Annotated in this window: 183 protein-coding genes and 15 pseudogenes (1 of these 198 cut by a window edge); 93 read left to right on the top strand and 105 right to left on the bottom strand. The window is 71.2% G+C overall.

Annotated elements, in window-relative coordinates; translation table 11 throughout:
• Positions 1 to 253: 253 nt before the first annotated feature.
• The 3 genes from AB0D74_RS24145 (at position 254) to AB0D74_RS24135 (ending at position 2,787) form a co-directional block, all read left to right on the top strand.
• On the top strand, positions 254 to 1,309 hold the full coding sequence (locus AB0D74_RS24145) for a serine hydrolase domain-containing protein (protein ID WP_362590518.1): 1,056 nt from the start codon (positions 254 to 256) through the stop codon (positions 1,307 to 1,309).
• An 8-nt stretch (positions 1,310 to 1,317) separates the two neighbouring features.
• The gene (locus tag AB0D74_RS24140; RefSeq protein WP_362590515.1) at positions 1,318 to 1,701 is read left to right on the top strand and encodes a VOC family protein; all 384 of its coding nucleotides are present in this window, start codon (positions 1,318 to 1,320) and stop codon (positions 1,699 to 1,701) included.
• 84 nt (positions 1,702 to 1,785) lie between these two features.
• Positions 1,786 to 2,787 (top strand): hypothetical protein, encoded by a 1,002-nt coding sequence (locus AB0D74_RS24135; protein ID WP_362590512.1) that lies wholly within the window; start codon positions 1,786 to 1,788, stop codon positions 2,785 to 2,787.
• A gap of 12 nt (positions 2,788 to 2,799) precedes the next feature.
• On the opposite strand, the gene AB0D74_RS24130 is transcribed toward AB0D74_RS24135, so the two are convergent.
• From AB0D74_RS24130 to AB0D74_RS24115, 4 genes are all read right to left on the bottom strand, one after another.
• Positions 2,800 to 3,477 (bottom strand): GntR family transcriptional regulator, encoded by a 678-nt coding sequence (locus tag AB0D74_RS24130; protein ID WP_362590510.1) that lies wholly within the window; start codon positions 3,475 to 3,477, stop codon positions 2,800 to 2,802.
• Positions 3,478 to 3,618: 141 nt separating this feature from the next.
• Entirely contained in the window at positions 3,619 to 4,566 is a 948-nt protein-coding gene (locus AB0D74_RS24125) for a beta-ketoacyl-ACP synthase III (RefSeq protein ID WP_362590507.1), read from the bottom strand.
• Positions 4,567 to 4,713: 147 nt separating this feature from the next.
• Positions 4,714 to 4,848, bottom strand: coding sequence for a hypothetical protein (locus AB0D74_RS24120; protein ID WP_355717584.1), 135 nt, complete (start codon positions 4,846 to 4,848; stop codon positions 4,714 to 4,716).
• Positions 4,817 to 6,151, bottom strand: coding sequence for an OFA family MFS transporter (locus AB0D74_RS24115; protein WP_362590504.1), 1,335 nt, complete (start codon positions 6,149 to 6,151; stop codon positions 4,817 to 4,819). The genes AB0D74_RS24120 and AB0D74_RS24115 overlap by 32 nt, the downstream gene beginning before the upstream one ends.
• A gap of 211 nt (positions 6,152 to 6,362) precedes the next feature.
• On the opposite strand from AB0D74_RS24115, the gene AB0D74_RS24110 reads away from it, so the two are divergent.
• The 5 genes from AB0D74_RS24110 to fdhD are packed head-to-tail and all read left to right on the top strand — an operon-like array spanning position 6,363 to position 12,795.
• Entirely contained in the window at positions 6,363 to 7,334 is a 972-nt protein-coding gene (locus AB0D74_RS24110; protein ID WP_362590501.1) for a 2-dehydropantoate 2-reductase, read from the top strand.
• Positions 7,331 to 9,259, top strand: a complete 1,929-nt coding sequence (locus AB0D74_RS24105; protein WP_362590499.1) for a molybdopterin-dependent oxidoreductase — start codon at positions 7,331 to 7,333, stop codon at positions 9,257 to 9,259. The genes AB0D74_RS24110 and AB0D74_RS24105 overlap by 4 nt, the downstream gene beginning before the upstream one ends.
• A 5-nt stretch (positions 9,260 to 9,264) precedes the next feature.
• Complete coding sequence (locus AB0D74_RS24100) at positions 9,265 to 11,082, top strand: NADH-ubiquinone oxidoreductase-F iron-sulfur binding region domain-containing protein (protein ID WP_362590577.1); 1,818 nt, start codon at positions 9,265 to 9,267, stop codon at positions 11,080 to 11,082.
• Positions 11,079 to 11,939, top strand: a complete 861-nt coding sequence (locus AB0D74_RS24095; protein ID WP_362590497.1) for a 2Fe-2S iron-sulfur cluster-binding protein — start codon at positions 11,079 to 11,081, stop codon at positions 11,937 to 11,939. The genes AB0D74_RS24100 and AB0D74_RS24095 overlap by 4 nt, the downstream gene beginning before the upstream one ends.
• A gap of 7 nt (positions 11,940 to 11,946) precedes the next feature.
• Entirely contained in the window at positions 11,947 to 12,795 is an 849-nt protein-coding gene (gene fdhD / locus AB0D74_RS24090; protein WP_362590494.1) for a formate dehydrogenase accessory sulfurtransferase FdhD, read from the top strand.
• Positions 12,796 to 12,867: 72 nt separating this feature from the next.
• On the opposite strand, the gene AB0D74_RS24085 is transcribed toward fdhD, so the two are convergent.
• A complete protein-coding gene (locus AB0D74_RS24085; protein WP_362590491.1) occupies positions 12,868 to 13,698 on the bottom strand; it encodes a LysR substrate-binding domain-containing protein in 831 nt (276 codons plus the stop codon).
• A gap of 140 nt (positions 13,699 to 13,838) precedes the next feature.
• Here AB0D74_RS24085 and AB0D74_RS24080 point away from each other — a divergent pair, with 140 nt between their 5' ends.
• Positions 13,839 to 14,558 (top strand): SDR family oxidoreductase, encoded by a 720-nt coding sequence (locus AB0D74_RS24080; RefSeq protein WP_362590488.1) that lies wholly within the window; start codon positions 13,839 to 13,841, stop codon positions 14,556 to 14,558.
• A 12-nt stretch (positions 14,559 to 14,570) separates the two neighbouring features.
• Here the strand turns inward: AB0D74_RS24080 and AB0D74_RS24075 are convergent, their stop codons facing one another.
• The gene (locus AB0D74_RS24075; protein ID WP_362590485.1) at positions 14,571 to 15,098 is read right to left on the bottom strand and encodes an isochorismatase family protein; all 528 of its coding nucleotides are present in this window, start codon (positions 15,096 to 15,098) and stop codon (positions 14,571 to 14,573) included.
• Positions 15,099 to 15,191: 93 nt separating this feature from the next.
• Positions 15,192 to 16,256, bottom strand: coding sequence for a bile acid:sodium symporter family protein (locus AB0D74_RS24070; protein WP_362590482.1), 1,065 nt, complete (start codon positions 16,254 to 16,256; stop codon positions 15,192 to 15,194).
• 159 nt (positions 16,257 to 16,415) lie between these two features.
• Between AB0D74_RS24070 and AB0D74_RS24065 the strand changes: the two genes are divergently transcribed.
• Positions 16,416 to 17,279 carry a LysR substrate-binding domain-containing protein gene (locus tag AB0D74_RS24065; RefSeq protein ID WP_362590479.1) on the top strand — a complete coding sequence of 288 codons (864 nt, stop codon included), beginning with the start codon at positions 16,416 to 16,418 and terminating at the stop codon, positions 17,277 to 17,279.
• Between the two features lie 58 nt (positions 17,280 to 17,337).
• On the opposite strand, the gene AB0D74_RS24060 is transcribed toward AB0D74_RS24065, so the two are convergent.
• Positions 17,338 to 18,318, bottom strand: coding sequence for an AsnC family transcriptional regulator (locus tag AB0D74_RS24060; protein ID WP_362590476.1), 981 nt, complete (start codon positions 18,316 to 18,318; stop codon positions 17,338 to 17,340).
• A 394-nt stretch (positions 18,319 to 18,712) separates the two neighbouring features.
• Here AB0D74_RS24060 and AB0D74_RS24055 point away from each other — a divergent pair, with 394 nt between their 5' ends.
• Complete coding sequence (locus tag AB0D74_RS24055) at positions 18,713 to 20,539, top strand: long-chain fatty acid--CoA ligase (RefSeq protein ID WP_362590473.1); 1,827 nt, start codon at positions 18,713 to 18,715, stop codon at positions 20,537 to 20,539.
• A gap of 33 nt (positions 20,540 to 20,572) precedes the next feature.
• On the opposite strand, the gene AB0D74_RS24050 is transcribed toward AB0D74_RS24055, so the two are convergent.
• The 9 genes from AB0D74_RS24050 to AB0D74_RS24010 are packed head-to-tail and all read right to left on the bottom strand — an operon-like array spanning position 20,573 to position 31,455.
• Positions 20,573 to 22,603, bottom strand: coding sequence for a PQQ-dependent sugar dehydrogenase (locus AB0D74_RS24050; RefSeq protein ID WP_362590470.1), 2,031 nt, complete (start codon positions 22,601 to 22,603; stop codon positions 20,573 to 20,575).
• A gap of 11 nt (positions 22,604 to 22,614) precedes the next feature.
• Positions 22,615 to 23,958, bottom strand: coding sequence for a glycoside hydrolase family 27 protein (locus AB0D74_RS24045; protein WP_362590467.1), 1,344 nt, complete (start codon positions 23,956 to 23,958; stop codon positions 22,615 to 22,617).
• Positions 23,955 to 27,191: a glycosyl hydrolase family 28 protein gene (locus AB0D74_RS24040; RefSeq protein WP_362590464.1), complete on the bottom strand. Its 3,237-nt coding sequence runs from the start codon at positions 27,189 to 27,191 to the stop codon at positions 23,955 to 23,957. The genes AB0D74_RS24045 and AB0D74_RS24040 overlap by 4 nt, the downstream gene beginning before the upstream one ends.
• A gap of 12 nt (positions 27,192 to 27,203) precedes the next feature.
• On the bottom strand, positions 27,204 to 27,995 hold the full coding sequence (locus AB0D74_RS24035) for a heparin lyase I family protein (protein ID WP_362590462.1): 792 nt from the start codon (positions 27,993 to 27,995) through the stop codon (positions 27,204 to 27,206).
• On the bottom strand, positions 27,992 to 29,191 hold the full coding sequence (locus AB0D74_RS24030; RefSeq protein WP_362590459.1) for a glycoside hydrolase family 88 protein: 1,200 nt from the start codon (positions 29,189 to 29,191) through the stop codon (positions 27,992 to 27,994). Before AB0D74_RS24030 ends, AB0D74_RS24035 begins: the two co-directional genes overlap by 4 nt.
• Entirely contained in the window at positions 29,188 to 30,279 is a 1,092-nt protein-coding gene (gene pqqE / locus AB0D74_RS24025) for a pyrroloquinoline quinone biosynthesis protein PqqE (RefSeq protein WP_362590457.1), read from the bottom strand. Before pqqE ends, AB0D74_RS24030 begins: the two co-directional genes overlap by 4 nt.
• Entirely contained in the window at positions 30,276 to 30,530 is a 255-nt protein-coding gene (gene pqqD / locus AB0D74_RS24020; RefSeq protein WP_362590455.1) for a pyrroloquinoline quinone biosynthesis peptide chaperone PqqD, read from the bottom strand. Before pqqD ends, pqqE begins: the two co-directional genes overlap by 4 nt.
• Positions 30,527 to 31,294, bottom strand: a complete 768-nt coding sequence (gene pqqC, locus AB0D74_RS24015; protein WP_362590452.1) for a pyrroloquinoline-quinone synthase PqqC — start codon at positions 31,292 to 31,294, stop codon at positions 30,527 to 30,529. Before pqqC ends, pqqD begins: the two co-directional genes overlap by 4 nt.
• A gap of 20 nt (positions 31,295 to 31,314) precedes the next feature.
• A complete protein-coding gene (locus tag AB0D74_RS24010) occupies positions 31,315 to 31,455 on the bottom strand; it encodes a pyrroloquinoline quinone precursor peptide PqqA (protein ID WP_362590449.1) in 141 nt (46 codons plus the stop codon).
• A gap of 333 nt (positions 31,456 to 31,788) precedes the next feature.
• Here AB0D74_RS24010 and AB0D74_RS24005 point away from each other — a divergent pair, with 333 nt between their 5' ends.
• The gene (locus tag AB0D74_RS24005; protein WP_362590446.1) at positions 31,789 to 32,625 is read left to right on the top strand and encodes an aldo/keto reductase; all 837 of its coding nucleotides are present in this window, start codon (positions 31,789 to 31,791) and stop codon (positions 32,623 to 32,625) included.
• A gap of 106 nt (positions 32,626 to 32,731) precedes the next feature.
• Here the strand turns inward: AB0D74_RS24005 and AB0D74_RS24000 are convergent, their stop codons facing one another.
• Complete coding sequence (locus AB0D74_RS24000) at positions 32,732 to 33,343, bottom strand: hypothetical protein (protein WP_362590442.1); 612 nt, start codon at positions 33,341 to 33,343, stop codon at positions 32,732 to 32,734.
• A 227-nt stretch (positions 33,344 to 33,570) separates the two neighbouring features.
• Between AB0D74_RS24000 and AB0D74_RS23995 the strand changes: the two genes are divergently transcribed.
• A complete protein-coding gene (locus AB0D74_RS23995; protein WP_362590439.1) occupies positions 33,571 to 34,263 on the top strand; it encodes a glycoside hydrolase family 75 protein in 693 nt (230 codons plus the stop codon).
• 83 nt (positions 34,264 to 34,346) lie between these two features.
• Here AB0D74_RS23995 and AB0D74_RS23990 read toward each other — a convergent pair whose 3' ends face one another.
• The gene (locus tag AB0D74_RS23990; protein WP_362590436.1) at positions 34,347 to 35,294 is read right to left on the bottom strand and encodes a methyltransferase; all 948 of its coding nucleotides are present in this window, start codon (positions 35,292 to 35,294) and stop codon (positions 34,347 to 34,349) included.
• Positions 35,295 to 35,417: 123 nt separating this feature from the next.
• Between AB0D74_RS23990 and AB0D74_RS23985 the strand changes: the two genes are divergently transcribed.
• Positions 35,418 to 36,188 (top strand): phytanoyl-CoA dioxygenase family protein, encoded by a 771-nt coding sequence (locus AB0D74_RS23985; protein WP_362590433.1) that lies wholly within the window; start codon positions 35,418 to 35,420, stop codon positions 36,186 to 36,188.
• 115 nt (positions 36,189 to 36,303) lie between these two features.
• Here AB0D74_RS23985 and AB0D74_RS23980 read toward each other — a convergent pair whose 3' ends face one another.
• Positions 36,304 to 38,025: a glycoside hydrolase family 6 protein gene (locus AB0D74_RS23980; protein WP_362590430.1), complete on the bottom strand. Its 1,722-nt coding sequence runs from the start codon at positions 38,023 to 38,025 to the stop codon at positions 36,304 to 36,306.
• Between the two features lie 65 nt (positions 38,026 to 38,090).
• Positions 38,091 to 39,566 (bottom strand): cellulase family glycosylhydrolase, encoded by a 1,476-nt coding sequence (locus tag AB0D74_RS23975; protein ID WP_362590427.1) that lies wholly within the window; start codon positions 39,564 to 39,566, stop codon positions 38,091 to 38,093.
• A gap of 261 nt (positions 39,567 to 39,827) precedes the next feature.
• Between AB0D74_RS23975 and AB0D74_RS23970 the strand changes: the two genes are divergently transcribed.
• On the top strand, positions 39,828 to 42,764 hold the full coding sequence (locus AB0D74_RS23970; protein WP_362590424.1) for a glycoside hydrolase family 48 protein: 2,937 nt from the start codon (positions 39,828 to 39,830) through the stop codon (positions 42,762 to 42,764).
• Between the two features lie 286 nt (positions 42,765 to 43,050).
• Positions 43,051 to 45,714 (top strand): cellulose binding domain-containing protein, encoded by a 2,664-nt coding sequence (locus AB0D74_RS23965; RefSeq protein WP_362590421.1) that lies wholly within the window; start codon positions 43,051 to 43,053, stop codon positions 45,712 to 45,714.
• Between the two features lie 43 nt (positions 45,715 to 45,757).
• Here AB0D74_RS23965 and AB0D74_RS23960 read toward each other — a convergent pair whose 3' ends face one another.
• Positions 45,758 to 47,575: a rhamnogalacturonan lyase gene (locus tag AB0D74_RS23960; protein ID WP_362590574.1), complete on the bottom strand. Its 1,818-nt coding sequence runs from the start codon at positions 47,573 to 47,575 to the stop codon at positions 45,758 to 45,760.
• Positions 47,576 to 47,670: 95 nt separating this feature from the next.
• Positions 47,671 to 48,624 carry a YafY family protein gene (locus AB0D74_RS23955; protein WP_362590418.1) on the bottom strand — a complete coding sequence of 318 codons (954 nt, stop codon included), beginning with the start codon at positions 48,622 to 48,624 and terminating at the stop codon, positions 47,671 to 47,673.
• 63 nt (positions 48,625 to 48,687) lie between these two features.
• Between AB0D74_RS23955 and AB0D74_RS23950 the strand changes: the two genes are divergently transcribed.
• Together AB0D74_RS23950 and AB0D74_RS23945 are read left to right on the top strand one after the other, a co-directional pair.
• On the top strand, positions 48,688 to 49,167 hold the full coding sequence (locus AB0D74_RS23950) for a hypothetical protein (RefSeq protein WP_362590415.1): 480 nt from the start codon (positions 48,688 to 48,690) through the stop codon (positions 49,165 to 49,167).
• Complete coding sequence (locus AB0D74_RS23945; RefSeq protein ID WP_362590412.1) at positions 49,164 to 49,631, top strand: hypothetical protein; 468 nt, start codon at positions 49,164 to 49,166, stop codon at positions 49,629 to 49,631. The genes AB0D74_RS23950 and AB0D74_RS23945 overlap by 4 nt, the downstream gene beginning before the upstream one ends.
• Here AB0D74_RS23945 and AB0D74_RS23940 read toward each other — a convergent pair.
• The 3 genes and pseudogenes from AB0D74_RS23940 to AB0D74_RS23930 all read right to left on the bottom strand — a co-directional run.
• Positions 49,609 to 50,253, bottom strand: a pseudogene (locus AB0D74_RS23940) (class I SAM-dependent methyltransferase); the annotation flags it as partial. The gene AB0D74_RS23945 and the pseudogene AB0D74_RS23940 sit on opposite strands and share 23 nt — an antisense overlap.
• A gap of 264 nt (positions 50,254 to 50,517) precedes the next feature.
• Positions 50,518 to 50,622, bottom strand: a pseudogene (locus AB0D74_RS23935) (SAM-dependent methyltransferase); the annotation flags it as partial.
• Positions 50,623 to 50,627: 5 nt separating this feature from the next.
• Positions 50,628 to 50,933, bottom strand: a complete 306-nt coding sequence (locus tag AB0D74_RS23930; RefSeq protein WP_362590409.1) for a 4a-hydroxytetrahydrobiopterin dehydratase — start codon at positions 50,931 to 50,933, stop codon at positions 50,628 to 50,630.
• 257 nt (positions 50,934 to 51,190) lie between these two features.
• Here AB0D74_RS23930 and AB0D74_RS23925 point away from each other — a divergent pair, with 257 nt between their 5' ends.
• The 6 genes from AB0D74_RS23925 (at position 51,191) to narI (ending at position 59,502) form a co-directional block, all read left to right on the top strand.
• A complete protein-coding gene (locus AB0D74_RS23925; RefSeq protein WP_362590406.1) occupies positions 51,191 to 52,054 on the top strand; it encodes a helix-turn-helix transcriptional regulator in 864 nt (287 codons plus the stop codon).
• Positions 52,055 to 52,107: 53 nt separating this feature from the next.
• Positions 52,108 to 52,923, top strand: coding sequence for an SAM-dependent methyltransferase (locus AB0D74_RS23920; protein WP_362590403.1), 816 nt, complete (start codon positions 52,108 to 52,110; stop codon positions 52,921 to 52,923).
• Between the two features lie 78 nt (positions 52,924 to 53,001).
• Positions 53,002 to 56,685 carry a nitrate reductase subunit alpha gene (locus AB0D74_RS23915; protein WP_362590400.1) on the top strand — a complete coding sequence of 1,228 codons (3,684 nt, stop codon included), beginning with the start codon at positions 53,002 to 53,004 and terminating at the stop codon, positions 56,683 to 56,685.
• On the top strand, positions 56,685 to 58,289 hold the full coding sequence (gene narH / locus AB0D74_RS23910; protein ID WP_362590397.1) for a nitrate reductase subunit beta: 1,605 nt from the start codon (positions 56,685 to 56,687) through the stop codon (positions 58,287 to 58,289). Before AB0D74_RS23915 ends, narH begins: the two co-directional genes overlap by 1 nt.
• Positions 58,289 to 58,783 carry a nitrate reductase molybdenum cofactor assembly chaperone gene (gene narJ / locus AB0D74_RS23905; RefSeq protein WP_362590394.1) on the top strand — a complete coding sequence of 165 codons (495 nt, stop codon included), beginning with the start codon at positions 58,289 to 58,291 and terminating at the stop codon, positions 58,781 to 58,783. The genes narH and narJ overlap by 1 nt, the downstream gene beginning before the upstream one ends.
• Positions 58,780 to 59,502 (top strand): respiratory nitrate reductase subunit gamma, encoded by a 723-nt coding sequence (gene narI / locus AB0D74_RS23900; RefSeq protein ID WP_362590391.1) that lies wholly within the window; start codon positions 58,780 to 58,782, stop codon positions 59,500 to 59,502. The genes narJ and narI overlap by 4 nt, the downstream gene beginning before the upstream one ends.
• 72 nt (positions 59,503 to 59,574) lie before the next feature.
• Here narI and dnaK read toward each other — a convergent pair whose 3' ends face one another.
• The 6 genes from dnaK to AB0D74_RS23870 all read right to left on the bottom strand — a co-directional run bounded on the left by dnaK (position 59,575) and on the right by AB0D74_RS23870 (position 67,743).
• Positions 59,575 to 61,422, bottom strand: coding sequence for a molecular chaperone DnaK (gene dnaK, locus AB0D74_RS23895; protein ID WP_362590388.1), 1,848 nt, complete (start codon positions 61,420 to 61,422; stop codon positions 59,575 to 59,577).
• 139 nt (positions 61,423 to 61,561) lie between these two features.
• Positions 61,562 to 61,987 carry an OsmC family protein gene (locus tag AB0D74_RS23890; protein ID WP_362590385.1) on the bottom strand — a complete coding sequence of 142 codons (426 nt, stop codon included), beginning with the start codon at positions 61,985 to 61,987 and terminating at the stop codon, positions 61,562 to 61,564.
• Between the two features lie 67 nt (positions 61,988 to 62,054).
• Entirely contained in the window at positions 62,055 to 63,854 is a 1,800-nt protein-coding gene (locus AB0D74_RS23885; protein ID WP_362590382.1) for a hypothetical protein, read from the bottom strand.
• Positions 63,851 to 64,912, bottom strand: a complete 1,062-nt coding sequence (locus tag AB0D74_RS23880; RefSeq protein WP_362590379.1) for a MoxR family ATPase — start codon at positions 64,910 to 64,912, stop codon at positions 63,851 to 63,853. Before AB0D74_RS23880 ends, AB0D74_RS23885 begins: the two co-directional genes overlap by 4 nt.
• A gap of 174 nt (positions 64,913 to 65,086) precedes the next feature.
• The gene (locus AB0D74_RS23875; protein ID WP_362590376.1) at positions 65,087 to 67,105 is read right to left on the bottom strand and encodes an alkaline phosphatase family protein; all 2,019 of its coding nucleotides are present in this window, start codon (positions 67,103 to 67,105) and stop codon (positions 65,087 to 65,089) included.
• 206 nt (positions 67,106 to 67,311) lie between these two features.
• Complete coding sequence (locus AB0D74_RS23870; protein ID WP_362590373.1) at positions 67,312 to 67,743, bottom strand: hypothetical protein; 432 nt, start codon at positions 67,741 to 67,743, stop codon at positions 67,312 to 67,314.
• A gap of 84 nt (positions 67,744 to 67,827) precedes the next feature.
• On the opposite strand from AB0D74_RS23870, the gene AB0D74_RS23865 reads away from it, so the two are divergent.
• Complete coding sequence (locus AB0D74_RS23865) at positions 67,828 to 68,601, top strand: MBL fold metallo-hydrolase (protein ID WP_362590370.1); 774 nt, start codon at positions 67,828 to 67,830, stop codon at positions 68,599 to 68,601.
• Positions 68,602 to 68,615: 14 nt separating this feature from the next.
• Positions 68,616 to 69,242 (top strand): VTT domain-containing protein, encoded by a 627-nt coding sequence (locus AB0D74_RS23860; protein ID WP_362590572.1) that lies wholly within the window; start codon positions 68,616 to 68,618, stop codon positions 69,240 to 69,242.
• A 42-nt stretch (positions 69,243 to 69,284) separates the two neighbouring features.
• Here the strand turns inward: AB0D74_RS23860 and AB0D74_RS23855 are convergent, their stop codons facing one another.
• From AB0D74_RS23855 to AB0D74_RS23830, 6 genes are all read right to left on the bottom strand, one after another.
• Positions 69,285 to 70,607, bottom strand: a complete 1,323-nt coding sequence (locus tag AB0D74_RS23855) for an MBL fold metallo-hydrolase (RefSeq protein ID WP_362590367.1) — start codon at positions 70,605 to 70,607, stop codon at positions 69,285 to 69,287.
• Positions 70,604 to 71,908, bottom strand: a complete 1,305-nt coding sequence (locus tag AB0D74_RS23850; RefSeq protein WP_362590364.1) for an aminotransferase class I/II-fold pyridoxal phosphate-dependent enzyme — start codon at positions 71,906 to 71,908, stop codon at positions 70,604 to 70,606. The genes AB0D74_RS23855 and AB0D74_RS23850 overlap by 4 nt, the downstream gene beginning before the upstream one ends.
• A gap of 99 nt (positions 71,909 to 72,007) precedes the next feature.
• Positions 72,008 to 73,075: a hypothetical protein gene (locus AB0D74_RS23845; protein WP_362590361.1), complete on the bottom strand. Its 1,068-nt coding sequence runs from the start codon at positions 73,073 to 73,075 to the stop codon at positions 72,008 to 72,010.
• Between the two features lie 235 nt (positions 73,076 to 73,310).
• Positions 73,311 to 73,568 (bottom strand): DUF6158 family protein, encoded by a 258-nt coding sequence (locus tag AB0D74_RS23840; protein WP_362590358.1) that lies wholly within the window; start codon positions 73,566 to 73,568, stop codon positions 73,311 to 73,313.
• Positions 73,569 to 73,668: 100 nt separating this feature from the next.
• Complete coding sequence (locus tag AB0D74_RS23835) at positions 73,669 to 75,288, bottom strand: ATP-binding cassette domain-containing protein (protein ID WP_362590355.1); 1,620 nt, start codon at positions 75,286 to 75,288, stop codon at positions 73,669 to 73,671.
• Positions 75,289 to 75,486: 198 nt separating this feature from the next.
• A complete protein-coding gene (locus AB0D74_RS23830) occupies positions 75,487 to 76,134 on the bottom strand; it encodes a histidine phosphatase family protein (protein ID WP_362590353.1) in 648 nt (215 codons plus the stop codon).
• A 79-nt stretch (positions 76,135 to 76,213) separates the two neighbouring features.
• Here AB0D74_RS23830 and AB0D74_RS23825 point away from each other — a divergent pair, with 79 nt between their 5' ends.
• Positions 76,214 to 77,737, top strand: a complete 1,524-nt coding sequence (locus tag AB0D74_RS23825) for a phosphatase PAP2 family protein (RefSeq protein WP_362590350.1) — start codon at positions 76,214 to 76,216, stop codon at positions 77,735 to 77,737.
• A gap of 142 nt (positions 77,738 to 77,879) precedes the next feature.
• Entirely contained in the window at positions 77,880 to 78,695 is an 816-nt protein-coding gene (locus AB0D74_RS23820) for a class I SAM-dependent methyltransferase (RefSeq protein WP_362590347.1), read from the top strand.
• 53 nt (positions 78,696 to 78,748) lie between these two features.
• Here AB0D74_RS23820 and AB0D74_RS23815 read toward each other — a convergent pair whose 3' ends face one another.
• The 3 genes from AB0D74_RS23815 to AB0D74_RS23805 form a co-directional block, all read right to left on the bottom strand.
• A complete protein-coding gene (locus AB0D74_RS23815) occupies positions 78,749 to 79,453 on the bottom strand; it encodes a GvpL/GvpF family gas vesicle protein (protein ID WP_362590344.1) in 705 nt (234 codons plus the stop codon).
• Positions 79,450 to 80,229: a GvpL/GvpF family gas vesicle protein gene (locus AB0D74_RS23810; RefSeq protein ID WP_362590341.1), complete on the bottom strand. Its 780-nt coding sequence runs from the start codon at positions 80,227 to 80,229 to the stop codon at positions 79,450 to 79,452. The genes AB0D74_RS23815 and AB0D74_RS23810 overlap by 4 nt, the downstream gene beginning before the upstream one ends.
• A 110-nt stretch (positions 80,230 to 80,339) precedes the next feature.
• The gene (locus AB0D74_RS23805; RefSeq protein WP_362590338.1) at positions 80,340 to 82,187 is read right to left on the bottom strand and encodes a transketolase; all 1,848 of its coding nucleotides are present in this window, start codon (positions 82,185 to 82,187) and stop codon (positions 80,340 to 80,342) included.
• 224 nt (positions 82,188 to 82,411) lie between these two features.
• Between AB0D74_RS23805 and AB0D74_RS23800 the strand changes: the two genes are divergently transcribed.
• Complete coding sequence (locus AB0D74_RS23800) at positions 82,412 to 82,762, top strand: VOC family protein (protein ID WP_362590335.1); 351 nt, start codon at positions 82,412 to 82,414, stop codon at positions 82,760 to 82,762.
• Between the two features lie 10 nt (positions 82,763 to 82,772).
• Here the strand turns inward: AB0D74_RS23800 and AB0D74_RS23795 are convergent, their stop codons facing one another.
• From AB0D74_RS23795 to AB0D74_RS23770, 6 genes are all read right to left on the bottom strand, one after another.
• Positions 82,773 to 84,689, bottom strand: a complete 1,917-nt coding sequence (locus AB0D74_RS23795; RefSeq protein ID WP_362590332.1) for a DUF5107 domain-containing protein — start codon at positions 84,687 to 84,689, stop codon at positions 82,773 to 82,775.
• A gap of 113 nt (positions 84,690 to 84,802) precedes the next feature.
• On the bottom strand, positions 84,803 to 85,402 hold the full coding sequence (locus AB0D74_RS23790) for a GNAT family protein (protein ID WP_362590329.1): 600 nt from the start codon (positions 85,400 to 85,402) through the stop codon (positions 84,803 to 84,805).
• Positions 85,403 to 85,521: 119 nt separating this feature from the next.
• On the bottom strand, positions 85,522 to 86,445 hold the full coding sequence (locus AB0D74_RS23785) for an LD-carboxypeptidase (protein ID WP_362590569.1): 924 nt from the start codon (positions 86,443 to 86,445) through the stop codon (positions 85,522 to 85,524).
• 95 nt (positions 86,446 to 86,540) lie between these two features.
• On the bottom strand, positions 86,541 to 88,475 hold the full coding sequence (locus tag AB0D74_RS23780) for a prolyl oligopeptidase family serine peptidase (protein ID WP_362590326.1): 1,935 nt from the start codon (positions 88,473 to 88,475) through the stop codon (positions 86,541 to 86,543).
• Positions 88,476 to 88,495: 20 nt separating this feature from the next.
• Complete coding sequence (locus AB0D74_RS23775) at positions 88,496 to 89,800, bottom strand: M20/M25/M40 family metallo-hydrolase (protein ID WP_362590323.1); 1,305 nt, start codon at positions 89,798 to 89,800, stop codon at positions 88,496 to 88,498.
• The gene (locus AB0D74_RS23770) at positions 89,793 to 90,626 is read right to left on the bottom strand and encodes a M55 family metallopeptidase (RefSeq protein WP_362590320.1); all 834 of its coding nucleotides are present in this window, start codon (positions 90,624 to 90,626) and stop codon (positions 89,793 to 89,795) included. Before AB0D74_RS23770 ends, AB0D74_RS23775 begins: the two co-directional genes overlap by 8 nt.
• 570 nt (positions 90,627 to 91,196) lie before the next feature.
• On the opposite strand from AB0D74_RS23770, the gene AB0D74_RS23765 reads away from it, so the two are divergent.
• Positions 91,197 to 91,931 carry a hypothetical protein gene (locus AB0D74_RS23765; protein WP_362590580.1) on the top strand — a complete coding sequence of 245 codons (735 nt, stop codon included), beginning with the start codon at positions 91,197 to 91,199 and terminating at the stop codon, positions 91,929 to 91,931.
• A 54-nt stretch (positions 91,932 to 91,985) separates the two neighbouring features.
• Here AB0D74_RS23765 and AB0D74_RS23760 read toward each other — a convergent pair.
• A pseudogene (locus AB0D74_RS23760) lies at positions 91,986 to 92,357 on the bottom strand (ATP-binding protein); the annotation flags it as partial.
• 176 nt (positions 92,358 to 92,533) lie between these two features.
• On the opposite strand from AB0D74_RS23760, the gene AB0D74_RS23755 reads away from it, so the two are divergent.
• Together AB0D74_RS23755 and AB0D74_RS23750 are read left to right on the top strand one after the other, a co-directional pair.
• Positions 92,534 to 93,382 (top strand): helix-turn-helix transcriptional regulator, encoded by an 849-nt coding sequence (locus tag AB0D74_RS23755; protein ID WP_362590317.1) that lies wholly within the window; start codon positions 92,534 to 92,536, stop codon positions 93,380 to 93,382.
• Positions 93,379 to 93,630: a DUF397 domain-containing protein gene (locus AB0D74_RS23750; RefSeq protein WP_362590314.1), complete on the top strand. Its 252-nt coding sequence runs from the start codon at positions 93,379 to 93,381 to the stop codon at positions 93,628 to 93,630. The genes AB0D74_RS23755 and AB0D74_RS23750 overlap by 4 nt, the downstream gene beginning before the upstream one ends.
• Positions 93,631 to 93,633: 3 nt before the next feature.
• On the opposite strand, the gene AB0D74_RS23745 is transcribed toward AB0D74_RS23750, so the two are convergent.
• The 4 genes from AB0D74_RS23745 to AB0D74_RS23730 form a co-directional block, all read right to left on the bottom strand.
• A complete protein-coding gene (locus AB0D74_RS23745) occupies positions 93,634 to 94,359 on the bottom strand; it encodes a class I SAM-dependent methyltransferase (protein ID WP_362590310.1) in 726 nt (241 codons plus the stop codon).
• Positions 94,360 to 94,494: 135 nt separating this feature from the next.
• Positions 94,495 to 96,948 (bottom strand): SpoIIE family protein phosphatase, encoded by a 2,454-nt coding sequence (locus tag AB0D74_RS23740; protein WP_362590307.1) that lies wholly within the window; start codon positions 96,946 to 96,948, stop codon positions 94,495 to 94,497.
• A 186-nt stretch (positions 96,949 to 97,134) separates the two neighbouring features.
• Positions 97,135 to 99,525 (bottom strand): MFS transporter, encoded by a 2,391-nt coding sequence (locus AB0D74_RS23735; RefSeq protein WP_362590305.1) that lies wholly within the window; start codon positions 99,523 to 99,525, stop codon positions 97,135 to 97,137.
• Positions 99,526 to 99,679: 154 nt separating this feature from the next.
• Entirely contained in the window at positions 99,680 to 100,123 is a 444-nt protein-coding gene (locus AB0D74_RS23730) for an SRPBCC family protein (RefSeq protein ID WP_362590302.1), read from the bottom strand.
• 191 nt (positions 100,124 to 100,314) lie between these two features.
• Between AB0D74_RS23730 and AB0D74_RS23725 the strand changes: the two genes are divergently transcribed.
• The 4 genes from AB0D74_RS23725 (at position 100,315) to AB0D74_RS23710 (ending at position 104,125) form a co-directional block, all read left to right on the top strand.
• Entirely contained in the window at positions 100,315 to 101,355 is a 1,041-nt protein-coding gene (locus tag AB0D74_RS23725; RefSeq protein ID WP_362590299.1) for an Rv2578c family radical SAM protein, read from the top strand.
• A 150-nt stretch (positions 101,356 to 101,505) separates the two neighbouring features.
• A complete protein-coding gene (locus AB0D74_RS23720; protein ID WP_362590296.1) occupies positions 101,506 to 103,074 on the top strand; it encodes an alpha/beta hydrolase in 1,569 nt (522 codons plus the stop codon).
• 56 nt (positions 103,075 to 103,130) lie between these two features.
• The gene (locus AB0D74_RS23715; RefSeq protein WP_362590293.1) at positions 103,131 to 103,529 is read left to right on the top strand and encodes a RidA family protein; all 399 of its coding nucleotides are present in this window, start codon (positions 103,131 to 103,133) and stop codon (positions 103,527 to 103,529) included.
• 47 nt (positions 103,530 to 103,576) lie between these two features.
• Entirely contained in the window at positions 103,577 to 104,125 is a 549-nt protein-coding gene (locus AB0D74_RS23710) for a GNAT family N-acetyltransferase (protein ID WP_362590291.1), read from the top strand.
• Here the strand turns inward: AB0D74_RS23710 and AB0D74_RS23705 are convergent.
• Entirely contained in the window at positions 104,112 to 104,687 is a 576-nt protein-coding gene (locus AB0D74_RS23705; RefSeq protein WP_362590288.1) for an adenylosuccinate lyase, read from the bottom strand. The two genes, AB0D74_RS23710 and AB0D74_RS23705, sit on opposite strands and share 14 nt — an antisense overlap.
• 379 nt (positions 104,688 to 105,066) lie before the next feature.
• Between AB0D74_RS23705 and AB0D74_RS23700 the strand changes: the two genes are divergently transcribed.
• The 10 genes from AB0D74_RS23700 (at position 105,067) to AB0D74_RS23655 (ending at position 117,491) form a co-directional block, all read left to right on the top strand.
• A complete protein-coding gene (locus AB0D74_RS23700; protein WP_362590285.1) occupies positions 105,067 to 106,872 on the top strand; it encodes a 3-hydroxyacyl-CoA dehydrogenase family protein in 1,806 nt (601 codons plus the stop codon).
• A 136-nt stretch (positions 106,873 to 107,008) separates the two neighbouring features.
• On the top strand, positions 107,009 to 107,821 hold the full coding sequence (locus AB0D74_RS23695; protein WP_362590282.1) for a TetR family transcriptional regulator: 813 nt from the start codon (positions 107,009 to 107,011) through the stop codon (positions 107,819 to 107,821).
• 408 nt (positions 107,822 to 108,229) lie between these two features.
• Entirely contained in the window at positions 108,230 to 109,573 is a 1,344-nt protein-coding gene (ccrA, locus tag AB0D74_RS23690) for a crotonyl-CoA carboxylase/reductase (protein ID WP_362590279.1), read from the top strand.
• Positions 109,574 to 109,590: 17 nt separating this feature from the next.
• A complete protein-coding gene (locus tag AB0D74_RS23685; RefSeq protein WP_362590276.1) occupies positions 109,591 to 111,663 on the top strand; it encodes a protein meaA in 2,073 nt (690 codons plus the stop codon).
• Entirely contained in the window at positions 111,660 to 112,634 is a 975-nt protein-coding gene (locus tag AB0D74_RS23680; protein ID WP_362590273.1) for a CoA ester lyase, read from the top strand. The genes AB0D74_RS23685 and AB0D74_RS23680 overlap by 4 nt, the downstream gene beginning before the upstream one ends.
• Positions 112,635 to 112,639: 5 nt before the next feature.
• Positions 112,640 to 113,152 (top strand): MaoC family dehydratase, encoded by a 513-nt coding sequence (locus AB0D74_RS23675; RefSeq protein ID WP_362590270.1) that lies wholly within the window; start codon positions 112,640 to 112,642, stop codon positions 113,150 to 113,152.
• A gap of 3 nt (positions 113,153 to 113,155) precedes the next feature.
• Positions 113,156 to 114,361: an acyl-CoA dehydrogenase family protein gene (locus AB0D74_RS23670; protein WP_362590267.1), complete on the top strand. Its 1,206-nt coding sequence runs from the start codon at positions 113,156 to 113,158 to the stop codon at positions 114,359 to 114,361.
• 169 nt (positions 114,362 to 114,530) lie between these two features.
• On the top strand, positions 114,531 to 115,187 hold the full coding sequence (locus AB0D74_RS23665; RefSeq protein WP_352362639.1) for a phosphatidylserine decarboxylase: 657 nt from the start codon (positions 114,531 to 114,533) through the stop codon (positions 115,185 to 115,187).
• Between the two features lie 22 nt (positions 115,188 to 115,209).
• Positions 115,210 to 116,034, top strand: coding sequence for a CDP-diacylglycerol--serine O-phosphatidyltransferase (pssA, locus tag AB0D74_RS23660; protein WP_294001429.1), 825 nt, complete (start codon positions 115,210 to 115,212; stop codon positions 116,032 to 116,034).
• 227 nt (positions 116,035 to 116,261) lie between these two features.
• Positions 116,262 to 117,491: an alpha/beta fold hydrolase gene (locus tag AB0D74_RS23655; protein WP_362590263.1), complete on the top strand. Its 1,230-nt coding sequence runs from the start codon at positions 116,262 to 116,264 to the stop codon at positions 117,489 to 117,491.
• Between the two features lie 6 nt (positions 117,492 to 117,497).
• Here the strand turns inward: AB0D74_RS23655 and AB0D74_RS23650 are convergent, their stop codons facing one another.
• Positions 117,498 to 118,634: a glycerate kinase gene (locus AB0D74_RS23650; protein ID WP_362590566.1), complete on the bottom strand. Its 1,137-nt coding sequence runs from the start codon at positions 118,632 to 118,634 to the stop codon at positions 117,498 to 117,500.
• A 232-nt stretch (positions 118,635 to 118,866) separates the two neighbouring features.
• Between AB0D74_RS23650 and AB0D74_RS23645 the strand changes: the two genes are divergently transcribed.
• A complete protein-coding gene (locus tag AB0D74_RS23645; protein ID WP_362590260.1) occupies positions 118,867 to 119,361 on the top strand; it encodes an NUDIX hydrolase in 495 nt (164 codons plus the stop codon).
• A 114-nt stretch (positions 119,362 to 119,475) separates the two neighbouring features.
• Positions 119,476 to 120,210: a Sir2 family NAD-dependent protein deacetylase gene (locus tag AB0D74_RS23640; protein ID WP_362590257.1), complete on the top strand. Its 735-nt coding sequence runs from the start codon at positions 119,476 to 119,478 to the stop codon at positions 120,208 to 120,210.
• A gap of 97 nt (positions 120,211 to 120,307) precedes the next feature.
• Here the strand turns inward: AB0D74_RS23640 and AB0D74_RS23635 are convergent, their stop codons facing one another.
• The 3 genes from AB0D74_RS23635 to AB0D74_RS23625 all read right to left on the bottom strand — a co-directional run bounded on the left by AB0D74_RS23635 (position 120,308) and on the right by AB0D74_RS23625 (position 123,262).
• Complete coding sequence (locus AB0D74_RS23635) at positions 120,308 to 120,790, bottom strand: methylated-DNA--[protein]-cysteine S-methyltransferase (RefSeq protein WP_362590563.1); 483 nt, start codon at positions 120,788 to 120,790, stop codon at positions 120,308 to 120,310.
• A 20-nt stretch (positions 120,791 to 120,810) separates the two neighbouring features.
• A complete protein-coding gene (locus tag AB0D74_RS23630; RefSeq protein WP_362590560.1) occupies positions 120,811 to 122,277 on the bottom strand; it encodes an AlkA N-terminal domain-containing protein in 1,467 nt (488 codons plus the stop codon).
• 94 nt (positions 122,278 to 122,371) lie between these two features.
• On the bottom strand, positions 122,372 to 123,262 hold the full coding sequence (locus tag AB0D74_RS23625; protein WP_362590254.1) for an SDR family oxidoreductase: 891 nt from the start codon (positions 123,260 to 123,262) through the stop codon (positions 122,372 to 122,374).
• A 157-nt stretch (positions 123,263 to 123,419) separates the two neighbouring features.
• Here AB0D74_RS23625 and AB0D74_RS23620 point away from each other — a divergent pair, with 157 nt between their 5' ends.
• Positions 123,420 to 124,382 carry a LysR substrate-binding domain-containing protein gene (locus AB0D74_RS23620; protein ID WP_362590251.1) on the top strand — a complete coding sequence of 321 codons (963 nt, stop codon included), beginning with the start codon at positions 123,420 to 123,422 and terminating at the stop codon, positions 124,380 to 124,382.
• 34 nt (positions 124,383 to 124,416) lie between these two features.
• Here AB0D74_RS23620 and AB0D74_RS23615 read toward each other — a convergent pair whose 3' ends face one another.
• The 11 genes from AB0D74_RS23615 to AB0D74_RS23565 form a co-directional block, all read right to left on the bottom strand.
• Complete coding sequence (locus AB0D74_RS23615; protein ID WP_362590248.1) at positions 124,417 to 124,875, bottom strand: hypothetical protein; 459 nt, start codon at positions 124,873 to 124,875, stop codon at positions 124,417 to 124,419.
• A gap of 33 nt (positions 124,876 to 124,908) precedes the next feature.
• Positions 124,909 to 125,385, bottom strand: a complete 477-nt coding sequence (locus tag AB0D74_RS23610; RefSeq protein WP_362590245.1) for an SHOCT domain-containing protein — start codon at positions 125,383 to 125,385, stop codon at positions 124,909 to 124,911.
• Positions 125,386 to 125,511: 126 nt separating this feature from the next.
• Complete coding sequence (locus AB0D74_RS23605) at positions 125,512 to 125,709, bottom strand: hypothetical protein (RefSeq protein WP_089107713.1); 198 nt, start codon at positions 125,707 to 125,709, stop codon at positions 125,512 to 125,514.
• Positions 125,710 to 125,823: 114 nt separating this feature from the next.
• Positions 125,824 to 128,646: a LuxR C-terminal-related transcriptional regulator gene (locus AB0D74_RS23600; RefSeq protein ID WP_362590241.1), complete on the bottom strand. Its 2,823-nt coding sequence runs from the start codon at positions 128,644 to 128,646 to the stop codon at positions 125,824 to 125,826.
• A gap of 84 nt (positions 128,647 to 128,730) precedes the next feature.
• Positions 128,731 to 129,579, bottom strand: a complete 849-nt coding sequence (locus tag AB0D74_RS23595) for a YhjD/YihY/BrkB family envelope integrity protein (protein ID WP_362590238.1) — start codon at positions 129,577 to 129,579, stop codon at positions 128,731 to 128,733.
• A gap of 201 nt (positions 129,580 to 129,780) precedes the next feature.
• Positions 129,781 to 130,290 carry an O-acetyl-ADP-ribose deacetylase gene (locus AB0D74_RS23590; protein WP_362590235.1) on the bottom strand — a complete coding sequence of 170 codons (510 nt, stop codon included), beginning with the start codon at positions 130,288 to 130,290 and terminating at the stop codon, positions 129,781 to 129,783.
• Positions 130,287 to 131,696 carry an NAD(P)/FAD-dependent oxidoreductase gene (locus AB0D74_RS23585; RefSeq protein WP_362590232.1) on the bottom strand — a complete coding sequence of 470 codons (1,410 nt, stop codon included), beginning with the start codon at positions 131,694 to 131,696 and terminating at the stop codon, positions 130,287 to 130,289. The genes AB0D74_RS23590 and AB0D74_RS23585 overlap by 4 nt, the downstream gene beginning before the upstream one ends.
• A gap of 84 nt (positions 131,697 to 131,780) precedes the next feature.
• Positions 131,781 to 132,629 carry an inositol monophosphatase family protein gene (locus AB0D74_RS23580; RefSeq protein WP_362590229.1) on the bottom strand — a complete coding sequence of 283 codons (849 nt, stop codon included), beginning with the start codon at positions 132,627 to 132,629 and terminating at the stop codon, positions 131,781 to 131,783.
• A 131-nt stretch (positions 132,630 to 132,760) separates the two neighbouring features.
• A complete protein-coding gene (locus AB0D74_RS23575) occupies positions 132,761 to 134,557 on the bottom strand; it encodes a gamma-glutamyltransferase (RefSeq protein ID WP_362590226.1) in 1,797 nt (598 codons plus the stop codon).
• 103 nt (positions 134,558 to 134,660) lie between these two features.
• On the bottom strand, positions 134,661 to 136,364 hold the full coding sequence (locus AB0D74_RS23570) for an LCP family protein (RefSeq protein WP_362590223.1): 1,704 nt from the start codon (positions 136,362 to 136,364) through the stop codon (positions 134,661 to 134,663).
• A gap of 236 nt (positions 136,365 to 136,600) precedes the next feature.
• Positions 136,601 to 136,963: a metalloregulator ArsR/SmtB family transcription factor gene (locus tag AB0D74_RS23565; protein WP_362590220.1), complete on the bottom strand. Its 363-nt coding sequence runs from the start codon at positions 136,961 to 136,963 to the stop codon at positions 136,601 to 136,603.
• Between the two features lie 218 nt (positions 136,964 to 137,181).
• Here AB0D74_RS23565 and AB0D74_RS23560 point away from each other — a divergent pair, with 218 nt between their 5' ends.
• Positions 137,182 to 137,448, top strand: a complete 267-nt coding sequence (locus AB0D74_RS23560) for a GlsB/YeaQ/YmgE family stress response membrane protein (protein WP_362590216.1) — start codon at positions 137,182 to 137,184, stop codon at positions 137,446 to 137,448.
• Positions 137,449 to 137,707: 259 nt separating this feature from the next.
• Positions 137,708 to 138,391, top strand: coding sequence for a hypothetical protein (locus tag AB0D74_RS23555; protein WP_362590213.1), 684 nt, complete (start codon positions 137,708 to 137,710; stop codon positions 138,389 to 138,391).
• Between the two features lie 22 nt (positions 138,392 to 138,413).
• Here AB0D74_RS23555 and AB0D74_RS23550 read toward each other — a convergent pair whose 3' ends face one another.
• The 9 genes from AB0D74_RS23550 to AB0D74_RS23510 all read right to left on the bottom strand — a co-directional run bounded on the left by AB0D74_RS23550 (position 138,414) and on the right by AB0D74_RS23510 (position 149,527).
• Positions 138,414 to 139,943 (bottom strand): NCS1 family nucleobase:cation symporter-1, encoded by a 1,530-nt coding sequence (locus AB0D74_RS23550; RefSeq protein WP_362590210.1) that lies wholly within the window; start codon positions 139,941 to 139,943, stop codon positions 138,414 to 138,416.
• 128 nt (positions 139,944 to 140,071) lie between these two features.
• Positions 140,072 to 141,091 carry a TIGR03842 family LLM class F420-dependent oxidoreductase gene (locus AB0D74_RS23545; RefSeq protein WP_362590207.1) on the bottom strand — a complete coding sequence of 340 codons (1,020 nt, stop codon included), beginning with the start codon at positions 141,089 to 141,091 and terminating at the stop codon, positions 140,072 to 140,074.
• 11 nt (positions 141,092 to 141,102) lie between these two features.
• Entirely contained in the window at positions 141,103 to 142,509 is a 1,407-nt protein-coding gene (gene hydA / locus AB0D74_RS23540) for a dihydropyrimidinase (protein WP_362590204.1), read from the bottom strand.
• A gap of 121 nt (positions 142,510 to 142,630) precedes the next feature.
• On the bottom strand, positions 142,631 to 143,473 hold the full coding sequence (locus tag AB0D74_RS23535) for a nitrilase-related carbon-nitrogen hydrolase (RefSeq protein WP_362590201.1): 843 nt from the start codon (positions 143,471 to 143,473) through the stop codon (positions 142,631 to 142,633).
• Between the two features lie 155 nt (positions 143,474 to 143,628).
• A complete protein-coding gene (locus AB0D74_RS23530; RefSeq protein WP_362590198.1) occupies positions 143,629 to 145,209 on the bottom strand; it encodes a PucR family transcriptional regulator in 1,581 nt (526 codons plus the stop codon).
• Between the two features lie 191 nt (positions 145,210 to 145,400).
• Positions 145,401 to 146,684 (bottom strand): aspartate aminotransferase family protein, encoded by a 1,284-nt coding sequence (locus AB0D74_RS23525; protein WP_362590195.1) that lies wholly within the window; start codon positions 146,682 to 146,684, stop codon positions 145,401 to 145,403.
• Positions 146,681 to 147,523 carry a nitrilase-related carbon-nitrogen hydrolase gene (locus AB0D74_RS23520; protein WP_362590192.1) on the bottom strand — a complete coding sequence of 281 codons (843 nt, stop codon included), beginning with the start codon at positions 147,521 to 147,523 and terminating at the stop codon, positions 146,681 to 146,683. Before AB0D74_RS23520 ends, AB0D74_RS23525 begins: the two co-directional genes overlap by 4 nt.
• Positions 147,524 to 147,761: 238 nt before the next feature.
• Positions 147,762 to 149,132 (bottom strand): hypothetical protein, encoded by a 1,371-nt coding sequence (locus AB0D74_RS23515; RefSeq protein ID WP_362590189.1) that lies wholly within the window; start codon positions 149,130 to 149,132, stop codon positions 147,762 to 147,764.
• Between the two features lie 143 nt (positions 149,133 to 149,275).
• A complete protein-coding gene (locus AB0D74_RS23510; protein WP_351707725.1) occupies positions 149,276 to 149,527 on the bottom strand; it encodes a helix-turn-helix transcriptional regulator in 252 nt (83 codons plus the stop codon).
• A gap of 44 nt (positions 149,528 to 149,571) precedes the next feature.
• Here AB0D74_RS23510 and map point away from each other — a divergent pair, with 44 nt between their 5' ends.
• Positions 149,572 to 150,351: a type I methionyl aminopeptidase gene (map, locus tag AB0D74_RS23505; protein ID WP_362590186.1), complete on the top strand. Its 780-nt coding sequence runs from the start codon at positions 149,572 to 149,574 to the stop codon at positions 150,349 to 150,351.
• Positions 150,352 to 150,919: 568 nt separating this feature from the next.
• The gene (locus tag AB0D74_RS23500) at positions 150,920 to 153,469 is read left to right on the top strand and encodes an ATP-dependent Clp protease ATP-binding subunit (protein ID WP_362590183.1); all 2,550 of its coding nucleotides are present in this window, start codon (positions 150,920 to 150,922) and stop codon (positions 153,467 to 153,469) included.
• A gap of 75 nt (positions 153,470 to 153,544) precedes the next feature.
• Here the strand turns inward: AB0D74_RS23500 and ggt are convergent, their stop codons facing one another.
• Complete coding sequence (gene ggt, locus AB0D74_RS23495; RefSeq protein ID WP_362590180.1) at positions 153,545 to 155,338, bottom strand: gamma-glutamyltransferase; 1,794 nt, start codon at positions 155,336 to 155,338, stop codon at positions 153,545 to 153,547.
• A gap of 143 nt (positions 155,339 to 155,481) precedes the next feature.
• Between ggt and AB0D74_RS23490 the strand changes: the two genes are divergently transcribed.
• Positions 155,482 to 156,246: a hypothetical protein gene (locus tag AB0D74_RS23490; protein ID WP_362590177.1), complete on the top strand. Its 765-nt coding sequence runs from the start codon at positions 155,482 to 155,484 to the stop codon at positions 156,244 to 156,246.
• 115 nt (positions 156,247 to 156,361) lie between these two features.
• A complete protein-coding gene (locus AB0D74_RS23485) occupies positions 156,362 to 157,930 on the top strand; it encodes a CocE/NonD family hydrolase (RefSeq protein WP_362590175.1) in 1,569 nt (522 codons plus the stop codon).
• Positions 157,931 to 157,975: 45 nt separating this feature from the next.
• On the opposite strand, the gene AB0D74_RS23480 is transcribed toward AB0D74_RS23485, so the two are convergent.
• From AB0D74_RS23480 to pcaC, 8 genes are all read right to left on the bottom strand, one after another.
• Positions 157,976 to 158,827 carry an amino acid ABC transporter permease gene (locus AB0D74_RS23480; RefSeq protein ID WP_362590172.1) on the bottom strand — a complete coding sequence of 284 codons (852 nt, stop codon included), beginning with the start codon at positions 158,825 to 158,827 and terminating at the stop codon, positions 157,976 to 157,978.
• Positions 158,824 to 159,468: an amino acid ABC transporter permease gene (locus tag AB0D74_RS23475; RefSeq protein ID WP_362590169.1), complete on the bottom strand. Its 645-nt coding sequence runs from the start codon at positions 159,466 to 159,468 to the stop codon at positions 158,824 to 158,826. The genes AB0D74_RS23480 and AB0D74_RS23475 overlap by 4 nt, the downstream gene beginning before the upstream one ends.
• Before the next feature lie 11 nt (positions 159,469 to 159,479).
• Positions 159,480 to 160,400 carry a glutamate ABC transporter substrate-binding protein gene (locus AB0D74_RS23470; protein ID WP_362590166.1) on the bottom strand — a complete coding sequence of 307 codons (921 nt, stop codon included), beginning with the start codon at positions 160,398 to 160,400 and terminating at the stop codon, positions 159,480 to 159,482.
• Positions 160,401 to 160,416: 16 nt separating this feature from the next.
• Positions 160,417 to 161,160, bottom strand: a complete 744-nt coding sequence (locus tag AB0D74_RS23465) for an amino acid ABC transporter ATP-binding protein (protein WP_362590163.1) — start codon at positions 161,158 to 161,160, stop codon at positions 160,417 to 160,419.
• Positions 161,161 to 161,329: 169 nt separating this feature from the next.
• The gene (locus AB0D74_RS23460; RefSeq protein WP_362590160.1) at positions 161,330 to 161,737 is read right to left on the bottom strand and encodes a DUF6278 family protein; all 408 of its coding nucleotides are present in this window, start codon (positions 161,735 to 161,737) and stop codon (positions 161,330 to 161,332) included.
• A gap of 16 nt (positions 161,738 to 161,753) precedes the next feature.
• Positions 161,754 to 162,533: an exodeoxyribonuclease III gene (locus AB0D74_RS23455; RefSeq protein WP_362590157.1), complete on the bottom strand. Its 780-nt coding sequence runs from the start codon at positions 162,531 to 162,533 to the stop codon at positions 161,754 to 161,756.
• 112 nt (positions 162,534 to 162,645) lie between these two features.
• Positions 162,646 to 163,281 carry an MBL fold metallo-hydrolase gene (locus tag AB0D74_RS23450; RefSeq protein ID WP_362590154.1) on the bottom strand — a complete coding sequence of 212 codons (636 nt, stop codon included), beginning with the start codon at positions 163,279 to 163,281 and terminating at the stop codon, positions 162,646 to 162,648.
• 65 nt (positions 163,282 to 163,346) lie between these two features.
• Positions 163,347 to 164,666, bottom strand: coding sequence for a 4-carboxymuconolactone decarboxylase (pcaC, locus tag AB0D74_RS23445; protein ID WP_362590151.1), 1,320 nt, complete (start codon positions 164,664 to 164,666; stop codon positions 163,347 to 163,349).
• Positions 164,667 to 164,690: 24 nt separating this feature from the next.
• On the opposite strand from pcaC, the pseudogene AB0D74_RS23440 reads away from it, so the two are divergent.
• The 8 genes and pseudogenes from AB0D74_RS23440 to AB0D74_RS23405 all read left to right on the top strand — a co-directional run.
• A pseudogene (locus AB0D74_RS23440) lies at positions 164,691 to 165,122 on the top strand (TraM recognition domain-containing protein); the annotation flags it as partial.
• Positions 165,119 to 165,576: pseudogene (locus AB0D74_RS23435) on the top strand (XF1762 family protein). The pseudogenes AB0D74_RS23440 and AB0D74_RS23435, both read left to right, overlap by 4 nt.
• Complete coding sequence (locus tag AB0D74_RS23430; protein WP_362590148.1) at positions 165,573 to 166,205, top strand: hypothetical protein; 633 nt, start codon at positions 165,573 to 165,575, stop codon at positions 166,203 to 166,205. Before AB0D74_RS23435 ends, AB0D74_RS23430 begins: the two are co-directional and overlap by 4 nt.
• Positions 166,202 to 166,954: a hypothetical protein gene (locus tag AB0D74_RS23425; protein WP_362590145.1), complete on the top strand. Its 753-nt coding sequence runs from the start codon at positions 166,202 to 166,204 to the stop codon at positions 166,952 to 166,954. The genes AB0D74_RS23430 and AB0D74_RS23425 overlap by 4 nt, the downstream gene beginning before the upstream one ends.
• Before the next feature lie 26 nt (positions 166,955 to 166,980).
• Positions 166,981 to 167,826 (top strand): hypothetical protein, encoded by an 846-nt coding sequence (locus tag AB0D74_RS23420; protein WP_362590142.1) that lies wholly within the window; start codon positions 166,981 to 166,983, stop codon positions 167,824 to 167,826.
• Entirely contained in the window at positions 167,823 to 168,551 is a 729-nt protein-coding gene (locus tag AB0D74_RS23415; RefSeq protein WP_362590139.1) for a DUF317 domain-containing protein, read from the top strand. The genes AB0D74_RS23420 and AB0D74_RS23415 overlap by 4 nt, the downstream gene beginning before the upstream one ends.
• 19 nt (positions 168,552 to 168,570) lie before the next feature.
• On the top strand, positions 168,571 to 169,377 hold the full coding sequence (locus AB0D74_RS23410) for a hypothetical protein (RefSeq protein WP_362590136.1): 807 nt from the start codon (positions 168,571 to 168,573) through the stop codon (positions 169,375 to 169,377).
• 147 nt (positions 169,378 to 169,524) lie between these two features.
• On the top strand, positions 169,525 to 170,214 hold the full coding sequence (locus AB0D74_RS23405) for a hypothetical protein (protein ID WP_362590133.1): 690 nt from the start codon (positions 169,525 to 169,527) through the stop codon (positions 170,212 to 170,214).
• Between the two features lie 22 nt (positions 170,215 to 170,236).
• Here AB0D74_RS23405 and AB0D74_RS23400 read toward each other — a convergent pair whose 3' ends face one another.
• Positions 170,237 to 170,842 (bottom strand): hypothetical protein, encoded by a 606-nt coding sequence (locus AB0D74_RS23400; protein WP_362590130.1) that lies wholly within the window; start codon positions 170,840 to 170,842, stop codon positions 170,237 to 170,239.
• A gap of 516 nt (positions 170,843 to 171,358) precedes the next feature.
• Between AB0D74_RS23400 and AB0D74_RS23395 the strand changes: the two genes are divergently transcribed.
• Both AB0D74_RS23395 and AB0D74_RS23390 read left to right on the top strand, forming a co-directional pair.
• On the top strand, positions 171,359 to 172,618 hold the full coding sequence (locus AB0D74_RS23395) for a DNA cytosine methyltransferase (protein WP_362590127.1): 1,260 nt from the start codon (positions 171,359 to 171,361) through the stop codon (positions 172,616 to 172,618).
• Positions 172,618 to 173,745: a DnaB-like helicase N-terminal domain-containing protein gene (locus tag AB0D74_RS23390; protein WP_362590124.1), complete on the top strand. Its 1,128-nt coding sequence runs from the start codon at positions 172,618 to 172,620 to the stop codon at positions 173,743 to 173,745. Before AB0D74_RS23395 ends, AB0D74_RS23390 begins: the two co-directional genes overlap by 1 nt.
• A 199-nt stretch (positions 173,746 to 173,944) precedes the next feature.
• Here the strand turns inward: AB0D74_RS23390 and AB0D74_RS23385 are convergent, their stop codons facing one another.
• From AB0D74_RS23385 to AB0D74_RS23375, 3 genes are all read right to left on the bottom strand, one after another.
• Positions 173,945 to 175,177 carry an MFS transporter gene (locus AB0D74_RS23385; RefSeq protein WP_362590121.1) on the bottom strand — a complete coding sequence of 411 codons (1,233 nt, stop codon included), beginning with the start codon at positions 175,175 to 175,177 and terminating at the stop codon, positions 173,945 to 173,947.
• Between the two features lie 184 nt (positions 175,178 to 175,361).
• Entirely contained in the window at positions 175,362 to 176,243 is an 882-nt protein-coding gene (locus AB0D74_RS23380) for a helix-turn-helix transcriptional regulator (protein ID WP_362590118.1), read from the bottom strand.
• A gap of 154 nt (positions 176,244 to 176,397) precedes the next feature.
• Positions 176,398 to 177,291 (bottom strand): helix-turn-helix transcriptional regulator, encoded by an 894-nt coding sequence (locus tag AB0D74_RS23375; protein ID WP_362590115.1) that lies wholly within the window; start codon positions 177,289 to 177,291, stop codon positions 176,398 to 176,400.
• 214 nt (positions 177,292 to 177,505) lie between these two features.
• Here AB0D74_RS23375 and AB0D74_RS23370 point away from each other — a divergent pair, with 214 nt between their 5' ends.
• The 7 genes and pseudogenes from AB0D74_RS23370 (at position 177,506) to AB0D74_RS23340 (ending at position 181,460) form a co-directional block, all read left to right on the top strand.
• Positions 177,506 to 177,832, top strand: coding sequence for a carboxymuconolactone decarboxylase family protein (locus AB0D74_RS23370; RefSeq protein WP_362590113.1), 327 nt, complete (start codon positions 177,506 to 177,508; stop codon positions 177,830 to 177,832).
• A gap of 74 nt (positions 177,833 to 177,906) precedes the next feature.
• A complete protein-coding gene (locus AB0D74_RS23365) occupies positions 177,907 to 178,299 on the top strand; it encodes a cupin domain-containing protein (RefSeq protein ID WP_362590110.1) in 393 nt (130 codons plus the stop codon).
• A gap of 103 nt (positions 178,300 to 178,402) precedes the next feature.
• Positions 178,403 to 179,170, top strand: coding sequence for a glucose 1-dehydrogenase (locus AB0D74_RS23360; RefSeq protein ID WP_362590108.1), 768 nt, complete (start codon positions 178,403 to 178,405; stop codon positions 179,168 to 179,170).
• A gap of 94 nt (positions 179,171 to 179,264) precedes the next feature.
• Positions 179,265 to 179,639, top strand: a complete 375-nt coding sequence (locus tag AB0D74_RS23355) for a DUF2255 family protein (protein ID WP_362590105.1) — start codon at positions 179,265 to 179,267, stop codon at positions 179,637 to 179,639.
• A 93-nt stretch (positions 179,640 to 179,732) separates the two neighbouring features.
• A complete protein-coding gene (locus AB0D74_RS23350; RefSeq protein WP_362590102.1) occupies positions 179,733 to 180,704 on the top strand; it encodes an aldo/keto reductase in 972 nt (323 codons plus the stop codon).
• A 97-nt stretch (positions 180,705 to 180,801) separates the two neighbouring features.
• Positions 180,802 to 180,972, top strand: a pseudogene (locus AB0D74_RS23345) (hypothetical protein); the annotation flags it as partial.
• 68 nt (positions 180,973 to 181,040) lie between these two features.
• Positions 181,041 to 181,460 (top strand): DUF317 domain-containing protein, encoded by a 420-nt coding sequence (locus AB0D74_RS23340; protein ID WP_362590099.1) that lies wholly within the window; start codon positions 181,041 to 181,043, stop codon positions 181,458 to 181,460.
• Between the two features lie 177 nt (positions 181,461 to 181,637).
• Here the strand turns inward: AB0D74_RS23340 and AB0D74_RS23335 are convergent, their stop codons facing one another.
• Complete coding sequence (locus tag AB0D74_RS23335; protein WP_362590096.1) at positions 181,638 to 182,534, bottom strand: endonuclease NucS domain-containing protein; 897 nt, start codon at positions 182,532 to 182,534, stop codon at positions 181,638 to 181,640.
• A 220-nt stretch (positions 182,535 to 182,754) separates the two neighbouring features.
• Positions 182,755 to 185,637, bottom strand: a complete 2,883-nt coding sequence (locus AB0D74_RS23330; RefSeq protein ID WP_362590093.1) for a hypothetical protein — start codon at positions 185,635 to 185,637, stop codon at positions 182,755 to 182,757.
• Positions 185,638 to 185,676: 39 nt separating this feature from the next.
• Here AB0D74_RS23330 and AB0D74_RS23325 point away from each other — a divergent pair.
• The 5 genes and pseudogenes from AB0D74_RS23325 to AB0D74_RS23305 form a co-directional block, all read left to right on the top strand.
• Positions 185,677 to 185,993 (top strand): annotated as a pseudogene (locus AB0D74_RS23325) (DinB family protein); the annotation flags it as partial.
• A gap of 353 nt (positions 185,994 to 186,346) precedes the next feature.
• Complete coding sequence (locus tag AB0D74_RS23320; RefSeq protein WP_362590090.1) at positions 186,347 to 187,612, top strand: substrate-binding domain-containing protein; 1,266 nt, start codon at positions 186,347 to 186,349, stop codon at positions 187,610 to 187,612.
• A gap of 29 nt (positions 187,613 to 187,641) precedes the next feature.
• Positions 187,642 to 189,213: a sugar ABC transporter ATP-binding protein gene (locus tag AB0D74_RS23315; RefSeq protein WP_362590087.1), complete on the top strand. Its 1,572-nt coding sequence runs from the start codon at positions 187,642 to 187,644 to the stop codon at positions 189,211 to 189,213.
• Positions 189,210 to 190,184: an ABC transporter permease gene (locus AB0D74_RS23310; RefSeq protein WP_362590085.1), complete on the top strand. Its 975-nt coding sequence runs from the start codon at positions 189,210 to 189,212 to the stop codon at positions 190,182 to 190,184. Before AB0D74_RS23315 ends, AB0D74_RS23310 begins: the two co-directional genes overlap by 4 nt.
• Complete coding sequence (locus AB0D74_RS23305) at positions 190,181 to 191,200, top strand: ABC transporter permease (protein ID WP_362590082.1); 1,020 nt, start codon at positions 190,181 to 190,183, stop codon at positions 191,198 to 191,200. The genes AB0D74_RS23310 and AB0D74_RS23305 overlap by 4 nt, the downstream gene beginning before the upstream one ends.
• A gap of 218 nt (positions 191,201 to 191,418) precedes the next feature.
• On the opposite strand, the pseudogene AB0D74_RS23300 reads toward AB0D74_RS23305, so the two are convergent.
• Positions 191,419 to 191,928, bottom strand: a pseudogene (locus AB0D74_RS23300) (ISAzo13 family transposase); the annotation flags it as partial.
• 161 nt (positions 191,929 to 192,089) lie between these two features.
• Here AB0D74_RS23300 and AB0D74_RS23295 point away from each other — a divergent pair.
• Positions 192,090 to 192,311 (top strand): annotated as a pseudogene (locus AB0D74_RS23295) (N-terminal phage integrase SAM-like domain-containing protein); the annotation flags it as partial.
• Between the two features lie 40 nt (positions 192,312 to 192,351).
• On the opposite strand, the pseudogene AB0D74_RS23290 reads toward AB0D74_RS23295, so the two are convergent.
• The 4 genes and pseudogenes from AB0D74_RS23290 to AB0D74_RS23275 all read right to left on the bottom strand — a co-directional run.
• Positions 192,352 to 192,520: pseudogene (locus AB0D74_RS23290) on the bottom strand (IS30 family transposase); the annotation flags it as partial.
• 394 nt (positions 192,521 to 192,914) lie between these two features.
• A pseudogene (locus AB0D74_RS23285) lies at positions 192,915 to 193,090 on the bottom strand (site-specific integrase); the annotation flags it as partial.
• A 146-nt stretch (positions 193,091 to 193,236) separates the two neighbouring features.
• Positions 193,237 to 193,605 carry a hypothetical protein gene (locus tag AB0D74_RS23280; RefSeq protein WP_362590079.1) on the bottom strand — a complete coding sequence of 123 codons (369 nt, stop codon included), beginning with the start codon at positions 193,603 to 193,605 and terminating at the stop codon, positions 193,237 to 193,239.
• Positions 193,606 to 194,002: 397 nt separating this feature from the next.
• Positions 194,003 to 200,761 carry an RHS repeat-associated core domain-containing protein gene (locus AB0D74_RS23275; protein ID WP_362590076.1) on the bottom strand — a complete coding sequence of 2,253 codons (6,759 nt, stop codon included), beginning with the start codon at positions 200,759 to 200,761 and terminating at the stop codon, positions 194,003 to 194,005.
• 592 nt (positions 200,762 to 201,353) lie between these two features.
• On the opposite strand from AB0D74_RS23275, the gene AB0D74_RS23270 reads away from it, so the two are divergent.
• Positions 201,354 to 207,263, top strand: a complete 5,910-nt coding sequence (locus tag AB0D74_RS23270) for a LamG-like jellyroll fold domain-containing protein (RefSeq protein WP_362590074.1) — start codon at positions 201,354 to 201,356, stop codon at positions 207,261 to 207,263.
• A 306-nt stretch (positions 207,264 to 207,569) separates the two neighbouring features.
• On the opposite strand, the pseudogene AB0D74_RS23265 reads toward AB0D74_RS23270, so the two are convergent.
• Together AB0D74_RS23265 and AB0D74_RS23260 are read right to left on the bottom strand one after the other, a co-directional pair.
• A pseudogene (locus tag AB0D74_RS23265) lies at positions 207,570 to 207,671 on the bottom strand (3-oxoadipate enol-lactone hydrolase); the annotation flags it as partial.
• 264 nt (positions 207,672 to 207,935) lie between these two features.
• Entirely contained in the window at positions 207,936 to 208,424 is a 489-nt protein-coding gene (locus AB0D74_RS23260) for a GNAT family N-acetyltransferase (RefSeq protein WP_362590071.1), read from the bottom strand.
• Between the two features lie 188 nt (positions 208,425 to 208,612).
• Here AB0D74_RS23260 and AB0D74_RS23255 point away from each other — a divergent pair, with 188 nt between their 5' ends.
• Positions 208,613 to 210,298 carry a ribonuclease J gene (locus AB0D74_RS23255; RefSeq protein WP_362590068.1) on the top strand — a complete coding sequence of 562 codons (1,686 nt, stop codon included), beginning with the start codon at positions 208,613 to 208,615 and terminating at the stop codon, positions 210,296 to 210,298.
• Positions 210,299 to 210,650: 352 nt separating this feature from the next.
• On the opposite strand, the gene AB0D74_RS23250 is transcribed toward AB0D74_RS23255, so the two are convergent.
• From AB0D74_RS23250 to AB0D74_RS23240, 3 genes and pseudogenes are all read right to left on the bottom strand, one after another.
• Entirely contained in the window at positions 210,651 to 210,893 is a 243-nt protein-coding gene (locus AB0D74_RS23250; protein WP_362590065.1) for a DUF5302 domain-containing protein, read from the bottom strand.
• Between the two features lie 205 nt (positions 210,894 to 211,098).
• A pseudogene (locus tag AB0D74_RS23245) lies at positions 211,099 to 211,488 on the bottom strand (RNA helicase); the annotation flags it as partial.
• Between the two features lie 184 nt (positions 211,489 to 211,672).
• Positions 211,673 to 212,272 (bottom strand): helix-turn-helix domain-containing protein, encoded by a 600-nt coding sequence (locus tag AB0D74_RS23240; protein WP_362590062.1) that lies wholly within the window; start codon positions 212,270 to 212,272, stop codon positions 211,673 to 211,675.
• Positions 212,273 to 212,437: 165 nt separating this feature from the next.
• On the opposite strand from AB0D74_RS23240, the gene AB0D74_RS23235 reads away from it, so the two are divergent.
• Both AB0D74_RS23235 and AB0D74_RS23230 read left to right on the top strand, forming a co-directional pair.
• Positions 212,438 to 213,172, top strand: a complete 735-nt coding sequence (locus AB0D74_RS23235; RefSeq protein WP_362590059.1) for an SDR family oxidoreductase — start codon at positions 212,438 to 212,440, stop codon at positions 213,170 to 213,172.
• A gap of 89 nt (positions 213,173 to 213,261) precedes the next feature.
• Positions 213,262 to 213,528: pseudogene (locus AB0D74_RS23230) on the top strand (NAD(P)-binding domain-containing protein); the annotation flags it as partial.
• A 2-nt stretch (positions 213,529 to 213,530) separates the two neighbouring features.
• On the opposite strand, the gene AB0D74_RS23225 reads toward AB0D74_RS23230, so the two are convergent.
• The 3 genes and pseudogenes from AB0D74_RS23225 to AB0D74_RS23215 form a co-directional block, all read right to left on the bottom strand.
• Complete coding sequence (locus AB0D74_RS23225; RefSeq protein WP_362590056.1) at positions 213,531 to 214,736, bottom strand: sialidase family protein; 1,206 nt, start codon at positions 214,734 to 214,736, stop codon at positions 213,531 to 213,533.
• 353 nt (positions 214,737 to 215,089) lie between these two features.
• On the bottom strand, positions 215,090 to 217,261 hold the full coding sequence (locus tag AB0D74_RS23220) for a hypothetical protein (RefSeq protein ID WP_362590052.1): 2,172 nt from the start codon (positions 217,259 to 217,261) through the stop codon (positions 215,090 to 215,092).
• 111 nt (positions 217,262 to 217,372) lie between these two features.
• Positions 217,373 to 219,228: pseudogene (locus AB0D74_RS23215) on the bottom strand (FAD-dependent oxidoreductase).
• A gap of 121 nt (positions 219,229 to 219,349) precedes the next feature.
• Between AB0D74_RS23215 and AB0D74_RS23210 the strand changes: the two are divergent.
• From AB0D74_RS23210 to AB0D74_RS23160, 11 genes are all read left to right on the top strand, one after another.
• Positions 219,350 to 219,886: a GNAT family N-acetyltransferase gene (locus tag AB0D74_RS23210; RefSeq protein ID WP_362590049.1), complete on the top strand. Its 537-nt coding sequence runs from the start codon at positions 219,350 to 219,352 to the stop codon at positions 219,884 to 219,886.
• Between the two features lie 55 nt (positions 219,887 to 219,941).
• Positions 219,942 to 221,450, top strand: a complete 1,509-nt coding sequence (locus AB0D74_RS23205) for an ABC transporter substrate-binding protein (RefSeq protein WP_362590046.1) — start codon at positions 219,942 to 219,944, stop codon at positions 221,448 to 221,450.
• A gap of 59 nt (positions 221,451 to 221,509) precedes the next feature.
• On the top strand, positions 221,510 to 223,378 hold the full coding sequence (locus AB0D74_RS23200; RefSeq protein WP_362590558.1) for an ABC transporter permease subunit: 1,869 nt from the start codon (positions 221,510 to 221,512) through the stop codon (positions 223,376 to 223,378).
• Complete coding sequence (locus AB0D74_RS23195; RefSeq protein WP_362590043.1) at positions 223,375 to 224,646, top strand: MFS transporter; 1,272 nt, start codon at positions 223,375 to 223,377, stop codon at positions 224,644 to 224,646. Before AB0D74_RS23200 ends, AB0D74_RS23195 begins: the two co-directional genes overlap by 4 nt.
• Positions 224,647 to 224,745: 99 nt before the next feature.
• Positions 224,746 to 225,726, top strand: a complete 981-nt coding sequence (locus AB0D74_RS23190) for a zinc ABC transporter substrate-binding protein (protein ID WP_362590041.1) — start codon at positions 224,746 to 224,748, stop codon at positions 225,724 to 225,726.
• An 11-nt stretch (positions 225,727 to 225,737) separates the two neighbouring features.
• Positions 225,738 to 226,607 carry an ATP-binding cassette domain-containing protein gene (locus AB0D74_RS23185; protein ID WP_362590039.1) on the top strand — a complete coding sequence of 290 codons (870 nt, stop codon included), beginning with the start codon at positions 225,738 to 225,740 and terminating at the stop codon, positions 226,605 to 226,607.
• Positions 226,604 to 227,485 carry a metal ABC transporter permease gene (locus tag AB0D74_RS23180; protein ID WP_362590036.1) on the top strand — a complete coding sequence of 294 codons (882 nt, stop codon included), beginning with the start codon at positions 226,604 to 226,606 and terminating at the stop codon, positions 227,483 to 227,485. The genes AB0D74_RS23185 and AB0D74_RS23180 overlap by 4 nt, the downstream gene beginning before the upstream one ends.
• Before the next feature lie 103 nt (positions 227,486 to 227,588).
• On the top strand, positions 227,589 to 228,323 hold the full coding sequence (locus tag AB0D74_RS23175; protein WP_362590033.1) for a hypothetical protein: 735 nt from the start codon (positions 227,589 to 227,591) through the stop codon (positions 228,321 to 228,323).
• Between the two features lie 36 nt (positions 228,324 to 228,359).
• On the top strand, positions 228,360 to 228,785 hold the full coding sequence (locus tag AB0D74_RS23170) for an OsmC family protein (RefSeq protein WP_362590030.1): 426 nt from the start codon (positions 228,360 to 228,362) through the stop codon (positions 228,783 to 228,785).
• A 156-nt stretch (positions 228,786 to 228,941) separates the two neighbouring features.
• On the top strand, positions 228,942 to 229,904 hold the full coding sequence (locus AB0D74_RS23165; protein ID WP_362590027.1) for a hypothetical protein: 963 nt from the start codon (positions 228,942 to 228,944) through the stop codon (positions 229,902 to 229,904).
• Positions 229,897 to 230,686 carry the start of a bifunctional serine/threonine-protein kinase/ABC transporter substrate-binding protein gene (locus AB0D74_RS23160; protein WP_362590024.1) on the top strand. 1,406 nt of this gene lie beyond the right edge of the window, so 790 of the gene's 2,196 nt are visible here — the first part of the coding sequence; it begins with the start codon at positions 229,897 to 229,899; its stop codon lies off the right edge, out of view. Before AB0D74_RS23165 ends, AB0D74_RS23160 begins: the two co-directional genes overlap by 8 nt.

Genomic DNA, 230,686 nt, shown 5'->3' with positions numbered 1-230,686 from the left:
GGCCTTCCCTCGATGCCCGAAGGAGCATGCATTGCGTGTGAATGTGCGTGTCGGACGGCGCCGGCAACGGACGGGGGTTCGCGCGCTGGCGGCCCTTGCGGTGTCCGCGGCGCTCGTCGTGCCCCTCACCGCGACCCCGTCCCGTGCGAACACGATCCACGGGAGTGCTGCGGTCCGGCAGGACGACAGTACGGGGTTACGCGCTCGTCTGCGGGCGCTGGCGCGGGAGTTGGTGGAAGAAGGAGTGCCCGGGGTGATCGTGCGGGTGGACGACGGTCACGGCAGGCCCGTCGAGATCTCCGAACAGGCCACCTGGACGAGGAAGGACCATCGGCTCAGCGCGGACGACGAGGTGCGGGAAGCGTCCAACACCAAGACGGTGATGGCCACCCTCGTCCTGCAACTGGTCGCCGAGCACCGACTCGCCCTCACCGATCCGGTCGGCAAGTGGCTGCCCGGCCAGGTGCGCAACGGCGGAAAGATCACTCTGCGCATGCTGCTCAACCACACCAGCGGGTTGTTCGACTACACCGACGACCCCGCCCTCGCCGGGGCCCTCACCGGCCAGGACACCCACGTGTGGACGTCGACGGAAATCCTTCGGCTGGTGAGCGGGCACCCGGCGCTGTTCGAGCCCGGCACCGAGTGGTCGTACAGCAACACCAACTACATCGCGATCGGCGCCGTTCTGGAGAAGGCCACCGGCAAAAGCCTTGCGGCGCTGGTGCGGGACCGGATCGCCGCGCCCCTGGGGCTCCGGCACACCTTCTACGCCACCGGCTCCGCCTGGCGCGACCGGCACGCGTACGGCTATGAACCCGACGCCGCCCACATGCCACCGGACGTCCCCGACGAGTTCAGGAACTACGCCGGACCGCAGCACGACGACCACGTGGACGTCACCGGCGACTACGTCACGGCCGACGGAGCGGATGCCGCGATCGTGTCCACCGCCGGTGACTGGTCCCGTTTCTACGGCGCGCTGATGTCGGGCCGCCTGCTTCCCGCCGCCCAACTGGCCGAGATGCGCACCACCGTGCCGGAGAACGGGCCGGGGGACCCGGACGAGCTCGGCTACGGGCTGGGCATCGAGACGGCGAAGACCTCCTGCGGCACGGTCTGGGACCACGTCGGCATCGTCCCGGGCTACGCGACCTACAACGTCACGGACTCCACCGGCCGTCGCACGGCCGCCTTCTTCTTCGCCACGTCCACTCTCACCAGGCAGGCGCATCAGACCGGCGCCGCCTTGATGGACGCGGTCAACTGCGCCGTGGCCGCGCCCACGGTTCCCGCGGCACCGCGCTAACTTCAACCATGCGATCCCGAACGAGCGGCATGTGGTGGGGAACGGCCCTTGAGGCACCGGATCCGGCGCTCCTGGCCCGCTTCTACGCGGAGTTGCTGGAGTGGCCGATCGTGCACGAGGAGCCCGGGACGGCTGTCGTCGCGCCGCCGCAGGGGGCCGTGTACATCGTGTTCCAGGAGGCTGCCGGATACCGGCCGCCGACCTGGCCGCCGGTCGACGGCGAGCAGCGCGCGACGATGCATCTCGACTTCCAGGTGGCCGACCTGGAAGGGGCGGTGGCGGAGGCCGTCGCCAAGGGGGCCGTACTCGCGCCGGAGCAGCCGCGGGACGACGTCCGCGTGCTGTTCGACCCCGCCGGTCACCCCTTCTGCCTGTGCCGCGACGACGGGTAGGCGCGGGACGCGCGAAATTCGTACGCGCCGGCCGAGCGGGGTCCCGTAGATTCCCGGCGGAGGCCCGCCCGAGGTGCTCCGGGGATGGGGGCATCGATGGCCGTGGAGTCGATACCGGTGAAGTCGGCGCCGAAGTCGCTGGTGTGGGACGGCGACGAGCTGGTCTCCGCGACCGGGGGCGGGCGGCGCTGGGGCCCGGATGGGACGGAGCGCTCGGCGCCCTACGCGTGGAGCTTTCCGTTCGACACCGGGACCGTCTCGGCCTCGGGGCGCTACTCCGCGGTGTACCAGGAGCGCGGCACCAAGGGCGCGTTGCTCGAGGGCGAACGGGTCGTGCGGGAGCTGAACCGCAGCTACTACCGGGCGCCGAACTACGACTACCCACTCGCCCTGGGCGCGTTGGGCGACGGGCGTGAGGTCGTCGTGCACTGTCCGGACGAGTACAACGTGCTCCAGATCGAGGACGCGGCGAGCGGGGAACGGCTGACCGCCGGTGGGCGGGAGCCCCAGGACGTCTTCCACTCCCGGCTCGGCCTGAGCCCGGACGGCCGGTACCTGCTGTCGGTCGGCTGGGTCTGGCAGCCCTTCGGGATGGCCCTGGTCTACGACACCGCGCTCGCGCTCAGCGACCCCGGCACCCTGGACGGCGACGGTCTGTTGCCGATATCGGCGGTCATGACCGCCGAGGTGACGGCGGGCTGCTGGCTCGACGCCGACCGGCTGGTGCTGGCGACGGGGGCCGAGGAGTGGGACGAGGAGGAGACGGCCGGGCTGCCGCCGCTCCACCTCGGGGTGTGGTCGGTGTCCGAAGGGCGCTGGCTCCAGCGCAGTCCCGTCGGCGATGCCGAGCCGGGGGTGCTGCTGCTGCCCCGCGGTGACGAGGTGATCTCGTTCCTCGGCCACCCGCGGCTGCTCGACCCGGCCACCGGGCGCATCGTGGCGGAGTGGCCGGAGGTCGCCGTGCCCGTCAAACCGACCTGCTTCGGCTACCGGCGCGTTCCCACTCCCGTCGCCGCCCTCCACCCCGACGGCACCCGGCTGGCCGTCGCGACGGCGGAGAGCATCGCGCTGATCACGCTGCCGTGAACCCGCACGGGCTCAGGAGGTCGCCCGCTCGTGGTACGACCGCCGCGTGTGCTCGGTGTGTTCGCGCATCAGGCTGGTCGCCGACTGCTCGTCCCGGGCGGTGATCGCCGCGATCAGTCCGCGGTGTTCGATCCAGGACTCGTGGCCGCGCTGGCGGGCCACCGGGGTGTAGTACCAGCGGACCCGGCGGTCGACCTGGGCGGCGAGTTCGGCGAGGACCGTGTTGCCGGCCAGGGCCATGATCTTGGCGTGGAACGCGGCGTTCAGGGCGACGGCCGCGTCCACGTCGTCCGCGGCGACCGCCTTCTCGCCCTCGGCGCACAGGGATTCGAGGGCGGCCACGCCCGCACTGCCCGCGTTGGCCGCCGCCAGCCGTGCCGCCTCGGCCTCCAACAGGGTGCGGACGGTGAGGAGTTGGTCGGCCTCCTCCTCCGTCGGCTCGTGGACGAACGCGCCCTGCGCGGGCCGCAGGTCCACCCAGCCCTCGGTGTTCAGCCGCTGGAGCGCCTCGCGGACCGGCTGCCGGGAGACGCCGAGGTGGCCGGCGAGTTCGCTCTCGACGAGGTGCTGGCCGGGCTGGAGGGCGCGGGTGGTGATGAGTTCCAGCAGCGCCTCGTAGACACGGTCGCGCAGCGGGCCGGGGCGTTCGAGCTTGGGCACCGCGCCCTGCGGCAGTCCGGCTGACAACATCGGGTCCCCCTTCGGCAGACACCCGTTACGAGCGGACACTCAGTGCGGACACTCAGTATCGATTGTCTTTCGTCTACAGTCTACGGCGCACTGCTGCCGGCGGAGGCGGGAGTCGGGCACGTCACACCGCGGGGCGCGCCCTCACGGACAGCGCACGACCTGCCCCGCGTACGAGAGGTTGCCGCCGAAGCCGAACAGCAGGACCGGGTCGCCGCCGGAGATCCGGCCCTGTTCGACCAGCTTGGAGAGGGCGAGCGGGATGCTCGCCGCCGAGGTGTTGCCGGACTCGGTGACATCCCGTGCGACGACCGCGTCGACCGCGCCGATCTTCGCCGCTAGCGGCTCGATGATCCGCAGGTTGGCCTGGTGCAGGACGACGGCCGCGAGGTCGGCGGGCGCGATCCCGGCCTTCTCGCAGGCGCGCCGGGCGATGGGCGGCAGCTGGGTGGTGGCCCAGCGGTAGACGCTCTGCCCCTCCTGCGCGAACCGGGGCGGGGTGCCCTCGATCCGTACGGCGTGGCCCATCTCGGGGACGGACCCCCACAGGACCGGTCCGATCCCGGGCTCCTCGCTCGGCCCGCACGCCTCGACCACGGCCGCGCCCGCGCCGTCGCCGACCAGGACGCAGGTCGTACGGTCGGTCCAGTCCGTCACCTCGGACATCTTGTCGGCGCCGATGACCAGGGCCCGGGTGGCGGCGCCCGCCCGGAGGGTGTGGTCGGCGGTGGCGAGCGCGTGGGTGAAGCCGGCGCACACGACGTTGACGTCCATCGCCGCGGGCTGCGGGATGCCCAGCCGGGCGGCGACGCGCGCGGCGGTGTTCGGGGAGCGGTCGATCGCGGTGGAGGTGGCGACCAGCACCAGGTCGATGTCCGCGGGGGTGAGGCCGGCCGCGGCGAGGGCCTTGGCCGCGGCGTGCGCGGCCAGTTCGTCGACGGGTTCGTCGGGGCCCGCGATGTGCCGGGTGTTGATGCCCACCCGGCTGCGGATCCACTCGTCACTGGTGTCGACCATGCCCGCCAGGTCCTCGTTGGTGAGTACCTTCGCGGGCTGGTAGTGGCCGACGGCGGCGATGCGCGAGCCGATCATGGGTGGTGGAGCCCCCTTGTTGCCTCGGTCTGGGCCCACCAGTCTGTTCAGTGACTCACGGGTACGACGGCACGTAAGGCCACAGGAAACGGGCGCCCGAGTTGTCGGCTTCTTGCAGACCCTCGGACGCCCGAGCATGCTCCCGGTTCACCCGTTGAACAGCTGTGTCGCTTTCTGTACGAGTTCGTACACCCCGTAGGCGAAGGGCGCGCCCACCCAGACCCAGGCGAGCGCGATCAGCCAGCGGCGGTCAGGACTGGGCGGGCTGCTCTCGTTCGACATCGGCGGCCTCCCTCGGCGCTGGAATGTGGTGGCGGGCGTCGACCGGCCGGACGAGTTCGTTGGCTATGAAGCCGACGACGAGCAGGCCGATCATGATGGAGAAGGACAGGGTGTACAGGTCGGAGCCGTGCTTGCCGGCGTCCTTCTGGTGGTCGGCGATCCAGTTGACGATGAGCGGACCGAGCACCCCGGCGAGGGACCAGGCGGTGAGCAGCCGGCCGTGGATGGCGCCGACCTGGTAGGTGCCGAAGAGGTCCTTGAGGTAGGCGGGGACGGTCGCGAAGCCGCCGCCGTAGAAGGAGAGGATCACCAGGGCGCAGAGGATGAACAGGGGCTTCGACGAGTCCCCGAACAGGGCGATGAGCAGGTACATCACGGCGCCCACGCCCAGATAGACGCGGTATATGTTCTTGCGGCCGATCAGGTCGGACGTGGACGACCAGCCGATCCGGCCCGCCATGTTGGCGGCGGAGAGCAGGGCGACGAACCCGGCCGCGGCGGACACCGTCACCGGGGTGGAGCTGTCGGCGAAGAAGTCCGTGATCATCGGCGCGGCCTTCTCCAGGATGCCGATGCCCGCGGTCACGTTCATGCAGAGCACGACCCACAGGCACCAGAACTGCGGGGTGCGGATCGCGCTGTTCGCGGAGACCTGCACGCCCTCGAAGGCGCTCGGCGCGTCAGCGACCGGCTTCTCGGTGCGCGGCACGCGGATCAGCAGGACGCCGAGGGTCATGAAGACGGCGTACGACAGCCCGTGCACCAGGAAGGCGAGGGCGATGCCATCGTTGTCACTGCCGAAGGACGAGAGCATCTGCGCCGACCAGGGCGAGGCGATCAGCGCGCCGCCGCCGAAGCCCATGATGGCGATGCCGGTGGCCATGCCGGGCCGGTCCGGGAACCACTTGATCAATGTGGAGACGGGCGAGATGTAGCCGATGCCGAGGCCGATGCCGCCGACGAAGCCGTAGCCGAGGACGATCAGCCAGTACTGCTTGGTCTCGGCGCCGAGGGCGGAGATCAGGAAGCCGGTGGAGAAGCAGATCAGGGCCACCGTCATGGCCCAGCGCGGTCCGTTGCGCTCGACGAGGGTGCCGCCGAACGCGGCCGACAGACCGAGCATCACGATCGCGAGCTGGAAGGGCAGCGCGCTCTCGGTGCCGCTCAGGTTCAGCGCGGATTCGAGCGGCGGCTTGAACACGCTCCAGGCATAGGCCTGGCCGATGGAGAGGTGGACGGAGAGGGCGGCGGGCGGGACGAGCCAGCGGCTCCAGCCCGGCGGCGCTACAGGGGGGCTGCTCATGAGTCCCGGACGGTAGGGCCCCGCAAGGGTGGTTGAGAACCCGGTGGCTCGATCGTATGCGTTGAACGGTATCCAGAATGCGCCGAACGGTCGCCGTCCGAACCCTTGTCGACCCCGACTCCATACTGTAGACAATATTTCGTCGACATGATTCGGTCGGCCTTCTCCCCGACCACCTCCGCGGTATCCCTCAAACCGAACGGAGTGTTCCGTGAAAGTCGCAGTCCTCGGCGCCGGTGCGATCGGCGCCTATGTCGGTGCCGCGCTCCACCGCGCGGGCGCCGACGTGCATCTCATCGCCCGTGGACCCCATCTGGCGGCCATGAGGCAGTACGGAGTTCGCGTGCTCAGCCCGCGCGGCGACTTCACCGCGCACGCCCACGCCACCGACGACCCGGCCGAAGTCGGCCCGGTCGACTACGTCTTCCTGGGCCTGAAGGCCAACTCGTACGCGGCGTGCGGGCCGCTGGTCGAGCCCCTGCTGCACGAGCGGACGGCGGTGGTCGCCGCCCAGAACGGCATCCCCTGGTGGTACTTCCACCGGCACGGCGGCCCCCACGACGGCCACCGCGTCGAGAGCGTCGACCCCGGCGGGAGCGTCAGCGCCGTCCTCGCCCCCGAACGCGCCGTCGGCTGCGTGGTGTACGCGGCGACCGAGCTCGAAGCGCCGGGCGTGGTAAGGCACTTGGAAGGCACCCGGTTCTCGGTCGGCGAGCCCGACCGCAGCGTGTCCAGGCGCTGTCTGCGGCTGAGCGAGGCGATGCAGAGCGGCGGGCTGAAGTGCCCGGTCGAACCCGACCTGCGCAACGACATCTGGCTCAAGCTGCTCGGCAACATCTCCTTCAACCCGATCAGCGCGCTGGCCCGCGCCACGATGCGGCAGATGTGCCTGCACGGCGGCACCCGGCGGGTCATCGAGATCATGATGCGCGAGACGCTCGACGTCGCCGAGGCGCTCGGCTGCGAGGTCGGGGTCTCCATCGAACGCCGGCTCGCGGGCGCCGAGAAGGTCGGCGACCACCGCACCTCCACGCTCCAGGACCTGGAGCGCGGCAAGCCGCTGGAACTCGACGTGCTGCTCGCCGCCGTCGTCGAGCTGGCGGAGATCACCGGCGTCCAGGTGCCCACCCTGCGCACCGTGCACGCCATCTCGGACCTGCTCGCCCTGAGGAGCGCCGCATGAAGAGCGCCAGGAAGCGCGCACCGAAGACCTACACCCGGCTCACCCACCCCCTGGTCCGCGACTCCCGCGACGAGCCGTTCCGGCAGGCGAGCTGGGAGGAGGCCCTGGACCGCGCGGCCCGCGGCCTGGACCGCAACCGCGACGCGTTCGGGATGTTCTCCTGCGCCCGCGCCACCAACGAGATGAACTACGTGGCGCAGAAGTTCGCCCGGGTGGTGATGGGCACCAACAACGTCGACTCCTGCAACCGGACCTGTCACGCCCCGAGCGTGGCCGGCCTGAGCGCGGCCTTCGGCTCCGGCGGCGGCACCTCCTCGTACGAGGAGATCGAGCACACCGACGTCATCGTGATGTGGGGCTCCAACGCCCGCTTCGCGCACCCGATCTTCTTCCAGCACGTGCTGAAGGGGATCAGGAACGGCGCCCGGATGTACGCCGTCGACCCGCGCCGCACCTCCACCGCCGAGTGGGCGGAGAGCTGGCTCGGGCTGAACGTCGGCACCGACATCCCGATGGCGCACGCGATCGGCCGGGAGATCATCCACGCGGGACTGGTCAACGAGGCGTTCGTCGAGCGGGCGACGACCGGCTTCGAGGAGTACCGGGCGCTCGTCGAGCCCTGGACGCTCTCGCTCGCGGAGAAGGTGACGGGCGTACCGGCCCGCGCCATAAGGGAGTTGGCGCACGCCTACGCCCGCGCCGAGCGTGCCCAGCTGTGCTGGACCCTCGGCATCACCGAGCACCACAACGGCACCGACAACGTCCGCGCCCTGATCAACCTCTCCCTGCTCACCGGCCAGGTGGGCCGCTGGGGTGCCGGGCTGCAACCGCTGCGCGGCCAGAACAACGTGCAGGGCGGCGGCGACATGGGCGCGATCCCCAACCGCCTGCCCGGCTTCCAGGACATCCTCGACCCGGACACCCGGCTGAAGTTCGAGTCGGCCTGGGACACCGTGATCCAGCCGCACTACGGGCTGAACCTCACCGAGATGTTCGAGGCGATGGAGGAGGGCACGCTCAGGGCCGTCTACTGCATCGGCGAGAACCCGGCCCAGTCGGAGGCCGACAGCGAGCAGGCGGTACGGCGGCTGGGCGCCCTCGACTTCCTGGTCGTCCAGGACATCTTCCTCACGAAGACGGCGGAGCTGGCCGACGTCGTGCTGCCCGCGACCGCCGGCTGGGCGGAGACCGAGGGCACGACCACCAACAGCGAGCGCCGGGTGCAGCGGGTCCGCCGGGCGGTCACCCCGCCCGGCGAGGCCCGGGAGGACATCGACATCCTCTGCGACCTGGCCGCCCGGCTCGGCCACGACTGGAAGTACCAGGACGCGGAGGCCGTCTGGAACGAGCTCCGCTCCGTCTCCCCCGACCACTACGGGATGACGTACGACCGGCTCACCGAGCACCAGGGCATCCAGTGGCCATGCCCGAGCACCGAGGGCCTCGAACCGACGTACCTGCACGGCCGGTTGTGGGAGACGGACCCGGACCGGCGCGGGACGCCGGCGCCCTTCGGGCTGGTCCGGCACGATCCGCCGGTCGACCTCACCGACGAGGAGTTCCCGATCCGGCTCACCACCGGGCGCCGGCTCGACTCCTACAACACCGGGGTGCAGAGCGGCGGTTACGCCTCCCCGCTGCGGCGCGGCGAGTACATCGAGCTGTGCCCGGAGGACGCCGAGCGGTACGGGGTGGTCGTCGGCGAGGAGGTCCAGGTGTCCTCGCGGCGGGGCGCGGTGGTGGCCCCGGTCTGGGTCGACACGGCGCTGCGCCCCGGCCTCGCCTTCATGACCATGCACTTTCCCGACGAGGTGGACACCAACCAGCTGACGATCGAGGCGAACTGCCCGATCGCGGGGACGGCGGAGTTCAAGGCGTCGGCGATCCGTATCGAGAAGCTCCCGGTCGCGACCATCGTGAGGTGACACAGGTGGACCTGCACTTCGGCGACAGCAAACCGACGGACGACGAACGGGACGCCGTGGACGCCCTGTTGGGCCCTCCGGAGTCCTCCTGGGAGGGCGCCGACCGCTCCGACGCGGACCTGCGGTGGGCGCGCGGCGGCCGGGCGGCCCGGGACCGCCGTGACCTGCTGCTGCCGGGGCTGCACGCGATCAACGACCGGATCGGCTGGATCAGCGAGGGCGCCCTCGGCTACCTGTGCCGCCGCCTGACCGTCCCCCCGGCCGAGGCGTACGGGGTCGCCACCTTCTACGCGATGTTCTCCGTGCGGCCCCGCCCGGCGACCGTCCTGCACGTCTGCACGGACCTGGCGTGCACGGCGGCCGGGGCCGCGGACCTGTGCACCGGCGTCGAGGAGCGCCTCGGCCCCGGGGTGCACGTCGAGCGCAGCCCCTGCCTGGGCCTGTGCGAGCGCGCCCCGGCGGCCCTCGCAATCCGGGCCGGGGATCCGGTGCGTACGGCGGTGGCGGCCCCGGCGACGGTCGGGGCGGCCGTCCTCGCGGCCACCGCGCCCGACTCGGCACCGGAGGAGCCGCCGGCCGTGACGGCCGTACCCCAGGCGGGACAGGAGGGCCTGACCCTGTTGCGGCGGGTGGGCGTGGTCGACCCGGCCTCGCTCGACGACTACCGGGCGAACGGCGGCTACACCGCCCTGCGGCAGGCCTTCGCGCTCGGCCCCGCCGGGGTCGTCCGCGAGGTCACCGACTCGGGCCTGGTCGGGCGGGGCGGCGCCGCCTTCCCCACCGGCCGCAAGTGGCAGGCCACGGCGTCGCAGCCCGACCGTCCGCACTACCTGGTCTGCAACGCCGACGAATCGGAGCCGGGCACCTTCAAGGACCGCGTGCTCCTGGAGGGCGATCCTTACTCCCTGGTGGAGGCGATGACGATCGCGGCGTACGCGATCGGCGCGCGCCGGGGCTTCGTCTACCTCCGCGGCGAGTACCCGCGCGCGACCCGGCGTCTCCGACACGCGATCGACCAGGCCCGTGCCCGGGGCTTCCTCGGTGACGACGTCCTCGGTCAGGGCTTCGCCTTCGACATCGAGATCCGGCGCGGTGCCGGGGCGTACATCTGCGGTGAGGAGACGGCCCTGTTCAACTCCATCGAGGGGTACCGGGGCGAGCCGCGCTCCAAGCCGCCGTTCCCGGTGGAGAAGGGGCTGTTCGGGAAGCCGACGGTCGAGAACAACGTGGAGACGCTGGTCAACGTCCTGCCGATCCTGACCATGGGCGCCCCGGCGTACGCGGCGATCGGCACGGCGAAGTCCACCGGCCCGAAGCTGTTCTGCGTGTCGGGGAGCGTGGCCCGCCCCGGCATCTACGAACTCCCCTTCGGTGCCACGCTCGGCGAGCTCCTCGAACGGGCCGGTGTGCGCGAGAACTTGCGGGCGGTCCTGCTCGGCGGCGCCGCGGGGGGCTTCGTCCGGCCGGACGAACTCGGCATCCCGCTCACCTTCGAGGGCACCCGGGAGGCGGGCACCACGCTCGGCTCGGGTGTGGTCATGGCCTTCGACGACACCGTGCCCCTGCCGCGACTCCTGCTCCGGATAGCCCAGTTCTTCCGGGACGAGTCCTGCGGGCAGTGCGTGCCCTGCCGGGTCGGGACGGTCCGGCAGGAGGAGGCGCTGCACCGGATCGTCGCGCGCACCGGCGCCGACGCGGCCGGGGACGTGGCGCTGCTGCGCGAGGTCGGCCGGGCGATGCGGGACGCCTCGATCTGCGGTCTCGGCCAGACCGCGTGGAACGCCGTGGAATCCGCCATCGACCGTCTGGGGGCGTACGAATGACCGTCACACCGCTCGGGATCCCGCGCCGGCTGCTGGAGTTCACGATCGACGGCGAACAGGCGCGGGTCCCGGAGGGCTCGACGATCCTGGACGCCTGCCGGGCCGCCGGGAAGGACGTGCCGACCCTGTGCGAGGGCGACACGCTCCGCCCGAAGAACGCCTGCCGGGTGTGCGTGGTGGAGGTGGAGGGGGCCCGGACCCTGGTGCCCGCCTGCTCCCGGAAGGCCGAGCCCGGGATGGTGGTCCGCACCGGCGGCGAACGCGTCCGGCACAGCCGCCGGATCGTCCTGGAGCTGCTGGCCTCCTCGGTCGACCTGTCGACCACCCCGCGCGCCGCCGAGTGGATCAAGGAGTACGAGGCGAAACCGGACCGCTTCGGCCCCGACGCGGCCCGCCTCGACGAGGAGCCCAGGGTCGACAACGATCTGTACGTGCGCGACTACGGCAAGTGCATCCTCTGCTACAAGTGCGTGGACGCGTGCGGGGACCAGTGGCAGAACAGTTTTGCGATCTCGGTCGCCGGGCGCGGCTTCGACGCCCGGATCGCGGTCGAGCACGACGCCCCGCTGACCGACTCGGCATGCGTGTACTGCGGGAACTGCGTGGAGGTGTGCCCCACCGGGGCGCTGTCGTTCAAGTCGGAGTTCGACATGCGGGCGGCGGGCACCTGGGACGAGTCCCGGCAGACGGAGACGACCACCGTGTGCGCGTACTGCGGTGTGGGCTGCAACCTCACGCTCCATGTGCAGGACAATGAGATAGTGAAGGTCACCTCGCCGCACGACAACCCGGTGACCCACGGCAATCTCTGCATCAAGGGCCGTTTCGGCTACCAGCACGTACAGAACCGGGGCTGATCAGACCATGGGACGAGTCACGGAACGACGCAAGGTCATCCGGATCCGCGACGGAGCGGTCTCCGCCCGGCCGGACACGCTCGTCGCCGAGGAACCGCTGGAGATCAGACTCAACGGGAAACCCCTCGCCATCACCATGCGCACGCCCGGCGACGACTTCGCGCTGGCGGCCGGTTTCCTGGTGAGCGAGGGGGTGCTGGCGGAGGCGGGCGACCTGCAGAACATCGTCTACTGCGCGGGCGCCACGGTCGACGGCTCGAACACCTACAACGTGGTCGACGTGCGGACCACGCCGGGCGTCAAGCTCCCCGACTTCACCCTGGAGCGGAACGTCTACACGTCCTCGTCCTGCGGGCTGTGCGGCAAGGCGAGCCTCGACGCGGTGCGTACGACGGCCCGCTGGCCGATCGCCGACACTCCCCCGGTCCGGGTGGAGCCCGAGCTGCTCGCGAGCCTCCCCGACCGGCTCCGCGCGTCGCAGCGGGTCTTCGACCGGACCGGGGGTCTGCACGCGGCGGCCCTGTTCGCGGAGGACGGCGAGCTGCTGGACATCCGTGAGGACGTGGGCCGGCACAACGCGGTCGACAAGCTGGTCGGCCGGGCCCTGCAGAACGGTGACCTGCCGCTGTCCCGGGCGATCCTGCTGGTCTCCGGGCGGGCCTCCTTCGAGCTGGCGCAGAAGGCCGTGATGGCGGGCATCCCGCTGCTCGCGGCGGTCTCGGCACCGTCCTCGCTGGCGGTGGACCTGGCGGCGGAGACCGGGCTGACCCTGGTCGGCTTCCTGCGGGGCAGCAACATGAACGTGTACGCGGGCGAGGACCGCATCGCTCTGCGGGCCGCGGCCACCCAGGGCTGACCCGGTTCCCCGCGGCACGGCGGCGGGGCCCCGACCGGCGGGGAGCGCCCCCTGCGCCGCAGGGGCCCCGCCTCAGCCGGAGCCGGGCGCCCCGACGCCCGCCGCGGCCTCGGCGAAGGCGGCGACCAGCGGGGAGCGGCGGCCGGCCGCCCAGGCCAGCAGCACCCGGTCGGGTTCGGCGTCGACGACCGGGACGTAGACGATGTCCGGGCGGGAGTACTGCTCGGCGGCCGAGCGGGGCACCATCGTGATGGCGACACCGGCGGCCACGCACTCGAATTTCTCTTCGATGGTGCGCAGCGGCAGGTCGCCGGGCCGGGGGTCGTTGTAGCGCAGCCACCGCTCGCCGTCGAGGTCGGAGAGGGAGATCTCCTGCTTGCCGGCGAGCCGGTGCCGGTCCGGGAGCATCGCCACCCGGGGCTCGCCGTACAGGGGGCGCAGTTCGAGCCCCTCCTCCCGGACGGGCAGCCGTACGTAGGCGATGTCCACGGTGCCGTCGAGGATCAGCCGCTCCTGATCGTCCCACTCGACCCGGAGGGCATGCACCTCGACGTCCGGCCGGCCCGCTTTGAAGGCGCGCAGCGCCTCGGTGACCACCACGCCGGCCCGGAAGCCGACGACGAGCCGCCGCCCGCCTCGTGCGGCCTGCCCGACCCGGCGCCGGGTCGCTTCGGCGACGGCCAGCAACTGCCGTGCGTCCTCGACGAGTTGCCGCCCGGCGTCGGTCAGGGTCACGCCGTGGCTGTCCCGGACGAACAGCTCGGCGCCCAAGTCCTTCTCCAGGGCGCGGATCTGACGGCTCAGCACGGGCTGGGCGATGTGCAGCCGCTCCGCCGCCCGGCCGAAGTGGAGGAGTTCGGCGACCGCCGCGAAGTAGCGGACCTTGCGCAGATCCAGGTCCATGTCCGCGGCTCCTTCCGGGTTGGCGATGTCTTCAGGGTATCGCCACCGCCGAAAGAGGTCTTGGACGGCGGTTGCCGCGGAGCCGCAGGCTGGAGACGTCCGCACGGGACGGAACACCGGCTTTTGGAAGGGGATCGGCCATGGGTCTGCAGGGACAGCGTGTCGTCGTCATCGGGGGCACCTCGGGCATCGGGCTCGCGGTCGCCGAGGGGGCGGCACGGGAGGGCGCGCGGGTGGTCGTCGCCTCGCGGCGGCGGGAGAGCGTCGACGCGGCGCTCAAGACGCTGCCGGAGGACGCGGAAGGGCAGGTGCTGGACGCCACGGACGAGGACGCGCTGCGCGCCTTCTTCGCCCGGCTCGGGGCGTACGACCACCTGGTGTACACGGCCGGTGACTCGATCCTGCTGGAGACGCTGGCCAAGACGGACATCGCGACGGCCCGGGGCTTCCTGGACACCCGGCTGTGGGGTGCGTACGCGGCGGTGAAGTACGGCGCCGGGTCGATCCGGCCGGGCGGGTCGGTGGTGCTGACCACGGGCACGGCGGGGCGCCGGCCGATGCCCGGGTCGAGCGTCGCCTCCGCGCTGTGCGGGGCGATGGAGTCGCTGACCCGGGCGCTGGCCGTGGAGCTGGCGCCGCTGCGGGTCAACGTGGTCTCGCCGGGGGTGGTGCGGACCGAGCTGTGGCGGGGGCTGCCGGAGTCGGTCCGGGAGCAGCTGTACCGGTCGTCCGCCGAGTCGCTGCCGGTGGGGCGGATGGGCGAGCCGGCGGATGTGGCGGAGGCCTACCTGTACCTGATGCGTGGGGGGTACAGCACCGGGTCGGTGGTGGTCGTGGACGGCGGCGGGACGCTGGTCTGAGCGACCGGCCGGTCAGGCGGGGCCGAGGCGGACGTCGGCGGCGGCGACGACCGTACCGAGGCGCGGGAAGTCGAGCCGCACGGACGCCTCGTGCTCGGGGCCGGTGAGGGCGGCCATGGCGTCCTCGACGAAGACCAGGTCGTAGCCGAGGTCGCCGGCGGCGCGGGCGGTGGACTCGACGCCGAGGTTGGTGGCGATGCCGCCGAACACGAGCCGGGTGATGCCGAGCGCGCGCAGCCGGGCGTCGAGTTCGGTGCCCTGGAAGCCGCCGATCGTCCGCTTGACGATCTCCACGTCCCCCTCCTTTCTGAGTCCGGCGACGAGTGCGCTGCCCGGCGGCTGCTCCGCGACAGAGGGCCGTTCGACGCGGATCAGCACCACGGGCGCGCCGGCGGCGCGGAAGGAGTGGGCCAGTTCCTCGGCGGTGTGCAGGACTTCGGTGCCTTTGCGGGGCTCCAGGGGCAGCGCGACGATGCGGTCCATCAGGTCGACGAGGACGAGGGCCGTGTGCGCCGGATCGAGCGCCAGGGGTGCGGTCATGACGGAACGTTAGCCGCCATGAGCCGTCCGTACCGGAAATCCGGATCAACAGGCCCGTGAACTGGACGCGTTCGGCAGCCGACGGCGGTGCGCTCAGCGGCCGAGGGGCCCGGTGCCGACCGCGGGCCGCGGCTGCGCCGCCGGAGCCGCCGCGGGTTCGGCCGCCTCCTGGACCTCTGCGTCCCGGGCCTCCGGGTCCTGGGCACGGCGCTTGGCGATCACCGCGCACACCATGAGCTGCATCTGGTGGAAGAGCATCAGCGGCAGCACGGCCAGCGAGGCGTGGGCGCCGAACAGGACGCTGGCCATGGGCAGTCCGGAGGCGAGGGACTTCTTCGACCCGGCGAACTGGATGGCGATCCGGTCCCCGCGCCCGAAGCCGAGCGCCCTGGCCCCGTACCAGGTGAGCAGGAGCATCACGGCGAGCAGGACGGCCTCGACGGCGAGCAGCCCGGCCAGCCGGGCCGCGCTCACCTGGTGCCAGATGCCCCGGACCATGCCCTCGCTGAACGCGGTGTAGACGACGAGCAGGATGGAGCCGCGGTCGACGAGGCCGAGGATCCTCTTGTGCCGGGTGATGAAGCCCCCGATCCACCGGCGCAGCAGCTGCCCGGCGACGAACGGCACCAGCAGCTGGAGCACGATCTTCACGATCGAGTCGGCGGAGAACCCGCCGCCGCTGTTGCCGAGCAGCGCGGCGGCGAGCAACGGGGTGAGGACGATGCCGATCAGCGAGGAGAAGGAGCCGGCGCAGATCGCGGCCGGCACGTTGCCCCGGGCGATGGAGGTGAAGGCGATCGACGACTGGATGGTGGAGGGCACCAGGGTCAGGAAGAGGAGGCCCTGGTAGAGCGGATGGGTGAGCAGCACCGGCACCAGACCGCGGGCCGCCAGGCCGAGCACAGGGAAGACCACGAAGGTGCAGGCCAGGACCGTGACGTGGAGCCGCCAGTGGCGCAGCCCGTCGACGGCCTCACGGGTGGACAGGCGGGCGCCGTAGAGGAAGAAGAGGAAGGCGATCGCGGCCGTGGAGGCGCCGGAGGCCACGTCGGCGGCCGTGTCCCGGGCCGGAAGGAGCGCGGCGAGGCATACCGTCCCGAGCAGCAGCAGGACGTACGGGTCGATCGGCATCCGACGGGGCCAGCTCAGGCGTTTCACGGTGCTCCACTTGCGGGTCGGTCAGGGGGGCGTACCGGCGGATACGCCCGGGTTGTCGCCGGGGCCGGAAGGGCCCCCTCCATCGTCCTCCTCCGACACTTGATCGGGAATCCGGTATACCACTCTCACTGCCATCGCGTTCCGCGATAACATGTTCGAGTGTACGACCCTTCGCAGTTGCGCACCTTTCTGGCGGTGGCCCAGACGCTCAGCTTCACCCAGGCCGCCCGGCGGCTCGGACTGCGCCAGTCCACGGTCAGCCAGCACGTGCGCCGTCTGGAGGACGCGGCCGGCCGCCAGCTGTTCTCCCGGGACACGCACTCGGTGGAGCTGACCGAGGACGGCGAGGCGATGCTCGGGTTCGCCCGCCGGATCCTGGAGGTGCACGAGCAGGCGGCGGCCTTCTTCACGGGCACCCGGGTCCGCGGCCGGCTCCGTTTCGGCGCGTCCGAGGACTTCGTCCTCACCCGGCTGCCGGAGATCCTGGAGGGCTTCCGGCACGACCACCCCGAGGTCGACCTCGAACTGACGGTGGAGCTCTCGGGCACCCTGCACGAGCAGCTGGCCGCCGGGAAGCTGGACCTGGTGCTGGCCAAGCGGCGCACCGAGGACCCGCTGGGCGAGCTGGTCTGGCACGACGACCTGGTGTGGATCGGCGCGGAGCGGCTCCGCCTGGACCCCGCCCGTCCGGTCCCGCTGATCGTCTATCCCCCGCCCGGCATCACCCGCGCCCTGGCCCTGGAGGCACTGGAGCGCCAGGGCCGCGACTGGCGCATCGTCTGCACCAGCGGCAGCCTCAACGGCCTCCTCGCGGCGGCCCAGGCCGGCCTCGGTGTGATGGCCCACTCGAAGGGCCTGATCCCTCCGGGCCTGTTCCGCGTCCCGGACCGGGCAGGCCTGCCGGAACTGGGCAAGGTCGACTTCGTCCTCGTGCACGGCCCGAGACGCTCACCGGCCCAGGCGGCGGCAGACGCCTTGGCAGCAGCAATCCTGGCCGGCGGAGCCCACTTGAGACGCCCCTAGCCACAGCGCCCCTCAGGGGCGCGGGAACTGCGCGCTCAACCCCCTCCCGCCCGCAGACTCACCACAACCCCTGGTACGTCAGCTGCTTCACCCTCCGCAAAAACGGCATCGCCTCCACATGCTGCACCCCTTCCAGCCGCCCCACCGGCCCGCTCAGGTACGCGTACAGATGCGCCGTGTCCCGCAGCACCGCCGTCACCACGACATGCGAGGGGCCGGCGGTGGCCGCCGCGAACGCCACCTCGTCGTGGACCGCCAGCGCCTGCCCCACGGAGTGCATCGCGGCCGGCGTCGTGGTGATCCACAGCACCGCGGACTTCGAGAACCCCAGCACCTCGGACCGGTACTCCACGTCGATGTACACCGCCCCGGAGCCGATCAGCGCGGCCAGCCGCCGCTTCACCGAGGACTCGGACCGCCCCGTCGCCCGCTGCAGCTCCGGATACGTCGCCCGCCCGTCCCTCTCCAGCGCGGCGAGCAGCGGCGCGTCCTCCGGCTCCAGCCGCGCGGGCCCCGCGGCCTCCGGCGGCTCCGGCCGCAGCGCCGCCGCCTGCTCCTCGGACAGCGCCCCGAACTTCCGCACCCACCCCGTCGGCCCCCCGTAGAACCGGTGCAGGAGCTGCTGCGCCCTGATCTCCACCACGCTCGGGGTCCGCGGCAGCTTGCCGAGCAGCAGGTCGTCGTGGTCGCCGGCGTGGCGCGGCCTGGTCATGCAGGCGATCTCGGTGCCGCCGGAGGCCAGCCCGATCCAGGCGGTGTCGGGACGCTTGGCGAGCGCGTCGGCGATGACGGTGGCGCCGTCGGGCGCGCAGCGCAGCCGGAGCATCCACTGGTCCTGGCCGAGCCGCTCGGCGTCCCGGACCGCGACGACCCGCAGCCCGGCCTCGGCGCACAGCCGTCGGTAACGGCGGGCGACCGTCTGGTCGGAGACGCCGAGCACGGCCGCGATCCGGCTGAAGGAGGCGCGGCCGTCGACCTCCAGCGCGCTGAGCAGTTGCAGGTCCAGCGGATCCAGCGTGTCGGATTCCAGCTCCAGCATGGCGACTCCCGTCGGGTTCCGCCGCGCGGCGGAACCTCACCGACCTGAACCGTATGCGCGGCGGGACCCGCGGAGTGACGAAATCGGCCACCCCGGCGCAGTCATCAGAGGGCGCTCCGGCACCCCGCCCCTGACCGGCGGGTAACCGGCCGGGGGCCGTAATCGGGACGTACAGATTCCGTGGAGATTACGGATCCGGAACTTACTGAACCGTAAGGATTCTGTCCGGCCCTTCCCCATGTGGGCGTATTTTCCGTACGTGAGCGCGGTCATACGAGAGCAATGCTCGTTTTCGCACCCCCTCCCGCACGGTCTTCCGGTGGGGTAGCTTTCACGGCGCTGTGCGGAGCGTCACTACTACCGTCACTGTGGAGCGAGGAGCGGGGAGCGGGGTTTGCGCGAGTTCACCAACCCGCCGTTGGCGTCGGCACCGCCGGTCGGCGGTCTGGCCGACACCGTGTTCGAGCATGCCCGGACGGACCCGCTGCACGTCGCGCTGGGCCGCAAGGACGAGCTCGGCCAGTGGCGTGACGTGACCGCCGCCGAGTTCCGCGACGAGGTCCTCGCCCTCGCCAAGGGGCTCCTCGCCCGGGGCATCCGCTTCGGCGACCGGGTCGCGATCATGTCCCGCACCCGCTACGAGTGGACCCTGTTCGACTTCGCGCTGTGGACGATCGGCGCCCAGGTGGTGCCGGTCTACCCGACCTCGTCGGCGGAGCAGTGCTTCTGGATGCTGTACGACGCCGAGTGCACGGCGGCGATCGTGGAGCACGAGGACCACGCGATGACGATCGCCACCGTCATCGACCGGCTGCCGCAGCTGCGCCAGTTGTGGCAGCTCGACGAGGGCGCGGTGCAGGAGCTGTACGACGCGGGCGCCCACCTCGAGGACGACGTGGTGCACCGGCACCGGCAGGCGGTCACCCCCGACTCGGTGGCCACGATCATCTACACCTCGGGCACCACCGGCCGCCCCAAGGGCTGTGTCCTGTCGCACGGGAACTTCATGTACGAGGCGGACACGGTCGTGGCCCGCTGGGAGTCGGTGTTCCGCGCGAAGAGGGGCGAGGAGGTCTCCACCCTGCTCTTCCTGCCGCTCGCGCACGTCTTCGGGCGCATGGTGGAGGTGGCGGCGATCCGGCACGGGGTCCGCTTCGGCCACCAGCCGCAGCTGCACGCGGCGGCGCTCCTGCCCGACCTGGCCGCGTTCCGGCCGACGTTCATCCTGGCCGTGCCGTACATCTTCGAGAAGGTGTTCAACGCGGCGCGGCGCAAGGCCGAGAAGGACGGCAAGGGCGGGCCGTTCGAGAAGGCGGTCGAGATCGCGGTGAAGTACGCGGACGCGGTCGAGGCGAAGGCGTGGGGCACCGGGCCCGGTCCGTCGGCGTCGCTGCGCATGCAGCACCAGCTCTTCGACAAGCTCGTCTACTCCAAGGTGCGGGCGGCGATGGGCGGCAGGATCCGCAACGCCATGTCCGGCGGCTCGGCGATGGACCGCCGGCTCGGCCTGTTCTTCGCCGGCGCGGGCGTGCAGATCTACGAGGGCTACGGCCTGACCGAGTCGACGGCGGCGGCGACCGCCAACCCGCCCGAGCGCACCCGGTACGGCACGGTCGGGCAGGCCATTCCGGGCTCCACCGTGCACATCGCGGACGACGGGGAGATCTGGCTGCACGGCGGCAACGTCTTCCAGGGCTACCTGAACAACCAGAAGGCCACCGACGCCACCCTGCACGACGGCTGGCTGGCCACCGGTGACCTGGGCGCCCTCGACGAGGACGGCTATCTGACGATCACCGGCCGCAAGAAGGAGATCCTGGTGACCTCCGGCGGCAAGAGCGTCTCCCCCGGCGTGCTGGAGGAGCGGGTCCGGGACCATCCGCTGGTCAACCAGTGCATCGTGGTCGGCAACGACCGCCCCTACATCGCCGCCCTGGTCACCCTCGACACCGAGGCGGTCGAGCACTGGCTGACCATGCGCGGCAAGCCGCAGATGTCCGCGGCCCAGCTGGTGCGCGACGCCGACCTGGAGACCGAGGTGCGGCGCGCGGTGGTGGCCGCCAACACCCTGGTCTCACAGGCCGAGTCGATCCGTACGTTCCGTATCCTCGCCCAGCCGTTCACCGAGGAACACGGTTTGCTGACCCCGTCGTTGAAGCTGAAGCGCAAGGCGATCGAGAACGCCTACGCCAACGAGGTCGAGGCCCTGTACCGGGCCTGACGGCCTGTCAACTGCGCTGTCAACTGGGCTCTGTCAGCTGATGTTGACCCGGAAGATCTTGTCGGATCCGTCCGGTTCGTTGCCGTTGTTGTCGCAGTTGGTGGTGGACAGCCACAGCTGGTCGGCGCCCGGCACCTTGGTCACGGTCCGCAGCCGGCCGTAGGTCCCGACGTAGTACGCCGTCGGGGTGCCGACGTTCTCGGTGTCGCCGTTGATCGGGATGCGCCAGAGCCGTTCGCCGCGCAGGGACGCCATGTAGACGACGTTGCGGACGATGGCGATGCCGCTCGGGGACGCCTCGGAGACGTTCCAGGTGGCCTTGGGGTTGGTCATCCCGGCGACCGAGCAGGTGCCCTCGCAGGTCGGCCAGCCGTAGTTGGCGCCGGGCTTGATCAGGTTCAGCTCGTCCTTGGAGCTGTTGCCGAACTCGGCTTCCCACAGCCGCCCGTTGCGGTCGAAGGCGAGGCCCTGGGGGTTGCGGTGGCCGAGGCTGTAGACGTAGTTGCCGAACGGGTTGCCGGGGGCCGGCTTGCCGTCGGTCGTCATGCGCAGGATCTTGCCGTTGAGGGAGTTCTTGTCCTGGGCGAGGTCGGGGGTCTGGGCCTCCCCGGTGGAGACGTAGAGGTAGCCGTCGGGGCCGAAGAGGAGCCGGCCGCCGTTGTGGTAGCGGTTCTTCTTGATGCCCTGGAGCAGGATCTTGTAGTCGCTGAGCTTGGTGCCGTCGTAGGTCATGCGCACGACCCGGTTGCCCTCGTCGGCGGTGTGCATGAAGTAGACGTAGTGGTTGGTCTCCCACTTGGGGTCGACGGCGACGCCGAGCAGGCCGCCCTCGCCGTTGGTGGTGACGGCGTTCGGGACGGTCCCGACCTGGGTCCGGGTGCCGTCCTTGGTCACCTTCCAGACCCGGAAGTCGTCCCGCTCGGTGACCAGCGCGGTCTTGCCGTCGGGCATCCAGTAGGTGCCCCAGGGGATGGTCCAGCCGCTGGAGAGCGTGGCGATGGAGGAGGGGGTGCCGCCGTCGGTGGCGCAGGCCTTGGTGGTGAAGGTGACGGCGTTGCTCGGCTGGGAGACGTTCCCTGCCGCGTCACGGGCGACGACGTCCAGGGTGTAGGGGCTGTCGCAGGCGAGCCCGGTGAGGGTGCTGGTCGTGCCGCCGGTGACCGTCTGGTAGACGGTGCTCCCGCTGCGGATGTCGTACGCGGTCACCGCCCGGTCGTCGGTGGACGCGCCCCAGGAGAGGTCGGCGGTGTTCGCGGTGACGTTCGTCGCGGACAGGGTGCCGGGGGCGGTGGGCGGGGTGCTGTCGCTGCTCGGCTGGGTCGTGCAGTCGACGACGGGACTGGCGGGCGAGGTGTTGCCGGCCGCGTCGCGGGCGATGACGGTCAGGTCGTAGGTGGTGTTCGGAGCCAGCCCGGTGAGGGTCTTCGAGGTCGAACTCCCGGCCGCCTCACCGATCTTGTTGCCGTGCTCGTAGAGGTCGTACGCCGTCACGCCCACGTTGTCGGTGGCGGCGCCCCAGGCGAGGGTGAGGGTGTCCTCGCCGATGGCGGAGCAGGACGGCTGGCCGGGGCGGGTGGGGGCCTGGGTGTCGGCCGCCGCGGCCAGGCTGACCTTGTCCAGGTTGGGGCCGCCGTTCGCGGTGGTGGCGGTGGCACGGATCTTGTTGCTGCCCGCGGTCAGCGGGACGTTCACCGTCTTGGTCGCCCAGGTGTTCCAGTCGGCGGTGGCCGGGAAGGAGACGCCGGAGGCGACGACCGTGCCGTTGACGGAGATGTCCATCGGCCGGTCGGTGTCGGTGCCGTTGGCGAAGCGCACGGCGAGCGCGGAGGTGCCGGCGGTGGCGGCGCTCACCGTGAACTCCACGTACGAGCCCTTGATGTTGGTGTAGTCGACGAAGCCGGTGCCGGTGTAGCCGGTGTGGTTGGTGGCGACGGCGCCCTGGGAGATCGTGGCGTCCTCGGCCTGGTAGTCGGTGGCCGCCCGCGCGGTCCCCGGCACCAGGGCGACCAGCGGGACGGCGAGGGCCAGCGGCAGGGCACGGGCCAGCAGCGTTCTGGGTGTCATGACGGTCCTCCTCAGCCGAGCGGCCGGACGCGGATCAGCCGGGTCTCGCCCGGGCGCAGGGTCGCGCTGTAGGTGGTGGCGACGGTGCCCTTGTGGGAGCCGGACCACAGGTCGGTGACGTCTCCGGAGCCGGTGAAGCCGACCTGGGACCAGTCCACGCTCACCGTGGAGCTGCCGGAGGTGCCGGTGTTGAAGAGGGCCACGACGTACTGGCCGTCGCTCTCCTTCTTGCTCCAGACCTGCTTGACCCCGCTGTTCACGATCCGCTTCGCGGCCACGCCGTCCTGGTCGACGCCGATCAGCCGGTCGTTGGTGAGCATGGCCTTGTCGACGGTGTCGAGGTGGGTGAGGTCGGTGCCGAGCAGCAGCGGGGCGGCGGCCATCGCCCACAGGGTGAAGTGGGAGCGCCGCTGGTCGGCGGTGAGGCCCACCTGGTCGCCGTTGCCGATCTCCAGCGAGTCCAGGTCGTTCCAGCCGCCGGGTCCCGCGTACTGCTGCCAGTTCGCGGCGGTGTTGAAGCGGGCGGAGACGTGCGACCAGTCGGTGAGCGGGTAGCCGCTGCCGTTGTCGCCGGGTCCGCAGTAGCACTCGACGTCGCCCTGGGTGCGCCAGCTGTTGGCCAGGGACCGCCAGGTCGGGGCGTCGGCGATGGCGAGGTTGTTGGAGAGCGCGAAGGTGATGGGGCGGCCGGAGACGCGCAGGGCCTTGGACCAGGCCTGGACGTCGGGGATGTCCTGGCTGCCCACCCCGTCGATCTTCAGGTAGTCGACTCCCCAGGAGGCGAACTGCTTCGCCCAGGAGTTCACGAATTCCTGCGCGCCCGGCTTGGAGTAGTCGATGTAGTACATGTTCTTGCAGTTGTAGTTCTTCTCGGTCTTCGAGGTGTCCGCGATGTCCTGCGCGTGGTACGAGGTGCCCTCGATCGGGGTGTTCCTGGTCACGGCGTTCTTGGCGATGCCGGGCGTGACGTAGAAGCCGAACTTCAGGCCCTTGGCGTGGACGTAGTCCGCGAGGGCCTTGATGCCGTCGGGGAACTTGGCGGTGTCAACGGCCCAGCGGCCGTAGGAGTCGACGGTGAAGCCGTTTCCGTCGCACTTCTGCCAGAAGTCGTCGAGGTTGACCTGGACGAAGCCGTGGTCCTTCAGGCCGCTCGCGGCGAGCGCGTCGGCCTGGGCCTCGATCTTGGCCTGGGTGGGCGACCGGCGCACATAGCTCCAGCTGCTCCAGCCCATCGCGGGCCGCATCGCCTGGCCGTTGTCGGAGGCGGGGGCCGGGTGGCCGGGGTTCAGCAGCGGCACGGCCGCCGCGGCCAGCACCGTGACAGCCGCCACGGTGAGGGTTCTGGTCCTGGTCACGGGCGTCCTCCGGTCACGGGCGTCGCGTAGGCGGTGCCGATCCACGCCTCGTCGATCCGCAGCCGCTGGTAGCGGGTGGTGTCGGTGGAGGCGGCCCAGGTGGAGTCCACCTCCAGGCGGACGTAACGGGCCGTCGCGGCGGTGAGGTCGATGCCCTGGATGCCGCGCCGGCTGGGCAGCTGGCCGGACTTGACGGCGCTCCCCCAGGTGGTGCCGTCGTTGCTGAGGTACACCTTGTAGTCCTTGATGCGGGCCGACTGCTCGGTGTCCGAGCGGGCGTAGGCGACCGAGTCCTCACGCTGGTTGAGGCCGAGGTACTGCACCTTCTTGGCCGAGCCGAGGTCGAAGGTGAGGTTCACGGGCAGCGTCTTGTTGTTGTCCCAGTAGGTGAGGTAGTCGCCGTCCCCTGCGGCAGGGCCCGTGTGCCCGCTCGCCGAGGCGCTCGCGGTCACCTTGACGCCGGAGAGGATGCCCTGGCGGCCGGCGGTGGTGACCTTGAAGACGGTGTCGTACGGGTCCCAGTCCGCGAGCCCGGTGAGGGTCAGCACGCCGCCGGACTGCGACCAGGAGACTGCCTTGCCGGTACGGAGGTTGGTGACCGAGGCGATGCGGTAGCCGTTGTCGCGGATCCGCAGGGTGCTGGTCGACGGCGGGGTCAGGACGTGGACGTACTGGCGGTCCGGGTCGTCCTTGGCGATCGTCGTCACGCCGTGGGCGCCGTCGTTCCAGAAGCCGGGTTTGAGGCCGCCGTACATGTACCCGCCGCCCTCGGTACCGTGCAGGGACTCCCAGATGGGGTTCAGGTAGGAGTTGGCGAAGTTGTTGAAGGCGGCCTGGTTCGAGGGGAACTTGCCGTTGACCTGGGCGGTCTCGGCCATCAGGGCCTTCACCGAGGAGCCCGCGTTGGTCACGAGGCGGCCGAGGGTGAGCATCTTGTCGACGGACGGGTCGGAGCCGTCGTACCACCAGGCACCGGTCGAGGGCAGCTTGAAGTCGGCCTCGGTCAGCCGGGGCTGGGCGGTGTAGACGGCCTGCGGGTAGTCGTAGGCCGGTGCCATCCCCGTCTTCTGCTCATTGCTGATCATGTCCATGATCGGCGTGTCCTCGTTGTTGTTGCTGAGCGTGTAGTTCGGGCGCTTCTGGTAGATCTGCTGGTAGAGGTCGTGGCTCTCCCAGTAGGCGTTGTCGTTGTCGATCCAGAAGCCGCCGAGGTCGGGGTAGCGGTCCATGACCTCGAAGAAGTTGTCGTAGCTGAACTGCCCGAAGCCGTCGTTGGTGGTCAGGTCGATGTTCTTGCCCTTGTAGGCGGAGTAGGCGGCGGAGTCCAGCCACTCGTGCCCGCCCTCGTCGTGCCACTGGGGGTCGTTGGTCATGTAGAGGATGACCTTCATGCCCTTGGCCTTGGCCGCGGTGATCAGTTCGCCGAGGAAGTCCCGTTTGGTGGAGCAGGAGCCGGGGATCTTCGACGGCCAGGGGCGAGCGTAGCCGAGGCGGCTGTGGAAGGTGGCGAGGACCAGGTACTGGGTGTGCAGCTTCTGGGCCTCGTTCACCCAGTAGTCCGGGGTCCAGCCGCCGTTGGTGACGTCGTTCTCCCAGGCGGTGCAGCTGGTGTGGGCGGGCGCGGTGCGCTCCCCCCAGTGCAGGAAGAGCCCGCCGACGGAGCCGCGGAGGAAGTCCTGGCGGGGGTTCTCCAGGTCGAGCGGCCGTGCGGCCGTACCGCAGTCCTGGCCGCCGGAGACGCGCAGCGCGCCGCCCGAGGTGGTGTGGCTGTCCGTCAGGCAGGCGCCGGTGACGTCCTGGAGGACGACGTCGTACGGGGAGTTGCTCCCCTTCTGGGCGGTGAAGCGGGTGAGGCGGAGGTCGCTCGCCGCGTTGGCGATGACGGCCGGACGCCCGTCGTTCGCGGCGAACTTCACGCTGCTGTCGGTGAACTGGACATGGTCGGCGTTGTGCAGGTACCAGCCGTAGGCCGGCCGGGTGCCGATGGCCTTGGGGTTGTAGTCGTTCGGGTCGTTGCTGGGCACGCCGGTGGACATGGTGCCGTTGCCGCCGGGGACCGTGATGTTGACGTTGTCGAAGGTCACCCCGCTGATGCGGTGGCCGCTCTCGCCCCACAGGGTCGGGCTGAAGGAGGGGCTGTTGCCGGTGGCGGTGATGTTGTCGTAGGTGACGTCGCTGATCGATCCGACGCCGGGACTGTTCCCGCAGCGTTTCCGCGTCCCGATCTTCTCCATGATCGGCGAGTGCACGTTCGTCATCGTGATGTCGCGGTAGTGGACGTCGGAGATCTTCGCGCCGTCCATGGAGACCATGCCGAGGCCGGACTTGTCGGCGCCGTCGATGCGGATGTGCTCGAACTGGTAGTCCGAGAAGTCGCCGCAGGTCTCGGAGCCGAACATCAGGGCGTTGCAGCACTTGGCCGACAGGGTCGAATCGCTCACCCGGACATGGCCGTTGGGGAGCTTGGCGCCGAGGGCGTAGTCGCTCTTGAAGACCAGGGCGTCGTCGTTGGCCTTGATGTCGGCGTTGATGATCGTGGCGTTCGTGGTGGAGATGACGTTCCAGCCGTCGCGGTCGCTCGCGGTGTCGATGGTCAGGTGGTCCGACGTCACGTTGTTGCAGCCGTTGATGAGAGCCGCGAAGTGGCCGCCGCGGCGGAGGGTGAGACCGTCGCCGATCCGGAGGCCGTCGCACCGGGTCAGCGAGATGATCTTGTCGGCCTCGCCGGTCTTCGGGTTGCCGGTGATCAGGTTGCCCGCGCCGTCGATGACGCCCTGCCCGACGAAGCCGATGTCGGTGAGCTTGTCGCCGTAGATCATCGCGTCGTGGAAGTGGCTGTGGCCGTAGTCCTGGTAGGCGTCGTTCGGGTTGGACTCGGCCTTGTCGTAGGTGTCCGCGCTGGAGCCCTGGAGGGTGGCGCCCTTGTCGAGCTGGAGCGTCACATGGCTCTTCATGTGGATGGTGTTCTTGGACTTGTAGGTGCCAGCGGTGAAGCGGACGGTGCCGCCGCCCGCCGCGTTCGCGGCCGTGACGGCCTTGTCGATGGCCGGGGAGTCGTTGGCGGAGCCGTCGCCCTTGGCGCCGTAGTCACGGACGTCGTAGACGGCGCCGGCGCGCGGCGCGGCGGTCTGCGACGAGGCGAGGGCCGCGGGGTGGGAGAGGCCGAGGACGACGGCGAGGACGAAGAGGACGATGGCGGCAGCGCGGTGCCGCTCGGCGGTGGGGGGTTTCATGGTGGCGGTTCCTCACACCTGTTGGTAGCCGCGGAGGTTGGTGAGCAGGAGATAGGTGTCCTGGAGCGAGCCCGAGGTGTCGCCGAGGGAGCGGTAGATGCCCCACTTCGGGCGGACCCGGTCGGCCAGGAAGGTGTCGACGCCGGTCTTGGAGACGTCGATCACGGTGGCGCCGCCGGACTTGAGGATCCAGCGGACCGAGCCCGCCGTCCCGTTGCCGACCTTGATCTGGAAATCGACGTCGGTCCAGTTGTCGTGCAGCGGGTCGAGGTCGGCACGGCCGACGATGATGCCGTCGGTGGCGAGGTTCAGCTCGATGGTCTGCTTGCCGTTCACCCGGCGCAGGGACTGCGTGACGATCGGGGAGGTGCCGCTGCCGGGCTGTTTCATCTGCATGATGTGGGTGAAGGTGGTGGTCGCCTTCAGCGAGCTCGGGATGTACATCGAGTAGGTGACCCGCCAGGTCTGGCCCTGGTTCCACTTGAGGTAGTCGCTGCCGCTGCCGTTGCGCAGGCCGGTGACCTCCTGGCGCTGGCGGTCGGTCGAGGTGTCGCGGTCGACCGTGTGCATGTTGAAGCGCCAGTTGTTCCCCGTCGCGAAGATGTGCGGGTGCCCGGCGGGGTGGGAGTCGGCGCGGTCGTCCTCGACGGTCTCGAAGGCACCGAGGCCGTCGCTGCTCGCCGACGGCTGCCACTTGAGCTGCCAGGACGCCGCGTGCGCGGTGGTCGCGGGCAGGCCGACGGCGGCCGTCGCGGCACCGGCGAGCGCGGCTCCCAGCACCGCCCTTCTGGATGTTGTGCTCATGACACTGAATCACCTCGCAGTTGTTCGTTCATGATCAGGAAGGCCCCGAGACCGTGGAAGTCGTTCACGGCCCGGGTGCGGCCGACGTAGTACGCGTAGTCGCCGACGTTGGTGCCGATGGAGATGTCGGCGAGGTCGGTGCGGCCGTCCGAGCCGACGGACAGCTCGGCGAGCACGCCCTGGTAGCCACGGCGGGCGACGGCCGCGTAGTGCGGGTCGAGGTAGTGCTGCTGGGCTCCGCGCGAGAGGGCGTAGGTGAACATGCTGGAGCAGGAGGTCTCGGTCCAGTTGTCGCTCCGGCCGCCCTTGTCGATCACCTGGAACCAGCGGCCGGTCGCCGGGTCCTGGTACCGCTCCAGCCCTGCCGCCAACTCCTGGAAGATGCCGAGGAGTTGCGGGCGGCGAGGCTGGTTCGCCGGAATCGCGTCCAGCACGTTGACGATCGCCATCGCGTACCAGCCGACGGCCCGGCACCAGTGCTCGGGGGCGAGCCCGGTCGTCGGGTCCGCCCAGCTCGCGGTCCTCGACTCGTCGTAGGCGTGCTTGAGCAGGCCGTTGGCGACCTGGAGGTGGCCGCCGTAGACGGCGAGCTGCTTGGCCGCCTCGTCGTCGGTGTACGCGCTGTCGCCGAACTCCTTGCCGTACTCGACGAGGAACGGGTTCACCATGTAGACGCCGTCCGCCCAGAGTTGATGGGCGCGGCTGGAGTTGTCCGCGTGCCAGAAGCCGCCGTCGCTCGTGCGCGGGTAGGTGTTCAGGCGGTCGCGGATCTTCTTGGCCGCCTTGCGGTAGCGGTCCTGGCCGGTCTCGTGGTGCAGGATCACCAGGAGCCGGCCCGCCTGCATGCTGTCCAGGCTGTTGAAGGACTGGTCGATCGAGCCGTCGCTCTTCACGAACCGGTCGACGTAGTTCTTGATGTAGGTGAGGTAGCGGGCGTCGTGGGTGCGCCGGTAGGTGAGGTACTGGCCGTAGAGGTAGAGGCCGACCGGGTAGGACCAACCGCCGATGGTGCTCGGGGTGTAGCGGGCCGTCGTGGAGTCGACGACCGCGGTGGACCAGTCGGTGGCGGCGGCCGGCCTGGCCGGCGCGACGGCCGCGACTGCCGCGGCGGCGGGCGGGGGTACGGCCGCGGGGAGCGCGACCAGCGGGGCGGTGGTGAGGGCGACGGCCGCGAGGGCGACTCGCAGGCGTTTCATGGTCCTCCTTCTGCAAGAGCTTCTCTGGGGACGGCGGCCTCGGTGGTCCGCCGCAGGGGTACGAGGTGGTGGTCGGGGGCGTGGCGACAGGCCGGGTCGGCGTTGCGGGCGTCTCCGGTGAGTGCGTACGCCTGGCAGCGGCAGCCGCCGAAGTCGGTGGTGCGCAGGGCGCAGCCGCGGCAGGGCTCGCGCATCCACGACTCGCCCCGGTAGGCGTTGAAGGCCTTCGACTCCCGCCAGATCCAGCGGAGTCGACGGTCCTTGACGTTGGGCGGGTCGAGGCCGGGCAGGGTGCCTGCGGCCGGGCAGGGCAGGACGGTGCCGTCGGGGGTGACGGTGAGCGAGATCCGGCCCCAGCCGCCCATGCAGGGCTTCGCGGTGCCGGTGAGGAGGTCGGGGGCGACCCACACCAGCTCCGGTTCGTCCAGGCGCCGGCGCCAGCGCAGGACCGTCTCGCGGGCCCGTTCGACCTGTCCGGGCGTCGGCAGCAGCGCGGCGCGGTTGCGGGCCGCCCAGCCGTGGTACTGGGTGTTGGCCAGCTCGATCCGGTCCACGCCCCAGGCCACGCCGAGCGCGATCAGGTCCTCGACGGCGTCCAGGTTGCCCCGGTGCAGGACGACGTTCAGCCCGAAGGGCAGGCCCGCCGCCCTGATCAGCCCGGCCGCGCGTTCCTTGGCGGCGAACGAGCGGGCGCCGGCGATGCGTTCGGCGGCCGTCGGCTCCGCGTGCTGCACGGACAGCTGCACCCCGCGCAGCCCTGCGCCGACCAGCCCGGCCAGTCGCCGCTCGCTCAGCCCGACCCCGCTGGTGACGAGCTGGGTGTGCAGGCCCGCGGTGTCGGCGGCGGCGACCAGCTCGGCCAGATCCCGTCTGAGCAGCGGTTCGCCGCCGGACAGATGGGTCTGGACGACGCCCAGCTCACCGGCCTGCCGGAACACCTCCGCCCACTGCCCGGTGGCCAGTTCAGCTGACCGACCGATCAGTCGGACCGGGTTCGAGCAGTACCCGCAGCGCAGCGGACAGGCGTGGGTGAGCTCCGCGAGCAGCGCCCAGGGCGGCGCCGGTCCACGCGGCTCCGCGATCGTCATCGCAGCCATCCCTCCTTCCGTAACGCGGTCAGGAACTCCGGCACCTCGGCCGCGACCGGGGCGCCCGGGAACGCCTCGGACAGTTCGGCGACGATGTCGGGCACCGCCCGGCTGCCGTCGCACAGCCGGAGCACGCCGCCCGCCCCGCCGTGCAGCACGACCACCCGCTCGGGCAGCAGCAACAGGTCGGTGCCGCGGACCCGGTCGTGGCGCAGCACGGCCGTGCGGGCGAGGACGGGCCGCCAGGTCATGGCTCCGCTCCGTCCGGGGCCGCGTCCCGGCCCCCGGTGTCCCCCCGGTCCACGGCGTCGAGCAGCGCCCACAGCACCTCGCACTTGTAGGCGAGCGCGGCGACGGCACGGTCCTGCTGCTCGCGGGTGCGGGCCCAGGACTGGACCAGCGCGAGGGCCTCCGCGCCGTCCCGGGCGCCCTGGTCGACGCGGGTGCGGAAGTAGGCGAGGCCGGCCGGGTCGATCCACGGGTAGTGGCGCTCGAACGCGGAGATGCGGGTGCGCATCAGGCCGGGTGCGGACAGTTCGGTGAGGGAGGCGGCGACCGCGTCCAGGGCGGGGCGCAGCCGGCAGAAGGTGACGTACCCCTCGACCGCGAAGCGCACCCCGGGCAGCACCCGGGCGCTGTCCCACAGGTGTTCGCGCGGGAGGCCGGCCGCCTCGCCGAGGCGCAGCCAGCGCTCGATGCCGCCCTCGCCGTCGGCGGTGCCGTCGTGGTCGCGGATGCGGCGCAGCCACGGACGCCGCAGCTCGGGCCGGTCCAGTTTGGCGAGGATCAGGGCGTCCTTGACGGGGATGTGCCGCTGGTAGTGGAAGCGGTTGGTGATCCAGCGGCGCAGTTCGGCCGGGGTCAACTCGCCCCGGTGCATGCGCTCGTTGAAGGGGTGCCGGTCGTGGTAGCGGTCGGCGGTGACGGCACGCAGCCGTGCGGTGAACTCCGGGACCGGCCAGGGGTCGGCGGCGGTCCCGGCGTCCACGGCCGAGGAGACGGTGGTGACGGTCATGGCGGGTCGCCCAGGACGGATCAGCGGTCGCCGAGGGCGTAGCCGGTCACTTCCAGGGCGGTCTCCACGACCTGGTAACCAGGGCTTCGCCAGACCTTTTCATCCGATGTCTGCGGGGCGGCGGGTTCCGGCTGACGGTCCTCGGAGATCGTCTCGTTCATGGGGTGTGTACCTGCTTTCCTGAGGTTGGGGGGTCTCAGAGCGCAGAGAGAGGTTTCTCTTTCACAGGGATCGGTCGGGAAACCCACAGCGACGTTCACATCTCTGCACCGGGTTCAGCGATACGTCCGACGATGCGCACCAGAGTCCCGGCAGGAACGGGCCGCGGTCAATGGTCCGGACCCATAACGTCGGATCCATTTCCGGCCAATCTCCGCCCGTTGCGGCTGACCCATCGGTCAGTTCCGGCAGATTCCGCGGTCAGGAATGCGTCGGGGCCGGTGATCGTTGACGATGGTTGTACCACCTGTCGACAACCTAAGGATCGAGAGCTCGTGAGCAGCAAGGTCCCCCCGAAAATCCTCAACAACGGCGTCGAGATGCCCCAGCTGGGCTTCGGCGTGTGGCAGGTGCCGGACGACGAGGCCGAGCGGGCCGTCGCCACGGCACTGGAGGCCGGGTACCGCAGCATCGACACAGCGGCGATCTACGGCAACGAAGAGGGCACCGGCAAGGCGATCGCCGCGTCCGGCGTACCGCGCGAGGACATCTTCGTCACCACCAAGCTCTGGAACGCCGACCACGGGTACGACGCGACGCTGCGCGCCTTCGACGCGTCGCTGGCGAAGCTGGGTCTGGACTACCTGGACCTGTACCTCATCCACTGGCCGCTGCCGGCCCGGGGCAAGTACACCGACTCCTACAAGGCGTTCGAGAAGCTGCACGCCGACGGCCGTGTCAAGGCGATCGGCGTCTCCAACTTCCTCCCGGAGCACCTGGAGCGGCTGATCGCGGAGACCTCGGTCATCCCGGCGGTCAACCAGATCGAGCTGCACCCGCATCTGCAGCAGCGCGCGGCCCGGGAGTTCCACGAGGAGCAGGGCATCGCCACCGAGGCGTGGTCGCCGCTCGGCCAGGGCAAGGGCCTCCTGGAGGTCCCGGCGATCGTCGCGATCGCGCAGAAGCACAACCGCACCCCGGCCCAGGTCGTGCTGCGCTGGCACGTCCAGCTCGGCAACGTCGTGATCCCGAAGTCCGTGACCCCGTCCCGGATCAAGGAGAACATCCAGGTGTTCGACTTCAGCCTGGACACCGAGGACCTCGCGGCGATCAGCGCGCTCAACGAGGACCGGCGCATCGGCCCGGACCCGGCCACCTTCGACGTCGGCTGAGCGAAAGCCGCAGCACGGCCGTTCCGCCGTCCGCACGGCGGGGCGGCCGTTCGCGTTCCCCGGCCCCCGGCCCCCGTCGATATTCGCGACTCCCGTACGGGGCGGGTCAGTCGGGGCGTACGTCCGCGTGCAGGACCTCGAACTCCTCCAGGCCGACCACGGTCACCCGCGCCTTGGCGGCGTCCGCGCGCCGCGCCTCGGCCTGGCCGGCCCGGGAGGCGGCCATCGAGGCGCGGTCGACGAAGAGCGAGCCGACCATGCCCCGGCCCCGCTGCCGGTCGACGAACAGGGAGCACCGGGCGAAGCCGGGCAGCGCCTCCAGCCGGGGCAGCGCCGAGGAGCGGAAGGTCTCGGCGAACAGGTCCGTGTCGGCGGGGTCGAACTCCACCCGGGTGGAGCGCATACCGCCGCCCGTCCTCGGCTGCTGCACGGCGTGGAAGACGGCGACCTCGTAGTTCTCGACGGCGACGGTACCGGCGAAGGGTTCCAGCATCGGCCTGCGCCGCTCGCGCATGACCTGGTCGCTGTTGCTCCGGGCCGCCTCGCTGCCCCACCAGCTCACCGCGAGCAGTTTGCCCAGCTCCCGGTCGATGAAGACGCCCGCGCCCCGGTACTCGGGGCGCTCCTCGAGCAGTTCGCGCCCCTCGCTGTTCAGCGCCCTGACGGCCGCCTCCAGCCTCGCCGGATCGCCGGTGACGTACACCGTGCGTACGAACATGACCCCTCGCCTCCCAGGAGCCACCGCAGCCACCGCTCGACCTCCGCACGGCTCCTGCGCAAATATCCGGAATGTCCTGCCCCACCAGTGTTCCCCGGGGCCCATATCACCGCAATGCGCGAGAAATCACCGAGTTGACATCCAGGGGTTGACGCGGACATGCAGCCGGGTCCACCTTGTACGACACCCGGTCAGGAAACTTTCCTAACAGAAGGGGACCCCCCACAGTGCGCATCCGAACACTGACCCTTGCCGCGGCCTCCGGGGCCGCACTGCTCGCCGCCGGAATACTCCCCGCGAGCGCGTCCGGCGCCACTCCCAGGTCCGCCCAGGAGGGCTCGGTCAGCGCCGCCGACCTGCTCGCCAAGGTGAAGTCCTGTTCCCAGATCTCCAGCGGCAAGTACAAGACCGACGACGAGACCTCGGCCACGATCCCCGTCTGCGGCAAGAACGGCGCGGTCTTCTGGAAGGCCGACATGGACATCGACTGCGACGGCCAGCGCACCACCAACTGCAACGAGGACCGCGACCCCTGGTACCAGGACGACACCGCGTTCCACCAGTCCGACGGCAAGCCGCTCAAGGCCGAGTCGCTGCCGTACATCGTGGTGCCCAGCTCCAGCAGCATCTGGAACTACTCCAGCGCCGGCATCAAGGGCGGCGGCGTGGTCGCCGTGATCTACAACAACAAGGTCGAGTACGCGGTGGTCGGCGACACCGGCCCCACGAAGATCATCGGCGAGGCGTCCTACGCCACCGCCAAGGCGCTCGGCATCGACCCCGACCCGGCGACCGGCGGCGCCGACTCCGGCGTGACCTACATCCTGTTCAAGAACTCCAAGGTCTCCCCCATAGAGAGCCACAGCGCGGCGGTGACCCTCGGCGACTCGCTGGCGAAGCAGTTCCTCGCCGACAACTGACGGCGGGACACCCTTCGCCGACCACCGACCCGGGGAGGGCGAGCGGCCCGGTACCGCACGGTACCGGGCCGTTCCGGCAGCCCCTAGGCGGGCCGTACCGCCGTGTGGAGGGTCCGGACGCCGAGGACGAACAGGTCGGACCTGCGGTGCAGGCTCGCCGGGTCGGCCGGGTCGAGGAGGCGGTCCAGGATGGCGCGGTCGTCGGCGTCGAGGTCGTCGGTGAGGGAGTCGCGGAAGCGGGAGAAGATCTCGACGGCGTAGGTGCGCGCCCGGTCGGAGGCGGGAGCGGGCAGGTCGATCAGGAAACTGCGGGTACGGGCGTGCTGGAGACCCGCGGAGGCGAGGAGCGTCGGCCAGTCCTCGGTCTCGGCGACCGAACCGGGCAGTTCGGCGCGCATCCGCGCGAACCACTCCTCCTGCACCGCGTCGAGCCGGGCCTGGAGCCCGGGGCGGCCGATACCGATGTCGCGGGGCAGGAAGCGGCTGGGCAGGCCGCCCTCCAGGACGGCCAGCGTGCCGCCGGGCGCCAGCCGCTCGGCGAAGGCGGTGAGCGCGGCCCGCTGGTCGCCGAGGTGGTGCAGGCTGTGCCCGGCCCACAGCAGGTCCGCCGGATAGTCCAACTCGCCCAGCACCTGCGGCAGTTGACCGGCGAGCACGCCGAAGCGGTCGGCCATGCCCAGCCGCTCGGCGCGGGCCCTGGCCCGGTCGAGGAGCGGCTCGCTGCCGTCCACGGCCAGCACCCGGGCGCCCGGGAACACCTCGGCGAACAGACACGACACGACCCCCGGCCCGCTTCCGAGGTCGACGATCAGCCCCGGCTCGGTGACCTCCTGGCCGAGCCAGCCCAGCGCGCTCTCGTACAGGGGCGCGAAGAGCTCCGCCTGCGACTCCAGATGACCGGCCATCTCGGCCCAGTCGATGTCGGTGTTCGAGTGCGCGTGGTCGTGGTCGTGGTCGTGCTTGTGCCCGTGCTCGTGGGTAGGGGTCCGGGTGTGCTTGTGGGTGTCCGTGTGCCGGTGGTCGTGCGCCATGGGATCAGCCTCTCGTCCGCGTGCCGCCAGGGTGCGACGGCGCACCGCCCGGGTGCCAGTCCTGTTGCCGGTGCGGCAAAAAACCGGATGCGGACGGCAAGGCCGGCGAGCCACGATGACCGCATGGACGACGAGCTGGTCGAACGCTTTCTGACCGACGGTTTCGTGAAGATCGAGGGCGCGTTCCCGGCGCGCGTCGCCGAGGGGTGCGCCCGGCTGCTCTGGCGCGAGACGGGATACGACCCCGAGGACCCGGGCACCTGGAAGGACCCGGTGGTCTGGGTGGGCGGCAAGGCGGACGGTCCCTTCGCCGCCGCCCCCAACTCCCAGGCCCTGCACGACGCGTTCGACCTGCTGGTCGGTGCGCGCCGCTGGGATCCGCGCTATTCACTCGGCGCCTTCCCGCTGCGGTTCCCGCACGAGGAGGAGCCGGACGACGCGGGCTGGCACATCGACACCAGCTTCATGCCGGAGGGCGCCACCGACTGGTACGCCAACCTGTGGTCCCGTGAGCGGGCCCTGCTGATGCTCTTCCTGTTCAGCGAGGTGACCGAGGAGGACGCGCCGACCCGCATCCGGGTCGGCTCGCACCTGGACGTACCGCGGATCCTGGAGCCGTACGGCGAGCGGGGCGCCACCCTCCACGAACTCGGCTCCGAGGTCGACGCGGCCTCCGCGCACCGCCCGCTCGCCTACGCCACCGGACGCCCCGGCGACGTCTACCTCTGCCACCCCTTCCTGGTGCACGCCGCCCAGCCGAACCACGGCACCCGCCCCCGCTTCCTGGCCCAGCCCCCGCTGTACCTGAACGCACCACTGGAGCTGGACCGCCCGGACGGCAACCACTCACCGGTAGAGATCGCGGTCCGCCGGGGCTTGTCCCTGATGGACTGACCCCGGCGGAACCGCGCCCCCGAAGGGGCGCGGGGCTGTACCTGTATGCGGCTTAGCCGCGCGAGCGCGACCAGCCACACACGGCCCGCAGCTTCGATCTCACCTCACCGAACCGTCACGACAACGGCGGATACGCGTTCGCCATCAACTGCTGGAACTGGGCGGAGAACCAGTGCCCGGACAGCGGCGCGTTCGGCAGCGCACCCGACATGCTGTTCCCGTTACGGGCGTTGCCCGTGTACGTCGGGTCGCACATCTGGTCGAAGCCCTTGCCCTCGTCGTTCGGGATGGCGCTGCTGGAGCCGTCGGACTCACCCGGAGGCTTCATCCAGACGTAGGCGTCGATCCCGGCGGCCGGGCTGGCCTGCGGGCGCTCGCCGAGGCCGGCTCCGGCCTGGTTGCACCAGTTGCCGACGTGGATCCGGCGGTCGTAACGGCCGCCGTCGACGTACGCGTCCACGCTGGTCGTCGGGCCGGGGCCGGCCGGACGGGCACTGCCGCCCCAGCCGTTGCGGGAGGTGTCGATCAGCATGCCGATACCGGAGTTGAAGCCGACCGAGACCAACTGGGTGCGGAAGGCCTGCGCGAAGGAGAGTTCGTCGACGTACCGGTTCCAGTCGACCCACTTGGACTGGCGGACGGAGGTGCCGTTCACCGAGTCGTTGATGGTGAAGTTGTTCTCCTTCAGGGCGCTGTAGTTGGCCGTGTTGGTGATGAACCCGGCCACGTCGTCGACGGTCGCACCCTCACTGGTGGCCGCCTGCTTGAACACGTTGGCCGCCGGGGCGAAGTTGTCGTCCCAGCCGAGCCAGCCGTGGTGGCCGGCGTCGAGGTAGTTGTAGACGTTGGGGATCGCGCCGAGCTTCGCGAGGGCGTAGCCGACGCCCTTCACGTAGTTGCCGTTGGCCAGCATGGTGTTGCAGTTGGCGGTGGCGGTGGCCCGGCTGCCGGTGTTGGTGACCAGGTTGGGCAGCGAGTCGATCTCGATGGTGGTGACGATCCGCAGCGAGGCGTACTTGCTGTCGGAGAGGATCGCCGCGATCGGGTCGATGAACTGCGTCTTGTACTTGTCGATCTCCGTCGGGCCGAGCTCGCCGTTGGAGGCGAGGGCCGCGCAGTCGCGCCCTGGCAGGTCGTAGACGACCAGCTGGACGACTTCCTCGCCGCTGCCCTTCTGCGCGAGCGCCGCGTCGAGATGGGCGCGCAGCCCCATGCTGGTGCTGGTGCCGTTGATCGCGGCGATCCGGTCGAGCCAGACACCGGTGGGCTGGCTGGAGATCCGGCTGCCGCCCGTCTCGGCGGCGGCCTTCGCCGACCACTCCGGGTTCACGTACACCTTGGCACCGGCGTACGGGTTGTCGACGCGGGTCCCGGAGCCGCCCCCGTTGCCGCCACCGCCTCCCCCGCCGCTGCCGTCGTCGACGTTGCAGGTGACGCCGTCGAGGGTGAAGGCGGTCGGAACCGCGTTCGTCCCGCTGTACGACCCGTTGAACCCGAAGCTGACCGAACCGCCGGTCGCCAGGGTGCCGTTGTAGGTCTCGTTGCTCGCGGTCACGGCGGTGCCGCTCTGCGCGATCTTGCTGTTCCAGTAGCTGGTCACCTGCTGGTTCCCGGCGTACGACCACTTCACCGCCCAACTCGACTTCGCCGCCGAGTTGTTGGTGACGGTGACGGCGGCGGTGAAGCCGGCGCCCCAGTCGTTCTGGATCTTGTAGTCGACGGTGCAGGGGATCGCGGAGACCGCCGCCCGGGCCGCGGGGGCCACGGCGATCGCCGGCCCGGACACCCCGGCGACGAGCGCCAGGGCGGCGAGTACCGCTGTTCTGGTACGACTCATGAGTGCGGGTTCCTTCTTCTTCGGTGAGGTGCTTCTTCGGTGAGGTGCTTCTTCGGTGGGTGTGGTTACGGGTTGACGGCTCGTAGGTGGTCGCGCAGTCCGACGCCGTAGGCCGTGGGCGTGCCGGTGTAGTCGGAGATCAGGGACGGGCCCGAGGAGCAGTCCCAGGTGTTCCAGGTCCAGCCCAGGTAGGAGAGGCCGCGGTCGTCGAACCACTTCATGACCTGGTCGACGAAGGCGTGCGAGCAGGTGTTCTCGCCGATCTCCCCCGCGACCAGGGGAACTTGGGCCGCGACCGGGGCGAGGGTGGAGTTCCAGCAGCTCTCGGTGGAGCAGGTGTTGAAGTTGTAGACGTGGTAGGAGGCGACGAGATTGCCGGCCGGGTCGGTGGGCTTGTACGTCAGCCACTGGCCGAGGTCGTTGGAGTACGCGAGCCCGCCGATCATGATGACGTTCTTCGCGCCGGCACCCCGGATGGCGTCCACCAGGTCCTGCATGCCGGCGACCTCGTAGCCGATCCCGGAGCAGGTGCCGCCGTCCCGCCAGCACTCCCAGGCCTGGGTGACGGTCGAGGTCGCCCGGTCCGGGTACGGCTCGTTGAACAGGTCGAACACGGCCGCCTGGTCGTCCTTGAAGGTGCCGGCCACCGAGGACCAGAAGGACGGGGTGTACTGGGCGTCGGGCATCGGCTTCTGGCAGGTGGCGTGCACGTCGGAGCAGCCCGCCGAGTTGCCGGTGTACTGGCCGTAGGTCCAGTGCAGGTCGAGGATCGGCGTCAGGCCGAACGACTCGACGCGGGCCACCAGCTCCTTGACCGCGTTGATGTAGTTGGCGCCCGCGTACTCGGACTTGACGTTGGACAGGCCGAGCCAGCACTCCTCGTTGAGCGGGATGCGGACCGCGTCGGCCTTCCAGTCGGCGATCGCCCTGATGGCGGCGTCGTCGACCGGACCGTCCCAGATGCCGTAGCCCTGGACGCACATGAACTCGCCGCCGGAGCGGTTCACGCCGAGGAGGCGGTGGGCCGTGCCGGAGGCGTCCACGAGTCTGGCGCCGGAGACGTGCAGGGCGGGAGCCGTCCCGGTGGCGGGCGGCTCGGTCGGCGTCGGAGTCGGGGTCGGCTCCGCATCCACGTTGCAGGTGGTGCCGTTGAGCTTGAAGGCCGTCGGTACGGCGTTACCGCCCGACCAGGAGCCGAGGAATCCGGCGCTCACGCTCGCACCGGTGGCGAGGGAGCCGTTCCAGCTCTCGTTGGCGGCGGTGACCGCCGTACCGGACTGGGACCACTTGGCGTTCCAGCCCTGGGTGACCTTCTGGCCGTTCGCGAAGTCGAAGCCCAGGCTCCAACTGCTCACGGCAGCCATGTTGTTGGTGATGGTCACGGAGCCCTGGAAGCCGGTGTCCCACTGGCTGGTGACCGCGTACACGACCGTGCAGGCCGGCGTCGCCCCGGACGCCGACACCACCGGCACCAGCGCGGCCCCGACAAGGGCGACCGCACCGGTGACGGCTAAAAGAACTGAACGCGGGGGGTGTCGCATGAGCGACTCCTTGCAGCTCGGGCGCGTCGTGACGGACGCGTCGACTGAACGGAATCGCTCCCACTGGTGCGAAGGAAGGTAGCGCCAAGTGCGGGCAAAGACCAGGGGAGTTGCTTGACTTTTCGCCAGCGGGGTCCGTCGAATCTTTTCGACTCTTCAACGGCCTTGACCGAACCATGCCACGTCCCCACTATGGGAGCGCTCCCACTGGTTCAAGCCTTGACTTCTCCCCGAGCCGCAAGCGCAAGGAGGAACCAGCACATGCATCCCGCACATCCCGGAGGTACCGGGCGGCGGCGCAGAGCCGTGCGCCGGTTGTGGACGGCGGTGGTCGCGGCCCTCGCGCTTCCGTTGTCGATGCTCGCCACGGGGACCACGCCCGCCCAGGCGGCGACGGTCCAGTGCAGCGTGGACTACAAGACCAACGACTGGGGCACCGGCTTCACCGCCGACCTCACGATCACCAACCGCGGTACGGACGCGATCAGCGGCTGGACGCTGACCTACGCGTACACGGGCAACCAGAAGCTGTCCAACGGCTGGAACGGCACCTGGTCCCAGTCCGGCACCTCGATCACGGTGCAGAACGCGTCGTACAACGGCACCGTCGCGGCGGGCGCGGCGGTGTCGACGGGCGCGCAGTTCTCGTACACCGGCACGAACACGGCGCCGGCCGCCTTCGCGATCAACGGCACGACCTGCGCGGGCGCGCACCAGCCGCCCATCACCGTGCTGACCAGCCCGAGCGCGGGCGCGGTCTACACGCAGGGGGACGCGGTCCCGCTGGCGGCGACCGCGGCGGCGGCCGACGGCGCGACGATCAGCAAGATCGAGTTCTACGACGACACCACGCTGCTGGGCACGGACACCTCGTCGCCGTACGCGCTCTCGGTCTCAAGCCTGGCCGTGGGCAGTCACTCGCTGGTGGCGAAGGCGTACGACAGCCTGGGCGCGTCCGCGTCCTCGACGCCGGTCGGCATCACGGTCGCCTCGGGCCCCGCGGTGGTCGCCTCGCCGGCCCAGCTGGGCATCCAGCAGGGCGCGACCGGCGCCTTCGGGGTGAGCCTGTCGAAGCAGCCGAGCGCCAGTGTGACGGTGTCGGTGGCCCGCACGGCCGGCAACACCGGTCTTTCGGTGAGCGCCGGTTCGTCGCTGACGTTCACGCCGTCCAACTGGAGCACCGCGCAGAACGTGACCGTCGCCGCGGACTCCTCCGGCACCGGCTCGGCGACCTTCACGGCGTCCGCGACCGGCTACACCGGCGCCACGGTCACCGTGACCGAGCTGGCCGCGTCGAACGCGTACGACGCGCGCTTCCTGGACCTCTACGGGAAGATCACCAACCCGGCGAACGGCTACTTCTCCCCCGAGGGCATCCCCTACCACTCGGTCGAGACGCTGATCGTCGAGGCCCCCGACCAGGGCCACGAGACCACGTCGGAGGCGTACAGCTACCTTCTCTGGCTGCAGGCCATGTACGGCAAGGTCACCGGTGACTGGTCCAAGTTCAACGGCGCGTGGGCCCTCATGGAGAAGTACATGATCCCCACCCACGCCGACCAGCCGACCAATTCCTTCTACAACGCGTCCAAACCGGCCACCTACGCCCCCGAGTTGGACACCCCGAACGAGTACCCGGCGAAGCTGGACACCTCGGTGTCGGTGGGATCGGATCCGATCGCCGCTGAACTGAAGTCCGCGTACGGCACCGACGACGTCTACGGCATGCACTGGCTGCAGGACGTCGACAACGTCTACGGCTACGGTGACACGCCGGGCGGTGGCTGCGAGGCGGGGCCGGCGGTCGACGGCCCGTCGTACATCAACACCTTCCAGCGCGGTCCGCAGGAGTCGGTGTGGGAGACGGTTCCGCAGCCGACCTGCGACGCCTTCAAGTACGGCGGGACCAACGGCTACCTGGACCTGTTCACGGGCGACTCGTCCTACGCCAAGCAGTGGAAGTACACGGACGCCCCGGACGCCGACGCGCGTGCGGTGCAGGCCGCGTACTGGGCGGACGTGTGGGCGAAGGAGCAGGGCAAGGGAAGCGACGTCTCCGCCACCGTCGGCAAGGCGGCGAAGATGGGCGACTATCTGCGCTACGCCATGTACGACAAGTACTTCAAGAAGATCGGCAACTGTGTGGGGCCGACGACGTGTGCGGCCGGCACCGGCAAGGACGCCTCGGACTACCTGCTCTCCTGGTACTACGCGTGGGGCGGGGCGACCGATTCGAGCGCGGGCTGGGCATGGCGGATCGGGTCCAGCCATGTGCACGGCGGCTATCAGAACCCGCTCGCCGCGTACGCACTCAGCTCGTACGCCGACCTGAAGCCCAAGTCGGCTACCGGGGCGACCGATTGGGGCACGTCCCTGACCCGGCAGCTGGAGTTCTACCGCTGGCTGCAGTCGTCCGAGGGCGCGATCGCCGGTGGCGCGACCAACAGCTGGCAGGGGCGGTACGCAAGCCCGCCGTCCGGTACGTCGACGTTCTACGGCATGTACTACGACTGGGAGCCGGTGTACCACGACCCGCCGTCCAACCAGTGGTTCGGGTTCCAGGCCTGGTCGATGGAGCGGGTCGCCGAGTACTACCAGCAGACCGGCAACGCGAGCGCCAAGGCGATCCTCGACAAGTGGGTGGCGTGGGCGCTGTCCAAGACCACGATCAACCCCGACGGCACGTATCTCATCCCGTCGACGCTCCAGTGGTCGGGGCAGCCCGACACCTGGAACGCGTCGAGTCCCGGGGCGAACAGCGGACTTCATGTCACGGTCGCCGACTACACGAACGACGTGGGTGTCGCCGCCGCGTACGCGAAGACGTTGACGTACTACGCCGCCAAGTCCGGTGACGCGACGGCGAAGTCGACGGCCAAGGCGCTGCTCGACGGCATGTGGGGGCACTACCAGGACAGCCTGGGGATCGCGGTGCCGGAGACGCGGGCCGACTACAACCGGTTCGACGACACCGTGTACGTGCCGAGCGGCTGGTCCGGGAAGATGCCGAACGGGGACGCGGTCAACTCGTCGTCGACGTTCGCGTCGCTGCGGAGCTTCTACCAGAACGACCCTGCCTGGTCGAAGATCCAGAGTTATCTGGCGGGCGGGGCCGCGCCTGTCTTCACCTATCACCGGTTCTGGGCCCAGGCGGACATCGCCCTGGCCATGGGGTCGTACGCGGAGCTTCTCGAATAGCCCCCGCCGGGCGCAATGAGGGTAGGGCCGTGGTTCGGCTGCGGGTCCGCTTCGGCTGGTCGCGCAGTTCCTCCCCCAGCCTTCGGCCGGGGGGACCCCCAGCGCCCCTGACGGGGCGCTGTGGGCGCCGCTTCTCCCTCGGAACCGTCCGAAAGAGCTCTGTGTGCGTGGCTCCGCCACCTGACGGCGGGGCCTACCGGCCGGGCGATCCCTACCCGCACTGGGGGTCGCCCGGCATCTCTCACACCCGGAAGAAAGCGCTTGCCCTCCCTGGAAGGGACCCCCCATGCGAAGAACTCGCATCCTCACCGCCGTTCTCGCCCTCGCCGCCGGCCTGCTCGCGGGCACCCCGCCCGCGCTCGCCGCCGCTCCTCGGGTGGCGCTCGCCGCCGACACCTACACCTGGCACAACGCCCGGATCGACGGGGGTGGTTTCGTCCCCGGCATCGTCTTCAACCGCACCGAGAAGAACCTCGCCTACGCCCGTACCGACATCGGCGGGGCCTATCGCTGGTCGGAGTCGACGAAGACCTGGACGCCGTTGCTGGACTCGGTGGGCTGGGACGAGTGGGGGCACACGGGTGTGGTGAGCCTGGCCTCCGACCCGGTCGCCCCGGACAAGGTGTACGCGGCGGTCGGGACGTACACCAACAGCTGGGACCCGACGAACGGCGCGGTGCTGCGCTCCGCCGACCGGGGCGCCAGCTGGCAGAAGGCCGATCTGCCCTTCAAGCTGGGCGGAAACATGCCGGGCCGGGGCATGGGCGAACGGCTGGCGATCGACCCGAACAAGGACAGCGTGCTGTACCTGGGCGCGCCGAGCGGCAAAGGGCTGTGGCGGTCGACGGACTCGGGGGTGACCTGGTCGCAGGTGACGAACTTCCCCGACGTCGGCAACTACGTGCAGGATTCGACCGACACCACCGGCTACGCCTCCGACAACCAGGGCATCGTCTGGGTCACCTTCGACGAGTCGACGGGCACGGCGGGTACGGCGACGAAGACGGTCTACGTCGGGGTCGCCGACAAGGACAACGCGGTGTACCGCTCGACGGACGCGGGCGCGACCTGGACCCGGCTGGCCGGCCAGCCCACCGGGTACCTCGCCCACAAGGGCGTCCTGGACGCGAAGAACGGCTACCTCTACCTCGCCTACAGCGACAAGGGCGGCCCGTACGACGGCGGCAAGGGCCAGCTCTGGCGGTACGCGACGGCGACCGGCGCCTGGACGAACATCAGCCCGGTGGCGGAGGCCGACACCTACTACGGGTTCAGCGGCCTGACGGTGGACCGGCAGCATCCCGGCACGGTGATGGCGACGGCCTACAGCTCCTGGTGGCCGGACACCCAGCTCTTCCGCTCCACGGACAGCGGGGCGACCTGGACGAAGGCCTGGGACTACACGTCGTACCCGAACCGCTCGAACCGCTACACGATCGACGTCTCGTCCTCCCCCTGGCTGACCTTCGGCGCGAACCCGTCGCCGCCGGAACAGACCCCGAAACTGGGGTGGATGACGGAGTCGCTGGAGATCGATCCCTTCAACTCGGACCGGATGATGTACGGCACGGGGGCGACGCTGTACGGCACCGAGGACCTCACGAAGTGGGACAGCGGCGGCCAGTTCACCGTCAAGCCCATGGTGCAGGGGCTGGAGGAGACCTCGGTCGACGACCTGGCCGCTCCCCCGTCCGGCGGTGCCCAGCTCTTCAGCGCGCTGGGTGACATCGGCGGCTTCCGGCACACGGACCTCACCAAGGTTCCGTCGATGATGTACACGTCGCCGACGTTCACGACGACGACGAGCCTGGACTTCGCGGAGTCGAACCCGAACACGGTGGTCCGCGTGGGCAATCTGGACTCCGGGCCGCACATCGCGTTCTCGACGGACAACGGGGCCAACTGGTTCGCGGGGACGGACCCTTCAGGGGTGAGCGGTGGCGGTACGGTCGCCGCGGGCTCCGACGGGAGCCGGTTCGTGTGGAGCCCGGCGGGCGCAGGCGTGCAGTCCACGACGGGCTTCGGTTCGTCCTGGTCGGCGTCGAGCGGAATCCCGGCGGGCGCGGTCGTCGAGTCCGACCGTGTCGACCCCAAGACCTTCTACGGCTTCAAGTCCGGTCATTTCTATGTGAGTTCGGACGGCGGTGCGACCTTCACGGCGTCCGCCGCGACCGGGCTGCCGAGCGGGGACAGCGTACGGTTCAAGGCACTGCCGGGGACGAAGGGCGACGTATGGCTGGCGGGCGGCGCGACGGACGGCGCGTACGGCCTCTGGCACTCCACGAACGGCGGCACGACCTTCACCAAGCTCTCGAATGTCGACCAGGCCGACACGATCGGCTTCGGCAAGGCGGCGCCCGGAGCCTCGTACCAAACCCTGTACACCAGCGCCGAGATAAGCGGCGTCCGGGGCATCTTCCGCTCCACGGACCAGGGTTCCACCTGGACCCGGATCAACGACGACGCCCACCAGTGGGGCTGGACGGGCGCGGCCATCACCGGTGACCCACGGGTGTACGGGCGGGTGTACGTCTCGACGAACGGCCGGGGCGTGATCTACGGCGACACCTCGGACACCGGCGGAGGCGGAGGCGGAGGCGGAGGCGGAGGCACGGACCCGACCCCGACCGGCGCCTGCACGGTCGCCTACACCGTCACCAACCAGTGGACGGGCGGCTTCCAGGCGAACGTCCAGCTCACCAACACCGGCGCCACCTCCTGGAGCAGCTGGTCCCTCGGCTGGTCCTTCCCGAACGGCCAGACCGTCGGGCAGCTCTGGAACGCCGACTGGACCCAGTCCGGCGCGGCCGTCACGGCGAAGAACGTCAGCTGGAACGGCACGGTGGCCGCCGGTTCCTCGGTGTCCTTCGGCTTCACCGGCACCTGGACCGGCTCCAACACCACACCCACCGCGTTCAAGCTGGGCGACCAGACCTGCACGGCCGCCTGACGACCGAGGGCGCGTGCCGCACCGGGCACGCGCCCTCTTCGTCTCAGGGCGTGTACACCGTCGGCCGAGGTGCCGTCGTCATCCCGGCGCCGATGAAGAAGCTCGGGTGGGGCGGCTGGTTATAAGCCGTGTTCTGCCAGGCCAGGGCGGTGCGGTACTGGGTGTCGTGAAGGAGGGTCGTGATCCTCGTGGTGGTCTCGTAGGGGGTGGAGTAGATGCGGAGGGCGGTGTTGTCGGTCGTGGGCCAGACGACTTCCTCGCGCCAGTCGCCGAGGATGTCGCCGGAGAGGGACGGGGTGGCCTTGGTGCTGTTGTTGGAGTGGACGTCGGCGCCGGTGAGGAGACGGGTGTCGGCGGAGGTGCCGTACTTGTCGATGTGGGTGTCGTCGAGGAGTTCGCGGACCGGGTCGCCGTCCCACCAGGAGAGGAAGTTGGTGCTGGAGGGCTTACGGCTTGCGACGATCGTGCCCTGCGGGTTGCGGACCCCGTCGGCGTGCGACGACCACGACTCGGCGCCCGCGCTGCCGGCCCAGATGTCGCCGGAGACACCGCGGCCGTTGTCGCCGTTGGGGTCGGTGGACCAGAGGATCTCGCCGGTCCTGGCGTCGGCCATCCAGGACGACGGCTTGGAGCTGTCCTCGTCAACCTTGAACTCCTCCAGGCCGGGTCGGGCGGGGTCGAGGTCGCCGACGTGCAGGGCGTCGCCGTGGCCGTTCTTCGTGGTCCACAGGCCGGAGCCGTTGTCGTCGACGGCCATCGAGCCGTAGACGATCTCGTCCTTGCCGTCGCCGTCGACGTCCGCGACGGCGAGCTGGTGGTTGCCCTGGCCGTCGTAGCCCTTGCCGGTGTTGGTGGAGGAGTTGGTGTCGAAGGTCCAGCGGCGGGTGAAGGCGCCGTTCCGCCAGTCCCAGGCGGCGATGACCGTGCGGGTGTAGTAGCCGCGCGCCATGATCAGGGAGGGGCGGGAGCCGTCCAGGTAGGCGGTCCCGGCGAGGAAGCGGTCGACGCGGTTGCCGTACGAGTCTCCCCAGGAGGAGACGGTGCCGCGTGCGGGGACGTAGTCGACGGTGCCCATCGCCTTGCCGGTCAGGCCGTTGAACATGGTCAGGTACTCGGGGCCGGAGAGGACGTAGCCGCCGGAGTTGCGGTAGTCGGCCGACGCGCTGCCGATCACGGCTCCTGTGCCGTCGACCGTGCCGTCCGCCGTCTTCATGGCGACCTCGGCCTTGCCGTCGCCGTCGTAGTCGTAGACCTGGAACTGGGTGTAGTGGGCGCCGGAGCGGATGTTCCGGCCGAGGTCGATGCGCCACAGGCGGGTGCCGTCGAGTTTTATGCCGTCGAGGACGGTGTCGCCGGTGTAGCCGGACTGGGAGTTGTCCTTGGCGTTGGTGGGCTGCCACTTGAGGACGAAGTCCAGTTGGCCGTCGCCGTCGAGGTCGCCGACCGAGGCGTCGTTGGCCTCGTAGGTGTAGGAGACGCCGTCGGGGGTGGTGCCGCCGGCGGGCGGGGTGATCGGGACGTCCTTGTAGCCGGCGCGGAACTGGATCGCGTGGACCGAGTCGGCCTGTTCGACGCCGTTCACGATCGCGCGGACGGTGTAGTCGGCCTGGGCCGGGGCGCCGGAGTGGAAGTAGTTCGTGGAGCCGGTGACCGGCGTCGGGTTGACCTTGGTACCGGCGCGGTAGACGTTGAAGGCGACGTCGTCGGGGTCGGTGCCGAGCCAGCGCCAGCTGACCAGGTTCCCGGTGTCGGTGTGGACGCTGACCACACCCCGGTCGAGGGCCTCGACCTGGCGGGCGGTGGCCGCGGCGGCGGTGGTCGTGGAGAGAGCGGTGAGGCACGCGGCGATCAGAGCGGCCACGGCGGTCAGTGCCGCCAGGGCGGCGGAACGGCTTCTGCGATGCGGGTGCTGGTGCTGCACGTGAGGTACCTTCCGGGAATCGGACGGGTCCTCTGTCAGTCGGCGCCACCGGCCCTGCGGTTGCCGTATCTTTCGGACAGTTCGGCGATCGTTCGGGCCATGCGTTCACGCAGCTCGGGCGGGCCGAGGACCTCGATGTCCGTGCCCAGGCACAGGAATTCGGCTACCGCGTGGTCGGCCGACTCGACGGGGACCCGGGCCACGGTCCAGCCATCGGTCACCTCGACCGTCTTCGCCCTCGGGAGCGTCGCCCCCGGCGCCAGCCGGACCAGGGCCTCGGCACCGGCGCCGTACAGCCGGGCGTGGAAGTCGCGTTGGTAGGCGGTCCAGTGGGCGGCCAGGTCGAAGCCCTCGGGGCGGCTGAACTCCTCTTCCAGAACGGTCAGTTCGAGGATCTGGTCGACGCGGTAGGTGCGCGGGCCGGGGGCCGCGACGACGTACCAGCGGCCCGCCTTGAGGACCAGTCCGTACGGTTCCAGGCGGCGCCGCACCTCGGTCGGCTCGCGCCAGCGGCGGTAACGGACGTCCAGGGCACGGCCGTTCCAGACCGCTTCGGCGACCGCCGGGAGGTACGGCGTGTCGTCAGCGTCCGCGTACCAGCCGGGGGCGTCGAGGTGGAAGCGGCCACTGATCCGGTCGGCGTGGCCGCGCAGCTCCGGCGGGAGGGCGGCGCGGACCTTGAGCTGGGCGGCGGCCAGGACCGGGCCGAGCCCGAGGTCGGCGGCGGGGCCGGGGGCACCGGCCAGGAAGAGGGCCTCGGCCTCCGCGGTGGTGAGACCGGTGAGGCGGGTGCGCCAGCCGTCGAGGAGGCGGTAGCCACCGGCGTGCCCCGCGTCACCGTACAGCGGGACGCCGGCCGCGCTCAGGGCCTCCATGTCCCGGTAGACCGTGCGAGCGGACACCTCCAGCTCCGCGGCGAGCTGGGCGGCGGTCATCCGGCCCCGGGTCTGGAGCAGGAGAAGGATGGCGACGAGCCGGCTGGACTTCACCGTCCCAGGATCCCCGACTCCACTGACAGAGGATGTCAGTGGAGCGGGCCTAGCGTCACGCCCATGAGCTTCACGGAGAAACTGCTGACCGTGCCGCCGCCGATCACGGTGGCCGGCCGGCGCGTCAAGCGCTACCACGTCACCGCCGATCCCGCGGGCATCGCGCCCGACGTCGAGGAGGCGGCGTACGCGATCCTCCCCCGGCTGCTGCCGGAGCCGGACGGCACCCCGCCCGCGACCTTCGTGGTCCTGCACCGGGGCGGGGACAGCGGCGCCTACCTCAACGCCTACAGCTGGGTCTGGGACAACGTGCTCCACTTCCGGGGCGCCTCGGCGGGCCAGCCGGTGCTCGGCTGCCCGGACCAGGACCCGGCGCACTTCGTCGAGCCGGGCCTGCCGTGGATCGGCTGCGTCTGGGAACTGCCGCCGATCCAGCACGAACGGGACGCCTGGGTACGGCACCTGCTCGTGCCCGAGGTACCCGACCTGGAGGCCTATCTGGCCGACTCCCTGCCCGAAGGAACCACCGGAGGCCGCGCATGAGCACCCCGAACGACTTCGACTTCCTGCACGGCGCGTGGGAGGTCCGCAACCGCCGCCGTACCGACTTCCTCGACCCGGAGAGCGCCTGGGTGGAGTTCCCCGCCGTCAGCCACTGCCTGCCGCTGTTCGACGGCGCCGCCAACCTCGACGAGATCGACCTGCCGTACCTGGGCGCGAAGGGCGCGACCCTGCGGCTCTTCGACCCGGAGACCCGACGGTGGTCGCTGCACTGGGCGGCGAGCCGGAGCGGGAGGCTGTTCCCACCGGTCGTCGGGGCATTCGACGGTGACCGCGGGGAGTTCCACGGCGACGACACCCACGACGGCAAGGACGTCCGGGTGCGGTTCGTGTGGTCGGGGGTCTCCCCCACCGGCGCACGCTGGGAGCAGGCGTTCTCGGTGGACGGCGGGGAGAGCTGGGTGACCAACTGGACGATGGAGTTCAGCAGGCCGCCGGTTTCCTGAACGCCCGCACGGCGAAGCGGGGGTCGGGGCGGCGGCGGTCCTGGTCCGGCAGGGCCGCCAGCCGCGCGGCGAACTCCTCGACGCGGGGGTCGTCGGGCCGTAGCACCGTGAACCAGCCGCGCCGCAGGTCGGCGATGGTGGAGCGGGGACTGCGGCCCTGGCCGACGCCGGTGAACGCGGCCTGCCCTGCGGGCCGCAGGCCGCCGGCCAGGGCGTACGCGCGCACGTCCGCGGCGGCGTCGGATGCCGGGCGGCGCGGGCGGGCGGCGAGGACGGCGTCGATGTCGCTGCCCACGTCGTGCGCGGCGGCCTTGTCGACGGTGGTGACGTACACCCCGCCGGGCCGCAGCACCCGCGCGCACTCGGCGACTGTCCCGCGGACCTCGGTGCCGTCCGCCATGAGGTGGAGCAGCCAGACCGTCGTGACGACGTCGAACGTGGCGTCGGGGAACGGCAGCCGACGGCTGTCGGCGAGCAGAACCGACCCCGGCGGCAGCCGGGCCGCCGCCATCCGCGCCATCCCGGGCGCCCGGTCCGCCCCCGTGACCCGGAGCGCGGGACGAGCGGCGGCGAGCCGACGGGTGACGATACCGGTGCCACAGGCGAGATCGAGCAGACGGCCGGGAGGGCCGCCAGGACCTGCGCACACCGGGCCACCGCCGCGACCCGGACTGCCGTCGCGCTCCGGGCTGCCATCACGGCCCGGACTGCCGTCGCGACCCTGGCTGCCATCACGGTCCGGGCTGCCCGCCTGATCACGGCGGGCGAGGCCTTCCGCGCTGCCCCCACTGCCCGCACTGCCTGCACTGTCCGGACTACCCGCGCTGCCGATGCTGCCGACACTCCCGGCACTCCCGGCACTCCCGGCGCCCACCGCGCCCCCGATACCGTCGGGGATCAGGCCGAGGACAGCGTCCGCGGCTGCCTCCGCGCGGGGCTCGCCGCCGCGGGTCGCGTCGTAGGCCTCCGCTTCCTTGTCGTAGTCGAGCACATGGCTCAGTGTGCGCCGTGGCCTGGGGCGATGTCCTCCACCCTGTGGGCGAGTTCGAAGTCCTTGGCCGTGACGGCGCCCCCCACGCTGTGGGTGTTCACGGTCAGGGCGACGGTGTTGTAGCCGAGGGTGAGGTCGGAGTGGTGGTCGAGTTCGTCCTGGATACGGGCGATGTGCACGACGAGGGCGACGGCGGCGAAGTGCGAGTCGAGCCGGTAGGCGCGGGCGAGCCGGTCGTCGTCCAGCGACCAGCCGGGCAGCTCGGCCAGCCGGTCCTCGATCTCCTGCTGCGACAGCGGTGCGACGGCCATGGTGCGGCTTCCTTCCCGGGGACCGGCGAGTGGCGTGGGTGCGCTCAGCCTGCCATGACCGGGCGCTCGGGGCGGTGAGCACGGTCGCGTGTCCGGGCCTCCCCGCGCCCGGCCCCGCCGTGGGTGGCACTGGGTGCTGACACCAAGTACCTGCACTCACGGGTAAGTTGACGGAAGTAGTTCCCTCGACCAGGTGTGCGACGCGGCATCGCGTGACACACTGCTCCCCGTACTTGGGCACGTAGGGGAGGCGTGGCGTGAGTGAGCGGCGTGCTGCGCCCACAGTGGGGCAGGTCGTGCTCGGCAAGCGGTTGCAGGAGCTGCGCGAGGCGGCCGGCCTGGGGCGGGACGAGGCTGCGCGGGTGCTGCGGGTGGCCCAGGCGACCGTACGGCGGATGGAGATGGCCGAGGTCTCGCTGAAGATCCCGTACATCCAGGTGCTGCTGGAGACGTACGGGGTGCCCGAGGAGGAGCAGGCCGCGTTCGTGCGGCTGGCCGAGGAGGCCAACCAGCCGGGCTGGTGGCAGCGGTTCCACGACGTGCTGCCGGACTGGTTCAGCCTGTACGTGAGCCTGGAGGGCGCCGCCCGCGTCATCCGCTCCTACGAGCCGCACTTCCTGCCCGGCCTGCTGCAGACCGAGGCGTACGCGCGGGCCGTGATGGCGGCCGGGACGATCGGCCACAGCGATCCCACCGCCGTGGAACGGCACGTCGCGCTGCGGATGACCCGGCAGCGGCTGCTGGAGCAGGACGATCCGCCCCACCTGTGGGTGATCATGGACGAGACGGTGCTGCGGCGCCCGGTGAGCACCGACTGCGCGGTGATGCGCGAACAGGTCGACAAGCTCCTCGCCTACCTCGAACGGGACCGGGTGACCCTCCAGATCGCCGAGTTCGCGAGCGGCCCGCACCCGGGGACGTACGCGCCGTTCACGCTGTTCCGGTTCGGCGAGCCGGAGCTGCCCGACATGGTCTTCACCGAGTACCTGACCGGCGCCCTGTACCTGGACTCCCGTGACGAGGTCGGGGCGCACCTGGAGGTCCTGGACCACATGACGGCCCGCGCGGCCTCGGCGCACCGGACCGAGGAACTGCTGCGCGAGTACCGCGACAAGCTCTGATCCCGCGCGACACTCCGAGCCCGCGCCAGACCCTGATCCGAGGAGCACAGACTGTGACCGCACCCGAGCCCGCCCCGACCTCGATCGACACGAGCCGGCCGCATCCGGCCCGGGTGTACGACTGGTGGCTCGGCGGCAAGGACAACTACCCGGTGGACGAGGAGCTGGCCCGGCGGATCCTCGCCGTGGACGGCACCGTGCTGCGCGGGGCGCGTGCCAACCGCCGGTTCATGCAGCGGGCCGTGCGGACCGTCGCCGAGTCCGGCACCCGCCAGTTCCTGGACATCGGCACCGGCATCCCGACCGAGCCGAACCTGCACCAGGTGGCGCAGGGCGTGGCGGCGGAGTCGAAGGTGGTGTACTCCGACAACGACCCGATCGTGCTGCGCCACGCGGAGGCGCTGCTGCGCGGCACGGACGAGGGCAGCACCGCGTACGTGCACGCCGACGTACGGGACGTCGACGCCCTGCTGGCCCAGGCGGCCGAGACCCTGGACTTCAAGCAGCCGGTCTCGCTGTCGCTGGTGGCGCTGACCCACTACCTCGACGACGACCCGGACGGCGACGACGTGTACGGCCTGCTGCGCCGGTACGTCGAGGCGCTCGCCCCGGGCAGCCATCTGATCCTCTCCCAGGTCACCCCGGATCTCAGCCCGGAGGCGATGGAGCAGGCGGCGGCGAACTTCCGGCGCAGCGGGACGCCCTTCCATCCGCGTGCGCTGCCCGCCTTCTACCGCTTCTTCGAGGGTCTGGAGCTGCTCGGCCCGGGGGTGATCCCGGTCTCCGGCTGGCGCCCGGAGCCGGTGGACGTGGCCGTCCAGGCGGAGGGCATCGTCCCGGTGTACGGCGGGGTCGCCCGCAAGGTCTGACCCGTCCGGGCGCCCTGAACAGGTGCGTTCCCCGGCCCGCCCCTAGCGTCGAAGCGACGGGTGAGCGAGGGAGCGGACGTGACCGACACGCGGACACCGCCGAAGGAGCCGGGCGCGGCGCTGCTGAGCGCCGCTCGGTTCTTCCGGCCCGGCACGCCCGCGCGCGACCTGCACAGTGTGGCCCTGACCGGCGGCCGGGAGGCGGACGCCTTCTACCGGGACCGGTGGAGCCACGACAAGGTGGTGCGCTCCACGCACGGGGTGAACTGCACCGGCTCGTGCCGCTGGAAGGTGTACGTCAAGGACGGCATCATCACCTGGGAGACCCAGGAGACGGACTATCCGTCGGTCGGTCCCGACCGTCCCGAGTACGAGCCCCGCGGCTGTCCGCGCGGCGCCGCGTTCTCCTGGTACACGTACTCGCCGACCCGGGTGCGGTATCCGTACGTCCGGGGCGTGCTCCTGGAGATGTACCGGGAGGCGAAGCGGCGGCTCGGGGATCCGGTGCTGGCCTGGGCCGACCTCCAGAACGACCCGGAGCGCCGCCGCCGTTACCAGCGGGCACGCGGGAAGGGCGGCCTGGTACGGGCGAGTTGGGACGAGGCGCTGGAGATCGTCGCCGCCGCGCAGGTGCACACGATCAGGACGTACGGCCCGGACCGGATCGCGGGCTTCTCCCCGATCCCCGCGATGTCGATGGTGTCGCACGCGGCCGGCGCCCGCTACCACTCGCTGATCGGCGCCCCGATGCTGTCGTTCTACGACTGGTACGCGGACCTGCCGGTGGCCTCGCCGCAGGTCTTCGGCGACCAGACGGACGTGCCGGAGTCGGGCGACTGGTGGGACGCGGCCTATCTGATGATGTGGGGCTCCAACGTCCCGGTGACCCGCACCCCGGACGCGCACTGGATGGCGGAGGCCCGTTACCGCGGCCAGAAGGTCGTGGTGGTCTCCCCCGACTACGCGGACAACGCCAAGTTCGCCGACGAGTGGCTGCACCCGCACCCGGGCACCGACGGCGCGCTGGCCCTCGCGATGGGCCACGTGGTCCTCAAGGAGTTCTTCGTCGACCGCGAGACCCCGTTCTTCGCGGACTACGTAAGGAAGTTCACCGACCTGCCGTTCCTGGTGACGCTCACCGAACGGGACGGCGCCTACGTGCCGGGCAAGTTCCTGCGCGCCGCCGACCTCGGCCAGGACGGTGCGGGCGCCGAGTGGCAGACGGTCGTCCTGGACTCCGTCTCCGGCCGCGCGGTCGTCCCGAACGGCTCCCTCGGCTTCCGCTGGACGGACCCGGGCAAGGGCCGCTGGAATCTCGACCTCGGCGACATCGAACCGCAGTTGTCCCTGTACGGCAGTGCGGTGGCGGCCGGGGTCGAGGTGCTGCTGCCGCGCTTCGACACGGACGGCGGCGAACACGGCCAGGGCAGCGGGGACGTGCTGCGGCGCGGAGTCCCGGCGACCCGCCTCGGCGGCGCGCACGGTCCACTGGTGACGACCGTCTACGACCTGCTGCTCGCCCAGTACGGCGTGTGGCGGCACGGGCTGCCGGGCGGCTGGCCCACCCACTACGAGGACCCCGACGCGCCGGGCACCCCGGCCTGGCAGGAGCGGCACACCTCCGTCCCGGCCGCCAAGTGCATCAAGATCGCACGGGAGTTCGCGCGGACCGCGGAGCGCTCCAAGGGCCGCTGCATGATCCTGATGGGCGCCGGCACCAACCACTGGTTCCACTCCGAGACCATCTACCGCGCCTTCCTCGCCCTGCTCCAGCTGACCGGCTGCCAGGGCCGCAACGGCGGCGGCTGGGCGCACTACGTCGGCCAGGAGAAGTGCCGCCCGGTCACCGGCTGGGCCTGCCTGGCCTCGGCCAACGACTGGTCCCGGCCGCCGCGCCAGATGATCGGCACGGCCTACTGGTTCCTCCACACGGACCAGTGGCGCTACGACCGGTTCGGCGCCGACGTCCTGGCCTCGCCGCTCGGAGAGGGCAGGTTCGCCGGGATGACCGGCGCCGACTGCCTCGCGCTGTCGGCCCGTTCGGGCTGGATGCCGTCGTACCCGACCTTCGACCGCAGTCCGCTCGCGCTCGGCGAGGTGCCGGGCGATCCGGTGGCCAGGGCGGTGGCCGAACTCCGGGCAGGGACCCTGAAGTTCGCCTGCGAGGACCCGGACGCCCCGGAGAACTGGCCGCGCGTCCTGACCCTCTGGCGGGCCAACCTGCTCGGCTCCTCGGCGAAGGGCGCCGAGTACTTCACCAAGCACCTCCTCGGCACGCACTCCTCCCTGCGCGCCGAGGAGGCGGACCCGGGCCGGCGGCCCCGGGACGTGAGGTGGCGGGACGAGGCACCCGAGGGCAAGCTCGACCTGCTGCTCTCCCTGGACTTCCGGCAGACCTCCTCCACCCTGCTGTCGGACGTCGTGCTGCCGGCCGCCACCTGGTACGAGAAGCACGACCTGTCGTCGACCGACATGCACCCGTACGTGCACGCCTTCACGCCGGCCGTGGACCCGCCCTGGCAGGCCCGCACCGACTTCGACACCTTCAAGGCGCTCGCGGAGCGGCTGAGCGAGCTGGCCGTGCGCCATCTCGGGGTGCGCAGGGACCTGGTGGCCGTGCCGCTGCAGCACGACACCCCGGGCGAGACCGCGCAGCCCGGCGGGGTGGTGCGGGACTGGAAGCGCGGGGAGTGCGAGCCGGTGCCCGGCCGGACCCTGCCGAACCTGGTCGTGGTCGAACGGGACTACCCCGCGGTCGGCGCCAGGTTCGCGGCGCTCGGCCCGCTGGTGGAACAACTGGGCCTTCCCGCCAAGGGCATCACCCTCAAGCCGGACCAGGAGGTCGCGCGTCTGCGGCAGTTGAACGGCACCGGATACCAGGACCGGCCCGCCCTCGACACGGCGGTGAAGGCGGCCAACGCCGTCCTCGCCCTCTCCGGCACCACCAACGGCCGCCTCGCCACCCAGGGTTTCCGCACCCTGGAGCGGCGCACGGGGCAGGAGATGGCCCACCTGGCCGCCGAGCACGAGGGCAGGCTGGTCACGTACGCCGACACGCAGGCCGCGCCGGTCCCGGTGATCACCTCGCCGGAGTGGTCGGGCAGCGAGTCCGGCGGCCGGCGCTACACGGCGTTCACGCTCAACACCGAGCACCTCAAGCCCTGGCACACGCTCACCGGGCGACAGCACTTCTTCCTCGACCACGACTGGATCCACGAGCTCGGCGAGGCGCTGCCGGTCTACCGGCCGCCGCTGGACATGAACAAGCTGTTCGGCGAGCCCCGCCTCGGCCCCGACGGGCAGCAGGAGGTGACGGTCCGATACCTCACCCCGCACAGCAAGTGGTCCATCCATTCCGAGTACCAGGACAACCTGTTCATGCTCGCGCTCTCCCGGGGCGGCCAGAACATCTGGATGTCCCCCGCCGACGCGGACGCGATCGGGGTCGGGGACGACGACTGGGTGGAGGCCGTCAACCGCAACGGCGTGGTGGTGGCCCGCGCGGTCGTCTCGCACCGGATGCCGGCCGGCACGGTCTACATGCACCACGCCCAGGAGCGCACGGTCGCCGTCCCGAAGACGGAGACCACCGGCATGCGCGGCGGCATCCACAACTCGCTGACCCGGCTGATCCTCAAGCCCTCGCACCTGATCGGCGGCTACGCCCAGCTGTCCTGGGCCTTCAACTACCTGGGCCCGACGGGCAACCAGCGCGACGAGGTGACGGTGATCCGGCGCCGCGCCCAGGAGGTCGAGTACTGATGCGTCCGATGGCCCAGATCGCGATGGTCATGAACCTCGACAAGTGCATCGGCTGTCACACCTGTTCGGTCACCTGCAAGCAGGCATGGACCAACCGGCGGGGCATGGAGTACGTCTGGTTCAACAACGTCGAGACCCGCCCCGGCCAGGGCTACCCGCGCCGCTACGAGGACCAGGAGCGGTGGCGCGGCGGCTGGGAGCTGAACCGGCGGGGTGCCCTGAAGCTGAAGGCGGGCGGCCGGCTGCACAAGCTGGCCGGGATCTTCGCCAACCCGAGGCTCCCGGAGATCAAGGACTACTACGAGCCCTGGACGTACGAGTACCGCAACCTCACCGACGCCCCGCTCGGCGACGACTACCCGGTGGCCCGCCCGGTCTCCCAGCTCGACGGCAAACCGATGAAGATCGAGTGGTCCGCGAACTGGGACGACAACCTGGCGGGCGCCCCCGCCCACGGCGACCTGGACCCGATGGTCGAGCGGGCCCGGCGACACGCCTCGGACAAGGTGCGGTTCGAGTTCGAGCAGACCTTCATGTTCTATCTGCCCCGCATCTGCGAGCACTGCCTCAACCCGTCGTGCGTGGCCTCCTGTCCGTCCGGGGCGATGTACAAGCGGACCGAGGACGGCATCGTGCTGGTCGACCAGGACCGGTGCCGGGGCTGGCGGATGTGCGTGACCGGCTGCCCGTACAAGAAGGTCTACTTCAACCACGCCACCGGCAAGGCCGAGAAGTGCACCCTGTGCTATCCGCGGATCGAGGTCGGTCTGCCGACGGTCTGCTCGGAGACCTGCGTGGGCCGGCTGCGCTACCTCGGGGTCGTCCTCTACGACGCCGACAAGGTGACGGCGGCGGCCGAGACCGAGGACGAGAAGGCGCTGTACGAAGCCCAGTTGGGCGTCTTCCTCGACCCGGAGGATCCGGCCGTGCGGCGGGCCTGCGCGGCGGCGGGCATCCCGGACGACTGGACGGAGGCGGCCCGCCGCTCCCCCGTCCACGCGCTGATCAGCAGGTACCGGGTGGCGCTGCCGCTGCACCCGGAGTACCGCACGCTGCCCATGGTCTGGTACATCCCGCCGCTCTCCCCCGTCGTGGACGCGCTCTCCGAGACCGGCCACGACGGCGAGGACGCCGACAACCTGTTCGCCGCGATCGACACCCTGCGCATCCCGCTCGCCTACCTGGCCGAGCTGTTCAGCGCGGGCGACCCGGCACCGGTCCGCGCCTGCCTGGAGAAACTCGCGGCGATGCGCTCCCACATGCGGGCGCTCAACCTGGGCGAGGACCCGGACCCGGCGGTCGCCGCCGCGGTCGGCATGCGGCCGGCGGAGATCGAGGCGATGTACCGGCTACTGGCGATCGCCAAGTACGAGGACCGGTACGTGATCCCGACGGCGGCCGTCGGAGACGCCCGCCGTCTGGAGGAGTCCGCGCTGCCCGACGGGTGCAGCCTCGACTTCGACGGCGGCCCCGGCATGGGCGGCGACGGCCCGTTCGGCCAGGACTCCGGCCGGAAACTGCTCCCCGTGGTGTCGGTGCAGAACTTCCACGGTCTGCGCAGACGGCAGACCGCCGACACTCCCGACGAGGCGAAGGAGGACTGATGCCCTCGGACGCGGTGTTCTACCAGGCGGCGGCGCTCTGTCTGACCTACCCGGACGACGACTTCGTCGCCCGGCTGCCGCTGCTGCGCGAAGCCGCCCCGCAACTGCGGGAGTTCACCGACCACGCGACGGTGACCCCACCGCAGGAGCTGGCCGCGCACTACGTGCAGGTCTTCGACTTCAAGAACCGGCACAGCCTGTACCTCAGCTGGTGGCGGGACGGCGACACCCGGCGCCGGGGCATGTCCCTGGTCCGGTTCCAGGACATCTACAAGGCGTACGGCATGGAGTTCACCGGCCAGGAGCTGCCGGACTTCCTGCCGGCCGTCCTGGAGTTCACGGCCCGCACCGGCAACACCGACCTGCTCACCGAGCACCGCGACTGCCTGTCGCAACTCCGAGTCCGGCTCACCGACTTCGGCACCCCCTACGCATGCGTCCTGGACGCGGTCTGCGCCGCCCTGCCGGCCTCGACCGGCGGGGTACGCCCATGACCACCCTCCTGTGGGGCGCCCTGCCCTACGTCGCCCTCGTCCTCCTCGCCACCGGCCTCGTCTGGCGCTACCGCTACGACAAGTACGGCTGGACCAGCCGCTCCTCCCAGGTCTACGAGTCGAGGCTGCTGAACATCGCCTCCCCCGTCTTCCACTACGGCATCCTGTTCGTCCTGGCCGGCCATGTCGTCGGCCTGTTCGTCCCGGCGTCCTGGACGCGGTCGCTCGGCGTCAGCGAGCACACGTACCACCTGTTCTCCCTCCACGGCGGCACGCTCGCGGGCGTCCTCACGGTGGCCGGCCTGGCCCTCCTCCTCTACCGCCGCCGCACCCGGGCCCCCGTCCTGCGCGCCACGACGACGAACGACAAGGTCATGTACCTCGTCCTGGTCGCCGCGATCGTGCTGGGCATGACGGCGAAGCTGAGCCACAGCTCCGGCGACGGCTACGACTACCGCGCCACGATCGCCCCGTGGGCCCGCAGCCTCTTCGCCCTCCGCCCGGACACCGCACTCATGGCGGACGTCCCGGTCCTCTACCAGGTCCACGCGGTCATCGGCATGCTCCTCGTCGCCCTGGTCCCCTACACCCGCCTGGTCCATATGTTCAGCGCCCCGGTGCAGTACCTGTTCCGCCCGTACCTGGTGTACCGGTCGAGGGATCCCCGGCAGTTGGGCCCCCGCCCGGAACGGAGAGGCTGGGAGACCACCCGCAACTAGTCTCCTCCACCGCACCCAACCCTCTTCCCGCAGCGACGGCGCCCGGCCACGACGGCGGAACCCGGCGGTGCCTCACCCGGCCGCACCCCTCTCGTCGTCCACGATCTCGGCGTCCACCACACCCTCCTCCTCGGCCTCGGGCGCCCGCTGTTCCTCGGCCGAACCGTCGGAGGCCGCCGCATACATGGCCTGCCCCATCTGCTGGCTCACGCTCGCCAGTTTCTCCACCCCCTGCCGCAGCTCGCCGGTGTCCGCGTTCCGCTCCAGCAGCGCCTTGAGCTCGGTGACCGCCGCCGCCACGTCGGCCTTGGTGCCGGCCGGCACCCGCTCCTCGTTCTCCCGGAGGAAGTTCTCGGTCTGGTAGACGAGTTGCTCGGCCTGGTTCCGCGTCTCCGCGGCCTCACGGCGCCTGCGGTCCTCCTCGGCGTACTGCTCGGCCTCCCGCATCATGCGGTCGATGTCGTCCTTGGGGAGGGCGGAGCCGCCGGTCACGGTCATCTTCTGCTCGCGGCCGGTCGCCAGGTCCTTCGCCGAGACGTGCATGATCCCGTTCGCGTCGATGTCGAAGGCCACCTCGATCTGCGGCACCCCGCGCGGTGCCGGCGGCAGACCGGTGAGGTCGAAGACGCCGAGCTTCTTGTTGTACGCGGCGATCTCCCGCTCCCCCTGGTACACCTGGATGCCCACCGAGGGCTGGTTGTCGGCCGCGGTCGTGAAGATCTCCGAACGCCGGGTCGGGATCGTGGTGTTGCGCTCGATGAGCCTGGTCATGATGCCGCCCTTGGTCTCGATGCCCAGGGACAGCGGGGTGACGTCGAGCAGCAGCACGTCCTTCACGTCGCCGCGGATGACACCCGCCTGGAGGGCGGCGCCGACCGCGACCACCTCGTCCGGGTTGACGCCCTTGTGCGGGTCCTTGCCGGTGAGTTCGCGGACCAGGTCGGTGACGGCGGGCATCCGGGTGGAGCCGCCGACCAGGATGACGTGGTCGATCGCCGAGACCTGCACGCCCGCGTCCTTGACGGCCTGGTGGAAGGGTTTCTTGCAGCGGTCCAGCAGGTCGGCCGTGAGCTCCTGGAACCCGGCCCGCGTCAGCTTCTCCTCCAGGTGCAGCGGACCCTCCGCGGAGGCGGTGATGTACGGCAGGTTGACCGAGGTCTCCGTCGACGACGACAGCTCGATCTTCGCCTTCTCGGCACCCTCGCGCAGCCGCTGCACCGCCATCTTGTCGTTGCCGAGATCGACGCCGTACTGCCCCTTGAACCGCTTCACGAGATGTTCGACGACCCGCTGGTCCCAGTCGTCGCCGCCCAGATGCGTGTCGCCGTTGGTGGCCTTGACCTCGATCACCCCGTCGCCGATCTCCAGGAGCGACACGTCGAAGGTGCCGCCCCCGAGGTCGAAGACGAGGACCGTCTGCTCCTCGCCCCGGTCCAGGCCGTAGGCGAGCGCGGCGGCCGTGGGCTCGTTGATGATCCGCAGCACCTTCAGGCCGGCGATCTCCCCGGCCTCCTTGGTGGCCTGCCGCTGGGCGTCGTCGAAGTACGCGGGTACGGTGATCACCGCGTCGGTGACGTCCTCGCCGAGGTAGGCCTCGGTGTCCCGCTTGAGCTTCTGCAGCACCCGCGCCGAGAGCTCCTGGGCCCGGAACCGGGTGCCGTCCACGCTCCCGCTCTCCGGGAACCGCCAGGCCGTGTCGCCCATGTGCCGCTTGACCGAGCGCGCGGTGCGGTCCACGTTGGTCACCGCCTGCCGCTTGGCGACCTCGCCGACCAGCACATCGCCGTTCTTCGCGAAGGCCACGACCGACGGGGTGGTGCGCGCCCCCTCGGCGTTGGCGACGACGGTGGGCTCACCGCCCTCCAGCAGGGCCACCACCGAGTTCGTCGTACCGAGGTCGATACCGACCGCACGTGCCATGTCCGTCCCCTTTCCGCCCGGGCGCTTCCCCGACTCCAGCACAAAACTTGAGCGAGCTGTTGTCAATGCCGGGTACCCCGTAAACAACGATGCCGCGCCCCCTCCGAGGAGGGGCGCGGCATCGCAGCAGGTACGGCGATCAGGCGAGCTTCGCGTCCAGGGTGATGGTGGTGCCGGTCAGGGCCTGGCTGACCGGGCAGTTCTTCTTGGCGTCCTCGGCGGCGGCGGTGAAGCCGTCCGCGTCCAGGCCGGGGACGGTGCCCTCGACGGTCAGGTGGATGCCGGTGATGCCGGTGCCCGGCTGGAAGGTGACGTCGGCGTTGGTGACCAGCTTGGTGGGCGGGGTGCCGGCACCGGTCAGGGCGTGCGACAGCGCCATGGAGAAGCAGCTGGAGTGGGCCGCCGCGATCAGCTCCTCCGGGCTGGTCTTGCCGTTCGCCTCCTGGGAGCGGGCCGCCCACGTGACCGGCTGCTCGCTGATACCGGAGGAGTCGAAGGTGATGACCCCGTTGCCCTCGGTGAGGCTGCCTTCCCAGACGGTGTGTGCGGTGCGCGTGGTGGCCACGGTTGTTCCTTTCGGCGATGAAGGCGAATGAACCGGTTCGCTCGCCCCCATCCGATCACATCAGGGCTCACCGCACCCGGAAGACCGGCCCACGGGGAGTGAACGGCAGGCGGCGGCCGTCCGGGATCAGGTACGCGTGCTCGCGGCGGACCCGCAGGACGTCGCACCAGCCGTCGGTGATCACCAGGACGGGCGCGGTGGGCGGGAAGTCGTCGGCGCGCTGGAGCAGGTCGACGCCGGGCTGCAGGACGGTGCCGCCGCGGCCGTGCACCCGGACCCGGCCGGCGATCTCGGTGGTCGGGAGGTAGCCGGCGTCGTGCGGGGCCGCGTCGCAGAAGACGACGCGTGCGGCCGGTACGTCACGGGCCTCCGCGTAGGAGGCGATGGCGCCGAGGGCCTTGCCGAGCAGGGTGCGGTCCATGGAGCCGGAGGTGTCGAGGACCACGCCGAAGGTGCACCGGGCGACCTCCTCGGGCGGGAAGTACCGGCCGGCGCGCGGGATGTCGGGAGTGGACGACTGCCGGCGCGAGGGGCGGGCGTACGACCGTACGGCCTCCGGACGCGGCACGAACTCGTCGAACCAGCGGGCGAGTCGGGCGTCCCACGGCAGCGGCGGATGGCTGAGCGCGCGGATCTCCTCCACCAGGCCGCCGGGCAACAGGCCCCGGTCCTGCGTCTGGTGCAGGTCGAGCCCCTGGCACAGCCCGCGCCGGTAGAACTCGTCGAGGTCGACGTAGGCGCCGGGCGGTCCGAGCGGTGCGCCGAGCACGTCACCGCGTCCCTTGCCGCGCAGCGTGCCGAGCCGCCGCATCCGCCGCAGGTCGACGGCGATCCGGTCGTACACCTCCTCGGCCGACAGGCCCTGCAACCCGGGGTCGTGCAGCAGCCCTTCGGGCATGGTGCCGACGCGCATCTCGACCAGCCAGCCGTTGATGACGTAGTCGCAGGCGATGTTGAAGAGGTAGTGGTCCCGGGCGCCGAGGCGGTCGCCGTGGCGCAGGGCGGCGTGCAGCATCTCGTGGGCGAGGACGAACCGCCACTCCTCTTCGTCCATGGTCCGCAGCGGGTTGACGTAGATCTCGCCGGCCTCGGGGTTGACCGCGGCGACGGCGATGTCGTGGGCGCGGGCCAGTTCGGCGTCGGCGACCAGGGTGATGCCGGCCGCGATGCCGCCGAGCAGCGGGTAGGAGGAGACGAACCAGCTCAGCGCCCGTTCCCAGGGGCGCCGGGGGGTCGGCGGCCCCGCCATGGAGGTGCGGCGGCCACCGGCCAGGTCCATCGCCCGGGACATGGTGCGGGTCAGCGCGTGCGCGAACCCGACCTGCCAGTCGGGGACCTGACCGGCCCACGTGCTCCAGGAGAGGAGGAGCTGGTCGGGCTCGCCGCCGTTCGTCCCGCCGCGCTCGTAGGCGGCCGGGATGCCGCCGGTCCGGCGCCAGCCGGCGGCGAGCCGCTCCTCGTCGCCCTCCGGGTAGGAGGCCGGCAGGTGGTCGGGGGCCTCGCCGATCGGGAAGGTCTCCAGGAAGCGGTTGACTACGGCGCAGCGGGCGGCGAGGTCGTAGCGGTCGGGCTGATCGCGTGGCCCGGTGGCGGCCGGGAGGTGGCCGAAGCCGAGATGGATGGTGCAGTGCGCCAACGCCCAGGCCCACTGGGCGGGTTCGGCCCGCCGGGTGGCGTGCGCGTGCAGCACCCCGTCGGAGTCCGCGCGCACCAGCCCCTCCCGAGGGCCGAGTTCGCACTTCTCGTGCCGGCAGATCGTGAACTCCACCGCGCGCAGAGCAGGGTTGGCGCGGAGCAGCTCGACGCCGGCCGCGAAGTTCTCGGCGGCCGGGTCCTGCTTCTTGCGGGCGGCGGCGGCCCGGCTCATCGCCGGGCCTCCACCAGCCGGGGCATGTCCCGGGCAGCCTCGATCAGGAACCAGGCGGGCAGCACCGGGTTGCCGTCGGCGTCGGAGGCGATGACGGTCTGGGCGACCTCGACGGAGATCTCGGCGAGCTGCACCAGCAGCGACTTGGCGCGGTACGCGGTCTGCCGGCCGTTCGCCGACATGTGCTCCTTGTCGACGGGCAGTTCCTTGACCAGCCGTCCCCGGAACGACTCGGCGAGGTAGTAGAGCAGGTCGCGGTCCTCGATCCGGGGCGGCCAGCCGGCGTCGCCCTTCAGGATGGCCTCGATCCCGAACCGGCTGCGCACGATCTTGACGTATCCGCAGAAGGCGGTGGCGTGGGCGGGGGTCAGCGTGCCGTGTGCCAGTACCTTCAGCGTCTCCTCGTCCAGCTCGTGCCCGAAGGAGTGCAGGGCGTCGGAGAGCATGTGCCAGGAGCGCGGGGTGGAGAACGGCTCCTCGGTCTTCGGCGGCTTGGACCACAGGTGGTCGGGCCGGTCGGTGAGGTGGTCCAGGATCCACGGGTGGATGCCGGCCGCCGCCGCCCAGGCGAGCCAGTCGTGTGCGGAGGCCTCCAGGTGGACGTGGGCCAGGCGGTTGACGAGCGCGGAGGCGATGGGCCGGGCGAGGGCGTTGTCGGTGGCCCGGTTGCCTGCGCCGATGACGATCGAGCCCTTGGGCAGCTCGTAGTTGCCGATGCGCCGGTCGAGGATCAGCGAGTAGAACGCCTTCTGCACATCGGGGGTGGCCGCGTTCAGCTCGTCGAGGAAGAGGCAGTAGGGCTCGTCGCGGGCGATCGACTCGGGCGGGCAGAACACCGACCGCCCGTCCCTGATCTGCGGAACCCCGATCAGGTCCTCGGGCGCGAGCTGCGTACCCAGCAGGCTCACACACTCCAGCCCGAGCGACTCGGCGAACTCCCGCACCAGGGAGGACTTCCCGATACCGGGGGCGCCCCAGATGAACACCGGCCGCACGGTGGCGAGCCCGAGGAGGAGTTCGGGAATACGGGAGGGCGTGACGGACACGGCTGCCTGCAAGAGGCTGCTCCTTGGGGTGTTCGAGGACTTCTGCGACTCGAACAGTGTGAGCCGGGAGCAAAAGGAACGCAGCCGATTTATCCGGGGCCAGGCCGGAGCGCCCCGTCAGGGGCGCGCCCCGTCAGGGGCGCGGGGAACTGCGCGACCAGCCCCCACCGCCCCGCACCCGACCGACTACGCGACGTTCTCCTGTCGGCCCTCCGCCAACGGCACTTGCGGACCGTCCGCCTCCATGAGCCACCGCCGCAACACCCCGTGCACCGCCTCGGCCCCCACCAGCTCCTCCCCCTCTCCCACCGGTTCGGACACACAGACCGGCGACAACAGGAACGGCCGCCCCTGCGCACCCCCCAGCCCTCCGTGCGACCCGATCTGCTCCTCGAACGCGAGGACTTCGCCGCTCTCGGGGTCGTACCACGAGTTCACCATGATGTCGGCGGTGTGCGGAAAGGAGTGCGTCCGCCGCACGGCGTCGGCGGCGCCCGCCCCGAACACGGCCAGCGGCCCCGCAGGGCCGTCGAGCCGGTCGACCGGCACCTCCGCCCCGTACGCGCCGAGCACGACCCCACCGTGCTCCGCGCTGCGCACCAGCAGGAACCCGACCCCGGGATGGTTCGCGAGCGTCGGCAGCAGCGCGGGGTGGCGTGCGTCGATCTCCTCCTTGGTCATGCGGTGCGGTACGTCGGGGAAGGAGACCAGGCCGAGGTTGCCGGAGGCGAGCACGATCGGTTCGGAGTGCCGGGTGGGCCGGTGTTTCTCGCCGCCCTCCTCGACCGGCCTGCGCAGCGCCGCGCGGACGGCGGCCCGCGCCTCCGTGCCGCTGTGGGTGCGCTCGGCCCTGCGCGGCACGTGCAGTCCGCAGCCGGCCCGGACCAGGTCGCCGAGGCCGAGGCCGTACCGGGTGTGGAAGGTCTCGCCGGGGCTCTGGCCGTGGTCGGAGAGGACGACGATCCGGTACTGCCGCGGGGCGTGTTCGGCGGCCTTCCCGATCAGGGCGAGGGCGCGGTCCAGGCGTTGCAGCACCCTCTCCGCGTCCCGGCTGTGCGGGCCGGAGTGGTGGGCGACCTCGTCGTAGGCGACCAGGTCGGCGTAGACGGCGGTGCGGCCGACGAGCAGGTCGCCCATGACGGCGGCGACGACGACGTCCCGTTCGACGACGGTCGCGAAGGCGCGGACGAAGGGGTAGAGGCCGCCGCGGCCGACGCGCGGGCGCTGCTTGCGCAGCCGGGCCGCGGTGGACTGGCCGATCTCGCGGGCGACCTCGGCGAAGAAGGAGAGTGCGGTGCGGACGGCGTTGGCCGGGTCGGCGAAGTACGCGAAGTAACCGGCGCGGGAACGGTTCTCCCGGCCGCGGCGGCGGGTGGCTATCGACAGGACGAGGGCCTGTTCGTCGGCGCCGCCGCCGAACAGGTTGCCGCGGCTGGCGCCGTCCAGGGTGAGCAGTCCCCCGTCGGCGGTGCGCTCGATCGCCCGGCGCTGGAGTTCGGCGGCGCTGGTCGGCCGGTTGCAGACCATCACCTCGCGGCTGTCCTTCTCGTACCAGCGGAAGGCCGGGACGTCGAAGGTGGAGCCGTGCAGGATGCCGAGCTGGCTGGCGCCGGTCTGGCTGGACCAGTCGGTGCGCCAGGGGGTCAGGCGGTGACTGGACGGTCCTTCGCCCGCGCCCAGCCAGCCGGCCACGGTCGGCATCAGGCCCTTGGCCACGGCGGCGGTGAGGACGTCGTGGCCGACGCCGTCGAGCTGGAGGAAGACGGTGCCGGGGGTGGCCGGGCAGGGCGGGTGGGATCTGCGGCGGCGGAGGGCGAGGCGGGAGAGCCGGCGGCGGTAGGCGTCGTCGTCGCGGACGGCGAGGGCACCGCCGGTGGCGGAGGCGACGGCGGACATCACGGCGGCCACGATCACGGCGGTCTCCGGCGCGGCCTCGCTCTGCCCGGAGGGGTTGATGCGCAGGGCGACGAGGAGGAGGGAGCCGTTGAGGAAGAAGACCAGCAGGCCGAGGACGAGGGCGGGCACGAGCAGCAGCAGCCGTACGAGGAGGGGCCAGACGACGGCCGAGAGCACACCGAAGGCGCCGGCGCCGAGCGCGGCGGTCACGGCGATGCGGGTGGCGCTGTCACCGTCGGGGGACTGGAGCTGGAAGTCGGGCAGGATGCCGGCGAGGACCAGCATGGTGACGGTGGACACCGCCCACACAGTGACGCTCCGCCCGACCTGACTGACGACCCGCCGCCACCGCACGCCCCACCGACCTCACGTCCGCGACCCGCGCCGGATGCGGGTCTGCCGCCGTCCACCCTGTCACACGGCCGTGCGCCGACTGCGGGTGAGCGTCGACCGGTGCGGGCGGCGGCCGGTGCGGACGGGACGGGGGGACGAAGGGGGGACGGGGGGACGGGGGCCTACCGGCCGTCGTAGCCGGCCGTCGGCATCGACAGCCTGCGGTGGACGCGGGCCTTCATCTGCGCGTCGTAGCACGGCTCGGCCCGGCCCACCGTCTCCACCCGGACCCCGCGTCTCGCGCACTCCGCCATGAAGTCCTCGACCGACGACAGCGCGCTCTCCAGGACCCGTCTGCTGGGGGCGACGAAGACGTCGAGGCCGGGCCGGACGCCGGTCCACAGGGCGCTGTGATCGGGGCGCAGGCCGCGGACCAGGAGTTCGCGGGCGATGACGTAGCCGTGTTCCACGGCCCAGCGCGCACACATCGCGTGCTGGCTGCGGGAATCGACCAGGAAGGGGTCGATCTCCAGTTCCTCCAGCGGCGTCAGACTCGCGATCGCGGTCACCCGCACCGCCGCGGGCCCGCAGGAGGCACCCCGCACCTGTCCCATGGCGTCCCCCCTCACCTCCGGGTTTCGCCGCCGACCCTACTCCTGCACGTAGGCTTCGGGGAGTCGCGCGAAGGAGGCAAAGAGGTGCCGGTGGAGATCACCTGGTGGGGTCACGCCACCTGCACGATCGAGGATTCGGGCGTACGCGTGCTCACCGATCCCCTGTTCGCGCGCCGGCTCGCCCACCTGCGCCGCCGCCGGGGCGCCCCGCCGCCGCCCGAGGCCCGCCGCGCGGACCTCGTACTCGTCTCCCACCTGCACGCCGACCATCTGCACGTCCCCTCGCTGGCCGGCCTCGCCCCGGGCACGCGCCTGCTCGTGCCCCGGGGCGCACCACGGGCGGTGCCCGCGCTCCGCCGCCTCGGCCGGCTGCGGATCACCGAGGTGGACGTCGGGGACGGGATATCCGTCGGCCCCCTCGTCGTACGGGCGGTGCCCGCGCGGCACGACGGCCGCCGGCTGCCGGTCGGGCCGCACCGCTCGCCCGCTCTCGGATACGTCGTCGAGGGCGCGGCGCGGACGTACTTCGCCGGGGACACCGGGCTGTTCGACGAGATGGCCGAGGCGGTGGGCCCGGTGGACGTGGCCCTGCTGCCGGTCGGCGGGTGGGGCCCGCACCTCGGCGAGGGGCATCTGGACGCGGGCCGGGCGGCGCGGGCCCTGGCGCTGCTGGCGCCGCGCAGCGCGGTGCCGGTGCACTACGGGACGTACTGGCCGATCGGCATGGACGGGGTACGCCCGCACGAGTTCCACGCGCCCGGCGACGAGTTCGTGCGCCTGGCGGCGGAGTACGCGCCGCAGGTGGCGGTGCACAGGCTCGGTCACGGGGAGAGCGTGCGGCTGGAGGTCGCGCGGTGAGACTGCTGGTGGTCATGGTGGCTGCCGCCGGCTCCACGGCGGCGACCTCCACCTCGACCGAGTCCGCGCAGCAGGCGATCGGGTATCCGACGCTGTTCCTGCTGGTGCTGATCGGGGCGTTGGTGCCGGTGGTGCCGACGGGGGCGCTGGTGAGTTCGGCCGCGGTGGTGGCGTTCCACCAGACGGCGCCGTTCGCGTTGGCGCTGGTGTTCGTGACGGCGTCGCTGGCGGCCTTCCTGGGAGATGCGGCGCTGTACTGGCTGGGGCGGCGGGGGCTGCGGTCGAGGAACGGGTCGCGGTGGCTGGAGGCGATACGGGCGCGGGCGCCGGAGGAGCGGCTGGAGCAGGCGCAGGGGAAGCTGGCCGAGCACGGGGTGGCCGTGCTGGTGCTGTCCCGGCTGGTTCCGGCCGGGCGGATACCGGTGATGCTGGCGTGTCTGCTGGCCAAGTGGCCGTTGCGGCGGTTCGCGCGGGGGAACGTGGCGGCGTGCCTGGCGTGGGCGGCGGCGTATCAGGTGATCGGGATTCTGGGTGGGTCGTTGTTCCCGGAACCGTGGGAGGGGGTTGTGGTGGCGGTCGCGCTGACGGTGGTGATCAGTGTGGCGCCGAGTGTGTGGCGGCGGGTCCGGTCTGCTGCGTGACGGTGCGTCGCGGAGTGCGGGTACGTGGCGCGTACGAGGTGGTCACTCGCGCAGTTCCCCGTGCCCCTTGAGGGCGCTCCACTCCAGCGTCTTCGAGGCTCCCACCGGCAGATCCCAGAGGTCCTCCCGGGCCAGCCCCGCCCGTTCCCAGGCCGCCCGGACGCGCGTCAGCGGTTCCAGGACCGGCTCCGCGGAGAGGATGAAGGTGCCCCAGTGCATCGGGGCCATGCGCCGCGCCCCCAGGTCCTGCGTCGCCCGGACCGCCTCCTCCGGGTCCAGGTGGACGTCGCTGAGCCACCAGCGGGGGTCGTAGGCGCCGATGGGCATCAGGGCGAGGCCGATGCCGGGGTAGCGGCGCCCGATGCGGGAGAACCAGTGGCCGTAGCCCGTGTCGCCGGCGAAGTAGACGCGGGCACCGTCGGGGGCGGTGAGGACCCAGCCGCCCCAGAGGCTGTGGCAGGTGTCGGCGAGGGTGCGCTTGGACCAGTGGTGGGCGGGGACGAAGTCGAACCGGACCCCCGACAGTTCGGCCGCCTCCCACCAGTCCAGCTCGGTGACGGTGGTGAACCGACGGCGCCGGAACCAGCGGCCCAGCCCGGCCGGCACGAACACCGGGGTGTCGCGCGGGAGGCGGCGCAGGGTGGGGGCGTCCAGGTGGTCGTAGTGGTTGTGGCTGAGGACGACCGCGTCGACGCGCGGCAGGGTCTCCCAGGGCACACCGACCGGGGTGACACGGGCGGGGGTGCCGAGGATACGGCGGGACCAGACCGGGTCGGTGAGGACGGTCAGACCGCCGATCCGGACGACCCAACTGGCGTGTCCCGCCCAGGTGACGGCGACGGTGTCGGCGTCCGCGCGGGGCAGCGGGCCGGGTTCGTAGGGCAGTCGGCGGACGTCGGCGAGACCCTCACGGCCGGGGCGCACGGAGCCCTCGCGGGCGAACCGGGCCATGGCCTTGAGACCGGGCAGCGGGGCGGTCAGACGGTCGTGGAAGGTCCGCGGCCAGACCCGCAGTTCGCCCAGGGGCCGGGGTTCGGCCAGCGGCGGGTACGGCGGCGCGTACGGGGTCGGTGTCGGAGTGAGGGCCGTGCCGGAACCGGCTTCTCCGGTCGACGTGGCCGTTATGGCGGCCGTGACCGTCGTGGTGAGGGCAGGCGTGGCGAGGGCAGGCGTGGTGAGGGCCGGCGCCGTCGGAGCAGTCGTCGTGGCAGTCGCCGCCGCCGAAGTCGTCGTGGCCGAAGTCGTCGTGGCCGAAGTCGTCGTGGCCGAAGTCGTCGTGGCCGAAGTCGTCGTGGCCGAAGTCGTCGTGGCAGTCGTCGTCGTGGCAGTCGTCGCGGACCCTGACTCATGCGTCTGCTGCGTCATCGAGGAGGCTCCCATCGCTGAGCGTCGTCGCGGAGATCGTCGAGTACCGACCCCAAGGACATCAACGCGCGTTGCACGTGTGGCAGTTCCAACGGCGTGGGTGACGTGAGGCATTCCAGGCGCTCCGTGTCGGTGCCGCCCAGCAGCGGGCCGGTGGCGAGCCGGACGCGCAGTGCGCCCAGGTCGTCGCCGAACCGGTGGCCGCCGGGCGCCGGCATGCCGAGCCGGGCGGTGAGGAAGTCCTCCAACTCCTGTGCGTCGCCGACCCCGTGGCCTGCGAGCGCGGCGCGCAGCGGCTCCAGGTCGGCGTACAGATGACGGCCGGCCTGCGGGGGCCGGGCGAGGGCCCCACCGGCGACGACCGCGGCATGCGCGGCGGCGGCCACGCCCGCGTGCAGCCGTACGACGGCCTCCCGGCGTGCGGTGACGGGCCCGGGCTCGTCCAGCGCGTACCCCGCGGCGACCGCGACCGGTCCGGCGAGGCGGGCGCCCACCGCCGTGAGGATGTCGAGCACGCGCGCGTGCAGCGCCCCGCCGGTGGCGCCGGCCGGAAACCGGGCGACGGCGGCGGGCCAGCCGGCCGGCAGCAGGGCACCGGCCAGGTCGGTGACGACGGTGACCCGGTCCGGGAGCATCTCGGCGGGGCTGAGCAGCACGGTGGCGTCCGGGGCGTGCAGGGTGTCGCGCCAGGTCTCGTCGCTGACCAGGTGCAGTCCCGCGCCGGCCGCGGCCTCCACGGTCTCGTGCAGCAGTTCGGGCGGGGCGACGGTGGCGGTGGGGTCGTCGGCGACGGAGAGCACCAGCAGCCGGGGGTCGCCGCCCTCGTCCCGGACCCGGCGGACGGTCTCCAGCAGCGCGTACGGGTCGGGGGCGCCGCCGGACTCGGCCGGGGTGGCCACGTGGAAGACGGGCCGGCCGAGGAGCCGGGCGTACGGCGCCCACCAGGCGGCGCAGGGCCGCGGCACCAGCACGTCGCCGCCGAGCGCGGCGGTGAGCGCGAGCAGCAGGGCGGGGGCGCCGGGTCCCGCGGTCACCCGGTCGGGCGGGGCGGGCAGCCCACGGCGTTCCCAGTAGCCGCGGGCCGCGTCCAGCAGCGCCGGTCCGCCGCCGACGGGCTCCTCCGCGCCCCGGTCCGCGGCGGCGGCCAGTACGGCGGCGAGCTCGTGCAGGACGGGCAGCCCGTCGTCGGGCAGGGGCGGCCCGTAGCGGACGGGCCCGTGGCCTTCGGGTACGGCGGGAACGGTCTCCTCCGCGGAGGTGCCGGCCGCCGGTCCGTGGCTCTCGGGATCCGTCCGCCGCATGTCCGCCTCCGCGCAGTCCGTGGTGCCGTGTGCTGGTCCGGTCCGGGTCGTGCGTACGGTGCCGGAGCGGGCGCTCCGGGGTACCCGGCGACCGCCCGGTCACCCGTCCGCGCCGGTCCTCCCGGCCCACAGCCGGTACGCCCGCCCGCCCCACATCCGGTACGCGGCGCCGCAGCAGGCCGCCGCGATCAGCATCGCGCCCGCGACCAGCACCGGTACGGACGTGTTGTAGGCGCCGCCGTCCCCGGCCGCCACCCCGTGCTGCACGCCCGTCGCGGCGCAGGAGCCGTCGCCGCCGCGGGCCTCGCCGCACTCCTGCGCGCCACCGCACGACTGCTGTCCTGCGGAGCAGGGCCGCTCGCCCTCCGCGTGAGATCCGTGGGAGACGTCACCGTCCTCCCCCCGAGGGACCGCGGCACCGACGTCACCACGGGACGCCGCGTCACCGTCGCCGCGATCACCGCGGACGGCCGTGCCGTCGTCACCTCGGGAGGCCGTGCCGTCCTCCGCCCGGCCGGTGCCGCCGTCGTCCCCGCGCACGCCGGGGCTCGCGTCCCCGCGGGGAGCGGCGCCCGCGTCATCGCGAGGGGCCGTGCCCGCGTCATCGCGGGGAGTCGTGCCCGCGTCACCAGGGGCGAACGTGCCGTCGTACGTGCCGTCGCCCCCGCCCGTGACCGTCCCGTCGGACCCGCCCGGGACCGTCCCGCCGCCCACCTGGGGCGGGGGCGCCACGCCGCTGCCGACGGGCGGCACGGCCCCACCGCCGACCTGCGGCATCGCGCCGCCGTCGCCTTGGGGGAACGTGCCACCGTCGCCCTGGTCAAACGTGCCGCCGTCCCCCACGGAGGGCGTACCGGCGTCATCCCGAGCGAGGGCCAGGTGCGCGCCCCAGGGCCGTGCCTGCTGGCCGCTCGCCGCCGGGCAGGTCCCGTCGACGGTCCGGGTACCGTCCCGCCCGGCGAACGCCGTCGAGGTGGCGTCGATGGCCGCAGGCGCTCGCCCCCCGGCGTCCGCGCAGGTCACCGAGACGGTGACGACGGCGCCCGGCCGGGCGTCGGCGGGGCTGCTCCCGGCGGCGGGGCCGACGGCCGCGGCGGCCGTACCGGTGGCGCCGAACGCGGCACCCGCCAGGACGGCGACGGACAGGGTGCGAACGGTGCGGCGCATGGGAGGAACTCCTTGCACGGACGACTCGGAGGCACGGGGCCCGTACCCCCGCAGCCATCACAGCCCGGCCCACGCCCCGCCGCGCGCGGCAGGACCCATTCGCGGGACAGGCGCGCACTTTCGGGTGACGTCACAGCCCGGTTCCGGCGCGGGAACGCTCCCGCGTGCTTCGGAGGCCGTGTCGAGCAGGTGGAGCCGACCGTGCCGTGGCCGGACGTTCCGCGGTCGGACGGCCTCAGCTCGCGGTGGCGCCCGGCGTCGCCGTCTCGGCGCAGTTCCGCTCCCGGGCGCCCTCGCGGGTACGGCCGGCGGCGACGAGACGCCGGGGGTGGCGCCGCAGGTACTCGCCCTCCAGCTGGGCCATGCGCTCGTTGTGGGCCCGCAGCGCGTCGTTCGAGCCGTACAGCAGGGTGTCGTGGCGCGTCCGGTGGATGGTCTCCAGCTCCTTCATGAGCTGCTGTTCGTCCAGCCGGCTGGGGTCGACTCCGGTCATGGTGGTACCCCGCTCGTCGTGTGGGTCCCGGCGGTCCGGATTCCTGCCTCCACTGTACGAACATCCGGGCGCGCGGGCCTCCCTAGGGCACCGCCCCGCCCTACCGCACCCGCTCCACGCGGCGCTCGTCCCACACCGGCTCCGCGGTCTCGCGGACCCGGCCGTCGCTGCCGAAGACCAGGTAGCGGTCGAAGGAGCGGGCGAACCAACGGTCGTGGGTGACGGCGAGCACCGTGCCGTCGAACGCCTCAAGACCTTCCTGGAGGGCCTCGGCGGACTCCAGGTCGAGGTTGTCGGTCGGCTCGTCCAGGAGCAGTGCCGTCACGCCCTGGAGTTCGAGCAACAGGATCTGGAACCGGGCCTGCTGGCCGCCGGACAGCCGGTCGAAGTTCTGTTCGGACTGCTGGGTGAGTTCGTAGCGGCGCAGCCGGGACATCGCGGCCCCGCGGTCCTGGGAGTGTTCCGTCCACAGGATGTCCAGGAGGGTGCGGCCCTCCAGCTCGGGGTGGGCGTGGGTCTGCGCGAAGTGCCCGGGCACCACCCGCGCGCCCAGCTTCCACTCCCCCGAGTGCGCGACGTCCTCGCCGGCCAGCAGCCGCAGGAAGTGCGACTTGCCGGAGCCGTTGGAGCCGAGGACGGCGACCCGCTCGCCGTAGAAGACCTCCAGGTCGAAGGGTTTCATCAGGCCGGTGAGTTCGAGCTGCGCGCAGGTCACGGCCCGTACGCCGGTACGGCCGCCCTTGATGCGCATCCTGATGTCCTGCTCGCGCGGCGGCTCGGGCGGCGGTCCGGCCTCCTCGAACTTGCGGAGCCGGGTCTGCGCAGCCGCGTACCGGGACGCCAACTCGTGGGAGATGGAGGCTGCCTGACGGAGGCTCAGTACCAGCTTCTTCAGCTGGGCGTGCTTCTCGTCCCAGCGGCGGCGCAACTCCTCGAAGCGGGCGAAGCGTTCGCGCCGGGCCTCGTGGTAGGTGGCGAAGCCGCCGCCGTGCACCCAGGCGTCGGCGCCGGTCGGCGAGGGCTCCACGGAGACGATCTTCTCGGCGGAGCGGGAGAGGAGTTCGCGGTCGTGGGAGACGAACAGGACCGTCTTGCGGGTCTCCTTGAGCTGCTGTTCCAGCCAGCGCTTGCCGGGCACGTCGAGGTAGTTGTCCGGCTCGTCGAGGAGCAGCACCTCGTCGGTGCCCCGGAACAGGGCCTCCAGCACCAGCCGCTTCTGCTCCCCGCCGGAGAGGGTGCGCACCTGGCGCCACTGGGCCTTGTCGTACGGCACCCCGAGGGCGGCCGTGGTGCACATGTCCCAGAGGGTCTCGTGCTCGTAACCGCGCACCTCGGCCCAGTCGGCGAGGGCCTGCGCGTACTTCAGCTGGGCCGCCTCGTCGTCGACGGTCATGATGGCGTGCTCGGCCTTGTCGACGGCCTGCGCGGCCGTGCGGATGCCGGGCGGGGCGACGGAGACGAGGAGGTCGCGTACGGTCGTCTCGTCCCGTACGGAGCCCACGAACTGGCGCATCACGCCGAGGCCGCCGCTCACGGCCACGGTGCCGCCGTGCGGTTTCAGCTCGCCGGAGATCAGCCGCAGCAGGGTGGTCTTGCCGGCGCCGTTGGGTCCGACGAGGGCCACGGCGGCGCCCTCGCCGACCCGGAAGGAGACATCGCCGAGCAGGGCCCTCCCGTCGGGGAGGTAGTACTCGAGGTGCGCGGCTTCCAGATGTCCCATGGTCAGCGATTCTGCGGGGCGGGGCCGGGATGGGGCAAACCGTTATCAGGCCGCCGTCCTCGGGTGCGGGTGCGTCGTGGTTGCTCGCGCAGTTCCCCGCGCCCCCAGAAGAAGGGCGTCGCGGCGAGCGCCCTGTCAGGGGCGCGGGGAACTGCGCGACCAGCCCCCACCTGGCCCGCGGCCGAAAACGGCGGCCCCCTACGCCACCGGCTCCCCCGTCGGCCCGCTCGCCCCCGTCGGCTCCACGATCGCGCCCTCCCAGGACAGCGCCTTCCAGCCGTCGGCCGGGGAGCCCTCCAGGATCACCACGCCCGTGTTGGCGAGGAGGCGGGAGGCGGCGTAGGGGACGTCGACGTTGTCGGCGCGGGCGGCCGTCCAGAGGCGGATCACCGCGCCGTGGCTGACCATGGCGACCGTCCCGGCGCCGCTCGCCGCGGCCTCGGCGACCACCGCGTCGTAGCGGCCGAGGACCTCGTCCCCGGTCTCCCCGCCGGGCATCCGCGGCGCGGTGTCCCCGGCCGCCCACCCGAACACGGTCCGCATGTACTCCTCGCCCCGCCCGGAGTGGCCGGGCAGCATCTCCAGGTCGCCGGCGGAGACCTCGCGGATGCCGTCGCGGACGACCGGTTCGAGACCGCGGGCGGCTGCCAGCGGGGCGGCGGTGAGCCGGGTGCGGGTGAGGGTGGAGACGTAGAGGGCCTCGATGTCCTCGCCGGCGAGGGCCGCGGGGAGGGCCGCCGCCTGCTGCTCGCCGAGGGCGGTCAGGCCGGGACCGGGTACCGCGGTGTCGAGCAGGAAGTCGACGTTGGTCGGGGTCTGTCCGTGACGTATGAGGAGCAGGCGCATCCGGGGTTCCTCTCACTCGGCTCACTCGACCGCGGCGCGGGCAGGCAGGAAAGTGCCACTTCAGGGTAACCGGACCCGCATGAGCCCAGACGTCGACCTCACCGTCCCGAAGCCCGGCCGGCACGCGCTGCGCGACCGGCTGCTCGCCCTCGACAGCCGCCTGTTCGAGTTCGCAGCCGAGCGGAACTGGCCGTTCGCCGGGCCGGTGCTGCCCCGGCTGAGCCGCAGCGCCAACCACGGCGTGCTGTGGTGCGCGACGGCCGCCGCGGTGGCCGCGACCCGCACGCCCCGGGCCCGCCGGGCCGCCGCCCGCGGCCTGGCCTCGCTCGCCGTGGCCTCCCTGGCCATCAACACCCTCGGCAAGCGCTCGGTGCGCCGCCCGCGCCCGCTCCTGGACCCGGTGCCCATGGCACGGCACCTGAAGCGACAGCCGATCACCACCTCGTTCCCGTCCGGGCACGCCGCGTCGGCGGCGGCCTTCGCGACCGGTGTCGCCCTGGAGTCCCCGGGGTGGGGCGCGGTGGTGGCGCCGGTGGCGTTCTCCGTCGTCATGTCCCGGGTGTACACGGGCGTGCACTTCCCGAGCGACGTGCTCGCGGGCGCGGTGCTCGGGATGGGCGCCGCGTTCGCCGTACGGGGCCTGGTGCCGACCCGGGCGCAGACCGGCCCGCCGCCCCGGCCGCGTGCGGAGGCCCCGGCGCTGCCGGACGGGGAGGGGCTGGTGGTGGTGGCCAACCGGGCCTCGGGCAGCGTGGAGCGGATGCGGGTGCTGCGCCGCGAGTTGCCCGCGGCGGAGCTGGTGGAGTGCGAACCGGCCGAGGTGGAGGCCGAGTTGGCGAAGGCGGCGGCGCGGGCGCGGGCGCTCGGGGTGTGCGGCGGCGACGGCACCGTGAACGCGGCGGCCGGCGTCGCCCTGCGCCACGGGCTGCCGCTCGCGGTGCTGCCCGGCGGCACCCTCAACCACTTCGCCCACGACCTGAGCGTGGAGGACGGCCGGGGCCTCGGCCGGGCGGTGCGCGAGGGCGAGGCGGTCCGGGTGGACGTCGGCCGCTTCGCCTCCGGCGGCCAGGAGGGCGTCTTCCTGAACACGCTGAGCCTGGGCGTCTATCCGGAGCTGGTCCGGGAGCGGGAACGCTGGTCGCACCGGATCGGGGCGTGGCCCGCCGAGGTACTGGCCGTGCTGCGGGTGCTGCGCACCGACCGGCGTCCGCTCCAGGTCGAACTGGGCGGCGAGACCCACCCGTTGTGGCTGCTGTTCGTCGGCAACTGCCTCTACCACCGGCTGGCCCTGACCCCGGCCCGCCGTACCGACCTGGCGGACGGGCAGCTCGACGTACGCGTGGTGCACGGCGGCCGGCATCCCGCGCTCCGCCTGCTCTCCGCGGCCCTCGCGGGCCCCCTCCCCCTTCCCCACTCCCGGATCCGCTCGGGCGGGCGGCACCCGGACCCCACCCGCGCCGGGGCCCGGGTGACCCGGCTGCGCCTGACCGGCATCGGGTCGGGCACGCCGCTCGCGTACGACGGTGAAGTCACCGACGTGGCGGGTGAGTTGACCGTGGAGAAGCTACCGAGGGCACTGACCGTGTACCGGCCGCTGCCCTGATCCGCCCATCCGGCATGACGAACCGTCAGTCCATATCGTAAAACGCAGGTCTCATCATTCGACATGCGGGCGTAGCGTTGCGGATACCGCGGGACGGGGCCGTCCGGCCCCGTCCGCCGGTGTGACGCGAAGGGGTTGAGCCATGTCGAAGCCACAGGAGACCGCCGTCTACACGCACGGGCACCACGAGTCGGTGCTGCGTTCCCACACCTGGCGCACCGCCGCCAACTCCGCGGCCTATCTGCTCGGTTCGCTGAAGCCCCACATGCGGATCCTGGACATCGGCTGCGGTCCGGGGACCATCACCGCCGACCTGGCCGAACTGGTCCCGGACGGCCGGGTCACCGGCGTCGACCACGCGCCGGGCATCCTGGAGCAGGCCCGCGCGACCGCCGCCGGGCGCGGGCTGACGAACGTGGACTTCGCCGTCGCCGACGTGCACGCGCTGGACTACCCGGACGACACCTTCTGCGTGGTCCACGCCCACCAGGTGCTCCAGCACGTGGGCGACCCGGTGCAGGCGCTGCGCGAGATGCGCCGGGTGACCAAGCCGGGCGGCTTCATCGCGGTACGGGACTCGGACTACGCGGCGATGACCTGGTACCCGGCGGTGCCCGGCATGGACGACTGGTCGGACCTGTACCGGCGGGTGGCCCGCGCCAACGGGGGCGAGCCGGACGCCGGCCGCCGGCTGCGGTCCTGGGCGCTGGCGGCCGGGCTGACGGACATCACGGCCACCTCCGGTACCTGGACGTACAGCACGGACGAGGAACGGGCCTGGTGGGGCGGGCTGTGGGCGGACCGTACGGTCGCCTCCTCCTACGCCGAGCGGGCCACCGAGGGCGGCCACGCGACCGTGGAGCAGCTGACGGCGATCTCGGCGGCCTGGCGGGAGTGGGCCGAGCAGGAGGACGGCTGGTTTGCCGTACTGCACGGAGAGCTCCTCTGCCGCAAGTGAGGGGCAGGCGAGCGGGCAGGTGAGCGGGGCCGCCGCACGGCGTTCGCCGGCGGTCAGCGCTGTCCGGCCGCCCCGGCACCCTGCTCGGTGAAGGAGTAGGCCGCCCAGGGCCCGGTGAGCTCCAACCGGATGCCCGGTGCCTCGTCCCTGGTGCGGTCGACCAGCTCCACGAATGCCTCGCACTCCGCGCGCGGCACCAGATAGGCCGCGTCGAGCAGGCCCGGCCCGGACGCCCCGGAGAGCGCCGCACTCCGGGGCGGGTGCAGCCGGGAGTCCTCGGCGCGTGCCGCGAGCCGTTCGTGCAGGTCGTGCGCGAACTCCTCGGCGGCCCGTCGTTCCTGCTCGGGCCCGGGCGGCCCGGCGTACAGCCTGACCCCCCACTCGACCCGCCCTTCGAGCCGGTCGAGGGTGCGCAGGAAGTCGGCCTCGCGGGCCTCCATCATGATCCGTACGCCGCTGTCGTCCCGGAAGACCGTGGCCGGCCGGAGCGGGAGCGGCGTGGTGACCGTGGTGAGCGCGTCGATCACGCCCTGGTGGGCCCGGGCGGTCACGGCCAGCCAGTCCGGGTCCGCCAGGTGGTCCCGCAGCGGCTCCTCGGCGAAGTCGCCCTCCGGGACCGTGCTGACGACGGCGACCAGTCCGTGGTGCCTGAGCAGCCCCGGCGGGGCCCCGGCCACGCCGGTGAGCTGGACCTGCAGGGCCGCCGCGAACGGACGGCAGACGGCGTACACGTACCGGAGTCCGCCCTGTGCGGTCATCCGTCCTCCTCCTGACGCGGTCCGCGGCCGGCCGTGGAGACCGCGGGTTCGGCGGGCCCCGGTTCGACGAAGCTGTACGGCGGGAGCGGCCCGCTGACGCTCAGGTCGAGATGCGGATGGCTCGCGCGCAGCCGTGCGACCCCGGCCAGGAAGGTCTCGGCGCAGCGCCGGTCCACGAGGAAGGACACGTCGACGAGCCGGTCGGCGGAGCCGGGCCCGGCGCTGACGGCGACCGACTCGGGTTCGAGCGCCTGCCGCACCTCGGCCGCGTCCGTGGCCTCCCGGACCCGTACGGCGTCCACCACCATCTCGTCGAGCAGCAGCCGGCTCCGGTGGCTTCCGCCGCCCGCCCTCCGGCCGGCCTCGGCCAGGGCGCGCAGCTCGGGGTGCTCGGACATCACGCGGTGCAGCACGGCCTCGTCGACGGAGGAAGCCCTGACGTCGTACTCGACCTTGCCGTCGAGGGTGCGCAGCCGCTCCCGGTAGTGGTCGGCGCGTTCGGCGAGGACGCCGGTGACGGTGTCGTCGTCCGGGGCGACGCTGCCGAACCGCATGGGCAGCACGCAGCCGCCGCCTCCGGCCACCGCCAGCACGTTCCGGTGGGCGAGCCGGTCCCGGCGCCCGGGCCGCAGCCCGTCGGGGGCGTCACTGACCAGTGCGGCCAGTTCACCCTCCGTGAGAACCCGCACCCGGCGCGGCGGATCGCCGACCCCGGCCATGCCCTCGGGCAGAGCGGGGTGCGCGGCGGCCGTGACGCCGTAGACATACGTACCCACTCCTGCTCCTCCCTCGCTCTCTCCGTCTCCTCCGTCTCCTCCGGCTCATTCGGCTCATTCGGCTCATTCGGCTCGTTCGGCTCCTTCCGGCGGGCGCGGTCCGTGCCGGTTCAGCGCACGATCGCCTCCTCGACCAGCAGCCGTCCGGCCACGGCGATCGCGTCGGCGTCGATTCCCGCGGCGTGCAGCTGCTGGTCGGGGGCGGCCGAACCCGGCATGGTGCGGACGGCGAGCCGCACCAGCCGCGGCACGGGCCTGCCGTCCGCGAACGCCTCCGCCACCGCGTCGCCGAGCCCGCCCTCCTCGTGGTGGTCCTCGACGGTGAGCAGGCAGCCGGTCTCCTCGGCGGCCGTGCGCAACGTCTGCCGGTCGACGGGCTTCACGGAGTACAGGTCGACGACCCGGATCAGGATGCCGTCCTCGGCGAGCGCGTCGGCGGCCTTCAGCGCCTCGTGCAGGGTGACCCCGGCGGCGACCACGGTCAGCCGGTCCTCCTCGGAGGAGCGCAGCACCTTGCTGCCGCCGACCGGGAACTCCTCGTCAGGCCCGTAGATCACCGGGCTCGCCCCGCGCGAGGTGCGCAGATAGCGGATGCCGTCGAGTCCGGCCATGGTGGCGACGAGCCGGGCGGTCTGGTTGGCGTCGCACGGGTAGAGCACGGTCGAGCCGTACACCGAGCGGAACATCGCCAGGTCCTCCAGGCCCATCTGGGAGGGCCCGTCCTGCCCGACGGCCACGCCCGCGTGCGAGCCGACCAGGTTGATCCCGCTGCCGCTGACGGCGGCCATCCGCACGAAGTCGTAGGCCCGGCTGAGGAAGGCGGCGAAGGTGGCGGCGTACGGCACCCAGCCCCGCGTGGCCATGCCCACGGCACCGGCGACGAGTTGCTGTTCCGCGATGTAGAACTCGAAGTAGCGGTCGGGGTGTTCCTTGCCGAAGAGTTCGGTACGGGTGGAGTCGCCGACCTCGCCGTCCAGCGCGACCACGTCGGCGCGGGCGTGGCCCAGCGCGACGAGCGCCTTGCCGAAGGCGTCGCGGGTGGGGACCTCTTCTCCCTTGTCGTAGCGCGGGAGTTCGAGCGCGCCCGTGGGCACCGAGTGCAGCGCGCGGGCCGCCGGCGGCTCCTTCACGTGGACGCGGAGATCCCGTACCCCGCCGAGTTCGGCGATGGCCTCCTCGGCGTCCGGCAGCGGCTTGCCGTGCATGCCCTCGCGGTCCTCGACGGAGGCGACGCCCCGGCCCTTGCGGGTGCGGGCGAGGATCACGGTGGGCTGCCCGGGGGTGGCCGCCGCCTCGACGCAGGCGCGGTCGACGGCGTCCACGTCGTGCCCGTCGATCTCCACGGTGTGCCAGCCGAAGGCCTGGAAGCGGCGGGCGTAGGCGTCGAGGTCGTGGCCGTGCCGGGTGGGGCCGCGCTGGCCGAGCCGGTTGACGTCGACGATCGCGGTGAGGTTGTCGAGGTGCTCGTACCCGGCGTGCTCGGCGGCCTCCCACACGGAGCCCTCCGCCAGCTCGCTGTCCCCGCACAGCACCCAGACCCGGTAGCGGCCGTGCTCCAGCCGCTTCCCGGACAGCGCGATGCCGACGCCGACCGGCAGGCCCTGGCCGAGGGAGCCGGTGGCGGTCTCCACCCACGGCAGCCGGCGCGGGGTGGGGTGCCCCTCCAGGTGGCTGCCGAGCTTGCGGAAGGTGAGCAGCTCGGCGTCGTCGAGGGCGCCGGCCGCCTTGTAGGCGGCGTACAGCAGCGGCGAGGCGTGGCCCTTGGAGAGGATGAAGCGGTCGTTGCCGGGGTGGTCGGGCCGCTCGAAGTCGTAGCGCAGGTGGCGGGCGAGCAGGACCGCCATCAGATCGGCGGCGGACATCGACGAGGTCGGATGCCCCGACTCGGCCGCAGCAGCCGCCCGCACGCTGTCCACGCGCAACTGCTGGGCGAGTTCGACGAGTTCGGCGGTGTTCATGAGGCTCCTTCCGGAGGACGGTCACTCATGGCCGAGGCGCATACCACCCACGTAACCGTAGGCTCACCCTCAAAACCCCGCGCGCCGAAAACACCCCGCACTGAAACGCGCCCTGAAGGGGCGCGGGCAACCACACACTGCCCACAGTCGACCACGCACAGTATCCGTAGATCTCGACGGCAAGACGACTCCGCACCCGGCCCACGGCAACTAGGCTCGTGCCCATGGAGATTCTGGGCGCCTCCCTGCGCATCTGCGTCGACGACCTCGAAACCGCGATCCCGTTCTACGAACGCCTCTCCGGCGGCAGAGCCCTCCGTTTCGAACGCGGCGACGTCCAGGTCGCCGCGGTCGGCTCCTTCCTCCTGATGAGCGGACCGGAGTCGGAGCTGGAGGTGCTGCGCAAGGTGGCCGCGACGATCGCGGTGCAGGACGTCGGCGCCGCCCACCGGCTCCTCGACGACCTCGGCGCCCGCGTCCTCGCCGGGCCGATGGCCACCCCCGTCGGCCACACGCTGCTCGCCATGCACCCGGACGGCTCGGTCTTCGAGTACGTCGACCAGCGCGGGGACTGAACCGGCCGGGTCACAGGCCCTGCGGTCGCATCCGGAAGTCGTACCGGGCGGGCAGCGGCTCGTCGCCGAGCCGCGCCCACAGCCGGCCGAGCGCGTCCGACCCCTCCCGCAGGTCGGCCACCTCGAACCCGGCCTCGAAGACGGCCCGGGCCGCCGTCCGGCGCCCTTCGGCGAGCAGCAGCTCCGCCTCCAGGAGCCGGAACCGCCCGCGCTCCCGGATCGCAGGCAGCAGCGCCTCCCACACCGCGCGGGCCTCCGCGAGCCGCCGTACCCGCAGCAGTGCCTCGACGGCCTCACGGCCGAGCGCCGCGCAGGCCGCCGTCCAGGTCTCGCCGTCGTCGCGGCGCTCCCGGCACAGGTCGTCGAAGGCGTCGGCGTACCGCTCGGCGGCCCGCTCGTGCTGCCCGTACTCCTGGTCGGCGACGGCGAGGCAGCGCAGCAGCGGCCAGAGCGACGGAGCCAGGGCGAGGGCCCGCTCCCAGCTGCGGACGGCCTGGGCGCGGTCGCCGGCGTGCCACTGGGCGACGCCGAGGTGGTACTCGGTGTGCGGGGTGGCGGGCGCCGTCTCCAGCATGTCCCGCCAGTGCGGGGCGACCAGGGTCGGTCCGGGCGGCCTGACCCTGCGGGGTTCGGGCAGGGTGCCGGTGCGCAGCAGCTCCCGCCAGGGCGCCTGCTCCTCGGTCAGCGTCGCCTCGGCGAACGGCGTGCCGGGCAGCTTCCAGTCGGCGCGCAGCACTTCGAGGGCGCCCCAGCCGGAGCCGGTGGCGAGGAGTTCGCCGGGTTCGGCGTCGGCGTACGGCTTCCAGGCGGCGTGGGCGGCGTCGAACTCCGCGCGCGGCAACGCGAGTTCCAGCTGGCGCGGCACGTCCTGCGGGGCCGCGGTGAGCGGGCCGTACGCCTCCAGCCAGGAGATCTCGGTCTCCGCGTCGAGGCGGACGTGCTCCAGCTGGGTGCGGGCCAGTCCGGCCTGGATCTCGCGGTAGCCGCCGGTGCCGGGCCCGCCCAGCCACTCCTGCCAGCGTCGGCCGCCCGGCCCCGAGCCCCACACGAACTGCTTCCGGCCGCGCAGTTCGTCGGTGGAGGTCTGCACCAGGCCGTGGCCGTCGGTGTCCAGCGCGGCGATCCAGCGGCGCCGGCCGTCCGGGATGTCGTAGAACCAGTCGGTCGGGTAGGGGTGTCGGGCGTCGGGCTCCGGAACGGGCACCCGGCGCAGCCTGCGCTCGGTCCCGAACTCCCAGGCGTGCTCGGCCGGGACGACGATCCTGCGGTCCTCGGGTACGGCCGTGTTGGACCACCAGTAGCCGGGCACCGGGTGTTCGTGCGGGTTGCGGACGCGGACCCCGGCGTACAGGAAGTCGGAGCCGTCCGGCAGCCACAGGTCGACCTGGAAGGGCAGGTCGCGCAGCCGTTCCCACTCCCAGAGGCGGAGCATCTCGCCACCGTCGGGGGCGGGGACGCGGGCCGCGTGCAGCGGGGCGCAGGAGAGCGCGGTGTGGCCGGTGGCGCCGATGTTCCACTCGATGCCGCCGGCGTACCAGGCGCCGTTGAGGGCGAGGTTGGCCGGCTGGAACACCGGGTTGCGGTGCAGGAGTTCACGGCCGGTGGGCAGGTGGACGAGGGAGGCGACGCGCCCGCCGAGGCCGGGCAGGACGGTGGCGCGCAGCCGGTCGTTCTCGATCACCAGGGCGTCGATCCCGCGGGGTGTGCGCGTTCTGCCGTAGCCGTCGCGGATCCGCACCGGGAGCAGGCTGCGCAGCGGTTCGTGGCCCAGCCCGTGGGCCATGTCCCGGGGCAGGTCCTCCCGGTCGCGCTCGTCGACGCGGTGGATCTCCTCGAGGAGGCGGAGCGGCGGCAGCGGGTTGTCCGGGCCCAACTCCGCCGCGGGCAGGGTCAGTACCTCACGTCGGATCCTCGTCACGATCACCATGGAACCCGCCGCCGGTTGAGCTGGCCAGGGGAGCTGCCGGTCAGGATTGCGCAAAGGCCGACGGGCGGAGGTCAGCGGGCAGGCGACAGCAGGCCGGGGTCAGCCGGCAGAGGTCAGCCGGTGGTCCGCATCTCCGTCGTGATCGCCCAGCGTTCGTGGTCCCGCCAGGCCCCGTCGATGTAGATCATGTCCGGTGAGAAGCCCTCCAGCCGGAACCCGGCCCCGCGGGCGAGCGCGATGGACGCGGCGTTGCCGGGCTGCACGTTGATCTCCAGCCGGTGCAGCCGCATCGGTCCGAAGGCGTGGTCCACGACCAGGCCCATCGCCTCCCGCATCAGGCCGCGCCCGGCCGCGTGCGCGAACGCGCCGTAGCCGAGCGCACCGCACTGGAAGCCGCCCTCGACGATGTTGTTGATGTTGATGAACCCGGCGATCGCCCCGCCCTGCTCACCGCGCTCCCCGCGCTCAGCGTGTTCCTCGCGCTCCCCGGGGTCCTTCTCGCAGACCAGGAACCCGGCCTTGCTGCGGTCCTCGATCAGCCGTCCCGCGTAGCCGGCGTAGGCCGCGTCCGTGGTGGGCGGGAACAGCCAGGGCTGGTGGAGCTCCTTGCTCTCCCGGGCCCGGGCGATGAACTCGGCGCCGTCCTCGTAGGTGTACGGGCGGATGCCCACGCGGGGGCCCTCGGCGAGATAGCGGGAAGCGGTGTGCGGCATCCCGACACCCTACGCGGACCAGGCGCGGACGCTGCACGGAATACGCCGCGCGGCCCTCCGGGTGGACCCCGGCTCAGCACCGGCTTCAGCTCAGGGCCGGCTTCAGCTCGGCATCGGCTTCAGCTCAGGGCCGGCTCCCGCAGGGTCAGCGTGCCCGCGTCCGCGTCCAGCTCGGCGGCGACCCCGAGCGGCATCGTCAGGGCCGCCTCGCAGTGCCCGAACCCGAACTCCTCCAGCACCGGCACGCCCAGGCCGCCGAGCCGGTCGAGGAGCATCGGCCGCAGCCGCTCGTAGGGCCCGCACCGGTCCCAGGAGCCGAGCACGATCCCGGCGACGCCGTCGAGCAGACCGGAGCGCAGCAGCTGGGTGATGCTCCGGTCGAGGCTGTACGGGGCCTCGCCGACGTCCTCCAGCAGGAGCAGGCCGCCCCGGGTGCCGGTGTGGGTGTGCGGGGTGCCGATGCCGGTGGCGAGCAGCCGCAGGCAGCCGCCGACGGTGACGCCCGTGGCCCGGCCGCCCACCAGTGCGGCGCCCCGGGAGGGGATGGTGCGGACCGTCTCCGGGGCGAAGAGGGTGGCCCGCAGGTGTTCCTGCGCCTCGGCGTTCTTGACGAAGTCGGCACCGGCGGCGACCGGACCGTACAGGGTGGCGAGGCCGAGCCGGGTCGCGAAGGCCTCGTGCAGCACGGTCGCGTCGCTGAAGCCGACGAACACCTTGGGGCCCGCCGCCCGCATCGCCTCCCAGTCGAGCAGGTCGACGAGGCGCTGTGCGCCGTAGCCGCCGCGCGCGCAGAGCACGGCGGAGACGGACGGGTCGCACCAGGCGCGCTGGAGGTCGGCCGCGCGCTCGGCGTCGGAGCCCGCGAGGTAGCCGAGCCCGGCGTCCCTGGCGAGCACGTGGGGCGCGGCCACCGGGTCGAGGTCCCAGCCGCGCAGGACGTCGAGGCCCGCCTGGAGCCGTTCCTCCTGCACCGGCCCGCTCGTCGCCACGACGGCGACCCGGGCCCCGGCGGAGAGCCGCGGCGGCCTCACCAGCTCGGCCACTGCGGCCCGCTCCGGCATTTCGCCCTGCTCCGGCATTTCGCCCTGCTCCGGCATTTCGGTCCGGCCCGGGGCTTCGCTCTGTTCCGGCACTTCGGTCACTTCACCAGTTCCAGCTCGGGGATTCCGGGCACGTCCAGCCCGAACACCTGAGCGTAGAGGGCCAGCTCCGCCTCCAGCGCGCGGACCAGGGTCTCCGCGCGCCGGAAGCCGTGGCCCTCACCCGCGAAGGTGAGGTACGCGTGCGGCACCGGGCGGCCGTCGAGCCGGGCGAGGAAGCGTTCGCACTGCGCGGGCGGGCAGATCACGTCGTCAAGGCCCTGGAGCAGCAGGAAGGGCGCGGTGAGCCGGTCGGCGTGCTCGCTGGGCGACCGCTGAACGTACCGCTCGGGCACCTCGGCGAGCGGGCCGATCAGGGATTCCAGGTACTGGGACTCGAAGTCGTGGGTCTCCCCCGCGCCCCAGCTGGTGAGGTCGAGGACGGGGTAGGAGATGGTGCCGCAGGCGTAGACGTCGGTGCCGGTCAGGGAGGCGGCGGTGGTCCAGCCGCCGGCGCTGCCGCCGCGGATCGCCAGCCGGGCCCGGTCGGCGGTGCCCTCCTCGGCGAGGGCGAGCGCGACGGCCGCGCAGTCCTCGACGTCGACCACGCCCCACTGCTCGCGCAGCCGCTCCCGGTAGGCCCGCCCGTATCCGGTGGAGCCGCCGTAGTTGACCTCGGCGACGCCGATGCCCCGGGAGGTGAAGTAGGCGATCGCGAGGTCGAGGACGAGCGGTGTCCTGCTGGTGGGACCGCCGTGCGCCCAGACGACGAAGGGCGGCCGTTCGCCCTCGGGGGCGCGGTGGCCGGGGTGGTGGGGCGGGTGGATGTGGGCGTGCACCTCTCGGCCGCCGGGGCCCGCGAAGGTGCGGATCTGCGGATCGGGGTAGTAGGCGGGGTCGACCGCGTCCCGGTGCGGGGTGCCGACGACCCGGGCCCGGCCGGAGGCGGTGTCGAGTTCGACGACCTCGTGGGCGGTGCGGGGGTCGGCGCCGACCGCGAGCACACGGGTGCCGTGCACGGCGAGGGTGGCGGAGAACTCGGTCCACGGTCCGGCCGCGTCGGCGATCTCGCCGGTCTCCGGGTCGAGTATCCCGAGTGTCATCGCCCCGCGGCCGTGGAGGACGGCGACCAGCCCGTTGTCCAGCGGTGCGAACCAGTTCTGGCCGAGCCGCCAGAGCGGCCCCGCGAACTCCTCCTCGCGCGGGCACAGGGCCACGTCGTCGCGGTACAGGTTCCACCAGCCGCTGCGGTCGCTCGCGTACAGCAGCCGGTCGTCCGCGGTCCACGCCACCTGGGCCACGGCCTCGGCGGGACCGCCGGCCACGGTGCGGACCGAGTGCAGGTTTCCGTCGGCGCCGACCTCGCCGACCAGCAGTTCGGTGCCGTCCCACGGCATCCGCGGGTGGTCCCAGGCCAGCCAGGCGGCCCGGCGTCCGTCGTGCGTCAGACGCGGCCCGGTGACGAACCGGTGCCGTTCTTCGGTGAGTTCGCGTACGGCGGCCCGGTCGTCGGCGGCCGAGCCGTCCAGCGGCACGGCGGCGAGCACCCGGCGGACGTCGGTGGGGGCGGGCCCGGTGAACTCCTCCAGGACGCACCAGACTTCGCCCCGGTCCAGGAGCAACTGCGGGTCGGCCCAGCGGGGTCCGGGCGGGGTCAGCGGCCGAGGTGCCTCGTCGGGGCGGTACAGGTACAGCCGCTGGTCGTCGAAGTGGACGAAGACCAGCAGCGGTTGGCCGCCGTCGTCGGGTACGGCACCGGCCCAGGGCCGTCCGCCGTACTCGATGACCCGGCTGCGGACGTTCCACGGCGCGGGCAGCACGGACTCCCCGGTGGAGCCGCTGACCAGGGTTCTGCGACCGCCCTCCGCGGGCCGGGGCTCGGTCCACCAGGGCTCGTCGCCGACGAAGCCCACCCACTCGGCGAAGCCGTCGTGCGCCGCCGCCAGGGCCGCGTCGACGGGTGAGGGCCACGAGCCGTACGCCTTCGTCTCCACGTGCTCTCTCCTCTCGGGTGTCACGCTGTGCGCAGGAAGCGGTCCAGGACCCGGACGCCGAAGTGCAGGGCCTCGACGGGAACGCGTTCGTCGACGCCGTGGAACAGGGCCTGGTAGTCCAAGCCCTCGGGGAGCTCGAGCGGGGTGAAGCCGTAGCCGGTGATGCCGAGCCGGGAGAACTGCTTGGCGTCGGTGCCGCCCGACATGCAGTACGGCACCACGTGCCCCTCGGGGGCGAACTCCTCGACGGCGGCCCGCATCCGGGCGTACGTCGGTGAGTCCAGCGGTGCCTGGAGGGCGACCTCGCGGTGGTGGAACTCCCACTCGACGTCGGGGCCGGTGAGGCGGTCGAGGGTGGCGCGGAACTCGTCCTCGGTGCCGTGCAGCCAGCGTCCGTCGACGAAGGCGACGGCCTCGCCTGGGATGACGTTGACCTTGTAACCGGCGTCCAGCATGGTCGGGTTGGCGCTGTTGCGGACGGTGGCCTCGACCAGCTTGGCGGCCGGGCCGAGCTTGTCGAGGAGCAGGTCGACCTCGTGCAGGTCGGGCTCGATGCCGTAGAGGGCGGCGAGTTCGGTGAGGGCGGCGGAGACCGTCGGGGTGAGGCGGAGCGGCCACTGGTGCTCGCCGATGCGGGTGACGGCGGCGGCGAGCCGGGTGACCGCGTTCTCCTTGTTGACCTTGGAACCGTGCCCGGCCCGGCCGCGCGCGGTGAGCTTGAGCCAGGCGGTGCCGCGTTCCCCGGCGGCGATCGGGTAGATCTGCCGTCCGCTGCCGTCGTGGAAGGTGAAGGCACCGGACTCGGAGACGCCCTCGGTGCAGCCCTCGAACAGTTCGGGGTGGTGGTCGGCGAGGAATCCGGAGCCGTCCTCGGCGCTGGCCTCCTCGTCGGCGGTGAACGCGACGACGATGTCCCGCCGCGGCCGTACCCCCTCCCGGGCCCAGGCCCGGGCGACCGCCAGGATCATCGCGTCCATGTTCTTCATGTCGACGGCGCCCCGCCCCCACACCACCCCGTCGCGGATCTCCCCGGAGAACGGGTCGACGCTCCAGTCGGCGGCCTGCGCGGGTACGACGTCGAGATGGCCGTGGACCAGGAGCGCGTCCGCGGCCGGGTCCGTCCCCTCGATACGGGCGACGACGTTGGTGCGTCCCGCGGTCCGCTCCAGCAGGACCGGTTCCAGGCCCGCTTCCGCGAGCCGCTCGGCCGCGTACTCGGCGGCGGGCCGCTCCCGGCAGTCGCCGCCGCCGAAGTTGCTGGTGTCGATCCGGATCAGCTCGGCGGTGAACCGGACGACCTCGTCGAGTGCCCGCTGGTCAGCCATACTGCTCCTCCACCGCGGCCGAGACGATCGTGGTGACCGCCTTGAAGGTGCGGATGCCGTCGTACATGGTCCCCTCGGTGTACGCCACCTTCCGCTCGCCGACCTGGTCCACGCCGGGGACGACGGTGGCGGCCAGGGCGAGGTGCTCGGCGTCGAACTCCAGGGCGATCGTGAAGGGCCCGCCGGTCACGGGCTCGTGCCGCACCGCGAGCCGGGTCGCGTCCTTGGCGGCGGCGCGGATGTCGGCGGCGGTCCGGGCGGGCGTCCGGCACACGGCCGCGTACCGGGACACGTGGTCCTTGACGGCGACCTTGCGGGCCTCGGGCGCGTAGCCGAGGGCGTCCTCGCAGGCCAGGTCGTCGCCGGTGAAGAGGACGACCGGGACGCCGTACTCGGCGGCCACGTGCGCGTTGAGCAGGCCCTCGCTGGCGCGGACGTCGTTGAGCCAGACGCCGGTGACGGAGTTGGGCAGGTAGGTGTGGGCGAGGACGCCCTCCATGCCGGCGCCGGTGTGGTAGCCGATGAAGGCCACACCGTCGACGTCGCCGTGCTGGACGCCCTCGACCATGGAGAGCGTCTTGTGCCGGCCGGTGATCATCTGGGCGCGGTCGTCGAGCTGCTCCAGGAGCAGGTTGCGCATGCTCCAGTGGGCCTCGTTGATGAGGACCTCGTCGGCGCCGCCGTCGTAGAAGCCGAGGACGGCGGCGTTGACGTCGGAGGTGAACATCGGCCGGCACCGCTCCCACTGCGGCGCGCCGGGCAGCACGTCGCCGGGCCAGGTCACCCCGGTGGCGCCCTCCATGTCGGCGCTGATGAGGATCTTCATGCTGCTTCACGTTACGCGTCGACGGGTGAACTTCCTACGAGGCGGAACGAAGGTCGAGCCCACTCCCGTATGCGGCGCCGGGGCCTCCGCTTCGTCATGCCCCGTTGGAGTCCGGCTTGTCCGCCGCGACCTCCTCGCAGGACTTGCTCGCAGGACTTGTCGGACTCGTGCGCGGTGATCCGAACCTGGGACGGGTCCTCGGTCCTTGACGGGAAGTCGATGGTGAAGCAGCGGCTGACCTTGGTGTCCCCTGAGCCGAAGAGGTGCGGGAAGGGCTCGTACGAACGTGAGAACCGCGCCAGGACGCGTGCGCCCGCGCCGTCGAACCGCAGACAGTAGAGCCACGCGCCGGTGCGACCGTTGCTCGGATGCCATGGCTGCCCACCGGAAGTCGCCGTCGCCCTCGGGGGCCGTCACGATCTTGTCGATGCCTTCGCCGTGGGAGACCCTGTAGCTTGACCGAGTCCAAGAGTTCCTGCTGCTTGGCCTCCATGTCCCGGCTTCACCGACGCCGCTCACGCGGAGGGTCGCGTTCAGTACGTCCTCGCCCCAGGTCCCGGAGCCCCGACCATGCACCTGACCGCCCTACACCACCGCCGACTCGCCGCAGCCATGGTGGCGTTGGTCCTGCCTCTCGCCGGGTGTTCGTCCTCGCACCACACGACCTCCGCCGCCGGGACCCCGAGCCCGGCGGCCTCCGCCCCGCTGTCCTCCCCCACCTCCGGCGAGCCGTCCCCGTCGGCCTCCGCCTCCTTCGACCTCTCGGCCTGGCCGACCGCGCCGATCAACGTCGACGAGCCCGGGTTTCCCAAGGGGTACTCCTACGGGGTGCTGAAGCGGAACTACACGGGTACCGATTTCATCGACGCCCTGGCCCGGCAGTGGCACATCAGCCTCGCCGCCCGAAAGAAGCTCGCCGCCATACCGAAAGGCAGCGGACCCGCCGTATGGCACGCCGCGGGAACCACGCATCCGTCCAGCGGCACCGAACTCTGGGTGGCCGGGCTGTGGGACCTGGCCGGCGATCTGGAGTACCTGTCATGCGGGGCCACCGTGAAGGCACCCGGCCGGGCGGCCTTCCTGCGCGCCTGTGCCCGGTTCGACCACCCCGGCTCCGACCCGGCCGCGGCGGTCCGCTGGCTGGACAGCGTCACCGACCCCGTGGACCGGAAGCACCGCAAGGACCAGCTGACCGTGGACAGCCCCCTGTACCGGGCGGGACCGGCGGCCGCCTACCTCACGGAGTACGGCAAGGGCTCGATCCCCGACATGGACCAGCTCACCTTCTTCGGCCTCAAGACCTGACCGCGGCCGGAACGGCGCCTGGGCCGGGGCCGCGCACTCCGCCCACACCGTCTTGCCCGGCCCGTCGGACCGCACGTGCCACCCCCAGCAGGCCGCCAGCCCCGCGACGATGAGCAGCCCCCGACCCCCGGCGTCCTCGGGGTCCGGCGCGCGCAGCGCCTCCGGACGGGGCGGTGTGCGTTCGGCGCGGGTGTCGGAGACCTCGACCCGGACCACCGTACGGGCGGGTCCGGTCACGGACAGGCGCAGGTGGAAGTCCCGGCCGGACACATGCCCGTGCCGCACCGCGTTGGCGGTCAGCTCGCCGACGACCAGCGCGATCGCCTCGTGCGGGCCGCCGCCGTACGGGATTCCCCAGGTGTCCAGCCGGTGGGCGGCCAGCCTGCGGGCGAGCCGGGCACCGCGCGGGGTGGAGGTGAAGCGCATCTCGAAGTCGCCCTCGGGTTTGTTCGTCATGCCGACAACGGTGTCCGCGGTCGCGTAGCGTGACCAGTGGTGACGCACTGACGCGGGCCGGTTGTACGCGCGGTGGCGGTGCGCGTACGAGCGGCGCGGCGTGACGCCGTCCCGGACAAGGGCGTTGGGGCAGGGAGGCGGTAGGGGTGACCGAGGTGACGGACGAAGAGAACTCCGCGGGCCAGGCGGCGGACGCCTCGGGGCGGGGGGTGGTCGCGGCGTTCGGCCAGACCATGAAGACGCTGCGGGTCCGGGCGGGCCTGGAACGCGAGGAGTTGGGGCGGCGGATCGGCTACTCGGCGTCCACGGTCGCGTCGTTCGAGCAGGGCCGCCGGATCCCGTCCCCCAGGACCATCGACAAGGCGGACGAAGCGCTGGGCGCGGAGGGGCTCCTGACGGTGTGGAAGGAGCAGGTGGAGAGGGCGCAGTATCCGGTCTTCTTCCAGGGGATGGCGAAGTTGGAGAAGGAGGCCGTGGAACTGCTCGCATACGACACACATGTGCTCAACGGCCTGCTTCAGACCGAGGAGTACATGAGGGCCGTGCTCGACCTGCGCCGCCCGGTCCTGGACCAGGAGATCATCGAGCAACGAGTAACCGCGCGGCTGGCCCGCCAGGACATCTTGCACGGCGGGTCCGCGCCGCTGTTGAGCTTCGTCCTCGAAGAGGCGGCCCTGCGACACCCCTGGGGCGGCGAGGCTGTGCACCGCGGGCAGTTGGAGCAGTTGCTGTTGATCGGCGAAAGGCGGAACGTCGAGATCCAGGTCATGCCGACGGACCGCCGATACAACGCCGGCGTGGACGGTGCGTTCACGGTCATCACACGCAAGGACGGAATGAGGTTCGTCTACGTCGAAGCCCAGGGAACCAGCGTCCTGCAGACCGAGCCGGAACAGACGACTCTCGCAGCCGCCCGCTATGGGATCATCCGATCACAGGCTCTCCCCTCGGGAGAATCGCTCGACTTCCTGGAAAGGTTGCTGGGATCGCTATGAACAACTCCGAGTCCTCGGCCATCGTGTCCGGTCTCGTTTGGTTCAAAAGCAGCTACAGCGGAGCTGAAGGCGGCCAGTGCGTAGAGGTCGCCTGGTTCAAGAGCAGCCACAGCGGAACCGAGGGCGGGGACTGCGTAGAGGTCGCGGCCGACCCCGGAGTCGTGTACGTCCGTGACTCCAAGGCCGTGGCCGGACCCGTCGTCTCCGTGTCGCGTGCGGCGTGGGCGGGGTTCCTCGCGGTCCGCTAGCCGTCAGCTCTCGCGGCCGGCCAGGATCCACTTCGAGGGCAGCACGATCAGCTCGCCGTCCGGTGTGGACTCCGTCGTGGTCAGGGGGAGTTCACCGCTCGCCAGGACCGTGAGGCCCGCGCTGCGCAGGTAGGCGGGGACCGCGTCGTCGGCGACCTCGCCGGGGGCGATCCCGTGGCGGAAGACCGGGGCGAGCTTGGGCGGCGGGCCGGACGGGCTCTGGGCGAGGCCGCCGAGGACGGGGCGGGCGGCCTCGGCGAGCTCGACGAGGAAGACCCGGCCGCGGCTGCCGACGAGGGTGGCGATGGAGTCCACCAGCGGCTGCCGGTCCTCCGGTTCGCACTGGTGCAGGACGCCCCGCATGTAGACGTTGGCGTCGCCGAGTTCCGCGTGCAGGGACTCGGTCTCGCTCTTCTCGGCCGCGTCGAGGAGGCGGTAGCGGGCCTGTGCGGCGGGGTCGGCGTGCCGGGCGTGGTCCAGGGCGGCCTCGGATATGTCGGCACCCAGGACGCGCGGGAAGCGCTGCGCGAGGTAGCGGGTCTGGGTGCCGTTGCCGCAGCCGAGGTCGACCAGGGGCAGCCCCGGGTCGGTGAGCCGGTGTTCGAAGAGGGCGACGTGGACCGCGGCGGTCACGTCCGGTTCGGCGTCCCAGAACACCGCCCCGGGTTCGTCGGGGGCCTCTTTCCAGAAACCCTCCCAGGCATGCCGGTACCGACTCGTCACGCTCATGGCCAACTCCCCAGGGTAAAACCACAGATGACCGCCGTCACTGACGGGTCAGTACGGTTTACCCTGCGCAGGTTTCGGCCACAAGCGCCCGGCGCGTTCCTTCACCACACGTTCGGCGAACGTGCGCCCCCTGAGTCAGCGGCGCCGTGAGGTGAGTTCGAACCAGACGGTCTTCCCGGCGGCGGTACGGCTGGTGCCCCACTCCCGGGCCAGCGTGCTGACCACCCGCAGGCCGCGTCCGGCGTCGGCGTCGGGCCGCGCGCTGAGCAGGGTCGGCAGGGTGTGGTCGTCGTCATCGACCTCGCACAGCAGGGTCTCGCCGCGGATCAGCCGGAGCTGGACCGGGCGGCTGTGCGAGTGCCGCAGGGCGTTGGTGACGAGTTCGCTGACCATCAGTTCGGCCGGGTCGGCGAGCCCGGCCAGGCCCCAGTCGTGGAGCTGCTCGCGGACGGCGGCACGGGCCCGGCGGACCTCGGCCGGGTCGAGGGCGAGCCGCCATTCGGCGACGTCCTCGGGCTCGATGCCGTTGAGGCGGGCCATCAGCAGGGCGACGTCGTCCTTACGGCCGCCGCGGGTGTTGAGGGCGCGGATGATGGTGTCGCAGGCGTCGTCCATGGAGGCCGCCGGATGGGCGGCGGACTCGCAGAGGGTGGCCAGGCCGACGCCGATGTCCTCGCCGCGCATCTCGACCAGTCCGTCCGTGCACATGACCAGCCGGTCGCCGGGTTCGACGCGCACCCGCAGCGACTCGAAGGCGACCCCGCCGACGCCTATCGGCGCCCCGGTGGGCAGGTCGAGGAGTTCGCTGCGCCCGTCGACCGCGCGGACCAGCACGGGAGGGATGTGGCCCGCGTTGGCGAGGTGCAGCTCGCTCCCGATCGGGTCGTAGACGGCGTAGAGGCAGGTGGCGAGGTAGCCGTCGCCGAGGCGCTGGGCCAGGTCGTCGAGGTTGCGCAGGAGTTGGGCGGGCGGCAGGTCCATGGCCGCCATCGTCTGCACGGCGGTCCGCAACTGGCCCATCATCGCGGCCGAGTTGAGGCCGTGGCCCATCACGTCGCCGACCACCAGGGCGGTGCGGGCGCCGGGCAGTTTCACCGAGTCGAACCAGTCGCCGCCGACCCGGCCGAGGAGAGTGCCCGGGAGGTACCGGGTGGCGATGTCGCAGCCCGCCATGCGCGGCGGGATGTGCGGCAGCATGCTGTCCTGGAGGGTCTCGGCGACGCTCTCCTGGTACGTGTACATGCGCGCGTTGTCGAGCACGAGCCCGGCGCGGGCGGCGAGTTCGGCTCCGGTGACCCGGTCCATGTCGTTGAACATCTCGCGCTCGGGGTGGCGCAGCAGGATCATGAAGCCGAGCACGACGTTGCGCGCCTTGAGCGGGACGACCAGCATCGAACGGCCGGTGATCAGCGGCCGGATGTCCCGCTTCTCGAACTGCGAGGCGATGGCGTGGCCCATCTCCACGCTGATCCGCGGCACCAGGACCGGTTCGCCGGTGGTCATGCACTGGAAGAACGGGGTGTGCGCCGGGAACGGCATGGCCTCGCCGACGGGGACGACGTCGTCCCAGCGGCCGGGTTCGTCGGTGTGCTCCAGGGCGACCCGGTGCCACATGGTGGTGGTGTCGGGCACGCCGTCCGGGAACCCCTCGCCGGCGACGACCTGTTCGCGCAGGTAGGTGCCGGCGACGTCGGTGAAGCGGGGGACGACGGCTCTGCTGACCTCGACGATGGTGCGGGACAGGTCGAGCGAGGTGCCGATCTTCCCGCTGACCTCGGTGAGGAATTCGAGGCGTTCGCGGACGGCGACGTACTCCAGGTCCTCGCGGTCGTCCTCGGTGAGTTCGGCGGGCACGGGCCGGCCCTCGGCGGCCACGCGGGCCGCGCGCTCGCGGCGGGCCTTGCGCTCGGTGCGTCGGGTGACACCCCAGTCGGGGGTCACCGGCACCCGGTCGTTCTGGCTGAACTCCAGGACGGGGTAGCCGAGTTCGAGGACCTGGGCGACAATCCGGGCGCTTTCGTCGACGCTCATGCTGGGCAGGATCTCGGGAAGCCTGCGGGCCAGCTCCTCGGCGCCGGGGAAGTCGGTGTGCAGGGCGAAGCCGGGCGCGATGCGCTCGAAGGCGATGCCCTCGTCCTGCTCGGCCCGGCGCAGCCGCTCGGCGTCGGCGGCGAGCACCAGCAGCCGCTCGTTCCCCGGGCCGACCAGCGGGTAGGCCCACCAGAGCACGTCCACGCGGTCGTGGCCGTGGTCCGGCACGGTGAGCCGGGCGCGGCCGGCGGCCGGGAAGCTCAGCCGTCCGTCGAGGGAGGACTCCAGGTCGGGTCCGAGGCCGTCGTAGGCCGCGTAGGCGCCGTACGGGGTGATCTCGTCGTCCTCGGGGAGCGCGCCGGAGACGGGCAGCAGGTCGAGGACGGAGTGGCCGATGGCCTCCTCCTTGGCGGCGCCGAAGAGCCGCCGGGCGCCGGTGCTCCAGTGCGAGACGTCGCCGTCGCGGTCGACGACGACCACGGCCAGGGGGATGCGGCCCGACGCGCCGTCCCCAGCACCGAGGCCGGGATCCGTGTCCCGCTCGCTGCCATGGTCCATGGCCCAGGCCCTCTCTCCCCACGGCTCCGCAAAAGATCTGTGCCGCCCGTCACTACGGTACGGTGGCCGCCGGTTGCGATGTGTGGCAATCCTGGAATTGGTTTCACCGGATCGCACCGGCGCGCAGGTCCGCGCCCCCGTACGGTGCGCGAACCGCGTCCGCCGCGTACCGACCGCTCCGCGCGCTCAGTCCTCGTGGCCGAGCTGGAGATCGCGTTCGGTGCGGCCACCGCCCGCGACCTGGAGCACGGTGGCGACCGGCGGGTAACCGGCGGCGATGACCGTGTACTCGCCCGAGGACAGGTCGACGAACCGGAACGTCCCGTCGGCACCGGTGGTGAGGGTGTCCACGACGTTCCCCGCGGCGTCGAGCAGGGTCACCCGCGCGTCCTCCACGGGCCGGCCTCCGCCGGCCCGGACGGTGCCCTTCAGCACGGCGCCGCCCGCGAGTTCGACGTCCTGCCGGGTCTCCCGGGAGGCCTGGACGGTGACCGGGAGGGCGGCCGGGCGGAAGGCGGGGGCGCTGCCGGCGAGGGTGTACTCGCCGGCCACCAACTCGGTGATCACGTAGCCGCCCTCGCGCCCGCTGCGGACGCTGGCGACGACCTCGCCGTGCACGTTGGTGAGGGTGACGGTGGCGTCCCGTACCGGGGTGCCGTCGGCGGTGCGCACGCTGCCCGCGAGCCGCCCGGCGCCGCCGAGGACGACGTCCAGCTCGACGGGCCGTTCGCCGACCGTCACGGAGACGGCCTGCGGCTGGTGGCCGCCGGCGGCGGCGATCAGGACGTACGAGCCGGTGCCGGGGGTGGCCAGCGCGTACCGGCCGTCCTCCGCGCTGGCACCGCGGCCGATCTGCCGGCCGACGGCGTCGATGAGGGTGAGCGCGGCGCGCGGCACCACGGTCCCGTCGGGGTGCTGCACCGTGCCGCAGACCGGGATCCCGGCACCGGTGCGGGGCGACCGGGCCTGCGGGACCGCGGCGTTGGCGGTTGTCGGTTCCGATTCGGCGGTGGGGTGGGACACCAGCGGTTTCTCCTTGAGGAAGCAGGCGACGAGCAGGCCGAGGACGAGCACCGGGACCAGGTAGAGGAAGATCCTGGGCATCGCGTCCGCGTAGGCGCGGATGTAGGCGTCGCGCAGCGCCGGGGGCAGCGCGTGCACGAGCTGCGGGGTGAGGGACTCGGGGTCGGGCAGGCGGGCGCCCGCGTGGGCGGGGAGACGTCGGTGCAGGGCGTCGGTGAGCCGGTCGGCGAAGAGGGTGCCGAAGACGGCGGCGCCGACGCTGCCGCCGATCTGCCGGAAGTAGTTGTTGGCGCTGGTGGCGGTGCCGAGGTCGGCAGGCCGTACGGAGTTCTGCACGGCGAGGACGAGCACCGGCATCACCATGCCGATCCCGGCGCCGAGGACGGCCATCCAGACGCTGTACTGCCAGCGCGGGGTGCCGACTTCGAGGCGGGACAGCAGCCACATCCCCACGACCGACAGACCGCCGCCGAGCACCGGGTAGATCCGGTAGTGCCCGGTGTGGCTGATGAGCTGTCCCGCGACGATCGAGGCGCCGACGATCCCGCCCATCATGGGCAGCATCAGCAGCCCGGACCCGGTCGCCGAGGCGCCGTCGACCATCTGCAGGAAGGTCGGCAGATAGCTGGCGGCGCCGAACAGGGCGACCCCGACGACCAGTCCGACCAGACCGGTGACGTTGAAGACGGAGTCCCGGAACAGCCGCAGCGGGATGAGGGGTTCGGCCGCGTGGTGCTCGGCGACGGCGAACAGGACCCCGGCGACCAGCGCGCCCGCGCCCAGTCCGAGGATGACGCGCGAGCCCCAGTCGTACTCCGTCCCGCCCCAACTGGTCAGCAGTACCAGGCAGGTCGAGGCGGCGCCGAGCAGCAGGGTGCCCAACACGTCGAAACGGGCCCGGACCTGAGGCTTCGGCAGCTTGAGCACGGCGGTGATGACGGCGAGCGTGACCAGCCCGAAGGGCACGTTGACGTAGAAGCACCAGCGCCAGGAGAGGTGGTCGGTGAAGTAGCCGCCGAGCAGCGGTCCGGCGACGGAGGCGAGCCCGAAGGCGGCGCCGATCAGGCCCATGAAACGGCCGCGCTGCCGGGGCGGCACGATGTCCGCGATGATCGCCTGCACGCCGATCATCAACCCGCCCGCGCCGACGCCCTGGACGGCGCGGAAGGCGATCAGCTGGTCCATGGTCTGCGCCCGTCCGGCCAGCGCGGACCCGACGGCGAAGACGAGGATGGCGAACTGGAAGACGCCCTTGCGGCCGATGAGGTCGCCGAGCTTGCCGTAGACGGGGAGGCCGACGGTGGAGGTGAGCAGGTAGGCGGTGATCGCCCAGGACATCCTGTCGAGGCCGTGCAGCTCGCCGACGATCTTCGGCAGCGCGGTGGCGACGATCATCTGGTCCAGCGCGGCGAGGAGCAGGGCGAGCATCAGCCCGCAGAACACCAGCCGGGTGCGGCGCGGCCCGAGTCCGGAGACCGGGGCGGGTTCCGGTTCGGGGGCGACCGCGGACACCGCGGCCGGCTCCTCGTAGTGCACCAGCGTCGTCCCGCCCACGTACCGCTCCCCTCGTCGCGCCTGCGCACGACTGCCGCCTCGTTTCCGTAGGGCGACAACTGCGAGCAGGCACGACGAGTTACGGCACGAAACCGGCGGGTCCGGAGATCCACCCGAACCGGTGAGGGGCCAACAGGCCCGGTTCTCCGGGAGGTTACTTCTCGACCTCGGTGGCGAGCTTGTCGAGCACCTGGTCGTAGATCCGGCCGAGGCCCTTGGGCGCGAAGGTCTTCTCGAAGAAGCCGCCGATGCCGCCGGCGCCCTGCCAGGTGGTGTGCACGACGACCCGGGACTTCCCCTCGCCGGCCGGGGTGACGCGCCAGGTGGTGACCATGGAGGAGTTGCGGTCCTTCTCGACCAGCTCGCCGTCGGTGGGCTCGCTGACCTCCAGGAGGCAGTCCCGGACCCGCTTGCTGGTGGCCTGCAGCTTCCAGTGGACGAGGGTGCCCTCGCCGTCGCCGCCCTCGCGCACCTCGTACTCGCTGAAGTGTTCGGAGAGCAGCTTCGCGCGCGTGCCGCTGTAGTCGGCGATCGCGTCGAACACCGTCTCCGCATCCGCGCCGACGACCCGCTCCGTAGTGGCCTCGACCTGCGCCATCGCTTTCCTCCAGCACCTGAGTTCTCGGGGTTGCGCCAAGCCAACCACCCCGGCGCCCGGCCGCCCAAATCGGGGTGCCCGAAGCGGTCGGAAACGTGATCCGAACGACGTCCGCGCGGTCTCCACAGATCGTTCGCACGATCATGGGAACAGATGTTCTATTCTGTGGGCAGTGCTACCGAGGAGGCGTCATGCGCTGGGAGAACCTCACCGAGGAGACCGGTCACAGCCGGGCCGGCACCGCGCTGTTCGGTGCGGACGCGGTCACGACCCGGACCTTCGACACGCCGGAGTTCCGGGGGATCACGTTCCACGAGGTGCGGGCGCGGTCGATCATCAACCGGGTGCCGGGCGCCTCGCGGATGCCGTTCGAGTGGACGGTGAACCCGTACCGGGGCTGCTCGCACGCGTGCGTGTACTGCTTCGCCCGCAAGACCCACAGCTATCTGGACCTGGACACCGGGATCGGCTTCGACACCCAGATCGTGGTCAAGGTCAACGCCCCGGAGCTGCTCCGCCGCCAGCTGGGCTCGCGCCGCTGGCTCGGCGACCACATAGCGATGGGCACCAACGTCGACTGCTACCAGCGCGCCGAGGGGCGCTACCGGCTGATGCCGGGGATCATCTCCGCCCTCACCGAGCACGCCAACCCGTTCTCGATCCTGACCAAGGGCACCCTGATCCTGCGCGACCTGGAGCTGCTGCGCCGGGCGGCGGACGTCACGGACATCGGCATCTCGGTCTCGGTCGGCTTCGTCGACCCCGAGCTGTGGCGGACCGTGGAGCCGGGCACCCCGGCCCCCGAGCGCCGCCTGGACGTCGTCCGCGCCCTCGCCGGGGCCGGTATCGGCTGCGGGGTCCTGATGGCGCCGGTGATCCCCTTCCTCGGCGACCACCCGGCCCAGCTCCGGGCCACCGTGCGGGCGATCGCGGCGGCCGGGGCCACCTCGGTGACACCCCTGGTGCTGCATCTGCGGCCCGGCGCCCGCGAGTGGTTCATGAGCTGGCTCGCGGCCCACCACCCGCACCTGGTGCGGCGTTACGAGCGGCTGTACGCGGAGGGCGCCTACGCCCCCAAGTGGTACCAGCGCCGGATCACCCGTCAGGTGCACGAGCTGGCCGAGGAGTACGGCATCGGGCCGAACCGCCCGGGCACCGCCCGGCGGATCCCGGTACCGGCGGCGGAGGAGGAGCCCGCGGCGCCGGAGCCGACCCAGCTCACCCTGCTCTGACCGACCGGCGGGCCGGGGGCGTTCGGGCGCAACCCTCGGACCAATTGGGTCATTCATCGTCAGAATGGGTTCTTCCGGGTCCTGTTTCCGGGACGATGCGGCGAGGACCGTGGCACGTGCGGTCCGCTCCCCTCCGTCCTGGGAGGACCCATGCGAACACGCGCAGCCGTGCTGTGCGCCGTCGCCGCCGTCGTGGCCGGTTCGTTCACCGGCCTGCCCGCGAGCGCCGCCACCCGAGCCCCCGTCCAGATCTCCCCGGTGACCTGGAAGAAGTGCGGCACCACCGACTACCCGACGCTCCAGTGCGGCTCGGTCAAGGTGCCTCTGGACCACCGCAACCCGCGCGGGCGGCAGATCACGCTCGCCCTCTCCCGCGTCCCGCACACCGCATCGGTCTCCCAGGGGCCGCTGCTGGTCAACCCCGGCGGCCCCGGCGGCAGCGGGCTGGCCCTCGCCGGTTTCGTGGCGTCCACGCTGCCCAAGAAGGTGGCCGCCCAGTACGACGTCATCGGCTTCGACCCGCGCGGCGTCGGGAAGAGCACCCCGGCGATCGACTGCATGCCCGGCTACTTCAAGCCGGTGCGCCCCGACTCGGTCCCGGCCACCCCCGCCCTCGAACAGGCGAACCTCAAGCGGGTGCGGTCGTTCGCGGCGGCCTGCGGCAAGAAGTACGCCAACCTGCTGCCGCACCTCGACACGGTCGACGCCGCACAGGACCTCGACTCGATCCGCCAGTCCCTCGGCGTCCGGCAGATCAGCTACTTCGGCTACTCGTACGGCACCTACCTGGGCGCCGTCTACGCGAAGCTGCACCCGGACCGGATCCACCGCCTGGTCCTGGACTCGATCGTCGACCCCACGGGCGTCTGGTACGACGACAACCTGAGCCAGGACTACGCGTTCGACGACCGCCAGCGCGCCCTGATGGCGTGGATCGCGAAGTACGACTCGACGTACAAGCTCGGCAAGGACCCGGACAAGGTCGAGGCCAAGTGGTACGCCATGCGGGCCGCCCTGGCGAAGAAACCGGCCGGCGGCAAGGTGGGCGCCTCCGAGCTGGAGGACACCTTCATCCCCGGCGGCTACTACGACGGCTACTGGCCCTACCTGGCCGACGCGTTCTCCGCCTACGTCAACGGCAGGAAGACCGCGGCGCTGGTCGAGGCGTACCAGAACTTCGCCGCCGTCGACGCGTCGGGCGACAACGGCTACAGCGTCTACGCGGCCGTCCAGTGCCGGGACTCCTCCTGGCCGCGGGACTGGAACCAGTGGCGCAAGGACAACTGGGCGGCCTATGAGAAGGCACCCTTCATGGTCTGGAACAACGCCTGGTACAACGCGGCCTGCGCGTCCTGGCCGACGAAGTCCCTGAAGCCGCCGAACATCGCCAACGCCGAGCTCCCGCCGGTCCTCCTCTTCCAGGCCACGGACGACGCGGCCACCCCCTACCAGGGCGGCGTCACGGTCCACCGGCTGCTGGCCGGCTCCAGCCTGGTCGTGGAGCAGGACGGCGGCAACCACGGCATCACGCTCAGCGGCAACACCTGCCTGGACACCCACCTCGCCGCCTACCTGACCGACGGCACGGTCCCGCGCGGCACCGGCACCGCCGACGCGGTCTGCGCCAAGACCCCCGACCCGAAGCCCCTCACCACCAAGGCGGCCTCGACGTCGTCCCGCGGCTCGACCCTGCACGGGCTGCTGGGGTTCCGCGGCTGAGCCGGTCCTGACGTCCCGTCGGGGGCGTTGTCAGACCCGTGGTCCACCATGGACGCATGAGTGATCTGACCCGCATCCCCGCCCCCGACGGCGTCGCCCCCGCCGCCCAGTACACGCACGTGGTGGCGGCGACCGGCCGGCTCGTCGCCGTCTCCGGCCAGCTGCCGCTGGACGAGGACGGCCGGCTGGTCGGCGAGGGCGATCCGGCGGCCCAGGCCCGCCAGGTCTTCGAGAACCTGCGGCGCTGCCTGGCGGCGGCCGGCGCCACCTTCGACGACGTGGTCAAACTCACCTACTTCGTCACGGACATGGCCCACCTGCCGGCCGTCCGCGCGGCCCGCGCCGCCCACATACCCGACGACCGCCTCCCGGCCGCCTCCGCCGTCCAGGTGGCCGCGCTCGTCGCCCCGCAGTTCCTGACGGAGATCGAGGCGCTGGCGGTGGTGGCCGGCTGACGCCGGTTCCCGGGCGGGCGGCGCCGTCCGCTCCCTAGGGTGCCGTCATGAACGACGACGCGCTCCCCGCACCTGCCCTCCACGTCCGCCCCATGACCCTCGCCGACTGCGGCCGGGTCTCGGAGATCCGCATCCGGGGCTGGCAGTACGCGTACCGGGGCCTCATGCCGCAGCCCTTCCTGGACGGGCTCAGCGTCGAGCGGGACGCCGAGCGGCGGCGGGCCCGGTTCCGGGACGGCCGGGACGGGGTGACGGAGCTGGTCGCCGAGCGGCGCGGCACCGTCGTGGGGTGGGCGGCGCACGGGCCGTACCGGGACGGTGAAGTGCGCACCGGTGACGCCGAGTTGTACGCCATCTACCTGGACGCCGCCCACCTCGGCACGGGCGCCGGGCGGGCGCTGCTCACGGCGGTCCTGGAGCAGTGCGCCGGGCACCCGCGCGTGTACCTGTGGGTGCTGAAGGAGAACGCGCGTGCCCGGCGGTTCTACGAGATGGCGGGTTTCGCGGCCGACGGCACCGAGGAGCCGTACGAGGTCGACGGGGTGCGGGTGCCCGAGGTGCGGTACGTCAGGGAGTCCGGCGTCACCTCTGCCTAGGGATGCGGGCGAGGGCCTCGACGGCCGCCCCCGCGAGGGTGGGGTGGGCCAGGGCCTCGGTGAGGACGCGGCGGGCCCGGGTGTCGCCGAGGGCGCCGAGGCCGTCCACGCAGGCGAGGGCGACCCTGCGGTAGGGGTCGTGCGGGCGCAGCCGGCGTTCCAGGGTGGTGATCAGGGCGGGGACGGACTCCGGCGCGCGGAGTTCGACCAGGAGACGGACGGGCTGCAGGGCGTAGGCGACGCGGAGTTCGTTGGTGGCGAGGGCGGCGGCGGCACGGGCGGTGCGCGGGTCCCGGAGGCGGGCGAGGGCACAGGCGGCGGAGACGCAGCGGGGCGGGTCACGGTGGTTGAGGAGGAGGACCAGCGTCTCGAAGGCCCGCCGGTCCCCGGCCGTCCCCAGCCGGAACGCCGCCAGCTCCCTCGCCCACAGGGGCTGCCCGGCCGCGGTGAGCACCTCCGCCAGCCGGTCGTGGTCCTCGGTGGCCAGAAGCCGGTCGAAGGCCGCCGTCCCCTGCGACTCCTGCCGCAAACGCTCCGTGAGTGATCGCAACTCTTCGTCCACGAAGCCCAGCGTAGAGGGGTTGCCGCAGGAGAGGGACGTACATCACAAACTCGGGGGACTGGCGCGCTCGTTACCCGCCGGTTAAGCTCAATCGAGCGAGTCACCCACTCGCAGTAACGCTCACGCCGGTTTGGTGACGCAGCCGCCGTGAGGACGAAGGTCGGTTCGGTACCTCGTACCGCAGTACGACCCGGCTCCGGGACAGGGCCGGTCGGAATCCGCCGTTTCCGGGCGTGTGCGCGCCCGTGGCGGCAGCACCGGGCGTGTGCGCTCGCAGCCCGGCACCACCCGCATTCACGCAGCTCTCTCCGCACCCGGTGCGCCCCTCGGCGCACCCGGGCGCGCTTCCAGTCGTCACCCTCATTCCTGGAGTCCCGCGATGGCCACTCCCCAGTCCGACCCTTCCCTGTCCCCGCTCAAGACGATCGCCGTCGTCGGCCTCGGCACCATGGGCACCGGTATCGCCGAGGTCCTCGCGAAGGCCGGCCGCGAGGTGATCGGCATCGACATCAGCGAGGCCCAGGCCGCCAGGTCCCTCGCCGCCCTGGAGGCCGCCACCGCGCGTGCCGTGGCGCGCGGCAAGCTGACCGAGCAGGAGCGCGCCGAAGCCCTCGCCCGGATCCGCACCGGCACCGACCTGTCGGCCGCCGCCGACGCCGACCTCGTCATCGAGGTGGTCCCGGAGTCGTACGACATCAAGCACCAGGTCCTGCGCGAGCTGGACGGCATCGTCCGCCCCGGGACCATCCTCGCCACCGGCACCAACGCGCTCTCCGTGACCCGGCTCGCCGCCGACTCGGCCCGCCCCGAGCGCGTCCTCGGCCTGCACTTCTTCAACCCGGCCCCGGCGATGAAGCTGGTCGAGGTGGTCTCCTCGGTGCTCACCGCGCCGGGCGCCGTCGCCGCCGTCACCGACCTGGCGATCGAGCTGGGCAAGGAGCCGGTCGCGGTCGGCGACCGCCCCGGGTTCGTCGCGGACGGACTGCTGTTCGGCTACCTCAACCAGGCCGCCGCGATGTACGAGGCGAAGTACGCCTCCCGCGAGGACATCGACGCGGCCATGCGGCTCGGCTGCGGCCTGCCGATGGGCCCGCTGGCCCTGCTGGACCTGATCGGCATCGACACCGCGCGCACGGTCCTGGAGGCCATGTACGCCGAGTCCCGCGACCGGCTGCACGCCCCGGCGCCCGTCCTCAAGCAGCTCAGCGAGGCCGGCCTGACCGGCCGCAAGTCGGGCCGCGGCTTCTACACCTACGAGGCCCCCGGCAGCGCCACCGTCGTCCGGGACGCGCTCACCCCGCTGGACGGCGCCGCGCTCACCCCGGGCCGTACGGTCCGCTCGGTCGGCGTCGCCGGCTCCGGCACCATGGCCTCCGGGATCGCCGAGGTCTTCGCCAAGGCCGGGTACGAGGTCGTCCTCGCCGCCCGCAGCGAGGAGAAGGCACAGGCCGCCAAGGCCCGCATCGGCAAGTCCCTGGACCGCTCCGTCGGCAAGGGCCGGATGACCGCCGAGGCCGCCGCGCAGACCCTGGACCTGATCACCCCGGCGGGCTCGTACGACGCCTTCGCGGACGTCGACCTGGCCGTCGAGGCGGTCGCCGAGGACCTGGAGGTCAAGCGGCAGCTGTTCCAGGCCCTGGACAAGGTCTGCAAGCCGGGTGCGGTGCTCGCCACCACCACGTCCTCGCTGCCGGTCGTCGCCTGCGCCCGGGCCACCGCGCGTCCGCAGGACGTGATCGGCATGCACTTCTTCAACCCGGCGCCGGCCATGAAGCTGGTCGAGGTCGTCCGTACCGTGCTGACCGGCGAGGACGTGCACGCCACGGTCCGCGAGGTCTGCGCCCGCATCCGGAAGCACGCGGTCGACTGCGGCGACCGGGCCGGGTTCATCGTCAACGCGCTGCTGTTCCCGTACCTGAACAACGCGATCAAGATGGTGGAGGAGCACTACGCCTCGCTCGACGACATCGACGCGGCGATGAAGCTCGGCGGCGGCTACCCGATGGGGCCGTTCGAACTCCTGGACGTGGTCGGCCTGGACGTCTCGCTCGCCATCGAGAAGGTGCTGCACCGAGAGTTCCGCGACCCGGGCCTCGCGCCCGCGCCGCTCCTGGAGCATCTGGTGGCCGCGGGCTGCCTCGGCCGCAAGACCGGCCGTGGCTTCCGCGAATATGCCCGCCGCTGACGGCGTCGGCGACTGGTTCCGGGACGAGAAGGACTGGGGCGGACTGCTCGACCCCGTGGACGGTCCCCCGCCCTTCACGGGCGGGGGAAACCCCGGACCTGCGCATCAAGCTGCGCACATGCAGTACGTTCGGGTCATGTCCCAGCCCGCCAAGTCCTCACGTACCCCCGCCACGCCGGACGCGCCGGAGAGTGCCGCGGGCAGCCGCGCGGCGGCCCAGCGGCTCAAGATGCGCCGGGAGCTGGCGGCAGCCGCGATGGAGCTCTTCGCGACGAAGGGGTACGAGGCGACCACCGTCGACGAGATCGCCGCCGCGGCCGGGGTCGCCCGCCGCACCTTCTTCCGCCACTTCCGCTCCAAGGAAGAGGCGATCTTCCCGGACCACGACGACACCCTGATCCGGGCCGAGGCCGTGCTGAACGCGGCCCCGGCCCACGAGCACCCGCTCGACACGGTGTGCCGCGGCATCAAGGAAGTCATGAAGATGTACGCGGCCCGGCCGGACATCTCGGTCGCCCGCTACAAGCTCACCCGCGAGGTACCCACCCTGCGCGAGGCGGAGATCGCGTCGGTGGCCCGTTACGAGCGCCTCTTCACCCGCTACCTCCTCGGCCACTTCGACGAGCACGCCCACGCGGACGACGCGAACGACGACCCGCTGCTGGCCGAGGTCGCGGCGTCGGCCGTGGTCACCGCCCACAACCACGTGCTGCGGCGCTGGCTGCGGGCCGGCGGGCAGGGGGACGTCGAGCTCCAGCTGGACCACGCCTTCGCGATCGTCCGCAAGACCTTCGGGGACGGGATCGGGGCGGGCCGGGAGACCGAGCCCCGCCGGCCCGCGCCGGCCTCGGTCGCCTCGCAGGGGGAGGTGCTGGTGACGGTGGCCCGTACCGACGCCCCGCTGGACGAGGTCATGCGGACCATCGAACAGGCGCTCAAGGAGCGCTGAGCCACCCTCCGGGAGTGTCCTCGGACACTCCCCCGCTGTGACGACGGCCACCCGCCCGGGTGGCCGTTTTGGCATGTCAGAGCACCTTTTCAGGCAACTTTCCGATGCCGTTCGATCGATCATCGCTCATTTGTTACGTAAAGATTTCATCTGAGGCGAACTCGTGGCACTCAGTGCCTTGCGGCCTGACACGCGGTGTCATACGTTGATGGAGTCCGGCCTGTCCCGGTGAGCACACCAGCTCCCCCGCCGGACGCCTGCGTCACAGGCAACCTCCCGCGCCACAAAGCGCTGCCGAAGCACCACCACCGCCGAACCGACGGCACCTTCCCGAAACCCTCAGCAGCACCGACGTAACCCTCAGCGCCCCTTCCCTCAGGGGGCGCAAGCATCGCCGGAGGCAACACCGTGACCACTCAGGCCATTCTGGACGCGATCCAGTCACCGGAATCGACGCCGGCCGACTTCGCGGCCCTGCCGCTTCCCGAGTCGTACCGCGCGATCACCGTGCACAAGGACGAGACGGACATGTTCGCGGGCCTGGAGACCCGCGACAAGGACCCGCGCAAGTCGATCCACCTCGACGAGGTCCCCCTGCCCGAGCTGGGCCCGGGCGAGGCCCTGGTCGCCGTCATGGCATCGAGTGTCAACTACAACTCGGTGTGGACCTCGATCTTCGAGCCGCTGTCGACCTTCGGCTTCCTGGAGCGCTACGGGCGCCTCTCCGAGCTGACCAAGCGGCACGACCTGCCGTACCACATCATCGGCTCCGACCTCGCGGGCGTCGTCCTGCGCACCGGCCCCGGCGTCAACGCCTGGAAGCCCGGCGACGAGGTCGTCGCGCACTGCCTCAGCGTGGAGCTGGAGTCCAGCGACGGGCACAACGACACGATGCTCGACCCCGAGCAGCGGATCTGGGGCTTCGAGACCAACTTCGGCGGGCTCGCCGAGATCGCGCTCGTCAAGTCCAACCAGCTGATGCCGAAGCCGAACCACCTCAGCTGGGAGGAGGCCGCCGCCCCGGGCCTGGTCAACTCGACCGCCTACCGGCAGCTGGTCTCCCGCAACGGCGCCGGCATGAAGCAGGGCGACAACGTCCTGATCTGGGGCGCGAGCGGCGGACTCGGCTCGTACGCCACCCAGTTCGCGCTGGCCGGCGGCGCCAACCCCATCTGCGTCGTGTCCTCGCCGCAGAAGGCGGACATCTGCCGGGCCATGGGCGCCGAGGCGATCATCGACCGCAACGCCGAGGACTACAAGTTCTGGAAGGACGAGCGGGAGCAGGACCCGCGCGAGTGGAAGCGCTTCGGCAAGCGCATCCGCGAGTTCACCGGCGGCGAGGACATCGACATCGTCTTCGAGCACCCCGGCCGCGAGACCTTCGGCGCCTCGGTCTTCGTCACCCGCAAGGGCGGCACCATCACCACCTGCGCCTCCACCTCGGGCTACATGCACGAGTACGACAACCGCTACCTGTGGATGTCCCTGAAGCGGATCATCGGCTCGCACTTCGCCAACTACCGCGAGGCCTGGGAGGCCAACCGGCTGATCGCGAAGGGCAAGATCCACCCGACGCTGTCGAGGACCTACTCCCTGGAGGAGACCGGCCAGGCCGCCTACGACGTGCACCGCAACCTGCACCAGGGCAAGGTCGGCGTCCTCTGCCTCGCGCCCGAGGAGGGCCTCGGCGTGCGCGACGCGGAGATGCGGGCCAAGCACCTCGACGCCATCAACCGCTTCCGCAACATCTGAGACACCCGAGGTCATAGATGACTGAGCGTCAGATCGCCGAAGGCGGCCGGGAGTCCGCGCCGCAGGCGCCGAGGGAGAAGGACCGGCCGTGGCTCATGCGCACGTACGCCGGCCACTCCACGGCCGAGGCGTCCAACGAGCTGTACCGGCGCAACCTCGCCAAGGGCCAGACCGGCCTGTCGGTGGCGTTCGACCTGCCGACCCAGACCGGCTACGACCCCGACCACATCCTCGCCCGCGGCGAGGTCGGCCGGGTGGGCGTGCCCGTCTCGCACCTCGGTGACATGCGCCGGCTCTTCCAGGACATCCCCCTGGAGCAGATGAACACCTCGATGACGATCAACGCCACGGCGATGTGGCTGCTGGCGCTCTACCAGGTGGTCGCCGAGGAGCAGGGTGCGGACGTCACCAAGCTCCAGGGCACGACCCAGAACGACATCGTCAAGGAGTACCTGTCCCGGGGGACGCACGTCTTCCCCCCGGGGCCCTCGCTCCGGCTGACGACGGACATGATCGCGTACACGGTGTCCCACATCCCGAAGTGGAACCCGATCAACATCTGCAGCTACCACCTCCAGGAGGCCGGCGCCACGCCGGTCCAGGAGATCGCGTACGCGATGTCCACCGCCATCGCCGTGCTGGACGCGGTGCGGGACAGCGGCCAGGTGCCGCAGGAGCGGATGGGTGACGTCGTCGCCCGTATCTCCTTCTTCGTCAACGCGGGCGTCCGGTTCGTCGAGGAGATGTGCAAGATGCGGGCGTTCGGCCGCATCTGGGACCAGGTCACCCGCGAGCGCTACGGCATCGAGAACGCCAAGCAGCGCCGCTTCCGGTACGGCGTCCAGGTCAACTCGCTGGGGCTGACCGAGGCGCAGCCGGAGAACAACGTCCAGCGGATCGTGCTGGAGATGCTCGCCGTGACGCTCTCCAAGGACGCACGCGCGCGTGCCGTGCAGCTCCCGGCCTGGAACGAGGCGCTCGGCCTGCCGACGCCCTGGGACCAGCAGTGGTCGCTGCGCATCCAGCAGGTGCTGGCGCACGAGAGCGACCTGCTGGAGTACGAGGACATCTTCGAGGGCTCGCACGTCGTCGAGAAGAAGGTCGCCCAGCTGGTCGCGGACTCCCTCGCGGAGATGGACCGGATCCAGGAGATGGGCGGCGCGATGGCCGCCGTCGAGTCGGGCTACCTGAAGTCGCAGCTGGTCTCCTCGCACGCCGAGCGGCGGGCCCGGATCGAGTCCGGCCAGGAGAAGATCGTCGGCGTCAACATCTTCGAGACGACCGAGCCGAACCCGCTCACCGCCGACCTGGACACCGCGATCCAGACGGTCGACCCGGCGGTCGAGGCGAGGGTGGTGGCGGCGATCGGGCGCTGGCGCGACACGCGCTACCAGCCGCCGTTCAACCACCCGCGGCCCTGCAAGGCCCTGGAGCGGCTGAAGGAGGCCGCCAAGGGCACCGACAACCTCATGGAGGCCACCCTGGAGTGCGCCCGGGCGGGCGTGACGACCGGTGAGTGGGCGGGGGCCCTGCGGGAGGTGTTCGGCGAGTTCCGGGCGCCCACCGGGGTCTCCTCGGCGCCGATCGCGGTCCCCGTCGAGCCGGGCTCGGCGCTGGCCGGGGTGCGGGCCAAGGTGGACGCCACCGCGCGCGACCTGGGCAGCGGCAAGCTCCGCTTCCTGGTCGGCAAGCCGGGCCTCGACGGTCACTCCAACGGCGCCGAGCAGATCGCGGTGCGTGCGCGGGACGCCGGCTTCGAAGTGGTCTACCAGGGGATCCGGCTGACACCCGAGCAGATCGTGGACGCGGCGCTGGCCGAGGACGTGCACGCGGTCGGCCTGTCGATCCTCTCCGGCTCGCACGCGCAACTGGTTCCGGACGTCCTGGAACGCCTCCGTGTGGCCGGTGCCACAGATATACCGGTGATCGCCGGTGGCATCATCCCGAACGGGGATGCCGAGCAGCTGCGGGAAGCCGGAGTGGCCGCGGTCTTCACCCCGAAGGACTTCGACATCACCGGAATCATCGGCCGCATCGTCGACGAGATCCGGAAAGCGAACAAGCTCGACCCTCTGGAGGTCCCCGCATGACGACGCCCGTCACGCCCGTCAACCGTCTCCGCCCGCGGCGCTCGTGCCTGGCCGTGCCCGGTTCGAACCCGCGCTTCCTGGAGAAGGCGCAGGGTCTCCCGGCGGACCAGGTCTTCCTGGACCTGGAGGACGCGTGCGCGCCGCTCGCCAAGCCCGGGGCGCGGCACACCATCGTCAAGTTCCTCAACGAGGGCGACTGGACCGGCAAGACGCGCGTGGTGCGGGTCAACGACTGGACGACCGAGTGGACGTACCGTGACGTCGTGACCGTGGTCGAGGGCGCCGGGCAGAACCTCGACTGCATCATGCTGCCGAAGGTCCAGACGGCCCAGCAGGTCGTCGCCCTGGACCTCCTGCTGACCCAGATCGAGAAGACCATGGGCTTCGAGGTCGGCAAGATCGGCATCGAGGCGCAGATCGAGAACGCGCAGGGCCTCAACAACGTCAACGAGATCGCGACGGCCTCCCAGCGCGTCGAGACGATCATCTTCGGCCCGGCCGACTTCATGGCGTCCATCAACATGAAGTCGCTGGTCGTGGGCGAGCAGCCGCCCGGCTACCCGGCGGACGCCTACCACTACATCCTGATGAAGATCCTGATGGCCGCCCGCGCCAACAACCTCCAGGCGATCGACGGCCCCTACCTCCAGATCCGCAACATCGACGGCTACCGCGAGGTCGCCCAGCGCGCCGCCGCGCTCGGCTTCGACGGCAAGTGGGTGCTGCACCCGGGCCAGGTCGAGGCGTCCAACGAGATCTTCTCGCCGTCGCAGGAGGACTACGACCACGCCGAGCTGATCCTGGACGCGTACGACTACTACACGTCCGAGGCGGGCGGCAAGAAGGGCTCCGCGATGCTCGGCGACGAGATGATCGACGAGGCCAGCCGCAAGATGGCCCTGGTCATCTCCGGCAAGGGCCGGGCCGCCGGCATGCAGCGCACGTCCAAGTTCGAGATCCCGGAGGGCTGAGCGCGATGCAGTTCGGACGGACGTACGAGGAGTTCGAGGTCGGGGCGACGTACAAGCACTGGCCCGGAAAGACGGTCACGGAGTACGACGACCACCTGTTCTGTCTCCTCACCATGAACCACCACCCGCTCCACATGGACACCAACTACGCCGAGAAGACGACCGACTTCGGCAAGAACGTGGTGGTCGGGAACTACATCTACTCGCTGCTGCTCGGCATGTCCGTGCCGGACGTCTCGGGCAAGGCGATCGCCAACCTGGAGATCGAGTCGCTCAAGCACGTGGCGCCGACCTTCCACGGCGACACGATCTACGGCCAGACCACCGTGCTCGACAAGTGGCCGTCCAAGTCGAAGAACGACCGCGGGATCGTCTACGTCGAGACCAAGGGCTACAAGCAGGACGGCACGCTGGTGTGCATCTTCCGCCGCAAGGTGATGGTGCCGACCGAGACGTACATCAAGGAGCGCGGCGGCGAGCAGCCGGGCCGCCCCGAGCTCAAGGAACAGGGGAAGTAAGCGATGGCCCGTCTCGCCCAGACCGCCGGTCTGACCGACGTCCAGCAGGAGATCCTCTCCACCGTCCGCGACTTCGTGGACAAGGAGATCATCCCGGTCGCCACCGAGCTGGAGCACCGCGACGAGTACCCGCAGGCGATCGTCGACGGCCTCAAGGAGCTCGGCCTCTTCGGCCTGATGATCCCCGAGGAGTACGGCGGCCTGGGCGAGTCCCTCCTGACGTACGCGCTGTGCGTCGAGGAGATCGCCCGGGGCTGGATGTCCGTCTCCGGCATCGTCAACACGCACTTCATCGTGGCGTACATGCTCAAGCAGCACGGCACGCAGGAGCAGAAGGACCACTTCCTGCCGCGCATGGCGGCCGGCGACATCCGGGGCGCCTTCTCGATGTCGGAGCCGGGCCTCGGCTCCGACGTGTCGGCGATCACCTCGAAGGCGGTGAAGGACGGCGAGGAGTACGTCCTGAACGGCCAGAAGATGTGGCTGACGAACGGCGGCACCTCCTCCCTGGTGGCCGTCCTCGTCCGGAGTGACGAAGGACACCCCGAGGGCACGGCCCCGCACAAGTCGATGACGACCTTCCTGGTGGAGAAGGAGCCCGGCTTCGGCGAGGTCCGCCCCGGCCTCACCATCCCGGGCAAGATCGACAAGATGGGCTACAAGGGCGTCGACACCACCGAGCTGATCATGGACGGGCTGCGCATCCCGGCCGATCGGGTGCTCGGCGGGGTCACGGGCCGAGGTTTTTACCAAATGATGGACGGAGTCGAGGTCGGCCGCGTCAACGTGGCGGCCCGCGGCTGCGGTGTGGCCCAGCGTGCGTTCGAGCTGGGCGTCCGGTACGCCCAGCAGCGTCACACTTTCGGCAAGGCGATCGCCCAGCACCAGGCCATCCAGTTCAAGCTGGCGGAGATGGCCACCAAGGTCGAGGCCGCGCATGCCATGATGGTCAACGCGGCACGCAAAAAGGACTCCGGGGAACGAAACGACCTTGAGGCCGGGATGGCGAAGTACCTCGCCTCCGAGTACTGCAAGGAGGTCGTGGAGGACGCCTTCCGGATCCACGGCGGCTACGGCTTCTCCAAGGAGTACGAGATCGAGCGTCTCTACCGTGAGGCGCCGATGTTGCTGATCGGCGAAGGTACCGCCGAGATCCAGAAAATGATCATCGGGCGAAGGTTGCTCGAAGAGTATCGATTCCAGGGCTGATTGTCCCGGTACGGGGTGTTTTCTTCGAGAAGAAGATCACACCCCGTCAACGGTCTTCGGCCGCCGACTCGTCTTCCTGGCTTGCCCAGTTGTGGCCCCCGACCGGTACGATCCCGGAAAGCCGCCGTCCCCGTATCCTGCGCGGCATCATCCGCTACGAAGGTCATCCATGCCCCACAGCCAAACCTCTGCACATCGAGACAGCCTGGCCGGCGTACGCCTCGCGCGCGGAGCATCGCCGTGGCTTCTCCCGACCGTCGCCACCGCAGCCGTCAGCCTTCTGCGCGCCCGTCGCTCCGGCGCGGCCAAGGCCGTCGCCGTACCCGCCACCGCGCTCGCGGCGGGCATGCTGTGGTTCTTCCGCGACCCCGAGCGTGAGATCGCCCAGGGCCGTGTCATCTCCCCCGCCGACGGTGTGGTGCAGAGCATCATGCCGTGGAAGGACGGACGTACCCGGGTCGCGATCTTCATGAGCCCGCTCAACGTCCACGTCAACCGCGCGCCCCTCGCGGGCGAGGTGACGTCGGTGGAGCACATCCCCGGTGGCTTCGTTCCCGCCTTCAACAAGGAGAGCGAGAACAACGAGCGCGTAGTCTGGCATTTCGACACCGAACTCGGCGACATCGAGATGATCCAGATCGCCGGCGCGGTGGCCCGCCGTATCGTCCCCTACGTCCCGCAGGGCACGAAGGTCGAGCAGGGCGACCGCATCGGTCTGATCCGCTTCGGCTCACGTGTCGACATCTACCTGCCGGAGGGCGTGGACGTCGCGGTCGAGGTCGGCCAGAAGACCGTGGCTGGGGTGACTCGCATTGACCGTGATTGATCCTGAGACCCAGGCGGGCTGGGTGCCCGAGGCCGACGAGATCGGCGACGACGAGGAGGAGATGCCGCTCTCTCTCCGCCTGTCGATAGCGGACACCCTCACGCTCGGGAACGCGACGTGCGGCTTCATGGCGGTGTACTTCACCACCACCGGCATCCTGATCCCGCACCTCACCGGGGACGACCAGTCGGCCGGCATGGCGCGCCACAGCGCCGCCACGGCCGTCATCCTCATGCTCTGCGCGGCGGTCTTCGACCTGTTCGACGGCCTGGTCGCGCGCAAGCTGCGCTCCTCCCCCATGGGCGCGGAACTGGACAACCTCTCCGACCTGATCAGCTTCGGCCTCGCGCCGGCCTACTTCGTGCTCGTCTACGGCATGGTGGCCGACGACGCGTACCAGAAGGTGGCCGCGGTCGGAGCGGTGGTCGTACTCCTCGCCGTGGTGCTGAGACTCGCCCGGTTCTCGTGCGTGACCCCGCCGAACGGCATGTTCCAGGGCATGCCGAGTCCCTTCGGCGCGCTGACGGTCGTCTCGATCGTCCTCCTGGAGCTGCCCTTCGTGGCGACGCTCCTCGCCATCCTGGGCACGGCCTGGCTGATGGTGAGCCGGGTCGAGTACCCGAAGCCGCGTGGCCGCCTCGCGGTCGCGATGCTCGCCTGGATCGTCCTCTCGATGGGGCTCCTGGTCTCCTGGGCCTTCGACGCGCCCAGCGGCCAGCTCCTCCTCCAGACCGGCTGCGCCCTGCAGCTGGTGATGGGCGCGGTGATCCCGCTGTTCGCCACGGCGCGCCGGGTGAACAACTTCCGCGACAACAGGCGCGAGGCCCGGGCAGCACAGCTGCCCTGACCCGCGTCGGCACGTGAAACGGGTGTGGCCCGAGCCTTCCAAGGCTCGGGCCACACCCGTTTCACGTTCAAGGGCGTACGGCGTTGCTCTTGACCGGTCAACTACCCCTGACTCATGTCGAGTTGCAGAGGGCCAGGGAGGAGAGGACGGTGGAATTGGGGTGAATTTTGCAATGACTTGCCCCAATTTAGGGCGATGTACACCCGCATGCCGATCGGAGGACAACCATGCCCGCACCCACTCCCCAGGACCACCTCGTCCCGCACATCTCGTCGATCCCGGCGAACGAGGGCGACTCCGTGAAACTCTTCGTGCGGGAGTACAACGGCACGCAGGGCAACCAGCCGCGCTCCCCCGTCCTGATGCTGCACGGCCGGAGTGTGCCGGTGGTCGCCGGGTACGACCTCACGGGCCCTGGCCACGACATCACGTACAGCTGGGCGCAGCAGCTGGCCTCGCACCACTACGACGTCTTCCTCATGGATCTCCAGGGCAACGGCCGGTCCCCGCGCCCGAAGATGGACGAACCCCGGAACGCCAATCCCGCACAACAGGGCGCGCTCACCCCCAACCCCCTGCCGGATCTGTACACCGGTCCGCCGCTGTACCCCCACCAGCTGGGCAACTCCGGGAGCGAGTGGGCAGAGCTGGCGACCGTGGTCGACTTCATCAAGGGGCTGCCCAACATGACCACGCCGATCGACTTCGTCGGCTGGTCCGCGGCCGGGCCTGTCATGGGGCCCTACACGCTCCAGCACCCCGAGAACGTCAAGAGCCTGTTCCTGCTCGCCCCGATCTTCGCTCCGCTGGGCCGGTGGTCGGGGAGCGCCACGGACCCCTTCGGCCTGCCGCCGAACACGACCCTGCCCGTGTCCCAGCCTCCCCCCGTGTTCGGCTTCCCGATGCATGTCAACAGCAAGCGGAACTTCACACAGGGGTGGAACCGCGAACAGGGCACCATCGACCAGCGGGATCCCGACATGGTGGACAGGGCCTGGGCCGCCATGATGGCCGACGACCCCGTCGGCCGTACCTGGGGCCCCATACTGTCGTCAGGCAACGCCGAGGGCGTCCACCGTTACCGGAACACCTACTTCTGGGGATGGAACAAGGAGACCGCGCCGTTCGAGAGTCCGGCGGGCACCCACGTGCTCGGCGACCGCGTGCCGGTGGTCCTCGTCCACGGCGAGCTGGACCAGACCGCCAACACTCCCGCGAGCTCGCCGGTCCCCGACGACCAGCGCTTCTCCGTCCCGGCGCTCTACGCGGCCATCGCAGGGCAGCACAAGCTGATGTTCCAGCTGGAGGGCGCGGGACACTCCATGGTCTGGGAGCGCCCCGCCGAAGTCCTGCACGAGATCTCCAAGCACTGGCTCCTGAACAAGTACAAGGTGTGGGGCCTCACCAGCGGCAGCTACTACCGGGACTCGAACGGCGAGCTGACCCCGCTGGGCTAGGTGCCCTCAGCTCAGAAAGTCCCGAGCGATCTGCTCCGCCACCCGCTCCAGGATCGGTCCGGCCTCCGCGATGCACTTGACCACGTCGGGTTCGATCTCGGTGAGCGGGTAGGCGCGGCGGATCCCGGCGCGGCCGAGCGCCTCCGGCGGGAGGGCGAGACGGCCGCAGACCGCCACGACCTCCTTGTCGGCGGCGCGCGCCGCCGCGGCCACCCCCGCCGGCGCCTTCCCGTGCAGGGTCTGCTCGTCCAGCGAGCCCTCCCCCGTGATCACCAGCGTGGCCCGCTCCAGCGCGGGCGCGAAGCCCAGGACGTCGAGCATGACCTCGATACCGGGCCGGAAGCGCGCGCCGAGCAGCAGGGCGCCGTACCCGATGCCCCCGGCGGCCCCCGCACCCGGCGCGACCGCGTACTCGGCGGCGCGCGGACCGACCTCGGCCTCCAGGACCTTCGCGAAGTCGGCCAGCGCGGCGTCCAGGAGCTCGACGTCGTCCGGCGAGGCGCCCTTCTGCGGGCCGTAGACGGCCGGCGCGCCCTTCGGGCCGGTGAGCGGGTTGTCGACGTCGCTGGCGAGGACCAGGTCGACGTCGGACAGCCGCGGGTCGAGGCCCGACAGGTCCGCGCGGGCCAGGTCGGCGAGGCCGCCGCCGCCCGGCGGCACGGGTTCGCCGTCCGCGTCGAGGAAGCGGGCGCCGAGCGCCGACAGCATCCCGGCCCCGCCGTCCGTCGTGGCGCTGCCCCCGACGCCGAAGACGATCGTGCGCGCGCCCGCGTCCAGCGCGGCCCGCAGCAGCTCTCCGGAGCCGTACGTGGACGCGGTCAGGGGCGCGAAGACACCGCGGGGCAGCCGCTGCAGCCCGCTCGCCTCGGCCATCTCCACGACCGCGGTGTCGCCGCGCAGCGCGAACGCGGCGGTGACCTCCTGCCCCAGCGGCCCGGCGACCTCCCGCTCGTGGCGTTCGAAGCCGGCCGCGACGGCCGCGGCCACCGTGCCGTCCCCGCCGTCCGCGACGGGCAGCGCCTCGACGCCGACGTCCGGCGCGACCCGCCTGAGCCCGGCCGTGACCCGCTCGGCGACCTCCACGGCCGTCAGCGAGCCCTTGAACTTGTCCGCGGCGATGAGCACGCGCTGTGTCACCTGTATCCCCTTGCTCTCCGGGCCTCGTGCACGTCAAGGCCAGTCGCGCCGCTGTGACCTTAACCGGAGGACACCCTCGCCGTCATGCCACGTCCGAAGCCTGGGAGACGGCTGGGAACCGCCTGCGAAAACGGGTGCCCCTCACCCATGCCCGAGAACACGGACCCCAGCGCCGCCCTCGGCTCCGACGGGATGCACGTCGGCGGCCCGCCCCGCCCGCACTGGCTACGCTTCCCGAGTGACCACGACTGACGCCTACGCCGCGTACATCGCGAGCCTGCCCCGGATCCTCGCCGGGGCCGCCGCGCTCTTCCGGGACACCGAGGGACGGGTCCTGCTCGTCGAGCCGAACTACCGGGAGGGCTGGGCGCTGCCGGGCGGGACCGTCGAGTCCGACGACGGGGAGACCCCGCGCCAGGGCGCCCGCCGGGAGACTCTGGAGGAGATCGGCCTGGACCGCGAGATGGGCCGGCTGCTGGTGGTGGACTGGGTGCACGGCACCGGCCGGCCGCCGATCGTCGCCTACCTCTACGACGGCGGGACCGTCACCGCCGCCGACCTCGACGCGATCCGGCTCCAGGAGGAGGAACTCCTGTCCTGGCGGCTGGTCCCCCGCGAGGAACTCCCCACCCACCTCCCGGGCTCCCTGGGCCTCCGGGTCCTGGCCGCCCTCGACGTCCTCACGGCGGACACAGGCACCGCGGAACTGGAGAACGGCCACCGGGTCGGCTGACCCGACCGTCACCGGCACGGGCCGCCCGAACGACCGCTCACGCAGCCGGTCTCGCCGGGGCGCCTGCTGGATATCCGTTCGCCCCGGGCGGACCAGGATCCTACTCTCGGCCCCATGAACAGGCCCCTGGTCGCCCTGCTGAGCGGCGCCGGTATCTCGACCGACTCCGGAATCCCCGACTACCGCGGCCCCAACGGGCTGTGGCGGAAGGATCCCGAGGCCGAGAAGCTTGTGACGTACGAGTACTACATGGGTGACCCGGAGATCCGGCGACGGTCCTGGCAGATGCGGCGCGGGAACCGGACACTGCAGGCGGAGCCGAACGCGGCGCACCGGGCCGTCGCCGAGCTGGAGCGGTCCGGGGTGCCGGTGCGGGTGATCACGCAGAACGTGGACGGACTGCACCAGCTCGCCGGGATGCCCGCCCGCAAGGTGCTCGAACTGCACGGCTCGGCACGCAGCGTGCTCTGCACCAAGTGCGGTGCACGGGGATCCATGGCGGACGCACTCGCCCGCGTCGAGGCCGGCGAGGACGACCCGCCGTGCCTGGAGTGCGGGGGCATCCTCAAGTCGGCGACCGTGATGTTCGGGGAGCAGCTCGACCCCGTCGTCCTCGGCGAGGCCCTCGCCGTCAGCAAGGCCTGCACCGTGTTCATCGCCGTCGGCACCAGCCTCCAGGTCCACCCCGCCGCCGGCCTCGCGGGCGTCGCCGCCGACCACGGGGCGCGCCTGATCGTCGTCAACGCGGAGCCGACGCCGTACGACGAACTCGCCGACCAGGTCGTCCGCGAACCGATCGGCACCGCGCTGCCTCAGCTCCTCCGCGTTCTGGCGCGCCAGAGCGCGTGAGGCGCTTCGGCCCAACGAGGTCGGGCGAGCTTCTTCAGCTGCGCGGATACGCGGTCGGCGCGGGTCTGCCGGGGCTGTTCGTCGGGTTGTGGGGTGGTCAGAAGAGGCCTGCTCCCCGTTCGAAGTCGAGCAGGCGCTGCTTGCGGGGCAGGCCGCCGCCGTAGCCGGTGAGGCTGCCGTTGGCGCCGATCACGCGGTGGCAGGGGACGATGATGCCGACCGGGTTCTTGCCGTTGGCGAGGCCGACCGCGCGGGAGGCCTGGGGGTTGCCGAGGGCGTCGGCGAGTTCGCCGTAGGAGCGGGTCTCGCCGTAGGGGATCAGACGCAGCTGCTCCCAGACGCTGCGCTGGAACGGGGTTCCGGTCAGGCGCAGTTCGAGGGTGAACTCCTTCAACTCGCCCGCGAAGTAGGCGGTCAGCTGGTCCTCGGCCTCGGTGAAGAGGTCGTCGTCGCGGGGGCCGAAGGTCTCCTCGGGCGGGCGGTGGCGCTGGTCCTCCATGTAGAGGCCGCAGAGGGTGCCGTCCTCCGCCACGAGGGTGAGGGGGCCGTAGGGGCTGTCGGTCACGGTGTGGTTCTTCACGGCGATGTCCTTGAACGTCTTCATACAGGCAGGAAGTTGATCGGGTGGCTGTCGGTCGCCCACAGGTACTGGACGGCGTACGCGCGCCAGGGGCGCCAGGCCGCCGCGCGGGCGGTGAGGGCGGCCGGGGTGCCGGGCAGGCCCAACTCCTCGGCGGCGCGCCGGATTCCGAGGTCGGTGGGGAGGAAGGCGTCCGGGTCGCCGAGGGCGCGCATGGCGATGACGTCGACGGTCCAGGGGCCGAAGCCGGGGAGGGCGAGGAGCCGGGCGCGCGCCTCGGACCAGTCGCTCTCGACGCCCAGGTGGAGGGTGCCGTCGGCGAGTTGACGGACCAGGGTGGTGAAGGTGGTGCGGCGGGTGCGGGGCATCGCCAGGGTCTCGGGGTCCACGGCCGCGAGCGCCTCGGCGGACGGGAAGAGGTGGGTGAGGCCGCCCTCGGGGTCGTCCACCGGGGTGCCGTGGGCGGTCACCAGGCGGGCCGCGTGGGTACGGGCCGCGGCCGTGGAGACCTGCTGGCCGAGCACGGCCCGGACGGCGAACTCCGCCTCGTCGACGGTGCGCGGCACCCGCCGCCCCGGCGCCTTGTCGACCAGCGGCGCCAGGAAGGAGTCCGTGCGCAGCTGGTCGTCGACGGCGACCGGGTCGGCGTCCAGGTCGAGCAGCCGCCGGCAGCGGCTGATGGCGACGGGCAGGTCCCGCAGGTCGCTGAGGGTGAGCCGGCAGGCGATGTGGTCGGGCTTCGGGGTGAGGGCGGCGATGCCGTGGCCGTACGGCAGCCGCAGGGTCCGCCGGTAGGCGCCGTCCCGCCACTCCTCGACGCCGGGTACGGCGGTGGCCGCGAGGTGGCCGAAGAGGTTGTCGGGGTTGAGGGGGGCGCGGAAGGGCAGCCGGAGGGTGAGCGTGCCGGGGGCGAGCTGAGTCGATTTGGGGCGGCGGTCGCGCAGTTCCGTCGGCGAGAGCGCGAAGACCTCGCGGACGGTGTCGTTGAAGGTGCGGATCGAGGAGAAGCCGGCCGCGAAGGCGATCTCCGCCATCGGCAGCGCGGTCGTCTCGATCAACAGGCGTGCGGTCTGCGCGCGTTGGGCCCTGGCCAGGGCCAGCGGGCCGGCGCCGAGTTCGGCGAGCAGCTGGCGTTCGACCTGCCGGGGGCTGTAGCCGAGGCGGGTGGCGAGGCCGGGTACGCCCTCGCGGTCCACGACCCCGTCGGCGATCAGCCGCATGGCGCGGGCGACCAGGTCGGCGCGCTGGTTCCACTCCGGGGAGCCGGGGCTGGTGTCGGGGCGGCAGCGCTTGCAGGCCCGGAACCCGGCCTGCTGGCAGGCCGCGGCGCTCGGGTGGAACGTCATGTTCTCGGGCTTCGGCGGTACCACCGGGCAGCTGGGCCGACAGTAGATCCGGGTGGTCAGGACGGCGGTGAAGAACCAGCCGTCGAACCGCGCGTCCTTCGACTGTACGGCCCGTACGCAGTGCTCGCGATCGAGGTGCATCCCTTTCTGCATGAGTCCAGCATCGGCCACCGGGTGCGGCCGATGCTGGCGGAAATCCGACACGAAGGTGAGCTGGCCTGAGGCCCGGGGAGGCTCAGCCGAAGTAGTGGTCCTGGTCGAGGTCGGCCAGCAGTCCGGGCTGCTCGGGGCGCCAGTCGTACCGCTCCCGGGTCGCGGCGCTCGACGTGGGGTTGTCGTTGCCGACGAAGCGGCCTATCCAGCCGAAGTGGGCGGCGGCCTCCTCCGGCGCGAGGGAGACGGCCGGTACGTCGAGGCGGCGGCCGATGACCTCGGCGATGTCGCGCAGCCGCACGTCGTCCTCGGCGGTCGCGTGCAGCACGGCACCGGCCGGGGCCGCCTCCGCGGCCTTGCGGTAGAGACGGGCGGCGTCCAGGCGGTGCACGGCCGACCAGCGGTTGACGCCCTCGCCCAGGTAGGCGGAGACGCCCTGGTCCCGGGCGATGCCGATCAGGTGCGGGACGAAGGCGTGGTCGCCGACGCCGTGCACGTTCGGGAGCCGGATCGCCGAGACCCGTACCCCGCGGCCGGCCAGGACCAGGGCGGCCCGCTCCGACTCGCCCCGGTGCGCGCCGGGCGCCGCCGGGTCGGGGCCGTCGGCCTCGGTACCGAGGCGGCCCGGGGCGAGCAGGCCGGTCACGGAGCTGATCACCAGGGGGCGGCCGGAGCCGGCGAGCGCGTCGCCGAAGGCGGCCAGGGCCGCCAGTTCGGTGCGCAGGGCGCCGTGCGGGTCGGAGAAGTCGTGGTTGAAGCCGGTGTGGACCACGCCGTCCGTGGCGTCCGCCGCGACCCGCAGGCCGTCGACGTCGTCCAGGTCGCCGCGGTGCGCCTCCGCTCCCGCCTCCTTCAGGGCCGCCTCGGCCGCGTCCGAGCGGGCCAGGCCGAGCACCTGGTGGCCGGCGCCGAGCAGTTCGCGGACCACCGCGCTGCCGATGAACCCGGTGGCGCCGGTGACGAACACACGCATGACAAATCACCTCACGGAGAGTGCTGCTGCTGGGATGACCCCAGCGTGCGCCCGGCCCCGGGGACCGGTCCAAGACCTGTTCCGTACCCGGTGATGTCCTTCCGGTCATGACCGCAGCTCACGGCGGCAGCGAAGGCGCCGGGAGTAGAGTCGGGGGGTGCCCGATTCCTTCGTACCGCCGGTGGACCTGGAGCTGCGCCTGGTGCGCTACTTCACCGTGGTCGCCGAGGAACTGCACTTCGGCCGCGCGGCCGACGCCCTGCATCTCGCGCAGCCGTCGCTGAGCCGTCAGATCCGGCGCCTGGAGCGGGAGTTGGGCGTACGGCTGCTCGACCGCACCCCGCGCGGCACCCGGCTCACCGAGGCCGGCGAGACCTTTCTGCCGCAGGCGAGGGAGTTGCTGCGGACCGCCGCCCGGGCCGCCGCCAGCGCCCGCTCGGCCGCCGCACACGTCCCGTTCACCGTCGGGTACACCACCCACCAGATCGTCACCCCGGCCGTCCGCGAGCTGCGCCACCGGCACCCGGAGGCCGACGTCCGCACCCTGCACGTAGACTGGAGCGAACCGCGGGCCGCGCTCCTCGACCACCGGGTCGACGTGGTGGTGACCCGGTTCCTGTTCGTCGCCGACGGCCTGGACATCACGGTCCTCTACGACGAGCCGCGGGTCCTCCTGGTGCCGCTCGGCCACCGGCTGGCAGGCCGGGAGTCGGTCACCCTCGCCGACTTCGCCGACGAGCCGCTCGCCCGTTTCACCGGCTCCGACCGGATCGGCGCGACTCCCCCCGGCCACACCAACCTAGGTGCGGTGGTGGAGACGCTGGAGGACAAGCTGGAGCTGGTGGCGAGCGGTGAGGTGGTGTCCCTGGCGCCGGCCGGGTTCCGCGGGAACCTGCGGCCGGACATCGTCGTCGTCCCGATCGAGGACGCGGTCCCCCTCCAGGTGGTCCTCGCCACCCGAGCCGGGGACCGGCATGCCCTGTTCCCGGCGTTCCGCCGCGCCGCGGAGGCCCACCTGGTCCCGACCGGCGCCGCCGCGCACGGGGCCGCCTCGCACGGGGCCGCTCCGGCGGGGCCGGTGCCGGAGCCCGCGCGGATCGGCGTGCGGGACTCGCCGTGAGCGGAGTCCCGCACGCCGGATGCGGTACGGCCCGTCAGCCCACGCGCGGGTCCGCCGTGTCCGCGGCGTCCGCCGAGTCGTCGCCGCGCACCACGCACAGCGCCCAGATGATGAATCCGGACAGCGCGATCATGACGACGGACCAGACCGGGTAGTACGGCAGGGACAGGAAGTTGGCGATGATCACCAGCGCGGCGATGGCCACCCCGGCGCCGCGGGCCCACGCGGCCGGCTGGAAGAGGCCGATGCTCACGACCACGGCGATCACGCCCAGGACCAGGTGGATCCAGCCCCAGCTGGTGAGGTCGAACTTGAACACGTAGTTGGGGGTCGTGACGAAGACGTCGTCCTGGGCGATCGCCATGATGCCCCGGAACACGGCGAGCAGTCCGGCGATCAGGAGCATGACGCCTGCGAAGGCGGTCAGTCCTCCGGCCCACGCCATCTTGGCGGTGTGCTGGTGCGGGTGGTGCGCGGGATGTGTCGCGGTCATGCGGCTGCCTCGATTCGTTCTCGGAGGGGGTGCTCAGCGCCCGTGGGCGGTGGGCACCGAACCGGCGCCGGAGCGCTCGGCCGGCCCGTAGTCGCTCAGGACCAGTGCCTTGGCCTTGCGGAACTCCTCGTCCGAGATGTCGCCCCGGGACTTCATCTCGGAGAGCTTGGCCAGTTCGTCGACGCTGCTGGTCTGGGCGGGGCCGCCCTTGGCGGTCTGCCGGATGTACGACTCGAACGCCTTCTGCTGGTCCCGGGCCTGGGTGATCTCGCGCTGCCCCATCCCCTTGCCGCGGGCGATCACGTAGACGAGGACGCCCAGGAAGGGGACGACGATGCAGAGGGCCAGCCAGCCGGCCTTGGCCCAGCCGCCCATCGAGTCGTCGCGGAAGATGTCCACGATGACCCGGAACAGCAGGACGAGCCACATGATCCACAGGAAGAGCCACAACATCGTCCAGAAGGCGCTCAGCAGCGGATAGTCGTATGCGAGGTAGGTCTGCGCGCTCATGTACGTCCTCCGTCCACGGCGCCGGCCGGTCGGCCGGGCCCTGCCGTCCCAGCGTGCGCACGGCGGGCGCCGGGGTTCCTCACCCGGTGCGGGTGATCGTGCGTCGCTCCGGTGCCCGCGGCCCCCTCACTCCGGCAGGCGCCGCATCTCCACGACCCGCAGCCCCAGGGAGAGGCAGCGGTTCAGCAGGCCGTACAGGTGCGCCTCGTCGACGACGGGACCGAACAGGACCGTCTCGCCGGACATCGTCACGTGTTCCATCTCCGGGAAGGCCCGGGTCAGCGTCTCCGACATGGTCCCTTCGACGCGGATCTCGTAGCGCATGAGCCGTCTCCCGCCACGGGTCGGCTGCGGTCTGTCCGTCCCGCGATCCTGCCCCCACGGCCATTGGCCGGCCTCACCCGGCACAGGTGAACCGGGCCGCGGGGCGGACGGGGGTCACAGCAGTCCGCGCTCGCGTGCCCGGCGGACCGCGTCGCCGCGCCGGCCCACGCCGAGTTTCCGGTAGACGCTCTTGAGGTGCGTCTTCACCGTGTTCACGGAGACGAACAGATCGGCGGCGATCTCCTGCGTGGACATCATCTGCGCCAGCCGGCCGAGCACCTCCCGCTCGCGTCCGCTCAGCTCCTCGACGAGCAGCGGCGGCGGCGAACCGGCGCCGGGGCCGTCGCCGTGGAGCCAGCCCGAGGCCAGGCCGTGCAGCGGCGGGGAGTCCAGGAGCCGGCGGATCTCCGGCCCGGCGTCGAGGAACGGGCGGCGCAGCCGGTCCGGGCGGGCCTCCAGGAGGGCCCGGGCGAGCAGCTTGCAGGCGGTGCCCGGGTCTCCCGCGTCGGCCGCCGCGCGGGCCCGCACCAGGGTGGCCCGGACGGTGACGCCGGGGCCGTTCCGCCCGTCCGCACACAGCCGGCCGGCCGTCTCTACGGCTTCCTCTCGGTGGCCCGCGTGACCTGCGTGGCGTGCCTGGCCTGCGCGGTCCGCCTGGCCTGCGCGGTCCGCCTGGTCTGCGCGGTCTGCCTGGCCTGCGCGGTCTGCGTGACCTGCGGTGAGCCGCGCCCAGGCCAGTTCCGCGGCGCACAGGGGCCCGTACGGGCCGTCGATCCCGTCCAGTACCTCGGCGGCGGCGCCGGTCCTGCCCTCGGCGAGCAGGACGGCCGCGGCGGCGAGGGCCGTGTTCGCCCGGGCCCAGGGCGAGGTCACCCGGGTCTCCACGACGGGTTCGGCCGCGTGCGCGGCGGCGGCCGGGTCGCCGAGCGCGTGCCGGAGCCGGCCCGTCGCCAGGGCGCGGCAGGCCTCGGTCACCGGGTCGGGAGCGCCGGGGCCGGGGGCGGACTCGGCGGCCTCGTCCAGCAGGGCCCCGGCCCACTCCAGTTCGTCGCGGTCGACGGCCACGGCGGCCAGCACCAGCTGGCCGAGCCCGGCGCCGGGGAACGGGCGTCCGCCGCAGTGCCGGGTCGCGTCGGTCGCGGCCAGGGCCCGGCTCTCCGCGCGGTCGAGCCAACCGTCGAGGTAGTCGATCAGCGCCAGGTGGCCGAGGCAGTCCTCCCGGGGCAGCTCGGTCAGGGCGACACCGGGCTCCTCTGCCGCTTCCGCCACCTCGGCCGCCTCGGTCACCTCGGTCAGGGCGGCGCGGGCCTCGTCGAAGTGCCCGGCCCAGAGGCGGGCCGAGCCCAGGTGGGTGAGGAGGAGGGCGGTGAGCTCGGGATGCCTGGCGAGGAGGTGGGCGGGCACCTCGCGGCGCAGCCGCACGGCCTCGGCCATCGCCTCTTCGGCTCTGTCCGGCGCGCCGGTCAGCCGCGCCGCGAGGGATTCCAGCACCACGCGGCTCAGCCGGGCAGCGGCGGCCGTACCGGTGGGAAGCCGCTCCCCGGCGCGAGCGGACCGCGCGAGGTCCCGGTCGAGGCTCTCCTCGGCGCGGCCGAGGTGGGCGAGGCCGTGGTCGAGGTCGTGCTCGGCCAGCTCGCGGGCCGCGCGCACCAGGTCCACGGCCGCTCCGGTGTCCTCCGGGCCCATCGCGGAGAACAGCTCGGTCAGGTCGTCGGCGCGCGGCCCGGTGAGGAGACGGCCGATCGCCAGGTCGTCGACGAGGGTGCCGGCGGCGCACTCCCAGTCGCCCGCCGCCGCGCCGTGGGCCAGCGCCTCGGGGACGGCGCCGTGGTCGCGCAGCCACCATGCCGCGCGCCGGTGCAGTTCGGGTTCGAGCCCCGGGGAGCGGGCCCTCAGATGGACCCGGAGGATCTCCCCGAACAGCGGATGCAGCCGGTACCAGGAGTGTCCTAGGTCCTCGACGAACGCGTTCTGCCGGCAGAGTCCGGCCAGCAGCGGACCGGGGTCGGGGCGGCCGGTGAGCGCCTCCGCCAGCTCGGGCCCGAACCGGTCCAGGACGCTGACCCGCAGCAGCAGGTCCTGCGTCCGTTGCGGCTGCCGTCCGACCACCTCGGCGAGGAGGAAGTCGGCGATGGTGCTGTGGCCGGCCTCGAACTCCTTCAGGTATGTCTCCGGATCCGCGCTCTGCTGGGCGGCCAGTGCGCTCAGCCGCAGTCCGGCCGCCCAGCCCCGGGTGCGTGCCACCAGGGCGCGGGTGGCGTCGGCGGGCAGCCGCAGACCGTGCCGGGCCAGCAGGTCGGCCGCCTCCTCGGGGGTGAACGCCAGGTCCTGGTTCCTGATCTCGGTCATGGCCGCCGCCGCCCGGTAGCGGTGCAGGGGCAGCAGGGGCTCGGTGCGGGTGACGAGGATCAGCCGCAGCCCCCGTCCGGCGTGGTGCAGGACGAACTCGAGCTGCTCGGCGGTCTCCGGGGCGGCCTGCCGGTCGAACTCGTCGAGGACGAGGATCGCGGGCCGGTCGCGTCCGCTCAGTTCGTCGGCGAGCCGGGCCAGCAGCCGGTGGTCCACCATGCGCAGGCCCCCGGGAGAGCCGAGGCTCCCGGCGGGCGGCGGTGTCCCCGCAGTGTGCAGGGCGTGCAGCACATGGGCCCAGAACATGCCGGGTCCCTGGTCGCCCGCCTCGTTGGTGAACCAGGCGACCGGCTGGCCGAGCCGGGCCGCCCAGTCGGCGACGAGGAGGGTCTTGCCGGCTCCGGCGGCCCCGTTGACCATGGTCAGCGGGGTGTCGAGGGCCTGGTCCAGGTGCGCGGTCAGCCGGGGTCTGCGGACGAAGGTGGCGGGTACGGCCGGCACGGCGAACCGGGTGCGCAGAAACGGCTCCCCCAGGGGATCGGCGTACCCGAGGGCCGGTCCCCGTGCGCTGTCGTCCCTCGCGGCCACAGAGATCACCTCCCGTGTCCGGTAGGCCGTGGTCGGCGCTCGGCACGATCAGGATCTCAGTGTCGGGGCCGCCTCGCAGGACGGTCAGGACGTCGGCGCTCCCGGGTCCCCGCGGGGCGGCGGGCTGCCTAGGCGGGCGGCGAGGAACGGCTCCTGGGCGAGGACCGCGCCGGTGCTCACGCTGACGGTGGCGACCAGGCAGACCACGATCAGCCAGGACAGCAGCACGAAGACCGAGCCCACCGGGCCGTACTCGCTCACGGTGCGGCTCAGTGTCAGCGGCATGTACAGCTGGGCGGTCGCGCTCAGCGCGGTGAGGGCGGCGGCCGTGATCAGGGCGCCGGGCAGCAGGGGGCGCCAGGCGATCCGGCCGCCGAGGAGCAGGTGCTGGGTCCACCACCACAGGCCGGTCTGGCAGACGAGGGTGACGGGGACGCCCAGCCAGATGCCCAGGCCGAAGCCGTTGTGCAGGGTGCCTTCCAGGAGCAGGGCGCCGACCCACAGGACGAGCCAGGCGACCCAGCGCCAGGGGGCGATCCGGGTGCCGCCGCGAGGGATCTCCCAGGCCCGCTTGCACAGCCGCTGCACGGCCCGGCTGACGGCGGTGGCGGAGACCAGCACCATGAGGCCGCCGACCACGCCGGTGGTCTGCCGCAGGTCCTCGTTCGGGGGCTGCATCAGCTGCTGGACCCCGGTGTCGACCGGGCCGGACAGCCCGAAGACCGAACGCAGGGAGTGGAGCAGCTGGTCCCGGACGACCGGCGGGGCGTAGGCCGCGAAGACGAAGAGCAGCGGAACGGCGGTCAGGAAGCACTGGGCGGCCAGCCGCGTGGCGGTGTCGAAGATGTTCACGGACACCATCCGCTCCGCGAGATGCGTGACGACCGGAAAACGCCTCTCCGCCCGCCGGTGCGCGTCCTTGGCAGCGGCCACCAGACGGCCGCTCCGCTCACGCCACCGGGATACCCGGACCCCGGACGCACCGCTCTCGGCCCCGCCGGACCCGGACCCGCCCCCGCTGTGCCGCCTCCGCCCGCTGGTCGGCATCGTCTGCTCCTTTCCCTGTCGTCCAGGGTGCGGGGCGGGCGGTGCGACGGCACCCTGTGCCGTGCCGTGTCGTACCGGGCGGTGCCGTCAGTGCAGCCGGCGGGCGAACGCGTCGTAGGCGCGCTCGTCGAAGAGCACGAACCGCACCTCTTCGACGGCCGTGTCCGTGTCCTGGACGGTCGCGAGGGCGATCCGGGCGCCGTCGTCCAGGGGCCAGCCGTAGATCCCGGTGGAGACGGCGGGGAACGCGACCGTGCGGGCGCCGAGTTCGTCGGCGCGTCGGAGGGACTCGCGGTAGCAGGAGGCGAGCAGCTCGGAGCGGTCCTCGCTGGTGGAGTGGACGGGGCCGACCGTGTGGATGACCCACTGCGCGTCGAGGTCGCCGGCCGTGGTGGCGACGGCCTGGCCGGTGGGCAGGCCCTTGCCGTAGTGGGAGGCGCGCAGCTTGCGGCAGTCCGCCAGGACGGCGGGGCCGCCGCGGCGGTGGATGGCGCCGTCGACGCCTCCGCCGCCGAGCAGGGAGGAGTTCGCCGCGTTGACGATGGCGTCGACGCTCTGCCGGGTGATGTCGCCCTGGACGAGGGTGATACGGGTCATGACTGTCGCAACCTCCTCCACACGGCCTTCGCCGCGTTGTGCCCCGACATGCCGTGCACGCCCGGTCCCGGCGGGGTGGCCGAGGAGCAGATGAAGACGGCGGGGTGCGGGGTGCCGTACGGGAACAGGGAGAGTTTGGGGCGCAGCATGATCTGCAGGCCGGAGACGGCCCCGGTGCCGATGTCGCCGCCGACGTAGTTGGCGTTGCGGGCGGCGAGCTCGGCGGGGCCCGCGGTGGCGCGGGCCAGCACGCGGTCGCGGAACCCCGGGGCGAAGCGCTCCAGTTGACGCTCCATCACCTCGGTGAGGTCGCCGGTCCAGCCGCTCGGCACATGGGCGTAGGCCCAGAAGACGTGTTTGCCCTCGGGCGCCCGGCCGGGATCCACCACGCTGGGCTGCACGGTGATCATGAACGGCCGGTCGGGGGCGCGGCCCTCGCGGGCGGCGGCGCGCAGGGCGGTGCCGATCTCGGTGCTGTCCGCCGCGATCTGCACGGTCCCGGCGCGGCGGGCCTCCGGCGCCGTCCAGGGAACCGGCCCGTCCAAGGCGTAGTCGATCTTGAAGACGCCCGGGCCGTACCGGTAGCCCTGGTAGTAGGTGCCGAAGCCGGCGATGCGGGCCAGCGCGGTGGGCGAGGTGTCGAAGATGTACGACCGGGCGGGCGGCAGGTCGTCGAGGCGCTTGACCTCGTAGTCGGTGTGGACGGCGCCGCCGAGGTCCGTCAGGTAGGCGGCGAGGGCGTCCGAGATGGCCTGGGAGCCGCCGCGCGCCACCGGCCAGCCGCGGGCGTGCGCGGCGAGCGCGAAGACCAGGCCGACGGCGCCGGTGGCGAAGCCGCTGAGCGGGGCCATGACGTGCGCGACGAGCCCGGCGAAGAGGGTGCGGGCCGGCTCGTCGCGGAAGCGGCGCAGCAGCAGGGAGGCGGGGGGCAGCCCGGCCAGGCCGAACCGGGCGAGGGTGACCGGGTCGCGCGGCAGCGCGGTCAGCGGCAGGGACATGAAGTCCCGGGCCAGGGTGTCCCACTTGGGCAGGAACGGCTCGACCAGCCTGCGGTAGGTGCCCGCGTCACGCGGCCCGAAGGAGGCCGCCGTCTCGGCGACGGAACGGGCCAGCACGGCCGCGCGGCCGTCCGGGAAGGGGTGCGCCATCGGCAGGTCCGCGTGCAGCCACTCCAGGCCGTAGCGCTCCAGCGGCAGGGCCCGGAACGCGGGTGAGTTGATCCCGAGCGGGTGGGCGGCCGAACACGGGTCGTGCCGGAAGCCGGGGAGGGTCAGCTCCTCGGTGCGGGCGCCGCCGCCCACGGTGTCCCGGGCCTCGAAGAGCGCCACGGAGAAACCGCGCCGGGCCAGCTCCACGGCGGCCGTCAGGCCGTTCGGCCCCGCCCCCACCACGACCGCATCGAGCATCGACGGCACCTTGGGACCCCTTCGTCAGCCGATGGCCACTCGGGTTCAGGATATGCCGGGGGACTGACACTCCCCTCGCTCGGGTTACCAGTGCGGGTTGAGCAGCAGGTCCACGATCCGGTGGGCGGTGGCGGCGTCGCGGGCCGCGGTGAACGGCAGGGCGTTGTCGCCGGTGATCCGGAACGGCTCGCCGGCGATCGTGAGGTGGGCGCCGCCCGCCTCCTCGACCAGCAGCAGCCCGGCCGCGTGGTCCCAGGCGGCCTCCCAGGAGAACGCGGTCGCGTCCAACTCGCCCCGGGCGACGGCGAGATACTCCAGGCCCGCGGAGCCGCAGGCGCGCGGGGCGACGCCGTCGGTCCACAGGGCGAACAGCGCGCGCTTCTGCGCGTCGGTCGTGTAGTCCGGGTGGGAGGTGGCTATCCGGAGGTCCCGGCCCGCCTCGGGCGCGCCCGCGAGCAGCCGCTCGCCGTCGAGGAAGGCACCCTTCCCCCGTACCGCCGTGGCGAGTTGCTCGCGGGCCGGGGCGTAGGTCCAGGAGGCGAGCAGGACGCCCCGGTGGGCGAGCGCGACCAGCGTGCAGAAGCCGTCCTCGCCGCGCACGAACTGGCGGGTGCCGTCGACCGGGTCGACGATCCACACCGGCTTGTCGCCCTGGAGCGCGTCGTACGTCTCCGGATCGGCGTGCACCGCCTCCTCGCCGACCACGACGGAGCCGGGCAGCAGCGCGGCGAGCTCCGCGGTGAGGTACCGCTCGGCGAGCCGGTCGGCGTCGGTCACCAGGTCGTGCGGGCCGCTCTTCTGGTCGACCTCGTGGTCGGCGAGCCGGCGCCAGCGGGGCAGGATCTCGGTCCTGGCGGCCTTGCGGATGGCGTCCTCGACGTCACCGCCGTGCTGGAGGAGAAACTCGTCGATGGTCTCCGTTGCTTCGATCATGCCTCCATGAGAGCACGCGCCACTGACAACAATCCCCACGCGTCGCATGTACGGAACATGGAATACGGACGAACAGGCGGTGCCGACGGCCGGGGTGGCGCCGACGGACGTACCAGGTCAGCGGTCCGGCGTCAGCGCCCCACCGCGTATCCCTGCATGCCGCGCGGGTTGGCCGCCGCCGACAGCACCCCGGTCTCCGGGTCCCGCGCCACGGCGCACAGCCGTCCCTCGGACCAGCCCGGCCCGACCGTGACGTCGTGGCCGCGCCGCCGCAGCTCCGCCACGACCCGCTCGTCCGTGCGGGACTCGACGGTCACGCTCCCGGGGCGCCGGCCGCGCGGGTAGAAGGAGCTGGGGAAGCTGTCGTTGTGCCAGTTCGGGGCGTCGATCGCGCCCTGGAGGTCGAGGCCGCCGCGGACCTCGCCGCGCAGCGCGACGGCGAGCAGGAAGTGCAGCTGCCACTGGTCCTGCTGGTCGCCGCCGGGTGTGCCGAAGGCCAGCACCGGGGTGCCGTCGCGCAGGGCGATCGACGGGGTGAGGGTGGTGCGGGGGCGGCGGCCGGGCGTGAGGGTGTTGGGCAGGCCCTCCTCCAGCCAGGCCATCTGGAGCCGGGTGCCGAGCGGGAAACCCAGTTCGGGGACGACGGGGTTGGACTGGAGCCAGCCGCCGCTGGGCGTGGCCGCGACCATGTTGCCCCAGCGGTCGACGACGTCCAGGTGGCAGGTGTCGCCCCGGGTGGTGCCGTCGGCGGCGACCTGCGCGACGGTCGGCTCACCGGCGCCCAGCGGGTCGAAGGCGGCGCTCCGGCCGTCCTCCACGCACGCGTACCCGGGCAGCCGGGGCACGCGTCCGCCGGGGCTGCCCGGCCGCAGCTCGTCGGAGGCCTTGGCGCCGATCAGCTCCCGCCGTCCGGCGTTGTAGGCGTCCGAGAGCAGGTCGGCCAGCGGTACCTCGGCCGCGTCCCCGTACCAGGCCTCGCGGTCGGCCATGGCGAGCTTGCAGCCCTCGATCAGGAGGTGGACGTAGTCGGCGGAGCCGTGGGCGGGCAGCTCGGGGGGCAGCAGGGCGAGCTGCTGGAGCAGGGCCGGGCCCTGGCTCCAGGGGCCCGCCTTGCACACCGTCCAGTCGTTCCAGTCGTAGGTGACCGGGCGCTCGTAGCCCGCGGACCAGCCGGCCAGGTCGGCGGCGGTGAGGGTGCCGGTGTGCCGGGTGCCGCTGGTGTCCATGGTGGGGCGGGCGGCCTGCCGGACCAGCGCCTCGGCGACGAAGCCGGTGCGCCACACCTCGCGGGCCGCGTCGATCCGGGCCTCCCGGTCCCCGGCGCCCGCGGTCTCGGCGAGCAGCCGCCGCCAGGTCGCGGCGAGGGCGGGGTTGCGGAACAGCTCACCGGGGCGGGGGGCCCGGCCGCCGGGCAGGTAGAGCTCGGCCGAGGACGTCCACTCGGTCTCGAACAGCTCGCGGACGCTCTCCACCGTCGCGCCGACGTTCTCCACGGGCGGGTGCCCGTGCTCGGCGTAGCCGATGGCGTACTTCAGGACCTCGTCCAGCGGCTGGGTGCCGTGGTCGCGCAGCAGGAGCAGCCAGGCGTCGAAGGCGCCGGGGACGGCCGCGGCCAGCGGGCCGGTGCCGGGGACGAGGTCGAGGCCGAGCCCCCGGTAGTGGGCGACCGTGGCGCCGGCCGGGGCCACGCCCTGCCCGCAGAGCACCCGTACCTCGCCGCCGGCCGGGGCGAGCAGGATCGGCACCTCGCCGGCCGGGCCGTTGAGGTGCGGCTCGACCACGTGCAGGACGAAGGCGCCGGCGACGGCGGCGTCGTACGCGTTGCCGCCGTTCTCCAGGACGGCCATCGCCGACTGGGAGGCCAGCCAGTGGGTCGACGACACCATGCCGAAGGTGCCCTGGAGGGTGGGACGGGTGGTGAACTGCATCTGTCACCTCGCTGTGCGCACGGCCGGGCCAGGTGTCTGGCGGTTACATGCTTTCACGGCCGTGGCGAGGCGAACCCCCGGACGGGGGGTTCGCCTCTGCCCGTCACTTGTCCGAGTCGGGCTTGCTCGTCGCCGCCGCGTACGCCTGGGACGGGGTCATCGCGATCCCGTTGAGGCTGACGGTCTTGTACGGGCTGACCTTGGCGCAGGTCTTGGAGTCGTCGGCGGTGGAGGCGTTGGCGTTGGAGACGGCCGCCTTGGTGTCGCCGGAGCTGGCCGGGTAGGAGGTGCCGCTGCTCCAGTCGCTGCCGATCACCAGGACGACGCCGGTGCCGCTGCCCGACTTGATGTGCGAGCTCGGGATGGACAGGGCCTTGGCGACGGTCTGCGCCTCGGCCTTGTCGCCGCTGCCGTAGGTCAGGGTGGTCGTGCTCGCGGAGTCCGGGGCGTTGGCGGTGCTGGTGCCGGTGCTGAAGCCCTGGGAGATCAGGGAGTTCGCGATGGCGGAGGCGCGGCCGGTGATGTCGGTGCCGTTCTCGACGGTCACGGCGATCTGGGCGGCCGGGACGGTCGCGGTGGGCGTCGGCTTCGCGGTCGCCGAGGCGGCCGAGGACTTCTTGCCCGAACTGGTGGTCAGCGACTGGTCGTTGGCCATGGTGGCGAACAGGTCCTTGGCGCCCTCGCCGACCACCACGCGATTGCTGTTGTTCGGGTCGGGCGCGGTCTGCATGGTGGTGAAGGTCATCCGCTTGGTGGGGACCTTGTTCACGTCGGCCGCGAGCGAGATCAGCTTCTTCACGCTGTCGAGGTCGTCGTCCACGGTGAGCGCCTTGGTGGCCGCGTCGGCGAGGCTGTAGACCGCGGTCGGGTCGGTGAGGGTGCCCGCGCTCTTGAACTTGCGGATCATCGCGCTGAGGAAGATGTGCTGGGAGACGGTACGGCCGAGGTCGCTGCCGTCGCCGAACCCGTGCCGGGAGCGGACGAACTCCAGGGCGGCCTCGCCCTTGAGGGTGTGGGAGCCCTTGGAGAGCTTCAGGTGCGAGTACGTGTCGTACACGTTGTTGTTGACGCAGACGGAGACACCGCCGACGGCGTCGGACATCTTGACCACACCGGAGAAGTCCAGTTTGACGAAGTGGTCGATGGGGACGCCGGTGAGCTGGTGCACGGTGGCGACCTGGCAGGCGGCGCCGTACTGGAGGGCGCTGTTGACCTGGCCGTAGTAGCCGGAGGTGGACTGGCCGCTCGAACCGTCCTTGCAGGCCGGCACGTCGACCATGGTGTCACGCGGGATGCTCATCACCGTGGCGTTGGAGCGGTCCGCGGATATGTGGACGACCATCTCCACGTCCGCGTTGCCGTTGCCGGTCTGGACGCCGGTCTCCTTGCAGCCGCCGCCGAGCTTGCAGTCGGCCGAGCTGGTCCGGCCGTCCGAGCCGATCACCAGGATGTTGATCGGGGTCCGGCCGAACGCGTCGGCCTTCTCGGTGCCGCCCTTGCCGTCGAGGGAGACGCTGTTGATGTTGCCGTTGAGGTGCTGGTAGAACCACCAGCCGGCACCGGCCGTGGCCAGCACCAGGACGGCCGTGACCAGGCCCAGGATCTTCATGACCCGCTTGCCGCGGCCCGGCGGCCTGGCGCGCCGGGAGCCGCCTCTGCCGCCTCCGCGGGTCTTGGCCGCCTGCCGGGCTGCCGCCCGGCCGCCGGTCGGCCGCGTCCCGTCGGGCAGGGCCCCACGCTGTCCGGGCACCCGGTCGGTGCGGCTGCGTGTGGCCTGGCCTCCCGGGCCGTCCCACGGGTCGGTCATCTTCCACTCCCATGAACGGTCGGGTCCGTCTGCGGGTACGGTCGGGCGGGTAGGGCGTCCGCGGCGGGTTACGGACAGCCGCGGGCAGCGCCCATTTGGGTTGCGTGATTGCGCAATCTAACAAACCCACAGCCCCGACAGCACAAGCCCCACCCGAATTCACAGGTGAGGCATCTCATGAAACCTCGGGGACACACTCACCGTCCGCCCCCGCACGGCGGCCCGGGTCCGGCCGGTCAGACACCGGCCTCGTACAGCCGCCGCACCGGCACCGGGGCCTGGTGCGAGCGCGCGGTCAGCTGTCCGACGGTCACCCGTACGACGGTCACGATGTCCGGATCGTCCACGTAGTAGACCTGCCGCCGGCCCTCCCGGCGGGACCGCACCAGGCCGGCCAGCCTGAGCTTGGCCAGGTGCTGGCTGACCGCGGGCAGGGCGCCGCCGACCCGGTCGGCGAGGCGCGTCACGTCGCTCTCGCCCTGGGACAGCGCCCACATGATGTGCAGCCGGGCCGGGGATGCAAGCAGCCCGAACACCGCCGCCGCCTCCGTCAGCACCCCGTCGGAGGGATCCGTGAAGCCGTCGCCGCTCTCCCCCACAGCCCACTCCCTCCCATCACAGTCTCCGCACAGGCGCCCACTCAGTGTAGGCGCACGGTCACCGCCTTCCGTACGGCCTCCCCGCAATGTCCTCCACCTGTTCCCCGCATTGTCATGACCGGGTGACAGATCATCGACGGCTCGGCGTCAGGCGTATCCGGCGGCCACTCCCGTTCATAAGCTTGCGCAACAACGCAACTCACTGGAGGACAACGAACGTGGGCATCATCGGCTGGATCGTCCTGGGTCTCCTCGCCGGAGCCATCGCCAAGGCCCTGCTGCCCGGCCGCGACCCGGGCGGCCTGATCGGCACCACCCTCATCGGCGTCGCGGGCGCCTTCGTGGGCGGCTGGCTCTCCTCCCGCTTCCTCGACCGCCCGGTGGAGAACCACTTCTTCGACCTCTACACGTGGGGCGCCGCGATCGCCGGTTCCCTGGTCCTCCTCGTCGGCTACCGGCTGCTGTTCGGCAACTCGCGCGACTGAGTACCGGACGGGCCCCACGGTGACTCCGGTCACCCTCGGGGACCGGATGCAGTCACGACATTCCGGATGTACAGGGACCGTGGACGCACGACATTCCGGATGTAGGGGGACGGCCCGCGGCAGCTGTCAACAGCGCACCGGGGACGCCCCACAGGCAAGGCACGGATTCCACTTCCGCCCCACAGGGACTCGTGTGAAACTGGCGTCCCGTCCGCAGTGCGGGCCACTCCGCACACCGTCCCCCAGCGAGAAGTGCGACTTGCGTTCTCTTCCCCTGCCGCTCGCCCTCACCGCGCGCCTGACGCCGGTCGCCGTGCTCGCCTGTGCGGGCTGGGTGATGGCGTCGGGCCCGGACAAGACGACGTCCACAGGCAGCTCGTCCGACGCGTCGACCCAGCAGACGGCCGGCCAGTCGGCGGGCGACTCCCCGTCGACGTCCTCCGCCTCCACGACGTCCGCCAAGGCGTACTCCGCCGCGCCCGCCCCCTGCGGCAGCATCCCGGTGGCCACCGTCAAGTCCCTGGTGCCCGGTGCCAAGACGGCCGGCAAGGAGATCCCCTCCACCGACACCAAGCTGCGCCGCACCTGCTCGTGGAACGCGCTCAAGGGGTACGACTACCGATGGCTCGACGTCTCCTTCGAGATCATGGACACGGACGCGGCGGCGGCGAAGGAGTACAAGGACCGGGTCGCCGAGAAGAGCGGCGGCGGGGCCGTGCCGGGCCTCGGGGACAACGGCTACTCGGTCGTGAACCTCACCACCGAGGACAAGCAGCAGACCCGCGAGGGCGTGGTGATGGCCCAGGTCTCCAACGCGCTGGTGGTCGTCACCTACAACGGCAGCGACTTCGAGAACAAGAAGGCGCCCAGCACGGACGTGATCAACAAGGGTGCCATCCAGGCGGCCAAGGCCGCGGTGACCGCACTGAAGGGCAGCCAGTAGCCGGACCGGCTGCCCTCCGTGCTCACGGCTGGAGCGCCTTCGCGGGCCGCACCAGCAGGGTCAGCCCCAGGTAGAGCACCAGGGACGTGCCGAGGCCGACCGCCCAGCCGTAGTCGGCGAGCGAGGACAGGGCCGGGACGGGACGGCCGTCGATCAGCGGTTTGAAGCTGGCGCCGCCGACCGCGAGGATGCCGCCGACCAGGAAGGCGACCACCGCCCGCCAGTTCCAGCCGCCGTCGTACCAGTAACGGCCGCCCGTGCGGTACAGGTCGGTCAGGTCGAGGCGGGTGCGGCGCAGGATCCAGTAGTCGGCGATGAGGATGCCGGCGACCGTGCCGAGCAGACCGCCGACCAGACCGAGCCAGGTGAAGATGTAGCCCTGCGGGTCGGAGTACAGCTTCCACGGGAAGATCAGCACCGCGAGGACCGAGGTGATCAGGGCTCCGATACGGAAACTGATCTTCCGGGGCGCGATGTTGGAGAAGTCGAAGGCGGGCGAGACCAGGTTGGCCGCGATGTTCACGGAGAGCGTCGCGACGAGGACGGTCACCAGGGCGTAGAGCAGGCCGACCACGTTGTCCGTCTTCGCGGCCAGCTGGACCGGGTCCCAGATCGGCTGCCCGTAGACGGCCTGCGAGCCGGAGGTCACCAGCACCGACAGGAAGGCGAAGAGGGTCATGGTGGTGGGCAGGCCGAGCGCCTGGCCCCGGGTCTGCGCCTTCTGGCTCTTCCCGTACCGGGTGAAGTCGGGGATGTTCAGCGACAGCGTCGACCAGAAGCCGATCATGCCCATCAGGGACGGCCAGAAGATCTTCCAGAAGCCGCCGCCCCAGCCGAGCTTGGAAGGCTGGTCGAAGAGCGGGCCGAGGCCGCCGGCCTTGTTGCTCATCCAGACCAGCATCACGACCGCGCCGACCAGCACGAAGGGCGCCGCCCAGTTCTCGAAGCGGCGGATCGTCTCCATGCCCCGGTAGATGATCGCGACCTGGAGCACCCAGAAGAGCGCGAACGACAGCCACATGGTCCAGGCGTAGCCGCCGATGTGCGAGGCGTTCGCCCAGCTGTCGCCGATCAGCTTGCCGGCCAGGAAGTAGATGGCCTCGCCGCCGATCCAGGTCTGGATGCCGAACCAGCCGCAGGCCACCAACGCCCGTACGACGGCGGGGAGGTTGGCGCCGCGCACCCCGAAGGAGGCTCGGGCGAAGACCGGGAAGGGGATGCCGTACTTGGGTCCGGCGTGCCCGGTGAGCAGCATCGGCACGAGGACGATCAGGTTGGCCAGGGCGATGGTGAACACGGCCTGTTTCCAGTCCATGCCGACCGCGATGAGCCCGGAGGCCAGGGTCCAGGAGGCCGTGTTGTGGGCCATGCCGACCCAGAGCGCGGAGAAGTTGTAGGTGGTCCAGGTGCGCTTGGCTACGGGGACCGGCAGCAGGTCCTCGTTGGCGTACGGACCGCTCGGCGGCGGCGAACCCGGGGAGAGCTCGACGCGCCCGTCGGAGACGGTGACTTGACCGGACGGCGGTATGGCCGTGGGAGCGGTGTCGGTCATGGGCAGGCCAATCAGATGAGGCGGGACGGGAGAGGCCGTGCGGGCGGGGCGGGGGGTACGCGTGTGGGGTGCGCCCTGACCCCCTTCCCGGGACGGCGGGAAGGGGGAGACCAACTGCCAGGAGTGGGCTAGCCGTTGACGGCCGGGATGACCTTCGTCCCGTACGCGTCGATGGTGGCCTCCTGGGCGTCGTGCATGTCGTAGACGGCGAACTGGTCGACGCCCAGCTCGCGCAGGGCGTTCAGCTTCTCGATGTGCTTCTCGGCCGGACCGATGACGCAGAAGCGGTCGACGATCTCGTCGGGCACGAACTCGGTGTCGGGGTTGCCGCTGCGTCCGTGGTGCGAGTAGTCGTACCCCTGGCGGGCCTTGATGTAGTCGGTGAGTTCGTCGGGTACGGCGGCGGAGTGCTCGCCGTACTTGGCGACCAGGTCGGCGACGTGGTTGCCGACCATGCCGCCGAACCAGCGGCACTGGTCGCGGGCGTGGGCGAGGGCCTCGGGCGAGTCGTCCTCGGTGACGTAGGCGGGGGCGGCGACGCAGATCCTGACCTCGGAGGGGTCGCGCCCGACGGCGACGGCCGCGTCCTTCACCGCCTTGACCATGTACTCGGTGAGGTAGAGGTCGGAGAGCTGGAGGATGAACCCGTCGGCCTCCTCACCGGTCATCTTCAGGGCCTTCGGGCCGTACGCGGCCATCCAGACGGGGAGTTCGGCGCCCGGTTTGACCCACGGGAACCTGATGACCGTGCCGCCGAGGTCGGCCTCGCCGCCGCTGCCCAGCGCACGGATCACCTTCATGGCCTCGCTGATCCGGGCCAGGGTGTTGGGCTTGCGGCCGGCCACCCGCATCGCGGAGTCGCCGCGGCCGATGCCGCAGACCGTGCGGTTGCCGAACATGTCGTTGAGGGTGGCGAAGGTGGAGGCGGTGACCTCCCAGGTGCGGGTGCCCGGGTTGGTGACCATCGGCCCGACCGTCAACTTGCTCGTGTTGGCCAGAATCTGACTGTAGATCACGAACGGTTCCTGCCAGAGCACGGCCGAGTCGAAGGTCCAGCCGTAGCGGAAGCCGTTGCGTTCGGCCCGTTTCATCAGGCTGATGACCCGGGAGGCCGGCGGGTCGGTCTGCAGGACGAGTCCGAAGTCCATGGGCGCGTCTCCTAGTTGAGGTACTGACAGGTGGAGCGCGGGGTGTAGACGCCGTGCCCGGCGTGGCCGGTGTACTCCCGCTCGGTGATGACGGGTACACCCCGCGACAGGACCGTCTCGACCCGGCCGGTGAGCCGCTTGCCCTCGTACGCCGAGTAGTCGACGTTCATGTGGTGGGTCTCGGCGGAGACGATCTGCTCGGCCGCCGGGTCGTAGATGACGACGTCGGCGTCGGCGCCCGGGGTGATGGTGCCCTTCTTCGGGTACATGCCGAACATCCGGGCCGGGGTGGCGCAGGCGATCTCGATCCAGCGGCGGCGCGAGATGTGCCCGTCGACGACGGCCTGGTGCAGCAGGTCCATCCGGTTCTCGACGCCGGGCAGGCCGTTGGGGATCTTCGAGAAGTCGCCGCGGCCGAGTTCCTTCTGGCCGACGAAGCAGAAGGGGCAGTGGTCGGTGGAGACGACCTGGAGGTCGTTGGTCCTGAGGCCCTGCCAGAGCTTGGCCTGGTGCTCCTTGGGGCGCAGCGGCGTGCTGCACACGTACTTGGAGCCCTCGAAGTCGGGCTCGGCGAGGTTGTCGGTGGAGAGGAAGAGGTACTGGGGGCAGGTCTCGCCGAAGACGGGGAGCCCCTCGTCGCGGGCGCGGGCGAGTTCGGCGACCGCCTCCATCGCGGAGACGTGTACGACGTAGAGGGGCGCGCCCGCGACCTGGGCGAGCCTGATGGCCCGGTGGGTGGCCTCGGCTTCGAGCAGCGCCTTGCGCACCTCCCCGTGGTACCTCGGGTCCGTCTCCCCGCGCGCCAGGGCCTGTTCCACGAGGACGTCGATGGCGATGCCGTTCTCGGCGTGCATCATGATCAGGCCGCCGTTCTCGGCGGAGCGCTGCATGGCGCGCAGGATCTGGCCGTCGTCGGAGTAGAAGACGCCGGGGTAGGCCATGAACTGCTTGAAGGAGGTCACGCCCTCCTCGACCAGCAGGTCCATCTCCTTGAGCGTCTCCTGGTTCACGTCGGAGACGATCATGTGGAAGCCGTAGTCGATGGCGCAGTTGCCCTCGGCCTTGGCGTGCCAGGTGTCCAGGCCCTCGCGCAGGCTGTGGCCGACGCTCTGCACCGCGAAGTCGACGATCGTGGTCGTACCGCCCCAGGCGGCGGCCCGGGTGCCGGTCTCGAAGGTGTCGGAGGCGAAGGTGCCGCCGAACGGCAGCTCCATGTGGGTGTGGGCGTCGACGCCGCCCGGGATGACGTACTTGCCGGTGGCGTCGATGGTGCGTTCGGCGGTGAAGGCCTCGGCGGCGGGGGTGCCGGTCGCCGCGAGGGCGGCGATGCGGCCGTCCTCGATCAGGACGTCGGCGTGGATCTCGTCGGACGCGGTGATGACGAGTCCACCGTGGATGAGGGTGCGGCCGGTGGTCATGGGGTCCTCTCGTTCGTGGTCACGTGCCGGTCCGATGTGGCTGGTCGCGCCCACGCGGCGGCAGCCGCATGTCGAGCGCTGCCCCGCGCCCCTTGCGGGGGCGCTTTTACGACGCGCGCTATTAAGGCGCCGTCAGGGGGCCGTACGCGTCCGGGCGGCGGTCGCGGAAGAACTGCCAGCGGTCGCGGACCTCGCGGAGCTTGGCCAGGTCCAGGTCGCGGACGACGAGTTCGGTCTCCTTGTCGGAGGCGACCTCGCCGGCGAACTGACCCTCCGGGTCCACGAAGTAGGAGGTGCCGTAGAAGTCGTTGTCGCCCAGCTCCTCCACGCCGACCCGGTTGATCGCGCCGACGAAGTACTCGTTGGCGACGGCAGCCGCCGGCTGCTCCAACTGCCAGAGGTAGCGGGAGAGTCCGCGCGAGGTGGCCGACGGGTTGAAGACGATCTCGGCACCGCCGAGGCCCAACGCCCGCCAGCCCTCCGGGAAGTGGCGGTCGTAGCAGATGTAGACGCCGATCCGGCCGACGGCGGTGTCGAAGACGGGCCAGCCGGCGTTGCCCGGGCGGAAGTAGAACTTCTCCCAGAATCCCGGGACCTGGGGGATGTGGTGCTTGCGGTACTTGCCGAGGTAGGAGCCGTCGGCGTCGATCACGGCGGCGGTGTTGTAGAGGACGCCCGGCTGCTCCTCCTCGTAGACCGGCAGGATCAGGACGAGGCCCAGTTCGCGGGCGAGGGCCTGGAAGCGCTGGACGATCGGGCCGTCCGGGACCTGCTCGGCGTACTCGTAGAAGGCCTTGTCCTGGACCTGGCAGAAGTAGGGTCCGTAGAACAGCTCCTGGAAGCACAGGACCTGGGCGCCCTGCGCGGCTGCGTCGCGGGCCGCCTGCTCGTGGACCTGGATCATCGACTCCTTGTCGCCGGTCCAGGCGGTCTGGAAGAGGGCGGCACGAATCACTCGGCTCATCGGGACCTCCGGTCGCTCGGTGTGCGAGAAGGCTAGAAAGCCCGGAAGTCCTGTTTGAGTTGCATCGTGTCACGTCTACGGGTGCCCGGCGTGCCACCGTGTCACGCTGTCGATGGCCCATGTTTCACCGCCGTTTTCCCAGGTCGTCGCATGTTTCACTGCTGTTGCGCGTCGTGCGCGAGGAGTGCGATGTGCACGGAGGCCGCCTGCTCGAAGTCGTCGAGGTCGACGCCGAGCCGGGTCTGTATCGCCTCCAGGCGGCGGTACAGCGCGGGGCGGGAGACGTGGTGGAGCTGGGCGGTGCGGGACTTGTTGCGGCCGGTGGCGAGGTAGGTCCGCAGGACGCCGAGCAGGTCCTGGTCGGTGCCGCTCCCGCACAGCAGGCCGTCCAGCTCGCGCTCGGCGAAGGACTGGACGTGCGGGTCGTCGCGCAACAACCGGATCAGGCCGCGCAGGTGGACGTCCTTGAGCCGGACGACGGCCGGGAGGTCGAGGGCGGCGGTGGTGTCGGCGACCGCGTCGGCGACGTGCTGGGCCTCGCGCAGGCCGGTGGGCACGTCGTCCCAGACGGTACGGGCGCCCGCCGCGGCGACCACCGCCTGCGACCCCGCCGACTCGCCGTGCAGCCGGGCGGCGAAGTGCGCGGCGAGGGCGTCGGCGTCCTGGTCGCGGGCGAGGCTGAGGAGGACGGCGGTGATGCGCTCGGTGAGTTCGGCGACGAGTCCGGGCAGGCCCAGCAGGCGCAGGATCCGCTCCAGTTGGGCGGGTTCCGCGTCCCGTACGACGAGCGGGACGAAGGTCCGCCGGTTGACGGGCAGTCCGGCGGCCCGGGCCCTGGGCAGCAGCTGGCGGGCCGGTACGACCCCGGAGACCAGGTCGGTCAGCAGGCTCTGCGCGGACTGCTCCTCCCAGGTGTGGGCGGAGCCGCCGCCGAGCATGCGGTGCAGGACGAGGGCCTCGGCGCCCCGGTCGGCCAGGAGGCGTCCGGTGGCGGTGTCGCCGCGGTAGCCGCAGAGCATGATCTGGCCCCAGCGCTCGCCCCGGCCGCCGAGTTCGGCGCGGATCCAGCCGTCGCCGGTGCCGCCGCCGGCCTGGCGCGCGATGCGCTCCCAGTCGCGGAGCACGTCGTCGACCGCCGACCGCTCCCCCGCGGTGGCGAGGACCCGGTGCGCGAGGTTGGTGACGACCACCGGGCAGGCGCTGTGCACGGCGACCTCGTCGAGGAGCCGCTGGAGGGGGGCACCGGCCGTGATCAGGCCGGTGAGGGCGGTGCGGACGGACTCGGAGAGGCTGACCGCGGCGAACTTCCGCCGCACCAGGCGGGACTGGACCTCCTCGGTCAGTTCCGCGAAGGGGAAGGGGCGGTGCAGGACCACCAGGGGGAGGCCGCAGCGGTCCGCTGCGCGGCGCATGGCGTCGGGCGTGGCGGGGAAGGCACGGCCGAGGCCGAGGACCACGGCTGCGGCCTCGGCCCGGTGCAGGGACTGGATGTACTCGGCCTGCTTGTGCGCGTCGCCGGCGAGCAGGACGCCGGTGGTGAGGACCATCTCGCCGCCGGTGAGCATGACGCCGACGTCGGGGGCCTCGGCGACGTGCACCCAGCGGACGGGGCGGTCGAGGTGGGCGGAGCCGGCGACCACCTCCGGGTCGCCGGCCAGGACCCGTTCCAGGGCGAGGATCTGACGGACCGACAGTATGGGGTCTGTGGTGTGCGGGGGATCCCAAGTGGCGGTCATCTTGCGTGGTCCCTTGGTCGGGTTCGGTGCGTCTGTCGACTGCGGCGCCGTCGTGGCTGGTCGCGCAGTTCCCCGCGCCCCTGAAGGGGCGCTGCCTGAGGCCCCTGTAAGGGGCGCGGGGAACTGCGCGACCAGCCCCCACCGGCCCGCAGGTCCCCACACGGCGTGTCTCTGCGCTTCCGGCAGAGCGCCTAGTAGGCGCTCCTCAAGGCCTGTTCGAGGATGGCCGCGCCCTCCTCCGCCTCGGCCACCGTCAGGGACAGCGGCGGGGCGATGCGCAACGCGCTCGTGTTGTGGCCGCCGCCCTTTCCGATGAGGAGGCCGCCCTCGCGAGCCGCCTCCAGGACGGCCGACGCGGACTTGGGGTCGGCCTCGTCCGTGCCGGGCCTGACCAGTTCGATGCCGATCATCAGGCCGCGGCCCCGTACCTCGCGCACGCCGGGCAGCTGGGCGGCGACCGCCCGGAGGCGTTCGATGAGCAGGCCGCCGACGCGGCGGGCGTTGCCCTGGAGGTCGTGGTCCAGGAGGTACGACAGGTTGGCGAGGCCGGCCGCCATGGTGATCTGGGTGCCGCCGAACGTCGAGATGCTGTTGGAGTCGAGGCAGTTCATGATCTCGGAGCGGGCCACCACACCGCCGATGGAGCTGCCGTTGCCGATGCCCTTGGCGAAGGTGAGAATGTCCGGCGGGCCGCTCTGGCCGTGTGCCTGCCAGCCCCAGAAGTGCTCGCCGGTGCGGCCCCAGCCGGTCTGCACCTCGTCGGCGATCCAGAGGATGCCCTGCTCCTGGAGGACCTTGCGGAAGGCCGCGTAGAGCCCGTCGGGCGGGGAGGTGAAGCCGCCGACGCCCTGGATGGGCTCGGCGATCAGCGCGGCCGGCGGGCGGGTGTGGCCGAGGAGGTCGCGCAGGTCGTCGACGCAGGCCGCGATGAAGTCACGGTCGTTCAGCTCGGCGAACGGGCCGCGGGTGCGGACGCCACCGTGGACGTACAGCGTCTGGAGCGGGGAGAGGGAGGTCGGGGACCAGCCCTTGTTGCCGGTGATGCCGACCGCGCTGAAGGAGCGGCCGTGGTAGCTGTTGCGCATCGCCAGGACGGTGTTGGTGCGGCGGTAGGTGGTGGCGAGCAGCAGGGCCGTGTCGTTGGCCTCGGTGCCGGACGTGGTGAAGAAGACCCTCGCGTCCGGGATGCCGCTCAACTGGGCGATGCGCTCGGCGAGTTCGACCATCGGGCGGTTGAGGTAGAGCGTGGAGGAGTGGATGATCCGCCCGGCCTGCTCGCTCACCGCCTTCGTCACCTCGGGGAGCGCGTGCGCGGTCATCGTGGTGAGGATGCCGCCGAAGAAGTCGAGGTAGCGGTTGCCGTCCGCGTCCCAGACGTGCCGGCCCTCGCCGTGGGTGATCTCCAGGGGCTCGTCGTAGTAGAGAGCCAGCCAGTCGGGCAGCACCTGGCGATGGCGGGCGAAGAGGTCGTTCACGGCTGTACCAGCCCTTCGTAGGCGTCGGGACGGCGGTCGCGGTAGAAGGCCCACTGCTGCCGTACCTCGTCGATCAGGTCGAAGTCGAGGTCGCGGACGACGAGTTCCTCACCCTTGTCGCTCGCCACCTCCCCCACGAACTGCCCACGCGGATCGACGAAGTAGCTCGTCCCGTAGAAATCGTTGTCCCCGTACTCCTCCTGGCCCACCCGGTTGATGGCGGCGACGAAGTACTCGTTGGCGACGGCGGCGGCCGGCTGCTCCAGCTGCCAGAGGTAGGCCGACAGGCCGCGCGAGGTGGCCGACGGGTTGTAGACCAGCTGGGCGCCGCCCAGGCCGAGTTGCCGCCAGCCCTCGGGGAAGTGGCGGTCGTAGCAGATGTACACGCCGACCTTGCCGACGGCGGTGTCGAAGACCGGCCAGCCGGCGTTCCCGGGCTTGAAGTAGTACTTCTCCCAGAAGCCCTTGACCTGCGGGATGTGGTGCTTGCGGTACTTGCCGAGGTACGAGCCGTCCGCGTCGATCACGGCGGCGGTGTTGTAGTAGAAGCCGGACTGCTCGACCTCGAAGACCGGGACGACGATCACCATGCCGGTCTCGCGGGCGAGTTCCTGCATACGACGGGTGGTGGGGCCGTCCGGGACCGGCTCGGCCCAGCGGTAGTGCTCGGGCTCCTGGACCTGGCAGAAGTAGGGGGCGTTGAAGACTTCCTGAAATCCGATGATCTTCGCGCCTCGGCGGGCCGCCTCGCGGGCGTGCTCCTCGTGTTTCGCCACCATGGACTCGGTGTCGCCGGTCCAGGTGGCCTGGACCAGAGCGGCGCGTACGACGTTGGCCATGAGCTGCTCCTTCTACGCCCGTAGAGGGTCGAAAGTAAGCCTCCTCGGATTCCTTGCCAAGACCATCGTCGTTAAGCCGCCGAGTCGATCGCGTTTCTTACCTGGCTGGCGGATGCGGGGGCCGGTTCGTCAGCGCCGTCGGGGCTCGGGAGCGCTTCGGGCCGCGGGTGCGTGGGGGCTGGTCGCACCCACGCGGCGGAGCCGCATATCGGTACAGCCCCGCGCCCCTGCAGGGCGCTCAAGCGGCCAGGCCCGCCACGCGCAGCGCGTGGAGCAGGTCCCAGTGGCGTTGGTCCGAGATGTGCTGGGCCGAACGGAGGAGGAGGGGGACGAGCCGCCGGGGGTCCGGTTCCGCGCTGTGGGCCGCCTCTTCCGGGGGTCGGACCTGGACGTACGTGTCCAGCAGGGCACGGGCCTCGCGGTGGCGGCCCTCCGTGTCGAGGGCGAGGACGGCCTCGCCGATCTCCGTGGCGGGGCGGGCGACGCCCTGGCGCAGGATCTGCCGGCCGTCGTCGGTCCGGCCCGCGGCGGTCAGGGCGTCGGCCGCCGCGACCAGCCGGGCGGGCGGGAGCGAGGCCGTCTCCCAGAGCAGCGTGGCCCAGTCGGCGCCGAGCCCGGCCCGCTGGAGGGCCTCCGCGAGCAGCGGGAACCGGACCGCGGACCAGTGCGCGACCTCGGCCAGAAGCGCGTGTGCCTCCCCGGTGCGGCCCTCCGCCCGGAGCCGTTGGAGCCGCTCCACGGCCGCCGTCACGGCCTGCCCCGACTCCTCGTCGGTCTCCGCCGGCACCGGCTCCGGCCGCGCCGGCACCTCGACGGCCCCGGCGAAGCGGGCGCCGCGCGGAGTGCGCCGGCCGGTGGCGGCCTCGGACACGGACACTTCCGGTGTCTGCGGTACGACGGTGGGCGCGGCCTCGTCCTCCACCATGCCGGCGAACCGGGCGCTGCCCCGCCGCCGCTTGCGCTGCTTGGCCGGGGCGGGAGCCGGGGCCGAGTCCTGGGCGGGGTCCGGGGCCGGGGTCGAGACGGGGGCAGGGACAGCGACCGGAACCGGCTCGGGAGTCACGGTGAAGGTCTCGCCGCGCGGGCGACCGGCGGGCTCGGTCCGGCGCCCGAGTCTTCCGATCCGCGCCTGGATCTCGGCGCACCGGGCGACCGCCCGCTCGTGGTCGTCGTGGGCCCAGGCGAGGTCGATGTTCAGGGCCTCGGCCGCCTCCCGGGAGGGCGCGGAGTCGAGGGCGCGGCCGAGCTGCGCCAGCCGTTCCGCGGCGTACCGCTGTTCGCGGAGGGTGACGTCGAGGCGGTCGCCCAGGTCCTCGCGGGCGCCCGGCCGGGTGTCGTACGCGACGAGCGCCTGCGTGTGCAGCCGGCGGGCCTGCTCGGCCTCGCGCGCGGCGGCCTCGGTGCCGTAGCCGCCGGCGAGGTCCTGGAGCAGCGCCGACACGACGTCCCAGGGCGGTACTTCGCGCCCGGCGAGGCAGGCCTGCATACCGTCGGGGTCGCGCTGCCAGAAGACCGCGCACCAGCCGCCGGCCTGGTCGAGACGCGCCAGCAGGCCGTTGAGGTAGTTCGCGAACTCCCGCACCCGGCCCGGGAGTTGATCCACAGTCATCGCTCGACTCCCGCCAGACCGGAACACTCCGGCTCCGTAGGCAACACCAGTTGTGTTACGGGGTTGCTACGGGGAGTTTTCAGCGGGCGTGCGAAGCCCTCATTGCCCGATCTTGACCGAGGCGCGTCCTGCGCCGGGGCGCGTCACACGACGACGAGGGCGCAGCGCTCCACCAGGTCGTCCATCGACAGCCCGAGCGCGCGGGCCAGCGCGGCGACGGTGAAGAAGGCGGGGGTCGGTGCCCGCCCGGTCTCGATCTTGCGGAGGGTCTCGGCCGAGATGCCCGCCGCGGCGGCCACCTCCGTCATGCTCCGGCCGCCGCGCGCCTCGCGCAGCAACCGCCCGAGCCGCTCGCCGCGTTCGCGTTCTTCCGGGGTGAGAGGGGTGCGCACCATGCCACCATTCTAACCCGGTCGAGAAAACCGGTATATTAATTGGCATGGTGGAACTGAAGACAGACACATCGATCGACGCCATGTACGCGTCGGGCCAGGTCGTCGGGCGGGCCCTGACGGCCGTACGGGAGGCCGCCGGCATCGGCGTCTCCCTGCTCGAACTGGACGAGGTGGCACGGGAGGTGCTGCGCGAGGCGGGGGCCTCCTCCCCCTTCCTCGGGTACCGGCCCTCGTTCGCGCCCACCCCGTTCCCCGCCGTCATCTGCGCGTCCGTGAACGACGCGATCGTGCACGGCATCCCGACCGGCTACCGGCTGCGCGACGGCGACCTGGTCTCGATCGACTGCGGTGCGGTGCTGGACGGCTGGGCGGGCGACTCGGCGATCAGCTTCACGGTCGGCAGACCGCGCCCGGCGGACGTGCGGCTCGTCGAGACGGCCGAGCGGGCGCTCGCGGCGGGCATCGCGGCGGCGGTCGTCGGCAACCGCATCGGCGACATCGCGCACGCGGTCGGCCGGGTGTGCCGGGACGGCGGCTACGGCATCCCGCAGGACTTCGGCGGACACGGCATCGGCCGCCGCATGCACGAGGACCCCGGGGTACCGAACGAGGGCCGTCCCGGGCGCGGCCTCCCGCTCCGGCACGGGATGGTGCTCGCGATCGAGCCCATGCTGATCGGCGGCGGCCGGGACGGCTACCACGCGGCCGACGACGGCTGGACCCTGCGGACGAACGACGGCTCCCGGGCGGCGCACGCGGAGCACACCGTGGCGATCACGGCGGCGGGGCCGCGGATTCTCACGGCCAGGAATTCAGAGAACTGACACAGGTTTTTCCTGCGCTTTTCTTATCTCGATATGCGGGTCGGCATCACACAAATGAATTCTCCGAAGTGCTGAACAACGGCCACGGTCCCCCCGTACATCTATCCGTGACGGGCGGAAAATCAGCCGCCCGATCAGCGAAGGAGTTCTCATGGAAAACGTGCGCATGCGCATCCCGCTCCCCCTGCCCGCGCGGCGCAGGCCCGTGGCTCCGCCGCCTCCGCCGCAGGACAGGCGGCGGCCCCGGCCGAATACCAACGGCCGCTGATCACGTGACATAACGCGCGCCGGAAGCACCGGCCGGATTCCGGGTCCGGCCGGTGCGACAGCATGTCACGGAAAGGGCGCCGATTATCGCGACGGGGCGTATCGCGTCGTCGCGTCGCCGAATTGTGCTGCTGATTTCCCGTCGGCTCGGCCCGTCCCCCGACCGGCTGGACGTGCCCCCCTCCGGCGGGCGTGCGAAGGTGGTGTGACCGGGCCCTGCAGGGGCACCCGCGTGGACCGGCACGTCGACCAGCGAGCGCGTCCCGCCAGGCGCCGGGACGCCGGAACGGAACGATCGCTCATGACCAGCGGCTACCCCGGACCGGACAACTTCGGACAGGATCCCTTCGGAGAGTTCCTCGCCCGCTTCTTCGGCGGCGGCGGAGCCCACCCGGGTCCCCGGCAGATCGACATCGGGAGGCTGCTGAGCCAGCCGGCCAGGGAACTGGTCAAGGGCGCCGCCCAGTACGCCGCCGAGCACGGCAGCCGGGACCTCGACACCGAGCATCTGCTGCGCGCCGCGCTCAGGGCGGAGCCCACCCGTTCCCTGCTGAGCAGGTCCGGCGCCGATCCCGACTCGCTGGCCACGGAGATCGACGGCCGCGCGGGCCCGGTCCAGCACCCGCCCGGCGAGGCGCCCCCGCCGACCTCCCTGTCCCTCACCCCGGCCGTGAAACGGGCCCTGCTGGACGCGCACGACCTGGCCCGGGCAGGCGGAGCCGGGTACATCGGCCCCGAGCACGTGCTGGGCGCGCTGGCCGCCAACCCGGACTCGGCCGCCGGGCACATCCTGAACGCCGCCCGGTTCGCCGCAGGCGGCCTGCCGCAGGACGCCACGGAGACCGACCGACCGCTGGCCGGCCCGGACACCCGGCGCCGTACGAGCAGCACGCCGAACCTCGACAAGTACGGCCGGGACCTGACCGAACTGGCCGGGCAGGGCCGGATCGACCCGGTGATCGGACGGGACGACGAGATCGAGCAGACCATCGAGGTACTCTCCCGGCGCGGCAAGAACAACCCCGTGCTGATCGGCGACGCGGGTGTCGGCAAGACGGCGATCGTGGAGGGCCTGGCCCAGCGGATCGCCGACGGGGACGTGCCGGACGTGCTGTCGTGCCGCCGGGTGGTCGCCCTCGACCTGTCCGGCGTGGTCGCCGGCACCCGGTTCCGGGGCGACTTCGAGGAGCGGCTCACCAACATCGTGGGCGAGATCCGCGCCCACTCCGACCAGTTGGTCGTCTTCATCGACGAGCTGCACACCGTGGTCGGCGCCGGGGGCGGCGGCGAGGGCGGCGCGATGGACGCGGCCAACATCCTCAAGCCCGCACTGGCCCGGGGCGAGCTGCACATCGTGGGCGCGACCACTCTCGAGGAGTTCCGCAAGATCGAGAAGGACGCGGCGCTGGCCCGCCGGTTCCAGCCGATCCTGGTGCCCGAGCCGACGGTCCCGGACACCATCGAGATCCTGCGCGGCCTGCGCGACCGTTACGAGGCCCACCACCAGGTCCGCTACACCGACGAGGCCCTGGTCGCCGCCGTCGAGCTGTCCGACCGCTACCTCACCGACCGCAGGCTGCCGGACAAGGCGATCGACCTGATCGACCAGGCCGGTGCCCGGGTCCGCCTCGGCGCCCGCACCAAGGGCACCGACGTGCGCGCCATGGAGCGGGAGATCGAGCAGCTCACCCGGGACAAGGACCAGGCGGTCGCCGACGAGCAGTACGAGCGTGCCACCCAGCTCCGGGACCGCGTCGGCGAGTTGAAGACCCGGATCACCGAAGTCTCCGGCGAGGACGAGGCCGACGAGGGCCAGCACCTGGAGGTGACGGCCGAGGCGATCGCCGAGGTGGTGTCACGCCGGACCGGCATCCCGGTCAGCAGCCTCACCCAGGAGGAGAAGGAGCGGCTGCTCGGTCTGGAGGCCCATCTGCACCAGCGGGTCATCGGCCAGGACGAGGCGGTCGCCGCCGTCTCCGAGGCGGTCATGCGCTCCCGTGCCGGACTGGCGAGCCCGAACCGCCCGATCGGCAGCTTCCTCTTCCTCGGCCCGACCGGCGTCGGCAAGACCGAACTGGCCCGCGCGCTCGCCGAGGTGCTGTTCGGCAGCGAGGACCGGATGGTCCGCCTGGACATGAGCGAGTACCAGGAGCGCCACACCGTCTCCCGCCTGGTGGGTGCCCCGCCCGGCTACGTCGGCCACGAGGAGGCGGGCCAGCTCACCGAGGTCGTCCGCCGCCACCCCTACTCGCTGCTCCTCCTCGACGAGGTGGAGAAGGCCCACCCCGACGTCTTCAACATCCTGCTCCAGGTCCTGGACGACGGCCGCCTGACCGACTCCCAGGGCCGCACGGTGGACTTCACCAACACCGTCATCGTGATGACGAGCAACCTCGGCTCGGACGTGATCACGCGGCAGGGCGCCGGCATCGGCTTCGGCCCGGGCGGCGAGGAGGCGACGGAGGAGGCCCGCCGCGAACGGGTCCTGCGTCCGCTCCGGGAGCACTTCCGCCCGGAGTTCCTCAACCGCATCGACGAGATCGTCGTCTTCCGCCGGCTCACCGGCGACCAGCTGCACCAGATCACCGAACTCCTGCTGGAACACACCCGCCGCATGCTCCACGCCCAGGGCATCACGGCCCACTTCACGGACGCCGCCGTCGACTGGCTCGCCGAACACGGCCACCAGCCCGAGTACGGCGCCCGCCCACTGCGCCGCACCATCCAGCGTGAGGTCGACAACCAGCTGTCGAGGCTGCTGCTGGACGGCACGATCGCAGAAGGCAGCCAGGTGACGGTGAGCGTCACGGACGGCCGCTTGGAATTCCGCCCGGAGAAAACGCCCCTCTAGGGGGCGCGGGGCTGTATCGATTTGCGGCTGCCGCCGCGTGGGCGCGACCAGCCCCCACGCACCCGCACCCGGCAACTACGGCGCAGGTTCCACCACCTGGGCGGACCCTCCACCCCGCCGCACCGTCTCCGCCGCCGCCAGCCACTTCCCACCCGGCAACCGCTGCACACCGGTAGCCGCCCCGATCTCGGGATTCAACGAGAACGAATGCCCGATCGCCTCCAACTTCCCCCTCAGCACGGGGTCGTTGTACAGCGCCGGCTCCAACTCGGTCTTCGCCGCGTTCCGCTGCGACGCCCGGGGCGCGGCGATCGCGTCCACCAGCGGCAGATGCCGGTCGAGGAACTCGGTCAGCACCTGGAGCACCGTCGTGATGATGGTCGCCCCACCGGGCGAGCCCACCGCGACCACCGGACGGTTCGCCTTGTCCAGGACGATGGTCGGCGAGATGGAGGACCTCGGCCGCTTTCCGGGCCCCGGGAGGTTCGGGTCGTGCACCGCGGGGTTCGCCGGGGCGAACGAGAAGTCGGTCAGCTCGTTGTTGAGCAGGAACCCGCGCCCGGGCACGGTGATCGCGCTGCCACCGGTCTGCTCGATGGTCAGCGTGTAGGAGACGACGTTGCCCCACTTGTCGGCGACCGTGAGGTGCGTCGTGTTCTCGCCCTCGTAGGTGGTCGGCGCCGCCGTCCCGGTCGACCCGGGGTTGTTGGGGTCGCCCGGCGCGACCGGGCTGGTCAGCACCGCGTCGTCGCTGATCAGCTTCGCCCGCTCGTCGGCGTACCGCTGCGAGAGCAGCCCCTTCGTCGGGACGTCCTCGAACGCGGGGTCGCCGACCCAGCGCCCCCGGTCGGCGAAGGAGATCCGGCTCGCCTCGATGAAGTGGTGCAGGTACTGCACCTCGCTCGCCTTGGAGAGGTCGGTGTTCTCCAGGATGTTGAGGGCCTCCCCGACGGTCGTGCCGCCCGAGGAGGACGGGGCGATCGAGTACACCTTCAGCCCGCGGTACGACGTCTCGGTCGGCGCCTGGAGCTTGGCCCGGTAGGCGGCCAGGTCCTTCACGGACAGCTTGCCCGCCCGCGCCTTCCACCCCGAAGCGGGGTCCACCGGCGGGTTGTTCACCGTCGAGACGATGTCCTTGCCGAGGTCGCCCCGGTAGATGTCGGCGATCCCCTTCTTCCCCAGCTCCTTGTAGGTCCTGGCGAGTTCGGGGTTCTTGAAGGTGGAGCCCACCACCGGCAGCTGCCCGCCCGGCAGGAACAGCCTGGCGGTGTCGGGGAAGTACCGGAACCGGGTCTCGTTCGCGGCGGTCTGCGACTGGAAGGTGTCGTCGACGACGAACCCGTTGCGCGCGATCCGTTCGGCCGGTTTCAGCACCGAGCCGAGCCGCTGGGTCCCCCACTGGCTGAGCGCCGTCTGCCAGGTGGCCGGGGTCCCCGGGGTGCCGATGCTCAGTCCGCTGCTGACGGCGTCGGCGAAGGCGAGCGGCTGGCCGTTCTCCACGAACAGGTCGGAGTCGGCGGTCAGCGGCGCGGTCTCGCGGCCGTCGATGGTGTGCACCGTACGGGACTTGGCGTCGTAGTAGACGAAGTAGCCGCCGCCTCCGATGCCGGAGGAGTAGGGCTCGGTGACGCCGAGTGCGGCGGCGGTGGCGACGGCCGCGTCGACCGCGTTGCCGCCCTTGCGGAGCACCTCGATACCGGCGGCGGTGGCGTCCGCGTCGACGCTGGAGACCGCACCGCCGTAGCCGACGGCCACCGGGGTTTTCGCGGGGGCCGCGGCGCCGGGGGCGGGAGGCGCCGCCGCCCCCACCGACACCACGGCGGCCGAGACCGCCAGGACCGTCAGTTTCCGCGCGACAGGGCGACGCATCCGCACCTCCAGTTCCGGAACGTCCGCGCAGCGTATCGACGGGGCCACGGCCCCGACAGCCACATTCAGGGCACTGTCATACGACCGCCACACTTCGAACACCGGTACGTTCCGGCCACCTGTGACCGCTAGCATGCGCGCCCATGAATGACGACCTGCGCAACATTATCCTCGGCGTCGTGGCGGCCGGCATCAGCGCGGCGCTCGGCTGGCTGGCCCGTACCTCGCTGTGGCGCCGGAGCCTGCGCCGCAAGCAGGCCTTTCTCGGGCTGCCGGAGAACTCGGAGTCGCTGCTGGTCGTCAACCGCGATCCGGCCACCTCCGAGCCCGCGGTCCACCGCTTCGACGTGTTCGCGCTCCTGGAGCTGGCCGCGCTCATCAAGGACTGCGGCGCGAACCTCCAGATGGTGACCCAGGACAACGTCCAGCAGGGCTTCGGCGAGCGGACCGAGTTCTGCGTCGGAGGTCCCGGGTCGAACCGCCGCATGCTCGCCCACATGTCCGCGATGCTGCCCGGCGTCCGCGTCAACATCGACCCGGAGCCGGGCCCGGACCGCGGCGCCTTCCAGATCGGCACCGAGCGCTACCGGCTGGATCCGGGCATCACGGAGTACGTCCTGCTGGCCCGCCTCACCGCCGGCCAGCGCCCCGACGCCCGCCCGGTGTTCCTCTTCTGCGGCCAGCGCGCGATCACCAACCAGGCAGCCACCCGCTACCTGGCCCGCAACCACGAACGGCTCGCCCGCAAACACGGCAAGAACTCGTTCGTACTGCTCCTGAAGGTCGTCAACTCGCAGGCGTACGGCCCCGACGTGGTCGAACTCGTCGAGGACGTCACCCGTGCCGCCCAGGCTCCGCTGCCGCCCGCCGCGACCGACGCCGCGCCCGCCTCGCACCGCGCGACCTGAGTGCCTGCACCCTTCAACAATCTCTACCCGCACGTAACTTACTGACGGGTTACTTACAGTAAGGGGTCGCGGTTACCGTCGGGTCACTTTGCATTGACGCACAGGGGAGTGACCCGTGGGAACCCATCGCAAGGCCCTGCGTACGACCGCCGTGGGCGCCGTCTCCGCGACCCTGATCGCCGGAGGCGTCCTCGGGTTCACCCCCGCCGCCCAGGCCGCCACGGACGGCGTCCGGTTCGTCGACATCACCGGCGACGGCGGCACGACGCTCAAGGCCAACGTCGTCACGCCCGCGGGCGCCGACGGCGCGCACCGCTACCCGCTGCTCGTCATGCCCACGAGCTGGGGCTTCCCCCAGGTCCAGTACCTGGCGCAGGCCAGGAAACTGGCCGACTCCGGCTATGTCGTGGTGGCCTACAACGTCCGGGGCTTCTGGCAGTCCGGCGGCGGGATCGAGGTGGCGGGTCCGCCCGACGTGGCCGACGCGTCCAAGGTGATCGACTGGGCGCTCGCCCACACCCCCTCCGACGCCGGGCACATCGGCATGGCGGGCGTGTCGTACGGCGCCGGCATCAGCCTGCTCGCCGCCGCGCACGACCCGCGGATCAAGGCGGTCGCCTCGCTCAGCGGCTGGGCCGACCTGATCGACTCGATCTACTCGGGCCGCACCGAGCACTCCCAGGCGACCGCCCTCCTCGACGGCGTCGGCCAGGTCACCGGCCGCCCGAGCGCGGAGACCGGCCAGGTCCTCAAGGACTTCTTCGCCGGCGACCTCGCCAAGGAGCAGGAACTGATCGACTGGGGAAAGAAACGTTCCGCTGCCACCTATGTCGACCAGATCAACAAGAACGGCGCGGCGATCATGCTCGCCAACGCCTGGGGCGACACGATCTTCCCGCCCAACCAGATCGCCGACTTCTACGGCCGGCTGACCGGCCCCAAGCGGCTGGAACTGCGCCCCGGCGACCATGCGACCGCCGAGCTGACCGGCCTGTTCGGGCTGCCCAACGACGTGTGGACGGACACCGAGCGCTGGTTCGACCACTACCTCAAGGGCGCGGCCAACGGGATCGACCGCGAACAGCCCGTGGAGCTCAAGTCCCGTACCGCGGGCGGCTACGAGGGCTATCCGGACTGGAAGTCGGTCGGCGCCGACCGGCGGAGGTTCGACCTCGCCGGCACGGCCACCGTGCACGCGAACGTCGACTCGGGCGCGGACGGCGGGATCGTCTTCCTGTCCAGCATCCTCGACCAGGTCGCCCAGCTGCCGCCGGTCGCCTCGATCCCGCTGCTCCCCCGGCGCTGGGCCGCCGTCTGGCAGTCCGAGCGGTACGCCGGCGCACAACAGGTGCGCGGCACCGCCGGGTTGCACACCACCCTCACCCCGACCGCGGAGAGCGGCACCCTCGTCGCCTACCTCTACGACGTGGGGCCGCTCGGCCTCGGCAAGCTGGTCACGAACGCGCCGTACACCTGGCACGGCCGGACGCCCGGCAAGGCGTTCGACGTGGACCTGGACCTGTTCTCCACGGCCTACGACGTGCCCGCCGGGCACCGGCTCGCGCTGGTGGTCGACACGGTGGACCCGCTCTACATCGAGCACAACCCGTCCGGCGCGCAGCTGACCTTCTCCTCGCCGGTGGACGACCCGTCGTACGTGTCCGTTCCGCTGCGCGAGCAGTGATCTCCGGCTGCCGCCGGCCGGGCCTGGCCCTTTGGCTGCTGCCCCCTACGGCAGCAGCGTCCCTGGTTCGGCCGGGGCCACCTCGGCGGCCCCGGTCTTGGGACTGTGCCGCTCCCGCCTGGCCACCCAGCCGGCGAACCACGAGAGCAACATGCACATCCCGATGTAGATCGGCGAGATCACCATCACCACGGGGATGAAGGGCAAATCGTAGTCGAGGTTGGATGCGATCAGTTTCCCGGCATGGAGGAACTCCTCGTAGGTGATGAGATAGCCCAGCGAGGTGTCCTTCAGGGCCACCACGAGCTGGCTGATGACGGCGGGCAGCATGGCCCGGACGGCCTGGGGCACCAGGACGTACGACATGACCTGGGTCTTGCGCATGCCGAGCGCGAACGCGGCCTCCCGCTGCCCGCGTTCGACGCTGTTCACCCCGGAGCGGAGCACCTCGGCCAGCACCGAGCCGTTGTAGAGGGCGAGTCCGGCGACCAGGGCGGGCAGGGGCTGGACCTTCAGCGCCACGAAGACGAAGAAGATCATCACCAGGACGGGCATGGCGCGGAAGAACTCCACGACGACGGTGGCGAGCAGGCGCACCGGCCGGTGTTCGGAGAGCCGTCCGACGGCCAGCAGCCCGCCCAGCGCCAGGGAGAGGACGGCCGCCGCCGCGAAGGCCTTGAGGGTGTTGCCGAGGCCGCGCAGGAGGAGTTCCTGGATGCCCTGGTAGGCGAAGGGCATCCACTTCGTGTAGGTGAACTGGCCGGTGGCGAAGAGGAGGTGGAGGATCCAGGCGAGCAGGGCCAGGATGACGACGGTCGCGAGGACGCCGTACGCCGTGTGCCGCCTTCTGGTGACGGGTCCCGGGATGTCGTAGAGCGCGGTGGCCTCGCTGCTCATCGGGCGACTCCCCAGGTGCGCTCCAGCACGTTGAACAGGGCGCTGATGGCGAGGGTGATGACCAGGTAGCCGACGGCGATCCACACGAAGGTCCAGACGATGTTGTAGCCGAGCTCGCTCAGTGTCCTGTAGGTGCCGAGGAGTTCGGTGACGCTGAAGGCACCGGCGATCGCGGAGTTCTTGGCGAGCGCGATGAGGGTGGAGCCGACCGGTGGGATCACCGACCGGAACGCCTGGGGCAGGATCACCAGACGGAGCGTCTGCCCGAAGGTCATGCCCAGGCTGCGGGCCGCCTCGCCCTGGCCCCTGGGCACGGTGTTGATGCCGGAGCGCAGCGCCTCGCAGACGAAGGCGGAGGTGTAGCAGCCGAGGGCGAGGACCGCGAACACCTGGAAGGGCAGGACCAGTCCGAAGCGGGGCAGGCCGAGCAGCACCGCGAAGAACAGGAGCGTGAGCGGGGTGTTGCGGAGCACGGTGACCCAGGCCGTGCCGAAGACCCGCAGGGAGCCGACGGGCGCGACCCGGAAGGACGCCATCACGAAGCCCAGGAACAGGGCCAGCACCGAGGAGTAGACGGTCAGTTCGACCGTGCCGAGGAACCCCTCGGCGTACGTGTGGAAGTTGTCGGTCAGTACGTTCATGCCGTCCTCGCTCAGCTCGCCGGATAGCGGTCGATCGGGGGCGGTGCCGGGGCGGGTACGCCGGACAGGCCGAGCGTCGCCTCGTACGCCTTCTTCCAGTCGCCGTTCTTCTCACGTGCCTCCAATGCGTCGTCCATCGCGAAGCGCAGGGCGGTGTCGCCGCGGGGGACGCCGATGCCGTACGGCTCCTTCGAGAAGGGCCGGCCGACGACCTTGAGTTCGCCGGGGGCCTTCGCCGCGTAGCCGATGAGGATGGCGTCGTCGGTGGTGACGGCGTCGACCTGGTAGGTGAGCAGGTTGTCGACACAGACGGAGTACGTGTCGTAGGCGACCAGGACCGCCTTCGGGTAGTCGGTCCTGATCCGCTGGTACGGCGTCGAACCGGCCGCCGAGCAGACGCGTTTGCCGGCCAGGTCCTGGGGACCGTGGATGTCGTTCTCGTCGTGGCGCACCAGCAGGGACTGGCCGGCCAGGTAGTAGGGGCCCGCGAAGCCGACCAGCTTCTTCCGGTTGTCGTTGATGGTGTAGGTGCCGACGTAGAAGTCGATCTGGCCGTTCTGCAGGGCGGTCTCGCGGTTGGCGGAGGCGATGGTGCGGAAGCGGATCGTCTTCGGGGCGAGGCCGAGGGAGGCGGACATCATCCTGGCGATCTCGATGTCGAAGCCCGAGTAGACGCCGGTGGCCGGGTCCCGCTCGCCGAGGTAGGGCTGGTCCTCCTTGACGCCGACGACGAAGTAGCCGCGCTTCTTCGCCCGGGTCCAGGTCGGGGAGTCCGGCAGCCGGAAGCCCTGCGCGACCTCGTATGCAGGGAGCTTGTCGGCCGCGGGGCCCTTGCGCGGTGGGCTGCCCTCCTTGCCGCAGCCGGCGAGGGCTCCGCCGAGCAGCGCGGTGCACAGGGCCAGGACGGCGGGCACACGGGTGGTACGGACCATGGCTGGCACTCCCCGCTCAGTGCTTGAGGATCTTGGACAGGAAGTCCCGGGCGCGCTCGCTGCGCGGGGCGGTGAAGAACTCCTCCGGGGTGCGGTCCTCGACGATGCGGCCGTCGGCCATGAAGACGACGCGGTGGGCGGCGGAACGGGCGAAGCCCATCTCGTGGGTGACGACGACCATGGTCATGCCGTCCCGGGCGAGCTGCTGCATGACCTCCAGGACCTCGTTGATCATCTCGGGGTCGAGGGCGGAGGTGGGTTCGTCGAAGAGGAGGGCCTTGGGTTCCATGGCGAGGGCGCGGGCGATGGCGACGCGCTGCTGCTGGCCCCCGGAGAGCTGTGCGGGGTACTTCCCGGTGTGCGCCGACAGGCCGACGCGGTCGAGGAGTTCACGCGAGCGCCGGTCCGCCTGGTCCCTCGTGCGCCCGCGGACCTTGATCTGGGCGAGGGAGACGTTCTGCAGGACCGTCTTGTGGGCGAACAGGTTGAAGGACTGGAAGACCATGCCGACCTCGGCACGGAGCTTCGCGAGGGCCTTGCCCTCCTGGGGCAGCGGCCGGCCGTCGAGCGTGATCGTCCCGGACTCGACGGTCTCCAGGCGGTTGATCGTCCGGCACAGCGTCGACTTTCCCGACCCCGAGGGGCCGATGACGACGACCACCTCGCCCTTGCCGACGGTGAGATCGATGCCCTGGAGGACATGGAGCTCGCCGTAGTACTTGTTGACGTCCCGCAGTTCGATCAGAGGATCGACGGCCATCCGCAGCCCTACCCGCTCTCAGCTGTGTCGTGGTTGCCGCAAACTATCCAGCCGCGGGTGGCCTTGAGGCACGACACGCACTTATCGGGCATAAGCCGTATTTAAGCCGTCTTTATCACTCGCCCTCGCTCCCCCTCACTCCCCCGATCGCCGCGCGGGCGGCAGCCGTTCAGGCCTCGGCGACCTCCGCGTAGAGCTGGGAGAGCTCGGGGACCCCGCTGGCGGCCCAGTCGTGCCCCGATACGACGACCTCGAACTCCCGCCCGGACGCGAGCCGTACGACCGGCTCCCCGTCCGCCCGGATCTCCCACTCGGCGCCGGGCACGGTCCGGGTCAGGACGGTGCCCAGATACAGACCGGCGTCGGTGCCGAGCCAGTTCAGGGTCTCCTCGTCGTCCCGCCAGCGCGGGAGCAGCTGGTCGAGCGCCTCCAGCGAGGCCGGGGTGTCGTCGAGCGCGACACCGTCCTCGGCCGCCTGGGCGCGCAGGAACTCGCACTCGGCGAGCAGGTCGGGGTCGGCTCGGTGGGGGACGTCACCGGTCTTGCCGTGCCTGTTACCCAGGAAGGGGATGTTCATGGTCCCAGGTTGACACTCACACCTCCAGGTCCACCACCACCGGGGCATGATCGGAAGCGCCCTTTCCCTTGCGCTCCTCGCGGTCGACGTAGGCGTCCTTCACGGCGTTGCCGAATGCTTCGTTGCCGTACACCAGATCGATACGCATGCCGCGGTTCTTGGGGAAGCCGAGCTGGCGGTAGTCCCAGTAGGTGAACGGGTGGTCGTACTTCAGCGGGCGCGGCACGACGTCGGAGAGGCCGGCCTCGCGCAGGGAGGCGAGAGCCGCACGCTCGGCCGGGGTGACATGGGTGAGGCCCTCGAAGGCGGCCACGTCGAAGACGTCGTCGTCCGTCGGCGCCACGTTGTAGTCACCGAGGACCGCGAAGGGGCGGCTGCCGCCCGCGTCCCCGGCGACGGCGGCCTTCAGCGCCTCGAACCACTGGAGCTTGTAGGCGTAGTGCGGGTGGTCCACCTCGCGGCCGTTCGGCACGTACACCGACCAGACCCGGACCGCCCCGCAGGTCGCCGAGACCGCGCGGGGCTCCACGCTGCCGTCGTAGCCCGGGTCGCCGGGCAGGCCCTTGACGACGTCCTCAAGACCGACTCTGGAGAGCACCGCCACGCCGTTCCACCGCCCGGTGGCGTTCACCGCGGCCTCGTAGCCCAGCTCGCGCAGCGGCTCGAACGGGAACTGGTCCTCGGCGAGCTTGGCCTCCTGGAGGCAGAGCACGTCGGTGTTGCTGCTCTCCAGCCAGGCGAGGAGCCTGGGCAGGCGGGCGGTGATCGAGTTCACGTTCCAGGTCGCGATGCGCATGCTCCACAACCTACCGGGCGCCTCTGACAACCGGTCCGGGACGCCCGGCCCCTCGCCACCGCCCGCGGGCCTCGGACGTCCGGCCTGAGGGTCTGGCCTCGGACGTCCGGTCTCAGACGTCCGCCGAGGCCCCCGGTGCCAGCCGCTGGTGGTCCGCGCCGCCCAGGGCGCCGATCTGGCGGTCGTAGATGGGCCGGGCGAGGTCGGTGAGCAGGGCGTCGTGGATGTCGTAGGCGCGCTGCGGCTTCACCTCACGGACGTAGTCGATGACCTCGGAGATCTTGTTCCAGGGCGCCATCACGGGGAGCATCAGCGTCTCGACGGTCTGGTCGGGGACGGTGAGGGCGTCGCCGGGGTGGAAGACCCTGCCGCCGTCGATCAGGTAGCCGACGTTGGTGATGCGCGGGATGTCCGGGTGGATCACCGCGTGCAGCTCGCCGTGCACCTGGACGTCGAAGCCGGCGGCGGTGAAGGTGTCGCCGTGGCCGACGGTGTGCACCCGGCCGGGGAAGGCCGCCGTCAGCTGGTCGGCGACGGACTTCAGGGTCCAGATCTCGGCGCCGGGGTTCGCGTCCAGCGCCGCCCGCAGCCGGCCCTCGTCGAAGTGGTCGGCGTGCTCGTGGGTGATCAGGATCGCGTCCGCGCCGACGGCCGCGTCCTCCTCGCTGAACCCTCCGGGGTCGAGGACGAGCGTGCGCCCGTCCTTCTCCAAGCGTACGCACGCGTGGGACTTCTTGGTGAGCTTCATGGTCACCATCCTGCCCCCGGGCCGTCCGGCAGTCCTCGGGAACGCCTCGCTCCCCGGGGGACATCTCAGCCCTCGGGAGTGGTCTCCTCCCGGATCACCTGCTGGGCCACCCGGAACGCGCTGTTCGCGGCCGGTACCCCGCAGTACACCGCCGCCTGGAGCAGCACTTCCTTGATCTCGCCCGGGGTGAGGCCGTTGCGGAGCGCGGCCCGGACGTGGAAGCCCAGCTCCTCCAGATGGCCGCCCGCGACCAGCGCGGTGAGCGTGACGCAGCTGCGCGAGCGCCGGTCGAGGCCCGGCCGGTCCCAGATCTCGCCCCACGCGTAGCGGGTGACGAACTCCTGGAAGTCCCCGGAGAACTCGTCGGCCTGCGCCAGCGCCCGGTCCACGTGCGCGTCCCCGAGCACCTCCCGGCGGACCTTCAGTCCCGCGTCGTACGGGTCGGGCCGCCCCAGCGGCTGCGGCACGGCGACGGGCGGGGCGATCTCGGCGATCGGCGTGAACTGGGGGGCGACCTGCGGCACGGCCTGGGGCGCGGCGGGCAGTACCGGCTTCACCGGGGCCGCCGGGATGGCGATCTGGCCGGTGGTCGAGTCGTATGCGGGCTGCCAGGCGGTGGAGAAGTGCCGGACCAGCAGATCGGTGACGGCGGCGGGCTGCTCGACCGGGACCAGGTGGGAGGCGCCGGGTACGACCGCGAGCCGGGCGTCCGGGATCCCGGCGACCAGGGTGCGGGCCTCGGCGGGGCCGGTGACCTGGTCGTCGGAACCGACCAGGACGAGGGTGGGGACGCCGATCCGGCCGATTTCGTGCCGTACGTCGAAGCCGGCCAGTGCCTCGCAGGCGGCGATGTAGCAGCCGGGGTCGGTGGTACGGACCATCTGGACGGCCCACTCGGTGATCGCAGGCTGGGCGGCGGCGAACCCGCTGGTGAACCAGCGCTCGGGCGAGGTCCGGGCGATCGGGTCGAGGCCGTTCGTCCGTACGATCACACCGCGCTGCCGGAACTCGTCCGGCGACCCGAACCGGGGCGAGGTGGCGACCAGCGCCAGCGAGGCGATCCGCTCCGGGTGCCGCAGCGCCAGCTCGATGCCGACGGCTCCGCCGAGCGCGCAGCCCGCGTAGCCGAAGCGCTGCACGCCGAAGGAGTCCAGCGTGGCCAGCAGCCGCGCGGTCAGCTCGGCCACGGAACCGGCCGGGTGCGCCGGCGCACCGCCGTGCCCGGGCAGGTCGTAGCGGAAGACCCGCCACTGCTGGACCAGCTCCGGGATCTGGCGGTCCCACATGTGCCAGGTGGTACCAAGTGAGGGACCCAAGATCAGGACAGGGGCGCCTTCTGGCCCGTCAAAGCGGTATTGCAGGGCGTTCGTCGGTGTCTCACTCACACCCTGCACGCTCTCACATCTCACCTCCAGTCCTACCGCCAGGGCCAGAAGGTCTGGGGAGACGCGGGCATGGACGCCATGTGGTCCGCCTCGACCGTCAAGGTCATCGGCTCCGGGATCGACGACCCCGACTTCGCCGACAAGCTGTCCCTCCTGATCGGCGACCACGACGTGGAGACCACGTCCACCTCGCACTCGGAGTCCGGCAAGAGCACGTCGATCTCGATGCGGCAGGAGCGGATCCTGCCCGCCGACGCGATCCGCGCCCTGCCCAAGGGCACCGCCTTGTGTTTCGCCACCGGCATGCGCGCCGCCATGCTCGACCTCCGCCCGTGGTACCGCGAGCCCGGCGCGGAGGAACTGTCCGCGGCCTCCGCCCGCGCCTCGCAGGCGATCACCGCCCGCGCCGTCGCCAAGCACACGCCAGCGCAGTCCGACTTCCAGCAGGCCGTGTGAGCGACGCCCTGCTGCACCTGGTGCCGGTCCGCTCCCGCCAGGCGAAGGAGTTCGTGCGGACCTGGCACCGCCACCACCCGCCGCCCGCAGGACAGATCTTCGCCGTCGGCGCCGCCGACGAGTCCGGCGTCCTGCACGCCGTCGCCATCGTCGGCCGGCCCGTCGCCGCCACCTCGACGACGGCGCCACCCTCGAAGTCACCCGGACCGCCAGCGACGGCACCGGCAACGCCAACTCGCTGCTCTACGGCGCATCGTGGCGCGCGACGAAGGCCCTCGGCTACCGGCGCCTGATCACCTACACGCAAGACGGCGAGAGCGGCGCATCACTGCGCGGCGCCGGGTGGCGCACCATCGCCAGCCGCCCGCCCCGGGCCGGATGGCACACCCCCTCCCGCCCACGGTCCGGCCACGGCAACGACCACGTCACCCGCCTGCTGTGGGAAGCCCCTTGACCGAGCCCGCTCCCGCACCCCACCGGGCCAGCCATCCTCCGCCTTCCCGTCCTGTCCCCGCCACCGGAGTTGTCCTGCACACCGTCGACCTGACCGAACACACCCGCCTTCTCGGCGAAGTGGCCCCCACCCTCAAGGAGTTGTCCGCGCAGGCAACACGGATCCGGGAGGGCGAGATCGCCAAACCCGTCCGGGAGATCACGCCCCTGAGCCTGCAGGTCCACGAGCTGGCGATCAGGTGCACACGCCAACTCCACGACCTGTCGGCCAGCCAGTACCCCGCGATGAAGGGCGGCGCCGACAACCTGGCGCACCTGGCCGGCGCCTGCGCTCAAATCTCCCTCGCCGCCACGCTGTGCAACCTCGCCATCCACCACCGCACCGAGATCCTGCTGTCCGAGGACGCCGACTCCACCCCCGCGACCAGCCGTGATCAACTCCGCCGCGCAGGTGACGAGATGCGGCGAGCGGCCACCACCTACCGTGCCGTGGCCCGACAGCTCTCCCGCCGCCTCGCCTCGTTCTCGGAGCGCGCCGAGGACCGGCAGCTCATCGCCGACGCCCTCCGGCACCACCCGCAGCAGGCCCCCACCGCGTCACCGGTCCCCGCCGCCCGGCGCCGCGTATGACGACACCACCGGCCGAGAGCCTCCTGTTCGACGTAGCCGCCCCGCCGACGCCCGTCGAGCGGCTGCTGCTGCTCGCCGACCAGTACGTGCAGCACAACGACATGCTCGACCGTCTCCTGCGGGCCGGCCCAGCGTCGGAGCCCGACGCCCACGCCGACTCCGCGCAGCAACTCGCCGCCGCGACCCGCACCGCGATCAAAGCGGTCGCCGACGCACGCCTCTTCCACAACCATGAGCTGTCGAACGCGGTGGTCCGCCTCCAGCAGCTCGCCTTCCTGAGCAGCGCATCCGCGGACCAAGGGCCCCACACGGCCCGCACACTGACCGCCCTGGCCCCCGAGGCGGCCATGGAGTGCGCCGGCACCCTCGCCTACGAGATACGGCACCGCCGCGGCAGTACCGGCAGCGTTCCGCACCACCGGCTGACCTCCACCCACCGCACCGCCTTGTGGGAAATCGGCTGCGGGAACGTCGTGGCCACCAACTCCCTGGGCCGTCAGTACGTCCACTACCGGGACGAGCGCGTGCTGATCGGCACGCTTCGGGCGCTGGAAGCGGACGGTCTGGCCGAACGCGTCCCGAAGGCCGCGCCCTCCGCCTACATCGGCGGACCGCTCCAAGACCGCGTATGTCTCACCGCGGCCGGCACCACCGCCCTGGCCGCCGCCATCAGCAGCCCGCACAGCGCCAGACCCCCCGGCACCACACCCGCGCCCGCGCCCGCGGAGTCGGCCGCCCGGACCCGCTGACCGATCCCCCGGAGTCACACCACCCCATGCCCCTGCTCGACTTGGCAGGCCAGGTACAACAACTGCGCACGTTGGCGCGCGACTTCGAGGCCCTGCACGCTCGCGTACGGGACCTCTCCTACACCCCCGGCACCGACGCACTGCACAAGATCAGCCCGCTCCTGCTCAAGGCCCAGGACCTGACGGCCACCGTCCTCATGCACCTGGGCACGCTCGAATCCAGCGCCTACAGCAGTGTCGCCGGGAGCCGCTCCAGCCTGGAGTGCCTGGCCTCGGTCGCAGTCGCCTCCACGCTGGCCGGCAACGGCCTCGCCAGCGCGCTGCTCGCCAACCCCTACGACGGTGCGCCGTTCCCCGGCTATCCCGCGGACGACGCCGCAACGCACACCGCTCGCCACACCACGGCCGTCCCGGAGATGACCGAACACCTCGCCGACGCCGCCCACCAGCTCGACCTGAGCGCGACCGGATGCCACTACGTCGCCACCGGCATCACCCAAGACCGTGACGCCGCACGCGAGGAAACGGTCTCCGCCCAGGCGGCTGCCGTCCCCGCGCTAACCCGCACCCAGTACGACGCTCTCAAGGCCCTCGCCCTCGGCGGCGGACATCTGTATGAGAGTGCGCAGCGGGGGCCGGGCGCGACCCGTGTGGCCACCGGGGACGGGACCCGTATCTCGATGGCCACCTTCCGGGCCCTGAACAAGCGCGGGCTCGTCGGCCGGGACATGAGCACCCGCCTGTCACGCGGGCAGAAGATCACCGTCACCAGGCTAGGACACCAGGCTTTGGCCAGGCCGCGGCCCGCAGCCACGACGGCTCAGCCCGCACGGGCCGCCGCGCCTCCCACAATGCAGGGAGCACGCCGGTGACGCGCTTCGCGCCCCACGCCCGCGTCCTGGTCTCTCCGCGCCATCTCGCGGGCGCCGGGATCGACCGGCTCGCCGACGCGATCGGCCCGCTGATCCACCTTTTCGGCTGGCCGCACGAAATCGACCGTGCAACCGGCCGCATCACCGTCAACACCCTCGACAGCAGCCTGTTCGTGACCTTCAGCTCTCGCCACACGCAGGGGCAGTGGTGGTCGGTCGCGCACCATGATCCGTTCTGGGAGGCCCGGTTCACGCGGCAGACCCCGATCGAGGCCATCGCTGCCGTAACCCAGGCGCTGCCCCAGCTGGTCGGCGACTTCCGCCACGCCGACCGGATCCCGCTCACGACCAGCACGCTCGCCGAGATCGCCGAACTGAACCACTGGCGCCATGAAGGCAGCGGCACCTTCACCTCGCCCGACGGTCATTGCCGCCTGAAGCACGCCCCGGCAAAGGAGACCCCGTGGCGCTTCCGACACCACGTGTACGACGGCTTCGGCACCCACTGGGACGCCTCCTTCACCCAGGACACCCCGGAACGGCTGGTCGCCCAGTTCTTCGCCCATCTCTCGACGACTGCCCCGGTCGAGCGCGCCTTCCGCGATGTCCCCCACCTCGTGCAGGACTTGGACTCCGCGGTCATCACGCCCGTCCGCGGAGCCGTCGTGAACCCGCACGTGCACCATGCCGCCGCCCAGCTCGACCGTGCCGTGCCCCGTCGCTGAACGGAACCCTCAGCCCCCGATGAACAACCCGACCGTCCCGGCCGAGCACCTCCTCGCTCTCGCCGCGGACTTCACCCGGCACAACGACGCTTTGGCCGAGATCCGGCTGACCGCCGCCGGCGCCGCCACCGCCTTCAACCACCAGACCGCCCTCACCCAGAACCTGAGCGACTCGGCGCTGCACATCGTGGACGTCCTCAACGCGCAGCCGATGTACCACAGTCCCGCGATCCACACCGTGTACGCGCGGGTCAAGCAGCTCGCCCATCTGACCGTCACCGCGGCCGACCTTCTCCTGGATGCCGCGGACATCCTCGATGTCACCCGCGCCGGGATCCCCGTCAACGACGACGGTCTCCTCCTGACCTCCCAGCAAGCCCTGGACGAGGCCCGCAGCCGCCTCACCCTCGTACGGGACCTGACCGCCCTGGGCGCCACGGACGCGCTGGCCACCGCCGAGCTGTTCGTCACCGAACGGCGCCGCCGGGGCGCCCGCCCGCTGCACCAGCCGCCCGCACTGTCCACCACCCAGGGCTCCGCCCTGCGCGCCATCGCGCTCGGCGAGGTGACGATCAGCGACGACAGGCCGATCATCCGCAGCGACGGCGTCCGCGTCTCCATCAGCACCATCCGCTCCCTGGAATCCCGGGGCCTGGTGACCCGCGAGCCATACCCGCGGCGGCACCACGACGAGCGGGTCTACCTCACCGCCGACGGATCCCGCGGCCTGACTGCCACCTTCGGCCTTCCCCGGCCCCTCGTGCCCGCCGCCGCCCGGCCCGCGAGCCGCCCGACCGTGACCGCAGCACGCGCAGCAACCCGTTGATCCACCTACCCCTCCCGCGTCGCGTACCTCCGCCGCCGCCCGCCCGCGGTCCCCGCCAATCCGTTCCGGCACGCAGTTCCCGAGGCGTCTCCCGCCGACGGCCTGCACTGACCGACTACCGAATCCCCTTGGACCGCCGTGTCACTTGTGGACATCCCCGATGTGTTCATCGGGTCCACCGACGACGGGCACACCTTCGTCGTCCTCAACCGCCGCCTCCGCGAAGCCGACCGGCTGCTGACCGACGCCGGCTTCCTCGCCCGCGAGCACCTCGGCCGCAAGCTCTACCTGCTGCCGCCTGGCAGCGCTCAGGACGCGCACGAGCGCGCCGGAGTCGCGGTGTACGGGCTCCTGGCCCACACCCACGACCTCATCGACCGCGAATCCATCCTCACCGGCGCAGCCGCCGACGGCGAACAGCCCTGGAAGTACTACGACCTGGGAGACGGCTCCTGCAGCTACGACTTCTTCGCCAAGTGCCCCCACCGGCTGGCCTGCGCACGCTGCCCGTTCTACGTCCCCAAAGAGTCCACCCGCGGCCGGCTCCTCGAAGTCAAGAACGGTATCGAGCAGATGCTCGAACAGCTCGACCTGACCGACGATGAACGCCAAGCCCTCGAAGGCGACCGCGACGCCGTCACGGCCCTCACGCAACGGCTCGCCGACATTCCAACCCCGGCTGGCCCCACGCCCACGGAACTGGGGACCGACGCCGCTTTCATCCCGCTCACCCAGCTCCTGGGCACTGCCGGCCGACGCATGAGCTCTGGCGTGGTGGCCACAGAAGTACCAAAAGACAGGCGCGGGACGATGGAGAGAAAGCAATCCAACGGATAACGCCGCCCAGCCGAAAGCGCAGCTAGCGGTGCATTACTTCCTGCCCAGCCGAACCGTGGCGGAGATCCCGGATCAGCACATGTCCGGAGCCGGTAGGCGCTGAGCAGTGCGGGCCATGCAGGTCAAGGTTCTTGAGATCCGTGGGGAGGACAAAGTCCGGACCGACATGCGTCGGGTCGAAGACGAAGGCCACCTTCGTGCCGCTGCCTTTCGGCGAATCGAATTCCCTGGGACCAGAGAGTGGGCGAATACCGACGAGGTCCTGGCCAAAGCCACGTCCTGCAGACCACATCTCGATCGTGACCCGTTCAGACAGCGCCGCCGCGGCCGCCAACAACCACCACTCAGAACCCAGGAGAGAGTCGAAGTAACCCAGGGCGGGGACATCCGAGCCGTCCCAAGCATGAGGCTGGTCCATGACGATGGTGAAGCTGAGATCACCAGTGATCACAACGACAGCGCGCAGAGTGTGCTCCGCAGCAACCCTTGTTGCCGGATGAAGCGCGTGGCGTGCCACGGCGCACAGCACGTGGACCGACAGCCTCGAATCTCCCCGCCCGACCCCGAAGTACGTGCCCATCCGCCTGCGCACTGCGGCGTCGAACTCCAAAACCTCGATGTCAGCCACGTCGTATGAGTGCTCCGTCACGACCACACGCTACCGACCCGGCTGCCTGAACTGAAGGCGCACGAGACGTCCCTTGCCTACACCTGAGGCGCGTCCCTCCTGCTGCTCTCATCGCCCATCACCAAGGTCCATCGCCCCCCCCAATCGAAAGGTCACAGCCCTGTCTCAATTCTCAATAGCTTGCCCGTTCCACGGAAATGCCCAGTGGCGGCATATCAGGGACACCTCTCCGTCCGAATGGGCGGACGTCGTCGAATTCGACGAAGCGATCCGGCAGGGCAATGCCCGCGCCAACGCGTCGGGCAGCCGCCTCCTGGGCGAGGCGTTCCTTCACCGCTCCCGCGTCCCGCTGAGCCAGGCACCGATCGACCACGTCACCGCGGCCGAGCGAGCAGCCCAGCAGATCAGCATGGACGAGGCCGACCTCCTGGAGAACGGCGTCGAGGACGGCTGCTCACCCTGGGCCTGCCGGGGCGAGGCCGACGCACTGACGCAGGACGGCTTCGGGCTGGCCACGTGATACTCGACCTCTTCGCGGGGCCGGGCGGCTGGAGCCGAGCACTGCACGTCCTGGGCACGCGCGACATCGGACTGGAATGGGACCCATGGGCGTGCAAGACCCGTTCCGCGGCGGAGCAGTTGACGATCCGCACCGACGTGGCCCGGTATCCGACCGGACCGTTCGTCGGCCGCACCCACGCGGTGATCGCGTCCCCGCCATGCCAGGCATGGAGCATGGCCGGCAAACGCCTCGGCCTGCTCGACCAGCCGCTGGTGCACGCGGCGGTCGAGGGCCTGGCCGCCGGCCGTGACACCCGCGAGCGCCTCCTCGCCGCGTGCCGTGACGAGCGCTCTCTGCTCGCCGCCGAACCGATGCGCTACCTGCACGCCCTGAACACGGTGGGCGAGCCCGACTGGGTCGCGATGGAGGAGGTCCCGGACGTCCTGCCCTTGTGGAAGCAGTACGCGGCCGTGCTGCGCGGATGGGGGTTCTCCGTCTGGTGCGGGATCCTCAACGCCGCCGACTTCGGCGTCCCGCAGACCAGGAAACGGGCCATCCTCCTGGCCTCCCGGGTCCGTACAGCGCAGCCGCCCACACCCACGCACTCCCAACTCACCGAGCCGGAATCGCTGTTCGGTCCGGGCCGCGCCCGTTGGGTCAGCATGGCCCAGGCCCTGGGGTGGGGGGCGACCGACCGGCCCGTCCCCACCGTGTGCGCGGGCGGCGGACCCGAACCCTTCCCGTCGGGCTCGCGCAAGACGCTGTCCGACGCCCGGAAGCGCGGCACGTGGACACCCCGGCCGGACGGGACAGTCCCGCAATCCCGCCGTGATGGCGCCGGCCGGGAGGCCAGGCACAGCACACAGGAGACTGGTGCCGCCGGCGCTGAGGCGGCGATGTTCACCGCCGAGGCCCATCGCTGGTCGTGGTCCCTGCGCAGCAACAGCCAGGCCAACGCCACCGTCCGGCGACTGTCCGAGCCGGCGGGAACGCTGTTCTTCGGGCACCGGGCGAACGAGTGCACCTGGGTCGCCGAACCCGCCTCACCGCCAGCCGAGGACACGGACCCGTCGGCGGTGCCGGAGCCGATCCGGATCACCGCTCAGGAGGCCGGCCTCCCGCAGACCTTCCCCGCCGACTATCCCTGGGCCGGGAACAAGGGCCAGCAGTTCTCGCAGATCGGCAACGCCGTCCCGCCGCTGCTCGCCGGCCATCTCCTCGCCCCGCACCTCGGCGTCCGCCTCGACCCCGACGACTTCGGCCTCGCCGCCTGATGCCCCACACCCCCGAACCCGACGACGACCACGACCACGACCTCTACGCCAGCGCGCTGCCGCAGCCGGTGTTCCACGTCGAGCAGGCCCTCCTCGGAGCCCTCCTCCTCGATCCCCGCCTCCTCGGTGACCTGACCGGCATCACCGCCGACTCGTTCTCCACCGCAGCGCACATGGCCGTGTTCGCCGCGATCAGCACCCTGCCGCCGCCCGACCCGGCCGAGCATGCGAAGAACGCCACCTGGCTCGACCTCGTGCTCACCACGGCACGCCAGCAGGCGCGCGGGCTGACCGCCTCCGACCTTCACGCCCTCGTCCAGGTCTGCCCCTGGCCCCGCCACGCCCCGGCGTACGCGCGGATGGTCGAGGCCGAACACGCCCGCCGCCGCCTTGAGACAGCTGCGGAACGCCTCGTGCACACCGTCCACGACGCCTCCCTCCCCCACCCCGTCCAGACGGTGCTCACCGAGGCCGACGCGCTCGCCACGGTCGTGGACGACATCGCAGCCCGCTTCCCACCACGCGCAGGCGTCCTGCCCCGCACCGCGACTCCGCCGCCACCCGCGGCACCCGACTACATCGAAGCCGTCGAGGAGGAGCGGCTGCTGCTCGCGACGGCCACCGCCTACCCCGCCGGCATCGAAGCCGTCCCGTGGCTGCTCCCCGGCGACCTCGTCGAGCCGCTGCACGCCGGCCTGTGGCAGTGCCTGACCGCCCTGACCCGCCGCCAAGAGCCCGTCGACCCCGTCACCGTCCTGTGGGAAGCCCAGCAGCGCGGCCTCCTCGACGACGGAAGCGACCCCGGCGAGGTACTGCGGATGCTGGCCGAACCGGCGGGATCCGTAGAGCACTGGGGCGAACGCGCCCTGCAGCGTTCCCTCCTGACCACCGCCGAGCACACCGGCCGGCGCATCACCGCGTACGCCGGCGACCCGGCGAACACCCCCTTCCAGCTCGTCGTCGGCGCCCGACGCGCCCTCGCCGACATCAGCGCCGTCCGCACCCGCTGGCAGCACGCCACCACAACGGCCCCACCGCCACGACCGCGACCGGCGCCCACCACCCGCGCCGGCCCACCCACCACCACGACCGCGCACACCGCCCGCCCCGTGCGAGCAGCCCGATAGCCCCCGCATACGCCGGTGGCCGGAAACCGGTTGAAGGTGCCGCGAGCTGCTCCGGACGCGGGCAGCGATGGCCCGCGGATCTACCGGGTCGAGCTGGAGAAGTACAAGCGGGACGCCGGCCGGTACTTCAAGACCCGCAATCTCACCGACGACGGGTCCGTTTCCCCCGGGCGGCTCATCATCGCGTGGGGAGAGCTGATCACACGCCTGATGCGATGTCCGCCTCGCTTGTGGGCGCGGGTTGGTGAGGTGCTGTGGTGCGGGTGACGCGGATCGCGCCGAGGGAGGCCAGCGGTGCGAGAGCGAGGGTGACCATCACGGTGCCGACGAGGGCCGGTCCGGTCAGGCCCCGGGAGGACTCCAGGGCGCTGCCTGCGATCCAGGTGCCGAGAGCGATGCCGACGTTGAAGGAGGAGACGGCCAGTGCGGCGGCAAGGGTCGGGGCGTCGCCCGCGAACCGCACGGCGAGCGAGGTGACGACCGGGGGTACGGCCATGCCGGCCATCCCCAGCAGGACCACCAGCACGATGGTCGGCACGGCGTGGGCGGACAGCGGGATCAGCAGCAGAAGGATCAGTGCGGCGCCGATCGCGGCGCCGGTGACGGTGGCCAGCGGCTTGCGGTCGCCCAGGCATCCGCCGAGGTTGGTGCCGGCCAGCGCGCCGAGGCCGTAGCCGATCAGGACCAGCGGTACCCAGCCGGCCGAGATGCCCGTCCGCTCGGTGAGCAGCGGGGTGATGTAGCTGAAGGCGGCCATGGCGCCGCCGGTGATCAGGGCGGTGGCGCTCATCGACAGCCAGAGCCTGCCCTGGCGCAGTGCGGCGAACTCGGAGCGGACCGAGGCCGTGGCACGCGTGGTGTCGGCGGGCACGAACCGGCTGATCAGCAGGGAGACGACCGCGGCCAAGGCGGCTAGGGCCCAGAAGGTGCCGCGCCAGCCGACGGCCTGTCCGGCCCAGGTGCCCACGGGCACGCCGATCACGGTGGCCAGGGCGGAACCGCTGATCATGATGCCCAGGGCGCGGGACCTCGCGGCGGGTCCCGCGGCGGCGGTGGCCACGATCGAGGCGACGGCCCAGAACGTGCCGGTCGCCAGCGCGCTGAGCACGCGGGCCGCGAACACGACGGTGAAGGAGGAGCTGAGCGCGGCGATCACGTGTCCGGCGGCGAAGACGGCCAAGGCCAGGACCAGGGTGGAGCGGCGGGGCAGGCGCAGCGTGGCCAGGCCCATGACGGGTGCGCCGACGATCATGCCGATGGCGAACGCGGTGATCAGTAGTCCGGCCCGGGCGACGCCGACCTTCAGGTCGGCGGCCAGCTCGGGCAGGACGCCGGCGATGACGAATTCGGTGGTTCCCATCAGGAACGCACCGATGCCCAGGAGATAGACGACGAACGGCAGCGCGCCGGACTTGTCTTTCGGAGCAGACATGGGGAAGTGACAACCTCTTGCCTCGGGGACGGCCGCGGACTTGCGGCACTGACCATGCAACCCCGGTCCGCAGTGACGTGGGAGTCAGCGTCTATGGGGGTACTGGCAGGGACCCCCACTCGGATGTGCGCAGCTTAGGGGCGCTGCCTGGTGTGCCGGGCGGCGGCCAGGAGGGACGGCGGGGTCAGCTGTCGGTGTCGACGGAGGCCGGTTCCGCTGTGGTGGCGGCCCAGGAGGCCAGCAGTTTCAGACCGTCCTCGGCCGTGCTTGCGGGCACCGCGCTGTAGACGGCCACGGCGATCTGCTCGTCGGCGGCCAGGAACAGGGTCTCGTGGTCGAGATCGAGGCGGCCCACGGCGGGATGCCGGAAGCGTTTCGTGCCGTCCCGGAAGACGTGCACGTCGTGGGCGCCCCACAGCATGCGGAAGGCGTCGCTGCGGGTGGAGAGCTCACCGATCAGGTTCGACAGTTCCCGGTCGTAGGGGTCCTTGGCCGCGGCGACCCGCAGTGCGCCGACGGCGGTCTGGGCGATCTGCTCCCAGTCGACGTAGAACTGCCGGGCTGCGGGACTGAGGAAGCAGAACCGGGCCGTGTTGCCCCCGCAGGCCGCATCCTCGTACACCGGCGCGTACAAGGCCCGCCCGAGCGGGTTCGCCAGCAGGATGTCGAAGCGGTGGTTCGTCACGAACGCCGGCAGCGTCGCCATCGCCTCCAGCATCCGCTCCACCCCCGCCCGCACGGCGGGACGCACAGGGGCGGCGCTTCGCCGGGCACGGGCAGGTCCGGTGTTCGCGGCGCGGGCCAGGTCGTGCAGGTGTGACCGCTCCGTGCCGTTGAGGCGCAGCGCCGTGCCGAGCGCGTCCAGAACGGCCTCCGACACGCCGCTGAGGCTGCCGCGCTCCATCCGCGTGTAGTACTCGATGCTCACCCCGGCGAGCATCGCGACCTCGCTGCGGCGCAGCCCCGCCACCCGGCGGCTGCCGTACATGGGCAGACCCGCCTGCTGCGGGGTGATCTTGGCGCGGCGGCTGGAGAGGAACGCCCGGACCTCGCTTCGGTTGTCCATGCGTTCGAGGCTACGGCGTTCCGCGCATAGGAGGGGGACCCTGTCAGTACTCCCCTGCACGGGCCCGCCGCGCTCCTGTGAGCTGCTGTTTTCCGGCATCGGGACAGCAGGTTGCCTGACGGCTCGGCGGGGTGTGCTGCCGGTGTCCGCCTCGTCAGGAGTGCTGCTTGCTGGTGTGGGGCGCGGGGATCTCGCGTTCGCCGTGGTCGAGGGTGGCGTACCAGGCGGCGAGGAGGGTGAGGGCGTCCTGGGCGGGGGTGCCGGTCTCGGCGCTCAGGGCGGTGAGGGTCAGGCCGGGGTCGGTGGGGATGGGCAGGGCCTCGAAGGAGAGGGTGAGGTTGCCGACGGCGGGGTGGCGGAAGCGCTTGAGACCGCTGTGGTGCAGGCGCACGTCGTGCGCGGCCCACAGGGTGCGGAAGTCGGCGCTGCGAGTGGACAGCTCGCCGATCAGGTCGCTCAGTTCACGGCTGTACGGGTCGCGGCCGGCTTCGGTGCGCAGGAGGGCCGCGGCGGTGGCGCGCTGGGTCTGCACCTCGGGCATGTAGTCGGCGGCGCGGGGATTGAGGAACTGGAAGCGGGCGAGGTTGACCGGACGGGCCGGGTCCTGGAACACGGGCCAGTAAAGCGCCTTGCCCAGCGGGTTGGTGGCGAGGATGTCGAGGCGGCCGTTGCGGATGAAGGCGGGCGCGCCGGTCATCGCGTCGAGCAGCTGCTGCAGAGCGGGCCGCACGGGCTGGGCAGCGCGGCGCCGGACCGGAGGCCGGGTGGTGCCCGCGGTGCGGGCGAGGTCCATCAGGTGGGCGCGTTCGGACTCGTCGAGCTGGAGGGCGCGGGTGAGGGAGTCCAGGACGGCCTCGGAGGTGCCGGAGAGGCTGCCGCGCTCCATGCGGGCGTAGTACTCGGCGCTCACCCCGGCGAGCATCGCGACCTCCTCGCGGCGCAGCCCCTTGACCCGGCGGTGGCCGTGGGCGGGCAGGCCGGCCTGCTGCGGGGTGATCCTGGCGCGGCGGCTGGTGGGGAACTCGCGGACCTCGCTTCGGTTGTCCATGCCGTCGAGGCTACGACGATCGGCGAGCGTGAGAGGTGCCCTGCCGGTACACGTATCAACGGGTCCTTCCGCACACCTGTGACCTGACGTTTCCTCGATACCAGGCCAACAGATGGCCTCCCTCCCCTCGGCGGCATCGCACGGGAGCGGGAGGTAAACGCCAGCCGATGCCCGCCATGTGTTATCGCGGGCATCCCTCGGAAAGGAGTCGGTGATGGCGCAGGACAAGCCGCACGAGGGGCCACGTCAGCAGTTCGGGGACCTCGCCCCGGCACTGGCCGGGTACAGCGAGGACGTGCTGTTCGGGCAGGTATGGGAGAACCCGGACCTGTCGCCGCGCGAGCGCAGCCTGGTCACCGTGGCCAGCCTGATCACCAGCGGCAGCACCGAGCAGCTCGCCTTCCACCTGAGCCGGGCCCGCGAGAACGGGGTCAGCGACCAGGAGCTGATCGAGACGATCACCCACCTGGCCTTCTACGCCGGATGGCCCAAGGCCATGTCGGCGCTCACCGTCGCCAGGACCGTCCTCACCAGCCCCTGACCCGCCCATCCCCGTCCCGGCGACGCCCTCACGACCCGCTCTCCGCACCAGCAGCACGCGAAGGACTACTGATCATGGAAATTGTGCAGCCCCCGGCGACCATCAAGTTGCCGGCGCAGATGTTCACCGGGGACGCCTGGGCGGATGTGGTCTACCGCGGCGAGGACCCCTCCCGCGCGCGGGCGGACATGGTCCGCTTCGCCCCCGGTGCCCGCACCGCCTGGCATTCCCACGGCCTGGGCCAGACCCTCTACATCGTCGAGGGCATCGCCCTGATCCAGAGCCGCGGCGGCGACGTCCTCGAAGCCCGCCCCGGTGACGTGATCTGGACCCCGCCGGGCGAGGAGCACTGGCACGGCGCCGCCCCGGACCGGTTCATGGCCCACATCGCCCTGTGGGAGGGCGACGAGGTCGACTGGCTGGAGCACGTCAGCGACGCCGAGTACGCCGGCCGCCGCCGCTCCTGAACCCACACCCCACCGAACAGCAATCCGCACCGCAGCCTCGCATGCCCCCGGACCAGGAACGGCAGCTGCCGGCCGGACACCACAACGATTGGACCCCCTCCCCGTGAACCCGCAGTACACCTTCGAAGGCCAGGTCGCCCTGGTCACCGGTGCCGCCTCCGGCATGGGCCTGGCAGCCGCCCGCCTGTTCGCCCGGGCCGGCGCGGCCGTCGTCCTGGCCGACGTCGACAAGGACGCGGTCGAGACGGCCGCCCAGGAACTCACCGATGCCGGCCACCAGGCCCTCGGCGTCGTGTGCGACGTCACCGACGAGGACCAGGCCGCCGCCATGGTCGCCCAGACGGTGGCCGCCTACGGCCGTCTCGACATGGCGTTCAACAACGCCGGCATCCAGGTCCCGCCCTCCGACGCCGCCGACGAGACGGCCGAGGACTTCGACCGCGTCAACGCCGTCAACCTGCGCGGCGTCTGGTCCGCCCAGAAGCACGAGCTGCGCCAGATGCGCACCCAGGGCTCCGGGGCCATCGTCAACAACTCCTCCCTCGGCGGCCTGGTCGGCCTGCCCGAGCGCGCCGCCTACCACGCCTCCAAGCACGGAGTGATCGGCCTGACCAGGAGCGCCGCCGTCGAATACGCCCCCCGCGGCATCCGCATCAACGCCGTCTGTCCTGGCGTGATCGAGACCCCGATGGTCGCCGACATGCTCGAAGGCCAGGCCGAAGCCATGGCCGAGATCATGAAGCAGCAGCCCATCGGCCGCCTCGGCACCGCCGACGAAGTCGCCGCCGCAGCCGTCTGGCTGTGCAGCCCCGCCGCCAGCTTCATCGTCGGCGCCGCCCTGCCCGTCGACGGCGGCTACACCACCCGCTAGCAGACGCCCCCGCCCCAGACCCCCGGGACGGTACGGGCGCCCCCATGCTGCCCCTCCCCGGACCCCCTTTCACCACGGAGTTTCCCCTTCCGCCATGATCACCTGGAACCAAGCGCAGCTGCACGCCTTCGCCGCCGCCGACGACCTGCACATCTCGCCACTGCGCGAGGACGGCCGCACCTACGGCACCCCGACCTGGATCTGGTCCGTCGCCGTGGGCGGCGAACTCTACGTCCGCCCCTACAACGGCCCCGCTTCCCGCTGGTACCAGGCAGCGACGACGCAGAAGGCCGGCCGCATCCGCATCACCGGCGCAGAGCACGAGGTGACCTTCGCACCGGCCGACGACAGCGTCCTCAACGCAGTCGACGACGCCTACCGCACCAAGTACGCGCCCAGCCCCTACGTGGAGGCGATGCTGCGCAGCGGGCCCCGGTCGACGACCGTCCGCATCCGCCCCGCCGGCTGACACGGCCGGCCGCCCCGACGACAGGGACACGGCAGCCCTCCCGCGCCACCGCAGCCTTCTCGCAACCATGGACGACTCACTGGGAGCACCACTATGGAGTACATCCGTCTCGGCACCACCGGCCTGAAGGTAAGCCGGCTCGCTCTGGGCTGCATGAGCTACGGCGACCCCGCCGTACCAGGCGCCCATCCCTGGGCACTGACCGAGGACAAGGCCCTCCCGTTCTTCCGGCAGGCCCTCGAACTGGGCATCACCTTCTGGGACACCGCCAACGTCTACCAGGCCGGCACCTCCGAGGAGATCACCGGCCGCGCCATCACCCGATACGCCCGGCGCGATGACATCGTCCTGGCCACCAAAGTCCGCGGCAAGATGCACAACGGCCCCGGCGGCGAGGGCCTGTCCCGCAAGGCGATCCTCGAACAGGTCGACGCGTCCCTCAGCCGGCTGGGCACCGACTACATCGACCTCTACCAGATCCACCGCTTCGACGACGACACCCCGGTCGAGGAGACGATGGAAGCACTGCATGACGTCGTCAAGGCCGGGAAAGTCCGCTACATCGGCGCCTCCTCGATGTACGCCTGGCAGTTCGCCAAACTCCAGCACGCCGCAGACCTCGGCGGATGGACCCGCTTCGTGACCATGCAGAACCAGTACAACCTGCTGCGCCGCCAGGACGAACCAGAACTCATGGCCATGTGCGCCGACATGGGCGTCGGACTCGTGCCGTACTCGCCGAACGGCAAGGGCCGCCTCGCCCGCCCCACCGGGGAACAGAGCAGCCGCTCCACCACCGACCACGTCGTGCAGTCCTTCGACAGCCCCCACGACGAGCCGGTCATCAACGCCGTGCAGCAACTCTCACAAGCCCGCGGCCTCACCATGGCCCAGATCGCCCTCACCTGGGTCCTGCGCAACCCGCTCGTCTCCGCGCCCATCATCGGCGCAACCAAGCCCCACCACCTCCAGCAGGCCGCCGAAGCCCTCGACCTCCGGCTGTCGGACGACGAAGCGGCCACGCTGGAAGCGCCCTACGTCAACGCCGGACCCTCCTGGTTCTGAACATCTACATCTCCACCAGACCAGGGAAGCTGCCGTAACAGACCGAATCAGGCGCTGTTGGAGGTCGGCCAGGCGGTAAAGCCGAAGAGAGGGTCAGATTCAACACGCAGGACTTGACAGGGAACGGGCCTGGTCGGAAGACACCACACACGCCATCCACGAGTCCCAGACCCTGCGCATCGAACGCGTCCACGAAGCAGACCCCCGCGAGGCCGCCTGGACCGTAGCCGCCTACGAGACGCCCGTCTCCGACCGGATGTGGCACCTCACCGCCACCGGCACCACCCCCGCGCCAGTACTGGAGACCCTGCTGCACCACCTCGGCGCAGGCGACGCGTGGGACACCGCCATCGGAAGCCCCGTCACCGAGAAGACCGTCACCGCCGCCACCCAACCCCCACCAACGCCAGCTGGAAGCACAGCGTCGACGGACGCTGGATCCAGTGGACGAGCCTCTCCCGGAAGGCCGGAATCCGGTTCGACGCGTTCACCGCCCACCAGCCGAACAACAACCTCACCACCTGGACCCTCTGGTCCGGCCCCAGCACCGACCACCGCACCTGGACCGTCACGGCATCCCCGTACACCCCCAGCTCACTGCTCGCCGACCTCTCTGAAACCCTCGCCCACGACACAGGCACCCGCCACGCCCAGCCCGCACGCCGCACACGAAAGACCAGCCTCACCACCAGCCCGCCGACCACCGCGCCCGTCACGGCCGGTGCAGCCAGTAGAGCGGCCAGCCGTTCACGCTGACCGACGACGTACGAGAGCGGGGCAACATAGCGCGGGATCGCCGGTTGGCCAAACCGGCGATCCCGCGCACCATAGACAGACCACCGCACGCCCTGCACGCCCGTCGAAAGGCCCCCGCCCACGACCGCAGACACAGCACGAAGCGCGGCCCGCCAAGTTCCAGGCGGCGGCATGGGTTCACGCCGCCGCGTAACTCGCCCGGAACAGGTCCTGCGCCCGATCCACGTCTCTCGGCGTACGGAGCTGGACCTCCAGGTCGCCCGTCCCGTGGTGACCGAGCCCGGACACGTCCCGGGTGAAGCCCGGCACCAGGTCGACCTCCTTCGGGTCAACCTTCAGATAGACCAACAACTTGCTGCGCTGCGGCGGGCGCAGGCAGGCGAAGTTCCGCAGCCGCTGATACGCCCGATACTGCTTACGCTCGACACGGTTCACGCCGTCCCCAAGCCCGAGCAGAACCTCGTCGACCGCGCCCGCCAACTCCACCATCGACACGCCCTCGACGTTGGCCGCCGCCTTGGCAACCGCCTGGCGCCGCGCCCGAAGGCCCACCGGGTTGGCACCTCTCACGGAGGCCACGGTCTCAAGGCCGAACAGGTCGCTACCGAAGAGCCGGTAGCGGACCAGGTTGATCGACCGCCGGTACTCCCGCACGGCATGCACGTCGTAGCGGGTGAAGTCGCCGGCGATGCAGACCAGGCGCGGGCCGCTCCACAACACCTGGTCCGCGGCCGTCACCCCGAGCCGGTCGCGGACCAGGTGCTCGAACTCGGCGCGGTGGTCCATCAACCAGGCCAGATAGGATAGACCCTGATTGATCACACCAACATCTGTGTCACGCTTGTACTCGACGATGACCGGAGAGCCGTTCTCATCCAGCCCGAGCGAGTCGATCCGGCCCCTGTGCACCGATCCGGTGCTGTACTCGCTCGCCAGGAACCGGACGCCCAGCAGCGTCTCCATGTGCGCCTCGACAAGACCCTGCACATCGGCCTCGACCTCAGCAAGACGCGGCATGACCTCGGTCATGCCGCTATTCGTCGTGTCCGTACAGAAAAGCTTCAGGCCCGACACCTTCCCCTCCTCAGCTCGGACATCACCAACGCCGAGAAGGTGCGTAATTGTTTCCGCGAGAGGCTTCGCGGGCGTGAAGATAGTGTGAGACTCCACGTACGCCCCGACCTTCAAATCTGCGGCGACGGAGTGAGCCACCGCGTTTGGCCCGCCAAGAGTTGTCAGAGCTACACGCGACCGACAAGAGCGCCAGGAACGCAACCCTGGAACTCCTCAAGGCTCAGCACACTTGAGATTCCAGTAAACTCTTCAAAAGCCCCTGTCCCACGGGAAGACGGCTCTGCGCTCGCTTTAGCACGGCGCCCAACATGGACTCGATGCTCCAGTGGGTCTCGGGGATCGCATTGAGTGCGAGGTCGAGCGTTGCAGCGACGTCCTCACTTTCAAGGGCTTGCAGAAGGCGGTCAACACGACCATCGCCCAGAACCATTGGCACGGCGGTACAGGGTTCTGGCCCGGTGAGGATGAACTGCGAGCCGGCCAGAGCGGCCAAGCCCATGCGAAGTTTTTCCGCGTCGAGTGCATCCAGTCCGGGCACGTCGACGTGCGCTTCAAGGTGGGCGGCAAGATCGATTCCGCCGTGCTGCCAGCGAGACTTTCCTGCCCGAACAGCCTCCCAAGCTGCCAGGGCCCGCTCCTCTTCCTTGCTAAGCGCCAGCCTCTGACGCGCGATGCGAATGCTGGTGAGGCGGCCATTGTGCTGGGTGACACGGGCCATCGCGTCCAAAACGAGTGCGGAAGCTGCGCGCCGCCGGGGACCTGCGGTCTGGGCCGCGGCCAAACATTCAAAGACATTCTTGCGGTACGACGTGTCGGCGACTCTCAGAACGCCTTCCGCCAGTCGGCGAAGATCGATGATCGGAGGACGGTCGAGAGCGCTGAGAAGGCAGGTCACGAGGCCTCGTTCGAAACTAGGGCGGTCGACGGCCAGGTTGTCCTCCAGAATGTCCACCGCGAGAGAGGGCGCCGTTGGGTAGCGGGCTTTGAGCCGCCGTGGCTCGGTGTCGAGTTGCCGAAGCAAGTCGAGGATGAGGCGTTCGAAGCGGTCCGATCGCAGTAGCAGGGCACCGACAGCCAGCAGCCACGTGTTGCGCCAATGTGGGTGATGGGCGATGAGGCGCAGCCGAGCAATAACCTGAGTGTCGTCGCCCTCGATGATCGCTTGGGCGGCCATCAACTCTTGCAGCGTGCGGATATCGAAACCGACGCCGGTGTCGCGGGGGACGAGCAGCACGAGGCGCGTCGTTGCTGCTTTAAGGACGGCAGTGGCCGTTTGTCTCGCGTCATCGTCGCTGAAGCCACGGGCCAAGAGCCGCGTGAAGGCGAGATTCTGCAGCGCTGGGAGGCTCATGTGCGCGTCCGCCCCATCAGCAGTCTCGGAATCCGTCTGCAGGATGAGGCCGACCTGTTCGTGAAGCCGATCGATCTGGCCTCGATGTCGGGCCAGGAACCGGGCCTCCGGGATGTCCTTGGCGATCTCCCGGTCCGACACTGTTCGGTAGTAAAGGCTGAAGAGCGTGAACCGGTCGGGCGGCAGGGTCGGATACTTCTCCACGATCAAGGACATGATGGTGACCTGAAGCGGTGTCTCCATCAGTCTGACGGTGACCGGATCTTGCGCGGCGTCACGCATGCGGTCTGTGACCTTCGTGCGCATGTCCTCGTCTTCGGGAAACCTCTTTTCGATAATCATCTCTGCGAACGCTGCGGCCCGGTGGGGAGGAATCCTCAGCAATTGCAGATGTCGGTAGTGACTCTCCGGAAACCGCTCGTCGTAGCCAGTGGGGCGGGTGGTAACAACGATGAGAAGATCCGCGTCGAGATCCTCCGCGTCTGTGAGGAGATCGTCGACCCTCTCGTAGATGGTTCGTCGAACTTCAGGGTCCGGGACCTCGTCCAGACCGTCCAAAACCAAGACCCATGGCCACACCCGAAGCCACTCACGCAGTTGCGACGGCTGGATGGCTACCTCCGCACGCTTGGACATCTGCTGGGCAATCCACCGCAGCAAGCTGGTGTCCTTACTGGAAGCAAGCTCTTCGGCATATTTCGCCAGATCGATTCGTGCCGGCCAACGGCGGTTGGCCGGCACAGTCAGGCGGAGCCGCTCCAGAGCCTCGCGCGTCCCATTGACAATTTCCTGGGCTGATGGACCGAGGTTAGCCCCCTCAAGCATGGCTACCCGATACGCCTGGGCGACGAGTTGGCTGAGTGTCGACTTGCCTTGCCCGGGACCGCCGACCAGCACCAGATGCGGCCGCTTGATACAACCAGGCTGCCGGGGCCGCAACACCGTGTCGCCGACCTCCAGCACGTGTCCAACCGCCTGGACTTCGTCCTGCGATGCGTCGGGCATCGCCGGCAGATCAATGGCGATGTCGTCGAGCCATAACTTTGCATCGCCCGACCCACCAGCTTGTCCAAGGCGAATCCAGCGATCAGCCTTCAGACTACGCAACAGTTCCTGCCGCAACGGGTCTTTGACGTCCAAGTTGCCGAGGCTCACCACATCATGGCCAAGCCTAGACATGACGTCACCGGCTGTCAGCAACCCTGGGTATGCCCAGCGGACCTCTTGGTTGGCATCCAACATCGTCCGGAGCTGATCAGCGTGCCAAATCTTGAAGGCCTGGACCCTGAGCCCATACAGCCGGCCACCCGATTCATCCAACTTCTTGCGAATGAACGCGTTCAGGGTGTCGATGCCGCCGACTTTCGCGACCGGTGTCAAGTCAATGTTCGTGATGAAGATCAAGTAGTCGGGGAGGCGATCCCTGGTTCTGTTCTGTGCGGCTCGAACCCAATTGACGATCTCAGCGCTGATCTCGTTCTGTAGCCACACCGCATTTTCGTGCGGATGCGGCTTGGGCTTCACCTGGAACTTGGCCTGCAGGACGGTGTAGCCGGTCCATACGTCGCGCACGTCATCGGACGAAGTCGCTGTGGCAGACCAGCGGATCGTCCCATCGAACGTCGCCTCACGTCCGCCGTCCCTGCCATCCCCGAATACCTCGACGCCGGGACCAAGCTCCCGACGGGCGAGAGCCACCACGAGTTGCTCGAACGCACGCGAGCCAAGACGATTCAGGTCATAGTCAGGCACAGGGTTATCCTGCCAGAGGCAGTACCCTTGGTCAGGGCATCTCTAGACTTCGCCTCCCCTGACCCGGCGCCAGCCACCATGATTGCCTGGCAGCTGGCGCACATCATCGTCTCGTGCCTGGACTATCGGGTCGGATGGTACTTCGAGGGCCAGGACCTTGACTCCGAGACCTTCGCCTACGTGGGGGCCACTGACGACTCGCTGAAACAGCTCGATGTGATACATGAGAGATGGAACACGGGGTCCGCGAGCTCTCGGACACCGACCTGGAGAATCCGCCCACGGTGGGTCCCGAGCGGTTTCCCATGGAGAACGGGGTCCTGCACGTCCTCAGGCCACCGGTCCCGGACCTGTGATCGATCAATTCGCCCGGCTAGATCGCTACACCTAGACGCGCGTCCGCGTACAGGTGTACGCGGCGGCGCAGCACCAGGCGGGCCCGCTCACATCACAAAGTGGTGGCAGAAGCATCACGGTCTCTCGCCTCGCCCAGAAGGACCACACAGCCCGTGTCTTGCCCCCAGGCTGTCGCACGCCAGTGATCCATGACGGCATCACCCTGACATGCATACCACCCATCCCCAGGGTCGATGACCGGGGACCTTGTACGTCGTTTCGGGCGCTTCCTACGCTGCCGTGCAATTCGGTCGGGCCGTTTCGCTCCGTGACCCGGCACCGACTCGCACAGGCTCAAAGGAGAGTCCCCACGATGACCGCAAGACTCGCGGCCGCGGCCACCGCCACGACGCACCGCAACCGCTCCGTCCGGATCTCGGGCGCTCTCTGTGCCGCGGCCCTGCTCACCCTCACGGCGGCGGGCTGCAGCAAGAAAGGCTCCGACAGCACGAGCGCCGGCTCCGATTCCTCGTCGTCCTCGTCCTCGTCCTGCGGCACCGTCCCGGCGGCGGAGTTCAGCGACACGGCTGGCCTGGTCAAGGCCCTGGGCGCGGACTACAGCTCGGCGTACAGCGGCTACTCCGGCACTGTGCAGAAGAGCGCCTGGGCGAACTGGAAGGGCAAGAAGTCCGGGACGATCACGGTCGGCATCTCCGAGTCCCAGCTGACGAACCCCTACCAGACGCTGATCAACAACGCGCTGCAGAAGTACCTCAAGGCGCAGGGCTACAAGGTCGTCGACCTCGTGTCCACCAACGAGGTCACCAACCAGATCTCGCAGTTCAACCAGCTGATCACCGACAAGGTCGACCTGATCATCTACCAGCCGCTGGCCGCCGGTTTCGAGTCGGTCGTCGACAAGGCCGCCAAGGCCGGCATCCCGTCCATCTCGGTGCTGAACAACGTGGCCGACGCCAACACCGTCAACGTCGTGCCGAACGCCTTCGCGGCGGGCGAGGCGCAGGCCGCCGCCCTGGCGAAGTCGATGGGCGGCAAGGGCACGATCCTCGGCGTGCACGGCATCAAGGGCGTGCCGATCGACACCGACACCTTCAACGGTGCCAAGGCCGCGCTCGCGAAGTGCTCCGGCATCACCCTGGACGACTCCATCTACACCGACTTCTCGCCCACCACCGCGCAGACCAAGGTCCAGCAGTACCTGGCGGCGAACCCGACCAAGACCATCGGCGGCGTCCTGGAGGGCGGCCCGATGACCACCGGCATCATCTCGGCCTTCCAGAAGTCCAACGTCACCGTCCCGCCGGTCGCCGACAACGGCCTGACCAAGGGCGGAGTGGCGTACTGGGCGGCCAACCAGAGCAGCTACAAGGGCGTCGGCCTGTTCAACCCGGCCGACGGTCTGGCCCAGGCCGTCGTCCAGGTGGCCAAGCACATGCTCGACGGTGACGGGGTCAAGGTCTCGGACATCGTCATCAACCCGCCGCTCGTGACGAGCGACAACCTGTCGAAGTTCTCGAAGTCGAGTTTCAAGACCGGCGACGCCTCCACCATCACGGTGGGCGATGTCGGCCAGACATTCGCGGAGACGAGCTACGTCGACGGCTTCTTCGGCTCGTAGGCAGCAAGTACGTTGAGGGAGCAAGTACGTTGAGCGAGCAGAGCCAGGTGGCCCTCGAAGTCACCGGTCTCGCCAAGTCGTTCGGGGCGACCAGGGCCTTGCGGTCCTGTTCGCTCCGGCTTCTGGCCGGCGAGGTCCATGCCCTGATGGGCGAGAACGGGTCCGGGAAGAGCACCCTGGTCAAGATTCTCACCGGGGTGCACGCCCCGGACTCCGGCGGCTACCAGGTCGCCGGCCGTGCGGTCCGCCTGGGCGGTCCCGCGGCGGCGATCGCGGCCGGTGTGATGGCGGTCTACCAGGAGGTCCTGGTGGTCGGCCCGCGCTCGGTGCTGGAGAACGTCTGGCTCGGCGCCGACGGGGTCTTCCGGCGGAAGATCTCCGAGCCGGACAAGCGGGCCAGGGCCGCCGCCGTACTGGGCGAACTGCTCGGCGAGGCGCCCGACCTGGACACCCCGGTCGAACAGCTCTCGCTGAGCGACCGGCAGGCGTGCGGCATCGCCCGTGCGCTGGTCCGCGAGCCCAGGGTGCTGATCCTGGACGAGGCCACCAGCGCGCTCGACGTGGCCACCCGGGACCGGCTCTTTGAGGCCATCGCCCGGCGCAAGGCGGCCGGCATGTCCGTGCTGTTCGTCTCCCACCGCATGGACGAGGTCGACGCGATCTCCGACCGGGTGTCCGTGCTGCGCTCGGGCGAGTCGGTGGCCACCCTGGACGCCGACGACGCCACCACGGCCGAGTTGGTGCGCCTGATGACCGGCGCCGAACACCTCACCGACATCCCCGAGGGCGGCGCACTGGCGCATCGCAGCGGCCCCGCCGCCGACGCGCCGGTCCTGCTGCGGGTCCGCGGGCTGCGGCTGCGGCCGGACGCCGACCCGGTCGACTTCGAGCTCCGGGCCGGGGAGATGGTCGGCCTGGCCGGCCTCGAAGGCCACGGCCAGGACGCCTTCATCAAGGCGCTGTGGCACGGCCCCGCGGGCGAGGGGTCCGTCGCACGGGTGGAGGTGGGCGGCGAGACCGAGATCCGCTCCGAGCAGCGGGCGGCCGCGGCCGGCATCGGCTACGTACCGCGCGACCGGCGCGGCGAGGCCCTGTTCGGGACGCTCTCCGTCCGGGAGAACTTCTCGGCGGCGACCCAGGACAAGGACACCCGCTTCGGGCTGCTGTCGCGGGCGTCCGCGCTGAGCCGGTTCGCGGAGTACCGGTCCGGCCTCAAGGTCCGGATGGGCCGCGAGTCCGACCCCATCACCACCCTGTCCGGCGGCAACCAGCAGAAGGTGGTCATCGCCCGCTGGCTCGCCCGCCGCCCGGACGTGCTCCTGCTCAACGACCCCACCCGGGGCGTGGACATCGGCGCCAAGCGCGACATCTACGCCCTCCTCGACGAGCTGACCGCACGCGGGGTCGCCGTCGTCATGCTCTCGACGGAGGTCGACGAGCACATCGAGCTCATGGACCGTGTCCTCGTCTTCCGCGAGGGCGTGCACTCCACGACCCTCGCCCGCAAGGCCCTGACCCGTCAGTCCCTGGTCGCTGCGTTCTTCGGCCGCACGGTCACCTCATCGGTCTCCGGCTCCGCCTCCCCGGATGGTGACTCATGAATGCCCTCGACGTGCTGCGGAGCCTGCTCGGCAAGCGCCCGTACGCGTTCGCCGGACTGCTAGCCCTGGTCCTGCTGGTGGTCAACACCGCCCTCCAGCCGGCGTTCCTGGCCTTCGGCAACTGGGCGGCGGTGCTCGCGTCCTTCGCGCCGCTGGCCGTCGCGGCGATGGCCAGCACCCCGGCGATCCTCTCGGGCGGCGGCGGCATCGACATCTCGATCGGCCCGCTGCTGACCCTGATCGACATCGTCATCGTGGCGAACCTGCTGCCCAACGGCCTCACTTCGCCCTTCGTGGTGATCCCGGCCTGCCTGGCGATCGGCGCGGCGATCGGCGCGGTGAACGGCACCCTCGTGGCCGTACTGCGGTTCCAGCCGGTCGTGGCCACGCTCTGCGCCAACATCGTCATCGGCGGTCTGGCCACCCAGGTGCAGGGCGACACCGTCCCCTCCGGCAGCACCTCGTGGACCAAGGACCTGGCCGGCTCCTTCGGCCCGGTCCCCGGCGCGCTGCTGACCATCGGCGCCCCGTTCCTGATCTGGTGGGGCCTGTCCCGTACGCCCTTCGTCAAGGCGCTGTACGCGGTCGGCGGCGACGACGCCACGGCGTTCTCCGCCGGAGTGAACGTGCCGAAGGTCCGGATCGCCGCGTACGCGCTCGGCGGGATGTACGCGGGCATCGCCGGAATCGCCCTGATGTCCCTCATCAGCGAGGGTGCGGCGAGCATGTCCGCGCAGTACACCCTGCTCGCCATCGCCGCGGTGGCCCTGGGCGGCACCTCGCTGGCCGGCGGCCGGGGCTCCCTGTTCGGCTCGCTGCTCGGCGCGGCGAGCATCTACCTGATCAACAACCTGCTCAACGTGGTGAAGGTGTCCACCCTGTGGTCCACCGCGATCTACGGCGCGATGCTGCTGTTCGCCGTGATCGTGGGCGCCGTGTTGACCAACGCCCGCAGGAGGGCCGTCGCATGACCACAGACACCGCGGTCGCGGACCCGGCGACGGAAGGCGGCGGGGTTCCCCTCCTCCACACGCTCAACGAGTGGCAGCGCCGCATCCCCCTGCTCCAACTGCTCGCCCTGGTCTCGCTGTACGTCTACGGCCTGAGCACCATCGACGGCTTCGGCTCGCAGCGGGTGCTCTACGCGATCCTCGTCAACGCCTCGCTGCTGGGCCTCGCGGGCGCCGGGCAGACCATCGTCGTCCTGGTGGGCGGGATCGACTTCTCCATCGCGGCGTTCATCTCGGCGGGCAATGTCATCATCGCCGAGCTGTGCGGCACCGACCACTGGTCCACCGGGGCCGCGGTGGCGGTCGCGCTGGCCGTCGGTGTGCTGGGCGGTTTCGTCAACGGACTGCTGTCGTACCGCTTCAAGGTCGAGCCGCTCATCGTGACGCTGGGCGTCAGCGCGCTGCTGTCCGGGCTGGTCCTGAAGTGGATCAACGGCTCCGCCACCGGGGTCGCCCCGGCGTGGCTGGGCAAGCTGACGGCCGCCAACGGCACGACCTTCGGCCTCGGCGTTCCGCCGGTGATCGTCATCTGGGCTGTGGTGGCGATCGTCATCGGCCTGGTGCTCACCCGCACCCGCGCCGGCCGCAACCTGTATCTGACCGGCGTCAACCAGCCCGCCGCGCGGCTGGCCCTGGTGCGGGTCAACCGCACCTGGATCTACGCGTACGTCGCCAGCGCGGTGCTGGCCACTTGCGTGGGCATCCTGCTGGCCGGCTACTCCGGCTCGGGCAACGTCACGATCGGCGACCCCTACCTCTTCCAGTCCCTGGCGGCGGTCATCGTCGGCGGCACCATGTTCGGTGGCCGCGGCGACTACTGGCGCACAGTGCTCGGCGCGCTGGTGCTGTCGGTGGTCGCCCTGCTCCTCAGCGCCAACCAACTGTCTTCCGCCTCGCAGGACATGATCACCGGCGGACTGATCCTTTTCGTCGTCGGCCTCTACGGCCGGGAAAGGCGGCTACGTGACCGCATCTGAAGCAGGGCGAGTGCACTTGGGCATTGGCGAAGTCGTGGTGCTGGCCCGTGACCACGGATCTCAAGTCCCGACAGGGCGTGTAGTTCAACGGCGGCCCCTCAGGGCTCCGTCGTTCTCATGATCGGCCGGGAATGATCACGTGAGTCCGAGGGTTGTCAGCGGCCGGGGCATGTTCGGTCGTACGGGGCTCCGCGCCGGTGCCCGGCTGCCAGCGACAACTCGACCAGCGTCACCGGGTCTCCGGCGTCCCTGTGGCCGCGTGCCCGCTCGTTGAGGTAGCGGAACTGGGCATCCCGGTCCGGGTACTGAGCGCCCTCGATGGTCTTGGCGTTGGCCTGCAGACTGAAGCCTTCTTCCCGCAGCAGTCCGGCGACCGTGTCGGCGCAGACCCGGTGGCCCTGCCGGGTCAGCCCAGCTGCCAGCTTCCAGGTCGACTTCGTCGTCCAGCGCAGCGATGACATCGGATCGCCCCGCTCGTCGGACTCAACCAACGCCAGCAGCGCCGGCAACAGCCCCACATCCAGCTCGGCAGCCTTCTTCCTGCCTCCACCGGGACGACGGACCCGCCCCAACGGCCGCTGGCCTGAGTCCAGTTCAGTCACCCCATGCGAGACCGTGCCGTCCCGGACCCCGGCCGCAGCGGCGACAGGCCTGATCCCGCCATGCCCCAGCGACCGCGCTTCCGCCCCTATCGCCAGCCGACGCTGACGCTCGTCCAGATGCGGCATCAACACCTGGAACTTCGCAGCCAGGACCGCCTCGATCCCCTCCGGTCTCCCCATACCAGAACAACGATGCCCGCAGCTGGAAGCCTCGACTTGCTTTCCGGCAAGCCCGTAGGGCAGCCGATCACGAATTTCGAACCAACGAACAACATTGCCTCGGGGGGGGCAGCCTCGCGCCGTACCTGACGTACTGGCTGGAGAACATCGCTGTCCACCATCTCCGTGAGACCACCCACACCCGCTACACCGCCATAGTCGAGCAGTACCTCATACCGGACCTGGACCCGAAGAAGCTCGCGAAGCTCACCGCCAAGGACGTCCGGACCTGGCTGAACGCCCTGCGGATCGTCTGCCAGCGCTGCGCGCGCGGTACCGACGCCGAACGTGAACCCAACGCCCAAGCCAGCCGACGTCCGCGCCCAAGGTCGGCATGCCCGCACGCTCACGGAACCAGCGACTGCCGGCCGACTGCGATCGCGGCTTCCTTACTGGTCAGCCCTTTGGCGATCTCTCGCCAGAACAACCGTTCCACATCTCGGTGAAGCGACGGTTTCCCAAGCGACTTCATCGGCGCCCTGCCCGTCAGCGCCTTCATCCACCCCGCTGGCCTGCCCATCAACACCTCCAAGATCGAGGTGTTGCGATGACCGGTCGAATCCGCCGAATACTGCTCCCGTAAGTTCCAGCGGGCCTGCCTCAAACTGGGCATCGTGCAGTCCATAGGCAGATTCGGATCTTGCTACGACAACGCCGTGAGCGAGGCGTTCAATAGCTTGCTGAAGGTCGAGTACATCCACCGGCACACCTTCCGCACCCGCACGAGGCCCGCATCAAGATCGCCACCTGGATCACCGACTTCTACAACACCAGGCGGCTCCACGGCGTATGCAGATTCAAGAGCCCGATCGACTACGAACGCGAGTTCCGGGCCACCCTCGCCGAGAGACTGGCCGCATAGATCGTCTCCACGCCGCGAGGGGATTGACAGGCCACCTCTCCCCGCCCTGCCTCGGGCATCTGCCTGTCGCATGCGGTGCCAGCGCAGAGGCGCGATGCAGAGAGCAGGCAGCGGGACGCCACGGCGACGCTGGACCTGGTGGCGGACGTAGAGAACACGATTGTCGAGGGCGACGTCCGACCAACGAAGACCGACGATCCCTCCCCGCGCAGCTGGTACAGGAGGAGGAAATGCCTTCCGCTCGGCTGGCGACTGATCAGGCTCTTCATTCCGCGCACGTCTACGCCGAACGGGAACCGGAATGCCGTCCGCCCCGCTGGGCTTCGGATTCCGGCTCACTCCGACCGAACACCCTATTCGTCGAGGAACTGATATTCCTGGCTCGCGGCCCGGATCGCCACTGCGCCGTCGCGGACCTGCCACTCGCTCATGCCGTCGACTTCGTGGCTGACGAAGAACAGGCCGGTGATCAGGTCGTTGTCCTCATCGGAGGCCGGAATCCGCGCCACGCGCCGCAGTCGGTCCAGGAACCAGTCGACCGACTGAGCACGCATCTCGACACCGAAGAAAACCCAGTTGACGAAATTGTACTGCCTCGAGGGAAAGGCCCAGCCGCCGCTGTACGTCCGGTCGGCATCGTCCGATTGAACGATCTCTTCGACCTGGGCAAACTGCTGATCATCGCACTCCAGCCAACCCCTGATCCGAACGAGGGCACCCACGACGATCACTCTCCCCTAGATTTCAGGCGTCATGGACGCGGCTCGTGATCGCCCCGAACGGATTCCACGATCTTTGAACACACCCCCGAAATGATCATTTCCTCCTGTCTCACCCGGATGGCATCGACGGAGTTCAGCAGATATTCGACCCTACCTGGAGGGTGCGCACACAATTCCCCGGCGACCCTGTCCAGGCCATAGAAAACGGCCCACTGCACATCCGACCCCGGCGATAGTTGTGATTCGACATCGCGAAACCAGCGTTTGATCACCTTCTGATCGCGCAGAACGAGCTCATATCGATGCCCGCCGGGGTACGGAGTCCGCTGCAGCAGTCGTTGCGTAGCGGAGATGGGCAGTTCAGCGCCGTCTACTACGAGCCTGACAGAATCTTCGTTCACCGCAGCCTCACGAAATTGGTCCCAGGGATCGACGACTTGAATGTAGAGACACTGTCCGGGGCATACAGTGAGAGTTCGATATTGGTTTCTTCCTGGAAATCCGCGCGAATCTTGCCCAGCGTGTCGCGAACCCAGCGCCCACTACGACCTTGAAGCACTGCAGGGTCGATCGAAACGAGCATATCGAGATCGGACTCCGCCGTAGGGCCCCGGCCTCGATAGGTGCTACCGGCGCGGGACCCGAACACCTCAACTCCGTCCACCACGGGCCTGTCCCCCACCCTCAGCCCGTCCAGCCGAGCCATGACCCGAGAAAAGGCGGCCTTCGGAACCCCAATGAGGCCCTCCGCTTCCTCACTCGCAGCGCCGGCCGCAGCTTCCTCACTCGCAGCGCCAGCCCCGGCTCCCTCACCGGAAGCACCGGCCCCGGCCAGCAGCGTCGGCGCCATGTCGCAGAGTGTGCCCGCCGCGCAGGGGTTCTCGGGTATGTCGCGGACATCCGCCCAGGTTTGGTAGAAGTGCGAGAGTTCCTGGCACCCGCCCTGGGTCATGTCCTGAGTGCACCTCCCGCGGAAGTAGAGCTCGACATTGGTCGCATAGGAGTACGCAGGGTTGTACTCTCCCTGGTTGGCCATCTGCGCCACGCTCGGGTATTTCGGCTGGAACATCTGGACGGTTTTCAGGGGCGGGATCGGAACCTGGGCGGCACCGCCCTCATGGCATCCGTCGCAGTAGTGCTCATTGTTGACGTCAGGGTTGCACCAGTGCGTGTCGCAGTAGTGGCTGGAGCCCTTGTAGTTGCTGGATTGGGGGTCGTTTTCGGAGTGGTAGTCGCCGTATGTGCCGTTGCTGCCGGAGCAGTAGCTGGACGGGTAGCACGATTCGAGTCCTGTGGGGTCGCTGCTGGCGATGGGGTTGTCGGCGGCGTAGGCGTATCCGCCGAGTTCCTGGGGGCTGGCGGCTTCGAAGACTGGGTCGACGCTGATGAAGCTGCCGAGAGCCGGGTCGTACTTGCGGGCGCCGACATCGGTGTAGCCGGTCGACGTGTCCTGGGGCTTGCCGAGGTAGGAGTGGGTGGGGTCGGGCCAGGTGGTCGTGTTGGCGCTGGAGCGGGGCTGGCCGTACGGGGTGTACTGCTGACGGGCGACCTGCTGGGTGGTGATGTCCATCGCCAGGGAAGCAGTGCCCTGCGGGTCGTTGAAGAGGTACTTCGTGCCCCCGCCCGTGAGGCTGGAGCGGACTGCTACGGGGGCACCTGAGCCGCCGTGGCTGTAGGTGCGGACGGCGCCGAGCAGGACGTTGGGGGTGACGCTGGTGTTGACGACGATCTCGGTGTCGCCGGCGAAGAGGCTGGTCTGGCCGGGGTCGCGGCGGATGAGCTGGGTGCCGTCGGCGTCGTAGACGTACTTGGTGCTGGTGGGGCTAGTGCCGTCGGTGTCGACCTCGGTCAGGTGGCCTTCGTCGTCCCAGTTCAGAGTCTGGCCCGGTCCGGTGGTGGGGGTGCGGGTGTGCAGGTTGCCGTCTTCGTCGTAGCCGAACCTGGTCGGGTTGGTGCCGCCGGTGGTGGCGGTCAGGGTGTGCGGCTGGGCGCCGGTGGAGTTGCAGCCGGTGGTGCAGCCGTCGGCGTAGGTCGTGGTGCTCGTGGTGCCCGATCCGCCGATGGCGTGGTCGATGCTCTGCTTGCGGTCGCCGACCGCGTCGTAGCTGAAGGACTGCCAGTAGGAGCCGGCCGTGGTGGACAGGGTGCTGCTCGTGGGCGGGTTGGCCGCGCAGTTGTCCTTGGCGGTCCAGGCGTCGGTCAACCGGTCGAGCGTGTCGTAGCTGTAGCACTGCTGGTCGGTGACGGTGTTGCCGGTCTCCGACTGCTGGTCGGTGGTGGAGGTGGGGTTGCCGGCGGCGTCGTACGTGTACTTGGTGTCGTCCACCGTCGGACCGGGGGCCTGGGTCCGCTCCACGAGACGGTCGGTCGGTCGTCGGGTCTGGTCGTCGTAGCTGTAGGTCGCCCAGGCAGGATTCGTCGACGAGCCGAAGGTGACCCGGGAAAGCTCACCGTAGTTGGTGTAGACGGTCGCGCCGACGTAGGTGCTGATACTGCTGGACGTTTTCGTCGGATTGCCCAGTGCGTCCCGGCCGTAGGTGATGGTCTCGTTGTTCAGGCCCTGGGTTCGCGGGTCGACCTGTGTCTTCGGCAGCTGGTCGTTGGAGGTGTACGTGTAGGCCGTGGTGTACGTCGACGGCAGCGGGGCCTCCGATGCCGGCAGCGTGATCTTCGTTCCGGTCGGCTTACCCAGGCTGGTGTAGGCGGTGGTGGCCACCGTGTACCCGCCGGTCGTGCCCTGGACGTAGCGGGTCGACGAGGTCGGCAGGCCGATCCGGAGGGTGTCGTAGGTCCAGGAGGCGAACTCGAAGTTCGACTCGGACTTGTCGGTGGCCGTGAGCTTGCGGCCCAGCAGGTCGTAGGTGTAGTCGAGCTCGACTTTCTTGGCGTCCGTGGTGGACGTCAGGTTGCCCGCGTCGTCGTAGCGGTAGCTGCTGCCGCCCGCGTCCGGGTCGGTCTGGGACGTCTTGTGGCCCAGCAGGTCGTAGCCGAAGGTCCACACCGCCTTGTCGGGACCGGTGACCCGGGTCTGCTGTCCGGCGTCGTTGTAGCCGTAGGCGGTGGGTGAGGGGCTGCCGCCGGTGGCGGTGAAGCCTGTCGCCGCGGATCCGCTCAGTGTGGGCGCGTTGGTGTACTGGTCGAGTTCGGTGGTCTGACCGCGTGCGTTGACGACCGTGGAGGTGGCGACCGCACCCTTGGGCGGCAGGACGGTGGTCTTGTCACCGGTGTAGGCGGTGGTCGTCGTCCAGGTCTTGGCCCCGTCGTGTTCCTCGGTGACCAGGTCGGCCCGGCCCTGTCCGTCGTAGTCGGTGACGGTGGTGTCGGGGATGGAGACCTGTGAGACCGATATCAGGCTGTTGCCGGGGCTGCCAGCCACGTTGTAGGCGTTGTTGGTGACAACCGTCCAGCCGTGCGAGTCATATGCGGTGTCGGAGACCGTGATGGTCGAGTTCTCCGCGGTCGCCTGTACCTGCAGCGGACGCAGCATCGCGTCGTACAGCGTCTCGCTGGTGCTGTAACTGCCGCTGTCCAGCAGCGTGTTGGAGGAGACGACCGAGGGGGCCGACTGGGACAGGGCATAGGTGTAGGTCGAGTTCGCCGGGTCGCCGTTGGCCTTGATCTCGTTGGGCAGCCAGACACCGGTCATGCGGCCGAGGGCGTCGTAGGTGAGCGAGGTGAGCATGCCGGCCGCGTCCGTCTTGGCCGTGGGCAGGCCCCGTGCGGGGTCCAGGGTGCTGCTTGCGAGCTGGCAGTCCTTGGACGACGCGGTCGCCGTGGAGCAGTCCACACCGGATGTGACCTGGGTGATGGTCGTGCTGCTTGTGGGGAGCGCGCCGGTGGTGGGGGTGTAGGAGGTGTAGACGGTCTGGTCGAGGTTCTTTCCGTCGGGGGAGACCGAGTGGGGAGTACGGGTGGCCTTGATGGTGCGGCCGTACGAGTCGTAGGTGGTAACGGACTGGTCCACGAACGCGGTGGCGATGGTGCCGGCGGCGGCGGACGCCTGCTGGTCCAGCGTGGCGTCACCGATCGCGGGGAGTGCCGGACTCTGCTGGCCGTCGCCGTCGTACGCGAAGGCGTTGTGGTCGTAGGAAGTACGGACGTCGGAGAGCAGGGTGCCGCTCGGGGTGGCGCCGGCGCTGGAGCAGTCCTGGGAGGTGGAGATGACCTCTGCGGGCAGGACCAGGGTGCTCGGAGTGCCGGTGAGGTAGCGGGTGTAGGTGCACTTGGAGACGTTGGCGCTGTCGGTGGTCTCGCCCCGGTCGTCGACCTGCACCGGCATGCCGGTGGTCGACTTGCCCAGCGTCCGGTTGTAGAAACTGTCGGTCTCGGTCCCGCGCCAGCCGTACGACACGGCCTGGCGGGTCAGCGTCTTGGCGGGACGCACCATCTGCGCCGTCAGGTCGGGCAGGCCGCTGCGGTTGCGGCTGGCCGTGGGACCGATGATGGTGGGCACGTTCACGACGGCCTTGCTCAGGCTGCCGCCAGCGGCGGAGTACGTGTCGGTCTCGAAGGTCTGGCCGGCCAGCGTGTCGTCGTCCGCGACCGAGGTCGCACCATCCTGGCTGGTCAGTTCCGCCACCGAACGGGTCTTGCCGGCCGGCAGCGTGTCGCCGTTCATGCCCAGGAAGTAGTACGTCTTCGCGAGCGTCTTCTGGTCGTGGACCTTGGCGCCGTCGGTGTAGTGGAAGACGTTCGGGTCCCCGGTGGTGACGTCCACCTCCGGGTAACCGCGGAACTGGCCCCAGGTACGGTTCTTGGCCTTGACGGTCTCGTTGTCGTCGTAGTGCCAGCCGGGGTTGCCCTTGTAGGCGTAGTCGGTCTCCAGCTCCGGCTGGGTGCCGTCCTGGTATGAGTTGTGCGGGTCGGCGGTGACTACCGCGGTGACCTTGTACTTGTAGAACCAGTCCATCCAGGGCGCGGGCTGCCCGTCGGGGGTCCAGTACACCGGGAAGCAGGACAGGGTGTTGGTGGAGGCGAAGGTCCGCGCCGCCGCGTCGGTGGGGTCGTTCGGGTCGCTGGCCGGGGCGCTGGAGCAGCCGGGCCGGTCGTAGGTGACCGTCGTCTCCGCGCCCGTCTCGGTGGTGACCGTCTGGATCCGGTCGTGGTACATCAGCGGCATCTGTGGGATCGTGCCGACTCGGTTGGGCAGTTGCAGCGGCGGGTCGAAACTCACCGCCGGCGTGGACGCATTGGCCGACGCGCCGCCCAGGGTGTCGAGTCCGGTGTGCTGGACGGAGTCGAGCCACAGGGTGGGGGCGTGGTCACCGCCGTCGGGGAACGACTGCGCGAAGGTGTACTTGTCAACCTGCTTGGTGGTCCCGCCGGTCTGGAACTGCGTGGTGATCGAGGTCAGGCGCTTGCGTGACCAGAAACTCGGGCCATGGTTGGTGCAGTTCGTCGACCCCGATGTGCAGTTCAAGTCCATCGGTACGTCAGGCCAGTAGGCGGCGTTGGCGGGGGTGAACTGGCTGTCCGCGCAGGTGTTCCCGGACGGGGTGCCGGGGATGCAGCGCTCGGCCGTGTCGAAGAGGATCTGTTCCGGAGCGGTGGCGGAGTAGATCGTCGAGGACGTCATGCCGTAGTCGATCCGGGACAGCGTGCCGCCGCGCGTGTAGGCGACGGCGGTGTTCTTCGTGTCCGCGCCGTAGTAGCCGGTCTCCGGGCTGTAGTACCAGGCGGTGGCGTTGCCGTGGGCGTCCACCACGTAGTCCAGGTTGAACCGGTAGCCGAGCGTGCAGGCCGTGTCGGCGAAGGTCGTGCTGTCCGGGCACGTCGAAACCCCGCTATGCGCGTGGTAGACGGGCTCGGTCCACGCGGACTTGGTCTCGTCCTTGCCGCTGGACCAGCCCGGCAGCCGGTTCAGGCCGAAGAAGTACTGCGACCCGGCCTCGGTGACCTTGAAGTACTCCTTGTTGTCGGTACCGTTCGTGGCACCGGTCAGGTCCTCGACCTTGGTGGTGGAGTCGTCGTCGGCGGGGTGGAAGGTCTTGGTGGCGTCGTCGTAGACGATGTCGGTGGACTTGCCATTGAGCGAGAGGGTGAGGATCTGTCCCGCCCAGCACTCGTCGCCGTCGTTGTCCGGAGCTCCGGAGGAGGAGTCGTCCTTGCAGGACTTGTAGGTGCGCTCGATGTAGTTCTCGGTGGAGTTCCAGCCGTCTCCCAGCCAGGAGGACTGGTTGTTGGTGCCTTCGGTGCGCGCGTCCTGGGTGGAGGAGCTGTAGGACAGGCCGACGTTCGGTGCCGCCCCGCCGATCGCCGGAGGCACCGAGATGGGGTAGCTGTAGGTGAAAGCGCCGGTGTTCCCCGAGGTCGACCAGGAGCCACCCGGCGACAGGCTGGTCGCTGAGTAGTCGCCGGAGGAGCCCGACGTGCCGGAGGTCGCCGCCATGACCACCATGGCGGTGGACGACGCCGTCGCAGAGCGGACGGCGGAGCCGGCTCCCGGGGTGGCGGGGGCTGCGGCGGGCACAGAGACCCGCGCGGACAGCGGCGTGCCGGGGGCGGTGCGCACAGTGGTCTGGGTCTGGCACTTGGCCAGCTTCGGCGTGGTCAGCGCGCACTCCGGCAATTGAACCAGGTGCAGGCGGGAGGCGAAGTCTCCGCCGAAGGCGTAGCGGAACGACGAGTCGTCCACGCGCAGGGCAACCTGTCCGGCGCCCGGGCTGGTACGCCGCAGGGTGAAGAGCACACCGTGGACGCCGGCGGCGCGTGCGGTCCTCTGGTCCAGCACGGTGACCCGTACACGCTGGGACCCGGTGGCGGCACCGGCCTGTGGGCGCGCACCGGCGGCGGGCGCGAACAGAACGGGCGTACGACCTGCCCGCACTTCGGACGCCCTGCTGCTCAGGTGCGCCGTGGTGGCAGCAACGGGCAGGGATACATCGGCGCTGCCCTGCTGGGGCAGCCGATCGTGGGCAGTGGGATCGAAGTGCCGGAACCCCTTGTGTCCGGAAACGTGCCGGGAAGTGGCGCGGGTGAAGGGGATGCGCTTGTCCTGGGGCACTGCGGGAGCGGACACATGACGGTTCGTCGGTGCGGCCGCCGTGGCGGAACTCGCCGGCAGCAGACCGGCCACCAGCAGGGCGCCGATGGCGACGTATGCCGTACGGCGCAGCCCTCGGTCGCGTGCTGCCGACCGCGCGCGTCTCCACCTCATTCTCCGCACCATGGTGTGCGTCCCCCTCCCCGTACGGTGCGCAGGTCAAGTCGCCCTGAAAAACGGGTGATTGAGCGCACGCCGAAGGGAGGCACAGTCGTTCCGACCCCCCGTGAACCTTCACGCTAGGGCCTGGACTGAACACGACAAGCAAAGAAGCTTCACATGAAAGGCAAAGGCATCTCCTAGAATGGAACCCAAGTTGACTTGTATACGTCAAAAACGGACGGCGTAAGGGACTGGTTAGCCCATCGGCGATGGACCCCGCCCCCCTCGGCACTGAGAATGCACAGCGGCGCGGGCCCACGGGGGGGCCGCCTGAGACGTGCGAGGGATCCCAACGCCGATGTCCACCATTCGCTCCATACGTGTGTCCAGACGCCCTGCGCCGAGACCAGTCGCCGTGGCCGTGGTCGCGGCTCTCGCAGCAGGGTCGCTGACCGCCACGGTGACGGCCCACGCAGCGCCCACCGCCTCCACCCGGCCATCCGCCCCGAGCCCGAAGTCTCACAGCGAGCGTTCGGGGTCCGCCACTCTGCGCCACAACGCCACCGAGTCCGCGTCCGCCCGGGCCAAGGCAACCGGGAAGCCGGTGACGGTCAACCAACTCACCGACACGGGCACGGTGGTGGTGGCCAATCCGGACGGCACCTTCACCCGCACCGACTCCTCGATGCCCGAGCGCGCCCGGCAACATGGTAAGTGGGTGCCGATCGACACCACGCTGGTACGGCAGGCCGACGGGACATGGGCGCCCAAGGCCGCCGTCACCGACGTGAGGTTCTCCGGTGGCGGTTCGCGCGAACTGGTCACGATGGGCAGCGACAGTGACCGGCTGGGATTCTCCTGGCCCGGCAGGCTACCCGAGCCGGTGATCTCCAAGGACACCGCCACCTACCCGAACGTCCTGCCCCAGGTCGACCTGCAGCTGACCGCAGACGCCTCCGGGTACTCCTCGATCCTCGTGGTCAAGTCCCGCGAGGCGGCGGCCGATCCACGGCTGCGGAACCTCTCGCTCGGCGCCACCTCAAGCAATCTGAAGCTGACGTCCACGCGCGGCGGCGGCACTCTGGCCACGGACAAGCGCACCGGCGAGACGGTGTTCCACAGTGACACCGCGCTGATGTGGGACAGCGCCGGTCAGAAGACCGGCGGTCCGGCACTGTCCTCGGCCCGGGCCGAGCACACGGCTGCGGCCAAGGTCGGCAGCCACCGCGCCCAGGTCCGGGTGAGCCTCCGACACGGGCAGCAACTGCTGGGCCTGGACCAGGAGTTGCTGACCGCCAAGACCACCGCCTACCCGGTCTACGTCGATCCCGAGTGGAGCGGCAGACCCTCCCAGCTGGACTGGGCCCGGATCTCCGACAACGGGTGGAACGTCTACAACTCGACGTCCACCTCGGGGTCGACCAACGCGCGCGAGGGCTGGGACAACTCCTATCCCGGCAACGGCGAGCGGGCCCGCACCTACTACCAGATCAACACCAGCGGCATCAAAGGCGCCGTGGTCAGCCACGCCTCGCTGTACGTGAAGCAGCTCTCCGCCGCCTCCTGCTCCGACACCCCCGCCGCCGTCTACGGCACCGACCGCCCTGCAGCGTGGAGCTCCTCAAAGCTGTACTGGGGCAGCGAGCCCAAAGTCCGCACCGACGCACTCGGCACCAACCCGGTCAGCCACGAGGCCGGCACCTGCCCGGTCACCGACGGGTCCAACTCCTGGGTCAGCCCGCCCTCACTCGAATTCGACGTGACCTCCCGGGCCCAGAGCGCAGCAGCCGGCAGCTGGAGCAGCATGACGCTGATGGTCCAGTCACCAAACATGAACGACGCCTCCCAGTGGAAGCAGCTCGCCTACGGCGGCGGCGCCACCATGTCGGTCACCTACAGCTACCGGCCCAAACTCAAGAACGGCACCGGCACCCCGGCCGTCAAGCCGTCCACGGTGAACCTGGGCAAGACGATGACCACCACCCACACTCCGACGCTGTCGGCGCGCGCGGTCGACCCGGACCTGGCCGGGGGCAGCGAGCTGGTGCGCATCGAGTACAACATCTACAACTCCTCCGGCACCCTGATCCACCAAGGCTTCGGCCCCAGCACCGACTCCAAGAAACGCGCCCGGTACAACACCAACGGCAGCGACTGGACAACCCCGAGCCTGCCGGACGGCACATACACCTGGAAGGCCACCGCGCAGAACGCCGCGGGCTACTGGGCCGGAACCGGATCAGGCATCTGGACCAAGACCCAGACCTTCACCGTGGACACGACCGCGCCACCCATGCCCACCGTGACCTCCAGCCAGTTCCCGGCCGGGCAGATCGGCGCCGCCTACAGTGACAAGGGCACCTTCACGCTCAGCAACAATCACACCAACAATATCACCGGATACCTGTTCGCTCTGGACGCCACACTCGGCAGCACGGTCTACAGCAGCAGCAACGTAGTCCACGTGACCAGCACGACCAAGATCACGCCAGGCCAGGCGTACTACGTCACGTCCGACAACGGTCCCGGTACCGGAACGTCGGTCCTCAACGGCAGCGCCTCCCCCGCCTTCGCCCCAGGGACCACAGGTCCGCACACGCTATACGCCAAGGCCGTGGACCAGGCCGGCTCGACGTCCGTCCAGCTGCCCTACAAGTTCTACGCCGGCACCAGCACCCCGACCTACGCCAACGGCGACAAAATGATCACCGGCTGGACCGCGACCAACACCGACGGCACCACCGCAGCCGTACCCAAGGCGACCACCACCACCAAGGGCGGCCAGCTGATCAGCCAGGCCGCCGGCAGCGGCTACGAGTTCGCAGACGGCTACCAAGCCTGGCTCGCCAACAAGAGCACCACCTCGAAGGTAGTCTCCGGCGACAGCGCCACCTTCAGCTTCGACATCCCCAAGGACGGCCCCTGGAGCTTCGGAACCAACCTGACCAAAGCCAAGGACTACGGCATCTACCGACTGGTCCTGGACGCGGGCAAGAGCACCCAGACAACACTGCTCAGCGACTACGACGCCTACAGCTCCTACACCACCACCCACTACATCGACCTCGGCATGCCCAAGGACGCCAACGGACAACCGTTCACCCTCAACCAGGGCGTGCACACCCTCACCCTCACCCTCACCGGCAAGAACTCCAAGTCGGCCGGTTTCCAGGCGGGCCTAGACGTGCTGCGGCTGGGACCGGCACTGGCCTGCGTGATCAACGACACCAGCAGTTGCCTGAACAACACCGCGACCAGCACCTTCACCACCACGACCAGTCCGGCCGACGCTGACGGCTCCGGCAACAGCATCAACTCAGCCGACGTGACGAACACCTCGGGCTGGCAGAGCGGCAAGACGGTCACCGTCGACGGCGCCACCATCACCCTGCCGAAGTTCGGCACCGGCACCTACGACAACATGCTGGCCTCCGGGCAGACCCTCACCGTGCCGAGCAGCGGCGTGGTGAACACCGGTGACGCCGTGGTCTTCCTCGCCTTCGCCACCGGCGGCGCCGCCAAGGGCGCCACCGGCACCATCACCTACGCCAAGAACAACTGCCTCGACCTGGACGGCAATCCGGCCGACCAGTCCTACACTCTGGACACCGTGCCCGACTGGATCAGCGGCTCCGCCTCCGCGGCCGCGCTGACTCTGGTCCACGAGAACCACAAGGACAACACCCAGACGAGCCCGAGCTCGGGCCCGAAGGTCTACGCGGTCAGCGTCCCGCTGGCCTGTCCCGGCTCGGCCATCAGCAGCATCTCCCTTCCGTTGTTCACCAACGGCGTCCAGTCCGGCCAACCCTCCCTGCACGTCCTCGGGACGGGGGTGCGTCCGCTGACCGCCACCGGCAACGGCACCAGCGCCCAGCACTGGGTCGGTACCTGGTCCTCCGTCCAGGACACCGCCAAGGTCCGGCAGTCCGGCGGCACCACGGCCGCCGTCAATGGCCAGACGCTGCGTATCCCGGCCCACGTCAGCATCGGCACCGACAGTGGCAACGGCGTCCGCATCCACCTGTCCAACGCCATGGGCACCGCACCGGTCACGTTCGACGCGGCCTCCGTCGCTCTGCAGGACGGCACGACCGGCGGCGCCACAGCGGCCGCTGCGCCAGTACCGCTGTCCTTCGGCGGCCCCGCCTCCACCTCCGTCACCATCCCCGCAGGCGGCGATGTCACCAGTGACCCGGTGACGCTGGCCGTGACGCAGCAGGCGACCGTGCTGGTCAGCGTTCAGGTGCACGGCTCGGTGTCCGCCATGCCCGGCCACGCCGTGGCACAGTCGCCCGTGTGGGTCAGCGATGCGGCCAACCGCACCCGCGACACCACGCCCGACAAGTACGCACAGACCACCTACACCGGAGTGCCGTACCTGGCAGGCATCGACGTCACCACACCGGCTGATACCCCCACCGGCTCGCTGGTCCTCTACGGCGACCAGAGCGTCAACGCCGACACCGGCAGCGGCGACGGCCAGCACCACCTGAGCGATGCCGTCACCAGTGCCCTCGTCAACGACCCCAACGGAGATGGCTCTATCGACTACGGCGTCCTCAATGCGGGTACCAACGGCAGCAGCCTGAGCGACAACCTGCTGCCGCAGGGCACGTACAGCGACTCCCCGGTCAACGCCCTCAACCCCCTGGACCGGAACGTCCTGGCTCAGGGCAACGTGCGAACCGTCCTCGTCTCGACGGGCGCCACCGACCTGCTCAACTGCACAAGCGATGCCAACACCTGCGCCAAGAACGTCGAGAACGGGCTGAGCGCGCTCAACAGCGAGCTGAGCTCGTATTACACCGACGACGGGCAGTTCTCCGTCAACGGCCAGCCGCTGTTGGAGAACTCCAACATCATCGTCTATGTCGCCACCATCCCACCGTTCACCGCTGCCCACCCGGGTACAGCGACACAGGAAACCGCACGCAAGCAGGTAAACACGAAACTGTCCGACGACTTCCCGGGCCAGGTCATCGACTTCGCGGCGGCGGTCTCCGCGGATGGCACATCGACGTCGTCCACCGTCAAGACCGCCGACCTCTCAAACGGAAGCCCCTCCGACACCTACTACACCGACCTCGCCGCCCGCTACCTCAGCGACACGAACAACCCTGACACAATCGCCATCGCGCCGAACCTGATCGTCCCCGTCGCCACCGGCAGCGACACCCCCGACAACGAATGGGAACTCGCCGCCGACGGAACCGACCAACGCGGCGACAACCCGTTCACCGCGGTCGGCGGCGCGATCTCAAACGCAGCCGGACCCGACGCGATCAACGCCCCCGCCGCCGCTACCTCCTTCGACGGCAGCACCGGATTCCTGGAAAGCGACCACACCGCGGTCAACACCCTCGCCGACTACACCGTCTCCGCCTGGGTGAAACTCGACTCGGCCGCCGGCCCCGCCACCGCCATCTGCGAGGGAACCAGCCAACACCAGGCGTTCTACATCGGCTACGACCGCGGCAACCAGGGCTGGATGTTCCAGACCACGACCACCAACGACGACAACTCCGACTTCCCCACCGCCGAAGGAGACGCGAACACCGGAGCCATCGGCACCTGGACCCACCTCCTCGTCACCTACACCGCACCCGCGGACGGCGACGACAGCACCGGCGTCATGTCGATCTACCAGAACGGCACCCTCATGGGGACCGCCACCAACCTCACCCCGCAGTACGACTCCTCCATGCCCCTGACCATCGGCGGCTGCATCAACGACCCCACCGCGACCTCCCCGTACAACGCCTTCCCCGGCTCCGTCTCGGACGTCCAGGTCTACCCCTACGCCATGACCGCGAGCGACGCCGACGCAAGCAGCGTGATCGTACCCAGCGGCTGGCAGAACGGCATGCCCGAGGACGACTGGAAACTGGCCTCCAACGGCACCGACACCGCCTCCCTGAATCCGCTCACCCCGACCGGCAGCGCCACCTTCAACACGGACGCACCGAGCGGAATGGTCGGCAGCGTCGCCTTCGACGGCAGCACCGGCTTCCTCAAGAGCAAGCAGAGCGCGGTCAACACACTCGGCGACTACACCGTCTCAGCCTGGGTGAAGATCAACTCAGCCCTCGGCACGACCGCCGTCTGCCAGGGCACCACCCAGCACCAAGCCTTCTACCTCTCCTACGACAAACCCAGCGCCGCCTGGATGTTCCAGACCACCACCACCAACGACGAGAACTCCGACTTCCCCACCGCCGAAGGAGACCCCAACAGCGGCCCGACCGGCACCTGGACCCACCTCGTCGCCACCTTCCGGGCACCGGTCCCGGGAAGCTCCACCACCGGCAACATGGCCCTCTACCAGAACGGCACCCTGATCGGGACCGCCACCAACCTCAGCCCCCAGTACGACTCCTCACTGCCCCTCACCATCGGCGGCTGCGTCAACAGCGCCTCCGCCACCACGCCGTACCTGGCCTTCCCCGGCTCCGTCGCCGACGTCCACGTCTACCCCCGCACGCTGTCGGCGACCGAGGTCAGCGCACTGCACTGACCTACCGCCGCCCCAAGGCCCGCGCCGACTCCGACAGGAGCGGCGCGGGCCCGCCCACGTCCACGACCGAACACCGACCACTAGATCCGCAATTCGACGACGGATCCACTCAGCCGCCCGGCAGACGCGGTGTTGGACGAGCAGGCGCGCCAGACCAGGACCCAACCAGCCGGCGGGACTCGGTCGCGCTGCCAGCTGTCACCGGCGAGTCACAAACCCCGTGGACGCCCTCTCGGCACAGGATCTCGAAACTGGACATACATGCCCGCATGGGACCGGATAGACGCCCCTGGACGGCTTCTACGACATGTGCCAGGTGGTACCCAGCGACGGGCCCAGAACCAGCACCGAGGCTTCTTCCGGCCCGTCAAATCGGTATTGCAGGGGGTAGGACGTACTCTCACTCACCCGACTCACGCTCCCACATCTCCCTACGGCCCCTATGACGGGGGCTGTGAAGAGACGGGCCGGATCAGGTGAACGACCGCTCGGACGACATCGCTTTCCAGGCATCGGACGCCCCCGCGTCCGCCGGGTCCCGCCCTCCTGGCGCGGGCGATCGCCACCCCAGGGCAGAGGCGACGGCACACACGGAGCGCCCGACGTCCAGCGGCTCCTGCATGCCGGCCGCCACGCAGGCGTAGCCGGTGCCCCGCGAACCGGCACACCGCGTCATTTCGAAGGAATGCGAAACTCGAATTCGGGACGGTCCCACGGCACGACGGGCGGGTTCGCGAACGCGGTCCCCGTCCGCACCGCACCGACACGGTGGTAGAAGTCCTCGGCAGGAACGTGCGACACGACCTTGACACGGTCGAGCCCTGCGGCACGCGCCTCGGACTGCATGTGCGTGACGAGCAGCCGTCCAATCCCCCGTCCTTGCGCTTCGTCGGCGACGAACAGCAGGTCGAGCTCGGGTGGAACGAGGACGAGCGAGTAGAACCCGAGGACCCTGCCTCCGTGCTCGTCGGCGCCGACGGCCACGAAGGCGCGGTGTGCCTCGATGTAATCAGGACCGACCCGGTAGTCCGCGACTGCGGCTGCGTACTTACCCTCGTAGGCGCCTGAGCCACGCACGAGCCGCGTGAGCCGTTTGGCATCCCGCGCGACGGCCCTCCGTATCGTGATCGGCTGGCTGACCGGAGAAGTACGTGAACCCATCAGGAGAGTATTTCGCATCGGGGAATGCCTTCGTGCGGCGGGTCTGCCCTCTTGTCCCGGGGCCGGGGCAGACGAGACGGATGCCGACCTGAGCGCCAGTACGTCTTCGGCGGCTGGTCATGTCGAGCGCTCGTTGGATCACACAGGCAATGGATCACCCTGTCCCGCTCTCCGGGTACCGTCAGGGTATGAGTCATCCGCACCCCGACCTGACAGCCGCCCCTCCCCTTCCCGAAGGAGGGCTGCGGGTCATCGCCCTGGGCGGCCTGGGTGAGATCGGCCGCAACATGACCGTCTTCGAGCACGCCGGCAAGCTGCTCGTCGTCGACTGCGGCGTGCTGTTCCCCGAGGAGACCCAGCCCGGCGTGGACGTGATCCTGCCGGACTTCACCTCGATCCGGGACCGGCTGGACGACATCGTTGCCGTGGTCCTGACCCACGGCCACGAGGACCACATCGGCGGCGTGCCGTACCTGCTGCGCGAGCGGTCCGACATTCCCGTCGTCGGCTCCAAGCTGACGCTGGCGTTCCTGGAGGCCAAGCTCAAGGAGCACGGAATCCGGCCGCGCACGGTGCGGGTGCAGGAGGGCGACCGGCGTGGCTTCGGCCCCTTCGACTGCGAGTTCGTGGCGGTCAACCACTCCATCCCCGACAGCCTCGCGGTCGCGATCCGCACCCGGGCCGGGATGGTGCTGCACACCGGCGACTTCAAGATGGACCAGTTCCCTCTCGACGACCGCATCACCGATCTGCGCGCCTTCGCCCGCCTCGGCGAGGAGGGCGTGGACCTGTTCCTCACCGACTCCACCAACGCCGAAGTACCCGGCTTCACCACGTCCGAGCGTGAGCTGAACCCGGCGATCGAGCAGGTGATGCGCACCGCGCCGCGCCGGGTCATCGTCTCCAGCTTCGCCAGCCACGTGCACCGCATCCAGCAGGTCCTGGACGCCGCCCACCAGCACGGCCGCAAGGTCGCCTTCGTCGGCCGGTCGATGGTCCGCAACATGGGCATCGCCCGTGACCTGGGCTATCTGAAGGTCCCCTCCGGTCTGGTCGTGAGCACGAAGGAGCTGGAGAAGCTCCCGGACCACAGGATCACTCTGGTGTGCACCGGCTCCCAGGGCGAGCCCATGGCCGCGCTGTCGCGGATGGCCAACCGCGACCACCAGATCCGCATCGGCGAGGGCGACACCGTCCTGCTCGCCAGCTCCCTCATCCCCGGCAACGAGAACGCCATCTACCGGGTGATCAACGGACTCACCCGGTGGGGTGCCCACGTGGTCCACAAGGGCAACGCCAAGGTGCACGTCTCCGGGCACGCCAGCGCCGGCGAACTCGTCTACTGCTACAACATCGTCAAGCCCCGCAACGTCATGCCCGTGCACGGCGAATGGCGCCACCTGCGGGCCAACGCCGACCTCGCCATCCGTACCGGCGTCGACCCCGAACGGGTCGTCATCGCCGAGGACGGCGTCGTCGTCGACCTGGTGGACGGGCGCGCATCCATCACCGGCAAGGTCCCCGCCGGCAACGTCTACGTGGACGGCATGGAAGTCGGCGGCGCCACCGAGGCGTCCCTCAAGGACCGCCTCGCCCTCGCCGCCGAAGGCGTGGTCACGGTGGTGGCGATCGTCGACGCGGACACCGGCGCCCTCGCCGAGGCCCCCGACTTCCTGGCCCGCGGCTTCGTCCACGACGACGCCACCTTCGAGCCGGTCATTCCCGTCATCGAGAAGACCCTGGCCACCGCGGCCGAGGAAGGCGTCGGGGACGCGCACCAACTCGAACAACTCGTCGCCCGCGCCGTGGCGAACTGGGCGTTCCGCACCCACCGCCGCAAGCCCCTCATCATCCCCGTCATCATCGACGCCTGAGCCCCAGCCCGGCAGCACGATCCCCGGTTCCGGCCGCGGCCCCGCCGGCATCGAGGTCGGGCACGCCCGGACCGGTCGGTGGCGAAGCCGCCGGACGCGGCGAGGCGGATCGCCTCGCCGTGGGCGACCGACAGGTCCGCGAGGGGCGGTTCACCCCGCCCAGATGGTGCACCCGGACAGCGTCCACTCGGGGCAGGTCGGCACCTGCGCGTCTCGGCCGGGCGCGAAGGCGACCGCTGCCAGGAACGCGACCCAGCGGTACAGGGGCACGCCTGGTGCGCATCTGGGCCATTTCCCCGGGCGAGTCCGCCGGCCACGCCGGTGAAGCGGTCAGATCGCCGGGCTCATCGACTCAGCCGCCGCTCTTGCGCCTGAACGACCGCTGGCTCGCGGCCGGGCCGTGCGCCGAACGCACCTTCGACGCATCGGAATTGGCGGCAGTATCAGCGGCGTCCGCCTGCGCACCGCGCTTGCGCGCCAGGGCTTCGCGGAACTTGCGCTTGAGATCGTAGTTGCCGTCGCTGTCCGGCTCCAGAGGGGACGTCTCGGGGGCAGCCGGCTCCGAACCTTCCGTAGATGCGGGCTCTGCGGTCATGGTGACCTCCTGGGTTCGGGGGTGAGCAAGCACAGCTTGTCATGCTGGGCGCAGTGCGAGGCGCCGGCAACGTCATCCTGCTCCGTTTCGGCTGGTATCCCTCTCACGGCCAAAGGCGTTGACTTCGTGGGTGAGGCGCACAGAACGGCTTCGGACCGGGCCGAGAGTTGCCGATCCCGTGGCCAGGCTGCCAGGGCAACGGCTGTCACCCGTTGCGACGCACGAGGGCGGCGTTGCGGGCCCCGGCGAGGCTGCGGGCCCCGCCGGCCTTCCGGGACTTGCCGCCGGTGCCGCGGGAGGTGTCCTTGCTGGTGCCGAGGCCGCGGAGGGGACCGTTGGTGTTCTTGGGCCGGGGGCCGGCGGACCCGCCGTCGAGCGGGATCCCGGAGGGAGCCTTGGCACCGGTGATCCGGCCAAGCTCCGCCTCGCCCGAGCGCACCTTGATGACGGTCGGCCCGGTGTCGGCCCCGGCCAGCACGCGGCTCGTCTCGCGGCGCCGGCCCGCCGGCCCGAGCATGACCACGCTGCCGGACTCACCGCCACGGGCGGTGCGGCCCGCCCCGTACACGTAGTCCTTGGCGTCCGTGCGCGGGTCGGCAGGGGCGGTAGGCGACCAGTACCGCATGCTCATCTCCTTGGAACGCTGCCGTCTGGGAGAGGCAGCCGTCCGTGCCACCCTGGCACCTCCCTGCACCGGACCGGGCGCTCGGCTCCCGCCTCGGACACGGTGGCCGAGGCCCGTCCACCTCGCGGTGGCAGTCGCTGTTACGCCTCGGAGGTCATCGCTGGGCCGGCGCGGGGATGGCGTTGTCGATGAGGACGGCGGCGATGGCGGCGGCTGTGGGGAAGAATTCGGTGTTGAGGACTCGGGTGCGGGCCGCGGCGCCGTCGAGGAGCAGGGCGAGTTGCTCGCCGAGCTGTTCGGGGTCGGTGGCGCCGGCTTCGCGGGCGGTTTCGGCGAGTCGCGTGGCGATGGCCTGCTTGTAGTCGCGTGCGTATCGGCTTGCCGGGTGCTCGGGGTCGTGGAGTTCGACGGCCGCCGCGATGTAGGGGCACATGGGCGTGATGTCCTCCGGCCCGGACGCGGGCACCTCGAAGGCGGCGAGGAGTCGCTCCCGGGGCGTGAGGTCGGTGCGGTCGAACACCACGGGCATGACGTCGGGATCGAATCGGCGCAGGTATTCGGCGACGAGTTCGTCCTTGCCGGCGAAGTGCTGGTAGGCCGTGCGCTTCGACACCTGGGCCGCCGCGCAGAGCTGGTCCATGCCGGTGCGGTTGATGCCCTGCTCACGGAACAGCTGCTCCGACGCGCCGAGGATGCGCTCGCGCGCGCCCCTGCCGCGGCGCCGGCCCTGCGGGCCCTTCTCCAACTCCGTCATGCCTCCAGCATAGCCCAGCAGGGTAACGACCGGTGTACATAGCTTGCACCCCGATCGGGTGCGCGCTACGTTACGTACACAGCTCGGTGTACATAGCTCCCGGGCTGTTCGGATGCCTGTCGATGCAGGCGATGCAGGCGGTTCAGTCGATTCAACGGAGTGATCATGGGGAAGCTCGACGGAAAAGTTGCGGTGATCACGGGCGCGACGACCGGCTTGGCGCTAGCCGGCGCCAAGCTGTTCGTCGACGAAGGGGCGTATGTCTTCATCACGGGCCGGCGGCAGGAAGCGCTGGACGACGCCGTCAAGCTGATCGGCCGGAACGTGACCGGTGTGCAGGGCGATGCGGCCGACCTGGACGATCTGGACCGCCTGTACGACACGGTCAGGCGGGAGAAGGGCGCGATCGACGTGTTGTGGGCCAGTGCCGGGACGGGCGAGCAGGGCAGGCTCGGGGAGATCACCGAGGAGCACTTCGATGCCGCCTTCGGGCTGAACGCGCGCGGCACGCTGTTCACGGTGCAGAAGGCGCTGCCGCTGCTCAACGACGGCGGCTCGATCTTCATGACCGGGTCGAACGCTTCGCGGAAGGGCTATCCGGACTGGAGCGTGTACGCGGGGAGCAAGGCCGTGCAGCAGGCCTGGGCCCGCGTGTGGCTGGCCGAGTTGAAGGACCGGCGGATCCGGGTGAACGTGCTGACCCCGGGGCAGGTCGCCACGGCGAAGCAGCAGGAACTGTTCGACACGGAGACGATGCGGGCCTTCGAATCCCTGATCCCCCGGGGAGAGATGGGCAGCCCCGAGGAGATCGCGACGGTCGCGCTGTTCCTCGCCTCGGACGACTCGAGCTATGTGAACGGGATGGAGCTGGTCGCCGACGGCGGCACCACAGCCGTCTGAAGTGCCGTGAGCAGTCCGGTACTTGTCAGCGAACCCTGCTTGAGCGGGGCAGTCAGTCTTTTCGAGCGTCAGTCAGGATGGGGCATCTCGTGAGCAGCATCAGCATCATCGGCACCGGGAACATGGCTCGCACCATCGGTGCGTTGGCGGTGGCGGGCGGCAACACCGTCGAGGTCATGGGCCGTGACCGGTCCAAGGCCGCTGACCTGGCCGACGGTCTCGGCGGCAGCGCCACGACGGGAGAGTGGGGTGCCGTCCCGGCCGGGGACATCGTCGTCGTGGCCGTGCTGTACGACAGTGTCGTTCCGGTCGTCGCCGAGTACGGGGACGCCCTCGCGGGCAAGGCCGTCACCGAATTTCACGGCTGAGTCGCGCCGCCGGCCGACAGCTCCGTCAGGGGAACCCGTCGGAACTCGATCGATTCGTACGCCGTCCGGACACCCGTTTCGTACAGGATGCCGACACTGTCGTCGTCGGTCTGGACGAGGTCCGAGTACCCGGCCTTCCGCGTGGACAAGGTCAGCGCATGATGGAAGGACCGCCCGTCGTCGGTACTGCTCCACAACGCCATCGCCGCGCGGTCGGTCGGTACGGAGGGTCCCGAGAACAGCAGGTTCCCGTTCTCCCCGGCCAGTTGCAGCAGGCTCCCCTCCACCAAGGGCACGTCGTCCAGCGAACGCTGCTCCGCATAGCCTCGGTCCAGGGTCGTGCCCCCGTCGCTGGAGTAGGTGTCCAGGCGGTTTCCCGAGCTCGTGCCCTTCTGGTTCCTGGCGTTGAAATACAGTCGCCCGTCCGGCAGTTGGGCCGCCGTCGACTCGTTGGCGTTGTACACGCCCTCGTAGGAGTCGTCGACGAAGCCGAGGTGCCAGGACTTCCCGCCGTCGTCGCTGTAGATCGCGTGCGCCCCGTAGTACTTGGGCTCCTGGCCGGTGTCCGGGGACCCCGGAGGCGGCGCGGAGGAGTGGTTCGCCGGGACGACCAGGCGCCCCGCGTGGTCGCCCCGCGTCAGCGCGACGGCGTGGCCGGGCCCCGTGGCGTACCAGCGCCAGTCCGGCTTCTTCACCGCCGACGTGATCTCCCGCGGGGCGGAGAAGGAGCGTCCGTCGTCCGCGCTCGTCTGCACGAAGACCCGTCGGCCCTGCTCGCCCGTGGCCTCACCGCGCAGAATCTGCGCCTCGGTGACGTCGCCGCTGTGGTACGAGGTGACCAGCACGATGTTCCCCGTCCGGGGATCGACGACCGGGGACGGGTTGCCCCGGGTGTTCCCGTCGCCCTTCGCGACGACTTGCAGCCGGCCCCACGTGCAGCCGCCGTCCCACGACCGCCTGAGCACGACGTCGATGTCACCGTGGTCCGCCCTGCCCCCGACCCGGCCTTCGGCGAAGGCGAGCAGGGTCCCGCCGCTCGTGCGGACGACGGCGGGTATGCGGTAACTGACGTAGCCGCCCGCACCCGCGGTGTACGGAACGGAGGAGACACAGCCCCGGCCCGGATCGGCATCCGCGCTGTCCGCCCGATCCCCCCAGGACCTGACGGCGACCACGAGCACAGCGAGACCGATCACGACAGCACCGAGCACGGACACACGACGGCTCGGGAAGGGACGCCTCATTGCACTCCAGTCAGCGGAACAACCCAGCCGGACCTAAAGGCGTACTCGTGACGCAGCAACGCCGCCCAGGTGACGGGGAGATGAAGGGCCGTCATTTGGGGGCGAAGAACTCGACGACGCGGAAGGCCACTTCGTCCAGTGCGTCAAGGGCCTGGTTCCGCTCCCGGCGACGGCGTGAATGCCCAGGGTCGCGCGGGAGCAGCCGGTCCGTTCGAAGTCGGTGGCGAGGAGAGCGGAAGGGCTTGTTCAGTACAGGAATTGAGAAGGAAGCCCCTTCATGGCCTCGCCGGGGGTAACGCTAGCACTCAGTCGGGGATCAGGTCGCGCAGGTTTTGGAGGGTGATGATCCGGGAGTCCGGGTGGAGTCCCTCGGGGCGTTCGAGGCCGATGTAGGTGACGGGGTCGTGCGGGACCGGGTCGCCGGTCCACAGGTCGACGGTCGTGGTGTCGTCGGTCATCAGGGCGGCCAGGTGTCCCACCGTCAGCTGCTCGCGTTCCACGACGGCGCGCACGAGCTTCGACACGGACACCTGGTTCTCCTCGACGCGGTTGCCCGACGAGATGCCCCTCAGATACAGGTGCAGCCACTTCGCGTGCCACCGGCCGTCGTCCCCGCGCCGGAACACCAGCGGCAGGGCCACCCGGCCCACCCCGCGCAGCTCCGACTTCATCCGCACGGTGCGCGGTTCGAACGGCCGGCCCTTCTGCTCGGCGTCGCGCAGCATGAAGCCGAAGAACGACTCCTCGACCTCCTCGAAGCCTTCGCCGGCGTAGATGTTGACCTGCGGGACGATGAACGTGCCGCGCACCCGGTCCAGGGACAGGCTGATGAACTCCGAGGCCCCGTCGGGCGCCTCGGTGACGTCGCCCGAATGCTCGCCGCCGACGGCGGTGAGGGAGGTGTAGGACAGCCAGGAGTCGGTGCTGTAGTCGGTGTGGAGGAGCAGTGCGGACAGGTCGTAGTCGGTCCGGTGACTGCTCTCCTTCCAGTACACGAAGAAGCGCAGCTGTTCGCCGTCGACCGCGGAGACCGAGCCGCGCGGCAGTACGCCGAGCCCGGCCGCGGTCGCCCGGCCGCTGAGCGGGAGCGCCACGTCGAGGACGTCGGGGTCGAGCAGCAGCCGGGACGGTGCCGGGAGCCGACGGCGCGTCTCGGCGTCGAGGGCGGCGATCAGACGGTCGCGGTCGGCGGCCGGTACGGGCGCCCGGACGTCGGGGGTGGCCCAGGCGCGGCCCCGGCGGTTGACGAAGATCCGGGGCCGGCCGGTCTCCCGGGCCCGGTTGTGCAGGTGCTCGCGCACCGCGAGCACGACCCGGCCGGAGACGTCGGGAGCGACCCGCACCGCGGCGGCCACCACCGCGTCCCGTTCCTCCTGGTCGGCGGCGGTGCGCAGCAGGACGTCCAGGGCGCGGAACAGCTTGCCGGGCGCGGACTGGAGCAGCTCCGCCGCACCGGGGACGTCGGACGCGGCGAGCAGCCGCTCGACCCGGCTGTCGAAGGAGCGTGCCTCCTTCTCGCCCCGCGCGACCGCGAACACGTCGGCCGCGTGCGGCCAGCGCGGGTACTCGTGCGGGTGGAGGCGCTCGCCGAGCCGCTTGAACGGCTCCCGGTGCGCGTGCACGTCGGCGAGCTTGGCGGGGTTCGCGGCGACCACGGCGTCGAGGCCCGCGAGCAGGACACGGCGCACCGGCCGGGACAGCGCCCGGAACCGGGTCGGCTCCTGGAGCGTCACGTCGCCGCCCGACAGCGCGCAGGCCAGCCGCAGCACGTCGGTGACGGTGTCGAGGAGGAGGTCCGCGCCGACGCCGAGCCGGGCCGCGTTGACGACCGCCCGGTTCTCCCGGACCGGGATCGCCGCCGGCTGCGGGCCGGGCGCGCAGCGCTCGGCGAGGGTGGCGAGGTCGCGCAGGTCGTCCTCGCCCAGCGGGGTCGTGCTGCCGGCCAACGCCAGGTACAGGTCGGTGAGTTCGTCGTCCAGGTCCCGGCCGAGGTGCAGGACGGTGACCCGGTCGCCCGCGGAGGCGATCAGTTCGTCCTGCACCGCGAGCATCTCCTCGTAGGTGTGCTGGTACCTGCCGTAGGTGGGGAGGCCGAGCAGGTCCAGCACCCCGCGGCCCAGCTGTGCCAGCACGTTCTCGCGCGCCTTCTCGTCGCCGAGCGCCTGCGCGACGCACCGCATCCAGAACTCCTCGGTGTCCGGCACGTTCGCCGGGAAGTCGATGAAGTACGCGTTGTGCCGGACGTGGTCGCCGACCATCTCGCCTACGGTGCGCAGCGTCCGCCGGGCGGTGTGCACGACCGCGGCCTCGGACAGGCCCGACAGCCGCTCCAGCAGCTCCGCGGAGAGCTTGAACCCCGCGGAGGCCAGCGCCGCGTCGAACTGCCGTGCGGCGACGGCGCCTTCCCCGGCGGAGCCCTTGGGGGCGGGAAGGCGGTGGGTGTGCCGGATGACCAGCGATTCGGGACTGTGCGCCATTCCGGGATGATCGCAGAGGTGCGCGAGCCGGTGCACAGGAGTTTTCCGCTCCGTCCGCCGCCGGACAGCTCCTGCGGGCACCTCCTACCGGACAGCTCCTGCGGGCACCTCCTAGCCCAGGTCGAAGGTGTTGGGCAGCCCCAGCCGGTAGCGCAGTTCGTCGACCCGTTTCAGGGGCTCCAGCTCCGGGGGCCGGAACAGCTCCCAGATGCCGCACCGCTCCGCGTCCGAACCGTCCGCGTCCAGGAGTGCGTTGACGGCGCGCCGGGCGGATTCGTTGGCGCCCTCCATGGTCGCCAGGTCCACATCGGTACGGATGTAGTCGCCGGCGAGGAAGAAGTTCGGCACCGCCGTGCTCGCCGACGGGCGGTGGTAGAGCGTGCCGGTGGGGTGGATGAGGAGTTGCTCCCGGTTCTGCGGGTCGGGGCCGCCGAGGCCCGTCACCGCCGGGTCCATGAACCAGCCGAGCCGGTCCTCGTCCCTGAGCGTCGTCTTACCGGAGTCGTTCAGGCCGTCCTTCAGCTGGGCCCAGAGTTCGGCGACGATCTCGTCCCTGGTGCACTCGCGGGCGGTCTTGCCGTACAGGATGCCGGGCTTGTCCCACTCGGAGATGATCGTGGACAGGCACTCGTGGGCCTGCCCGTCCCCGTAGTCGCGCGCGAAGTCCCGTACGTCCCAGAACTGGGACTGGCCGATGCCGGTGACCGCCCAGGGCGAGTCGAGGCAGTTGATGTGGCCGTGCACGACGGGGGTGGGCGTGCGCAGGTAGAACATGATGCCGGTCATCCAGTCCGTCTTCAGCGCGTCGCACCGCCCGAGCTGCGGGTCGGCGGCGCGCAGGGCCGGGCCCCAGGTCACCCGTGCGTGCTCGACCGGGAGGGCGGAGACGTAGTGGTCGGCGGTGACGGTGCGCTGCCGGCTGCCGTCGCGCGCCGCCACCCGTACGCCGGTGACCCGGCCGCCGTCGTACACCACCTCCCGGACCTCGGTGCCGAGGACGAACTCGACGCCCAGGGAGCGCAGATGGGTCTCCCAGGGGTCGATCCACGCCTCGCTGGTCGGGGCGTTCAGCACCCGGTCGACGTCCGCGTCGCCGTCCATGCCGCGGCCGAGCAGGCCCCACAGGATGAGGGCCTCGATGATGACGCGGCCGACGGTGCGGGTGGAGGCGACCTCGGCGCGGGTGGCGACGAGGTTGCGGGTCTGGCCGATGCCGAGGAGCACCTGGTACTCACGGCTCATCTCGCCCGCCCGGATGAAGTCCCACCACGCGACCTTCTCCCACTGGTCCTCGCGGCGGGCGTCGCAGCTGGTGAGGTGGACCAGGAGGCGGTCGGCGAAGTAGGCGGCCTCGTGGGCGGGCAGGTGGGTGCCGAGGTCCAGCACCGACAGGACCTGGTCGCGGATCCAGGACGGGGTGAGGTCGCCGGCGGCGGGCGGGGTGGTGACCCGGCGGAGCGGGAAGTGCAGGTCGGGGCGGCCCGAGTCGCGGGCGAACAACTCCTCCGTGCCGCTGCGGAGGTTGCCGTGGACGCCGTTCGCGCTGCCGGGGAAGTGGGGATGCGGCGCATGGTGTCCGGCAGGTTCCGGTAGAAGCCGGGGAAGAAGCGGAAGCCGTGCTCGCCGGGGAGCGGCCTGCGTCCGCCCGTTCCGGTCCCGGGGACGTCCATCGAGCGGGCCTTGCCGCCGAGGGCGTCGTAGTACTCGTAGACCGTGACCCGGTAGCCGCGTTCGGCGAGTTCGTGGGCGGCGCTGAGGCCGGAGACCCCGCCGCCGAGGACGGCGACGCGCCTGCCGGATTCGGCCGCGGCGGCACGGCCGGCCGCCCCCAGGACACCGGCCGTCCCTAAGACGCCGGCCGCTCCCCCGCCCACCGCTCCGGCGACCACTCCCCCGCCCGCCGCCAGGAAACGCCTGCGGCTGTGCCCGCCGTGCCCCTGAGACTGCTGCGCGTGTTCCGTTGTCATGAGAACCGGAGAGTAGGGAGGGGCTCCGGCAGCCGGAAGCCCCCTTACGTGTCACCTACAGCATCCTCACAAACACCTGCCACCGGCTCGACGCACAGGACTTGCTGCATATGATTTGCAAGTGCTTGACTATCGCATCAGAGCAGCCGGTACGGCCCACCTCGGCGAGGCGCGGGCCGTGATGCTCGACACCGTGTACCGGGACTTCGGCACGGGCTACGTGCCGCACTGGCACGCGGACATCGTCGACCCGGAGTCCTTCTACGTCGCCCCGCCCCGGCACACGCTGCTGGTCGCGGTGGACGAGACGGACGGTTCGGTGGCCGCCACGGCCGCGCTGGACGCACGGGGGCCCGCCCACCCGCCGAACCCCCGGTGGCTGGCCGAGCGCTACCCCTCCGGTACGACCGCCCAGCTGCGGCGGGTGTACGTACGCCCGGAGCACCGGCGGCGCGGGCTGGCCCGGCGACTCGTTTCCGGGCTGCTGGACTTCGCGCGGGCGGACGGCGGTTACCGGGCCGCGTACCTGCACGCCTACGCGCACTCGCCCGGGGCGCTGGGGTTGTGGCGGACGCTCGGCGAGGTCGTCTGCGACGAGCGGGACGAGGCGCCCGGCGGCGGCAGCGGCGTCGTGCACTTCGAGATCCCCCTTGCTTGAATGAAAATCATTTTCATATGATCTCGGAAAAGCCCCGCACGACAGAACGAGGACCATGAGATCTCCCCGCCGTCGGCTGACCGCCGGACTGCTGCTCGCGCCCCTGCTCTCCGGCTGCTTCTCCACCACCGGCGCCGACTCGTCCTCGGACTCCGGCCCGTCGGGCTCCGGTGGCGGGCGGCTGCGGGTGGCGCTCGCCTTCCCGCCCACCGAGAACTACTCCCCCTACGGCCAGGACGCCGTCGCCCTGTCCCGGCTCGGTGTCGCCGAGGGTCTGACCCGGCTGGACGCCAACGGCACCGCCGTACCCGCGCTCGCCGAGTCCTGGAGCAGCGAACGGGGCGGCAGGAGCTGGCTGTTCACGCTGCGGGAGGCCAGGTTCCAGGACGGCACCGAGGTCACCCCCGGGGCCGTCGCCGCCGCGCTCACCCACGCCGCCGAGGCCGAGCCCGCGCCCGCCGCCCTCTCCGGCGTGAAGCTGACGGCGCGGGCCGTCGGCGACGACCGGGTCGAGGTCGCCACCGCCGAGGCCGATCCCGTACTGCCGCTACGGCTGACCAACCCGAACCTCGCGGTCTTCTCCCCGAAGGCGTACGGCAAGGACGGCAGGGTGAGCCCCGTCGGCACCGCCACGGGCCCCTTCGAACTCACCGAGGTCACCGGCGACACGACGGCCGCCCTCAACCGCTTCGACGACTACTGGGGCGGCCGTGCCCAGGCGTCCGGCATCGACGCCAGGTTCGTCTCCGACGGCACCGCCCGCGCCAACGCCCTGCGCACCGGTGACGTGGACATCGCCGAGGCGATCCCCGTCGCCCAGGTCGCCTCCCTGGAGAAGGCCACCGTCCACCCGAACAACACCGCCCGCAACACCAGCCTGTTCCTCAACACCCGGACGGGCGTGTTCAGGGACGCCGGACTGCGCGCCGCGGTACGGGAGGCGATCGACACCTCCACCGTCGCCAAGGGCGTGTTCGAGGGATACGCCGGGCCCGCCCAGGGCCTCTTCGGCCCCGCCCTGACCTGGGCCGCAGGCAAGCGGACCGAGCCGACCGGCCGGGCGAAGGCCGCCAGCCCCAAGGGCAGGAGCATCACCATCGCCACCTACAGCGACCGGCCCGAGCTGCCGGAGACCGCCCAGGTGCTCCAACAACAGCTGGAGAAGGCCGGGTTCAAGGTGAAACTGGAGGTGCGCACCTACGCCCGGCTCGAAACCGACCTCCTGGCAAGGAAGTTCGACGCGGCCGTGGCCTCCCGCAACATGATGCTCGACACCGGCGACCCGGTCACCGTCCTCGCCGGCGACTTCACCTGCGACGGCTCCTACAACCTGGCGTTCCTGTGCGACCGGAACGTCGACAGGCTGGTCGCCGCCGCCGGGGCCGAGTCCGACCCGGGCAGGCGGCAGGACGCGGCGATGAAGGCGGAGGCCGCGATCCTCGGCACCGACGCGGTGATCCCCCTCGTGCACCTCAAGGTCGTCACGGGCATCGGCACGTCCGTCAAGGGTGCCGTACTCGACCCGTACGAGCGGGAGTTCGTCGGCACCGGGACCCGGCGCTGACCGCCCCGGCCCGGTTCGCCGCCGCCCTGCGCCGAGTCGCGCGCGGCGGCGGCCCCACGCTGCTGTGGCGGGCGGCGCTCACGGCCGCTCTCGTCTGCGCGATCGGCCTGCTGCCGTGGCTCGCCCGCACCGACCCGGCGCTGACCGTGCTCAAGGCCCGCTCCGCCGAGCGGGCGCCCACTCCCGAGACCCTGCGCGCCATCCGTGACCAACTCGGCCTGGGCGAGGGGCCGTTCCACCTGCTCGCGAAGTGGCTCGGCGGGCTGCCGCGCGGGGACGCGGGCCGGTCCTGGGTGTCGGACACCGACGTGCTGCCCGCCGTCGCCCAGGCGCTCGGGGCATCCCTGCTGCTCATGTCCGGCGCCGTCGTCGTCGCCGTGCTCACCGCCGCGGCCACCTGCGCCCGCACCCTGTACCTGGGGTCCCGGCGCCGCCTCGGCGGACGGGCACCGGGCGGCACCGGGTCGGCGGTGCTGGCGGCGCTTCCGGAGTTCCTCGTCGCCTCCGTCCTGGCCTCCGTCGTCGGTGTGCAACTCGGCTGGCTGCCCGCGCTCGGCTGGTACGGCCCGCGGTGGATGGTCCTGCCCGCCCTCGCCCTCGGCCTGCCCGCCGGGGCGGTCCTCGGGCGGCTGCTGGACGACCTGCTGCCCGCCGCGTTCGCCGAACCCTGGGCGCTGGCCGCAGCCGCCCGCGGCGTGGCACCGGCGTCGATCGCCCGGCAGGCGCTGCGCCGCTGCGCGCCCGGACTCCTGCCCAGCCTGGGCCTGTTCGTGGTCGGCCTGACCGGCGGTTCGGTCGCCGTCGAGCAGATCTTCGACATCCCCGGCCTCGGCCGGCTCACCCTGCACGCCGCCCTCGCCCAGGACCTGCCCGTCCTGCAGACCGGCACCCTCGCCCTCGTCGTCCTCGCAGCCGTCGCCGCACTGGCGGCCCGGCTCGGCGTACGCCGGCTGACCGGGCCCGCGCTGCGCGACGGCGCCCTGCACTCCCTGCACCGACCCACCCCGCCCGCGCCACGGGTCGTACCGCTCGGCCACGGCCTGCTGCTCGCCGCCGTCATCGCCCTCGGCCTGCCCCGCGACCCGCTCGCCCTCGACACCACCGCCCGCCTGCAAGCCCCGTCCTGGGCGCACCCGTTCGGCACCGACGCCCTCGGCCGGGACGTGCTGGCCCGCGTCGCGCACGGCGCGCTCACCACCCTCGGCACCGCCCTCGCGGTCAGCGCCGCCGCCCTGCTGGCCGGCGTCCTGCTGGGCCTGCTGCCCCGGCTGTCCGGGCCGCTGGCCGACACCGTCAACGCCGTACCGCCCGTACTGGCCGCCCTCCTCGTCACCGGTGTCGCGGGCAGCGGGCCCTGGACACCGGCCGTGGCGGTGGCCGTCGCGGCCTGGTCCCCGCTGGCCGTCCACACCTCGGCCCTGCTGCGCCAGGAGCGCGCCACCCTCCATGTGACCGCGACCCGGGCCCTGGGTGCCGGCCGCGGGTACCTCCTCCGGCACGAACTGCTCCCCGCGGTCCTGCCACCGGTCGTCCGGCACGCCCTGCTCCGGCTGCCCGGCATCGCACTGGGCCTGGCCGCGCTCGGCTTCCTGGGCCTGGGCGCCCAGCCGCCGTCCCCCGAGTGGGGCCTGCTGCTGGCGGAGAACCAGCCCTACGCCGAACGCGCCCCGTGGGCCGTCCTGGCCCCCGCCGCCGTCCTCGCCCTCCTCGGCGCACTGGCGGTGACAGCGGCGGGAGGCATACGCCTACCCCACCGCAAGCGGCCAGACCCACGCAGGCCCACACAGCGCCCCGTCAGGGGCGCGGGGAACTGCGCGACCAGCCACGACGGCGCCGCACACAAGACAAGCACCGCACACACGGCACACACGGCAAGCACCGAGCACACGTCCAGCGCCGCACACACCCCACGCACGGACACCGCATGACGGAACCCCCCTCCCGCAGCCCGACCCGACCGCCCGTCCCCGCCGCGAAGCGTCCCCGCGAGCGCGTCTGGAGGCATCTCCCGCCGCTCCTGCGGCTGCTGATACTGACCCAGCTCGCCTTCAACGTCGGCTTCTTCGCCGTGCTGCCGTTCCTCGCGGCACACCTCGGCACCGCCGTCGGCATGGCGGGCTGGCTGGTCGGACTCGTGCTCGGCCTGCGCACCTTCAGCCAGCAGGGGCTGTTCGTGGTCGGCGGCCGGCTCGCCGACCGGTACGGCGTCCGGCCGGTCGTCCTGACCGGGTGCGCACTGCGGATCGCCGGGTTCGCCTGGCTCGGGTACGCGCGGGCCCCCTGGGCGGTGATCGGCTCGGTGCTGCTCATCGGCTTCGCCGCCGCGCTGTTCTCCCCCGCCGTGGAATCCGAGGTGGCCCGGCAGGCGGTGCTGTGGGAGCAGCGGGGCAAGGGCCCCCGTACCGGCGTCCTGGCGCTGTTCTCCGCCGCGGGCCAGGCGGGCGCCTTCGTCGGCCCGTTGCTCGGCGCTCTGCTGCTCGCCGTGGACTTCCGTGCCGCCTGCCTCGCCGGAGCCGCGGTGTTCGTGCTCGTCCTCGCCGGGCACGCCCGCCTGCTGCCCCGGCACATCCCCGGCCGGGAACCGGTCCGGGACCGGGGCGGTCTGCGCGCGTTGCTGCGCAACCGCCGTTTCCTCGCCCTGTGCTGCGCCCACGGCAGCTACCTGCTCGCCTACAACCAGCTCTACCTCGCCCTGCCCGCCGAGGTGGAACGGGCGACCGGCTCCCAGACGGCCCTGTCCTGGCTGTTCGCGCTCTCCTCCCTGCTGGTCGTCTCCGCCCAGCTGCCGGTCGCCCGCTGGGCCGGTGAACGGCTCGACCTGCGCCGTTCCATGGCCGCGGGGCTGGTCCTGGTCGCCGCGGGGTTCGCGGTCGTGGCCGCGGCACGGCCCGCGGGGTGGACCGGACTCGTGGGGCTGCTGCCCGCCGCCGGGTACGTCGTCCTGCTCACCCTCGGCCAGATGCTCGTCACCCCGGCTGCCCGCGCCTGGGTGCCCGACCTCGCCGAGCCCGGCAGACTCGGCCTCTACACCGGAGCCCTCTCCTCCGTCTCGGGCCTGATCGTCCTCGTCGGCAGCTCGGCCACCGGCACCCTTCTCGGCCTCGGCCTCCCGCCCGCCGTGCCCTGGCTGGTCCTCGCCGCCGTACCGGCCCTGGCGGTGACGCTGCTGCCACGCCGAACCGTCAACTCTCGGTAATGATTTTCATATCGATCAGATCAAGCCATGGTGTTGACATTCATTTCCATCTAGCGTGAGGGCACAACCACCCACGAACCGACCCGTCCTGGAGGACCCATGCCCTCGTCCCCGTCCCGCTCCCGGTCCCGGCAGCTCGCGCTGGTCACCGGCGCCTCGCTGGCCCTGCTCGCGGGCTGCGGCAGTTCGGCGGACTCGTCGGGCTCGTCGGGCTCGTCGGGTTCCGCAAGCGGCGCAAGCACCGCGCAGGGCGCCGCCGCCTCCTCCTCGAAGGTCGACGTGGTCGCCTCCACCGACGTGTACGGCGACATCACCGAGCAGATAGGCGGCGACAAGGTCCACGTCACCTCGGTCATCAGCGATCCCGACCAGGACCCGCACTCCTACGAGGCCGACACCCAGAACCAGCTCGCCCTGTCCCGGGCCGAGGTCGTCATCGAGAACGGCGGCGGGTACGACGACTTCGTCGACCGGATGCTCAAGAGCGGCGGCAACTCCTCCGCCGAGGTGATCAACGCCGTCAAGGTCTCGGGCAAGTCGGCCCCCGAGGGCGGCGAGCTCAACGAGCACGTCTGGTACGACTTCCCCACCGTCGCCAGGATCGCCGACCGGATCGCCGCCGCCCTCGGCAAGGCGGACCCCGGCGACGCCGCCGCCTTCACCGGCAACGCCCAGGCCTTCAAGGCGAAGCTGAAGCCCCTGGAGGCCAGGGAGGCGGAGATCAGGAAGGCGCACCGCGGCGAGGCGATCGGCATCACCGAGCCCGTGCCGCTGTACATGACCGAGGCCGCCGGTCTGGTGAACAAGACCCCCGAGGCGTTCAGCGAGGCCGTCGAGGAGGGCAGCGACGTCTCCCCCAGGGTCCTGAAGGAGACCCTGGCGCTGTACAGCGGCAAGCAGGTCAAGGCCCTGGTCTACAACGCCCAGACGTCCGGGCCCCAGACGCAGCAGGTCGAGGACGCGGCCAAGGCCGCCGGCATCCCCGCCGTTCCCGTCACCGAGACCCTGCCCGACGGCAAGGACTACCTCGGCTGGATGACCGCCAACGTCGACGCGCTCGCCGACGCGCTGAACAAGTGAGGAGGCCCGGCATGGCCTCCGTGCCCCGAGCCCGCGAGGGCGCCCCCGCGGCCCGGGGCGCCGGCTCCGCCCCGGTGATCCGGCTGCGCGGCGGCGCCCTGTCGTACGGCGCACGCACGGTGTGGCGCGACCTCGAACTCGACGTGCGGCCCGGGGAGTTCCTCGCCGTGCTCGGGCCGAACGGGTCGGGCAAGTCCAGCCTCGTACGGGCCCTGCTCGGCCGGCAGCCGCTCGCCGCGGGCGAGTTGAGCGTCCTGGGCCGCCCGCCGCGCGAGGCCGCCCGGCACGTCGGCTACGTCCCCCAGCAGGCGGCCCTCGCCGCGCAGGCCCTGGTCCGCGCCCGCGACCTGGTGCGCTTCGGCATCGACGGCCACCGCTTCGGCCCGCTGCCGCGTACGGCCGGCACCCGCCGCCGGGTGGACGAGATCCTCGGGTCGGTCGGAGCCACGGCCTACGCGGACGTCCCCGTCGGCCTCCTGTCCGGGGGCGAGCGGCAGCGCGTGCGGATAGCGCAGGCCCTGGCCACCGACCCGAGGATCCTGCTCTGCGACGAACCGCTGCTCTCCCTCGACCTGCACCACCAACGGGCCGTGACCGGACTCATCGACGGGCGCCGCCGCTCGCACGACACCGCGGTGGTCTTCGTCACCCACGAGATCAACCCGGTGCTCGGCCTCGCGGACCGGGTGCTCTACCTCGCGCCGGGCGGCCACCGCGTCGGCGCCCCGGACGAGGTCCTCACCTCCGCCTCCCTGTCGCGGCTGTACGGCACCCGGGTCGACGTCGTACGCGTGCACGGCCGGATCGTGGTCGTCGGCGCGCCCGACGAGGCGGCCACTCCGGCCCACCACCCGCACCGGCCGAAGGGAGCACGCCCATGACGTCCGCCGACGGCATCTGGCACCAGATCTTCGACTACGCCGACTACGGTGAACTCCTCGTGCTGGTCCGCAACTCGCTCGTCGCCGGGGCCGTGCTCGGTCTGGTCGGGGGCCTGGCCGGCGTGTTCGTCATCATGCGCGACCTGCCCTTCGCGGTGCACGGCATCAGCGAACTGTCCTTCGCGGGCGCCTCCGCGGCCCTGCTGCTGGGGGCGAACGTCGTGGCGGGCTCGATCGCCGGGTCGCTGCTCGCGGCCGGCCTCATAGGCGTCCTCGGCACGCGCGCCCGCGACCGCAACTCGGTGATCGGCATCCTGATGCCCTTCGGCCTGGGCCTCGGCGTGCTGTTCCTCGCCCTCTACAAAGGGCGGGCGGCCAACAAGTTCGGGCTGCTGACCGGTCAGATCGTCGCCGTCGACACCCCGCAGCTGACCTGGCTGCTCGCCACCTCCGGCGTCGTCCTGGTCGCGCTGGCGGTGATGTGGCGGCCACTGACGTTCGCCGGCGCCGACCCGGACGTGGCCGAGGCGCGCGGGGTGCCGGTGCGCGGTCTGTCGATCGCCTTCATGCTCGTCCTCGGACTCGCCGTCGCCCTCTCCGTGCAGGTCGTCGGTGCACTGCTGGTGCTCTCCCTCCTCGTCACCCCGGCCGCGGCTGCTGCCCGGGTCACGGCCTCGCCGGTCCTGCTGCCCGCCCTGAGCGTGCTGTTCGCGGTGGTCTCGATCGAGGGCGGCATCCTGCTCGCCCTCGGCAGCAGCATCCCGATCAGCCCCTACGTCACGACGATCTCCTTCGCCGTCTACCTCGGCTGCCGGGTGGTGGGCGGCTACCGCACCCGACGGTGGGGAGCCGGACGGCCGGCTCCGCGGCCCGCCTGACGACCGTGTCCGGGGCGTGTCCCGGGCGTGTCCCCGGCAACCGTGAAGACCCGTGGCCGAGCCGGTCGTGGATCGGCCGGGGGGTCTCGGGACAATCATGGGCATGAGCGACCGCATGTCCGATGCCGAGAACCGGCTGTCCAGGATCGAGGGGCTGCTGGAGAGCGGCGAGCACGATGTCGTGCCCGCGTGGCGCAGGGCCACCCAGGGCGAGCCGCGGTGGGCGGTGACCGCCGTGATACTGGTGGCGATCGGCCTCCAGCTGATGCTGCCGCACCGGCTCGCCTTCCAGCCGTACTGGCTGCTGCCGGTCCTGGAGGTGGTGCTGCTGGCCGGTGTCATCGTCGGCAACCCCCGGCGGGTCGAGCCCCGTACCCGGTGGCTGCGGCTGCTGGGGCTGGTGCTGATGGGGGTGATCAGCCTGGCCAACGGCTGGTCGGCGGTGCGGCTGGTGGCGGGTCTCGTGAACGGCACCGAGGGCCGTGACGCCGGGCCGCTGCTGCTGACCGGCGGGGGCATCTGGCTGACGAACGTCATCGTGTTCGCCCTCTGGTACTGGGAGTGGGACCGCGGCGGCCCGATGGCCCGGGTCCTCGGCCGGCACCAGTACGCGGACTTCCTCTTCGTGCAGATGCAGAGCCCGGAGACCGCGCCGCAGGACTGGGAGCCGGGCTTCCTCGACTACCTGTACCTGTCCTTCACCAACTCCACCGCGTTCAGCCCGACCGACGTGATGCCGTTGTCGCACTGGGCCAAGATGCTGATGATGCTCCAGTCCTCGGTCTCCCTGGTGACGGTGGTCCTGGTGGTGGCGCGAGCCGTCAACATCCTGCAGTGACGGCACCGGCGGCCGGGCTGCCTTAGGTTCGTCCCCATGAGCGAAGACTCCCTGCGCCTCGTCACGGTCGAGCGCACCGGCACCGGCCGTTTCACCGCCACGAACGCCCGCGGCGGCACGATCGCCTTCGGCACCGGCGACGGCACCGAATTCACCCCGGTCGAACTGCTGCTCGCCGCGATCGGGGGCTGTACGGCGGCGGACGTCGACGTATCGACGAGCCGACACGTGGAACCGGCCACGTTCACCGTCACCGTCAGCGGCCACAAGGTGAACGACGAGGACGGCAACCGGATGACGGACCTCGCGGTCGCCTTCTCGGTCACCTTCCCGGAGGGCGCGCCCGGCGACCGCGCCCGCGCGATCCTGCCCCGGGCGGTCGCCGTCTCCCACGACCGGCTGTGCACGGTCAGCCGCACGGTCGAGGCGGGCACGCCGGTCGCCGTGTCGGTCGAGGGATGACACGGCGCGGCGCGAACTGTCACCGGCTGATGGCCAAGGGGTTACCGTTCGACTCAACTCACTGTCCAGTGGGGCCAGTTGACACAGGTTGGCGCTAGCGTTCGACCTGCGGCCCCCAGGGGAGGGCCGTACGGCGGTCTGCTGGGGGTGAGCGTGATGGGACGGGGAACGGTCCTGTCCGCGGCGGCGGTGGCACTGCTGCTCGCGGGCTGCACGGACGGCGGGCACGGCGGCGCCGGGGCCACGCCCGGGGGCACGGCCGCGGGGAGTTCGAGCACGGCGGGCGGTTCGGCCGCTTCGGGGGACGCGGGTGCCTCCCCGTCCGCATCCCCGTCCGCATCCGCGTCCGCGTCCACCTCCAGCCAGCCGTACACGCTGGCCGAGGCCGTCGCGCCGAAGACGCGGGCCGAGGCCGTGGCGTTCGTCCGCGGGCTCACCGTGCAGCCCGACTACTTCGGCACCGGGTACCGCAGACGGGACCCGTACGAACAGGGGCCGACCAGCTGGGCCGTGCTCGGCGCGGACTGCCTGTGGCGCCGCGAGGCGCTCCCGTCGACCGTGCTGGCCAGCCTGACCAGGTCGTTCGTCCGGCAGGGCACGGGCGGCGAGGGAGCGGTGTACGTGTCCCTCACGGTCACCGTGCACGCCTCGGTCCGCGAGGCCCGCCGGGACATGGCGTCCTCGCTCGAGGAGCCGCTGCGCTGCCCGCAGGAACGGCTCAACGCGACCGACACCGTGCAGAAGATGGCCTCGCGCGGCGATCCGTTCGGCGAACAGCGCACCGCCACCACGGACGACGACCTCACCGAGTACGGCGAGTACGTCGTGGACGGTGACCCGAAGGCCCGTGACTTCGACTGGTACAAGCACCGCCTCGGCCCGGTGACCGTGGCCGCGACCGTGCGGCACGCCGCGGGTGAGAGCAAGCAGGAGCAGACGGCCCTCACCGAGGACGCGCTGACGGGCGTCGGCTATGTGACGGCGAACGTGGACCGCTACGGCCGGGACCGGGCCTCGGCCACCCCGTCAGCCACTGCGTCAGACACCCCGTCAGACATCCCGTCAGACACTTCGTCAGCCACCTCGTCCGCCGAGGTGAAGGGAGCCGGCGATGAGTGAGGCGTTGCGGCCGTCCGACCCGTCGTCGGTCGGGGGCTTCCGGCTGCTGCGGCGGCTCGGCGCCGGCGGTATGGGGTTGGTCTATCTGGGCCGCTCCGAGACGGGTGCGCTGGCCGCCGTGAAGGTGATCCGGGCGCAGGGCGCCGACGACGACGGTTTCCGGGCCCGGTTCGCGCGGGAGGCGGAGCTGGCGGCCCGGGTCGACAGCCCCTGGGTGGTGCCGGTGCTCGGCGCGGACGCCACCGCCCACGAGCCGTGGCTGGCGACCGGGTTCGTGGCGGGTCCCTCGCTCGCGGAGGCGGTCACCGCGCACGGACCGCTGCCGCCGTCGGCCGTACGCGTGCTGGGCTCGCTGCTCGGCGAGGCGCTGGCCGCCGTGCACGCGGCGGGACTGGTGCACCGGGACGTGAAGCCGGGCAACGTGCTGCTCGCGGTCGACGGGCCGCGGCTCATCGACTTCGGCATCGCGCGGGCCGCCGACGACACCGCCCTGACCGCCTCCGGCATGGTGGTCGGCACCCCGGGCTTCCTCGCCCCCGAGCAGGCGCGCGGCGAGGCGGCCGGGGCGGCGAGCGACATCTTCGCGCTGGGCTGTGTGCTGGCGTACGCGGGCACGGGCCGCCCGCCGTTCGGCACCGGCGCCCCGGACGCGCTGCTCTACCGCACGGTGCACGACGAGCCCGACCTCGACGGTGTCACCGGCGGACTCCGCGGGACGCTGGACGCCTGTCTGGCCAAGGACCCCGGTGAGCGGCCCGGCGCGGCGGAGCTGCGGCTGCGGC

This window comes from Streptomyces sp. NPDC048278 (assembly GCF_040652195.1).
In the GTDB taxonomy this organism is placed as follows: Bacteria; Actinomycetota; Actinomycetes; order Streptomycetales; family Streptomycetaceae; genus Streptomyces.
The sequence above is the reverse complement of the archived record's forward strand: the minus strand, read 5'-3'. Positions and strand labels throughout refer to the sequence as shown.

What these genes read in the sequence shown, in the direction of transcription:
- AB0D74_RS24140 (WP_362590515.1), top strand. Translation starts at nt 1,318, where the DNA reads ATGCGATCCCGAACGAGCGGCATGTGGTGGGGAACGGCCCTTGAGGCA.
- AB0D74_RS24135 (WP_362590512.1), top strand. Translation starts at nt 1,786, where the DNA reads ATGGGGGCATCGATGGCCGTGGAGTCGATACCGGTGAAGTCGGCGCCG.
- AB0D74_RS24130 (WP_362590510.1), bottom strand. Translation starts at nt 3,477, where the DNA reads ATGTTGTCAGCCGGACTGCCGCAGGGCGCGGTGCCCAAGCTCGAACGC.
- AB0D74_RS24125 (WP_362590507.1), bottom strand. Translation starts at nt 4,566, where the DNA reads ATGATCGGCTCGCGCATCGCCGCCGTCGGCCACTACCAGCCCGCGAAG.
- AB0D74_RS24120 (WP_355717584.1), bottom strand. Translation starts at nt 4,848, where the DNA reads ATGTCGAACGAGAGCAGCCCGCCCAGTCCTGACCGCCGCTGGCTGATC.
- AB0D74_RS24115 (WP_362590504.1), bottom strand. Translation starts at nt 6,151, where the DNA reads ATGAGCAGCCCCCCTGTAGCGCCGCCGGGCTGGAGCCGCTGGCTCGTC.
- AB0D74_RS24105 (WP_362590499.1), top strand. Translation starts at nt 7,331, where the DNA reads ATGAAGAGCGCCAGGAAGCGCGCACCGAAGACCTACACCCGGCTCACC.
- AB0D74_RS24095 (WP_362590497.1), top strand. Translation starts at nt 11,079, where the DNA reads ATGACCGTCACACCGCTCGGGATCCCGCGCCGGCTGCTGGAGTTCACG.
- fdhD (WP_362590494.1), top strand. Translation starts at nt 11,947, where the DNA reads ATGGGACGAGTCACGGAACGACGCAAGGTCATCCGGATCCGCGACGGA.
- AB0D74_RS24085 (WP_362590491.1), bottom strand. Translation starts at nt 13,698, where the DNA reads ATGGACCTGGATCTGCGCAAGGTCCGCTACTTCGCGGCGGTCGCCGAA.
- AB0D74_RS24080 (WP_362590488.1), top strand. Translation starts at nt 13,839, where the DNA reads ATGGGTCTGCAGGGACAGCGTGTCGTCGTCATCGGGGGCACCTCGGGC.
- AB0D74_RS24075 (WP_362590485.1), bottom strand. Translation starts at nt 15,098, where the DNA reads ATGACCGCACCCCTGGCGCTCGATCCGGCGCACACGGCCCTCGTCCTC.
- AB0D74_RS24060 (WP_362590476.1), bottom strand. Translation starts at nt 18,318, where the DNA reads ATGCTGGAGCTGGAATCCGACACGCTGGATCCGCTGGACCTGCAACTG.
- AB0D74_RS24050 (WP_362590470.1), bottom strand. Translation starts at nt 22,603, where the DNA reads ATGACACCCAGAACGCTGCTGGCCCGTGCCCTGCCGCTGGCCCTCGCC.
- AB0D74_RS24040 (WP_362590464.1), bottom strand. Translation starts at nt 27,191, where the DNA reads ATGAAACCCCCCACCGCCGAGCGGCACCGCGCTGCCGCCATCGTCCTC.
- AB0D74_RS24035 (WP_362590462.1), bottom strand. Translation starts at nt 27,995, where the DNA reads ATGAGCACAACATCCAGAAGGGCGGTGCTGGGAGCCGCGCTCGCCGGT.
- AB0D74_RS24030 (WP_362590459.1), bottom strand. Translation starts at nt 29,191, where the DNA reads ATGAAACGCCTGCGAGTCGCCCTCGCGGCCGTCGCCCTCACCACCGCC.
- pqqE (WP_362590457.1), bottom strand. Translation starts at nt 30,279, where the DNA reads ATGACGATCGCGGAGCCGCGTGGACCGGCGCCGCCCTGGGCGCTGCTC.
- pqqD (WP_362590455.1), bottom strand. Translation starts at nt 30,530, where the DNA reads ATGACCTGGCGGCCCGTCCTCGCCCGCACGGCCGTGCTGCGCCACGAC.
- pqqC (WP_362590452.1), bottom strand. Translation starts at nt 31,294, where the DNA reads ATGACCGTCACCACCGTCTCCTCGGCCGTGGACGCCGGGACCGCCGCC.
- AB0D74_RS24010 (WP_362590449.1), bottom strand. Translation starts at nt 31,455, where the DNA reads ATGAACGAGACGATCTCCGAGGACCGTCAGCCGGAACCCGCCGCCCCG.
- AB0D74_RS24000 (WP_362590442.1), bottom strand. Translation starts at nt 33,343, where the DNA reads ATGTTCGTACGCACGGTGTACGTCACCGGCGATCCGGCGAGGCTGGAG.
- AB0D74_RS23990 (WP_362590436.1), bottom strand. Translation starts at nt 35,294, where the DNA reads ATGGCGCACGACCACCGGCACACGGACACCCACAAGCACACCCGGACC.
- AB0D74_RS23985 (WP_362590433.1), top strand. Translation starts at nt 35,418, where the DNA reads ATGGACGACGAGCTGGTCGAACGCTTTCTGACCGACGGTTTCGTGAAG.
- AB0D74_RS23980 (WP_362590430.1), bottom strand. Translation starts at nt 38,025, where the DNA reads ATGAGTCGTACCAGAACAGCGGTACTCGCCGCCCTGGCGCTCGTCGCC.
- AB0D74_RS23975 (WP_362590427.1), bottom strand. Translation starts at nt 39,566, where the DNA reads ATGCGACACCCCCCGCGTTCAGTTCTTTTAGCCGTCACCGGTGCGGTC.
- AB0D74_RS23970 (WP_362590424.1), top strand. Translation starts at nt 39,828, where the DNA reads ATGCATCCCGCACATCCCGGAGGTACCGGGCGGCGGCGCAGAGCCGTG.
- AB0D74_RS23965 (WP_362590421.1), top strand. Translation starts at nt 43,051, where the DNA reads ATGCGAAGAACTCGCATCCTCACCGCCGTTCTCGCCCTCGCCGCCGGC.
- AB0D74_RS23950 (WP_362590415.1), top strand. Translation starts at nt 48,688, where the DNA reads ATGAGCTTCACGGAGAAACTGCTGACCGTGCCGCCGCCGATCACGGTG.
- AB0D74_RS23945 (WP_362590412.1), top strand. Translation starts at nt 49,164, where the DNA reads ATGAGCACCCCGAACGACTTCGACTTCCTGCACGGCGCGTGGGAGGTC.
- AB0D74_RS23930 (WP_362590409.1), bottom strand. Translation starts at nt 50,933, where the DNA reads ATGGCCGTCGCACCGCTGTCGCAGCAGGAGATCGAGGACCGGCTGGCC.
- narH (WP_362590397.1), top strand. Translation starts at nt 56,685, where the DNA reads ATGCGTCCGATGGCCCAGATCGCGATGGTCATGAACCTCGACAAGTGC.
- narJ (WP_362590394.1), top strand. Translation starts at nt 58,289, where the DNA reads ATGCCCTCGGACGCGGTGTTCTACCAGGCGGCGGCGCTCTGTCTGACC.
- narI (WP_362590391.1), top strand. Translation starts at nt 58,780, where the DNA reads ATGACCACCCTCCTGTGGGGCGCCCTGCCCTACGTCGCCCTCGTCCTC.
- dnaK (WP_362590388.1), bottom strand. Translation starts at nt 61,422, where the DNA reads ATGGCACGTGCGGTCGGTATCGACCTCGGTACGACGAACTCGGTGGTG.
- AB0D74_RS23885 (WP_362590382.1), bottom strand. Translation starts at nt 63,854, where the DNA reads ATGAGCCGGGCCGCCGCCGCCCGCAAGAAGCAGGACCCGGCCGCCGAG.
- AB0D74_RS23870 (WP_362590373.1), bottom strand. Translation starts at nt 67,743, where the DNA reads ATGGGACAGGTGCGGGGTGCCTCCTGCGGGCCCGCGGCGGTGCGGGTG.
- AB0D74_RS23860 (WP_362590572.1), top strand. Translation starts at nt 68,616, where the DNA reads ATGGTGGCTGCCGCCGGCTCCACGGCGGCGACCTCCACCTCGACCGAG.
- AB0D74_RS23855 (WP_362590367.1), bottom strand. Translation starts at nt 70,607, where the DNA reads ATGACGCAGCAGACGCATGAGTCAGGGTCCGCGACGACTGCCACGACG.
- AB0D74_RS23850 (WP_362590364.1), bottom strand. Translation starts at nt 71,908, where the DNA reads ATGCGGCGGACGGATCCCGAGAGCCACGGACCGGCGGCCGGCACCTCC.
- AB0D74_RS23845 (WP_362590361.1), bottom strand. Translation starts at nt 73,075, where the DNA reads ATGCGCCGCACCGTTCGCACCCTGTCCGTCGCCGTCCTGGCGGGTGCC.
- AB0D74_RS23840 (WP_362590358.1), bottom strand. Translation starts at nt 73,568, where the DNA reads ATGACCGGAGTCGACCCCAGCCGGCTGGACGAACAGCAGCTCATGAAG.
- AB0D74_RS23835 (WP_362590355.1), bottom strand. Translation starts at nt 75,288, where the DNA reads ATGGGACATCTGGAAGCCGCGCACCTCGAGTACTACCTCCCCGACGGG.
- AB0D74_RS23830 (WP_362590353.1), bottom strand. Translation starts at nt 76,134, where the DNA reads ATGCGCCTGCTCCTCATACGTCACGGACAGACCCCGACCAACGTCGAC.
- AB0D74_RS23825 (WP_362590350.1), top strand. Translation starts at nt 76,214, where the DNA reads ATGAGCCCAGACGTCGACCTCACCGTCCCGAAGCCCGGCCGGCACGCG.
- AB0D74_RS23820 (WP_362590347.1), top strand. Translation starts at nt 77,880, where the DNA reads ATGTCGAAGCCACAGGAGACCGCCGTCTACACGCACGGGCACCACGAG.
- AB0D74_RS23815 (WP_362590344.1), bottom strand. Translation starts at nt 79,453, where the DNA reads ATGACCGCACAGGGCGGACTCCGGTACGTGTACGCCGTCTGCCGTCCG.
- AB0D74_RS23805 (WP_362590338.1), bottom strand. Translation starts at nt 82,187, where the DNA reads ATGAACACCGCCGAACTCGTCGAACTCGCCCAGCAGTTGCGCGTGGAC.
- AB0D74_RS23800 (WP_362590335.1), top strand. Translation starts at nt 82,412, where the DNA reads ATGGAGATTCTGGGCGCCTCCCTGCGCATCTGCGTCGACGACCTCGAA.
- AB0D74_RS23795 (WP_362590332.1), bottom strand. Translation starts at nt 84,689, where the DNA reads ATGGTGATCGTGACGAGGATCCGACGTGAGGTACTGACCCTGCCCGCG.
- AB0D74_RS23790 (WP_362590329.1), bottom strand. Translation starts at nt 85,402, where the DNA reads ATGCCGCACACCGCTTCCCGCTATCTCGCCGAGGGCCCCCGCGTGGGC.
- AB0D74_RS23775 (WP_362590323.1), bottom strand. Translation starts at nt 89,800, where the DNA reads ATGGCTGACCAGCGGGCACTCGACGAGGTCGTCCGGTTCACCGCCGAG.
- AB0D74_RS23770 (WP_362590320.1), bottom strand. Translation starts at nt 90,626, where the DNA reads ATGAAGATCCTCATCAGCGCCGACATGGAGGGCGCCACCGGGGTGACC.
- AB0D74_RS23765 (WP_362590580.1), top strand. Translation starts at nt 91,197, where the DNA reads ATGCACCTGACCGCCCTACACCACCGCCGACTCGCCGCAGCCATGGTG.
- AB0D74_RS23750 (WP_362590314.1), top strand. Translation starts at nt 93,379, where the DNA reads ATGAACAACTCCGAGTCCTCGGCCATCGTGTCCGGTCTCGTTTGGTTC.
- AB0D74_RS23745 (WP_362590310.1), bottom strand. Translation starts at nt 94,359, where the DNA reads ATGAGCGTGACGAGTCGGTACCGGCATGCCTGGGAGGGTTTCTGGAAA.
- AB0D74_RS23740 (WP_362590307.1), bottom strand. Translation starts at nt 96,948, where the DNA reads ATGGACCATGGCAGCGAGCGGGACACGGATCCCGGCCTCGGTGCTGGG.
- AB0D74_RS23730 (WP_362590302.1), bottom strand. Translation starts at nt 100,123, where the DNA reads ATGGCGCAGGTCGAGGCCACTACGGAGCGGGTCGTCGGCGCGGATGCG.
- AB0D74_RS23725 (WP_362590299.1), top strand. Translation starts at nt 100,315, where the DNA reads ATGCGCTGGGAGAACCTCACCGAGGAGACCGGTCACAGCCGGGCCGGC.
- AB0D74_RS23720 (WP_362590296.1), top strand. Translation starts at nt 101,506, where the DNA reads ATGCGAACACGCGCAGCCGTGCTGTGCGCCGTCGCCGCCGTCGTGGCC.
- AB0D74_RS23715 (WP_362590293.1), top strand. Translation starts at nt 103,131, where the DNA reads ATGAGTGATCTGACCCGCATCCCCGCCCCCGACGGCGTCGCCCCCGCC.
- AB0D74_RS23710 (WP_362590291.1), top strand. Translation starts at nt 103,577, where the DNA reads ATGAACGACGACGCGCTCCCCGCACCTGCCCTCCACGTCCGCCCCATG.
- AB0D74_RS23700 (WP_362590285.1), top strand. Translation starts at nt 105,067, where the DNA reads ATGGCCACTCCCCAGTCCGACCCTTCCCTGTCCCCGCTCAAGACGATC.
- AB0D74_RS23695 (WP_362590282.1), top strand. Translation starts at nt 107,009, where the DNA reads ATGTCCCAGCCCGCCAAGTCCTCACGTACCCCCGCCACGCCGGACGCG.
- AB0D74_RS23685 (WP_362590276.1), top strand. Translation starts at nt 109,591, where the DNA reads ATGACTGAGCGTCAGATCGCCGAAGGCGGCCGGGAGTCCGCGCCGCAG.
- AB0D74_RS23680 (WP_362590273.1), top strand. Translation starts at nt 111,660, where the DNA reads ATGACGACGCCCGTCACGCCCGTCAACCGTCTCCGCCCGCGGCGCTCG.
- AB0D74_RS23675 (WP_362590270.1), top strand. Translation starts at nt 112,640, where the DNA reads ATGCAGTTCGGACGGACGTACGAGGAGTTCGAGGTCGGGGCGACGTAC.
- AB0D74_RS23670 (WP_362590267.1), top strand. Translation starts at nt 113,156, where the DNA reads ATGGCCCGTCTCGCCCAGACCGCCGGTCTGACCGACGTCCAGCAGGAG.
- AB0D74_RS23665 (WP_352362639.1), top strand. Translation starts at nt 114,531, where the DNA reads ATGCCCCACAGCCAAACCTCTGCACATCGAGACAGCCTGGCCGGCGTA.
- AB0D74_RS23655 (WP_362590263.1), top strand. Translation starts at nt 116,262, where the DNA reads ATGCCCGCACCCACTCCCCAGGACCACCTCGTCCCGCACATCTCGTCG.
- AB0D74_RS23640 (WP_362590257.1), top strand. Translation starts at nt 119,476, where the DNA reads ATGAACAGGCCCCTGGTCGCCCTGCTGAGCGGCGCCGGTATCTCGACC.
- AB0D74_RS23630 (WP_362590560.1), bottom strand. Translation starts at nt 122,277, where the DNA reads ATGCACCTCGATCGCGAGCACTGCGTACGGGCCGTACAGTCGAAGGAC.
- AB0D74_RS23625 (WP_362590254.1), bottom strand. Translation starts at nt 123,262, where the DNA reads ATGCGTGTGTTCGTCACCGGCGCCACCGGGTTCATCGGCAGCGCGGTG.
- AB0D74_RS23615 (WP_362590248.1), bottom strand. Translation starts at nt 124,875, where the DNA reads ATGACCGCGACACATCCCGCGCACCACCCGCACCAGCACACCGCCAAG.
- AB0D74_RS23610 (WP_362590245.1), bottom strand. Translation starts at nt 125,385, where the DNA reads ATGAGCGCGCAGACCTACCTCGCATACGACTATCCGCTGCTGAGCGCC.
- AB0D74_RS23605 (WP_089107713.1), bottom strand. Translation starts at nt 125,709, where the DNA reads ATGCGCTACGAGATCCGCGTCGAAGGGACCATGTCGGAGACGCTGACC.
- AB0D74_RS23590 (WP_362590235.1), bottom strand. Translation starts at nt 130,290, where the DNA reads ATGACCCGTATCACCCTCGTCCAGGGCGACATCACCCGGCAGAGCGTC.
- AB0D74_RS23585 (WP_362590232.1), bottom strand. Translation starts at nt 131,696, where the DNA reads ATGCTCGATGCGGTCGTGGTGGGGGCGGGGCCGAACGGCCTGACGGCC.
- AB0D74_RS23580 (WP_362590229.1), bottom strand. Translation starts at nt 132,629, where the DNA reads ATGATCGAAGCAACGGAGACCATCGACGAGTTTCTCCTCCAGCACGGC.
- AB0D74_RS23575 (WP_362590226.1), bottom strand. Translation starts at nt 134,557, where the DNA reads ATGCAGTTCACCACCCGTCCCACCCTCCAGGGCACCTTCGGCATGGTG.
- AB0D74_RS23570 (WP_362590223.1), bottom strand. Translation starts at nt 136,364, where the DNA reads ATGACCGACCCGTGGGACGGCCCGGGAGGCCAGGCCACACGCAGCCGC.
- AB0D74_RS23550 (WP_362590210.1), bottom strand. Translation starts at nt 139,943, where the DNA reads ATGACCGACACCGCTCCCACGGCCATACCGCCGTCCGGTCAAGTCACC.
- AB0D74_RS23545 (WP_362590207.1), bottom strand. Translation starts at nt 141,091, where the DNA reads ATGGACTTCGGACTCGTCCTGCAGACCGACCCGCCGGCCTCCCGGGTC.
- hydA (WP_362590204.1), bottom strand. Translation starts at nt 142,509, where the DNA reads ATGACCACCGGCCGCACCCTCATCCACGGTGGACTCGTCATCACCGCG.
- AB0D74_RS23535 (WP_362590201.1), bottom strand. Translation starts at nt 143,473, where the DNA reads ATGAGCCGAGTGATTCGTGCCGCCCTCTTCCAGACCGCCTGGACCGGC.
- AB0D74_RS23530 (WP_362590198.1), bottom strand. Translation starts at nt 145,209, where the DNA reads ATGACCGCCACTTGGGATCCCCCGCACACCACAGACCCCATACTGTCG.
- AB0D74_RS23520 (WP_362590192.1), bottom strand. Translation starts at nt 147,523, where the DNA reads ATGGCCAACGTCGTACGCGCCGCTCTGGTCCAGGCCACCTGGACCGGC.
- AB0D74_RS23515 (WP_362590189.1), bottom strand. Translation starts at nt 149,132, where the DNA reads ATGACTGTGGATCAACTCCCGGGCCGGGTGCGGGAGTTCGCGAACTAC.
- AB0D74_RS23510 (WP_351707725.1), bottom strand. Translation starts at nt 149,527, where the DNA reads ATGGTGCGCACCCCTCTCACCCCGGAAGAACGCGAACGCGGCGAGCGG.
- map (WP_362590186.1), top strand. Translation starts at nt 149,572, where the DNA reads ATGGTGGAACTGAAGACAGACACATCGATCGACGCCATGTACGCGTCG.
- AB0D74_RS23500 (WP_362590183.1), top strand. Translation starts at nt 150,920, where the DNA reads ATGACCAGCGGCTACCCCGGACCGGACAACTTCGGACAGGATCCCTTC.
- ggt (WP_362590180.1), bottom strand. Translation starts at nt 155,338, where the DNA reads ATGCGTCGCCCTGTCGCGCGGAAACTGACGGTCCTGGCGGTCTCGGCC.
- AB0D74_RS23490 (WP_362590177.1), top strand. Translation starts at nt 155,482, where the DNA reads ATGAATGACGACCTGCGCAACATTATCCTCGGCGTCGTGGCGGCCGGC.
- AB0D74_RS23480 (WP_362590172.1), bottom strand. Translation starts at nt 158,827, where the DNA reads ATGAGCAGCGAGGCCACCGCGCTCTACGACATCCCGGGACCCGTCACC.
- AB0D74_RS23475 (WP_362590169.1), bottom strand. Translation starts at nt 159,468, where the DNA reads ATGAACGTACTGACCGACAACTTCCACACGTACGCCGAGGGGTTCCTC.
- AB0D74_RS23470 (WP_362590166.1), bottom strand. Translation starts at nt 160,400, where the DNA reads ATGGTCCGTACCACCCGTGTGCCCGCCGTCCTGGCCCTGTGCACCGCG.
- AB0D74_RS23465 (WP_362590163.1), bottom strand. Translation starts at nt 161,160, where the DNA reads ATGGCCGTCGATCCTCTGATCGAACTGCGGGACGTCAACAAGTACTAC.
- AB0D74_RS23460 (WP_362590160.1), bottom strand. Translation starts at nt 161,737, where the DNA reads ATGAACATCCCCTTCCTGGGTAACAGGCACGGCAAGACCGGTGACGTC.
- AB0D74_RS23455 (WP_362590157.1), bottom strand. Translation starts at nt 162,533, where the DNA reads ATGCGCATCGCGACCTGGAACGTGAACTCGATCACCGCCCGCCTGCCC.
- AB0D74_RS23450 (WP_362590154.1), bottom strand. Translation starts at nt 163,281, where the DNA reads ATGAAGCTCACCAAGAAGTCCCACGCGTGCGTACGCTTGGAGAAGGAC.
- AB0D74_RS23425 (WP_362590145.1), top strand. Translation starts at nt 166,202, where the DNA reads ATGACGACACCACCGGCCGAGAGCCTCCTGTTCGACGTAGCCGCCCCG.
- AB0D74_RS23420 (WP_362590142.1), top strand. Translation starts at nt 166,981, where the DNA reads ATGCCCCTGCTCGACTTGGCAGGCCAGGTACAACAACTGCGCACGTTG.
- AB0D74_RS23410 (WP_362590136.1), top strand. Translation starts at nt 168,571, where the DNA reads ATGAACAACCCGACCGTCCCGGCCGAGCACCTCCTCGCTCTCGCCGCG.
- AB0D74_RS23390 (WP_362590124.1), top strand. Translation starts at nt 172,618, where the DNA reads ATGCCCCACACCCCCGAACCCGACGACGACCACGACCACGACCTCTAC.
- AB0D74_RS23385 (WP_362590121.1), bottom strand. Translation starts at nt 175,177, where the DNA reads ATGTCTGCTCCGAAAGACAAGTCCGGCGCGCTGCCGTTCGTCGTCTAT.
- AB0D74_RS23380 (WP_362590118.1), bottom strand. Translation starts at nt 176,243, where the DNA reads ATGGACAACCGAAGCGAGGTCCGGGCGTTCCTCTCCAGCCGCCGCGCC.
- AB0D74_RS23375 (WP_362590115.1), bottom strand. Translation starts at nt 177,291, where the DNA reads ATGGACAACCGAAGCGAGGTCCGCGAGTTCCCCACCAGCCGCCGCGCC.
- AB0D74_RS23370 (WP_362590113.1), top strand. Translation starts at nt 177,506, where the DNA reads ATGGCGCAGGACAAGCCGCACGAGGGGCCACGTCAGCAGTTCGGGGAC.
- AB0D74_RS23365 (WP_362590110.1), top strand. Translation starts at nt 177,907, where the DNA reads ATGGAAATTGTGCAGCCCCCGGCGACCATCAAGTTGCCGGCGCAGATG.
- AB0D74_RS23355 (WP_362590105.1), top strand. Translation starts at nt 179,265, where the DNA reads ATGATCACCTGGAACCAAGCGCAGCTGCACGCCTTCGCCGCCGCCGAC.
- AB0D74_RS23350 (WP_362590102.1), top strand. Translation starts at nt 179,733, where the DNA reads ATGGAGTACATCCGTCTCGGCACCACCGGCCTGAAGGTAAGCCGGCTC.
- AB0D74_RS23320 (WP_362590090.1), top strand. Translation starts at nt 186,347, where the DNA reads ATGACCGCAAGACTCGCGGCCGCGGCCACCGCCACGACGCACCGCAAC.
- AB0D74_RS23310 (WP_362590085.1), top strand. Translation starts at nt 189,210, where the DNA reads ATGAATGCCCTCGACGTGCTGCGGAGCCTGCTCGGCAAGCGCCCGTAC.
- AB0D74_RS23305 (WP_362590082.1), top strand. Translation starts at nt 190,181, where the DNA reads ATGACCACAGACACCGCGGTCGCGGACCCGGCGACGGAAGGCGGCGGG.
- AB0D74_RS23275 (WP_362590076.1), bottom strand. Translation starts at nt 200,761, where the DNA reads ATGAGGTGGAGACGCGCGCGGTCGGCAGCACGCGACCGAGGGCTGCGC.
- AB0D74_RS23260 (WP_362590071.1), bottom strand. Translation starts at nt 208,424, where the DNA reads ATGGGTTCACGTACTTCTCCGGTCAGCCAGCCGATCACGATACGGAGG.
- AB0D74_RS23255 (WP_362590068.1), top strand. Translation starts at nt 208,613, where the DNA reads ATGAGTCATCCGCACCCCGACCTGACAGCCGCCCCTCCCCTTCCCGAA.
- AB0D74_RS23250 (WP_362590065.1), bottom strand. Translation starts at nt 210,893, where the DNA reads ATGACCGCAGAGCCCGCATCTACGGAAGGTTCGGAGCCGGCTGCCCCC.
- AB0D74_RS23240 (WP_362590062.1), bottom strand. Translation starts at nt 212,272, where the DNA reads ATGACGGAGTTGGAGAAGGGCCCGCAGGGCCGGCGCCGCGGCAGGGGC.
- AB0D74_RS23235 (WP_362590059.1), top strand. Translation starts at nt 212,438, where the DNA reads ATGGGGAAGCTCGACGGAAAAGTTGCGGTGATCACGGGCGCGACGACC.
- AB0D74_RS23220 (WP_362590052.1), bottom strand. Translation starts at nt 217,261, where the DNA reads ATGGCGCACAGTCCCGAATCGCTGGTCATCCGGCACACCCACCGCCTT.
- AB0D74_RS23205 (WP_362590046.1), top strand. Translation starts at nt 219,942, where the DNA reads ATGAGATCTCCCCGCCGTCGGCTGACCGCCGGACTGCTGCTCGCGCCC.
- AB0D74_RS23195 (WP_362590043.1), top strand. Translation starts at nt 223,375, where the DNA reads ATGACGGAACCCCCCTCCCGCAGCCCGACCCGACCGCCCGTCCCCGCC.
- AB0D74_RS23190 (WP_362590041.1), top strand. Translation starts at nt 224,746, where the DNA reads ATGCCCTCGTCCCCGTCCCGCTCCCGGTCCCGGCAGCTCGCGCTGGTC.
- AB0D74_RS23185 (WP_362590039.1), top strand. Translation starts at nt 225,738, where the DNA reads ATGGCCTCCGTGCCCCGAGCCCGCGAGGGCGCCCCCGCGGCCCGGGGC.
- AB0D74_RS23180 (WP_362590036.1), top strand. Translation starts at nt 226,604, where the DNA reads ATGACGTCCGCCGACGGCATCTGGCACCAGATCTTCGACTACGCCGAC.
- AB0D74_RS23175 (WP_362590033.1), top strand. Translation starts at nt 227,589, where the DNA reads ATGAGCGACCGCATGTCCGATGCCGAGAACCGGCTGTCCAGGATCGAG.
- AB0D74_RS23170 (WP_362590030.1), top strand. Translation starts at nt 228,360, where the DNA reads ATGAGCGAAGACTCCCTGCGCCTCGTCACGGTCGAGCGCACCGGCACC.
- AB0D74_RS23165 (WP_362590027.1), top strand. Translation starts at nt 228,942, where the DNA reads ATGGGACGGGGAACGGTCCTGTCCGCGGCGGCGGTGGCACTGCTGCTC.